The following is a 223,319-nucleotide window of genomic DNA, read 5'->3' as shown; positions in this document are numbered from 1 at the left end:
GCGGTGATCAGCCCATACGAGCAGCTCAAGCTCGCCGAGCCGCGCGGCTTCGCCGGACAGACCGTGCGTCAGGTGCTCCACATGGCGGGGGGCGGAGAACGCCTGCGCGTACGTCTGACCAACCGTTACGGCCGCGCCCCCTTGACCATCGCCGCCGCGCGGGCCGCCACCGAGCACGGGCAGGCCGGTCTCACCTTCGGCGGCGCCGACAAGACGGTCATCCCGCCGGGGGAGGAGGCCGTCAGCGACCCGGTCGAGCTGTCCGTCGCGCCCGGCGCCGACCTGACCCTCAGCCTCTACCTCCCCGAGGAGACCGGCCTGGCCACCTACTCCCACATGCCCATGGAGACCGCGCACGTGGCCGCCGGTGACCACGTCGCGTCGCCCGAGCTGCCCGGCGCCGAGCCGGTGGACGCCAGGTTCTACGTCTCGGGCGTGGACGTGCCCGCCCCCGGCGGCACCGGGATCGCGGTGGCGTTCGGCGACTCCTGGTTCGAGGGGGTCGGCTCCACGGTCGGCGCGAACAACCGCTCCGTGGACTTCCTCAACCGGCGACTCGGCCGGGGATGGGTCGTCAACCAGGGCATCGCCGGAAACCGCCTGCTGCGCGACGAGATCGGCGAGCACGCGCTGGGCCGCTTCGATCGCGATGTGCTGTCGGTCCCCGGCGTGACCCACGTCCTGGTGCACTTCGGCATCAACGACCTGGGGCTTCCCGGCATGTCGGGCGAGCCTCCCGCGACGGCCGGCGACCTCGTCGAAGGCTTCAGGACCCTGGCCGGTCGCGCCCACGGGGCCGGGCTGAAGATCCTCGTCGCCACCATCGGTCCCTTCGCGGGGGCCATCTATCCGGGGGTCGGCACTCCCGAGGGCCTCGCCGTCCGGCGCGAGGTCAACGACTGGATCCGGGCCGCCGATGACTTCGACGCCGTCTTCGACGTGGCCGGGGCCGTCGAGGACCCTGAAGCGCCCGACCGCGTCCACCCCGGCCTCGACGCCGGCGACGGCATGCACCTCAACGACCGGGGCGCGCAGGCCATGGCCGACGCGGTGGACCTGAAGACCCTGGCCCTGTAGACGGCGCGCTCGGCGAAGCGCGCGTCCACCTTGGTGGCGATCAGCGCCGCACCGAGGGTGACCACGTCGGCGGCCTGCCCATCAGACTCTCCCTGGCATCCACATATCGTCATTTGAATAGCTGTTCATATTAGCAAGTTACTGAGATGCTCACCCGGTGTGTCAAGAGGGGTGCGTGAGGGCCGCCCTGTGCGGGGCATTGACCACTTACCGGACGGGCGGAGGAGTCGGGGATTCCGATGAGCGATCTCGATGAGCGGGCTTCAGGGGTGCTGGTGGTCGGCTTCGACCGGCACCCGGCCGCGTCGGCGGCGCTGACCACGGCCGCCGGGCTGGCCGTCCGGCTGCGCGCCGGGCTGCTGGTGCTGCACGTGATCGATCTGGAGGACCATCCGATCGACCCCGACGCCGCCGACTGGGAGACCGAGGCCGATACCGCCGTGGCGGCGGAACGTGAGCAGGCCGGCGCGATCCTGGCCGGGCACCCGCTGCCGTGGGCCTTTCACGTCGAACGCGGCGATCCGGCCCGGCACCTGATCGACACCGCGGCCCGGCACCACGCCACGATGATCGTCATCGGGACGGCCCGCACCGGCGTGGGCGCCCACCTGCTGACCGGCTCGGTGGCCAAACGCGTCCTCCGCCACACCGAGCGGCCCGTCCTGCTGGTCCCCGAACACCCCAGTAGGTGAGGCCGCGCCCGGCCCTCACGTGAAGTGGCCGCGCGCCACCATGTGGGTCGTGACCAGGACGGCCACGGCCTCGGCCGCCAGCAGCGCCACCAGCACCACGAGCTGCACCGCCCCGGCCTCGATCGGACTCGCCCCGCCGAGCAGCATCCCGACGAACGCGCCGGGCAGGGTGACCAGCCCCACCGTCCTGGTCTGGTCCAGCGCGGGCACCAGCGCCTGGTTCGCCGCCGGGCGGCAGATCTCCAGCGCCGCGTCAGACGGCGAGAAGCCCAGGGACAGCGCCGCCTCGACCTCGCCCCTGCGCTGGACGAGCTCGTCCATGGCCCGCCGTCCGGCCAGGGAGGTGGCGGTCATGCAGCCGCCCAGCAGGATGCCCGCGACGGGGATCACCACGATCGCGTCCATGGAGATCGTCCGCGTGACGGCCAGCAGGGCGAGCACCGGCACGGTGCCCGCCGCGACCGGCGCCGCCGCCCGCCAGGCCGTCCGCCCCGGCGTGATGCGCCGCCCGGCGGTGAAGGCCGCGACGCCGAACATGAGCAGGATGAACGCCGTCGCGGCGGCGAAGTACGCGACCACCACGGTGATCAGGGCCGCGACCGCGCCGAGCTGCACCACCGCCCGCAGGGACGCGGTCAGCACCGCCCGCTCGTGCCCGAGCCGCCCCAGCCACGCCACCAGCGCGCCCAGGGCCACCAGGAGCACCAGCACGACGGGCAGGGCGGGCGTCAGCGAGATGAATGAGGAGGAACGCACAGCCGGCAGTGTCTCTCAGCGCCTCCTGGTGGGTCTCCCAGTAGCGCCTGCCGGCCGCCGCCCGCCGTCCGGCGCTCAGTCGTCGGCCGTGCCCGCGAAGAGCACCGGCCGGACCTCGATGCCGAGGCCCTCGACGGACGCGTCCGGGATGAGCGCGGCCAGCTCCAGGGCCCGCTCCCGGCTGTCGCACTCCACCAGGTAGTAGCCGCCGAAGTGCTCCTTGGCCTCCAGGTACGGCCCGTCGGTCACCGCCGGGACGCCGCCACGGACCCTGACCACCGCACTCTGCGACGGGTCGCCCAGCGCGACGGTGCCGATCATCTCGCCGGACTTCTTGATGCCCTCCATGAACGGGCCGTGCCCGCTCATCACCGCGTTGCGCTCGTCCTCGCTGAGCGAGTCCCAGACCTGCGGGTTGTTATGCATGATCAGCATGAACTTCATGCTCGTGGTCTCCTTCGAGGTGGGCGGCGCCCCCATCGGCGCCGTTCGCCATGGAGTCGGAGCCGGTGCCGGATTATTGCGCCTCCCGCCGAAAGAATCTTCCGACCGCGCCGACCAGGGCATATATCGCACACCGTACGGTGAGAGAGTGACCGCGCACGCCCATCCGACGGCCACCGCCCTGGCCCCCTTCGTGACGACGCTGGCCGCGTACGATCTCGGACCCGGCTCGGGCGGGGAGCATCGCGGGCTGCCCTCCTCCACGGTATCGATCACCATTCCCGACGGCGACGGCCTGGAGATCGGATGGGTCGGACGGCCCGGCACACGCCGGCGGCTCCGATCGGTCGTCGCCGGACTGGGTGGCACTCGCCGGGCGACCTCGGCGGCTCGGCCGTCCTCGTGGAGGTCGAGACCGACGATCCGGACGCGGTCGCCAAGCGCATGGTCGCGCACGGCGCCGAGGTGGCCGTGCCATCGAGAACCGGCCCTACGGCAAGCGCTCCGGCCGTGTCCGCGACCCGTTCGGCCACCTGTGGATCACTACTGGGGAGCCGCGCTGACGTCCACGACCCAGACGACGCCGAAGCGGTCGCGCAGCATGCCGTACGCGGGGGCCCAGCCCGCCGGGCCCATCGGCACCACGACGGTCGCCCCTTTGGAGAGCTTCTCCCAGTGACGGGTCACCTCTTCCACGCTCTGGCCCCGCACCGAGACGAAGAACGAGTTCTCGCCCCGGTCGTAGTCAAGCCGCGCGGGCACGTCGTAGGCCATCACGTGGAAGCCGTCCCCGGCCAGCACCTGGCCCCACATGACCTGGTCGGCCTCGGACTCCTCCTGGACGCTCCCGGCGTCCTGGTAGGTGACGACGGCGAGGTCGCCGCCGAACACGGACTGGTAGAACTCCAGCGCCGCGCGCGCGTCGCCGCGGAAGTTCAGGTGGGTCGTGGTGGTGATGGACAAGATCTGCTCCCGATGTCGGTGCACTGCCTGACGAGGGACAACGGTCGCAGGGGTAGAGGCCAGGTTCTGTCCTGTTCCGCGGGCAGAATGAGAGACATGCCGAAGACCTCAGCGCGACTGCTGGCGCTGCTGTCGCTGTTGCAGGCGCGCCGGGACTGGCCGGGGCCGCTGCTGGCCGAGCGGCTCGACGTCAGCCCCCGCACGGTGCGCCGCGACGTCGACCGCCTGCGTGAGCTGGGTTATCCCATCGCCACGACCAAGGGCCCGGACGGGGGATACCGCCTCGACGCGGGCACGCGGCTGCCGCCGCTGCTGTTCGACGACGAGCAGGCGGTCGCGCTGGCCGTCGCGCTCCAGGCCGCCGCCGTCAGCGGCGCGGGGGTCGAGGAGGCCGCGGCGCGGGCGCTGCACACCGTCCGGCAGGTCATGCCCGCCCGGCTGCGCCGCCGGATCGACACCTTCGAGGTCACCGCGATCGGACGGCCCGCCGGACGGCCGGAGCCGAAGGCCGGCGGCGACGTGCTCATGACGATCGCCGCCGCCGTCCACGCCCGCGAGGTGCTGCGCTTCGACTACGGCGGCGCCGGGGCGGACGGCGGCGGCCCGCCACGTCAGGCGCAGCCGCACCACCTCGTCGCGCGGGCCGGGCGCTGGTACCTCATCGCCTGGGACCTCGACCGCCGCGACTGGCGCACCTTCCGCGCCGACCGGATCACCCCGCGCACCCCCAACGGGCCGCGCTTCACCCCGCGCGAACTGCCCGGCGGCGACGTGGCGGCCTTCGTGACCGGCCGCTTCCGCGGCACAGACGGCACAGGCGGCGGCTGGCCCTGCCGCGGGGAGGTCCTCCTCGACCTCCCCGCCGACGCCGTGTCCCGCTTCACCTCTGACGGGATCGTCGAGGAGATCGCCCCGGATCGCACCAGGCTCGTCCTCGGCTCATGGTCGTGGACCGCCCTGGCCGCCGCCATCGGCAGGTTCGACGCGCCCATCGAGGTCGTCGCCCCGGACGAACTCAGGGCCGCGTTCGCCCACCTGGCCCGCCGCTACGCCAAGGCGGCCGAAGGACCGGGCGAACGGGCGCGGGCCCCGTCAGGCCGCGAGGTCCGTCCGGCCGCCGATCGGTAGCCAGCGCAGGCTGCGGCGCACGTCGTCGGGCGCCGCCGCGAACTCCCGCTCGATCTCCGCCCGCGGCTGCCGGAAGTGCCGCCAGCCCTCGTAGTGGACGGGGACGACCGTGCGCGGTCTGAGCAGGCCGCACAGCTCGACGGCCTGCCGGGCCGTCATGGTGTACCGGACCGGCCCGGTGACCGGGAAGCGCACGCCGCCCAGGTGCAGCAGCGCGACGCTCACCCGCAGCCGTTCGGCGACCTCGCGCACCCCGTCGTACAGGACGGTGTCGCCGGACACCCACACCGTCCCGTCGCGCTGCCCGGTCCAGCGCAGCGCGAACCCGATAACGTCGCCGACGATCGGGCCGCTCAGCGGCGGCCCGTGCCGACACGGGGTGGCCGTGATCTCGATCGTGGGCCGCCCGGGGTGTTCGAGTCGGGTCCGGCCCCAGGGGATGAGTCCCTCGGCGGCGCCGCCGAGGCGGGCCGCGCCGGAGACCGTGGTGAGGACCGCGCCCGCCGAGGGCAGCAGCGCCCGCCCGGCGTCGTCCAGGTTGTCGCCGTGGTGGTCGTGGGTGAGCAGCACCGCGTCGATCCGCCCGATCGCGGCGGCGTCGATCGCCGGGCCGGTCAGCTTGCGCGAGGACGTGCCCCACCCGAACGCGTACCGGCGTCCGGGCGGGTCGAAGGTCGGGTCCGTCAGGATGCGCCAGCCGCCGGCTTCGATGAGCGTCGTCGGGCCGCCGATGTGGGTGACGCGGAGCCCGCTCACGGCTTGCCGGTCACCGCGTGGCGCAGCGCCCAGTCCAGGACGTGGTCGGCGATCTCCTGCCAGCCTTCCTGGGCGGGCAGCAGGTGCGCGAACCCGGCGTACTCCTTGACCTCGGTGATCGTGTTGGACTTGTAGTGCTTGGCGTTGGACCGCTGCACGGCGGGCGGCATGATGTGGTCCTCGGACCCGGCGACGAACAACAGCGGCGCTCGGGCGTCGTTGTGATAGTCCACCCAGACGTCCTGGTGGCCCGGCTGGAAGTTGGCCAGCACGCCGCCCCACACGATCGAGCCGCTGACCGGGATCGCGTACCTCTCGTACAGGGCGCGGGCGTCCTCGTCGCTGAAGGTGTTGGTGAAGGCGTACTTCCACTCCTCGAAGCTCATCTCGACCGCCCGGTGCCGGTTGGCGGGGTTCTTGAACACCGCGAAGGTCGATTTGACCTGCGACAGCGGCAGTACCCGCACGCCCTCGGTCGGCGCGGAGTTCAGTGCCACGCCGGCCGCGCCGTAGCCCTGGTCGAGCAGGATCTGGGTGAACGCGCCGCCCGCCGAGTGGCCGATGATGATCGGCGGGGTGGGCAGCTCGCCGATCACCGCCTTGAAGTGATCGATGATCTTGGGGACGGTCACCTCGGCGATGGGGGCCGGGTCGGCGTTGAGCGCCTCCACCTCCACCTCGAACCCCGGGTACGCCGGGGCGATCACCCGGAAGCCCTTGCTCTCGTAGTGGGTGATCCAGTGCTCCCAGCTCCGCGGGGTGACCCAGAAGCCGTGGACCAGGACGATGGTGTCGGGTGCGGTCATGACATTCTCCCTAGGATTCGAGGAACGAGAGCAGGTCGTCGGACAGGCGCTGTCTGTGGGTGTCGGTGATGCCGTGCGGGGCCCCGGCGTAGACCGTTAGCGTCGCGTTCTTGATCCGCGCGGCCGCCGCCTTGCCGCCCACCTCGAACGGGACGACCTGGTCGTCGTCGCCGTGCACGACCAGCGTGGGCACGTCGAAGGCGTCGAGGTCGCCGCGGAAGTCGGTGGCGGAGAACGCCGCGACGCACTCGTAGGCGTTGCGGTGCCCGGCCTGCAGGCCCTGCAGCCAGAACGCGTCCCGGATGCCCTGCGACGGCTCGGCCCCGGGGCGGTTGCCGCCGAAGAACGGGCCGTCGGCGAGGTCGCGGTAGAGCTGGGACCGGTCGGCGAGCGACCCCGCGCGAAGCGCGTCGAACACCTCGACCGGCACCCCGCCGGGGTTGTCGTCCGTCTTCAGCATGAACGGCGTGACGGCGGCGACGAGCGCGATCCGGGCGACGCGGGCGGTGCCGTGCCGTCCGATGTATCTGGCGACCTCGCCGCCGCCGGTCGAGAACCCGACGAGCGCCGCCTCGCGCAGGTCGAGGGTGTCCATCAGGACGGCCAGGTCGTCGGCGTAGGTGTCCATGTCGTTGCCGTGCCAGGTCTGGGTGGAGCGGCCGTGGCCGCGCCGGTCGTGCGCCACGACCCGGAAGCCGTGCCCGGCCAGGAAGAGCATCTGCGCCTCCCAGCTGTCGGCGTTGAGCGGCCAGCCGTGGCTGAGCACGACGGGCCGGCCCTCCCCCCAGTCCTTGTAGTGGATCTGCGCGCCATCGGCGGCGGTGACGTACGGCATGCGGCTCTCCGGTCTGCGGGATCTGACGGTCGGACGGTACGATCGTCCGCCGGGACGGGCTCCCTTCGAACCACGTGGAACGCGTAGTCCCTACGCACCCGCCGAGCCGCCGATCACCGGAGTCAGTTGCCTGCGGGAGGTGACCCCGAGCTTCCTGAAGACCTTCCGCAGGTGGTAGTCGACGGTGCTCGCGCTGATGAACAACTGGGCCGCGATCTCCCCGTTGGTGGCGCCCCCGGCGGCCAGCCTGGCGACGGCGAGCTCCTGCGGCGTCAGGTCGGGAGCGGTCCCGGCCGACCGGCGGCGGGCGGTCTCCCCGGTGGCCGCCAGCTCGTGGGCGGCGCGCGCGGCGAACCCGGCGGCCCCCATCCGCTCGAACATCTCCACGGCGGTGTTCAACTGGTCGCGGGCGTCCCTGCGGCGTTTGCACCGGCGCAGCCACTCCCCGTACAGCAGGTGCGCGCGGGCGAGGTCGGCGCGGACCCCGGCGGCGGACAGCAGGGTGATCGCCTGAAGGTAGAGCGGCTCGGCGTGGTCCGCCGGGGCGAGCAGGGCCTGCGAGCGGGCCAGCACGCCCAGCGCCCACCCGGTGCCGGTGGCCTTCGCCCGCGACGCGAGGGTGGCGAGCGTCGCGGTGGCGAGCACCCGGTCCCCGCAGCGGACGGCGGCCTCGACCAGGTCGGGCAGCAGCCGCGAGTGCACGCCGGTCGCGTCGGAGCCGATCACCCGCTGGGCCACCGCGCGGGCCTGGGCGTAGTCGCCCCGCCCGAGCGCCAGGACCACCATGCCGATCCGCGCTATGGACTCGACCGATCCCGAACCGAGCCAGCTCCCCGCCTCCATCGACCCGCGCAGGATCTCCGCCAGGTCGTCGCGCCCGGCGTGCCAGGCCAGCAGCTCGGGATGCCGGTAGATCGCCCACAGCTCGTCGGTGCCGCCGATCGCCGAACGGACCTCGTGGCACTGGGCCAGCAGGTCGTCGGCCGCCGCCAGCTCGCCCAGGTAGGTCTCGACCATCGCCGCGCAGTACAGCGCGATGTCGAGCTGCCACAGCGCGCCGGTCCGGCGGGCGACGCCGGCCGCCCGCCGGATCACCGCGCGGTGCGCCGCGCCGTCCCAGAGCAGCAGGCTCAGCGACGCCGCGGTCAGGTACCTGCGCAGGACCAGGTCCTCGGGCGTGCCGGGGTCGAGCAGCGCCTCGACGGCCCGCCTGATGTGCGGGACGGCCCGCTCGTGACCGTCGCGGACGGCGTGCGCGAACGCGCGCAGCAGCAGGTCGGGCGGGTCCGACGTGCCGGTGCGGGCCAGCAGGTCCTCGGCCGCTCCGGCGATCTCCAGCGGCGTGGTGCCGCTGAGCAGGTGCTCGGCCCGGATGGTGTGCTCGATCGCCTCCAGCAGCGCCTCCCGAGCCAGGTCCGGCGCGTGCGCGCCGAAGGCCAGCGCGGCGCTCAGGCACAGCGACGCCCCCTGTCCGAACGCTCCCGGGCCGCCCAGCACCACGAGGGCGCCGGCGCGCACGATCAGCGCCCGGCCCCGGCCGATGTCGTCCGCCGGGTCACCGGCCATGCCGTCCAGCAGCGCCTGGGCCTGCAACGGGGCCCCGGCCGTCAGCGCCGCCTCGGCGGCGGCCAGCGTCCGGTCGGTACGGTCGGCGCCCTCGGGGGTCAGCTCGGCGGCCCGCGTCAGGAACGCGACCCGTGCCGCGTATCCGCCGCGCCCGCCCGCCCGTTCGGCGGCGCGCGTCAGCTCGACGGCCACCTCCTCGTCGGAGCCGACGCACGCCGCCGCCCCGTGCCAGGCCCGCAGGTCCGCGTCCGCCGGGCGGGTCGTCGCCGTGGCGAGCGCGCGGTGCGCCGCTCGACGCCGCGCCGACGTCGCACCGCCGTAGACGGCCGAGCGCACCAGCGGGTGGCGGAACTCCACCGCGCCGCGCACCGTCACCAGCCGCGCGGCCTCCGCCTCGTCGGCGGCGTCGGGGCCGACCCCCAGGACGGCCGCCGCCTTCGTGATGTACCCGACATCGCCGCCCGGCTCGGCCGAGGCCAGCAGCAGCCACGTCCGGGTCGGTTCGGGCAGGCCGCGCACCCGCCGCAGGTAGTGCTCCTCCAGCCGGCCGCCCACGGGCAGCGGATCGGGCAGCGACAGGCCGCCGGTGAGCTGGTCGGCCGACAGCTCCCTGGCCAGGTCGGTCAGCGCCAGCGGGTTGCCGCCCGTCGCCGCCACCACGCGCGCCGCGACGCGGGCGTCCAGCCCGCCCTGGTCCGGCGCGCCGGACGCCACCGCCGAGCGCAGCAGCTCCAGGGCGTACGGCTCCTCCAGTCCGCCGATGTGGGCGACCGGCAGCCCGGCCAGGCCGTCGAACCCGCCGCGGGCGGCGAACAGCAGGCCGACCGCCTCGGCGTGCAGCCGCCGGCCGATGAAGGCCAGCACCTCAAGGGAGTCCTCGTCGAGCCACTGCGCGTCGTCCACGCAGCACAGCACCGGGCCGTCCGCGGCGGCCTCGGCCAGCAGCGTCAGCGCCGCCAGCCCGACGAGGAACCGGTCGGCGGGCGGCCCGTCCGCAAGGCCGAACGCCACCAGCAGCGCCTGGTGCCGCGCGGCGGGCAGCCCGCGCGGCGCCCGCAGGAACGGGATCAGCAGCCGGTGCAGGCCCGCGAACGGAAGCCCGGTCTCCGCCTCTACCCCGGCCACCCGCACCACCCGCAGCCCGGTGGCGACGCCGCAGGTGTACCCGAGCAGCGCGGTCTTGCCGATGCCCGCGTCCCCGCGCAGCACGAGCACCTGGCTCATGCCCTCGCGTAACGCCGCGACGAGGTGGTCGAGCGTCTCGCGTTCCTTGACCCGTCCGATCACAACCATGGCCACGCCTCTTCACGAACGCGCCCCGGCCGGCGTCACCCCGGCCGTCGGAGATCACACCGACGGGCGCGGACCGGCCGGGCGGCGGCGGTGACCGCGTGACGCGGGGCTGGCTACGCGGCCACGTTAGAAGGCGGTGATCGTCTGCGGTGCGGCCGTGCGTGCACCGCCTGCGGCCCAGCGTGCACCCTCGGCTCGGACGGCCCGCGCGCGCCGTCCGGCCGGCCGGTGACCACCGGACGGCGCTGGCCTACGCTGGAGCAGATGGGATTCATCCTCGACACCGCGGACATCCCGGCAGGCGACCGGGTGGAGGCGGTCCACGCCGCGATGATGAACGCCTCGGCGCCCTGCCAGGTGATCCACGAGCACCCGGAACGCGGCATCCGCACGCGGATCGAGGTGTGGGAGCTCGGCAGGGCCAACGTCTTCACCGCCCGCTCCTCGGGGATCCGGCTGCTGCGCACCGCCCGGCAGGCCAGGCAGGACGCGGCCCCCGTCATCGCGCTGTCCGTCCAGCGGCGCGGCGACGGACGCCACCAGCAACTGGAGCGGCGGCAGACGGTGGCGCCGGGGGAGCTGATCGCGGTCGATCTGTCCTCGGCGTACGACTACTCCTGGTCGGGCGAGGGCGCCGCGGCCTGCGTCCAGATCCCCATCGAGGAACTGGGCCTGCCCGTCGACGTGATCCGCAGGGCGCTCGGCCGCCTGCCCACCAGCCCGCTCTACCCGATGGTCACCGGCCACATCGCCCACCTGGCGCGCGACGCCGAGCGGATCTCCGCCGACCCGGCCGCGCCGGGGGTCGGCGCGGCCGGGATCGAGCTGGCCAGGGCCCTGCTGGCCTCGGCCACGCACGACCCGCGCTATTCCCGCCCGGTGCTGGCCGAGACGTTGCCGACCCGGATCAGGGCCTATGTGCGCCGCCACCTCAACGACCCCGGGCTGAGCCCGGAGACCATCGCGGCGGCCCACCACATCTCGCTGCGGTACCTGTACAAGGTCTGCGCCGACGCCGGGCTCGGCCTGGAACAGTGGATCATCGGTGAACGGCTCAAGGGCGCCCGCGAGGAGCTCGCCTCTACGGACGCCCGGGGGCGGACGATCGCGATGATCGCCCGCCGCTGGGGGTTCCGCGACCCGACCCACTTCACCCGCAGGTTCCGCGCGGCCTACGGGGTCACGCCCGGCGAGTGGCGTCGCCTGACCCCCTGAGGCGTCAGAAGTCGGCGTCGAAGCTGACCGAGCCGGTCACGCCCACCTGGTAGGCGGAGACCCTGCGTTCGAAGAAGTTGGACAGCTCCTGGACGTCCTGCAGCTCCATGAAGGCGAACGGGTTCTTCGAACCGTACAGCGGCGGGAGGTCGAGCTGCGCCAGCCGCCGATCGGCGACGTGCTCCAGGTAGGCGCGCATGTCCGCGATGGACATGCCCGGCACGCCCTGGTCCAGCAGGTCCTCGGCGAACCGGACCTCGCAGTCCACGGCCTCGGCGAGCATCCGCCGTACCTGGCCGGCCATCTCGTCGTCGAACAGGCCGGGCTCCTCCTGGCGCACCACGGCGACCACGTCGAACGCGAACGCCATGTGCATGGACTCGTCGCGGAAGACCCAGTTCGTGCCCGAGGCCAGGCCGTTGAGCAGGCCCCGGGAGCGCAGGAAGTAGACGTAGGCGAAGGCGCCGTAGAAGAACAGGCCCTCGATGCAGGCGGCGAAGCAGATCAGGTTGAGCAGGAACGCCCGGCGGTCCTCGCGGGTCGCAAGCCGCCGCAGGTCGCCGATGGAGTCGATCCAGCGGAAGCAGAACTCGGCCTTGCGCCGGATGGAGGGGATGTTCTCCACGGCGGCGAAGGCCGCCGCGCGCTCCCGCTCGTCGGGCACGTAGGTGTCGAGCAGGTTCAGGTAGAACTGGACGTGCACGGCCTCCTCGAAGAGCTGCCTGGACAGGTACAGCCGGGCCTCGGGGGCGTTGACGTGCTCGTAGAGGTTGAGCACCAGGTTGTTGGCCACGATGGTGTCGCCGGTGGCGAAGAACGCGACCAGCCGTCCGACCAGGTGGCGCTCGGCGGCCGACAGTTTGGACAGGTCCTTCAGGTCGGCGTGCAGGTCCACCTCCTCCACGGTCCAGGTGTTCTTGATCGCGTCCCGGAAGCGGTCGAAGAACAGGGGGTAGCGCATCGGGCGCAGGGTCAGGCTCATGCCCGGGTCGAGCAGCATCGGGTTCTCCTTCACTGGCACGCCTCGCACGACTCGGGGTTCTCCAGCGAGCAGGCGAGCGCCTCGTCGGAGGTGTTCACGACGGGCCCACTCATGACGGGCCCACTCATGACGGGCCCACTCACGACGGGCACGGTGGCCTGCTGGATCCGGGTGGCGGGGCGGGAACGCAGGTAGTAGGTGGTCTTCAGGCCCGACTTCCAGGCGTGCAGGTACATCGAGGAGAGCTTGTCGATGGTCGGGGCGCTCATGAACAGGTTCAGCGACTGGCTCTGGTCGATGTACGGCGAGCGCGCCGCCGCCATGTCGATCAGCGCCCGCTGCGGCAGCTCCCAGGCGGTGCGGAACAGCCGCCGCACGTCGTCCGGCAGCTCGGCGACGCCCTGCACGGAGCCCTCGGCCTGCCGGATCGCGGCCCTGATCCGCTCGTTCCACAGGCCGCGTGCCTTCAGCTCGGCCACCAGGGCGTTGTTGATCTGCAGGAACTCGCCACTGAGGGTCTCACGCTTGAACAGGTTCGACACCTGCGGCTCGACGCACTCGTAGCACCCGGCGATCGAGGCGATCGTGGCGGTGGGCGCGATCGCGATCAGCAGCGAGTTGCGCAGGCCGTGCGCGGCGATCCGCTCGCGCAGCCCGGCCCAGCGTTCCGGCTGCGTGCCGTCCACGCCCCACAGGTCGTGCTGAAGCCTGCCGCGCGCCGCCCACGTCTGGTCGTAGGCCGGGTGCGCGCCGAACCGCTCGGCCAGCCCGGCCGAGGTCTCCAGCGCCGACAGGTAGACCTCCTCGGCGACGCGGGTGGACAGCTCCTTGGCCTCGGGCGAGTCGAACGGCAGGCGCAGCGCGAAGAACACGTCCTGCAGCCCCATGACGCCGAGCCCGACCGGACGCCAGCGCGGGTTGCTCGCCGCCGCCTGCGGGCTCGGGTAGTAGTTGATGTCGATCACCCGATCCAGGAACGTGACGGCCGTGCGCACGGTCGCGCGGAGCCGTTCCCAGTCGATGTCGCCGCCGGTCAGATGCGCCGCCAGGTTGACCGAACCGAGGTTGCACACCGCCGTCTCGCCGTCGTCCGACACCTCGATGATCTCGGTGCACAGGTTGGACAGATGGACCACGTTGCCCGGCTCTGCCGCCTGGTTGCACAGCCGGTTGGCGGCGTCCTTGAAGGTCATCCAGCCGTTGCCGGTCTGCGCCAGGGTGCGCATCATCTTGGCGTACAGGTCGCGGGCCCTGACCTGCCGGACGTAGCGCCCGGCCTCCTCCGCCGCGCGGTAGGCCGCGTCGAACGCCTCGCCCCACAGGTCGGGCAGCTCGGGCAGCTCGTTCGGGTCGAACAGCGACCACACGCCGTCGGCCTCGACCCGGCGCATGAACTCGTCCGGGATCCAGTTGGCCAGGTTGAGGTTGTGCGTACGGCGGGCGTCCTCGCCGGTGTTGTCGCGCAGTTCGAGGAACTCCTCGATGTCCGGATGCCACGACTCCAGGTACACGCAGGCCGCGCCCTTGCGGCGGCCCCCCTGGTTGACGGCGGCCACCGAGGCGTCCAGGGTGCGCAGCCACGGGACGATGCCGTTGGAGTGCCCGTTCGTGCCCCGGATCAGCGCGCCCCGCGAACGCACCCGCGACCAGGAGATGCCGATCCCGCCCGCGAACTTGGAGAGCTGCGCCACCTGTGCGTACCGCTCGTAGATGGAGCCGAGCTCGTCCCTCGGCGAGTCCACCAGGTAACACGAGGACATCTGCGTGTGCCGGGTGCCTGAGTTGAACAGCGTCGGCGAACTCGGCAGGTAGGCCAGCGACGACATGAGCCGGTAGAAGCCGACGGCCTCGGCGGGCGTCTCGGCCAGCCCGCACGCCACCCGCAGCAGCCAGTACTGCGGGGTCTCCACCACCAGCCGCGTGGACGGGTGCCGCAGCAGGTAGCGGTCGTAGACGGTGCGCAACCCGAAGTACTCGAACCGCAGGTCGCCGGCCGGATCCACGGCGTCGTCGAGCTTGCGTGCGTTGGTCTTGACGAACTCGGCGGTGCGGTCGCCGATGAGCCCTTCGGCGTGTCCCAGGCGGATCGCCTGGCTGAAGGAGGCCACCCCTTGGCCCCGGACCTCCTTGCCGATGTACCCGGACAGCAGCCGCGCGGCCAGGCGCGAGTACTGCGGCTCCGCACCGATCATCTCCGCGGCGGTCTGGATCGACAGCCGGTCCAGCTCGGCGGTGGTCGCCCCGTCGTACAGGCCGCTGATCGTCTTGGTGGCCACCCGGAGCGGGTCGATGTCGGTGAGGTCGTCCGCGCGGCGCTCCACCGCACGAACGATCTTGTTGACGTCGACGGGCTCGGCGGTGCCGTTGCGCTTGCGCACGCGCATCTGCGCCCGGCGCGACCCGGGCACGGCTTCCGCCGTCACCTCGGTCAGGTCGGTCGATGGGTCCCCGGTGACCGTCACAGCTCTCTCCTCGCGAACTCGGCCCTGAACCGAGGACACGCGCAGGAGGCGTCGGCGAGGACGGAGCACAGCCATCGCGCCGGTGCCGTCGGCCGTCCCGCGCGGCCTCGGAGCATCCGCGCACCAGGTCGTGCGCGGTACGGCCGGCAGGTCTTCGGACTCGTGGGCGCGCTGCTGGCACCTACTGACCGTCGCTTCCCGGACCCTCGGCCCAGTGCACATGACGGCGGTCGTTCCCACTCACCGCTGCGGGGCAGTCCCGGATTCTCACCAGGTTCCCTCTTGCCCCGGTCACCCTGGCTGGGCGACCGGACCGGCTGCAGAGACACCATATATAGACGCGATCAAAAAGTCACACCCAACATCTCGTGTTGAGGCGTGCGTCGCACCGCCGCCCAGAGCACGGTCCGCTCATCGGACAGGTCCATCGCGTGGTCCGGCGCGGCCGTCTCGGGTGGCGCGGCGGTCGGGTGTTCGCGCCGCCGGAACCGGCGCCGCCAGGACAGGTGCGTGTTGACCAGGGCCCGCGACACGTAGGCGTCCGGATACTCGCCCACCCGTCCCCATACGCGCCATACCCGCACCAGCGCGGTCTGCAGCAGATCCTCCGCCGGCAGGTGCTCGGCGCGGTCCCCGCGACGGTCGTGGCGGGGCCGGTGGCACGGGAACTGTGCACGCCGACGGGCGCGGCGCTGCTGGCCGCTGTCGACACCGGCTAGATCCGCCTGGTCAGGCGGCCGCCGCCGTTGCGGAAGCGGGCCTTGCCGTCGCGGATGTCGTGGTAGGAGACGAGCAGCAGCCGCAGGTAGCCGTCGAACGTCTCCAGGGGGTATCCGGCTGGGGCGAAGAGGCCCGGCCGGATCGGCACGTACCGCTGCGGCGGGGCGGCGGTGGTGCCGCCGGCGAACTCGGTGAAGATCCGGTCCTGCGACTCGTCCGCCGGCTCGTAGGTCGTCCGCTCCTCAAGGACCCCGTCCACGATGCCGACGTCGATGCGAAGCTGGTCGGATCGGTAGGTGCCGACGTACGGGGTGAGATCGACGTCCTGTTCCAGCTCGGTGATCAACGTGGGGATCGGCAGACGAACCCGGGGGCCTGGCCGGACTCGCAGAAGGCGGCGGCCTCTTCGCGGATCCGGGCTGCGACGGCGGGGAGTGTGTTGGTGTCCATGGAGGCATCGTCGGACCCTGACCCAGGGGCAAGGTCAACCCCTGTCGGCCGCGCGGGTCTGGATCAGGGCCGCGACGCCGTCCAGGATGCGGGCCAGGCCGAAGGCGTAGTCGAGCCGCCGCTCCTCCGGCGGGACGTCCGCCGGGTAGTCGTACGCCCCGGCGTCGATCGCCGCGCGCAGGTCGGGGAAGCGGCGCGCGTCGGCCACGTCGGCGAGCAGCGCGCTGTAGCCGGCGATCGACTCGCTCTGAGCGGCCTGGCCCAGGTCGCCGGCGAGTCGCGCGGTGGCGTGCATGTAGTTGGCGATCAGCAGCGACACGCCGACCTTCTCCGGCTCGGTGAGCCTGGTGTCGCGCAGCGCGGCCAGGGCGCGGTCGGTCCAGGCGAGCTGGTTGGGCGTGATCGGCGGCCCGGTGATGGGCAGGTGCACGATCCAGGCGTGGGCCCGCAGCATCTCCCACTGCGCCCGGCACCAGCGCTCCAGGGTGGCCCGCCAGCCGCCGCCGGGTTCGCCGAGTTCGGCGGGCACCGCGGCGACCGCGTCCAGCATCATCAGCAGCAACTCGTTCTTGTTCCTGACATGCCGGTACAGCGACATCGGCGTGAAGCCGAGCCGTTCGGCGACCTTCGCCATGGACACGGCGGCGAGGCCGTCCTCGTCGGCGATCGTAACCGCCGCGCGCACGATGCGGGCCGGGCTCAGGGCCGTGCGGGGCTGGGCTTCTGGGGCGTTGAGGCGTTCCCAGAGGGCCCGCATCCCGGGCGGCGGACTGCCGTTCATTGCTTCCTCCGATGAATGCCTTGCGATCCTCCTAAGTATATGTCATAGACTGCGTTTATGACATATACAGCGATGATCTCCGGTGCCGGAATTTCCGGCATTTCCTGTGCGATCGCCCTGCGCAAGGCGGGTATCGAGGCCGTGGTCTATGAGGGCTACGACCGCACGGCCGACGATGTGGGCGCGTTTCTCACGCTCGCGGTCAACGCTCTGGACGCCTTACGCGCGCTCGACTTCGACGTCCGGCGGCTCGGCTTCGAGACGCCGCGGATCAGGCTCACCAGCGCCTCGGGCCGGTTGATCGGCGACCTGCCGTACGGGCGGGTGCTGCGGGACGGCGCGGCCAGCCGTACCGTCAAGCGGGCCGAGCTGTACCGCGCGCTGCGCGAGCACGCCGCCCGGCAGGGCGTGCGGATCGAGTACGGCAAGCGCCTGACCCACGCCCGCGACACCGGTGACACCGGCGACGGCGTCGTGGCGACGTTCGCCGACGGCACCACCGCCTCCGGCGACCTGCTGATCGGCGCCGACGGCCTGCGCTCGCGCACCCGCGAGCTGATCGACCCCGCCGCGCCCGGCGTGCGCTACAGCGGCCTGGTCAACGTGGGCGGCTACGCTCGCGGCGTCCCGGCGGGCGGCGATCCGGGCACCATGCACGCGATCTTCGGGTCGCGCGCGTTCTTCGCCTACGCCGCGCACGCGCACGGCGAGGTGTGGTGGGCGGCGAACCTGACCAGGGCCGCCGAGCCCACCGCCGCCGAACTGGCCATGGTCGGCGAGCAGGACTGGCGGGCGGAGCTCATGGAGGTGTTCCGGCGCGACCACGGCCCGGCCGTGGCCTTCATCGAGGCGACCGACCGGATCCTCGCCCCCTGGACCGCCTACGACGTCCCCGTCGTGCCCAGGTGGCACCGCGGCCGGATGATCATCATCGGCGACGCCGCGCACGCCACCGTGCCCTCCATCGGCCAGGGCGCGGCCATGGCCATCGAGGACGCCGTGGTGCTGGCCAAATGCCTGCGCGACGCCACGGACTTCGGCGCCGCCTTCGCCGCCTACGAACGGCTGCGCCGCGAGCGGGTCGAACGCGTCGTCGCCCAGGGGAGGCGCACGGACGGCTGGAAGACGCCCGGCCCGCTCACCCGCATACCGCGCGACCTGATCATGAGCCTGGCCATGAAGCGCATGGCCCGCACCGGCCACGACCCCAACCACTGGATCTACGAGCACCACATCGACTGGGACGAACCGGCCCGCCAGTCCGGCTGAGGCAAGCCCGACATTCCTCGCATAACAGGCGTATCACGTAATCCTTCCGGCATTGCCGACCCTGGTGACAGAGCGCTACAACCCATCTCATGCAAGGGTTCGAAGGCGGGCGCGGCCACGTCGTACGACTGGCCGGTTCGGCGCTGGTGGCGGCGATCGCCGCCGGGATCGTCATCGGGGGTGTCGCCCGGCTGCTGATGAGCGCCATCGCCGTCGCCGCGGCCGAGGAGAGCCGGTTCACCCCGGCCGGGACACTGGGCGTCATGGTCGTGTTCGGCGTACTGGCCGTACCGGCCGCCGTGACGGCGACCGCCCGCCCGCTGTTCCGGACCGCCGGGCGCTGGGTGACGGCACTCGTCACCGGCCTGGGCATGGCCGTCAACGGTTTCGCCGACGGCGCCGCCGTGCTCCTCGCCCCCGACGGCAGGGCGACCTACATCGCGGTCCTCACGGCCGCCTTCGGCGTGACGGCCGTGGCCCACGGCATGTTCACCCAGGACGTCGCCCGCCGCCTGACCGGCGCACGGAACAGGGCGAACGCGCACCCCCCGGCCACCGGTCAGGTCGCCGAGGGCTGAAATACGCGGTTGTCGCGGGCGGCGGGCGGGTGCTTGGATCGGGATCGTGGCGCTGGACGAACTGCGTGATCTGCTCAATCGGCATGCCCGGCCCGATCTGCGGACCCCGATCGAGGATGTGCTGATCTTCAAGGCGGAGGAGCCGCGTCCGCCGACGCCCACCACGTACGGCAGGGTGCTGGCCGTGGTCGCCCAGGGCATGAAACGGTTCGCGCTGGGGGAGTGCGTGTACGAGTACCGGGAGGGCGAGTACCTGGTCGCCTCGGTCGATCTCCCGGTGACCGCCCACTTCGCCGAGGCCGCTCCGGAGCTGCCCGGGCTGGGGATGGGGATGACGCTGCACCCCATGGCGGTGGCCGAGGTGCTGTCCCAAGCCGCCCCCGGCGACCTGCCGGACGCGGGGGAGGGGCCGCCGCCGGGGCTGGCCGTCAGCACCGCTTCGGCCGAACTGCTCGACGCCGTCGTGCGGCTGCTGCGGCTGCTGGACCGGCCGCGCGACATCGCCGTCCTGGCCCCGCTGATCAAGCGGGAGATCCTCTGGCGGCTGATCACCGGCGACCAGGGGGCCGTCGTCCGCCAGTTCGGGCTGCCCGACAGCAGCCTCAGCCACATCGCGCGCGCCGTCACATGGATCCGCGACCACTACGCGCGGCCGTTCCGCGTCGAGGAGGTCGCCCGGCTGGCGGGGATGAGCGTCTCGGCGTTCCACCGGAGCTTCCAGACCGTCACCGCGATGAGCCCGATCCAGTTCCAGAAGCAGATCCGGCTCCAGCAGGCACGCCTCCAGCTCGCGGCGGCCCCCGCCGACATCTCCGCCGTGAGCCGCCGCGTCGGCTACGAGAGCGCCTCCCAGTTCAGCCGCGAATACCGCCGTCAGTTCGGCGCCCCGCCCAGCCAGGACGCCTTGCGCCTCCGGCAGGGGTCAGGAGTCTAGGACCCGGTCCAGGCGGAGCGGGAGGCGCCGCTGCCGGGTTCCGGTGGCGTGCCAGGTGGCGTTGGCGATGGCGGCCGCGGTGCCGACGTTGCCGATCTCGCCGACGCCCTTGATGCCCCAGGGGATGCCGGGCTCGTCGTCGGGCACGAAATCCGCCTCGATGTCGGGGACGTCGGCGTGCGCGGCGATGTGGTATCCGGCGAAGTCGGCGTTGACGTGTCGGCCGGTGACCGGGTCGCGGACGCCCTCCTCGTGCAGGGCCATGGACAGGCCGCCGATCATGCCGCCGACGACCTGGCTGCGGGCCAGCAGCGGGTTGATCACCCGTCCGGCCGCGAACATGCCGAGCAGCCGCCGCACGCGCACCTCACCGGTCGCGGGGTCGGCGGTGACCTCGGCGAACACCGCGCTGAAGGCGTGCCGTTCGAGGGCGGCCAGGCCGCCGAGCGACGACGAGGTGTCGGCGGTGACGGTCACCGGCGCGCCGGGGGCGCGCAGCTTGGCCGCCGCCTCGGTGATCGCCCAGGCCCAGGACGCCGTGCCGCGCGAGCCGCCCGCGCTCCACGCCGGGCCGTGGTCGCTGTCGGAGATGCGCAACCGGATCCGGTCCGTGCCGACCGCGAGCGCGTCGGCGGCGATCGCGGTCAGCGCGGTGCGTGCGCCGGTGCCGAGATCCGTGGCGGCGATGGTCACCGTGAACGTGCCGTCGGGCTCGGCGGTGATCGTCGCGGTGGAGGGCAGCGCCCCCGCGCCGAACGATGTGGCGGCCAGGCCGGTGCCGACGAGCAGCCGCCCCTCCCGCCGCGTGCGCGGCCGGTGGTCGCGGGACGCCCAGCCGAACCGGCGCGCCCCCTCGCGCAGGCACGCGACCAGGTTCCTGCCACTGAACGGCAGCCCCGACACCGGCCCGACGACGGCCTCGTTGCGCAGCCGCAACTCCAGCGGGTCCATCCCCAGGCGCTCGGCCAGCTCGTCCATCGCCGACTCCAGCGCGAACGAACCCGGCGCGGCCCCGGGGGCGCGCATCGAGTACGGCGGCAGGATGTCGAGCGGGACCGCGGTCAGGCTCGTGCGGATCGCCGGTGCCGCGTAGAGCGTCTTGGTCTGCTCTGTGCACCCCTCGATGTACTCGGCGAGCGGCGATATCTCGAACGCGGCGGTGTGGTGGACGGCGCGCAGCCGCCCGTCGGCGTCGGCCCCGATCCGGACGCGCTGGTCGGTGGCGGGCCGCTGCGCGGTGGCCAGGAACACCTCCGCGCGGGTGAGGGTGACCCGCACCGGCCGCCCGAAGCCGGTCGCGGCCATCGCGGCCAGGACGAGCTGCGGGCCGAGCATGCCCTTGGAGCCGAAACCGCCGCCGATGTGCTCGACGCGGACGCGCACCCGGTCCGGCGGCAGGCCGAGGAGCGTGGCGAGGGTGACGGCGACCTGGAAGGGCCCCTGGTCGCTGTCCACGGCGTGCAGCCGGTCGCCGTCCCACCAGGCGGTGGCCGAGTGCGGCTCCATCGCGGAGCAGTGCTCCTCGGGCGTGCCGTACCGCTCGTCGACGACCACCGAGGCGGCGGCGAGCTCGGCGTCCACGTCGCCGGCATCGACGGGAACGTCGTAGAGCGCGACCGCCGGACGGCCCGCCGGATGGTCCGCGGAGAAGGCGGTGTCGTGCGGTTCCTCGTCGTAGGTCACCGGCAGCGCGCGGGCGGCGGCGTGGGCCTGCTCGGGCGTCTCGGCCACCACGAGGGCGATCGGACGGCCCGCGTGGGGCACTGCGTCGCCCTGCAGCAGGCGCAGCCCGCCGTCCGGGCCGAAGAAGTGCCCGGCCGCAGGATCGAGCCGGGGCGCGTTGGTGTGGTCGAGCACGCCGAGCACGCCCGGCATGTCCTTGACGGCCCCGGCGTCGATGGCCCGCACTCGCCCACGGGCCACCGTGGACAGGACGAGCGCGCCGTGGGCCACGCCCGGCACCGGCTCGTCGGCGGCGTAGCGGGCCGCGCCGGTGACCTTGGCCCGCCCCTCGATCCGGGGGCGGGCGACCCCGACGGCCCCGCCGTCGCGAGTGGGCTCGTTCATCCGGCGATCTCCTCCAGGACGGCGGCGATGAGGTTGCGGGCCAGCGTCACCTTGTAGGCGTTGCCGGGCAGCGGCGCGGCGGCGGACAGTTCGGCCTCGGCGGCGGCCCGGAACCGGCCGGCGGTGGCGGGGCCGTCCAGCAGGAAGACCTCGGCGGTGCGGGCGCGCCACGGGTGCGACGCGACACCGCCCAGTGCGATCCGCACGCCGCGCACGGATCCCCGCTGGACTTCCAGGTGCGCCGCGATCGAGACGGTGGCGAAGGCGTAGGACGCGCGCTCGCGGACCTTCCGGTACCGCGAGCCCGGCGAGATCGCGGCTCCCGGGAGGACGACCTCGGTGATCAGGGCTCCCGGGGGCAACGCCGTCTCCCGCTCGGGCGTGTCGCCCACGGGCGGGTAAAACCGGGCCAGCGGGATCTCGCCCGCGCCCTCCGCCGTCTCGAAGCGAACCGTCGCGTCGAAGGCGGCCAGCGCCACCGCCATGTCGGAGGCGTGGGTGGCCGCGCAGTGCGGCGACCGGCCGAGCACCGCGTGGTTGTGGTGCGCCCCGGCGACGGCCGCGCACCCGCTGCCAGGCACCCGCTTGTTGCAGGGCTCGGAGAGGTCGGCGAAGTACGCGCACCTGGTCCGCTGCATCAGGTTGCCGCCCACCGTGGCCATGTTCCGCAACTGCCCGGACGCCCCCGCGAGGACGGCCTGGCTCAGCGCCGGGTAGCGCCGCCGCACCTCCGGGTGAGCGGCGAGGTCGGAGTTGGTCGTCGTCGCGCCGATCACCAGGTCGCCGCCCGGCGTCTCGCGGATCCCGCGCAGCGGCAGGAAGCGCACGTCCACCAGCCGGGCGGGCGTCTCGACGCCGTGCTTCATCAGATCGACCAGGTTGGTGCCGCCCGCCAGGTAGCGGGCGCCCCCGGCGGCGGCGGCCAACGCCTCGGCGACCTCACCGGCCCGGTGGTAGGCGAACTCCCTCATCGGGCCGCCTCCTCGCGCCCGGCCGTCTCCAGGACGGCGCGCACGATCGACGGGTACGCGCCGCACCGGCACAGGTTGCCGCTCATCCGCTCGCGCACCTCCGCCGCGTCCAGTTCGGGTGCCGGGCCGCGCACGTCGGCGGTGACGGCGCTCGGCCAGCCCGCCGCGTGCTCGGCGAGCATGCCAACGGCGGAGCAGAGCTGGCCGGAGGTGCAGAATCCGCACTGGAAGCCGTCGAGCCGGATGAACGCCTCCTGGATAGGCCGCAGCTCGCCGTCGGCGGCCAGCCCTTCCACGGTGGTGATCTCGGCGCCCTCGGCGGCGACGGCCAGGGTCAGGCAGGACACCACCCGCCTGCCGTCCAGCAGCACCGTGCAGGCGCCGCACTGCCCGTGGTCGCAGCCCTTCTTCGGGCCGGTGTGGCCGATGTCCTCGCGCAGCGCGTCCAGCAGCGTCCGGCGGTTGTCCACGCTCAGCCGGTGTGTCACGCCGTTGACGCGCAGCGAGATCGCGCTGCCGGTGGCATCTGTCATGATCTTCCTTCCTCGACGGCGGCGCGGGCGCGCGCGTACCGGACGACGTCCGAAGGCCCCGTCGGCCGCACCGGCGCCGAAGCCGACGTCGGCCTCGAACTCCGAGCCGGAAGCCCGCAGGACCCGTGCCCCGGCGGCGGTCGCCCGTTCCGCCACGGCGGCCAGGAGTGCGGACTTGCCCACGCCGGGCTCGCCCGACATCGACCACGCCGCGCCGTCCCGCCGGGCGGCGTCGAGGAAGGCGTCCAGCCGCTCGATGTCGGCACCGCGTCCGAACAGGTCCACGCCGGCCATGGGCACCTCACGACATTGGTTTGGGTTCCATCCGGCGCGGGCTCGCCACGCCTGCGACGAGACGCCGGCCGGTCGCCTGGACGATATCCCGCTGAAATCCCGCAGAACCACAGATATCGCCCGAGGAGCAGGATCGGGCAACGGATCGCGAGCATCGCGCAAGCGGCCCGGATCCGGCCGTCGGATTCCTGTCGGTCGCGGTCCCTATGCTGCGCTCTCGTTGATCTTCGGTGTGACGTGGAGGTGCGAGTTGGCCAGGTTGATTCGCGGGCTGGACGACGAGGTGTGGATCGAGTTCGGCGGGTTGGGCGTCTTCTTCGAGGGGGCCGCCGAGGCCATCGGCGTGGACTGCGACGGTGAGGACGACCTCGTCCAGGTCCGGCTGGAGGCGTGGGACGGCGAGCCGCCCGCCCCCGGCGAACCCTGGGAACCGGTCGAGGACACCACGGCCGAGGGCGGAGACGGTTTCGTCAGCGTCGGCTCAGTGGCCGAGGAGGCGACCCAGAGCCTGATCATCGGGCCGCCGCATTTCCTCTACGGCGTGACCGTCCACACCATCACCGCGACGGAGCCCGCCGACCTCACCTCCGAGGAGACCTGGGAGAACCGGCAGCTCTCCCGCTGGCTGATGCGCTTCTGGCCGATCCGGGATGTGTTCGACCCGGTACGACACGCCCGCCCCGACCGCGCGGGGGCATGGCCCGAGCCCGCCGCCGTCGCCGAGCCGCCCGTCTCCGACGCGGCCGACTGGCCGCAGGCGCGGACCGACCCGCGACAGGAGGGCCTGGAGCGGTGGCTCGCCCGCCAGGGCCTGACCCTCGCCGATCACCTGACCGGCCACGGCCTCGACCCCGACCTGCCGTTCGACCGGATCAGGGCGGCGCTGGCCGAACACGAACTGCCCGTCGTGGCCGCTCGGCGGCACTGGCCGGACTGGTGGGTGGACCTGGTCAGGAGTCATCCGGAGATGGGCGACGAGCCGTTCGTGCCCTCGGAGAAGGACGAGGAGTGGAACCCCGACAACCGTGCGGCGTCGGCTCGCGCGCTGGTGCTGCGCCGCCGTATCGAGGAGGTGCTCAACCCCGACCGCGCCAACGTCTTCACCGCCGAGGTCCCGAGTTACGAACCGCGGCCCGGCCACACCTACCGGGGCTGGCGCTGGGACTACGCCGACCGTCCCGCCGAGCAGACCTTCACCGTGGACCGGCGGGTGGTCTTCCACGACGTCATGAGCGACAAGGTCCTGGTCACGGGCATCGTCACGGTGCTGGGCATGGACAGGGGGGAGCTCCAGGTGCGCGACGCGCTACCGGTGGAGGCCGCCCGCCTCCGCTGCGCGGAGGCCACCTGGGGCGCCGATCTGCCCTGAGCCGGAGTCCGGTCAGCGGTCCCAGGGCGGGGTGTCGCCCATCTTCTCGTAGTAGCGGGCGAGGTGCTTCTTGACGGGGCCGACGTCACCCTTCGGGATGTCGATCCCGCCCCGGGCGCCCTGCATGATGTTGCCGGCGGCGAAGATGGCGTGCGGGACGGCCTTGAGCTTGTCGTCGACCACGTCGGCGATCAGCAGCTTGTAGCTGGTGAAGTTGTCGGGCTTGTCGCCGTCGTACCAGACGTGGGCGTTGCGGTAGGCGGCGTCCGGCTCTTCCTCGGCGTCGGCCCAGTCGCGCACCCGCTTGTCGGCCGCGGCGCCGTCCCACTTGCGATCGCGGTCCGTCAGCGGCAGGTCCTGGAACTTGGTCACGGTCATGCCCCGGCGGCTACCCTGCCCGATCCCGATAAACCCGCGGATCGTCAACCTGGGGTCGACGGTCGCGTCGGGGCGGCGCGCGACGCCGAGGGCGGGGGCCGACTCCCCGGCGTGTGAGGTGTCCGGCCCGCGCGGTGAGGTCGCCGTGGTCAGGAGGGGTGTTCCACGCGGATCACGCCGGGGACCGTGCGGGCCAGCAGGTCGGCGATGGTGTCGGTGTCGGTGTCGGTGTCGGTGTCGCGGGTGGTGTGGCCGTGCGGTTCGGCGTGCAGTTCGGCGACGCCGTCGTGGACGGTGACCTGCCACCTGGGGCCGCCGGGGAAGTGCTCGCGCAGCGCGGCGACGACGTCGCCGCGCAGGCCCTCGTCGGGGCGGGCGAGCATGGCCATGAGATCGCGGCGGCTGACCATGCCCACCACGTGCGAGCCGCGCAGCACCGGGACGCTCTTGATCCGCTTGGCGGCCATCAGCTCGACCAGCGCGGTGACGTCCGTGGTCTCGGTGACGGTGCACACGTCGACGCTCATCACCTCGCCGACCCGCTGCGGCGGGCCCGCGTCCGGCGCCAGGACCGGGGCGGCGTGCGCGCGCGGATCCGGCTGGAACTCGCCGGTCAGCAGGTCCAGCTCGCTGACCACGCCGATCACGCGGCCCACCTCGTCCACGACCGGCGCGGCGGTGATGTCGTGCAGGAAGAGGACGCGGGCGGCGTGCCGGATCGAGTCGGTCCGGCGCAGGGTGATCACGGGGGCGCTCATCACTTCACGGACCAGCATGGCTACCTGTCCTCCCAGGCCACGGTGTCGTTCTCGGTCCACAGCAGTTGGTCCACGACGTCGATGACGCCGTTCACGCGCCGCGTCATCCGGACGGCGATCTGAGCCTCGCTGCGGCGGTCGATCCGTCCGCTCAGGGTCACCACGCCACGGTCCACCGTGACGTGGACACCGGCGGTCTCCACCCACATGGCGCGGTCGAGGATCTCCTCGCGGATCTCCCTGGCGATGGACTCGTCTTCGCGGACGAACACCTTGAGCAGGTCGCGCCGGCTGACGATGCCGGTCAGCCGGCCGTCACGGTCCACGACGGCCAGCCGCTTCACGCCGTGCTCGTCCATCAGCCGGGCGGCCTCTGTGACGCCGGCGTGCGCGGTGATGGTGTGCGCGGGGCTGGTCATCAGCTCGAACGCGGTGTCGCCCGCGGCCTTGCGGCGGGCGGTGGGGCCGTCGGCCGACATGCGGTGCCGCAGCCTGGCGCGCAGCGGCGGCTGGTAACCCTCGCGGTAGTACTGCTCGCGGAACTCCTCCTTGGCCAGCAGGTCGGCCTCGGAGACGACGCCGATCACCTGGCGGTCGTCGTCGATCACGGGGACCGCGCTGATGGCGTGCTCGATGAGGGATTCCGCGATGTCCTTGAACCGGGCCTCGCCGCTGACCGAGACGACCGCGGCGGTCATGACGTCCTTGACCTGGGTGCGCATGGCAGACCTCCCGTGCCCGCCGGTGCGCGGCGGGCCCTCTCGTGGTTCCCCTCCATCCCATCCCGCGCGGGCATGGCGACGTAGGGGCGAAGGTCCCAGGTGAGGTGGTCGTTGGTCGGGGCCTGTGAACGGTCAGCCTCGGCTGAGCGTCACCTTCAGCGCGCCGGTGTGCTCCGGCGAGGCGAACACCTCGTACGCCTCGACGAAGTCGTCGAGCCCGAACCGGTGCGTGACCATGCCGCTCACGTCGAGCAGCCCGTTGCGCAGCATGTTCAGCAGGGACGGCGTGGAGTACGTGTCGACCAGCCCGGTGGTGATGGTGACGTTCCTGATCCACAGCCTTTCCAGGTGCAGGGTCGCCGGTGAGCCGTGCACCCCGGCGTTGGCGACCCGGCCGCCCGGGCGGATCAGCTCGGTGCACATCTCGAAGGTCGAGGGGATGCCGACGGCCTCGATCGCGACGTCCGCGCCCAGGCCGCCGGTCAGCGCCCGGACCGTCTCCACCGGATCGTCCTGCGGCCGGAGCGTGACGTCGGCCCCGCACTCCTCGGCGGCGCGCAGCCGGGCCGGCGCCGGGTCGATCACCACGACGCGGGCGGGGGAGAACAGCCGGGACGTCAGCACGGCGGCCAGGCCGATCGGCCCGCTGCCGACGATCACGACCGTGTCGCCGGGGCCGACCCGCCCGTTGAGCACGCCCACCTCGTAGGAGGTGGGCAGGATGTCGGCGAGCAGGACGGCGGCCTCGTCGCCGATCTCGGCGGGCAGCCGGTGCGTGGACAGGTCGGCGAAGGGCAAGCGGGCGTACTCGGCCTGCACGCCGTCCACGAGGTGGCCGAGCACCCAGCCGCCGCCGTTGAGGCACTGCCCGTAGCTTCCCTCGCGGCAGAACCGGCAGATGCCGCAGGCCGAGACGCACGACGCGAGCACCCGGTCGCCAGGCGACAGCCCGGTGACGGCGTCGCCGGTCTCGACGACGGTGCCGACCGCCTCGTGGCCGAGCACGCGACCGGGTTCCACCTCGGGCACGTCGCCGCCGAGAATGTGCAGGTCGGTGCCGCAGATCGTCACCGTGTCCACGCGGATCACGGCGTCGGCCGGATCGATGATGCCCGGGTCGGGCACCTCGGTCCAGGACTTCTCACCGGGACCTTCGTATACGAGCGCTTTCATCCCCCACCCCCGTGGTCGTCTTCTGGCTCGATACCCACGCCATGGTCGAAGGTCCCTTATCGGACGGGACTTCGGGGCCCGTGCGGCATGCCGTACTCTGCGCATCCGCGCGATCTGAGACGCGGTCTGACGGGGGCTTTGAAGGGCGTTTTGACGAGTGCTTCGACGGGCAGGCATGGCCGTCCGCCCGGCCGGGCCGGGACCTACGTCCCTACTCGGTCCGCCGAATCCGGGGAAGGGTAATGACCATGGACGCTCTCGCACGGACAGACGCATACTGGCGAGCCGCCAACTACCTGTCGGTCGGCCAGATCTATCTGCTGGACAACCCGCTACTGCGCGAGCCGCTCGCGCCCGAGCACATCAAGCCGCGGCTGCTCGGCCACTGGGGCACCACCCCGGGGCTGAACTTCTGCTTCGCCCACCTGAACCGGATCATCGCCGAACGCGACCAGGAGATGATCTACATCGCCGGGCCCGGCCACGGCGGCCCGGCCGCGGTGGCGCACGCCTGGCTGGAAGGCGCGTACAGCGAGCGGTACCCCGACGTCTCCCAGGACGAGAACGGCATGCGGCGGCTGTTCCGCCAGTTCTCCTTCCCCGGCGGCATACCCAGCCATGTGGCCCCCGAGACGCCCGGCTCGATCCACGAGGGCGGCGAACTGGGCTACGCCCTCGCCCACGCCTACGGCGCGGCCTTCGACAACCCCCGCCTGGTGGTGGCCTGCGTGATCGGCGACGGCGAGGCCGAGACCGGCCCGCTCGCCGCGTCCTGGCATTCGGTCAGGTTCCTGGACCGGACACGTGACGGCGTGGTGCTGCCCATCCTGCACCTGAACGGCTACAAGATCGCCAACCCGACGGTGCTGTCCCGCATCCCCGAGGACGAACTGCTCAGGCTGATGGAGGGCTACGGCTACCGCCCCCACGTGGTGGCCGGTGACGACCCCGCCGTCATGCACCGCCTGATGGCCGACACCCTGGACGAGGTGTTCGAGGAGATCGCGGACTTCAAGGCCGGCCGCGCCGACCGCCCTCCGATGATCGTGCTGCGCACGCCCAAGGGCTGGACCGGCCCCCGCGAGGTGGACGGCGTCCCCGTCGAGGGCACCTGGCGCGCCCACCAGGTGCCGCTGTCCGGGGTCCGCGACGACGCGGCGCACCGGGCCATGCTGGAGCAGTGGATGCGCTCCTACCGTCCCGCCGAGCTGTTCGACGAGGAGGGCCGCCCGCGCCCCGAGGTGCTCGCCACCGTGCCGGAGGGTCCCCGCCGGATGAGCGCCAGCCCGCACGCCAACGGCGGCGAACTGCTGCGCCCGCTCGCGCTGCCCGACTTCCGGGACTACGACGTCGAGGTCAAGGCGCCGGCCACGCACGCCACCGAGCCCACCCGCGCGCTCGGCGTCTTCCTGCGCGATGTGATCATCGCCAACCCGGAGACCTTCCGGCTGATGGGCCCCGACGAGACCGCCTCCAACCGGCTGTCGGCCGTCTTCGAGGTCACCGACCGCGCCTGGAACGCGGCCACGCTGCCCACGGACGAGCACCTGGCCTCCGGCGGGCGCGTCATGGAGGTGCTTTCCGAGCACCTGTGCCAGGGCTGGCTGGAGGGCTACCTGCTCACCGGACGGCACGGCCTGTTCAACTGCTACGAGGCGTTCATCCACATAGTGGATGCCATGTTCAACCAGCACGCCAAATGGCTGGAGACCTCCAGGAAGATCCCCTGGCGGCGCCCGGTGGCCTCACTGAACTACCTGCTGTCCTCGCACGTGTGGCGGCAGGACCACAACGGCTTCAGCCACCAGGACCCCGGCTTTCTCGACGTGGTGGTCAACAAGAAGGCCGAGGTGGTGCGGGTCTACCTGCCACCGGACGCCAACACGCTGCTGTCGGTGGCCGACCACTGCCTGCGCTCGCGCGACTATGTGAACGTGGTGGTCGCGGGCAAGCAGCCGGTGCTGGACCTGTTCACCATGCGGGAGGCGATCACGCACTGCACCCGGGGGCTGGGGATCATCGAGTGGGCGAGCAACGACGCCGGGGCCGACCCGGACGTGGTGCTGGCCTGCGCGGGCGACGTGCCCACGCTGGAGACCCTGGCCGCCGCCGCGCTGCTGCGCGAGCACCTGCCGTCGCTGAAGGTCCGGGTGGTCAACGTGGTGGACCTGATGCGGCTGCAGCCCTCGACGGAGCACCCGCACGGGCTGAGCGACGCCGAGTTCGACGCGCTGTTCACCACCGACCGGCCGGTCATCTTCGACTTCCACGGCTATCCGTCGCTGATCCACCGGCTGACCTACCGCCGTGCGGGACACGCCAACCTGCACGTGCGCGGGTACAAGGAGGAGGGCACCACGACCACGCCGTTCGACATGGCGATGCTCAACGACATCGACCGCTACCACCTGGTCATGGACGTCATCGACCGGGTTCCCGGGCTGGCCACCACCGCCGCGCACCTGCGTCAGCGGATGGCCGACACCCGGCTGCGGGCCCGCGCGTACACGCGTGAGCACGGCGAGGACCCCGCCGAGATCCGCAACTGGACCTGGCCCTACGCCGGCCGGTCGTAACCAGGACGAACGCCGGTCCGGAGATTGAACGGGCGGGCAGAGAGGACGACAAGTGACACCCTCGTCCCCCGGACTGTCGTCGGCCCAGGCCGCGGCACTGCTGGAGAGGAACGGCCCGAATCAGCTCCCGCAACGGCCCCCCGTGCCGGTGTGGCGGCGTGTCGCCTCCCAGCTCCGCGACCCGCTGATCATCGTGCTGCTCATCGCGGCCGTACTGACCGTCACCACGGGAGACTGGGCCGACGCCTTCGTGATCGCGCTGGTGATCGTGGTCAACACCACGGTCGGGGTGGTCCAGGAGATCCGGGCCGACCGGGCGATCACCGCGCTGGCCGAGCTCGCCGCCCCGGAGGCGCGAGTCGTCCGCGACGGCCGTCAGCGGCTGATCCCGGCCGCCGACGTGGTCACCGGCGACCTGCTGGTCCTGGCCGAGGGCGATGTCATTCCGGCCGACGGCGAGACGGTGGAGTCCGCCGCCATGCTGGTGGACGAGTCCGCACTGACCGGCGAGTCGGTGCCGGTGGACAAAGGCGTGGGCGCGCCGCTCGGCTCGGGCACCGTCGTTGTGCGGGGCCGGGGCCGGGCGCTGGTCAAGGCGACCGGCGCGGCCAGCGCGAGCGGCCGGATCGCGGCCCTGATGGTCAAGGGCGCCACGCTCACGCCGTTGCAGCGCCGCCTGGCGGGGGTCGGCCGGATGCTCGCCGGGGTCGCCGTCCTGCTGTCGGCGGTGGTGCTGGCCCTGGGGCTGGTGCGCGGCCAGCCGGTGGAACTGATGATCGTGACGGCGATCAGCCTGGTGGTCGCCGCCGTGCCCGAGTCGCTGCCCGCCGTCGTCACGCTCAGTCTGGCTCTGGGCGCGCGGCGGATGGCCGCGCGCAACGCCCTGGTCCGCAAGCTGCCCGCCGTCGAGACGCTGGGCTCGGTGACCGCGCTGGCCACCGACAAGACCGGCACGCTGACCGAGGGGCGGATGGTCGCCCGGTGGCTCTGGACCCCGTCGGCGGAGGCCGCGGTCAGCGGTTCCGGCTACGCCCCGGAAGGCGAGATCGGCGACGGCGGCCCTGATCGGGCGGCCTTCACCGAGTTGCTGACCGCGGCCGTGCTCTGCAACGACGCCCGGCTGTCGCCGCCGAGCGGCGCGGACGGCGAATGGGCCGCGCTGGGGGACCCGACCGAGGCCGCGCTGCTGGCCGCCGCCGCCAAGGCCGGACTCGACCGCGCCGAGGTCCAGGCGGGCAGCTCCAGGGTGGCCGAGCTGCCCTTCGACAGCGACCGCAAGCGGATGAGCACCGTGCACCGCCAGGCCGCCGACCGTTTCCGGCTCATCTGCAAGGGCGCGCCCGAGGCCCTGCTCCTCCCCGGCGTGCTGGACGGCGAGCCGAAGACGCTCGCGCGGGCCGTCCGCCGTGCCGACGAGCTGGCCCGGGACGGCTACCGCGTGCTGGCGGTCGCGAGCCGTGACCTGACCGCCGTCCCCGAACCGGTGCGGGAGAGCGGCCTGACGTTGCTCGGGCTCATCGCGATCCTCGACCCGCCGCGCGCCGAGGCGGCCACTGCCGTCGCCGACTGCAAGCGCGCCGGGATCCGCCCGCTGCTGATCACCGGCGACCATCCGGGCACGGCCCGCGCCATCGCCACCGACCTGGGCATCATCGACGCCGGCGACCGTGTCGTGGACTGCCGGGTGCCCGGCGCCCTCGACGACGGCCAGGCCGGCGTCTACGCCAGGGCCACGCCGGAGCAGAAGCTCGACATCATCCGGGGGCTCCAGGATCGCGGCGGCGTCCTGGCGATGACCGGCGACGGCGTCAACGACGGCCCGGCGCTGCACCGCGCGGACATCGGGGTGGCGATGGGCAGGCGGGGCACCGAGGTCGCGCGGCAGGCCGCCGACCTGGTGCTCGCGGACGACAACCTGGACACCGTGGTCGCGGCCGTCGAGGAGGGCCGCCGGGTCTACGCGAACATCCGCAGGTTCCTGGTCTACGGCCTTTCGGGCGGTGCGGCCGAGATCGCGGTGATGCTGCTGGGGCCGTTCGTGGGGCTCCCGCTGCCGCTGCTGCCCGCCCAGATCCTGTGGATCAACCTGCTCACGCACGGGCTGCCGGGCGTGGCGCTCGGCGGCGAGCCCGGGGTGCCGGGGGCCATGGCCGGACCGCCCCGGCCGCCCGGTGAGAGCATCCTCGGCGCGGGGCTGTGGCAGCGCGTCGTCCGGGTCGCCTTCGTGCTCGCCGCGGTCACCCTCGGCGTCGCGGTGTGGGCCGCGCACACCGGGCGTCCCTGGCAGACCATGGCCTTCTTCGCGCTCGCCGCGACCCAGCTCGGGGTGGCGCTCGGGTCGCGGACCCGGCCGGGCTCCCGGGCCAACCCGCTGCTGCCGCTCGCCGTCGCCGGGGCGTTCGTCCTGCAGCTCGCCGCGCTGTACGTGCCGCCGCTGCGGCAGTTGCTCGGCACCCAGCCGCTGGTGCTCGGTGACCTGCTGATCGTCACCGCGCTGTCCGTGCTCGGCTACGCCGCGGCCCGCCTGGACCGGATCCTGCACCCGTCCCGGCACGACCGGCCGCCCGCCCGGTCATGACTCCAGCGCGCTGGGCTCCTCGGTGGGCGGCGGCGCGGGGTCGGTGGTGGGCGGCTCTACCGGGGCGGTCGGCTGCTCGGTCGGCTCGTCGGTGGGCTCGTCGGTGGGCTCGTCGGTCGGGGACGGCTCCGGCGGCTCGGTCGTGGGTTTCGGAGTGGGGGAGGGCGACTCCTTCGGATCGCCGGACGCGCCGGAGAGGTGCAGAGTCACCGCCGGACGGCCCGCGTCGTCGGGGATGGTCACCGTGCCGCTCTGGGTGCCGGGCCGGGTCGGGCTGAAGGTCACCTTGAACTCGCACGGGCCGCCCTGATTCGTGGGCGGGCAGGCCGTCAGGGCGGCGCTGAACTCACCGCCCGAGACCTTGATCCCGCCCTCGTTGTCGCAGGCCAGCCAGGGAAACGAGGCGGTGATCGTGCCCGTCGAGCCGATGGGGACCGTGCCGAAGTCGCGGGGGGCCATGGGGTATGCCGGGCAGGGGTCGCCGTTCTTGCCGCTCCCACGGGGGCCGCCGGTGGGGATCGTCCCCGTCGGCGTGGCGGTGACCTCCGGGGTCGCCGTCGGCGTTCCCGTCGGCGTCACGGCCGGGCTGACGAGTGAGGACGGCGATGCCCCCGGCGGCGGGCCGACCGCCTGCGGCACGACGGGCGGCTGGTTCTCGCGGGCCCCGGCCAGGCTCACCCCGGTGATCGTCCCGCCCACCAGCAGGGCGGCGGCGACGGCCAGGATGAGCGGCTTGGTCAGCACCGCCAGCAGTCCCGACTGGACCTTCGCCGCGCCCACCACGCCGTGACCCACCATGCCATGACCCGCCACCGCGGAACCGCCGCCGCCGAGATGGCCCACCGCGACCGCGCCTCCGGCCGCCGCGCCCACCGCCACGCCCGCCATCAGGCCGAGCGCCTGCCTGCGCACCTGTTCCTCGTGGGCGAAGTACGCCTGGTCGGCGTCCGCGCCGAGGCGGTGCGCCGCCGTCCCGCCGAGCGAGAGCACCTCCCGCCACAGGCCCCAGCGCAGCGAGCGGGCCAGCGCGGGCGCGGCGGCCCTGGCCAGGTCCCTGGCCGCCGCGAACCGCTGGTGGCCGACGGCGGTGCCGAGCACCCGCACGATCACCGGCGCGGCGCGGGCGACCTCGCGCGGCGTGGCCACGTGCGCCCACCGGGAGAGGGACTCGGCGAAGCCCGCCGCGTCCGGCGGCCGGACGCCCAGTGCCTCGGAGTAGTCGGCGAGCGTGTATCCGGTCGTGCCGCGCTGCGCCAGCCTGGAGCGCTCCAGCAGCGCGAGGACCTCAGAGGCGTCGGGCATGCCGGTCAGGCGGCCGAGCATGGCGGCGGAGACGGGGACGCCCGGCAGCGCGGCCAGCACGTCCAGGGCGCCGCGCGCGGCGGGGCTCAGGCCCGCGACCACGGAACGGGCCAGCACCTGCGGATCTACTCCGGACGGCCGCCGGGACACGCCTCCCAGCCAGGCCGTCGCCTGGAGCAGCGCGCCCGGATGGCCCTGGGCCGCGTGGCACAGCTCGCGGGCGGTGGGCAGATCGGCGCCGAGCGGGCGCGCCAGCTCGGCCTCGACCAGCGCCAGCGCGGCGTTCTCCGGCAGGCCGCGCAGTTCCAGCGCGTCGCCCTCGCCCCCGATGGTCCGGTGCGGCGAGGCGACCAGCAGGTCACAGGAGGGGAGGGCGTCCAGCAGGCTCTTGAGGTCTTCGGGGGAGCCCGCGAAGTCGTCCACCACGACCAGCGCCCGGATCGACGACATCAGCCGCCGCAGCCGCGCGGGCTCCGGACGGTAGTCCTCGGCGTCGTAGCAGGTCTGGAACAGCTCCTGAAGGACGTCCTCGGCGGGCAGCCCGGCCGCCTGCAGGAAGATCACGTCGGTGCCCGCGTGCGCCCGGTCGATCGCGAGCTGGCGCAGCAGCGCGCTCTTGCCGATGCCCGGCACCCCGTGCACCTGCACCGGCCGCTCCCGGCCGAGCCACTCCAGCACCGCCGCCAGCTCGCCCTCGCGGCCGATGAGCGGGCCGCCGGAGCGCGGCGGCGCGGAGCCGATCGGACGGCTGCGCCGCAGCGGCGGCAAGGGTGGCGGCTCGGTCCGGGAGACGACGACCGAGCCGCCGGCATTGATCACGACATTGTGGTCGCCGATGACGAGCTGACCGCTCAGCCCGCCTTCCACCCGCACGTCCGCCGAGTCGCCGTCCATGCTTTCCTCCTGCCAAGGAAATATGGCATGGACAGTGTAAACTGATATGCGGGGCTATTTCGCAGATATTTCGGGTTCGTTGGTTTTGGAGAGGGCGCGCGGATCATGGTGCAATCCCCGCAGGATCGAGTCTCCATTCACGTGGGCGGTGACCTGTCCGGCCAGGTGGTCGCAGGTGATCGCAATGTCGTCACGTGGAATCAGGTGAAACCGGATAATGTGGACATTGCTCGGCAATTGTCGGAGTTGCGCGCCGTTCTCGATGAACTGCGTGCGAAAGTCACGGCAGAGGGCGGCGTGGAGTCCGAGACCGGACTGCAAAAGATCGACGAGCTTGAGGAGGCCATTTCCGCCGACGAACCCGACCTGGCCACCGTGGAACACGTGGACGGCTGGTTCCGGCGGAAGATGCCCGCACTGGCGACCAAGGTCAACACGATCCTGCTCGGCCCGCTCGTCGCCAGCGTCATCGCCGCCGGGGGCGCCGCCCTGGTCGCCGAGTTCACCCGACGCCTCGGCGCCCCCTGACGATCGGCGACCTACTGCTTGCGCGGCTGGTTGAAGCGCACCATGTTGCCGGCGGGGTCGCGGAAGGCGCAGTCACGGACGCCGTACGGCTGGTCGATCGGCTCCTGCAGCACGTCGCCGCCGGCGGCGCGGATGCGCTCGAAGGTGGCGTCGCAGTCGTCCGTCGAGAAGATGACGGCCCGCAGCAGGCCCTTGGCCAGCAGCTCGGCCATCGCCTCCCGGTCGGCGTCGGAGGCGCTCGGGTCGGCGAGCGGCGGTTCGAGAACGATGTCCACGTCGGGCTGTTCGGGCGAACCGACCGTCACCCAGCGCATCCCCTCGAAGCCGACGTCGTTCCGCACCTCCAGGCCCAGGGTGTCGCGGTAGAAGCCGAGCGCCTTGTCGTGGTCGTCAACGGCGATGAAGCAGGTGGCGAGCTTGATGTCCATGCGTTCACGCTACGGGCGGGCGACCCGTTTTCGCTTCTCCGTTCCTGACCGGTCGCGTGTGGATCTTCGCGATGCACGCCGGGATGGCCGCGCCGTCCTCATGGTCACGCGCCCGGTACGCGCTCGGGCTCTCCCCGACCAACTCGGTGAACCGCGAACTGAACGACCCCAGCGACGTCGCCCCGACCGCGAAGCACACCTCGGTCACCGACAGATCCCCCCGCCGCAGCAACGCCTTGGCCCGCTCGATCCGCCGCGTCATCAGGTAGCTGTAGGGCGTCTCCCCGTACGCCGCCCGGAAACTCCGCGAGAAATGCCCAGGCGACATCAGCGCGACCCGAGCCAGGGCCGGGACATCCAGCGGTTTCGCATACTCCCGGTCCATCAGATCCCGAGCCCGCCGCAACCGGACGAGGTCCTCCAACGTCACCCCACCACCATGCCACACCCTCCTACCTGCGACGCGACCCGGTAAGGGCGGCTTGGCGGAGGGTGGGGAAGGTGATGGCGATGGTGAGGGTGGAGAGGAGGCCGACGGCGGCGTTGAGCTAACCTCACGACGGCGACCAGCGAAAACCTGACGAGAACGGAGCACCGATATGACCACGCCGCCGAAGGGCGATCCCAGCAGCTACTTCCCCTCGATCGAGAAGAAGTACGGCCGGCCCGTCCAGGAGTGGATCGACCTGATCAACGCGTCGCCGCTGACCAAGCACATGGAGCTGGTCGGCTGGCTCAAGGCCGAGCACGGCCTCGGGCACGGTCACGCCAACGCGCTCGTCGCCCACACCCTGGCGGGCCGGAAGTAGGCCCGCCCCTCTCTCTAGCCCGTCCGGGCGCCGCTCAGCCGCGCTTGGCGGACGCCGCCACCGCGACGATCGAGCGGACCTGGGCGATGATGTCCAGCCGGTTCCGCACGAACTCCGGGTCGGTCACCTTGCCGGTGGCCGGATCCGTGTTGCCCGCGCCGAACTGCAGGACCGGGGTGTGCACGTGGCCGCCGGGGATGTCCAGGCGGAGCCGGTCGCGCAGCAGGGTCGCCCGGTAGGCGATCTCGTTGGAGAGGTAGTCGCCGCCGGCGCCGCTGCGCGCGGCGGAGCCCTCGGTGGGGCCGTTCGGCCGTACGACGGGGGCGGTCTCACCCGCGGGGATCTCGGTCACCTGGGTGTTGTCGTACACCGGGAAGCGGCCGGTCTGGGCCGCCACGATGGCCCCGTACGGGAGCGTGGTCGTCGTCCACTGGGGCTGTGCGCCGGTGACCGGGATCGGCCCCGTCGAGGAGCGGTTGTCGTTGTCGGGGAACCCGCCCCGCCAGGCGCCGTTGAAGCGCTCGACGTCGAAGCGTCCCGGCCTGCCCTGGCTGACCGTCGTGAACAGGTCGGCCCTGGGCAGGTAGGGACGCAGCGCGCGCTCGACCATGCCCTGCGCGAAGTCGTTCCAGCGGACCGGGAACACGGCGGTCTCGATCCGGACCGGCCCGGCGTCCGTGCGCACGGTGGTGCCGTCGAGGGCCATCGCGGTGGCTCCGGACGGGTTGCTGATGCGGATGTCCCGGTCGAGGGTGAACGGGTCGAAGCCGGTGACCAGCACCCGCTTCACGCCCTTCCCGTTGGAGAAGGCGATGTCGTCGTGGCCGCGCGAGCCGCGCTCCAGGGCGTCGAGCAGCGCCGTGCGCCCGGCGTCGGTGAGGGCGAACCGAGGCCGCCACTGCCGCAGCGCGCCGGTCATCCCGAGCCGGGCCCAGTACAGCGGACGGTCGTCGTCGCGGCTCAGGTCGCCGCCGGGGGCGCCACGTCCCTGCGCCCGGTCCACCGCGCGCCGCCACAGCGCCCGCGCCTGGTCGGCGACGGCCCGCTCGGCCGCGCGGTACGAACGCGCGCCGCACAGCGCCCGCGTGAAGCGGGCGGCCACCTGGTCGAAGCCGGAGCGCTGGAGGATCTCCTGCGGGACGGCGCCGGCGAGGCGTCGTTCCTCGACGGTGAGGGACGCCGCGGCGTCCATGCAGCCGGTACCGCCGGCGGCGTATGCGGGCGCCGCAGCCGGCACGGTGCAAACGACGATGGAAACGCCCCAGATGGCAAGCCTTGCCCGCAGCGCACGCATTCAGGTTCCCTTTTGTCCGGCGGCAGTGGCCAAGGGACAAGTGTCCAGCGCTGTTGGGATCATGACAATAGAGAATGACCCGTTTAATACGTTATATGTGAATATGGGGAGCGGTTATAGGTCTGTGGTGCGTTCACGTTCACGTTCACGTTCCCGGCCATCCCCGGCCGTCCGCTGATCCACTCCGTGCGGTCCGGCACCGGCTCCGGGATCCACTCGCCCACGTAGCGTTCCCGCCGGGCCCGCGCCGACCCCAGCACGTCCAGGCAGATCCGGCCCGCGACCGTGGTCAGCCAGGCCCCGGGCGACTCGACGGCCTCCCGCCGTTCAAGCGACATGGCGTACCGGCGGGCGAGGGATGGCCGGTGAACGTGATCCTGCTCGCCCTGGTGGCGTGGGGACGCTTCGGCCCGCATTCCTTCGGAGCCTGAAGAGGCCGCGCACTCCGCGGGGACGCCGCTGGTGAGAACCTGGCTCAGGTCATGTCCGGGCGGGTGCGGCGGGCGTAGGCGCGGGCGGCCCGGGCGCGGTCGCCGCAGCGGATGGAGCACCACTGGCGGCGGCCGTGGCGCAGCAGGTATCGGATGCACGGCGGGGAGTCGCACCTGGTGAGGCGCTCGGCGTCGGGGCCGGTGAGCAGGTCGGCCGCGTTGGCCGAGAAGACCGCCAGGGCGCGGTCGAGGATCTCGTTGGTGGGGCACGGGGCCGCGCGGTAGGGGCCGTTCTTCTCGTCCCAGTACAGCAGGGCAGCCGTCGGGGCCCTGCTCATCGCGTCGTTGACGGCCGACAGCGCCGACGGCAGCGCGGGCAGTCCCGCGACGCGCGAGGCGAACAGCGACTTCAGGTGCTCGCGCAGCGAGCGCAACTGCGCCGCGCACACCTCTAGCAGCCCGGCGTCGGGCGGGGCCAGTTCGTGCGCTGTGAGCCACCTGTTCGCCGTCGCCGGGGTGCCGAGGAGATCGAGGAAGTGCCCGCCGGGCAGGGCGACCGCGCTGTTGACGAAGGCCAGGGCGACGTACTGGTCCGCCCCTGGTGCGGGTGGTGGCGCGGCGGTCATGGGATCCCTCATGCCTCTCATGTTACGACTTGCGCTTATCCGTGAGGAACCACTAGCGTCACTTCACGGATAGACAAACCATCATCCGTGAGGAGATTCTTCGTGGCTGCTGCCGGCACGACCAGCGAGCGGTTCCCGGTCCGCGTCCCCGGCGGTCCTACCGCCTTCTTCGAATACGCCGGGGTCCGGTTCCTCGTCGACCCCACCTTCGACGCTCCCGGCGACTACTTCGCGCCCGACGACCTGGAGAGGTCCCGGCCGCTGCTGACCAAGACCGTCGCTCCGACGATCGCGCCCGCCGACCTCGGGCGGATCGACGTCGCACTGGTGTCGCACGACCAGCACCCCGACAACCTCGACAACGCCGGACGGGCCCTGCTCGCCGACGTGCCGCTCGTCCTCACCACGCCCGGCGGCGGGGAGCGGCTGGGCGGCACGGCCAGGGGGCTCGCCGACTGGGAGTCGGTGGAGATCGACCGTCCAGGGGGCGGCACGGTCACGGTGACCGGGGTGCCCGCCATCCATGGGCCGGGCCTGAAGGAAGAGGTCGAGCCGATCACCGGGCAGGTCGTGGGGTTCGTGCTGCGCGCGGACGGCCTGCCGACGGTCTACGTGAGCGGCGACAACGCCTCGCTCGACGCCGTCAGGGAGATCGCCGGACGCTTCGGGCCGGTGGACACCGCCATCCTCTTCGCCGGGGCGCCCCGCATCGCCGTCCGGTTCGAGGGTGAGCCCCTCGTCCTGGACAGCGCCCAGGCCGCCGAGGCCGCCGAGATCCTCGGAGCCCGCCGGGTGGTCCCGGTCCACTACGACGGCTGGACTCACTTCACCGAGGGCCGCGCCGACCTGATCGCCGCCTTCACCAAGGCGGGCCTGGCCGACCGCCTGGACTTCGCCGACCCGTCCTGACCCCCCACCTCACCGCCGCCGTCATGGGCCTGTGCCGCTGAGGGCGCGGTGCTCGAAGAGGTCGGCGAAGGCGTCGGCCGCCGCGTCGGCGCGGGACGGGTTCGCGGCGGTGAGGCGATCCAGGGCCAGGCCGTCCAGGGTGGCGAGGATGAGGTCGGCGAGCGCCGTCGACTCCGACTCCGCCACGCCGAAGGCGACGAGGCCGGCCCGCAGCGGCTCGCGCCACGGGCCGCGCAGCCGTTCGACGGCGTCTCTCCACTGGGCCGGTTCCTTGGTGGCGAGTACGGAGAGGTCCAGGTAGAGCCGCGTGGCCTGGACGCCGGACGGGTTCGCCAGCGCCGACCACAGGTAACGCACCAGGTCCGCCAGGGTGCGCACGTCGGCGCCCGGCGGTTCGACGGACGCGGCCAGCCGTAGCTGAGCGAGGGCGAGGGCGTCGCCGACGAGGCGTTCCTTGCTGCCGAAGTGGTAGAGCAGCATGCGGTCGCTGGTGTTCAGCGCCGCGGCCAGGGGCCGCAGCGACAACCCGATCAGGCCGTGTTCGAGCACGTAGTCAAGCACGCGTTCGGCGAGCTCGGCACGACGGTTCATCACTGCACGGTAGCAGTCTCCCCAATCGATGCAGCATCTGCTACATTCTCGTGCATGTAGCAGGCGCTACAGATGGGGGAGCGACGATGACCCGACGAATCCTGCTCGCCGTCCTCGCGCCCGTGGCGTGGGGTGCGATCGCGGCGCTGACCACACCACGCGGTCCGCTGACCCCGGCCGGCGCGCTCGTCGCCATCGGCGCCGGGCTCGCCGTCGGTGTCGTAGCCGGGTATCTCACCAGGTCGCGGTGGGCCATGGCGGCGACGCCGACCCTGTTCGCCGTGGTCTTCGAGGTGCTGCGGATCCGGGCGGTGGGGCCGAGCGTCGACGCGCCGCACGGCGGGTTGTTCGGCGTGCTGGCGTTCGTCTCCGGGCGGGGCGTGCACGCGCTGCTCGGCCCGCTCCCCATGCTCGTCGGCGCGGCGTACGGCGCGGGCCTCGCCCGTCCGGCGTCCCGGGCCTCAGGGGCGGCCCGGGCCGGCCGGATTCTCGGCCGGGTCGTGATCGGCGTGCTCGCGGCGGTCGTCGCCGGGACGGCGGCCGGCGTCGCGATGCCCGCGACCACCGCCCCCGTCGCGGGACCGCGCGCCGTGGCGGAACTGACGACCGTCGATAGCGGTTCGCACCGGCTCGGGCTGATGATCCGTGGCGCCGACACCGCCAAGCCCGTCCTGCTGTTCGTCCCGGGCGCGCCCGGCGCGGCCGAACGCGGCGCGGTACGGAACCACCTGTCGGCGCTGGAGAGTCACTTCGTGGTCGCCACCCTCGACCGGCGCGGTGGCGGCGCCTCCCTCTCCGCGATCGAGCCCACCGCCACCTGGACCCCGGAGAGCGAGGCCGGCGACGTCCTCGCCGTCGCCGGTCGGCTCAGGGACAGGTTCGGCGGCGGGCGGATCTACCTGCTCGCGCACTCCGGTGGCACGCTGCCCGCGGTGCTGGCCGCGCAGCGCCGTCCCGACCTGTTCCGCGCCTACGTCGGCGTCGGCCAGGCCGTCCACACCGGCGAGGCCGACCGGGCGCAGTACGCGGACACGCTCGCCTGGGCGCGCGGCCACCGCGACACCGCGCTCGCCGCCGCGCTGACGGCCGCGGGGCCGCCGCCGTACGGCAGTGTCCACGACTACGAGCCGATGCTGCTCGCCGAGGGCAAGGTCTACGCGGCCGGGGCGGGGGCCAGGACCCAGGGCGGCCTGGATGAGAGCATGCGGGCGCCGGAGTACTCACTTCTGGACAAGGCCCACCTGTTCGCCGGGTTCCTCGACGCCTTCGACATCTACTATCCGCGGGCGCGCGACATCGACCTGCGGGCCCGCGTCCCGAGCCTCGCCGTCCCCGTTCACCTGATCGACGGCGACGCCGAGGTCCCGGCCCGGCTGCGGCTGACGCGGGAGTGGTACGCGGCGCTGCGGGCGCCCGCCAAGGAGCACGTCGTCATCCCCGGCGCCGGGCACCGTTCGCTGTTCGAGCGGCCTGACCGGTTCGCCGACATGCTCACGCGGCAGGTCGCCGGTTCCTGGCGAAGGTCGTAGCCGATCAGGACTTTCGGCCCTGACCTGGGTATTTCACCTGGCAGGAGTATGTAGGTGAGGTGATGGGCCATGACGAAGTCCCTGGGAGTGGTCGTCGGATACGACGGCTCCGACTTCTCGATGCAGGCGCTGGACTGGGCCATGGACGAGGCCGAACTGCGGCAGACGCCGTTGACGGTCGCGCACGCGTGGCGCTGGCCGTACGGCGAGGCCGCCGACGAGGCCAAGGCTCACCTGCGCAAGGCCGCCGAACACGTGCTCTATCACGGAGCCGACTGCGCGCGTGCCTCCAGCGCGATCGGCGAGGTGCGCACCGAGCTGCGCGAAGGACCCGCCGCCGCGCAACTGATCGACCTGTCCGCCGGGGCCGACCTGGTGGTCGTCGGCTCGCGTGGGCTCGGCCGGCTCGCGTCCACGCTGCTCGGCTCGGTCGCCGACGAGGTGTCCCAGCGCGCGCACTGCCCGGTCGTGGTGGTCCGGGGCCCCGGCCCGCTGCCGGTGGCCGAGCACCCCGGCCCCGTGGTGCTGGCCCTCGGCGACCGGCCGCACGACGAGAGCATCGCCTTCGCCTTCCGCGAGGCGGAGCTGCGCAGGATCGGCCTGGTGGTGGTGCACGCCCAGATGCCGCCCGTGATGGCCTGGGGTCCGGCGATGGCCCCCGTCCCGGACTTCGAGACGCTGATCGGCTCCGGTGAGCGGGCCATGACCGAGCGCCTGGAACCCTGGCGGTCGGCGCATCCCACGGTGCGGACCGAGATTCGCTTCGCGGCCTCCACTCCGCTCGACGCCGTCCAGACCGCCGCCGGCACCGCGAGCCTGCTGGTCGTCGGCGCGGGGCACCGGGCCGCCCGCCTCGGCTCGCTGCCGCGCTCGGTGCTCCGCCACGCCCCCTGCCCGGTCGCCGTCGTCCCCCGCGTCCCTGTCACAGCCGAGCGCGAACGGGAGAACGCGGGCGCGCGAGCCTGAGGAGGCAGTCGTGTGGACCAAGGTCGAGGCCATGATGAGCCGGTTCGCCGTGGCGGTCCTGCCGGACACGCCCTTCACCGGCCTCATCGCGGTGATCCGGCAGTACGACGTGGGCACCCTCACGGTCGTGGACGCCGCGCGGCGGCCGGTGGGGGTGGTCTCCGAGCACGACCTGCTGGTCCGCGAGGCCGATCCGTACGAACATCCGGGCACGCCGATCACCGCGGTCCGGGGCGGCACGGCGGGGGAGCTGATGACCACCCCGCCGGTCACCGTCACCGCCCACACCACGGTCCGCGAGGCGGCGCGGGTGATGCTGGAGCGCCGGATCAAGCAGCTCCCCGTGGTGGACGCGGACACGGGGGTGCTGGTCGGCACGATCCACCAGCGCGACCTGCTGAAGGTCTTCTCCCGCCCGCCCGAGGAGGTGCGCGGTGACGTGGAGGAGATGCTGCGCCGCTCGGGCGTGGCGTCGGACGACGTGGAAATCGACCTGGTGGACGGCGTGGTGACCCTCACCGGACGGCTCGCCCGCCGCTCCCAGGTCAACGAGGTGCTGGAGGCGGTCCGCGGCGTCGAGGGCGTGGTGGCCGTCGACGCCGCCCTGCGCTACGCCACCGACGACCTCGCCGCCCGGCCCTGAGGGTCAGCCGGTCAGGCTTCGGCGGTAGCGCAGTTTGCTGATCTGTCCGGGCTCGTCGGGATCGAAGACCTCGCTGCCGTCGTGCCGCCAGCCGCCGCGGTCGTAGAAGGCGCGCGCGCGGGTGTTGGGCGCGATGACCCACAGGGACGCCTCGGCGAATCCGGCCGATCGCAGCGCGCCGGTGGCGGCGATGATCAGAGACCGGCCCACGCCGGTGCCCCACACCTCGGGGACCGTGTAGAGCGCGCCGATCATGCCCACTCGCTCGGGATCGTCGTCATCGTCGTCGGTGGGGTGGAAGCGCGCGTATCCGACGAGCCGGCCGGCTTGTTCGGCGGCCAGCGTGCCGGCGCGCGGGGGGACCGCGTCGGCCAGCACTTCCTCCCAGGTCTTCGTCATCGCCTCGTGGTCGAGGCCGTCCAGGTACGCCTCGGAGAGCAGCCCGCGGAAGGCGGCCCGCCAGCTCGCGGCCTGGACCGCGGCCAGTGCGGAGGCGTCCTGTAGTGCGGCGGTTCTGATGTGAGTCGGTTCTCCCTGGTGAGGGAGCGGAAGTGTCATAACGGGCGATGTTACGCCGCCGTCGCCGGGGGTTCGACGAGTCGAAGTCAGGCCTTTACGGACGGAAGTTCGTATGATTTCATTTGTCAGACAAACGCGGATCCGACCTATAGGCGGTCCGCTCCGCAGGCCCCACTAACGGGATTCGGCAGCGACCCTGCACGCCCGACGGGTAGACGCCGCGGAGCGAACATCACGACTCGACCAAGGGGTGCTCTCCCCAGCGACCCCGGCATCTCAGATCTACCCTGGAGGCCTCTCCAGATGAGGACGAAACCGATTGTCGCGGTGGCCGCGGCATTACTGGCTCTCTCGACCGCCTGCTCCAGCGCTACCGGCGAACGCGGCGAACCGAACTCCGAATCCAGCACCGCCGCGGCGGGAAAGCTGGAACAGACCGTGGCCTGTCCCCCGGCCGAGAAGGGCGCGATCGATGAGAACGCGACCTTCACCTGGATGTACAGCGTCGCCAACACCAGTTTCGATCCGGACAAGGTGACCACCAGCAATAGCTGGATGTACCTCTTTCCGGTGTACGACACCCTGACGCGACTCGATGCCAGTGGCGACCCCCAGCCGATGCTGGCCAAGGAGTGGAAGATCGGCGACGGGGGCAAGTCGCTGACCCTGGAACTCATCAAGGACTGGAAGTACCACGACGGAACCCCGTTCGACGCCAAGTCGGTCAAGGCGAACATCGACCGGCACCGTGCCAAGGGCACGTTCAACGAGCAGGCGCTGTCCGACGTGCGCGAGGTGGAAGTCGTCGGGCCGCAGACCGTCAAGATCGGCACCGGTCACGGCGCCGCACCGCTGATCAGCATCCTCGCCAGCTCGGCGGGCATGATGATGAGCCCGGCCGTGTTCGACGATCCCGGACAGGCGAACATGCCCACCGGCGGGTCGGGCGCGTTCAAGGTGACCGGGTACGAACCGGCCACCAAGGTGGAGTACACGGCGGTCGACGGCTACTGGGACCCCGAGGCGCTGAACGTCGCCAAGATGGTCTTCCTGATCTCCAGCAGTGACAACGCCCGGCTGAACGCGGTCATCACCGGCCAGGCCGACGTCACGTTCCTGCGCTCGGCGATGTACGCGCCGGCCAAGGACGCGGGTCTGGTGATCTGCCAGAAGCCCAGCCTGGCCAGCTTCACCATCGCGCTCAACGCGTCCCACGCCCCGTTCGACAAGAAGGCCGCCCGGGAGGCGATGAACTACGCGATCGACCGCGAGTCGATCAACGAGCTGCAGGGCGGCTTCTGCCAGCCGGGCATCCAGATGTTCCCCACCTCCTACTACGCGTCCGATCCGAACCTCACCGCCGACAAGTACGCGTACGACCCGGCGAAGGCGAAGGAACTGCTGAAGGCCGCGGGCGTGCCCGACGGCTTCGAGTTCACCCTGGAGACCGACAATCTCGACGCCTACACGAGCGTCGCGGAGCTGATCCAGGCGAACCTCCAGCAGGTCGGCATCAAGATGAAGATCCAGCCGGTCGAGCTGCCGAAGCTCATGGAGAACTTCTCCGTGAACAAGACCGCCGACGCCGTGATGGTGCAGCAGAAGGCAGACGCCGACCCGAGCATCCAGATCGCGTCCTATTACCTGAGCAACGGCTTCAGCAACCCGGGCGGCTACTCGAACGCCAAGGTCGTCGAGCTGGACACCCAGGCCAAGGCCGCGCAGACGCGGGAAGAGCGCTCGGCCATCTACAAGAAGCTGTTCCAGGAGACGTTCGCCGACGCCGCGCCGCCGGTCACGTTGTGCCATCTCAACACGCCTCTGGCGATGAACGACAAAGTAATGGGCCTTGAGGTCTACGTCGACGGATCGCGACAGTTCCGCGGGGTGGCAATCAAGAAGTAATGGTTTTCCAGGTGGGTTCCCGGCGGCGTCGCGGCCGTCCGGAACCCACCTGGAAACGAACGGAGAACTCACGTGCTTCGTCTGCTCGGCATCCGGCTGCTGGCCATGGCCCCGCTGCTGCTCGTGGTCAGCTTCCTGATCTACAGCCTGATCGTCCTGGTCCCCGGCGGCCCGGAGGTCGCCCTGGCCGGGAGCAATCCGACGCCCGAAAAGATCGAGATGGTGCGCGAGAGGCTGGGGCTGAACGAGCCGTTCATCGTGCAGTACTGGACCTGGCTCACCGGCGCGATCGGCGGCGATCTGGGCACCTCGTTCGTGACCGGGCAGAGCGTCTGGTCCGCGATCGTCGACGGGTTCCCGGTGACGCTGTCCCTCGTGGTGCTGACCCTGCTGATCGCGGCGGTCCTCGGCCTGGCGCTCGGCCTGGCCGCGGCGCTGCGCCCGGGAAGCTGGATCGACCGGATCGCGACCGTCATCGCCAGCCTGTTCATGTCCCTGCCCTACTTCTGGGTCGGGATGATGCTGGTCCTGATCTTCGCCATCGACCTGCGGGTCCTGCCCGCCATCGGCTACGTGTCCTTCACCGAGAGCCCGGGCGACTGGCTCGCGCATCTGATCATCCCGGCGTTCGCCCTGGCCATCGTGCCGGTGGCGGTGGTCGCCAGGCAGACGCGCGCCTCGGTGACCGGGGTCCTGACCGAGGACTACGTGCGCACCGCCGAGGCCAAGGGCCTGCGCCCGGTGCGCCTGCTGGTCAAACACGTGCTGAAGAACGCGGCGGTACCGGTCGTCACGGCCTTCGGCGTGGAGGCCAACCGGCTGATCGGCGCCACGGTGGTGATGGAGCAGCTCTTCGCGCTGCCCGGCGTCGGCAAGCTCACCTATTTCTCGGTGTTCTCCCGCGACTTCCCGATGGTGCAGGGGATTCTGCTGATCACCGCCATTCTGATCATGCTCGTCAACCTGACCGTGGACGTCTCCTACGGCTACTTCAACCCGAAGATCAAAGCCTCATGACACAGAACAACGGACTGGAGTCCGCCGAACCCGTACTCATGACGGCGAGCCCGGTGACAATGCCCGGGGAACAGGACGGGCGGGCCAGGCGCGCCTCCCGGCTGGGCCGTCTCGCCCGCAGGTTCTGGGGCAACAAGCTCGCCGTGGCCGGGGGAGCGCTGCTGTTCCTCATCGTGGTGCTCACCATGGGCGCGCCGCTGCTGGCCCCGTACTCGCCCGAGCAGATCAACATCGCCGACCGGCTGTCCGGCCCGACGGCCGAGCACTGGCTCGGCACCGACACCCTCGGGCGCGACACGTTCAGCCGCCTGCTGTACGGCGGGCAGGTGTCGCTGGCCGCGTCCTGCCTGGCCGTCGCGATCGCCACGCTGATCGGCCTGCCGCTCGGCGTGCTGGCCGGTTACGCCGGCCGCAGCGTGGACTGGACCCTGAACCGGATGGCCGACATCCTGATGACCTTCCCCGCCCTGGTGCTCACCATCGCCATCATCGCGGCGGTCGGGCCGGGGGTGACCACCGCCATGATCTCGCTAGGCGTCGTCTACTCCTCGCGGCTCTTCCGGGTCATCCGGGGCGCGACGCTGGTGATCCGGCAGGAGGTCTACATCGAGGCGTCGATCAGCATCGGCACCCCGCGCACCACGATCCTGTGGCGGCGCATCCTGCCGAACGTGCTGCCGCCGCTGCTGATCCAGATCTCGTTCCTGCTCGCGTCCGCGCTACTGGCCGAGGTCACGATCAGCCTGCTCGGGCTCGGCGCGCTGCCGCCCACCGCGAGCTGGGGGAGCATGCTGGGCCAGGCGTTCACCGAGATCCGGGGAACCCCGTCGCTGGCCGTCTATCCCGGCATCGCGATCGCGCTCGCGACGCTCTCCTTCAACCTCGTCGGCGACGGCCTGCGCGACTCCTTCGGCCGTGAGACCAGAAAGGTGAAAGGGTGACCGAATCCTCCGGATCCCCCCTGCTCGGCATCGAGGACCTGCGGATCGACTTCGCCACCGAACGCGGCTGGACGAACGTGCTCAACGGCGTCTCCTTCGACATCCAGAAGAACCAGATCGTCGTCCTCGTCGGGGAGTCCGGCTCGGGCAAGACCGTCACCAGCCTGTCCGTGCTCGGGCTGGTCCCGCGCGCGCACAGCCGCAAGGCCGGCGGCCACATCTGGTACGGCGGCAGGGACCTGACCGAGCTGCCGGTGCGCGAGCTGCGCGACATCCGGGGCAACGAGATCTCGATGATCTTCCAGGAGCCGATGACCAGCCTCAACCCGGCGTTCACCATCGGCGACCAGATCGCCGAGGCGTACCGGCGGCACCGGGGCGGGAAGAAGCGGGCGGCGCTGGCCAGGGCCGCGGAGATGCTCGACCTCGTCGGCATCCCCAACGCCGGGAGCCGGGTGCGCGACTACCCGCACGAGTTCTCCGGCGGGATGCGGCAGCGCGCGATGATCGCCATGGCGCTGATCTGCGAGCCGCGGCTGCTCATCGCGGACGAGCCGACCACCGCGCTGGACGTCACCGTGCAGGCCCAGATCGTCGAGCTGCTCATGCGGCTGCGCGACGAGACCGGCTGCGGCATCCTGTTCGTCACCCACGACCTCGGGGTGGTGGCGGAGCTGGCCGACAAGGTCGTGGTGATGTACGCGGGCGAGGTCGTCGAGACCGCGGTCGCCCGCGACCTCTACATCCGGCCCCGCCATCCCTACACCGAGGGACTGCTCGCGGCGATGCCGCAGCAGGGGGTGAAGGGTCAGGACCTCCCCACCATTCCCGGACGCACCCCCGATCCGTGGGACATGCCGGCGGGGTGCCGGTTCAGTCCCCGGTGCGGGCACGCGCGCGAGGAGTGCCGGAGCGACGCGATCACCCTGCGCCCGCTGGACGACGGCCGCGCCTGCCGCTGCCGTCGCTGCGGCGACCTGACCCTGGCGGGTGTGCGATGAGCGCGGATCTCTCTCCCGGCGGACCGCTCGTGGACGTCCGCGACGTCAACGTCGTCTTCCGCAAGAAGGCGATGTTCAAGAAGACGCGGACCGTCGAGGCGGTCAAGAACGTCAGCTTCGGCATCGCGGCGGGGGAGACGCTCGGCCTGGTCGGGGAGTCGGGTTCCGGCAAGTCCACCACGGGCCGGGCGGTGCTCCGGCTCGTCCCGGTGGCCTCGGGCGCGATCTCCGTGGCCGGTCACGACCTGCTGCGGCTCGAAGGGCGCGCGCTGCGCAAGGCTCGCAGGCGCATGCAGATGGTCTTCCAGGATCCCTACTCCTCGCTGGATCCGTCGGCGACCGTCGCGGCGAGCGTCTCCGAGCCGCTGCTGGTGCACGACCGGTTGTCCGCGCGCGAGGCGCGGGCCCGCGCGCTCGACCTGATCGAGCTGGTCGGGCTGCGGGCGAGCTACGCGGACCGGTATCCCTACGAGTTCTCCGGCGGCCAGCGGCAGCGGATCGCGATCGCCAGGGCCATCGCGCTGAACCCGGACTTCATCGTCTGCGACGAGGCCGTGTCGGCGCTGGACGTGTCCACCCAGAACCAGGTCATCAACCTCCTTGAACGGCTGCGCGAGGAGTTCGACCTCGCCTACCTGTTCATCGCGCACGACCTGGCGATCGTCCGGCACATCTCCCACCGGGTCGCGGTGATGTACCTCGGGGGGATCGTGGAGAGCGGGCCGGCCGAGCGCGTCTACAACCATCCGGCGCACCCGTACACGCAGGCGCTGCTGTCCGCGATCCCCGATCCCAGCCCGCATCGGCGCAGGGGGGAGCGGATCGTGCTGGAGGGCGAGGTGCCGGATCCGGCGCGCCCGCCGTCCGGGTGTCCCTTCAGGACGCGGTGCAGGTTCGCCATGGACGTCTGCGCGGAACGGATGCCCGAGCGCACCGCCGTGGAGGGCGGCGGGGAGGTCGCCTGTCACCTGCAGACCAGCGGTCCGCTGCTGGCCGGCGCTCCGCTGGGGGATCTCACCGCCGCCGCGACCCGCCGTTGACGACCTCTTAACAGCAGACGTATGATTACATACGTCAGACAAACTCAGAGGAGATGAGATGGACCGGAAGCTCGACCTGGCCATCGAACGCCCTACCGAATCGGTGCCGGAGATGGTCGTCCGGCGGATCAGCAGGGCGATCGCCGATGGTCTGCTGCCGCCGGGGCGGCAACTCACCGAGCGTGAGCTGGTGGAGCTCACCGGGGTGAGCCGGGCTTCGGTCCGCGAGGCCATGCGGCTTCTCCAGACCCTCGGCCTGGTCGAGGCGTCGCCCAGCCGGGGCGTACGGGTCGCCGTGCTCGGCATCGCCGAGGTGCGCGAGATCTACGAGGTGCGCGACGCGCTCGAACCCGCCGCCGCCGAGTTGTTCGTGCTCCGGGCGACCGACGAGGAGGTCGCCGCCCTGGTGGAGAAGGTCCAGCCGAGACCCACCGGCGACGAGCGACTGAAGGCCATATACGAGTTCGACGAACTGCTCATCGCCGGGGCGCGCAACTCCCTGCTGGCCTCCATGCTCTCCCCTCTGCACACCCGCATCCACGCGCTGCGCAGCCTCTCGGTGACCATTCCCGGCCGCCACGAGGAATCGGCGCGGGAATATCGCGATCTCGCCGACGCGATCGCGGCCCGCTCGCCCGAGCGCGCGGCCGAGGCGGCGCACCGCCACGTGCGCGCCGCCGCGAAGGCCGCCCTGGAAGCGGTGCAGCTTCTTGAGAAACAGCAGCGGCCGTCCATGTGACGGCCGCCGACAGTAAGGCTTGATGCTGTTGACTTCTCCCCTTCCTGAAGGGAGGGGATTCCTGCTTCACCACCGACCGCCCGCCGAGGAGGTCTCCTCTTGAGGTCTTACGCCGGCTCCACAGGCGTTTCCACTCTCCGCCGGCCCGGCGGCGAGCACGTTACGGGCCGCGTTCACATCCCGATCATGGACGGCGCCGCAGGCGCACATCCACTCCCGGACGTCCAGCGGCATCCTCTCCCGCAGGGCCCCGCACGCCGAGCACAGTTTGGAGGAGGGGAACCAGCGGTCCACCACCACCAGGGTGCGCCCGTACCAGGCCGCCTTGTACTCCAGCATGCCCCGCATCTGCCGCCAGGACGCGTCGGCGACAGCGCGGGCGAGCGAGCGGTTCTTGACCATGTCGCGGACGGCCAGGTCTTCCACGGCGATCACTTGGTTCTCGCGAACAAGCCGTGTGGTGACCTTGTGCAGATGATCCCGGCTGCGATCGGCGATCCGGGCGTACACCTTCGCGACCTTGAGCCTGGCCTTGGCCCGGTTGTTCGAGCCTTTCTCCTTGCGGGCCAGAGCCCGCTGGGCTTTGGCCAGCCTGCGGCGGTCACGGCGTTCGTGGCGGGGGTTGGGGATCTTCTCCCCGGTGGACAGCGTGGCCAGGGCGGTGATCCCCACGTCCACGCCCACCGCCGCCTCCACCGGCGGCAGCGGGGCGATCTCCTCTTCGACCAGCAGGGAGACGAACCAGCGTCCGGCCGCATCACGGGAGACGGTCACCGTGGACGGCTCGGCCCCCTCCGGCAGCGGACGCGACCAGCGGACGTCCAGCGGAGCGTCCATCTTCGCCAGCGTCAGCCGCCCGTCGCGCCGGCGGAACGCCGAGCGGGTGTACTCCGCCGATGCCCGCGACTTCTTGCGGGACTTGAACGCCGGGTACCCGGCCCGCTTGGCGAAGAAGTTCGCGAACGCCGCCTGCAGGTGCCGCAGCGCCTGCTGCAACGGCACGCAGGACACCTCGGACAGGAACCCGAACTCGCCGCCGCGTTTCCACCTGGTGAGCATGGCCGAGGACTCCGCGTAGGAGACCCGGCGGCCGTCCACCCGGTGGGCGCGGGTCCGTTCTTCCAGGGCCTTGTTGTAGACCAGGCGGACGCAGCCGAACGTCCGGGCAAGCTCGGAGGCTTGCCCGGGGGTCGGGTGGAAGCGGTACCTATAGGCCCGCCTCACGACCTGCGCCACGCCTGGCATCGTATCGCGCGACCGGCCACGAGTCGCACGGTTGTTCGATTCGGTGGATTTGTCCGTCCTGCCCCGCGAAGCGGTAGTCCGTTTTCTCCCCTGCCTGAAGGCGGGGGTCTCCTCGGAGGCATCAGATGATCGCGAAAGACGTCGCAATCGTGGGTGTCGGCTCGTCCAACTTTCACAAGCTCTACGCGGAAAGAGACGCCTCGCGAGATCCGTACGGCCTGGCCGCGGACGCTTTCCGCGAGGCGTTGGACGACTGCGGCATCGACAAACACGAGATCGACGGTCTGTTGTGCACGAACCTCAAGTACGGCCGCATGGGCGACGTCCTCGGGCTCACGAACCCCCGGTTCGTCCATGACCTGGAGGGCACCGGCCGGATGAGCGGCGTGGCCCTCCAGGAGGCCTGCGCCATCGTCCAGAGCGGCCTGGCCGACGTCGTGGCCTGCGTATACGCCACCGTCGGCAGGTCCGTCGGGTTGAAGTACGGCGGCGAGGACGGCGGGCCGACCTCCGCCTACGACACGATGTACGGAATGACCTCGACGGGCGCCTACGTCTCGTTGATGTACCAGCGCTACCGCAAGCTCTACGGCGTACCGGACGACGCCCTCGCCCCCCTCGCCATCAACAACCGCCGCAACGGCGCGCGCAACCCCAACGCGGTCTTCCAACGGGAGATCGACCGGGACGAATACCTCGCCGCGCGGTTCATCGCGGAACCGCTGCGGAAACTCGACTACTGCATCATCAACGACGGCGCGGTCGCCTTCATCGTCACCTCGATCGACCGTGCCAGATCGATGCGCAAGACGCCGGTACGCGTCGCGGGAACCGCGGGCATGGGCGAACTGCGCAATCACTACACCAGCCCCGACTTCTATTTCTCGACGTGCGAGGCGGTCGGCGAAAGGCTCTACCGGGAGACCGGCATCGGGCCCGGCCAGATCGACTGCATGCAGGTTTACGACAATTTCCTGCCCACCATTCTTTTCACCCTCGAAGGCTTCGGCCACGCGCCGCGAGGAAGCTCCTGGGAGTGGGTCGCCGACGGCGCCGTCGACATCGACGGATCACGCCCGCTGAACACCTCCGGCGGACACACCAGCGAGAGCTACATGCAGGGCTTCGCGCTGCACGTCGAAGCCGTGCGGCAGCTGCGCGGCGAGGGCGGCGCCCGCCAGGTCGAGGGCTGCCGGACCGTCCAGTACATGTGCGCGTCGCCGATCGTCACCTCGCACATCTTCACGATCGATTAGCAGGAGTGGCCGATGAACGTGGCGGCCTACGCCAGGCTGTTGCCCGACATCACTGCTGATAACCAACCATTCTGGGACGGCTGCGCCGCCGGAGAACTCCGGCTGCAGACCTGCGGCGAGTGCGGAACCCACCGGTTCCCCGAGGCCCCCGTCTGCCCCCGATGCCTTTCGCGGGCCTGCGTCTGGCAGGCCGTGAGCGGGACCGGCACCCTCTGGTCCTGGATCACGATGCACCAGAAGTACTTCCCCGCCTTCGCCGACGAGGTCCCCTACCGGGTGGCCTACATCAAGCTCACCGAGGGTCCGTTCATGGTCGGCGCGCTCGTCGGCTCCCAGGACGGGCCGGAGCCGGAACCGGACCAGCCCGTGCGCGCGGTCTTCGGGCCGGACGCCACCGGCAGGCACGTGGTGCGCTTCGCCGTCCAGCCCTCCATGGAAAGGAAGGTCACCGCCCGATGAGCGAGACGACCGCGACCGAACGGCTCGTGCTGTGCGAGGACATCGGCGGAGGCGTCGCGCGCATCACGCTCAACCGTCCCGCCAAGCGCAACGCGATGAGCCGGGCCGCGCGCTCGGCCCTGCTCGACGCGCTCGACGCCTGCCACGGCACCGCCAAGGTCATCGTGCTCACCGGCGCCGGTCCCGCCTTCTGCGCGGGAGTGGACCTCAAGGAGGCCGCCGAGGAGCACCCCGACGCCGACTACGAGGCCGAAGGCCGCCGCACGAGCTGGCTGACGGTGCAGGAGCGGATCCGCAACCACCCGGCGATCGTGATCGCGGCGGTGAACGGCTTCGCGCTCGGCGGCGGGCTCACCCTGATCAACTCCAGCGACCTCGCCATCGCCGCCGAGGACGCGCCGATCGGCATGCCCGAGGTCGGCTTCGGGCTCTACCCCGGCCTGGCCGGTCCCTCGACGCAGCTCCGGCTCGGCCCCAAGCGGGCCGCCTGGATGGTGCTGACGGCCGAGCCGGTGAACGGCAGCACGGCGGCGGAGTGGGGCCTGGTGAACCTGGCGGTGCCCGCAGGCCGACTGGACACCGCCGCGCTCGACCTGGCCGGCCGCATCGCCCGGCACAACGCCGTCACCCTGGCGTGGGCCAAGCGGGCGCTGCGCGAGATCCCGATGCACATCTCCGACTGGACCACCGCGTTGCAGTACGGCGAGAGCGTCCGCGTGCAGATCCAGGCGCGCACGGACGTGCTCGACGACCCGCACGCGACGCACAGACGCGCGGTCGGCCGTCCCGACGAGGACGGGCGGGGATGACGGACCGTGAGCCGACCCCGCACGCCGTCGCGCCGGACCCGGTCCTGCGGGTGGTCGAGATCTCCGGCGGCGTCGCCGGGCAGGTCTGCGGCCGGTTGTTCGCCGGGTTCGGCCACACCGTCACCAAGTGCGAGCCGCCCGGCGGCGATCCGACGCGGACGCAGGAGCCCGTAGGCGCGGACGGCCTGGGCTTCACGTTCGCCGCGCTCAACGCCGACAAGCGCAGCGTGACCCTCGACCTCACCGGCGCGGACGGCCGCGCCCGGACGGCCGGCCTGCTGGCCGGAGCCGACATCCTGATCACCGACCTCGGCCCCGGCGCCGCCGAAGCCGCCGGGTTGTCCGCCGAACGGCTGCGCGCGGAGTTCCCCGGCCTGATCGTGGTGAGCCTCACCCCGTACGGCCTGGGCGACCCCCGCTCCGACCGGTTCGGCGACAGCTTCCTGGCCGAGTGCGTCGGCGGGCTGGCCACGATGGTCGGCGAGCCCGCCCGCTCGCCGCTCAGCCTGGGCGGCGAGCAGACCGCGCACGCCGCCGCGTTCGTCGCCTTCTTCGGGGCGATGCTCGCGCTGCGCCGTCCCGGCGGCGACGTCGTGGACGTCGCGCTCTGCGACGTCGCCGCGTACATCGACTGGAAGAGCGACGTCACCTACGCGCACACCGGCGACCTGCCCAGGCGTAGCGGCGCGAGCGCCGGGATCTGGCGGATCCTGCGGGCGGCCGACGGCTGGATCGGCGTGGTGTTCCAGCCCGCGCAGTGGGAGACGTTCGCCGCGCTGGTCGGCGATCCGGAGCTGGCCGACCCGCGGCTGCGCGAGGATCGCGGCCGGATCGACCTCGCCGGTCAGTGGTGGCCGGTGGTCGAGCGGTGGGCGGCCGGGCTGCCCATGCGGGAGATCTACCAGCGGGCGCAGCGGGCGGGCCTGCCGTTCGGCCACTTCGCCGACGTCGCGGACCTGGTGTCGGAGCCGCAGTACCGGGCGCGCGGGTTCATCACGCCGGACGGCGGGCACGTCGCCCCGGTCGTGCCCGCAGAGGGACTCGGCTGGCGCTGCGGCCCGCCGCCGCGGCTCGGCGACGCGCCCCCGGCGTCCGAGGGGGCGTCCCGACGGCGGGCCGGGCTCGGTAAGGAGGCCCCGCTGGCCGGGGTGACCGTGCTCGACCTGGGCACGATCACCGCGGGCGCGGCCACCGGCCGGCTGCTGGCGGACTACGGCGCGACGGTCATCAAGGTCGAGGCGGCGAACCGTCCCGACCCGTTCCGGCTGTGGCCGTCCGCCGACGGCTCCGGCGACGCCCTGGAGGAGTCGCCGCTGTTCGAGTCGAACAACGCCGGCAAGCTCGGCGTCACTCTTGACCTGAAGTCGCCGGACGACCTGAAGGTGATGCGGCGGCTCGTCGCACGCGCCGACGTGCTGATCGAGAACTTCACCGTCGGGGTCACCGAACGCCTCGGCATCGACCACGCCACGCTGCGCGAGATCAACCCCGGCCTGGTCTACCTGTCGCTGTCCAGCCAGGGCCAGTCCGGGCCGGAGGCGCACAGCCGCTCCTACGGTTCCACCCTCGACCTGCTGTCCGGCCTGGCCTCGGTGACCGGCTACGACGACGGCGACCCCGTCTGGTCGTCCGCCGACCTCAACTACCCCGACCAGATCGTCTCGCTGTTCGGCGCCGCGCTGGTGGTCTACTGCCTGAACCTGGGCGTTCGCGGCGTCCACCTCGACGTCTCCCAGCGCGAGCTGGTGAGCTGGACGCTCGCCGACCGCGTCGCGCAGTACCTGGAGACGGGGACGGTCGCGGCCCCCAGCGGCAACCGCCGTCCCGGCAGCGCCCCGCACGACGTCTACCGCTGCGCGGGCGACGACCGGTGGATCGCGATCGTCTGCCGGACCGGCGCGGAACGCGCCGCGCTGGCGAGGCTCGTCGGCGCGGCCGGGTACGAGCACGAGACGGCCGAGGTGTGGCACGAGCACCGGCGGGAGATCGACGAGGCGATCACCGGCTGGACCCGCGCGCGCACTCCGGAGGACTGCCTGCGCGAACTCACCGAGGCCGGGGTGACCTGCGCGCCCGTGCTGTCGGCGGACACGCGGGCGGCCGACCCGCACTTCGAGCGCCGCCGGGTGTTCCTGCCCGGCGTGCCACGCAGAAAGGGCTTCCCGCTGCGCCTGCGCGGATACGAGCCACCGGACCCGGCCCCGGCGCCCTCGCTCGGCCGGGACAACGCCATGTTGAGAGGAATGAGATGAACACCCGGGGAAAGCCCCTGATCGTCGGAGCCTACGAGCATCCCGGACGCGAACTCCCCGACAAGTCGCTCGCGCAGATCCACGCGGAGGTGGCGCTCGGCGCCGTCGCGGACGCCGGTCTGACGCTCGACGACGTGGACGGCTTCTTCTGCGGCCACGACGCCCCAGGCTACGGCGGCGGCTGGATATCCATGGCCGACTACCTCGGCCTGCGGAACCTCACCTACATGGACTCGACGGAGAGCGGCGGGGCCTCGCCGATCTACCACGTCTCCCACGCCGCGGCGGCCATCGCCGCGGGCAAGTGCAAGGTGGCGCTGGTGGCGCTGGCGGGCAAGCCGCGCACGGGCATCCAGCCCGGCGGGGGCGGGCCGGTGCCGCCGGAGGAGAGCTTCGAGGGCCGGATGTTCGGCGTGACCGGGCTGGTCAGCTCGTACGCGCTGTCGGCCAAGCGGCACATGTACGAGTACGGCACGACGAGCGAGCAGCTCGCCGAGATCAAGGTCGCCGCGACCATCCACGCCTCGCACAACCCCAACGCGTTCCTGCGCAAGGTGCTCACCGTCGAGGACGTGATCGCGTCCCCGATGATCGCGGACCCGCTGCGCCGGGGTGACTGCTGCGTGGTCACCGACGGCGGCGGGGCCGTCATCGTGGCCGCCCCGGAGGTCGCGAGGGACCTGGGCCGCAGGTCGGTCAAGATCCTGGGCCAGGGCGAGTCCGGCAAGCTCGTCAACGGCGGCCGGATCGACCTCACCTACACCGCCGCCGTGTGGTCCGGCCCCCGCGCCTTCGAGGAGGCCGGCGTCACCCAGCGGGACATCGACTACGTCTCGGTCTACGACAGCTTCACCATCACGGTCTTGGAGATCCTGGAGGATCTCGGGTTCTGCGAGAAGGGCCAGGGCGGGAACTTCGTCAGCGACGGCGCGCTGGTCGCCCCGCACGGCAGGCTCCCGTTCAACACCGACGGCGGCGGCCTGTCCAACAACCACCCCGGCCACCGGGGCGGCATCACCAAGATCATTGAAGCGGTCCGGCAGCTTCGCGGCGAGGCGAACCCGGGCGTGCAACTCGACGACTGCGAACTCGCGCTCGTCCACGGCAACGGCGGCGACCTGGGCACCCGGATGCGCGCCGCCACGATGATCCTCGGCAGGGAGGACGCATGAGCGAGGTACGTTCCGAGGCGGTTCTCCCGGTGCCGCTGCCGGTGGTCAACCCCGACACCGCGGAGTTCTGGGCCGCGACGGCCGAGGGCCGCCTGCTCGGCCGCCGCTGCGCGGATTGCAGCTCGTTCATCTGGTATCCACGCCCGATCTGCCCGTTCTGCCACAGCCAGAACACCGCCTGGGAGCCGCTGAGCGGACGCGGCGTGATCTACTCCTGCACCGTCGTGCGCCGCGCCGGCGGTGACTGGAAGGACGTCACCCCCTATGTCCTGGCCTACGTGGAACTCGACGAGGGCCCCCGGATGATGACCAACATCGTGGACTGCGACGTCGAGCGGGTCGCCATCGGCGACACCGTCGAAGTGATCTTCGAAGACACCGGCGCGGGCAGCGCCATCCCCCGTTTCCGCCCGGTGAGCGCCTCTTAGGAGAGGTCTGATGACAATCAACAAGATCTACGACTCGCCGGCGGCGGCCGTCGCCGACGTCCCCGACGGCTCCAGCGTGTCGATCGCCGGGTTCGGCATGACGCACAGCTTCCCGACCAGCCTCACCGTCGCGCTGCGTGAGCAGGGCGCGAGACGGCTCTGCATCGTCGCCAACTCCCTCGGCACCGGCGACTACCGATCCAACACGCTCATTGAGAACCACCAGGTCAACCGCCTGATCGTGTCGTTCTCCGCCCGCGCGGGCGAGGCGAAGTCCGCGGCCGAGCAGCAGATCGAGGCCGGTGAGATCACCGTCGAGCTGGTGCCCCAGGGCACCCTCGTCGAACGGCTGCGCGCCGGCGGCGCGGGCATCGGCGCCTTCTTCACCCGCACCGGCGTCGGCACCGCCATCGCCGAGGGCAAGGAGGTGCGCACCATCGACGGTGTCGACCACATCCTGGAATACGGGCTCAAGGTCGACTACGCGCTGATCCGCGCCGCGCGCGCCGACCGCTTCGGCAACCTGCAGTTCACCGGCGTCGGCCGCAACTTCATGCCCGCCTTCGCCAAGGGCGCCAAGGTCACCGTCGCCGAAGTGGACGAGATCGTGGACGGCACGCTCGACCCCGAGGCCATCGGCGTCCCCGGCGTGTTCGTGGACCGGGTCGTGCGCCGCACGGTCGAGGTCCCGCACGACTTCCCCGCCCCGCGCGCCGGGCGCGGCGCGGACAGCGCCCGCACCTACCACGGCAAGCCCGCGCTGACCCGCCGCCAGATGGCCGAACTGGCCGCCGGGCTCGTCCCGGACGGCAGCTACATGAACCTCGGTCTGGGCATCCCGACGCTGATCTCCAACTATGTCGAGGGCCGCGACATCGTGCTCCACTCGGAGAACGGCGTCCTCGGCTACGGCATGATAGCGACCCGCGAGGACTACGACCCCGAGGTCTACAACGCGGGAGGCCAGTACGTCCACCTGCGGCCCGGCGCGTCGTTCTTCGAAAGCGTCACCTCCTTCGAGATGGTCAGGGGCGGCCGGGTCGGCTTCGTCGCGCTCGGCGGCTTCCAGGTGGACGGCCAGGCCAACCTGGCCAACTGGAGCACCCCCGACATGATCGGCGGCGGCATCGGCGGCGCGATGGACCTGGTCGCGGGCGACACCACGGTCATGGTCCTGATGACGCACTGCGACTCGGCGGGCCGGCCCAAGCTGGTCAAGGACTGCGACTTCCCGCTGACCGGCCTGGCCTGCGTGAACATCGTCGTCACCGACCTCGGCGTGCTGCGCTGGGACGGCACGCGGTTCGCGCTGGAGTACATCGCCCCCGGGTTCACCGCCGAAGAGGTGGCCGCGCTCACCGAACTCGAACTGGACACCTCCCAGGTCCAATGGCAGAGCTGACCCGGCTCGGCGCGGCCGAGCTGGCCCGCGGCTACCGCCGGGGCGACTTCTCACCGGTCGAGGTCACCAGGGCCGCGCTCGGCGTCATCGCGGCGCGCGACGCCGAGCTGAACGCGTTCGTGCTGGTCGATCCCGAAGGCGCGCTGCAGGCCGCCACCGCCTCGGAGGCGCGGTGGCGTTCCGGCGCGCAACGCGGGCCCGCCGACGGCGTGCCGGTGACGGTCAAGGACCTGCTGCTCACCCGGGGCTGGCCGACCCTGCGCGGCAGCCGCCTGGTGGACGGCGCAGGGCCGTGGCTGGAGGACTCGCCCAGCGTGGCGCGGCTGCGGGAGGGCGGCGCCGTCCTGATCGGCAAGACCACCACGCCGGAGTTCGGCTGGAAGGGCGTCACCGACTCCGCCGGGTTCGGCGTCACCAGGAACCCGTGGGACCCGTCGCTCACGCCAGGCGGATCCAGCGGCGGCTCGGCCGTCGCGGTCGCGGCCGGGATGTGCGCCTGGTCGGTCGGCACGGACGGCGGCGGCTCGGTGCGCGTCCCCGCGGCGTTCACCGGGACCGTCGGCTTCAAGCCGACCGGCGGCCTCATCCCGATGTACCCGGCGGGCAGCAACGGCCCGCTGTCCCACCGCGGCCCGATGGCCAGGAGCGTGGCGGACGTCGCCGGGCTGCTGGACGTGATCGCCCGCCCCGACCCGCGCGACCCGACGGCCCACCCCGCCCCCACGCGCTCGTTCACCGGCTCGATCGGCGACGGCGTCGCGGGCATGACCATCGCCTACTCCCGCGACCTCGGCTACGGCCGCAACGACCCCGCCGTCGAATCGGTCGTGGACACGGCGGTGGAGGTCCTGCGCGACCTCGGCGCCAGGGTCGAGGAGGCCGATCCCGGCTTCACCGACCCCGTCGCGGCGTTCCAGACCATCTGGTGCGCCGGAGTCGCCAAGATCTTCGATCGCCACCCCGGCGCCGACCATTCGCTGGCCGACCCCGGCCTGCGCGAGTTCCGCGAGCGGGGCCGCGCCACGACGGCGTCGGAATACCTGGACGCCCTGGCCGTGTGCACCGACCTCGGCATCCGCATGGCCCGCTTCCACGAGCGCTACGACGCCCTGGTGACGCCGACCACCCCCATTCCGCCCTTCGCGGCGGGCCGTGACTGCCCCGAAGGCTGGCCGTCGCCGTTGTGGGCCTCGTGGACCCCCTACACCTACCCGTTCAACATGACCAGGCAGCCCGCGCTGAGCGTCCCCTGCGGCGTCACCGGCGACGGCCTGCCGGTGGGCCTGCAGATCGTGACCGCGCGCCACGAGGACGCGCGCGCCCTCCAGGTCGGACGGGCCTACGAGCGGTGCACCCGCTGGGCGGACGGCACGCCCGTGCGGAGTACGCCCAATGAACCGGAAGGAAGGGCACAGTGACCTCTGTCCCCAACATCGGCAGCAGCATCGGAAATCTGATCAACGGTGAGTGGCACCACGACGGCGCGGAGCGCCAGGTGCTGCACAAGTTCACCGGCGAGGTCCTCGCCGTCGCGCACGACGCCACCCCGGACGTCGTCACCGCCGCCGTGACCGCCGCGCGGGCGGCGAGCGAGTCCCCGCTGCAGCCGTACGAGCGGTTCGAGATCCTGCGGAAGGTGGCCGACGCGATCGCGCGCGACCGGGAACGGCTCGCGCTTGAGGTGTGCAGGGAGTCCGGCCTGACGCTCAAGGACTGCCTGGGCGACACCGACCGCGCCGTGCAGACCATGCAGATCTCGGCGGAGGAGGCCAAGCGGATCACCGGTGAGATCGTGCCCATCGAGGCCGCCCCCGGGTTCGAACACCGGATGGCGTTCACCCTGCGGCGGCCGGTGGGCGTCGTCGGGGCGATCACGCCGTTCAACTCGCCGCTGAACACCGTCGCGCACAAGGTCGGCCCCGCGCTCGCGGCCGGGAACGCGGTCGTGGTCAAGCCGTCGCCGTTCACCCCGATCGCCGCCGCGACGCTCAGCTCGATGCTCCTTGAGGCGGGCCTGCCGCCGGGCCTGATCGGCCTCGTCCTCGGCCCCGGCGACCCGGTCGGCACCGCCCTCGTCGCGGACGAACGGGTGGACTTCTTCACCTTCACCGGCAGCACCGCCACCGGGAAGGCCATCTCGTCGCGGCTGGGGATGCGCCGCGCGACGATGGAGTGCGGCAACGTGTCGGGCACGATCGTGTGCGCCGACGCGAACGTGCGGGACGCGGCCGAGCAGTGCGGCCGGGGTGCCTTCCGCAAGGCGGGGCAGGTCTGCACCTCCGTGCAGCGGATCTACGTGCACGCCGACGTCTACGACGAGTTCCTCGGGCATCTGGTGACCTCCGCGTCCGCGCTGGTGGTGGGGGATCCGGAGGACGAGAAGACGGACATCGGGCCGATGATCAGCGAGGCGGCGGCGCGGCGGGCCGAGGAATGGGTCGGCGAGGCCGTCGGCCAGGGCGCCCGGCTCGTCCTCGGCGGAATCCGGTCCGGGGCGGCGATGTCGCCGACCATCCTGACGGACGTGCCGCCGGCCGCGCGGGTGGTGTGCGAGGAGATCTTCGCGCCGGTGGTGTCGGTGATCCCGTTCAAGGACTTCGACGAGGCGCTGCGGGTCGTGAACGACACGCCGTACGGGCTGCAAGCGGGTGTCTTCACGCGCGACCTGAACAAGGCGCTGGAGGCGGCCCGGCGGCTGCGGGTGGGCGGCGTCGTGATCAACGCCACGTCGAGCACCCGCGCCGACCTGATGCCGTACGGCGGCGTCAAGGACAGCGGCTACGGCGTCGAGGGCCCCCGATACGCGATCCGCGAGATGACCGAAGAGCGCTTGGTCCTGCTGGAGCCCGCCCGCCCCCTGGACGGCGAACGATGACCCACAACGCCCCTGGCGACCTCGGCCATCTCGCATCGACCGGAGACACGCCGCCCATCGCGGCCGATCGGCTGGTGGAGACCGCGACGCGGATCCTCGTCGCCTCCGGCCTCCCCGACGCGGACGCGCGGCTGGTCGCCGACTGCCTCGTCCAGGCCGACCTGTGGGGCCACCAGTCGCACGGCCTGCTGCGCCTCGGGTGGTACGTCAACCGGCTGCGCTCCGGCGTGATGACCCCCCGGACCGCCCCAGAGACCGTCATCGACGGCGGTGCCGTCGCGACCATCGACGGTCACGACGGCGTCGGCCAGGTCCTCGCCGCCCACGCCGCCCGTGAGGCGACCGCGCGGGCTGCCCGGCACGGGATCGGAGCCGTCGCCGTACGGAACTCCAACCACTTCGGGATGGCCGCGCACTTCACCAGGATGGCCCCACCCGCCGGATGCATCGGCATCCTGACCACCAACTCCAGCCCCGCCATGGCGCCGTGGGGCGGTCGCGTCAAGGCCGTCGGCAGCAACCCCTGGTCGATCGCGGTGCCGATCGGCGACGAGCGGCAGATGGTGCTGGACATCTCCAACACCGCCGTGGCGCGCGGCAAGATCTACCTCGCCCGCAACCAGGGTGCCGAGATCCCCGACGGCTGGGCCATCACCGCCGAGGGCCGCCCCACCCGCGACCCGGTCGAGGCCATCGCCGGGACGATCCTGCCGATGGCCGCGCACAAGGGCTACGCCATCTCGGTGATGATGGACGTCCTGTCGGGCGTCCTGACCGGCAGCGGCTTCGGCACCGCCGTCGCCGGGCCGTACCAGGCGGAGCGGCGCAGCGGGTCCGGGCACCTCTACATCGCCCTGGAGATCGCCGCGTTCATGCGGGTCAAGGAGTTCACCGCCCGGATGGCGGAACTGGTGGCGGAGCTGAAGGCCGTGCCGTCCGCCGAAGGGGCCGGGGAGGTGCTCTACCCCGGCGAGGTCGAGGAGCGCACCGCCGCGCGGAACCTGGCCGAGGGGGTCAGCCTGCCCGGCCGGACGCTCGACGACCTGCGCACGCTGGCGGCCGAGCTGGACGTGGTGGGCGTATGACGCCGACCATCAGGCCGCTACGGGTTGGCGCGTCCAGGAATGTCCCGCTGGAGGCCGCCGTCTACGGACGCCCGCACGGCGAGACCTCGGACATCATCATGTTCATGTTCGTGGTCGAGGCGGGGGACCGGCTGATCCTGGTGGACTCCGGCACGCTCTCGCCCGACTACGTGCGCCGTCACCACCCGTACGACTTCGCCAGGGACGACGAGGCCGAGCCGTCGATCGTGCTGCGCGAGCACGGCTACGACCCCGCCGACTTCGACACCGTGATCAACACCCACCTGCACTGGGACCACTGCTCCAACAACGCGATGTTCCGCAACGCGCGGGTGCTGGTGAACAAGCGGGAGTTGGAGTACGCGATCGATCCGCTGCCCGTGCACCGCAGGGCCTACGAGAAGCTGCCCGGCCTGCAGGCCCCCTGGATGGCCGCGTGGGACCGCATCGAGACGGTGACCGGTGAGCACCGGGTCTGCCCCGGCGTCACCGTCGTCCCGCTGCCCGGCCACACGCCCGGTTCGCAGGGCGTGCTGGTGGAGGCCGGGAGCGGGCGTTACCTCATCGCGGGCGACGCGCTCGGGGTCTACGAGAACTGGGACGACCGGGACTGGCGCGACAGTGTGCCGCCGACCATCCACACCAACCTCTTCGAGTGCTACGAGACCTTCGAGTACATCGCGAGCCTGGACTGCGAGGTGATCCCCAGCCACGACGGTCGCGTGGCCGACCACTATGCCTAGCCGTCCAGGCCGCTTGGCGTCACTCGGCGGTGGCCGCGAGGACCGGACGGCGTCCCGGGATCAGGCCGCCGGAGACGACGGCCGCCACCAGGGCCGTGCCCGCCGCCACGGCGAACGCCGTGGTGTAGCCGCCCGCCGCCTGGGTGGCCAGGCTCGCCGCCGCCACGCTGGAGGTGACGGCCGCGCCCACCGACGCGCCGAACTCGTGGAAGGTGCTCACGATGCCGGAGGCCACTCCGGCCTCGTGCGGCGCCACCTGCCCGAGCGCGGTGGCCGAGGCGACCACGAACAGCGCCCCGATGCCCGCCGAGCCGAGGCTGACGCCGATCACGACGGCGGGCGTGCCGGTCGTGACCGCCGGGACCGTCAGCCCCGCCGCCGCGAGCAGCAGACCCGCGATCGCGACGGCGCGGCCCCCCGCCCGGCCGATGACCCGTCCGCCCAGGTTCGCCCCCGCCATCGTCGCCAGCGCGACCGGCAGGAACAGCAGGCCGGTGGCCAGCGGCCCCAGCTCCGCGTGCCCCTGCAAGTAGAACGAGCCGAGGAAGAACACCGCGACCATCAGCGCCGTGGCGATCGCGATCACGAACGTGCCCGCCACCACCGGACGGCGGAACAGCAGGCCGAGGTCCATCAGCGGCGACGCCGCGCGGCGCTGCCGCCAGCCGAACAGCAGGTAGAGCAGCACGCCGGCGGCGAACAGCAGGAGCGTCCGCGGCGCCAGCCAGCCGGTCTCGCCCGCGCCGATCATCGCGTAGATCACCGATCCGGTGGCGGCCGTCACTAGCGGCGCGCCGAGCACGTCCGCGCGCCCGCGTCCGGCGTCGATCGCGGGCAGGGTGGGGAGCACCCGGACGAGCACCGCGAACACGATCACTCCGACCGGCACGTTGACGAAGAACACCCAGGGCCAGCCGGGACCGGCCGCCAGCAGTCCGCCCACGAGCACGCCGACCGCCGCGCCGCCGCCGCCGAGCGCCGACCAGATGCCCAGCGCCCGGTTGCGCTCGTCGCCGTCGAACATCCGCACCACCACGGACAGCGCGGACGGCGACAGCAGCGCCGCCCCCACCCCCTGGCCGACCCGCCCGGCCAGCACCAGCGCGCCGTCCTGCGCCGCGCCGGTGGCGAACGAGGCGATGGTGAACACCGCGAGCCCCGCGAACACCACCCGCCGCGGCCCGATCAGGTCGGCCACCCGGCCGCCCAGCAGCATCAGCCCACCGAAGGTGAGCGTGTAGGCGCTGACCACCCAGGTCAGCGTCTCGCGATCGAGCCCCAGGTCCGCGCCCATCAGCGGCAGCGAGATCGCCACCACCGTGACGTCCAGGATCAGCATGAACTGCGCGATCCCGAGCAGCGCCAGCACCTGCCAACGGCGCGGGTAGTCGCTCATGATCCCTCCAATGAATAAGTCGTACAGCCATGTACGAGCTGCAACCGCTAGGCTAACCCATACATTCTTGTACGACTTACCGATCCTGCGGGGAGACATGAGAGCGGACGCCCAGCGCAACCGCACCGCGATCGTGCGCGCCACGGTCGAACTGCTGCGCCGCGACCCCGACGCGTCGATGGCCGACATCGCCGCCGAGGCCGGGGTCGGCCGGATGACCCTCTACGGGCACTTCGCCACCAGGGCTGAACTCCTGGAGGCGGCACTGACCGACGCCCTCGACCGAGGTGACGTCATCCTGGCGCAGGTCGATCTGGACGGCGACCCTCGCGAGGCCCTGACCCGGTGGATCCACTCCGGCTGGGCCCTGGTGGACCAGTCCCGCTCCCTCCTCGCCGCCGCCCAGAAGGAACTCCCACCCGCCCGCATCCGCGACCTCCACGACAAGGCCGAGTCCCGAGTGCGCGGCCTGCTGGAACGAGGCCGCCAGTCAGGCGCGTTCCGCACAGACCTCCCGGTGACCTGGCTCCTGACCACGACCCACGTCGTCATGCACGGCGCGGCCGACGAGATCGCCGCCACCCGCCTCACCCCCACCGAAGCCCCCCACTTCATCACCGCCACCCTCCTCTCCGCCTTCACCCCTCCCGCCTGACCACCCCGCTGCACTGCCAGTACCGCGCGGTGCACTGCCAGTACCGCCGGGGTGCGCGCTGACGCGCGCCCAAAGACCCTCGCTTCGCTCGGACGTTCCTTCTCGGGCCGGGCTTCGCCCGGCGCTCGCGCCCCCGGCCGATCACTTGGACACCGCATTCCGCTAGACCAACCACCAGGAACGCCAGCGCCGGCATGGCCAAGGTCATGTACCGATACCAGGCGGGATAGAGCTGGACCTGATACTGGTCCAGGCCGGTCTCGTTCTCGCCCGCCTGGAAACACTCCTCGATGCTCCAGCGCATACCGGCCACCCTCACCAAACGGTGCAACGGCACCGGAGTGACGCTGTGACAGTGGTAGAACGCCAGGTCCGACGGATTGCCGATGGAACGGCGGATCAGCAGGCGGTGGGCCGGATCGCCGGTGGCGGCCAGGGCCCGGTCATAACGCCTCTCACCTTTGGCCCCGTCTTCCGGCGGTACCGGCGAGGGTGAGGTTAGCGCGCGCGTCCCGGCGGTACCGGCGGACGGCGGGGGGTGAGTCCGGTAGTGCGCACCCCGGTGGGGCCGGGGGAGCGGTCAGCCCGAGCGTGTGGCTCGGGCTGACCAGGGAGTTACGGGCGGCCTAGGGCGCGGTATTCCCAGCCGGCCTGGCGCCAGGTGGCGGAGTCGAGGGCGTGGCGGCCGTCTACGATGCGGCGGTGGCGGACGGTTTGGGCCAGGACGGTGGGGTCGATCTGGCGGAATTCCGTCCATTCGGTGAGTAGGACGACCACGTCGGCGTCCTGGGCGACGTCCATCGCGCTCGTGCCGTACCTGAGTTCGGGGTAGGCGCGGCGGGCGTTGTCGAGGGCGGCCGGGTCGTAGACGCGGACGGTGGCGCCGAGGCCGTGCATGGTCCGGGCCACGTCCAGGGCCGGGGCGTCCCTGATGTCGTCGGAGTTGGGTTTGAAGGCCGCGCCGAGGCAGGCGATGCGTGCTCCGTCGAGGCGGCCGTCGAGCAGTTCCCTGACCAGGTCGATGGTTCGTGAACGGCGGCGGCGGTTGATCGCGTCGACCTCGCGCAGGAACGAGACGGCCTGGCCGACGCCGATCTCCTCCGCCCGGTGCGCGAAGGCGCGGATGTCCTTCGGGAGGCAACCGCCTCCGAAGCCGAGCCCGGGCTGGAGGAAACGGCCGCCGATGCGGTCGTCGTAGGCGAGGGCCTGGGCCAGGTCGCGGACGTCGGCTCCGGTGGCCTCGCAGACCTCGGCCATCGCGTTGATGTACGAGATCTTGGTGGCCAGGAACGAGTTGGCGGCCATCTTGACCAGCTCGGCGGTGGCCAGGTCGGTGACCACGGTCGGCGTGCCGAGGTCGAGGATCGGCTGGAACGCCGCGGTCAGCCGGTCGCGGGCCCAGTCCGAGGTGACGCCGAAGACGAGCCGGTCCGGGCGGAGCGTGTCGTCGACCGCGAAGCCCTCGCGCAGGAACTCGGGGTTCCAGGCCAGTTCCACCTCCTCCCCGGCGGGCGCCAGCTCACGCAGCAGGCCGGTCAGGGTGGAGGCGGTGCCGACGGGGACGGTGGACTTGCCGACCACCAGGCAGCGCCGGGTCAGGTGAGGAGCTAAGCCGCGTACGGCGGCCTCGACGTGGCTGAGGTCGCAGGCGTCCAGGCCGGGCTGTTGCGGGGTGCCCACGCAGATGAAGTGGATGTCACCGTGCTCGGCGGCCTCCTCGTAGGAGGTGGTGAACCGAAGCCGGCCCGACTCCAGGGTCTTGGCCAGCAGTTCGGGCAGGCCCGGCTCGAAGAAGGGCACCTGCCCGGATCGCAGCTTCTGGATCTTGCCGGCGTCCACGTCGAGGCCGACCACGTCATAACCCAGCGAGGCCATGCAGATCGCGTGGGTCGCGCCCAGGTAGCCGGTCCCGATCACGGTCAACCGGGGAAGTTCGGCCTGGCTCATGTAGCTGTCTTCCTTTCGTGTTTCGCAGGGATTCACCGGCAGTCGCCGTCCTTCTTGCTGATCGGGCCGCCGGTGACCTTGTTGTCACAGGAGATCGAGTTTCCCCCGACGGTGTCGTTGATGCCGACGCCGCCCGAGCCGCCGAGGTCGATGATGTTGGCGCGGAACACGTTGCCGGTACCCCAGCCGTCCACGATCTCGTGGGTCTGGAAGCCGTCGGCGTTGGTGTGGCTGCCGGTGTTGCCTTCGATGAGGTAGCCGTTGCCCTTGACGTCGACCCATGAGTCGTTGTGCTTGGAGCCCGCCAGCTTGGAGCCGTCGAAGACGTTGCCGATGATCTTGCCGTCGGAGGTGCCCTCCTTGATGTCGATCGCCTCGGCGGTGGCCCGGATGACGTTGCCGCGCACGATGTTGCGATCGCTGCGGTCCATCTGACCGCCGGAGAAGGTCTTCCAGTTGCTCTCGGCGGTGCCGAGGTAGACGCCCTCGCCGAACTTCTCCCTGCGCAGGCCGGTGGCGTAGATCATGCAGTACTGGACGACGTTGTCGCTGCTGAAGTTGCGCAGGTGGATGGCCTCGTCGCCGATGTCGTGGACGGTCAGGCCCTGGATGATCGTCTTGCTGGTCCGGTCGGCCATCACGCCCTTCTGGCTGTTGCGGACGGTGAAGCCGACCAGCCGCCAGTGGCTGACCTGGTCCAGGTGGAAGGCGTAGCCCTTCTTGACGCCGCCGCCGTCGATGATCGCCTCGGGCGGCCCGCAGACGAAGATCGGGTCAGCGGCCGTGCCCGGGGTCGTGGCCACGAACCTTCCCGTGTAGACGCCCGGCTCCAGCTCGATCACCGCGCCGGGCTCGACGCTTTCCAGCGCCTCGACGAGCTGGGCGGCGTCGCTGACCGTGACGGTGGCCTCGGGGCAGTCGATCTTGTCGTCGCCCACGGGGACCTCGATGTCGGGCGGCTCCTGCGACGCGGTGAACGGGGCGTCGTCGTCGGGCTCATCTTCCACCTGGGACGCCTCCTCCGGTGAGTCCAGCGTGCCTGCGGTGCCGCCCGACTTCGGCCGGATATCCTCGATCGGAGTGTTCGCGCCGCCGCCGGCACCGTTGAACAGAGTGTGCAGCAGCACCACGACCACCACGGTGATCGCGGCCCCGAGCAGCATTCCGAGCCAGGTCCTGCCGTCCACGCGCATCGCTCAACTCCTTCTCGCTGGGGCCTGGGAGCCGGCGGTGCGCAGGATCCGGACCGGCCGCTCCTCCATCAACGTCTGCTTCTCGTACGGGTTGACGAAACGGCGACCGGCTCGCGGACCGTCGCCGCGCAGCGACCGCAGTGCCGCGATCACGATCAGGACGATGACGCCGAACCAGATCAGGTTCATCGGCTTGGCGATCCGCCTGACGGAGGTCCAGAAACCGGCCGTGTCCTGCCAGCCGTCCAGGTTGTTCCGTTCGACCACCAGTTTCCCGGTGGTCCGGGCGATGTCGAGCGCGCTGCGCCCGGCGCCGCCGAGGGTGTTGCCGGTGATCTGGCTGCCGCCGGCCGCGCCGAGGACGGTGACCGCGTGCAGCGACGCCGACTGCACCGTGTTGGCGGAGATGGTGGCCTTGGCGTCGCGGAGGTAGATGGCGGTCTGCGTGTCCCGCACGATGTTGCCGCTGACCCGCGCCGACAGCACGCCGTCGCGCAGCGCGATGCCCTGGATGCGCTGGTCCCGCAGGCGGTTGCCGGAGATCTGGACGGCGGTCGCGTCCTTGCTCACCACGATGCCCATCTCCCCGCCGATCACCTCGGTGGTCTGCACGACGGGCTTGACGCCGCCCTGGATCTCCACCCCGTAGCGCCCGTTGTCCTGCGCCACGCTACTGATCAGCGAGCTGCCGCCGAAGCCGCGCAGCGACTCGCCCGACGCGGACGGCCCGCGGGCCAGCGGCAGGCCGCTGATCGTGAAACCGTTTCCGGCGTTGCGCTCGGCCCGCGAACCGGTGATCGTGACGTTCTGCGTGCCTCGGGACAGCACGAAGCCGTCACCCCTGCTGCCGGTCACGGTGGTGTTCTCCACGGAGGCGTTGCGCGCGAAGCGGTGCAGCAGTACGCCGTGGACCAGGCTGCCGGTGACCGCCACATTGGTGATCTTGGTCTGGTCGGAGGCCGTGATGAAGATCCCGTAGGCGTTGCCGGTGATCCGGGTGTCGGTGATGACGCCGGTGACCATGTTCGCCTCGGGCAGCCGGTAGCCGACCTTCCTGGCGCCCGCCCCGTCGGTGATCTCGATCTCGGAGTCGCCGCCTCTGCTCGGCACGAGCAGGCCGTTGGGGAGCAGCATCCGCTGCTTGACGTCTTCTGGCGTCTGGGCGGCGGGGACGATCGGCTCGGCGTTCCTGGTCGGCCGGTCGCTGCCGGTCAGCGCCACTCCACCGGTCGCACCGCTCCAGAAGCCGAGGTGCTCCACCTGGGCGTGGGTCATCTTCAGCTCGCCGCCGACGGCGCGCAGGTAGGCGCGGCCGTCGGAGACCTTCGTGTCGGCCGTCCTGGCGTGGGAGTCCCAACTGGAGATCCGCACCGGGTTCTGCGCCGAGCCGTTGATCCTGATGCTCGCGCCGAAGCCCACGATGGACACGAACGCGCCGGGTTCGCTGCGCATCCGGATCACCAGCGGCCCGGTCGCGTTCTGCAGCACCAGTTTGGCGCCGGGGCCGAGGAACAGGTTGATGCTCAGCACGTAGGAGTCGTCGGACTGCTTCTGGAACTCCTCCTGGCCGAGCCGTTCGAGATCGGCGATTCGGTAGGGTTCGCGGCGCTGTGGGAGGACCATCGTCCGGCCGTTGGCCGAGCTGGAGATGTGCGGCACGCGCGCCTGCGCGGCCGCCGGTCCGCCACGGGCCAGGGCCGAGGACAGAGTGGCCCGGGTCTGCATGATCCGCAGATCCTCCTGGTCCACCAACGTCGACTGCTGCTGGGCGTCCGCCTCCGCCACCTGGTTGACGCCGGGGAGCGGGGCGGGGCCCTCGGTGTAGGAGAGGTACGCCCAGGTGCCCGCCGCGACCAGGCCCAGCACCAGGACGATCAGGAGAGGGGAGCCCTTGCGGCGCCGTGAACCGCTCATGCCGGGCCCCCGGCCGTGGGGACGGAAGTGGCGTGCCGGGGCGGGGCGGGCGGACCTATGGGACGCCCGGGACCGTTACCCGGGTGCGCCGGGTATCCCGAAGCAGAGGGCTGCGCTGGATGCGGCGGATGTGCCAGGTGCAGCGGATGTGTCGCCTGTGGCCGGTGCTCGGCCTGCTCGCGCGGCTCGTTCGCGGAGGCCGCGCGCAGTTCCATGACCGGCCGGTGTTCCATCCACCGCTGCAGTTCGTAGGGGTTGTGGATCCCGGTACGACGTCGCCGTCGTTCGACGGTGGCGCGGGACCTGAGCGCCGACACGATCACCAGCAGGATGACTCCGGCCCAGATCACGTTCATCGGCTTGACGTAGCGCTGCGCCTTCGTCCAGAACGACGAGGTGTCCTTCCACCGCTCCTCGTCGTTGTTGTGCTTGTTCACCTTGCCGTCGGCCCGCGCGACGCTGATCGCGCTGGTGCCCGCGCCGACCGTGGTGTTGCGGGTGATCTCGGTGGCTCCGGCGGCCCCGATCACGGTGATGCCGTGGGCGTTCGGCTTCGCCAACGTAGTGATCTTGTTGCCGATGATCTTGCCGGTGGAGTCGCGGATGTAGATGCCGGTGACCGTCCCCGTGATCGTGTTGCCCGCCACGTGCGCGCCGACCGCCCCGTCGCGCAGCGCGATCGCCTGACGGCGCTGGTTCGTCAGCTTGTTGCCGGAGATCTGCACGCCGTTGGCGCCCTCGCGCACCACGATGCCCATGTCGCCGCCCACGATCTCGCTGGTGTGCACGGCCAGCCGGGTGCCGCCGAGCACCTCGATGCCGTACTTGCCGTTGTTGCGGGCGACGCTGTCGTTGATCGAGCTGTCGCCGAAGACGGCCAGCGACTCGCCGCTCGCGGACGGCCCCTGGGCGAGCGCGCGCCCGTTGATGGTGAAGCCGTTGAGCCCGTTCCGTTCCGCGACGCAGTTCGTGATCCGGGCCTTCTCGGTGGCCCGCGACAGGACGAATCCGTCGCCGCCGCTGCCGATCACCTTGGTGTCCTCGATCGTGGCGTTCTTCGCGAACCTGTGCATGAACACCCCGTGCACCAGGCTGCCGACGATCTTGTTGTTGATGATCCGGGTCTGGTTGGAACCCGACACGAACAGGCCGAAGGCGTCGCCGGTGATGACGCTGTGCTGGATCGAGCCGGACACCAGCTCGTCGGCGAGCACGTGCGTCGCCGTCCCCGGCCCGATCGGGCTGGTCTCGACGTCGCCGAAGTTGCTCCCGCCCTTGTCCTTCCCGACGCCGCTGAGACGTTCCCGCTTGTCGCGGTGACGCTGCTCCTTGGTCCGGTGCCGGTAGACGCTGGCGGGCCTCTCGGTGCCGGTGAGCGCGATGCCCCCGGTGCGACCGCTCCAGAATCCCAGGTGGGAGACCTGTGCGTACTCCATCTCGAAGTTGCCGCCGACCGCGCGGATGTAGGCGCGGCCATCCGTCGTGGTGCGGTCGGGCTGCTGGGTCCGCACGTCCCAGCTGGAGATCCGTACGGGCTGCCTGGCCGTCCCCTTGATCTTGATGTCACCGCCGAAGGCGATGATCGAGCTGAACGAACCGGGCAGGCTGCCCATCCGCAGGGTCAGCGGGCCGCGCAACTGCAGGGTCGCCCCGTCGGCCACGAAGACGTGGACGCCGAGCAGGTACGAGCCGTCCTTCAGTTTGCGCAGGTACCGGCCGTTCTCGACGGCCTCCAGGTCCCTGATCGTGTACGGCGCGCTGGTGTTGCGCGCGGGCAGCACCAGTGTCCTGCCGTGCGCGGAGACGAACACCTGGGGTTGCTTACGCTGCGCGGCGGCCACCCCGCCGACCTGCATCAATGCCGTGAGGGCGGCCCTGATCTGCACGATCCGCTGGTCTTCGACGTCGACCAGCATCGCCTGCGCCTCGGCGTCGACCGACGACAGCGTGCCGGACTTGAGGATCTCGTCGTTCGCCATGATCGCGTCCTCCGGCTGGACCGGCTTCGCGTCCGGTTCCTCGCTGGGGGTCGCCTCGGAAGTGCCGGTCGGTGCCGGCTCGGACGACCGGGCCGTGTTGGGCCGCACGACGGCCTTCGGGGTCGCGCCGACGGTCGTACGGGCCTTCGGGGTGGGCGCGGCCGTCGGACGCTTCTTGGGCGACGCCTTCGGGGTCGGGTCCTCTTCGGCGGATTCCTCCTCCTCCGGGGACGGCTCGTCCGTGGGGGTCTCCTTCTCCGTCGGTCGTTGGCCGGAGTCGGGCTCCGACGATTTCGGCGGATTCGGGAACACCGGATCAGGCGAGGTGAGCGCCCTGGCCATGGCCACCGACGAGGAGACCACGGTCGCCAGCCCGACGCCCAACCCGAGCGTCAACGCCAGGACGACCGGTAAGAGCCGGGCGATCCGCGTCATCCTACGCCCTTGAGGGTGGAGGCGGTCTGGCCCGCGCCGCCCACCTGGTCGGCGGAACGGGTCAGCCAGCCCTGCTTGTTCATCGTCATGAACGCCCACAGCTTGATCGGCAGCGCGATCATGATGACCACCAGGCAGAGCACCGGGAGCAGCAGGATCTCGCCGGGGTGGCGGCGCAGGTGCGACCAGCCGCGGATGCCCCGGCCGAGGAGCACCCAGCCGAGGGCCAGCCCGATGCCCGCCGGGGTGAGCTCCAGCCTGCTGAAGAACAGGTAGGCGAGGGTGATCCCCATGGTCACGGGCGTGAGCAGGATCTGTAGGACGGTCACCTTCGTGACCAGCGGGGTCTTCCACAGCCACCCCTTCCACAGGGCGGTCAGGTAGCAGCGGTAGGAGTTGCGGCTCCACCGGACGCGCTGCTTGACGAAGGCGCGGAACGAGTCGGGGAACATCGAGATCGCCCGGGCCGTGGACTGGTGCACGGTCTTGTATCCCGAGGCGAGGACGAGCCAGGTCAGCCGGCCGTCGTCACCGGCGATGCACCGGCGGCCGAGGAAGAACTCGTTCTCCAGGTGGTGGACGACGGGGTCGATCGCCGCGCGCCGATAGGCGGAGGTCCGGCCGGACAGACAGGCCACCCCGCCCCTGCTCCCCATCGCCGGTACGTAGTCGTAGTAGCGGAGGTTGACCAGCCAGTCCGCGATCCGCCGCCAGATACTGGTGGTCCGTTGGAACACGTTCTGCTGAGTGCCGACCCCGCCGACCGCCGGGTCCTCGAAGGGCATCTGCACGGCCTCCAGCAGACCGGGCTGCCACCACGTGTCGGAGTCGGCGAAGACCACCACCTCGCCCCGCGCGGCCCGGATGCCCACGCCGAGGGCGGAGCGCTTGCCCGCGTGCTCGTACACGAGCACGCGCAGCCGCCTGTCGTCCACCTCGCGGAGTTTGGCGTGGCATTCGGTGTCGCCGACGTCCACCACGATGATCACTTCGTTAGGGTTCTGCGACAGCCAACTGTCCAGACAGCGCACCAGGATCTCGGGATCCTCGCGATAGGAGGGGACGACCACGGACACCGTCGTCCGGAAACCGTTCACCACCGGTTTGGCCAGCCGGGACAGCACCACCCGGTAGATCCACAGCCCCCAGACCAGCAATCCGGCCAGGCCCAGTGGGATGAGGTCTCGCCAAGAGCCGTTGGTGGTGGAGCGAACCGCCCACTCGTAGGCAGCGTCGAGCCAGTTGGAATCGGACACGGAACCCCTCCCGGATAGCAAAGCTGGGGCGTGGTCGCCGATGCGCGCGACATCGAATTAGGCGATCCGTAAAGGGAGATCGTGGGACCGTTCCAAGTGTTACGGGTTTGGCGGGCCTGTTTCCTGGGCATGGTGTGACATTTGTTACATCCGGCTGGCGGGCCGGACCTGTACCTGTTCTCGTTCGGGTGCTGCGGGCGGGCCCGCCGCCCCAACCGGCACCGCCGCGGTGCGCCTCGACCTCGCCCTCTTCCGCACCGCCGTCCCTGCGGGTTCGCCGTGGTGTGCGCCGGTACCCAGCCCGCGCCGCCACCTGCATCGTCATCCGCGCTGGTACCGCTGGGGTGCATGCTGACGTTCAGGGGCTCCTCCACCTGTGCTGTCGTCCCTACCGGTACTGGCGGGGTGCGCGCTGGCGCGCCCAATGGCCCTCGCTGCGCTCGGACTGTTCTTCTTGGGCCGGTTGGGCCGGGCTTCGCCCGGCGCTCACGCCCCCGGCCGGTCGCCTGAAGACCGCTTTCCGATGCCTCCATGGCCGAGAACTTTCGGTTACTCCCTAACGCGGTCCTTTTCGAGCTGTTTATCCCGTTTCCGGTGCGGCCTCGGGCGGCCACCATCAGGGGGCGAGGGGGTTAGCGCGCACCCCGGCGGTGCCGGTTGGACGGTGGTGCGGCCGAGGGAACTGGGGGCGGTTGGGTGGGGTCAGGGGGTGGTGCGTGGGGGGTGGGGGTTGGAGGGGGTGGGGTGGTGGCGGCTAGGTCGGCAAGGGTGATCTCGGTGAGGAGGGCGGTTTCGTGTTCGCGGAGTTCGGCGCGGATCTCGGCGACGAGGCCGGCCGCGCCCGGGACGCTGAGGGTGCTCTCGTCCACGCCCTCCGTGACGCGGATGATGTCGGCGACGGTGATCTGGTCAGGTGGGCGGGCGAGCCAGTAGCCGCGGCCGCGCAGGCCGTACACGAGGCCGGCCTGGCGTAAGAGTTGCAGGATGCTGCTGCAGTACCAGCGGGGGATGCCCTGGCTGGAGGCGATCTTGGCGGCGGCGACCCGGTTCGGTGCGGCGGCCGCGAGCGCGACGGCCGCGCGCAGCGCGTACTGGGTGCTCGCGGAGATCGCCAAAGTGCCACACCGACCTGAACTCTCGATGAAACCACGGTTACGGAAACTGCGGATCTTGACAGCGTCTCTGACCAGGGGCGACAAGCGACACAGAACGGTAACGGGAACCGAGGAGCACTTGCCGAAGGTGCCCTCTGGGCCCTTCTATAGCCAATATATCGACCGGTCAAGTAGGAAATAGGGAGAATACGTGCAATTACGCAGGTTTCGGAGTCTGGCGGCGGCCTCGGCCGTAGCGTCGGTGACCGCGCTGGCCACCGCCTGCGGCGGGGGAGCAGGAAGTATGACGGACGGCAAGGTCCAACTGGCCCTGGTGGCGTACTCCACGCCGCAGGCGGCCTACGAGAAGATCATCGCGGCCTTCCAGGCCACACCGGCAGGTAAGAACATCACCTTCACCAAGTCCTTCGGCGCGTCGGGCGAGCAGAGCCGCGCGGTGGAGGCCGGCCTCTCAGCCGACATCGTCGCGTTCTCCCTCGAACCGGACATGACCCGTCTGGTGAAGAAGGGCCTGGTCGCTGACAACTGGAGCGCGGGCGAGCACAAGGGCATGATCACCGACTCGGTCGTGGTCATCGCCACCCGCAAGGGGAACCCCAAGGCACTCAAGACCTGGGACGACCTGGCCAAGAAGGGCGTCGAGGTCATCACCCCCAACCCGTTCACCTCTGGTGGCGCTCGCTGGAACGTTCTCGCGGCGTACGGGGCCAAGTCGGAGAAGGGCGTCAACAAGCAGGCGGGGGTGGACTACCTGCACACACTGTTCGCCAACGTGCCGGTCCAGGACGACACCGCCCGCAAGTCGCTGCAGACGTTCTCCGGCGGCAAGGGCGACGCCCTGATCGCCTACGAGAACGAGGCGATCTTCGCCCAGCAGAACAACCAGCCGCTGGACTACACGGTCCCGGACTCCACGATCCTGATCGAGAACCCGGTGGCGGTCACCAAGAAGTCGGCCCATCCCGCCGAGGCCGCCGCCTTCCTGAAGTACCTCTACACGCCGGAGGCCCAGAAGATCTTCGCGGAGAACGGCTACCGGCCGGTGGTCCAGAACGTGCCGGGGGCCTCGTTCCCGACCCCGCCCGCGCTGTTCACCATCGCCGACCTCGGCGGCTGGCCGAAGGCCACCACCGAGTTCTTCGACCCGCAGAACAGCGTGATGGCGGACGTCGAGCGCAAGCTCGGGGTCTCGATCGAGGGCTGACCCAGCGGTGTCCACGCAGACGCTCTCTGCGCCACCCTCCGGGACGGCTCGCACGCCGTCCCGGAGGCGGGGCACCGCGCTCGGGCTCGGCGCGGCGGTGCTGTACCTGAGCCTGATCGTGCTGATCCCGCTCGCCGCCGTCGTGTGGCGCTCGCAGGAACGCGGGATCGGCCACTTCTTCCGGGCCGTCACCACCCCGGACGCCTGGGCCGCGCTGACGCTCACCCTGGGCGCCTCGGCCGTGGTCGCGCTGATCAACCTGGTGATGGGCTCGATCATCGCGTGGGTCCTGGTCCGTGACCGGTTCGCCGGCAAGACCGTCGTCGACACGCTCATCGACCTGCCGTTCGCGCTGCCCACCATCGTCGCGGGCCTGGTGCTGCTCACGCTGTACGGCCCGGCCAGCCCGCTCGGCATCGACCTCGCCTACAGCAGGGCGGGCGTGGTGCTGGCCCTGCTTTTCGTCACGCTGCCCTTCGTGGTGCGCACCGTCCAGCCGGTGCTGCTGGAACTCGACACCGAGATGGAGCAGGCCGCGGCTTCGCTGGGCGCCCGCTCGGCGCAGATCTTCGTCCGCGTCATCCTGCCCAACCTGGTCCCGGCGATGCTGTCGGGCACCGCGCTGGCCTTCGCCCGCTCGATGGCCGAGATCGGGTCCGTCGTGCTGATCTCCGGCAACCTGCCGTTCCAGACGCAGGTCGCGTCGGTCCACATCTTCAGCCAGGTCGAGACCGACAACCCGGTGGGCGCGGCCGCCGTGTCCACCGTGCTGCTGGTGGTCGCGCTGGCCACGCTGGTGATCCTGGACGTGCTGCAACGATGGGGGCGGCGCCGTGGCTAACGAACCCGTGACAGGGCTGCGGCTCCGCGCCGGATCCAGGTACGGCCTGCGCGCGGTGGCCCTGGCCTACCTGCTGTTCCTTCTGGTGCTCCCGGTCATCCTGATCGGCTGGCGCACCTTCCAGAACGGCCTCACCCCGGTGCTGGAGGCGCTGGCCTCACCGCAGGCCCAGTCGGCCTTCCGGGTGACGCTGATCGTCGCGTTCTGGACGGTGCTGGCCAACACGATCTTCGGGGTCGGCGTGGCCATCCTCCTGGTCCGGCACGAGTTCCCCGGCAAGCGCCTGCTGGGGGCCCTCATCGACCTGCCCATGGCCGTGTCGCCGGTCGTGGTCGGGCTGGCGCTCATCCTGGTCTACGGTCGGTTCGCCCCGTTCGGCGGCTGGCTGGAGAGCGTCGGCATCCAGATCGTCTTCTCCACTCCTGGCATGGTGATGGCGGCGGTGTTCATCTCGATGCCGCTGGTCATCCGGGCGGTGATCCCCGTCCTGGAGGAACTCGGCGACGAGCAGGAGCAGGCGGCCCGCACCCTGGGCGCGGGCATCTGGCAGACCTTCCGCCGGATCACCATCCCGGCCATCCGCTCGGCGCTCGCCTACGGCGTGGTGCTGTGCCTGGCCCGGGCGCTGGGCGAGTACGGCGCGGTCGCCGTGGTGTCCGGCCGCCTGGTCGAGAAGACCCAGACCCTGACCCTGTTCGTCGAGGAGCGTTTCCAGAACTTCGACGAGGGGGCCGCCTTCGCCGCCGCGACCGCGCTCGCGCTCGTGGCCGTCATCACCCTGCTGCTCACCAAGATCCTGCGCCCGAAGGGGTGACCGCTCATGGCCATCGAAGTACGCAACGTCTCCAAGGCGTTCGGGGTGACCCCCGTGCTGAACGACGTCTCCATCGATGTGTCCGCCGGTTCGCTCACGGCCCTGCTGGGGCCCAGCGGCGGCGGCAAGTCGACGCTCCTGCGGGTCATCGCGGGCCTGGAGAGCCCGGACTCCGGCACCGTGGTGATCTCGGGGGTGGACGCCACGGCGCTGCCGCCGCAACGGCGTGACGTGGGGTTCGTCTTCCAGCACTACGCCGCGTTCAAGCACATGACCGTGTTCAAGAACGTGGCCTTCGGGCTGGAGATCCGCAAGCGTCCCAAGGACGAGATCCGGCGGCGGGTGCGCGAGCTGCTCGAACTGGTGCACCTGGAGAGCTTCGCCGACCGCTTTCCGGCGCAGCTCTCCGGCGGTCAGCGGCAGCGCATGGCACTGGCCAGGGCGCTGGCCGTGGAGCCCAAGGTGCTGCTGCTGGACGAGCCGTTCGGCGCGCTGGACGCCCAGGTCCGCAAGGAGCTGCGGTCCTGGCTGCGGCGGCTGCACGACGAGGTGCACGTGACCACGGTGTTCGTCACCCACGACCAGGAGGAGGCGATCGAGGTGGCGGACACGATCGTGGTGCTCGCCGACGGCCGGGTCAAACAGGTCGGCAGCCCGGCCGAGGTCTACGACAACCCGGCCGACACGTTCGTGATGCGCTTCCTCGGCCCGGTCACCGAGCTGGGCGGCCAGCTCGTCCGGCCGCACGACATCGAGATCGCGACCGCGCCGGAGGAGGGCAGCGTGCCCGCCACCGTCTCGCGGATCCTGCGGCTGGGCTTCGAGGTCCGGGTGGAGCTTCAGGTGGACGGCCAGGAGGTGTGGGCCCAGGCCACCCGGAGCGTCGTCGAAGGACTGGAGCTCCGGTCCGGGCAGACGGTGCACGTGCGGCCCGGCCCGGCCGCCCGGCCGCTCGCGCTGAGCGTGTCGTGACCGGCCGCCGACGGGAGCCGAGCGGGTCCGTGGTCTGATGCGGATCTCCGCGCGCACGCATTACGCCCTGCGCGCCGCCGTCGCGCTGGCGGCGGCGCGGCAGGAACCGGTGACCTGCGCGAAGCTCGCCGCCGCCCAGGACATCCCGCGCCGTTTCTGCGAGAACATCCTGCAGCAGCTCCGCAGGGCCGGGCTGGTCACCGGGCAGCGCGGGCCGGACGGCGGCTACTGGCTGGCCCGGCCGCCCGAGAAGATCACTCTCGCGGACGTGGTGCAGGTGACCGAGGGCGGCGAACCGGAGATCGAGCGTTTCCCCGGCGTCGCCGCCCCGCTGGCCGACATCTGGACGGAGATGCGCGAGCACCGGAACGCGCTGCTCTCCGAGGTCACCCTGGCCGACGTGGTCACCTCTGCCGCCGGACCGCCTTCCGTCTGACCAGCCCGCGACGGCCCGGTCAGGCGGACGGCCCGGTCAGGCGGCCCGGTCAGGGGATGGACGGCACGCTGGAGATGAACGTCCCTGCCTCGCTCTTCAGGTTCTTGTCCAGGATCGCCTGCCATGTCTTGTCGGCGATCATCTGCTTCAGCACGGTGTTGATCCGCTCCGCGTCGCCGACGTTGTTCCTGGCCAGGCCGATGCCGTACTCCTCGACGGAGAACGGCTTGCGGAGCAGCCGGAGCTCGCCCGGATGCTTGGCGATGTATCCGGCCAGGATGGAGTTGTCGGTGGAGACCGCGTCCACCCGACCCGCGCGGAGTTCTTCGACGCACACGCCGTATCCGTGCTGCCGGGTCATGTGCTCGGGAGTATCCCACTCGGCCCCGAAGTGGTCGATCACCCGTTGGGTCGACGTCGATCCCTTGACGCCGCACACCTTCTTGTCCTTCAGGTCGTCGATGTCGTCGATGCTGGGGTCGGACGCGCGGACCAGGATGTCCTGGCCCGCGACGAGGTAGGGGCCGGCGAATGTGATCTTGTCGCGGCGCGGTTCGTTCATCGAGTAACTGGCGATCACCATGTCGACCTGGCCGCGCTGGAGCAGCGTCTCCCGGCTGCTGGAGGTCACGTCGTGGAACTCGACCTCGGCGTTCAGCCGCCGGGCGATCTCGCGCGCCAGGTCCGGATCGATGCCCCGCCGGTCGTCGGGGTTGTTGTTCACCATCTCCCCGATGGCGGGCTGGTCGATCTTCACTCCGATCTTGAGGACCGGCTTGCCGGTCAGTGGACCGTTCCCGATGTCGGCCCGGCTGGGCGCCGGGGTCGTGATCGGGGTGGCCGGGGTGCCGGACTGGCGGAGCACGCTGCGGGAGGGGTCGAGGGTCAGCTCGCAGCGGGGCGGGGCGGCGGGCTGCGCGGGGGTGGAAGGCTTCCAGCGCAGCGTGACCACCAGCCGGGCGGCGCCGGTGATCCCCAGCCGGAGGTCGTTGACGGCGACGTCCTTTCGCCCGGTTTCGGAGTGCGCGACCGACCCCGGTCCGTTCGCACCGACCACCTGATAGGTGAGCCAGGCATGGTAGCTGCAGTTCTGCAGCTCCTGGGCGGGCGTGAAGCCGAGGCGCAGTCGCATGTCCAGGATCCAGTCGCGCCGTTCGGACAGGGGCAGGGGGATGGACAGCGGCTGGTCGGCGGTGATGGTGTACGGCGGGCCGCTGAGCGTCAGCGCCTGCGACGGTGAGCGGGTGGCGGCCATCCATCCCGTGCCCGTCCCGGCGATGAACACCGCCGCCGCACCGGCCAGGACGGCCAGCGTGCGCCGCCGCCGCACCCGCCTGTGCCTTGCCGAGCGCGACGGCGCGTGCTGCGCGGCCGGCCTGGATCCCACGGCGCCCACTCCGGCGGGGGAATCGGGGTCCTGCTCGGCGGGCGGGACGAGGACCTCCACGACCGCCGTCCCCGGATCGGCCGATCCCGAGGCCGATGCCGCCACCGATCCCGGACCCGGACCCGATCCCGGACCCGATCCCGGACCCGGACCCGGACCCGATCCCGGACCTGAGCCCGGCGTGGCGTACCCGTCCGGCCCGGCCCGTTCGCCGCCCGCCGTCAGGCCGTCCGGCCGCTGCTCCAGTGCCGACATCGCCGCGATGCGCTGCCAGGCCGCCCGCCACCGCCTGCTCTCGGCCGGGGGCAGCCCGCACGCGGCGGCGAACGCCTCGACCAGTTCCCGCTCCAGCCGCCCCCGGCCCTTCAGCGCCGCGTTGAGCGTGGCGTGCGGCAGCCTGCGCCGCTGGTCGGCGGCGCGCTGTTCGAGCGTGTTGAAGGTCAGCCCGACCATGTGCCGCAGGTGTTCCATCCGCTGGCACAGCTCGGCGAAGGTGCGCGCGGTCGCGGGGTCGGGAAGGGGGCCGAGCGGGGTGCGCCTGCGCCGCCACACCTGCCAGCCGGACCGCTGCGCGGCCTGTTCCCAGCGCTCGCGCCAGTCGGCCGGTTCTTGCCCGCAGGCGTCCAGGTAGACGCTGGTGATCTCCCAGGACAGCAGCTCGGTGCCGCCGGTCAGTTGCCGGATCGTCTCGGGCAGCAGCCCGGTGCGCTCGGCCAGTGTCTCGTTGCCGGTCTTCTGCTCCTTCGCGCGGGCCAGCTCACGCGGGAAGGACTCTAACTCGCCCACGAGCGTGGTCTCACGCCGTGACGGAACGCGCCCCGGCCGCACCGGGGACGATAGTGGTGGTGGAACGCAGTGTCATGGGAGCCTTCCTCCCTCGCACGTCCCGTTTCGAGGGACGGCGGGATCGCTTCGTGGCCCGGACACCACACATGCTTCCGGAATACTCGCCGGATGACCACAGTTGTCGCAATCTCGGTCACTCCTGGTTACACCGAACCGCCTCGCGCAGGTCGGAGACCTGCGTCCCGGGCGGTCCTTTTCGCCTCACGCGCACCGAATTCCGGTGCGACCGTATCCAACACGTCCTGTCCGGGATCCGTGACCGGGACGCGCGCCCCATTGGGCCGACGTCCGGGCCGATCCCGGATACGTGCCGGTGGAATCGCTTGACCAGCATGGACGAACATCGTGGTGAGCGTTGTTCGTGCCCGTCTCGCGACGCCGCCGGATTTCAGGTGTACTTGTTACGGCGCGGAAGGAACTGTTGTCGTCCGTGACATGGTTTCCTCCCTCCCTTCCCTTCTCGCGCGGAGAGTCGTTCGTTGGCCCGGACGGAGGTCTCGCTGATCGGGGAAGATCGGGGGTCTTCCATCCGTGATGGAAGACCCCCGTGTATCGGGATCGATCGGCCGCCGGATCAGGGCGGGACGGCCGGCAGTGGCGGCCCGCCCGCCGTGGTGGTCCTGTGCAGGATCCGCGCGACGCCCGGGCGCAGTTCCCCGGCCCGGTGCATCACCCGGCAGTTGTCCCAGATCACGACGTCACCCGGCCGCCACGGATGCCGGTAGAGGAACTCCCCGGCGGTGGCGTGGGCGTGCAGGCCGTCCACGGAGACGCCCTCCACGGGCGTCCCGCGCTCGGACTCCACGCCCGTCAGGCACAGCTCACTGAGATAGAGGGCGGCGGCCCCCGACTCCTCGTGCAGGCGCACCACGGGGTGGCGGACCGGCGGGAACCGGACGGCGTAGTCCGGCTGGACGGGAGCGCGGTGGCTCTCGGCGCGCAGGTGGGCGAGCCGGTCGTAGGAGTGCACGCCCAGCGCGCCGCGTAGCGCCGTCCGCCACGGCGCGGGCATCCGCCGGCAGGCGGCGACCATGTCGGCGAAGACCGTCTCGGTGCCCGATGGCGGGACGGTCCGTCCGAACAGGACGGTGTAGTGGGTGGGCTCCGGCAGGAACGAGCGGTCGGAGTGCCACCACTGGTTCCCCACGATCGGAGTCCTGCCCGAGTTGTCCACCACCATGACGTCGGTGCTGTCCGGGTGGTGGTTGCGCATGTCCGAGGCCGGCTCCAGCGGCCCGAGCAGGCGGGTGAAGGCCGCCTGCGCGAGGGCCGGAAGGTCCTGCTCGCGGAGGACCACGACGGCGTGCGCCAGCAGCGCCTCCCGCACGTCTTCGACGACCTCGGTCACGGGTTCCCGGGAGGTGATCTCGGCGACGAACCCGTCCTGGATCGTGGTTGTTCCCACAGGCGTCTCCCTTCGGCTGACGATCCCGGCCGTCTGGACGAACCCGGATGGCCACGGACGGCCGGTACCACCGACGATCGTCCAAGGGAGCCAGGGCGGGGAAGCCGAACGGAGTTATCCGTACAACCCCGGACGCCTCCCGGCCGCCCGCCGTACCCGTTCGGCCAGGATCGCGACCACAACGGCGATCAGCGGCACGGCCACCACCGGGGAGGAAGACCGCTTCCACCAGCGGGGCGGCGGGCCTTGCGACGATGGCGGGGATGATCTTGGTGCGGCGCGACTCCGGCGAGGGGCGGCGCCGTTCCCGCGATCCGATACCTGCGGCGCATCCGGAGACGGTCACCGTCCGGAGCCGTGGCCGCCGAGAGGACCAGTGCCACAGTGCGGGCCGCGAGGGGAATGGGGAGAAAGAACGGCACGAAGTCCATGGTGCTGGTGATCGTAGGGCAGTATGGAGACCTGGGGTGATATCCATTCGGGTATCGGTGTGTGATTAATACCAATATTAGACAATACGCAGGTCAATGTGCTCTTATGGCCGGTATGTCCAGCTCGTCGCCCCGTACCCGCCTGTCCAGCATCGCCCGCCTCGCCACCGCCGCCACCGCCGCCGGGCTGGTGACCGCCGCGCTCGTGTTGCCCGGGGTGGGCGGCTCGGGGACCGCCGTGGTCGCGGTGGCCGACGCGCTGAACCTCCGGCCCGAGGCGCTGGCCGAGCCCCCGCTCCCCGAGAAGACCACGGTCTACGACCGCGACGGCAAGCGGATCGCGCAGTTCTACGCGCAGGACCGCCGGGCCGTCCCGCTGGAGAGCGTCTCCGAGGTGATGCGTACGGCCATCGTCGCGATCGAGGACTACCGCTTCTACGACCACGGCGCGATCGACGTCGAGGGCACCGCCCGCGCCGTGGTCAAGAACTTCGCCTCAGGGGGCATCGGCCAGGGCGGCTCGTCGATCACGCAGCAGTACGTCAAGCAGGTGCTGCTCAACTCGGCGCGGACCGATGAGGAGAAGAACGCGGCGGTGGAGGCCAGCTACGCGCGCAAGCTCAGGGAGCTGCGGCACGCGATGGCGGTCGAGCAGAAGTACACCAAAGATCAGATTCTTGAGAAATATCTGAACATCGCATACTTCGGTGCCGGAGCCAATGGCGTGGAGGCCGCCGCCAAGCGCTTCTTCGGCGTCTCGGCCGCCAAGCTCGACCTGGCCCAGGCCGCCACGCTGGCCGGTGCCGTCCAGGACCCGAACCGGACCTCGCCCGACCGCGGGGCGAAGGCGAAGCGGCTGCTGCTCGAACGCCGCAACGTGGTGCTCGACCGGATGGCGGAGCTGGGCCGGATCACCCGCGCGCAGGCGGCGGAGGCCAAGGCCCGCAAGCTCGGCTACAAGGGTGTCCGGCAGCCCAACGGCTGCCAGGAGAGCCGCTATCCGTACTTCTGCGAGTACGTGCGCCACGAGCTGCTGTCCGACCCCGCCTTCGGCCGCACGCGGGACACGCGGGAGCGGACCTTCGGGCTGGGCGGGCTCCAGGTCCGCACCACGCTCGACGCCAAGGCGCAGCGGGCGGCGGAGGCGGCGATCAAGAAGCACGTCGCGGCCTCGGACCGCGCGCTGGCCGCCGAGGCGCTGGTCCAGCCGGGTACGGGCGAGATCAGGGCGATCGCGGCCAGCCGTCCCTACGGCTCGGCGCGGAACCACATCTCCTACAACCCCGTCGCCGACTCCAAGCACGGCGGGCTGAGCGGCTTCCAGCCGGGCTCGACGTACAAGACGTTCACCCTGATCACCGCGCTCAAGCAGGGCATGCGGATCGACGACGGCATCACCGCCGGGGCCGGGTACACCGCGTCCGGGAGCGCCGCCTTCCGCAACTGCGCGGGCGAGAACGTGGGCGACCCGTCCTGGACGGTCACCAACGACGAGGGCTCGCCCGGCTTCAAGACGCTGGCCACCGGCACCTGGGGCTCGGTCAACACCTTCTTCATGGCCTTGCAGGAGCGGGTCGGCCTGTGCGAGACGGCCGAGACCGCCAGGTCACTGGGCGTCAAGCGGGCCGACGGCGCCGCCCTGCACGAGTACGAGACGTTCACGCTCGGCATCAACGAGAGCGACCCGGTGACCATGGCCACCGCCTACGCGGCCATCGCCGCGCGCGGCACCTACTGCGAGCCCATGGCGATCACCTCGATCACCGGCCGCGACGGCAAGAAGACCAACTACCGGCCGCGCTGCGAACGGGCGCTGGACCCGGGGGTGGCCGACGCGACCGCGCACATCCTGTCCGGGGTGTTCACCAACGGCACCGCGCGCGGCCTGTCCATCGGCCGCCCGGCGGCCGGGAAGACCGGCACCACCGACGGATACGCCACCGCCTGGTTCGCCGGGTTCACCCCCGACCTGGCAGGTGCCGTCGCCATCGGCGACCCGCGCGGCGCGCAGCGGCACAAGCTCACCGGCGTAACCATCGGCGGGCGGTACTACGGCGCGGTCCAGGGCGCGTCGCTGCCCGGCCCGATCTGGCAGGCGACCATGACGGCCGCGCTGAGCGGCGTCGCGGCCACGCCGTTCACGCCGGTGGACACGGCCCGCTTCGGCGGCTGCACCAAGGACTGCGCCCCCGAACCCCGGGACACCGAAGAGGACCGCGACCGGGACAACGGGAACGACCGCGGTCCCGGCAACCGCGACGACCGGGACAACAGGGGCGACCGAGACAACGGAAACAACGGGAACGGCAACGGGAACGACCGCCGCGACCGGGACGGCCGTGGTGACCGTGGTGACCGTGGTGACCAGGGCGACCGGGACGACTCCCCATGGGGCCGCCAGAACCTGGACGGATGACCCGCTGCCAGGATGTGAGCATGGCACGCACATTCGATGACCTGGTGGCGGAGGCGGCCGCCGCGCCCGTCGCGGGATGGGACTTCTCCTGGCTCGACGGCCGGGCGAGCGAACAGCACCCCTCGTAGGGCTACCAGCGCCTGATGAGCGACCGCCTCGCCGGGGCCGCCGCCGCGCTGGACGTGCAGACCGGCGGCGGCGAGGTGTCGGCGGGCGCGGCGCGGCTGCCCGCGGCGATGGCGGCCACCGAGTCCTGGCCGCCGAACGTGGCCAAGGCCACCCGGCTGCTGGAGTTCGCGGACGTCGGCGCGGACGTCTACTTCCTGCGCAAGGTGATCTAAATCGTGCCGGGATTCACCGCCGAGGGGTACGCCGACCGGCTGCGCGACCTCCACGAGCTGATCCAGCGGAACGGCCCGTTCGTCGCGCACTCCGCCAGGGTCCTGTTCGAGGCGCGGAAGCCGCATCCTCCGAACGGGTGATGCCGGGCGACGCGACGGGTGATGCCGCGCCGATCTTCGCGGCGCGAGCCTTGAGGCATGGAAGCCATCGAGGTGACAGACCTCCGCAAGACCTACGGGGACACGCACGCCGTGGACGGGGTGACGTTCACGGTCCGGGCCGGGGAGACCTTCGGCATCGTCGGTCACAACGGCGCGGGCAAGACCACCACCGTGGAGTGCCTGATCGGGCTCAAGCGCCCCGACGGCGGCACCGTGCGGGTGCTCGGGCATGACCCGCACCGCGGACGGCGGGCGCTGGCCCAGCGCGTCGGGTCCCAGTTGCAGGAGAGCGCGCTGCCCGAGCGGCTCAAGGTCGCCGAGGCGCTGCGCATGTTCGCCGCCTTCTACCGCGAGGCGGCCGACTGGCGCGAGGTGATGGACCGCTGGGGCCTGCGCCCGCTGGCCGCGAAGGCGTACGGCGACCTCTCCGGCGGCCAGAAGCAGCGGCTGATGCTCGCGCTCGCCCTGGTCGGCGACCCCGAGGTGGTCGTGCTCGACGAGCTGACCACCGGCCTGGACCCGATCGCGCGCCGCGAGACGTGGCGGCTGGTCGGCGACCTGAAGACGGCGGGCACCACCGTCGTCCTGGTCAGCCACTACTTCGACGAGACCGAGGCGCTCTGCGACCGGGTCGCCGTCCTCGCGGGGGGCCGGGTGCGGGACATCGGCGCCCCGGCCGAGATCGCCGCCCGCGCCGGCACCGCCTCGCTGGAAGAGGCGTACTTCGCCATCGTGGGAGGCGACCGATGAAGGCGTTCGCCGCTCTCACGGCCACCGAGCTGAGGCTGCTGTTCCGCGACCCCGCCTCGCTGTTCTTCATGATGGCCTTCCCCCTCATGCTGCTGGTGCTCAAACGCGGCGACGGCGACGCCGTCCCCGGCTACATCGCGATGATCGTGGCCATCGGCGGGATGGGCGCGCTGCCCGGCATCGTGGCCTCCTACCGCGAGCGCAAGGTGCTCAAGCGGCTGGCCACGACGCCGATCTCGCCGATCCTGCTGTTCGGCGCGCAACTGGTGGCGCAGGTCGTGGCCGGGTTCGCCGGGTCGGTGCTGCTGGTGGTCGCGGCGGTCACATTGTTCGGCACTCCGGCTCCCAGGGACCTGCCCATGCTGGCGGCCGCCTTCCTGCTCTGCACGGTGATGGTCTGCGCGCTCGGGTTCGTGGTGGCCGCCGTCGTGCGGAACACCAGGGGGGCGAGCCTGGTCGGCATGCTGGTGATGTTTCCGATGATCTTCCTGGCGGGCGCGGCCGTGCCCAGGCGGGCGCTGCCCGAGCCGTTGCGGCGGATCGGCGACTTCCTGCCGCTGACGCCGGGCGTGGAGGCCCTGAGCGGCGCGTGGTCCGGTGCCGCCGCGCTCTTCCCTCTGGTGCTCCTCGCCGGGATCATTGTGGTGGCCACGGCGGTCGCCGCCGCGCTGTTCCGATGGGAGTGAGCACGTGAACGTCTGGGAGGCGCGCTGGTTGCGGGCCTTCCACCTGCTCTACTACGCCTGCCTGGCGCTCGGGCTGATCCTCTCGTTCGGCGAGGGCGCCGCGCCCTCGCCGTCCACTCTCGCGCTGCTGGCCCTGATGGCGGCCTGGCACGGCCTGTTCGTGGTGCGGCGGGCGGACCTGCTCGGGCGTCTCAACCCGATGGTCTTCCACCTGGCCGTGATCTGCGTGCTCTACGTGGCGCTGGTGGCGGGTGACCGGTCCTTCGACGTGGTGATCTTCGGGCTGATGCCGCAGCCGTACCTGATGCTGCGGGCCCCCTGGTCGTACGCGGGAGCGGTGGCGACGGTGCTGTGCACGTTCGCGGCCAGGGGTCATCTGGACCGGCCCGACGTGGTGTGGCAGCTCATCGGCAGCTCCGGCCTGGTGGTGGCGATCGGGCTGTTCGTGGACTACGTCTCCCGGCAGAGCGCGCAGAACCGGACGGTCGGGGTGCTGGAGGAGCGGGCCCGGCTGGCCAGGGAGATCCACGACACCATCGCGCAGGGGCTCAGCGGGATCATCACCCAGCTTGAGGCGGCCGAGCAGGCGATGCCCAAGACTCCCGAAGACCCCGGCGAACCGGACGCGCCCGATCTGGCCGCCGTGCGCAGGCGGATCGCGCTGGCCAAGGAACTGGCGCGGGACAACCTGACCGAGGCGCGGCGCTCCGTGGACGCGCTGCGGCCCGGCCCACTCGCCGACGCGCGGCTCGACGCCGCGCTCGCCGAGGTGGCGGCGCGCTGGTCACGGACCTCCGGGGGGACGGTGACCGTGTCGGTGGAGGGCACGCCCCGGCCGCTGCCCGGCGATGCGGGCACGACGCTGCTCCGTGCGGCGCAGGAGGGCCTGTCGAACGCGGCCAAGCACGCTCGGGCGGGCAGGGTCGCGATCACGCTGACGTACATGGACGATGAGGTGACGCTCGACGTGTTCGACGACGGCGAGGGCTTCGACCCGGCCGCGCCCGGCCCCGGCTACGGCCTGGCCGCCATGCGGGAACGGGCGGGCGGCGTGGGCGGCACGCTGACCGTCGAGTCCGCGCCGGGAGAGGGGACGGCACTGTGCCTGCGCATCCCCTCAAACTGATGATCGTCGATGACCACCCGGTGGTCCGCGACGGCCTGCGCGGAATGTTCGACCACGTGCCCGGCATCGAGGTGGTCGCCGAGGCGTCCGACGGCTTCGAGGCGCTGGCCATGGCCCGCCGGGCAAGCCCGGACGTGGTGCTGATGGACCTGCGGATGCCCGGCCTGGACGGCGTCGGCGCCATCGAACGCCTCCGCGTGGACCACCCGGAGATCAAGGTGATCGTGCTGACCACCTACGACACCGACGCCGACGTCACCCGCGCGATGGCCGCCGGGGTCGCCGGGTACCTGCTCAAGGACGCGCCGAGGGAGGAACTGCACCGCGCGGTCCGCACGGCCGCCGCCGGCGGGGCGGTGCTGGCCCCGTCGGTGGCCTCCGCCCTCATCGGCCGCCCTCCCGCGCAGGACCCGAGCCCGCGCGAGCTGGAGGTGCTGCGCCTGGTCGCGCGGGGGTCGGCCAACAAGGAGATCGCCAGGACGCTGCTGATCAGCGAGACGACGGTGAAGACCCACCTGAAGCACGTCTTCGCCAAACTCGGCGTGGACACCAGGGCGGCGGCCGTCGTCGTGGCCATGGAACGCGGACTCATCTGAGATTCTCAGGGACGAGGTGTCCAGAAGCGGCCGGTACCGTTCGTTCTCTTCGTGAAGACGGGCCAAGAGCCCCCTGAGACGGAGGAACGACCATGAGCGAGCACGACGGGCCGCGTGTCACCGGAGTCCACACGGTGGGGGTGCCGGTCACCGACCAGGACCGGGCGGTCGGCTTCTACACCGGCACGCTGGGCATGGAGAAGCGGGCGGACGCGCCGCTGCCGGGGTTCGGCGGACGCTGGATCGAGGTGGCGCCGCGAGGGGCGGCGGTGACGATCGCCCTGGTTCCCGCGCGGGAGAGCGTCCCGGCCGGGGTCGAGACGGGGATCCGGCTGACCACGGCCGACGCGGGGGCGCTGCACGCCGTACTGACCGGGGGCGGCGTGGACGCCGGCGAGGTGCTGCGCTGGGACGGCGTCCCGGCCATGTTCGAGTTCCGCGACCCCGACGGCAACACGCTGGAGATCGTCGAGACCGCAGCCGAGACCGGGAGGATCTGATGCCGCTCTACATCGCGCTCACCTATACCCAGGAGGTGGACTGGTCGGGGCCGGAGTACGCCGACGGCCTGCGTGAGTACGCCGCCTTCGAGGAGGCTCACGCCGCGATCCTGCGCGGCGGGCACGCGCTGTATCCGACGGCGACCGCCACGACCGTGCGGGTCCCCGACGGCAAAGGCGGCGACCCCATCCTCAGCGACGGGCCGTACGCCGAGACGAAGGAGGCGCTGACCGGCTACTTCCTGCTGGAGTGCGCCGACCTCGACGAGGCGCTCGCGGTCGCCGCGAAGATCCCCGCCGCCTGGTACGGCACGATCGAGGTACGGCCGCTGCACCCCACGCTCGGCGGCTGAGCGTGGGCGCGGGCGAGGCGGCCGAGCGGCTGGTGCGCGAGGAGGGCACCCGCGTGCTGGCCACGCTGATCCGCGTCACCGGCGACATCGACCTGGCCCAGGACGCCGTGCAGGACGCCGTCGTGCGGGCGCTGGAGCGCTGGCCGCGCGACGGCGTGCCGCCGAACCCGCGCGCCTGGCTCACCGTCACCGCCAAGCGCCGCGCCATCGACCTGCTGCGGCGGGAGTCGGGCCGCACCGGCAAGGAGGTCCAGGCGACCATGTCCCTGGATGTGGAGCCCGAGCCCGCCGAGGTGGTCCGCGACGACCTGCTGCGGCTGATGTTCACCTGCTGCCATCCGGCCCTGTCACCGGAGACCCGGGTCGCGCTGGCGCTGCGCACCCTCGGCGGGCTGTCCACCGCCGACATCGCCCGCGCCCTGCTGGTGCCGGAGGCCACCATGGCCAAGCGGCTCACCCGCGCCAAGCAGAAGATCCTCCGCGCCCGGATCCCGTACCGGGTGCCGGGCGCGGAGGAACTGCCCGCCCGCCTGGCGGGCGTTGCCGCGACCATCTACCTGATCTACAACGAGGGGTACACGGCGGGGCCGGGGGCCGACCTGCTCAGGGTGGCGCTGAGCGAGGAGGCGATCCGGCTGGCCCGCCGGCTCGCCGAGCTGATGCCGGACGAGGCCGCCGCGCTGGGTCTGCTGGCGCTGCTCTCGCTGCACGACGCCCGCCGTCCGGCCCGCCTGGACGCTGAGGGCCGGGTGGTGCCCCTGGCAGACCAGGACCGGTCGCTGTGGGACGCCGCGCGGATCAGGGAGGGGGTCACCCTGGCCGGGGCGGCGCTGCGCCGCGCCCCACGGCGGCCCGACGCCTACGCCGTGCAGGCCGCCATCGCGGCCTGTCACGCGCTGGCCCCCTCCTACGCCGACACCGACTGGGACGCGGTCGTCTCCTGGTACGACGTGCTGCTCACCGTGCACGACACCCCGGTCACCCGGCTCAACCGCGCCGCCGCCGTGGCCGAACGGGACGGCCCGCGGGCCGCGCTCGCCCTGGTCGAGGCGATCGACGGCCTCGACGGCTACCCGTGGTGGCACGCCTCTCGCGCCGAGCTGCTGCACCGCCTCGGCCGCCCGGAGCCGGCGGCCGAGGCGCTCCACCAGGCCATCGCCACCGGCCTGAACGAGCCGCTCGCCGAGCATCTGCGCCGCCGCCTGGATGACCCTGCGGATTGACCGGCGGTTGCCGGCGGCGGCGACCTGGGCCTCTGGGACGCGACGACCGGCGCGGTGCTGCCCGCGCCGCCGGACTTCCCCCGGCGCGAGAGCGAGGCCCTGGCCCTCGCGGGCGACGAGCTCGTCGCGATCGACGCGAACGGGCTCGTCTGGACGTGGAACCGGCGGACCGGGCGGACGACCCGCGCCCAGATCGGCGGCTGCCCGGACGGCAGCGGTCCGCTCGTCGCCGAGGCCGCCTTCGACCCGCTGGGCAGGACCGTGGCGGTCTCCGACTCGTGCGGCCAGACGGCGTTGTGGGATGTCACGTCGGGACGGCACCTCATCACGTTCCCGGGGGCACAGGACGACCCGGGGCTCATGGCGAACGGCCGGCGCACCCTCGCCTTCACCCCAGACGGCGGCACGCTGCGCCGGGGCGGCACATCGTGGGACGTCCGCCCGCTGGCCGCCGTCGCCGCCCCGGACACGGCGATCGCCGCCATCTGCGCGGCCGTGCGCCGTGACCTGAACACCGCCGAACGCGCCGCGTATCTCACCGGCCAGGCCCCCTCCCCGACCTGCCCGACCTCCTGACATAGCCTGAAGGCGTGACGGAGGAGGAGGGGGCCGTACGCGAGCGGCTCGAAGCCGATCGGCGGGCGACCACGGCCCGGATCGCCACGCTGCGCGGTGACCGAGACGAGATCGTGGCCTCGGCGTCCTCGTCGGCCGACGACGAACACGACCCGGAGGGCACCTCCACCGCCTTCGAGCGAGCGCATCTGCAGGCCCTTCTCGACCAGGCGCTCGCCCACCTGGCCGAGCTCGACCGCGCCGAAGAGCGGCTGCGTGACGGCACCTACGGGGTGTGCGCCTCCTGCGGGCGGCGGATCGCCGGCGAGCGGCTGTCGATCCTGCCCGCCACCACGACCTGCGTCGCGTGCGCGTCGAAACGGCGGCGCTGAGCCGTCCGGTCCGGGGTCACCAGCGGACCGGGACCGTGCGCAGGCCGCCGACCGCCAGCGCAGCTCCGCCGCGCTCGCCTCGGCGGTCAGATCGACGGGTTGCCCGTCCCCGCCGGCCCTCGCGCCGCCGGTCGCAGGGCGGCCAGCAGCCACGGGTCCTTGCCCGGCAGCGTCAGCACGTCCGGCAGCCACCCGGCCACCCGGAGCGCCAGGCGCAGGTTGAACAGCGCCGCGCCGCAGCTCACGTGCAACGACCGGCCGCGGGGGTCGCCGACCCGCAGCCTGCGGTCGGGGTCGCCCCACAGGGTGAGGTACGTCCTTCGTGCCGAACCGCCACGGCTGGGTGTTGTGCACCGAGGGGCCTGACCGGCGGCGACGAACAGCCGCCTGACTCCCGCCCCGGTGGTCAGCGAAGATCGCACGGCACACCTCCTTGATCTCGCCACCAACGCTGCCGGAGACGGTCCGGACGCGGACAGGGCGGACGATCCACCGCGAGGGTGCCGAAGGTCCCGGACCGGGCAGGGCCTGTGGCGCGGGAGCGCCGAACCGCCGGGACCTTGGTCCCCCGGGGGCGGGGCTGCTCGGGCTGTGCGAGCGGCCGGGGTTCGACGGCGAGGCCGTGGCGCGGCTGGAGGCGGGCGCGGCGACGTGGTCGCGTGTCGATCCGCTGGCCTGGCGGGTCGAGCGGCGCGACGGGATGTGGGTCTACGACGCCACCGCGACGATCGACGACCTGCCGCGGGCCCGCGCCGGCGGCGAGCCGCCCGGCCGGTGACCGGGCGGGCGGCGGTCACTTGCGGCGGTCGCCCTTTGGGTCGGCGGCCATCCGGGCGGCCAGCGCGGCGGCCTGGGTGCGGCGCTGCATGCCGAGCTTGCTGAGCAGGCTGGAGACGTAGTTCTTGACCGTCTTCTCCGCCAGGAACAGCCGCTCGCCGATCTGCCGGTTGGTCAGCCCCTCGCCGATGAGGTCGAGGATGTGCCGCTCCTGCTCGCTGAGCGCGGCCAGCGGGTCGCGGCGGGCGGCCTGCTCGCGCAGGCGGGTGAGCATGGCGGCGGTGGTGGCCGGGTCGAGCAGCGACTGCCCGGCGGCGACCGTGCGGACCGCGCCGACCAGGTCGGAGCCGTGGATCTGCTTCAGGACGTATCCGGCCGCCCCGGCCATGACGGCGTCGAAGAGGGCGTCGTCGTCGGCGTAGGAGGTGAGCATCAGGCAGGCGAGGCCGGGCAGCCGGGAGCGGACCTCGCGGCAGACGTCGACGCCGTTGCCGTCGGGCAGCCGCACGTCGAGGACGGCGACGTCGGGCTTGAGCGCCGGTATCCGGGCGATGGCGGACTCGGCGGTGCCGGCTTCGCCGATGATCTCGATGTCGTCCTCCGACCCGAGCAGCGCGGCCACGCCACGGCGGACTACTTCGTGATCGTCTACGAGGAACACGCGAATCATGCCTCTGACGCTATCCTCTCCACGGCGTGACCCGGTAGGGACCATGGTCCCCGGTCAGGACGACGGGCCGCTCGCCGTACCGGCGGGCTCCGGATCCGGCTGGCCGCGCCGCACGGCTCCGAGGGTGACCACCGCCCCGGTGGCGTTGATCGTCCGCGCGGTGTGCATGGACCGGCGCGCGGCGGCCGAGGTCTCGCTCCGCAGCAGCCCGGTTCAGTGGCGGACCATGCCGATCTGAGAGAACGTGAAGGAGGTGAAGACGCCGAGGATGTACAGGTGGATCAGATGGGTCACAGACGCCCGGAAGGCCCACAGCAGCAGTTCGGCGGCGGCGGCCAGGGCGATCACGCCGTTGGAGAAGACCAGCCGGTCGCCGCGCGTGTAGAGCTGGCGGGGCAGGTAGTGGTGCCTGGCGAGCACGGAGGCGAGCAGCGGGAAGCCGTTGAAGGCGGTGTTCACGGCCAGGATCAGGATCAGCGCGGTCGCCGCCTGCGTCAGGTAGAAGCCGAAGCTGTGGGAACCGCCCAGGACGGCGGCGGCCAACTGGGCGATCACCGTCCGCTGCGGCGCGGTGGTGCAGTGCTCGGGGCCGGCGAACTGGCACGGGTCGGCCGCCAGGTGAACGTCCGAGATCAGCGCCAGCGCGGTGATCCCGGCGAACATCACGATCGCGCAGAGGCCCATCAGCGCGAGGGTGGTCGCGGCGTTGCGCGACTTGGGCGGGCGGAACGCGGGCACGCCGTTGGAGATGGCCTCCACTCCGGTCAGCGCGGTGCAGCCGGCTTGACGGAAGGTTTGCCCGTGCACGGCCCCCGCGCAACCAGCGGCGATCCGGGTAAAGGGCGGTCATCCCACATGCCGCCGCGGATCACCGCACCCTACCGCGCCACGGTGAGCGAGCGGTCGTGGGCGCGGACGCTGGCGGGGACGTCGGCGTTCGTGATCGGCGTGCTCGACATCGTGCGCGCCGTGCATCCGGCCTTCGCCCGCACGCGGCTGGCCGGGATCACCGATGTGCTGCCGGGCGGGGCCGTGGCGATCGCGGGCGCGGCGTCGCTGATCGTGGGGGTGCTGCTGGTCATGCTCGCGCACGGGCTCCGGCGCGGGAAGGCGCGGGCCTGGCGGCTGATCATGGTGCTGCTGCCGGTGAGCGCGGTGGCCGGGGTGCTGCACGGCGGGCACCCGCTCACCGTGGCGCTCACCCTCGGGCTGTTCGTCGTGCTGCTGGCCGCCCGGAGCGAGTTCCGGGCCCTCTCCGACCCGCGTACCCGCTGGCGCGCCCTGTGGGTCTTCCTGGCCATGGCGACGGTCGCCGTGGCCGTCGGCTACCTGATGGTGAGCGCGTACGCGGTCGCCGCGCCCCCCGCCGACCGGCTCGCGCAGGTGCTGCTCGGCCTGGCCGGTCTGCCCGGTCCGGTCACGTTCATCGGGCCGCGCGCGGACGACCTGGTCACCTACTCCCTGGCCGGGCTCGGTGCGCTCACCGCCGTGACCACCCTCTATCTGGTTTTGCGCCCGGAACGCCCGATCGCCGCGCTCACTCCCGACGAGGAGCGGGCCGTCCGGTGCCTGCTCGACCGCGAGGGGGCGCGCGACTCGCTGGGCTACTTCGCGCTGCGCCGGGACAAGAGCGTGATCTTCTCCCCGACCGGGAAGGCCGCGATCGCCTACCGGGTGGTGGGCGGGGTGATGCTGGCCAGCGGCGACCCCATCGGCGACGTCGAGGCGTGGCCGGGGGCGATCAGGGAGTTCACCGCGAAGGCCGGACGGCACGCCTGGGTGCCCGCCGTGATCGGCTGCAGCGAGGAGGGCGGCACGATCTGGAGCCGGGAGACCGGCCTGCGCGCGCTGGAGATGGGCGACGAGGCCGTGGTGGAGGTGGCCGGTTTCCACCTCGAAGGCAGAGCCATGCGCAACGTCCGGCAGATGGTCCACCGCACCGAGCGCGCCGGCTACACCTGCGAGGTGAGGTGGGCCGCCGACATCGGCGCGCCCGAGTGGGAACACCTCCGCCACGCCGCGCGGGCCTGGCGTGGCACCGCGCGGGAGCGCGGCTTCTCCATGGCCCTCGGCCGGATGGGCGACCCCGCCGATTCCGGATGCGTCCTCGCCACCGCCCGGGGCCCCGACGGCGAGGCCGAAGACGGATCCCGGCCGGCGGCGATGCTGCACTTCGTCCCGTGGGGCGCGCACGGCCTGTCGCTCGACCTGATGCGGCGCGAACGGGGCGGCGCCCCCGGGCTCAACGAACTGCTGATCGTGAAGGTGCTCCAGGCGGCCCCGGCGCTCGGAGTGTCCGCCGTCTCGCTGAACTTCGCGATATTCCGGTCGGCGCTGGCCAGAGGGGAGCGGCTGGGCGCGGGGCCGATCCGGCGCGCGTGGCGGGCTGTACTGATCTTCCTGTCCCGGTGGCTCCAGATCGAGTCGCTCTACCGGTTCAACTCGAAGTTCCAGCCGCGCTGGGAGCCCAGGTTCCTGATCTACCCGGCGACCCGCGACCTGCCCAGGATCGGGCTGGCCGCCCTGCGGGCCGAGGCGTTCATCGGCGGACCTCGCCTCAGGCCCGGCGGGCGCGGTAGGCGCTGACCTTCTGCCGGTTGCCGCAGCGCTCCATCGAGCACCAGCGCCGCCTGCCGGGGCGCGAGGTGTCGAGGAACAGCAGCAGGCAGTCGGAGGCCGCGCATTCGCGGATCCGGTCCCTGTGGGGGCCGGTGAGCATGTCGATGGCGTCGGCCGCGGCGGCCCCGAGGATCTGTGCGCCGGTCACCGGCCCCGCCCAGGCGCGGCTCCCGGTGGCCGGGTCGATACGCGGCCGGGGGAACGCGGTCGCGCCTTCGTTGACCACGTCAAGCGCCTCGGCGGCGGGCCGCTCGCCGTGCGCCATGGCCTGGGCGACGGTCAGCATCGTGTCGCGGAACCGCCGGATCGCGGCCAGCTCGGAGTGGTCGATGCGCAGGTCGTCGAGCGGGGCGACGGCGGCGAGCCGGGAGTCGGCCAGCCAGCGGGCCAGGTCGTCGGGGGTGTGCAGGATCTCGTGGCGCGCGAACTTCCCGGGGCCGCCGGTGAGCAGCAGCTCCAGGCAGAAGCTTCCCGGGTCGAAGGCGAACCGCTGCCCGTCGTGACCCGTCAGGACCCGTGTTCTCGACGGCATGTAACCACCTTATCCGGTGTCATTCGCGCGGTTCCACGGCGGCGGCCCGGAACCTGGACGGCGAGACGCCCGCCCAGGTCACGAATGCCTGCCGCAGGGACTCGGCGGAGGCGAATCCGCACCGCCGGGCGATCCCGGCGACCGGTTCGCGGGTCGAGGTGAGCAGCCGGGAGGCCGCCCGCAGCCGCGCGTCGCGGACCACGCGCGTGGGCGTACGGCCGACGTGCTCGGCGAACAGCCTGCTCAGATGGCGTTCGCTGACCCCGGCGAACGCGGCCAGCCGGGCCACGCCGAGATCCTCTGCCAGGTGCCCGGCCACGTGATCGATGACCTTCCGCACCAGCAGCCGGTCGGCGTGCGGGATCGCGGTGAACAGGCTCACCTGCGCCTCGTCTCCGGGCCGTTGCAGGTAGGCGACCGTGCCCATGGCCACCCGGCGGGCGATCTCGGCCCCGTGGTCCTCCTCGATGAAGGACAGCGTGAGGTCCAGCGCCGCCGTCACCCCGCCGGAGGTCGAGACCGGGCCGTCCCTGACGAAGACGGGCGCGGGATCGACGCGCACGCGCGGGTATCGCGTGGCGAGCTGGTCCGCCTCGAACCAGTGGGTGGTGGCCCGGCGGCCGTCGAGCAGCCCGGCCTCGGCGAGCACGGTGGCCCCGGTGCACACCGAGGCGACCCGGCGTGCCAGCGCCGCCAGCCGTCGCACCTGGCCGACGAGCCGGGGGTTGGCGGCGGCGGCCTCGTGTCCCTGCCCGCCGGAGACCACCAGGGTGTCGATCGGGCCGCGCACGGCGTCGATCCGGTCCTGCCCGGACAGTTCGAGGCCGGAGTCGCAGCGGACGGGACGTCCCATCGGCGTCGCGAACAGCGTCCGGTAGGCCGGGTCGGCGCCCATCCGGTTGGCGTAGTCGAAGCCGGTCGTCACGCAGGCCACGTCCACCAGCTCGATGCCGTCGAAGCCGACGATCACGATCAGCCGCATGCCTCCACCGTAAGGCCGGGCCGGACGGACCATCGGCAACCGCGCGACACGGCCAGGAATCCCAGCGAATCGGACGAGCCGCCCGCCGTACCGGCCGGTTGGCCGTCCGCCAGGCCGATGCTTCCGCCATGGACTCCGCCGCGCGCCCCGCGCGGCTCCGCACGACCGGAGAGGCACCGATGCACGACACGATCACCTGGCCGGACCTGCGAGGATGGCATCGGCCGCTGCTGGTGGTGGCGGCCGTGACCGCGCCGTTCGTGCTGGTCTCGCTGGCCGGTGTGCTGCTCGACGGGCGCGTCCTGGTCGGCGCGCCGATCTGGGCCAAGCCGTTCAAGTTCGCGGTCTCGATCGTGATCTACGCCCTCACCTGGTCCTGGCTCATCGCCTACCTGCCGCGCCACCGGCTGGTCCGCTGGGCCGCGGCGATCATCGCCGCCGCGCTGCTGATCGAGTACGTGGTGATCGTCGGCCAGGTGGTGCGGGGCCGCCAGAGCCACTTCAACGTCGCCACCCCGCTCGACGCCGTCCTGTGGGGCGTGATGGGCACGTCGATCGCCGTGCTCTGGCTCGCCAACCTGGTGGTCGCGGTCTTCCTGGTGCGGGTGCGCATCGGCGGGCGTCCGCTCACCTGGGCGGTGCGCGCCGGGACGGTGATCTCGCTGTTCGGCATCGGGATGGCGTTCATGATGACCAGGCCCACGACGGCCCAGAGCGGCTCGATGCGCGGCGGAGACTTCGGTGGCCTCATCGGCGCGCACAGCGTGGGCGTCGTGGACGGCGGGCCGATCATGCCGGTCACCGGCTGGAGCACCACGGGCGGCGACCTGCGGATCACCCACTTCATCGGCATCCACGCCCTCCAGGCGCTGCCCCTGGTGGCCGTGCTGCTCGCGCACCTGGCCCGGCGGCTGCCCGTCCTGGGCGACGAGGTGGTGCGGACCCGGCTGGTGCTCGTCGCCTCGGCCGGATACGCCGCCCTCACCCTCCTGACGCTGTGGCAGGCGCTGCGCGGCCTGCCGCTGCTGAGCCCCGACGGCGTCACCCTCTGGACCGCCGCCGCGATCGCCGGGCTGACGCTCGCCGGCACGGTGACGGTGATCGGCGCGGGCCGCGCCCGCCGCGCGGCCCGCTGATCCCGCCCCCGGGGGCGTCAGGGATTGTCGTAGCCGACCCAGTTGATGAACCACCCGTAGCTCTGCGCGGTCGCCGGGGTCAGCGCCGAGCCGTCCTTCCACTGGACGTAGACGCGGAACCTGGTGGCCGTGGCGCTGTAGACCGCGCTCGGGCCGACCAGGTTCCACTGGCTGCCGCCGGTGCTGCCGATGGAGGTCACGTAGACGGGGGAGCCGGTGAACCGGGCCGCCGTGGTGTCCACGTCGATGTAGATGCCGTTCGCGCCGTAGGCCACCCAGCCCTGGCCGGGGGTGCTCTGGCCTGCGGCGATGCGTGCGGTTGGCATGAAGCGGTTCCTTTCGCTGTCAACCGGTGTCACTTTCAGCATCCATCTCATCACCGTGCGAATCGAGCCATGGTCCGCTGTACCTCCGGCCACACAAGTACCGCCACGCGGCGATTGCCCCAGTGCCCACTTTCGCCACGTGCGCCGTTTGACCGTTTCGGGACTTTGGGCCCGGCCGGGAATGCCTTCCGGCACTGAACCGGCCTCGCCCGGGGGCGAAAAGGTTGAATGGTGGGATTCCTGGATGAGCAGCGCGACCCCCTGCTGGCGGGCGCCCTGCTCAAGGCGATCCACACCTTCACCGCCGCCCCGTGGACGATCACGGAGATGTGCGGCGCGCGGACGCACGGCCTGGCCGCGCGCGGGCTCGGCGACCTCCTGCCGAGCGGGTCACGGCTCGTCCACGGGCCGGGCTGCCCGATCTGCGGCACTCCGCCCGAGGTGATCGACCGGGCCTTGGCCGTCGCCGCGCACCCCGGCGTGATCCTCACGACCTCCGCCGACATGCTGGAGGTCCCCGGCACGGAGACCGGCCTCGCGGCACTGCGGGCGCGCGGCGCGGACGTGCGGGCCGTGCCCGGCCCCTTCGACGCCGTGCGGCTGGCCGTGGAGACCCCCCGGAGCGAGGTGGTCTTCTTCGCGACCGGCTGCGAGACGACCGCCACCGCCACCGCCACCGCCGTGCTGCACGCCGCCGAGCTGGGCCTGCGCAACCTCACCTTGCTGACCGGCCACCTCCTGGCGCTGCCCGCGACGGCGGCGGCGCTCGCCCTGCCGTCTGAGGGGAACACGGCGTTCCTGGCCCCCGGACGCGTGTGCGCCGTGACCGGCTGGGCGGGCTACGAGCCGCTCGCCGCCACGCACCGGACGCCGATCGTGGTGACCGGGGCCGCGCCGCTGGAGCTGCTGGACGGCGTGCTGATGGCGGTCCGGCAGCTCGCGAGCGGGCGCGCGGAGGTGGAGAACGGGTACGCGCGGGCGGTCGGCCGTACCGGCAACATCGCGGCGCGCGAACTGGCCGGACGCGTCTTCCGCGTCACGGCGGGCCGCTCCCGGCGGCTCGGGATCATCCCGGACGGCGGGCTGGCCCTCGCCGCCGAGTACGCCGCCTTCGACGCGGCGGCGCGCTTCGGCGTCGGCGACCTGGCCGGAGCCCCAGCGTGACGGCGGGTCCCGGCCCCGGTCGTGCCGGGAGGGGTTCCCGTCAGAAGTTCGCGATACGGCGGCCGGTGACGCGGTGCGGCGCGATACGGACGTAGAGGTCGCGCTCGCCGCCGGCCCACGGCTCCACGCCGAGCCCGGTGACGCCGGCCAGTTCCGCTTCGGTGATGTGGTGGATCGGCCCCTGGATGAGGACGCTCCAGCCCGCGCTGTGCGCCTCGTCGATCCGGTCGACCTCAAAGGCGATCTTGAATTCCACGCCCTCCAGGCCGGTGCGCAGGTCCTCGTCGATCACGCCGCCGTAGCGGGTGCGGAACACCACGGCCCCGCCGTCGCCGGTGCGGTAGTTGACCGGGATGACGGTGATGCCGGTCCGGCCGTCGAAGGCGATCCGGCCGACCCCGCCGGGGGCGATCAGGCGCAGGCACTCCTGCTCGGTGAGCGCAGTGAGCACCGGCTCCCTGGCCGGGCCGCCACCGCCGGGCGGGTGCTCCAGCTCGCCGCCGAGCAGTTCCTCCGGCGTGGTGCCGAGGGCGCGGGCGATCTTCAGCAGCATCCCGTCGGTCGGGCGGGCCGTCGTCTCCTCCAGGTACTCCACGTATCCGGCGTCCACCCCCGTGCGCGCGGCCACCTCGTCGCGGCTCAGCCCGCTCTCGTTGCGGTGGTGGGCGATCCGGCGGCCGAGATCGCCGGGCGCGGGCGGTGTTCTCCTCGTGGGCATCGTTGGTCCTCCAGTCCGGTGGCGAAGTCGCGAAACAGACGCTATCTGCCCGGGAAAGGCGGTCCTAAGAGGCGTCCGACCGGACTGCCAGGGACCAAGGGCCCGGACTTCACGCGGCGGAGCGGGGACCTGTGGACCTGGGACGTGGGCCCGCGCCGTCGTCGAATGGAGGGGGAGAAGGAGGTTCGCGATGTCATCTCCGATAGTGGTGGGCGTGGACGGCTCGGCTCAGGCGGGCGCGGCGGTCCGGTGGGCGGCCGAGGACGCCGTGCGGATGGCCACGCGGTTGCACATCGTCGCGGCCGTGGATCGCACGCCGTACGAGATCCGGCGGTTCCCGGCCGAATGGAGGGGACCTGACCGGGCGGTCGAAGAGGCGCGGGCGGCGCTCGCCGACGCGGAGGCCATCGCCCGGGGCCACCGGCCGCTGGTCAGGGTGACCACGGAGGTGTGCGAGGGAGCCCCGGCGCACGTGCTGCGCGAACGGGACGGCGCGGTCGAGATCGTGGTCGGCAGCCGGGGGCTCGGCGCGTTCGCCGGAGCGGTGCTGGGCTCGGTGAGCAGCCGGGTCGCGGGCCAGGCCCGCTGTCCGGTCGTGGTGGTCCGCGACGTGGAACGGGACCGGTACTACCGTGTCGTGGTCGGCCTGGACGACTCCGACGCGTGCGAGCCCGCGCTCGCCTACGCCGTCGAGCAGGCGTGGCTGCGCGGCGCGACGCTGCACGCCGTGCACGCCTGGCAGACGCCCGCGCACGTCATCAGCCCCGAGACGGTGATCGCCGCCGACGAGATCCGCGAGGAGCGGCGCCGCGCCGCCGTCCAGCGGCTCGACGTGTGGCGGGAGAAGTATCCGCAGGTCGAGGTGACCGAGGAGATCAGCGACACGCATCCGGTGCCCGCGCTCGTCGGGGCGTCGGCGACGTGCGACCTGCTGGTGGTGGGCTCGCACGGGCGGGGGCCGGTCCGCTCGGCGCTGCTCGGCTCGGTCAGCCGGGCCGTGCTGCACCACGCCCGCTGCACGGTGGCCGTGGTGCGGTCGCACGAGCTGGACGTGTGAGGCTGGACGTGTGAGGCGATCCGGCGGGGCCACCGGGAGGGGAGTCACACCGTCCGGTGGCCCCGCTGGGCGATCTCCCAGGAGCGCGCCCAGGCGGCGGAGCGGCGGCGGTCGAGCTCCAGGCGGGCGGCGGCGTACACGAGGAGCAGCACGCCCGCCGTACCGATCGGGACGCCCGCTCCGGCGGCGACCGCGCGGGCCGCGCTCCTGGTGCGGTCCGGAGGGTCGGTGACCGGATTCCCGGCGGGGTCCAGCCAGACTTGTACGGCCGCGCCCGCCTTCGCGACGCGCGGCACCACGGCGCGGACGGTCACCACCCTCCCGTCGGCCTCCCGCCAGCGCACCGGCGCGAGCACCGGGACGGACGTGCCATCGGCCGACACCCACGGGAGCTTCGGCGCGTCGGTCACCAGGTGTCCGGTGACCCAGCGGCCGGCCCGTTCGGCGGCCAGCTCCCCTTCGTGGATCGCCATTCCCATGGTGACGCCGACGGGGACGCTCGCCACGGTCAGCGTGACCGCGGCCGCCACGACGGCGGACTCCACACGGTCCACCGTCCTGCGCAGCGGGTTGCCGTCGGGCCGGTACAGCCGGACTCGCCGCGCCGCCCGTTCCACCCATGACCGCATGCGGATCACCTCGTCTCCGGCACCATCCTTCGCCTCCTGCGGCACATGATCCAGGGACTTTGGCCATGGCGGGCGGAGGACGTTCGGCCCCCTCGCTCGTGTCGCCGATCCGGTTGTGCCGAAAATTGGGGATAAAGTCCCTTCCGTCCGGTGCCCTATGACCCTGTCGCGGGCAGGCCGAAAGGAGTGACGGTAGGAGGAACCGACCGGGGAGACGACGTGATCATTGTTGGAGTGGACGGGTCGCGGGCCGGACTTGAAGCCGTCGGATGGGCGGCGAGAGAGGCGGCCCTGCGCGACACGCCGTTGCTGGTCGCCCACGCGATCCCGGCCTGGGCCTGCGAACCGGCCACCGGCCGTTACGCCGAGGTGGCCGCGTGGATGCGCGAGGGCGGGCAGAGCGTGCTGAACACCGCCGAGGAGCGGGCGCGGCGCGAACGGCCGGGCATCGCCGTCAGCGGCAGGCTGCTGCCCGGCGACCCGCGCGCCGCCCTGATCGGCGCGGCGGGTGAGGCCGAGCTGATGGTCATCGGCAGCCACGGCCTGGGCGGGGTGCGCGGGCTGCTGCTCGGGTCCGTCGCCTACGGCGTGGCCGGGCACGCCGCCTGCGACGTGGTCGTGGTGCGCGAACTGCCGTCCCGGCCCAGGGCCGAGGTCGTGGTCGGCGTGGACGGCTCGGCGCACAGCGACCGGGTGCTGTCCTCCGCGTTCGCGGAGGCCGAACTGCGGGGCGCCGAGCTGCGTGCCGTCCACGCGTGGAACTGGCCCTGGGAGGGCGACCCCCGCTTCGCCGGGGACGAGCCGGAGTACGAGCCGCTGTCCCTCACCGACATCCTGGCGAGCCACCGCGCCCGCCACCCCAGCGTGAACGTGACCGAGGAAAGCGTCCACGACCACCCGATCCGCGCCCTGCGCCAGGCCGCGACCGGCGCCGACCTCCTGGTGGTCGGCTCACGCGGGCACGGCACCTTCGCCGGCCTGCTGATCGGCTCGGTCAGCCAGGCCCTGCTGCACGAGTCCCCCTGCCCGCTGATGGTGATCCGCAGCGCCACCTGAGCCCCGCCGGAGCGCCGGGGTCAGGGCAGATCGAGGACGGCCTTGCCGTGCGGCCGCCGCCCGAGCAGGGCGTCCACGGCCTCGGCGACGTCGTCCCAGCCGCCCCGCCAGGTGATGTTCGGATCCAGGGCGCCGTCCGCGACCCGATCGGCCAGCCAGGTCAGGTCGCGGTCCAGCCCCCGGCAGTACCGCAGCATGAACGTCACCAGCGCGCGGCCGTCGCGATCGTCCCCGCTGAACAGCGCGCCGAAAGGGGAAGTTCTCCCCGCTGCCGGTGCTGTGGCCGATCGCCACCGGCGTCCCCTCGGCGGGTCCGGGGCCTGACCTGACCCTCCGGAAGCGCAAGAAGCGGCGCACCAGGCAGGCCCTGGTCGAAACCGCGCTCGCACTGTCCACCGAGCGCGGTTTCGACGGCGTGACCCTCGACGAACTGTGCGAGGCCGTGGACGTCTCCAAGGGGCGTCCAGGCGGTTCCCGGGGTGCTGGGTCGGCGTGCCACGACGCTAGGGTGCCCGCCGTCCCGTCGCATCGGCCGCAGGGCGTGTCCGGTGCGACGGAGGTCGCCCGCCCGCCAGTCGCGGGGCGACCGAAGTACCCTCCCGGCGCGACTTAGGTAGCCCTCCGGACACCGGGGTGTGATGAGTTCCACGGAATGGAATCGGCGAACCTACTTTTCGCCGACATACCGCAACATCGATGCTTGTACTGGGACCTCCGGGCCGTCGGACCCCAAGGAGGACAGCATCAGCGAGTCGACCAGAGCCGGTGAACGTCCCGAGGACGAGGATGCAACCGACATGGCGGTCACGCCGGACGGCGCGGCCGACATATCGGCCAGACCGCCCGCGACCGGCTTACGACACGCCTTACGCGCCTTCCGGCACCGCGATTTCGCCATCTTCTGGAGCGGCGCGCTGGTGTCCAACACCGGGACCTGGCTGTCGAACCTCGCCGTCCCCTACGTGCTCTTCGAGATCACCGGGAGCGTCTTCTGGCTGGGGCTGGCGTCCTTCGCCCAGCTCATCCCGGCCCTGGTGCTCGGCCCGCTCGGCGGGGCGCTGGCCGACCGGTTCGACCGCCGCAGGATCCTGATCGTGACGCAGTGCTGCGCGGCCACGTCGGCGCTGCTGATGTGGGCCGCCTGGAGCTCGGGCGTGCGCGACCCGGTGGTGATCCTGGCGCTGCTCGGCCTCACCGGCGTCATCCTCGGCATCAACATGCCGAGCTGGCAGTCGTTCGTCAACGACCTGGTCCCGCGCGAGGACCTGATGTCGGCGGTCACGCTGAACTCCGTCCAGTTCAACGCGGCCCGGTCGCTCGGCCCCGCCATCGCGGGCGCGCTGCTGGCCGCGCTCGGCCCGTCCTGGGCCTTCCTGATCAACGGGCTGTCCTTCGTGTTCGTGCTGAGCGCCCTGCTGTTCGTGCGGGCCTCGCGGACGCGCGTCGTGGTGGCCGCGCGCGCGGGAGTGCTGCGCCAGTTCGGCGCCGCGCTCCGATACGTGCGGACCCAGCCCGGGATCATGGTGGGCTTCCTGGTGTCGGGGGTGGTCGCCCTGCTGGCCAACCCGATCTTCCAGTTCACCGTGGTGTTCGCCGACTCCGTCTATCACGTGGACGCCGTTGGGCTGGGCCTGCTCAACATGGCCTTCGGGGTGGGCGCGATCGTGGCCGCTCCCATCGTGTCCGGCGGCAACCGCCACCTGACCCTGGCCAGGACGGTCAAGTGGGCGCTGGTCCTCTACGCGGTGGCCGTCGCCGGCTTCGCCCTGCTGCCCTACTACGCGGCCGGGCTGGTCTGCCTGGCCGTCATCGGGGCCTGCTTCCTGACCGTGGTCTCCATCGCCAACACCGCCACGCAGGTCATCGTCGCCGACCAGATGCGCGGGCGCGTGCTGGCCCTGCGCATCATGGTCTTCACCGGCGTCACCCCAGTCGGAGGGGTGCTGCAGGGCTGGCTCGCCGACGTCGTCGGTCCCCGTCAGACGGTCACCGGCGCGGGCCTGCTGCTGCTCGCCGCCACCCTGCTGCTGATCCGGCTGCGCGGCCGGGTACGTCTCGAACGCCTCGACGACCCCCACGACGAGGGCCCGCACGGCGACCCTGCGCAGGCCGTCCCCGCCACCGGGAGATGACCCGGGCCGGGGACGCAGGGGAAGCGCATTCCTCCGGCGGGGATCAGCGCAGGCTCTGGTTACGGCGTGCGGTCCACACGGCCACCCCGGCCGCCAGCACCAGGGCGCCGGCGAGCCACAGGATGCCCCGGAGCGGCAAGGCGTCCACGATCGTGCCGCCGGCCAGCGCGCCGATCCCGATCGAGAGGTTGAACACCGCCACCCACAGGGAGGTGGCCTCCTCGACCGCCTGTGGCGCGGCCTTGATCATCCAGGTCTGCAGACTCGTGGAGACCCCGCCGTACACCAGGCCCCAGACCACGAGCAGGACGATCCCGCCCACCGCGGTGAGCCCCGCCACGGGGAAGATCAGCATGGTCACACCCAGGGCGGCGGTGATGAACAGGACGGTTCGGTAGAGCCTCCCGGACACGGCGGCGCCCGCGACGAAGTTCCCCACGATGCCCGCCGCGCCGAATCCGAACAGCAGCGGTCCGACCAGTTCCTGGTCGATGCCCGACAGGTCGCGCAGCACCGGGCCGACGAACGTGTAGGCCGAGAAGTGGCCGGTCACGAGCAGGAAGGTGGCCAGGATGCCGACCCGGACGCCCTGGCTGCGGAACTGCCCGGCCAGCCGCCGCAGCGCGACGGGCCGGTCCGCGGCCAGCGGCGGCAGCACCGCCAGCAGGGCGACCAGCACGCCGAGCGCGAGGGCGCCCAGCGCGCCGAACGCGATCCGCCAGTCGGCCAGCCCGCCGATCACCGTGCCGATGGGGACCCCGAAGACGTTCGCGGCCCCGACGCCGCCGAAGATGATCGCGGTGGCCCGGCCCACGTGCTCCGCCGGCACGAGCCGGACGGCCAGCCCTCCGGCGATGGCCCAGAACCCACCGATGGCCACCCCGACCAGCACCCGGGAGGCGATCAGCAGCGGATAGTCGGGCGCCAGGGCGGACGCGATGTTGGCGAGCGTCATGAGTCCCATCAGGGCGACCAGCAGGATCCTGCGGTCCATCCGGCCGACGAGCAGCGGGACCACCGGTGCCGCGAGGGCGGCGACGATGCTGGGGACGGTGACCATCAGCCCCGCCGTCCCCTCGGAGACCGACAGTGCGGATCCGACCGGAGTGAGCAGCCCAATGGGCAACTGCTCGGCCGTGACCAGCAGGAATGTGCCGAAGGCCACGGTGGACACCGCGATCCAACGACCCTCCTGACTTTTCGGTGCGGTCTCCCGCCTGATCGGCGTTGGGTCAGTCGTCCTCACGATGAATCCCTCTCTTGCGCGGCAGCGCGCTCATTTGGGAGCGATCGCTCCCGTATGGCGGCAAACCATAGTACGGGAGCGATCGCTCCACAACTCTGGTAGCGTGGTCGCCATGGCGCGGCCCAGGGAATTCGACGAGCAGAACGTGGTCGCCAAGGCGACCCACCTCTTCTGGTGCCGTGGCTACAACGCCACGTCCGTCCGCGATCTGGGGGCCGAGCTCGACCTCAAGCAGAGCAGCCTGTATCGCACCTTCAACGACAAGCGCACCCTGTTCCTGCGGACGCTGGACCACTATCGGGCGACCGAGTCCGCGCAGGCGGAAGAGCGGCTGAGCGCCTCCGGCCCCAGTCTCCAGATCCTGCGGGAGTGGCTGATCTGGATGATCGGCCATGAGGCCGGGCGCGGCTGCTTCGTGGTCAACACGGCCACCGAGCTCGGCGCGGCCGACCCCGACGTCCGGGAGAGGACCGAGGCCGCGTTCGAGGGCACCCGCACGACGCTCGCGGCGCTGCTGCGCCGCGGCGTCCACGACGGCGAGCTGCCCGCCGCGCTCGACGTCGACGCCGCGGCGGAGTCACTGTTCACGACGGTGCTCGGGCTGCGCGTGCGCGAACGCGCCGGACACGATCCCGGACGGCTGGCCACGGCCATCGACTTCGCGATCGAATCGCTCGCGGGTCCTCGCGCCCTCCAGTGACAACGGCCTGATGCCCCGGCCGGGGAGGCCGGGGCAGGGCTGATCGGATTTCAGTGCCGACCGAAACTAGTTCTGCGGCTCCGGGATCGTCACGGTCGGGCAGCGCGGGTCGAGCCGTACCTTCGCCAGATCCCGGCCGACGATCGTCCAGGCGTCGAAGGAGCCGGGCTCGAACTGCAGTTGCGGATTGGTGTGCCACTCGTCGCCCAGCCCGGTCGCGAGCAGCTTGGCCTCGGAGCCGAGCTCGTAGGCGTTGCCGCCGCCGAAGTAGGTGGAGGTGAACACCCGGCCCTTGTGGACCTGCAGCTCGCCGTGCCCCGACAGCAGGCCCTGGTGCTTGATCTCCCCGGTGGCGAGGTCCATGGCGATCCACGCGCCCAGCACGCGCTTGTACACCGCGTACAGCAGCCCTTCGTGGACCTTGAGGTCCTGGAAGGTGCGGTGGTGGGGAAGCGGATCGCGCTGCCACAGCACCTTGCGCTGCTTCAGGTCGAAGGCGGCGATCGAGGCCGTCGTCCTGGTCGGCGGCGTGCCGCCTCCGCCGAGCACGTCACCGCCGAGGTAGACGACACCCCGCCCGGGGTGGACGCTCAGGCTCATCAGGCTCTGGTCGGGGATGACGTCCGGGTAGACGTCCATCTTCCCCGTGTCGGGGTCGAGCACCGTCAGGGCGCCGCGCAGCTTCGCGCCGGTCGGGGCGGAGGCCACCAGGATGGTGTCGGTCACCGGGTCGTGCTCGATGTCCCACGGCCGCGACTGGTCGTGCCTGATGTAGCCGTAGCCGCGCACCTCGTCGGTCTTGATGTCGATGGAGATGATCTGGCCGCTCGGATACAGCGCGGCGAAGACCTTGTTCCCCCGCCGCACCATGGCCTTCGGCTCGCCGACCACGCGGATCCTGCGTTCCTTCCCGGTCCGCAGGTCACGCACCTCCACGGCGAAGTGGCCGCCGATGTACAGGGCCCGGTTCGGCACCAGCAGCATGCTCTGGGTCCGCTCGGCCCCGACCGGGAAGCCCGTGTCGATGAGGTCGACGAAGTCGGAGGTCCCGCTCGGCAGGTCCAGCCACCAGATGCCGCCGCTGCCGGCGAAGCCGATGAGCCGCTGACCGTCCAGCTTCAGTGCCCGGGTCTCCTCGCCCGGCGACGGCGGATCGGCGACCTTGGTCACCGCGTCCTGCCCGGTGCGGTAGCTGTAGACGGCCCCGTCGGGGCGTGAGGTGAGGTAGACGGTGCCGTCCGGGGCCACCTCGAACGCGTCGATGATGCCCACCCCGGCGTCGAACTGCCGCCGGTCCGTGCCGTCCTTGCGCACGTCGATCAGCGTGCTGCCGCTCGCGGCGAGCACCCGGTCGCCGTAGAGGAAGACCGTGCCGACGGCCTGGGGCCCCTGGGCCAGTTCCCTGACCGCGCCGCTGACCCGGTCGACGGCCATCAGCTTGGCCTTCTCCAGCAGGCCGACGTAGGCCGTGGTCTCATCGACGGCGACCGCCCTGGCGTAGTGCTCGCCCTGGACCAGCACGCCGTACCTGCGGACCGCGCCCGTCGAGGGGACGTACTCCCAGAGCCGGCCGTCGGAGGAGGTACCGAGGTAGAGGGTGCCGTCCGGCGCGGCGGCCATGCTCCAGACGAAGCCGCCGTTCGCGCCGAAGGAGCGCAGGTGCTTCACCTGGCCCGTGGCCAGGTCGAAGCTGTACAGGTCGGGCACGGGGTAGGTGCCGATGTACACCTTGCCGCCCGCGACGGCGGTGGCCCAGCCGCCCTCCGGCTCGCCCGCGTTGGGGCCGTCCGGCAGCGTCGCGGTGCGCGTCACCTTGCGGGTGGCCAGGTCGATCTCGGCCACGACCGGAGGCTTCGGCCCGCGCGAGACCACGTAGGCGCGGCCCTCGTGGACGGCGGCGCCGACGATCGCGCCCGTGGTGGAGGCCGGGCCGTACGTGGTGACGGCCGGGGTGCGGCAGTCCGGTGCGGCCGTCGCCCGCGCGGCGGCCGGTGCCGGCAGGGCCGGTATCGCTAGGGCGGACAGGACCAAAACCAGTGCGAGACAGATTCGTGGCACGGGCCGCACCTCCGGGATGTTCAAACCTGCTTGGTTTTGGTCCAGACCGTAATCCTGTGGGCAAGATACGTCAATAGCGGTCATCGGTACGGGCCGCGGCGCCACTGGCGGTGATCTTCTTCAGCTCGGTGCCGTTCTTCAGATCCCACACGGTGATGGTCTGCTCGCCGTCGGCGGAAACCGCGATCGAGGTGTCGCCCACCCAGCCGGCCGCCACCTCGTCGGCCCCGCCCGTCGAGCTGTGGAGCGGGCGGCATCCGGTTGGTGAGCTGGTCGAGCAGGGTGGCGGTGGTGGGCCGGCTGTCATGGCCAGGGGTGTGAGCCTTCGCCGTACGGGTGCTTGACCCATCTAATGAACGGTCGTTTAATTTCACTCATGGGGCGGATCGCCGGGGTCAGCCCGGCGGAGACACGTGCGCGGCTGCTACGGGCGGCCGCGGCGGTGTTCGCCGAGCGGGGCTACGAGGGCACCCGTGTCGCGGAGATCGCCGCCGTCGCCGGGGTGAGCAGGGGCGCGCTGTACGCGCACTTCGCGTCGAAGGCCGAGTTGCTGCTGGCCGCGCTCCGGGCGCACGCGCCGAAGCTGCCGCCGCTCGCGCCCGGCCCGGGAGAACAACTCGGCGAACAACTCGGGGAACAGCCCGGCGAACAATCCGCCGGACCGCCCCCCGAACCGCTGGCCGACCTGCTCGTCGCCGCCGGGGCGCGGCTGCCGCACCGCCGTCCGGCCGACGACGAACTCATCGTCGAGGCGCTGGTCACGGCCCGCCGCGACGACGAGGTGGCCGACGCGGTGCGCGAGTGGGCCGGTGAGCGGACCACCCGGCTGGCCGGGATGGTGCGCGCCGCGCAGGACGGCGGCGAGGTTGACGACGCCGTGTCGCCGCTGGCGCTCGCCCACCTGTGCTTCCTGCTGGCGGCGGGCAGTGCGCTGGTCACACCGGACGTGAGCGCCGTCGGCGACGCGGAGTGGACGGCACTGCTGCGCCGGCTGGTCAACGCGATCGCCCCTGACGGCACCACCACCTCCAAGGGAGAACCGCTGTGAGAGTTCGGATCGACGACCGGCTGTGCCAGGGGCACGGCCGGTGCTACGACATCGCTCCCGGTCTGTTCGGTGAGGACGACGAGGGCTACGGCAAGGTCCTGGGAGACGGCGAGGTGACCCCCGAGCTGGAACAGGCCGCGCGCCTGGCGGTCGCCAACTGCCCCGAACGGGCGGTCGAGATCGTGCGGGAGGTGTGAGGTGAGCACCGACGACCGCTTCAAGGAGGAGACCCGGACGAGCCTTTCGAACCGGCTCCAGGGCAGACGCAACGAGATCGTCACCGGCCCGGTCGCCGACTGGGCCACCGACTTCTCCCACACCGAGCCAGAGTGGACGGCCGACCCCTACCCCATCCAGGACGACCTGCGGGAACGCTGCCCGATCGCGCGCACCGAGCGGTTCGGCGGCGGATGGCTGCCGACCCGCTACGAGGACGTCGCCGCGATCGCCTACGACACCGATCGCTTCTCCTCGCGGGCGATCGTCATGAGCAACTACCGGCCGCCCCTCGACCTCGCCCCCGTCGGCGGCGCGCCGCCGATCTCCTCCGACCCGCCGTTCCACCACGACGCCCGCAAGCTGCTGCTGCCCGCGTTCACCAAGTCCGCCATCGCCAAGCACGAGGCGGCCACCCGGACGTACTGCCACGAGCTGCTGGACGAGCTGCGCGGCCAGGAGGTCATCGACGCCGCCCGCGACTACGCCCAGCACATCCCGATGCGGGTGATCGCCGGAATGCTCGGCTTTCCCCTGGAGGACGGGCCGAGGTTCCGCGAGTTCGTCGAGGGTGCGCTGGAGAGCGTCAACCTGCCGCCCGAGGAGCGCCTGCCGCGGATGGAGAGGCTGTTCGACTACCTCTACGAGCAGATCCGCGACCACGTCGAACGTCCGCGTGACGACCTCACGACCTACCTGATCGACGCGGAGCTGTACGGGAGCAAGCTTCAGCCGTCGCACGTGGCGGGCACCATGTCGCTGCTGCTGATCGCCGGAATCGACACGAGCTGGAGCGCCATCGGCGCCTCGCTGTGGCACCTGGCCAGGACGCCCGCCGACCGCGAGCGCCTGGTGGCCGAGCCCGCGCTGCTCCCGACCGCGCTGGAGGAGTTCCTGCGGGCCTACGCGCCGGTCACGATGGCGCGGCTGGTCAAGGAGGACATGCACTGGCGCGGGGCGGACATGCGGGCCGACGACTGGGTGCTGCTGTCGTTCCCCGCCGCGAACCGCGATCCGGAGCAGTTCGACCGGGCGGGCGAGGTGGTCATCGACCGCCAGGCCAACCGGCACGCGGCGTTCGGCCTTGGCATCCACCGCTGCCTGGGCTCCCACCTGGCGCGGATGGAACTGCGGGTCGCCCTGGAGGTCTGGCTGGAACGCGTGCCCGCCTTCACGCTGGCCGACCCCGAGGCCGTGACCTGGTCGACGGGCCAGGTCCGCGGCCCGCGCACGCTCCCGCTCCGCGTGGGCTGACGGCTCCCCGACGCCTATCCCGCGCCGGGTCTCGTTTGCCTTGTGTCTAGGCCTGGGACTCGGCGCGCGCCCGACGGATCTCCGGCTCGTGGGCCACCGCCCAGTCCGCCATGGCCGATAGCGGCTCCAGCAGCGACCGGCCGAGCGGCGTGAGGCTGTACTCGACGCCGGGCGGCACCGTCGGGAAGACCTCGCGCCTGACCAGCCCGTCGGTCTCCAGCCCGCGCAGGGTCCGGGTGAGCATGCGCTGGCTGATGCCCTCGATCGAGCGCAGCAGCTCGTTGTACCGGTGCGGACGGCCGCCCAGCAGGATCAGCAGCAGCATGCTCCACTTGTCGCCGACCCGGCGGAACACGTCGCCGACGGGACACGCCGCCAGTTCGTCCGCCGGAACCGGCCGGGGCAGCGGATGCGCGAGCACCGAAGGAACATCCGTGTGCGTATCTGACATGAAACTGCCTTCTTTCGTCCCGGCCGGACGGCCCCCAGGATGCTGCCAAAGCCGATCCTACGTAGGCGACGAATGGGGGACACCGTGCCGGAGCGGCCGGTCAGGCATGTGGTGATCAGTGGTGGAACGGATGGCATGGGGCGGGCGACCGCGCTGGCCCGGCTGGCGCGCGGCGACCGCGTCACCGTGATCGGCAGTGGCGAGGCCAAGGGCCGGGCCCTGCTCGCCCAGGCGGGCGGGAGGCGGGACCTCCTGCGTTTCGTGCGAGCGGACCTGTCCTCGATCGCCGAGGTGGAACGGGTCGTGGAGCTGATCACGGCGGAACACGACACCGTCGACGCGCTGGCGTTGTTCGCCAACCGGGTCACCCACAAACGCAGGGAGACGGCCGACGGCCTGGAATACACCTTCGCGTTGTACTACCTGAGCCGCCACCTGCTCGGGGCGGGGCTGGGGCCGCTGCTGGACGCGGCGCCGTCCCCGGTCATCGTCAACGTGGCCGGGGTGGGCAACACGGCGGGGCGGATCCACTGGGACGACCCGCAGCTCCTGCGCGGCTACGGCGCGGTGCGGGCCCAGCTCCAGGCCGGGCGTGCGAACGACCTGCTCGGGGTCGCCTCCAGCCGCGCGGAGCGCGGTAGGGCCCGCTACGTCCTCTACCACCCGGGCTTCACCCGCAGCGGAACGGGAGCACACCCGAACCCGCTGGTCCGGGGCTCGCTAAAGGTGCTCGCGGCGCTGGCCGCCCGGCCGGTGGCCGACGCCGTACGGCCGATCGTCGAGTGGATCGACCATCCGCCGGAGGCCGCGCTCACCGCGATCGACCGGGGCAGGACGGTCGAGCCGTCCCTGCGCACGCTCGACCCCGGCGACGCCGCGCGGCTGGCCGAGTACACCGAGGAACTGCTCCGCGCGCGCCGCTGACGGCGGGCGGGCTCAGGCGTCTTCTTCGACCCGGCCCAGTGGGTCGGTGCTTTCCAGCAATGCCGCGCGTGCCGCCTGCCAGCCGGAATCTTCGGGATCGAAAGCGTTGCGAAGATAGGCCGTGGTGAGCCGCTGGATGAGGGCGACTCGTTCGGGGTTCTCGTCCGTCGTTTCTGCGACGTGGTACCCGGGGATTCCGCCGAGCGAGTGTTCTGCCGCGAACAGCGTGAGCAGGCTTTTCGCGCCGGGGCTCAGGAGGTACGGGTCGGTGAACCAGTCCGGCCCGCGAACGGAAAGCAGCGACTGGTCCCGATCTCCCGCGACCACGAGGGCCGGCGTGGTCATGTGGGCGAAGTCCGGGTTCATGAAGGGGAAGTGCTCGGCGGCGAACGGGGTCAGGTCGGCACCGCCCTGGCCGGGTATTGCGAGCAGCACGCCAGCTGTGATCCGCGAATCCGACATGTCCTCTGCGGTGGGACCGAGGACCCGCGCGCCCAGCAGCATGCTCGCCGTCTGGGCTCCCCAGGAATGCCCGGCCACGGCGATGCGGGTGCGGTCGAGCCGTCCGCTGAGGCCGGGAACGGCGGCTTCGATGAGATCGAGGTGGTCCAGGACGCGCTTCATGTCCTCGACGCGGAAGCGCCAGATCAGCGGAGTGCGGGGGTCGTCGGGCGGAAGGTTCAGCGTCCTGGAGTCGAGGTGGGTGGGCTGGATCACCACGAAGCCGTGAGCGGCCCAGTGGTCCACCAATGGGCCGTAGCCGTCCATGGACCAGCCGAAGCCGTGCGAGAAGACGATGATCGGCAAGTCGTGTCCATCGGCGGGCGCGGACACTCGCACTCGCAGGTTCTCGCCGCGGCCCGGGGCCGGCAGCACCACCGGCTTGGCGGAAATGATCGGTGTGGCCGGGGCCGAGGCCGTGGCCGCTGATTCGCGCATAGGAAGATCCTTCTTGCTGCTTCGAGGGAAGGTTTGATCGACGGGCCCGCTCTGGCATCATGGGGAAACGGAACCTTGTCCCGCTTGACGATACGGGACAGTGTTCCGTTTAGCAAACCCCTGTGGCGGAGGGAACTACGGCGATGAGCGACGGCGATCAGGCGGCCAGGCCCAAGCGGGCGGACGCGCGGCGCAACCAGGAGACGCTGCTCGACGCCGCCGCCGCGATCTTCGTCACGTCGGGCGTGGAAGCACCGGTACGCGACATCGCGGCCAAGGCCGGGGTGGGGACGGCCACCATCTACCGCCATTTCCCGACACGGGCGGACCTCATCATCGCCGTCTACCGGCACCAGGTCGAAGCCTGCGCCGAGGCCGGTCCGGCGCTGCTGACCGACGCCGCGACGCCGCACGCCGCCCTGGGGCAGTGGATCGACCGGTTCGTCGACTTCCTGGTCACCAAGCACGGCCTCGCCGCCGTACTGCAGTCCGACGACGCGGCCTTCGAGACGCTGCACGCCTATTTCCTCGACCGGCTCGTGCCCGTGTGCGCCCAACTGCTCGAAGCGTCGGCCACGGCGGGCGAGATCCGCTCCGACCTGAGCGCCTACGAGCTGATGCGCGGCGTCGGCAACCTCTGCATCGGCGCCAACCGCGACCCCCGCTACGACGCACGCCGTATGGCCGCACTCCTCATCGCGGGCCTGCGCCTCCGCTAGCGAAGCCGGTCCGAACACGGGTGTCCCGAACGACTGGAGACGATGAGATGACCGATACCCGGACCGCCTCGCCAGAGCACGATCAGTATGGGCTGCCGGCGGCGCACGGGTTCGATGAAGCCTTCTTCGGGCTATGGGTGGTCCACCGGGCCGGAAACGGGAGGGGGGTGGCTCAGCTCCGGGAATCGGGGAATGCGGGTGATCAGTTGGCTCTGGGAGATCGACGGCCTCTACGACCTTGACTACTACCGGGACGGAAACCGGGTCGCGGACGGGACGATTCCTCGACGAGGACTGGTTCCGCACTCCCGGTCGGGCCTATGGATTTCCCCAGGACGACACCACGCGGAGGCAGGTGGTGTAGCGGATTTCGTCGTCGCGGAACTGGGTGCAGGCGAGTTCGGGGGAGAGCCAGCTCGGGGGCGGGCTGGAGGGGGAGGGGCCCGGACGGTGGCGGGGGCGTTTGGCGGTGCGGCCGGAAGGGCGGGTCTTGGCGCGCGGGGTCGCCGGGGTCGCGGTGGCCGGGCGGGGCGGTTTGCGGGTGGCCACGGCCGGGGGCTCGTTGGCGGGGCGTGGGTGTGTGCGCGGCGCGGGCGGGGTCGGGCCTGACCGGCGGGTGCGTGGGGCTTTGGCAGCCTCGCCCTTGTGGCGGGTCTTCGCAGGCGGGGGCACGGGGGCGGATTGAGGGCGGCCGGACTTGGGAGCGTGCGCCTGGCGGTGGTGACCTCGTTTGCCCGGACGATCGGTGCGGGGTTTCGGTTTGGGGGCGGCCTTGTCGGGCGGGCCGGGCCGTCCATCTGAGGGACGGCCCGGCCGTCCGTTGACGGGCGGGGGGCCGGGCGGGCTCGGGGAGATGGCGGGCAGCGCCTCGGCCTGCGGGACGGCAGGTGCCTGCGCCGGCTCCGCCCCCCGGTGCGGAACCGTGAACACGGTGACCGCCACCGCCAGCGCCAGGATCCCGCCCACGATCGTGTAGGGCACCCACACCCGCCGGTCGCTCGTGTCGCCGTAGTACGGCGTCGAGGGTGGGACCGACCGATCCGGTTGCAGCAGCGACGACGCGGGCAGCGCCGGAGGCGGCGTGACGCCCGCCGGGCGGTTTCCGTCGCCGAGCGGGAGCCGGGGCAGGGGCCGGGTCTGCACGGCGTCCTCGTCCCACCCGCCGTCCCGCGCGTACGGCGGTCGCCCCGCGCGGCGGCCGGCGGGAGAGCGCGGTGCCCCGGTGTGCTGCTGGTCCATGGTCCCCCTCCCGGCCGGTGACGGTACGCGACACAGATCATGCAGTGTGTCACGCGCCGGATCCGCCGGCGGCGCGGGAGAGTACCGATCAATTCCGCGACCGGTAAAGGCCTGGCCTGCCCCATGCCGAAACCACCGCACACCCGCCCAGGCCAGAGGCCGAGGTCGGTGAGTCCCGGGTGGTCGTCGGGGCGGCGGCCGAGCGGCCAGTGGTACTTGCGGTCCGACTCCAGGATGGGCAGGTCGTTGATCGAGGCGTGGCGGCGCGTCATCAGCCCGTCGGCGTCGAACTCCCAGTTCTCGTTGCCGTAGGAGCGGTACCACTGGCCGGAGTCGTCGTGGCTCTCGTAGGCGAACCGGACGGCGATGCGGTCGTCGTCGAACGCCCACAGCTCCTTGATCAGGCGATACTCCAGCTCGCGGTTCCACTTGCGGGTGAGGAAGGCGACCATCTCGTCGCGGCCGTCGACGAACTCGGCCCGGTTGCGCCACCGGCTGTCCTCGGAGTAGGCGAGCGCCACGCCGTGCGGATCCCGGCTGTTCCAGGTCGCCTGCCGCCACGTCAGCGGCGAGGACTGTCACGTGCTGGAGCTATGGGCGCGGTCGATGGACGACCTGGACCGGGTCTGCGCGCGCCTGGCCACCGCGGGCCGTACCACGACCTCGCTGGTCTTCTCCACCAAGATGCCGCAGCGGCTGCCGCTGGACGGCCCGGCCTGACCGGCCTCCTCACGGACGGCCGCGGCCTGCGGCACCGTGGGAAGGTTGGCGAGCACCACGTACCGCAGCGGGTGGTCGCCCGGCATGGCGGCCTCGATCCGCCGCCACGCGGCCACCACCCGGTCGGCGCCTGCGCCCAGCCGGTCGGTGAGGCCGGCGGCGAGCTGGAGGGCCACCTCGGCGGCGTGATCGAGGGCGAAGCGGGCGAGCCCGCTCGGCATCGGCTCGTCGTCGTGGATCAGGCACTGCGCGAACGCCCGCGCCGCCGCCTTCAGGTCATAGGGGCTCTTCCCATCGAGCGCGAGGGCGCGCGAATAGTAGAAGGCCCCTAATCGGCCGAGCGCGTCGAGGTCGGGACGCTCGTCGTCGTGGGCCGCCGCCACCCGGCGGGCGTGTTCGAAGAGCACCGGATCGAGGGCCCGTGAGTAGTCGTGGTCCTCGGCGATGAGCTCCAGGCACTCGTGCAACGCGGCGATCGATCGATCGGTCAACGGATTCTCCCCCGAGTCGGCCGTTCACTCCCCTTCGATCAGGATGCATCCCGGCCGCGCCCGCCGCGCGCGCGGTGCCGTACTTGGACCGTTCTTCATGACCTTCGCCCGCGATCTCGGCGAGAGCCGTCCGCGGACGGGGCTACAGCCGGTCGGACAGGCGGGTGAGCAGCGGGCCGAGCAGCGCGGTCTCCTCCGCGCCGAAGAGGATCTCGATCTCGGCCTGCTCCCCGGCGACCGCCTCGGACAGGCGCCGGTGGGCCTGGACGCCGCGCTCGGAGAGGAAGACCAGCACGCGACGCCGGTCTGTCTCGTCGACCCGGCGGTAGACGAGGTTGTCCGAGACCATCCGATCAACGATCTTGGTGAGGGTGGGGGGAGCCAGCAGGACGTGTTCGGCTATCTCCGACATCGGGTGGCCTTCGCCGTCCGCGAGGAGGCTGGTCACCCGCCACTCCTCCACACTTCCGCCGGCCGAGGCAAGAGCCGAGGTGATGCGCGCCACGACCCGCCGCTCCGCCAGGGTGAGCAGGCGCGCGAGGTCGAACCCGCCACGGGTGGCCCGTGCCGGATCGGGGGATTGCGTCGTCGTCTCCATCGGTGACACGAAGATTACCGTTTCCATGGGGAAATATGCCTGTAGTCAGTATCGAGTATGGTCGCCCCATGGTCGCATCTAAGGGGGCCATCGACGTAGCCCTCCTGGTGCCGTTGAGCGGCCCGGCCGGAATCTTCGGGCCGTCCTGCGAGCTGTGCGCGCGGCTGGCCGCCGAGGAGATCAACGCCGGGCCCGGGGTGCTCGGCCGGGAGATCCGGCTGATCACCGTGGACGGCGGCGCGCCGCCGGAACGGGTGGCCGAAGAGATCGACCTGCTGGTCTCCACCGGGGCGGTGGACGCCGTCGTCGGCTGGCACATCTCGGCGGTACGGCAGGTCGTCGCGCCGCGGATCGCCGGGCGCGTGCCGTACGTCTACACCGCGTTGTACGAGGGCGGGGAGCGTTCGCCGTGGGTGTTCCTGACCGGTGAGACACCGGCACGGCAGTTGCGCCCCGCCTTGCGCTGGTTCCGCGCCGAACTGGGGGTGCGGCGCTGGGCGATCGTGGGCGACGACTACGTGTGGCCGCGCAGGTCGGCCGCCGAGGTGCGATCGTACCTGAACGAGATGGGCGGCACGCTGACCGACGAGATCTACGTCCGGCTCGGTACCGGCGACTTCTCCGACGTGCTCGCCCGGCTGCGCGCGACGCCCTGTGACGGGGTGCTGATGCTGCTGGTGGGCGATGACGCGGTGGCGTTCAACCGGCAGTACGTCGAGGCGGGCCTCGACGCGATCCGGTTCAGCCCGCTGATGGAGGAGAACATGCTGCTGGCCACCGGCAGCGGCGGCACGCGGGGTCTGTTCGCCGCGGCCGGGTACTTCGCCACCCTGCCCACGGCCGAGGGGCTCGACTTCGACGCCCGCTACCACCACCGCTTCGGGGTCCAGGCGCCCGCGCTGAACAGCCTGGGGGAGTCGTGCTACGAGGGGGTGCGGCTGCTGGCGGAGCTGCTCCGCCGGGCCGGACGGCTGAGCATCCGCCGCATGCTCCAGGTGTCGGAGGGGCTCGGTTACGAGAGCCCCAGGGGCGTCGTCCAGGTGCGCGGACGGCACCTGGAGCAGCGGATGTTCCTCGCCGTCGCCGACGATCTGCGCTTCGACGTCATCGCCGACCTCTGACCTCGGCCTCCCCAGCCCGCGCGCCCGACCACGGGAAGCTCATGCCGCCGAACCATTGACGATTGCTTCGCTGAAAAATAGTTTTCTGAAGAAGCAATACCGGGGAGGTGGTGTCCGTGGCGACGTATCCCTACCGCTGTGACGCATGCGGACCGTTCGATGTCGTACGTCCGATCGGTCAGGCCGCGGCGGCCGAGGAGTGTGTCCAGTGCGGCGAACCGGCCGTACGTGTCTATACCCCGCCGATGCTGGCGCGCACCGCGCCCGCGTTGACGCGTGCACTCGACACGGCACAGGCGAGCGCCCATGAGCCGCGGGTGGTCCAGGAGGTTCCGCGGCGGCGAAGCCAGACGCCAGCGCTCGACCCCAGGTGGGCCGGGCTGCCCCGCCCTTGATCTGACGGGAGAGATTGCCATGCCCGAAGTGGTTTTCAGTGTTGACCAGGCCAGGTCCATGCGCGACCAGGCCCACCCCGGCCACAACCGGTGGCACCCGGACATCCCGGCCGCCGCGACGGTACGGCCGGGCTCGGAGTTCCGGGTGGAATGCCGGGAATGGACGGACGGTCAGATCGGCAACAACGACTCCGCCAACGACGTCCGCGACGTGGACCTGTCGCCCTGCCACATGCTCAGCGGTCCCATCGCGGTGGAGGGCGCCGAGCCCGGCGACCTCCTGATCATCGACATCCTCGACATCGGCCCGGTGCCGCAGGCCAAGGGCGACCGTCCGGGCGAGGGCTGGGGCTACACCGGCATCTTCGCCAAGAACAACGGCGGCGGCTTCCTGACCGACCAGTACCCGGACGCCTACAAGGCGATCTGGGACTTCCACGGTCAGCAGGCCACCTCCCGGCACATCCCGGGCGTCCGGTTCACCGGCATCACCCACCCCGGCCTGTTCGGCACCGCTCCCTCGCCGGAGCTGCTGGGCCGCTGGAACACCCGCGAGCAGGCGCTGATCGACACCGCGCCGCAGCGCGTGCCGCCGCTGGCCCTGCCCCCGCTGGAGAACGGCGTGCTCGCCGGCACGCTCGGCGGCGACGACCTCGCACGCGTCGGCCGGGAGGGCGCCCGCACCGTGCCGCCCAGGGAGAACGGCGGCAACCACGACATCAAGAACTTCACCCGGGGCGCCCGCGTCTTCTATCCCGTCTTCGTGCCCGGCGCCATGTTCTCCGGCGGCGACCTGCACTTCAGCCAGGGCGACGGTGAGATCACCTTCTGCGGCGCCATCGAGATGGGCGGGTTCATCGACTTCCACGTGGACCTGATCAAGGGCGGCATGGCCAAGTACGGGGTCACCACCAACCCGATCTTCATGCCGGGCAACGTGGAACCCCGCTACAGCGAGTTCGTGTCGTTCATCGGCATCTCCGTGGATCACGACACCGACACCAACCACTACAACGACGCCACCCTCGCCTACCGCAACGCCTGCCTGAACGCCATCGAGTACCTCAAGACCTTCGGGTACAGCGGCGAGCAGGCGTACCTGCTGCTCGGCGCCGCCCCCGTGGAGGGCAGGGTCAGCGGTGTCGTGGACATCCCCAACGCCTGCTGCAGCCTCTACCTGCCGACCGCCATCTTCGACTTCGACATCCGGCCCACCGCGGATGGGCCCCGCAAGGCCGACCGCGGTTCCTGCGCGACAAGTAGCTGAGCATGATCGATTATGAGTTCTTCGAGCTGGGGGACTTCACCCTCCAGCACGGGGCTACCCTCCGGGGCGCCCGCCTGGCCTACAAGACGTACGGCGAGCTGTCCCCCGCCAAGGACAACGCGATCGTGTACCCGACCTGGTACTCCGGGCGGCACTGGGACAACGAGTGGCTGATCGGCTCCGGCATGGCCCTGGACCCGGCGCGCTACTTCATCATCGTGCCCAACATGATCGGCAACGGCCTGTCCAGCTCGCCGAGCAACGTGCCGCCGCCGTACGACCAGGCCAGGTTCCCGCACGTCACCATGTACGACAACGTGACGGCCCAGCACCGGCTGGTCACCGAGCGGTTCGGCGTCGAACGCCTGCCGCTGGTCACCGGCTGGTCGATGGGCGCGGGACAGACCTACCAGTGGGGCGTCAGCCATCCCGACATGGTCGAGCGGATCGCGCCGTTCTGCGGCTCGTCGCACACCAGCCTGCACAACAAGGTCTTCCTGGAGGGCGTGAAGGCGGCGATCACCGCCGACGCGGCGTTCCGCGGCGGCTGGTACGGCACGACGCAGCCGGTGACCGGCCTGCGGGCGGCCGCCCGGGTCTACGCCGGATGGGGCTTCTCCCAGGCGTTCTACTGGGACCGCCTGTTCGAGAAGCTGGGATACACCTCCCTTGAGGACTTCCTGATCGGCTTCTGGGAGGGCTTCTTCCTCGACGACCGCGACGCCAACAACCTGCTCACCATGCTGCTGACCTGGCACAGCGCCGACGTCGGGCTGACGCCGGGGTTCAACGGCGACACCGAGGCGGCGCTGCGCTCCATCAAGGCCAAGGCGCTGGTGATGCCGGGCGAGAAGGACCTCTACTTCCCGCCGGAGGACGAGGCGTGGGCCGTGGAGCGGATGCCGAACGCCAAGCTGCGGGTGATTCCGGGCGTGTGGGGACACTTCGCGGGTCACGGCAGTAATCCGGTGGACGTCGCGTTCATCGACGCCGGGCTCAAGGAGCTGCTGGCGAGCTGAGCCGGGGGCGTGCCGGTGCGGGTGCTTCGCCGATCGTCCCGCACCGGCCTCCGCCGTGCCGTCAGCGATACTAGAATCACGCACCGTATGCGATCGACTACCGAAAGGTGCTCGTGCGGTGCGCGTGTCCTCCCTCTTCCCGGCCGCCGCGGCGCTCGCCTCGGCCGCCGTCCTGGCCCCTGTCGGCGTCTCCCATGCCCATGCCCATGCCCATGCCCATGCCCATGCCCATGCCCATGCCCATGCCCATGCCCATGTCCATGTCCATGCTCATGCCGACGCGTTCGCCGACGGCGGCGCGCCGCGCGGCTACCGCTGGGAATCCCACCTGTGGGCGTCCCCGGAGCATCACCGGACCCAGCCCGGCGTCTGCCTGCTGACCGCCTCGGCCTACCGCGATGGCGAGGCCCATCACCTCGCCTGGACCACGATCTCGGGCGCCTACACGCTGAAGGCCCCCGACGGCACTGAGACCCAGGGCCTCTACCCGGCCGGGCGCTGGACCCGCAGCGACGGCGCGGGCGGCCGGAAGGTCTGCTCGTGGGGTTCGCGCAAGGACATCTATCAGCCCGGCGCCTGGACCCTGACCTCCAGCGTGGAACTGCTCACGCCGGATGGGAGGCGCGACCGGATCGCCCGCGTGGAGTCCTTCACCTACGAAACGGACACGCGCACCTAGCCTCATGCCTGGGAGGTGACTCGGATCACGTCCGCGTGCGGCCACATGGTCTACTCGACCGCATGACCCCTTACCGTCTCCCCGTTCCATCCGGCGTGCGTTCGTGACCGGCTCGTGGGCCTGGGACGTGCTGCTCGGGCTCGTCGTGGCGGTGCTGGCGCTCTGGGCGGTCCTGGTGCTCGCGCTGATGGTGGTCCGCCCGCGCGGCGGGCTGCCCCGCGAGGCGCTGCGGCTGCTGCCCGACGTGCTGCGCCTGACGCGCCGCCTGGCCGCCGACTCCGGCCTGCCCGGCGGCGTGCGCGTCCGGCTCGCCCTGCTGCTGGCCTATCTGGTCGTGCCCATCGATCTGGTGCCCGACTTCATCCCCGTCGTCGGTTACGCCGACGACGCCATCTTGGTCGCCGTCGTCCTCCGCTCCGTCGTGCGGCGGGCCGGGCTCGACGCCGTCCGGCGGCACTGGCCGGGCACCGACGACGGCTTCGCCGCCCTGTCGCGCCTCGCCGGGCTCGGGGAGGGGCCGGTCGACCGGTGAGCGGCCCGGGGCAAGCCTGTTGTCACTGTGGCGGGAGTGACGGGCGAGCAGGCCGATGACCACGTTGAGGGGGCGAATGGTGACCGTCAGTGCGGAATCCGAAGCCCGACCCCGCGGCGGCGTGACCCCGGCGGCCCGGAGCCGATGGCCCTCGTCACCGTACGGCTCGCCGCCCCGGCGATCCTGGACGCCGCGCTGGCGGTGCTCGGGCTCGGTCCCGGCGACATCGATGGCGTGTTCGCCGACCCGCGCATCGAGCCCTACGCCAACGGCTCCCCCGGTGAGGCCGTTTCGTGACCCCTCCAAGCCGGAGAGCCCTTCCAAGGTGAAGGCCCCGGGAGGACGAGCGTCCGGCGGGTGGCTAGCGTGTAGACCGTGACTCCTCCCCTTCCTGAAGGAAGAGGATTCCTGCTTCACCACCGACCGCCCGCCAAGGAAGTCTCCTCTTGAGGTCTTACACCGGCTCCACAGGCGTTTCCACTCTCCGCCGGCCCGGCGGCGAGCACGTTACGGGCCGCGTTCACATCCCGGTCATGGACGGTGCCGCAGGCGCACGTCGCACGGTCATTCGATTCCATGGATTTGTCCGTCCTGTCCCGCGAGGCGGGAGTCCGATTCCTCCCCCGCCTGAAGGCGGGGGTCTCCTCGGAGGCATCAGATGAGCGCGTCCGATCTTGGTTCGGGCCGTCAGGGCACGGTGCTCGTCCTGAACACCGGCTCTTCGACGATCAAGTACGAGCTGGTCGACGTCGCCACCGGGGGCCGTCCGGCGCGCGGCATCGTCGAGCGCGTCGGCGACACCGAACCCGGACGCATCACCCATCACCGCGACGGCGGCTCGCCGTACGTGCAGGAGCTGCGCGTCCCCGACCACCGCACCGGGCTGTGGGCGGTGCTCGACGCGTTCAAGGCCGCCGGTCCCGACCTCGCGGCGGCCCCGCCGGCGGCGGTCGGGCACCGCGTCGTGCACGGCGGGGCGCGCTTCCGCGAACCGGTGCTGATCGACGAGCACGTGATCGACGCGATCGCGCAACTTGCCCCGCTCGCACCGCTGCACCTCCCGGCCGGGCTCGACGGCATCCGCGTGGCCCGCGCGGCCTTCCCCGGGCTCCCGCAGGTCGCAGTCTTCGACACCGCGTTCCACCACACGCTGCCGGAAGAGGTCTTCACCTACGCCGTCCCCGCCGAGTGGCGGGAGCGTTACGGCGTGCGGCGTTACGGCTTCCACGGCACGTCGGTCGCCTACGTCTCGCGCCGCGCCGCGATCCTGCTCGGCCGTGAGCCGGACGAGGTGAACCTGATCGTGCTGCACCTGGGCAACGGCGCGAGCGCCACCGCCGTGGCGGGCGGGCGGAGCGTGGAGACCTCGATGGGCATGACGCCGATGGAGGGGCTGGTGATGGGCACCCGCTCGGGCGACGTGGATCCGGCGCTGCCCGGCTACCTGGCCCGGGTGGCGAAGCTGTCCGCGCGGAGCGTCGAGGAGGCGCTGCTGCGCGACAGCGGGCTGCTGGCGCTGGCCGGGGCGGGTGACATGCGCACCGTGCGCCGCCGCGCCGACGAGGGCGACCCGGACGCGCGCCTGGCCAGGGCGGTCTACTGCCACCGGATCAGGAAGTACGTCGGGGCCTACTACGCGGTGCTGCCGGGCCGCGTGGACGCGATCGTGTTCACCGGCGGGGTCGGCGAGCACGACGACGGCGTGCGGGCGGACTGCCTGGCCGGGCTGGAACGCCTGGGCGTTGCGGTGGACGAGGGCCGCAACCGCGCGGAGGACACCTCGGAACGGGTCGTCTCGCCGCCGGACGCCGAGGTGGCGGTGCTGGTCGTGCCGACAGACGAGGAGTGGGAGATCGCCCACGAGACCCTCGCCCTGCTCGGCCACTGAGAGGGCCGCTGAGGGCGTGCGGTTCAGGCGGGGGTTCGAACGGTGACCGGGGCGGTGTCGTCCTGGGTCCAGGTGATCTGCGAGTGGACCGCGACGACGCCGTCCAGGCGGTCGGCGGCGCGCGCGGCGGCGTCGGCCTGGCTGCGCCGCTCGACGCTTCCGGACAGGGTGAGCACGCCGTCGGCAACGGTGATCTTGAGCGCGTCCACCTGGAGGATGTCCGCGTGGCGGCCGGCGTCCCCGGCGATGTCGGCGTCCGGGCGCAGGAACACCTTGAGCAGGTCGCGCCTGGTGACGATGCCGGCCAGCCGTCCGAGGTCGTCCACCACGGGCAGCCGCTTGATCCCGTGCCGCTCCATCAGCCGGGCCGCGAGCACGACGGGGGAGTCCGCGGCGACCACGATCGCCGGGGAGCTCATCAGCTCGCCCGCCGTCACACCCTCGGCGGAGGTCTCACGCCGCGCGCCGGAACGGCGCCGCAGCCGGGTCCGCAGCGGCGGATAGTAGTACTCGCCGTAGTAACGCTCCTTGAAATCCTCCTTGCGCAGCAGGTCCGCCTCGGAGATCATCCCGACCACGACGCCGCCGGGGTCGAGCACCGGCAGCGCGCCGACACCCGTCGCGATCAGCTTCTCCGCCACCACATGGAACGGGACGTCCCGGGTGACGGAGGCCACCGTGATGGTCATCACGCTCGCGACGGTCATGGTCATGTCACACCTCATGTTCTGCTTGCGGCTCGTTCATCACGCAGGGTAAGTCGCGCGCGCCCGCGGCGGCAGGGCCGAACGTCCCAAGCCGGTGCGCCCAACGACCCTGGGAAAGGTCCCGCGACCTCGGGTCCTTCGCCGCTGACCGGAGTCCCCGCGCGCGTGATGGGCTGGGCATATCCCTTGGAGGTGGAACATGAACGTCGAGACGCCGGTGGATCGCGCCGCCGCGATCAAGCTTGCGTTGCAGGCCGCGGTGTGGGCCCCCTCGCTGCACAACACCCAGCCATGGATCTTCGCGGTGTCCGGCGACGAGATCAGCCTCCGGGCCGACACGGAGCGGCGGCTGCGCCTGGCCGACGCCGAGGGCCGGGAGATGCTGATCAGTTGCGGGGCCGCGCTGTTCAACCTGCGCACCAGCCTGCGGGCGTCGGGCGTGGAGCCGGTGGTGCGGGTGCTGCCCGATCCCGACCGGCCCGCGCTGGTCGCCAGGGTCCGCGCCGGAGACTTCGCCGTACCCGACGAGACGAGCCGCCTGCTCAACGCCGAGATCGAACGGCGGCGCACCCACCGGGCGGGCTTCACCAGTTTGCCCGTCCCCGAACGGCTGGTCCGCGACCTGGAGCGGCAGGCGGTGGCGGAGGGTGCCCGGCTGCGGGTGATCCGCGACGCGGGCGACGTGCGCCTGCTGGCCGCCGTAACCGAGGTCGCCCAGCTCGTCCAGGCCCGCGACCGCCAGGCCGGGCTGGAGGTCGTCCGCTGGTCGCGCCCGCCGGCCGCCGCACGCCGGGACGGCGTCCCCGCCGACGCGTATCCGCGCTCGGGTGCACGCACCGAGCCGAGGTTCGCGCAGCGCGACTACGCCTGGCGGCACGGCTGGGGCAGCCCCGACGATCAGCGCTTCTCCACCGCGCCGGGCGTCACGGCCGTGCTGACCACGCAAGGTGACGACCGCGAGAGCTGGATCACCGCGGGGGAGGCGCTGCAGGCCGTACTGCTGCGCGCGTCGGGGCGCGGGGTGAGCGCCGCCTTCCACACCCAGCCGCTGGAGATCGCCTCGCTGCGCGAGCTGATCGGCCAGGTCGTCTGCCTGGGCGAACACCCGCAGATGATCATGCGGCTGGGCATCACCTTCGACCACGTGGCCACCGTGCGGCGGTCCGTCGCCGAGATGACCGAGGAGTCCTGAACGGGCTGGTCCGGCGGCAACCTTTCGTTCCGATTGGGCGAGCGGACGGTCGCGATGGCAAACTCCAACATATGGCTCAGGAGGAGACACGCCCGCTGCTGCCGAACATGAGGCTCGACGAACTGCTGTCGGAGTTGCAGGTCCGGCTGGAGGCCGTGCTGGCCACCCGGGACCGCGTCCACGCGTTGCTCGACGCGGTGGTCTCGGTCGGCAGCGACTTGGACCTGGAGACCGTGCTGCGGCGGATCGTGCGGACCGCGGCCACGCTGGTGGACGCCAGCTACGGCGCGCTCGGCGTGGTCGGGCAGGAGAGCACGCTCGTCCAGTTCATCCCGGTCGGGCTGAGCGAGGAGGAGATCGCCAGGATCGAGCACTGGCCGCACGGCCTCGGCCTGCTCGGCCTGCTGATCAAGGAACCCCGGCCGCTGCGGCTGGCCCACATCTCCGACCACCCCGAGTCCTTCGGGTTCCCGCCCGGACACCCGCCGATGGGCTCCTTCCTCGGAGTACCGGTCCGGGTACGCGAAGAGGTGTTCGGCAACCTCTACCTGACCGAGAAGCGCGGGGGCGGAGAGTTCGACGAGGAGGACGAGGCCATCGTGGTGGCGCTGGCCACCGCGGCCGGTGTGGCGATCGAGAACGCCCGGCTGTTCGAGGAGACCCGGCGGCGGGAGACCTGGCTGCGCGCCTCCTCCGAGGTCACCACGAGCCTGCTGTCCGGCGACGACTCCGACGAGGTGCTGAACGTGATGGCGCGGCGGGCGCGGGAGATGTCCGACGCCGACATCGCCGTGGTCATGCTGCCGGAACACGACCACCTGCGGGTGGTGCTGGCCGACGGCGCGGTCACCGACGACATCGTGGACGCCAGGGTGCCCGTCGTGGGCTCGCTCGGCGGGCGCGCCTACTCCGGTGGCGAGCCCACCATGGTGGCCAACCTGGCCGAGGACGAGGTGCTCGTCGCCCTGCCGGACGGCCTGCGCGCCGGCCCGGCCATCGCCGTGCCGCTGGGCGGGGCCGGAAGCGTGCGGGGCGTGCTCACGCTGGCCAAGCGCTCCGGGCGGATCCCGTTCAACCAGGCCGAGGCCGGCATGCTGCACGCCTTCGCCGGGCAGGCCGCGATCGCCCTGGAACTGGCCGAACGGCGTGATGACGCCGAGCGGCTGAGCCTGCTGGAGGATCGTGACCGGATCGCCAAGGACCTGCACGACGTGGTGATCCAGCGGTTGTTCGCGGTGGCGATGACGCTGATGAGCGCGGTGCGGCTGGTGGAGCGGCCGGAGGCGTCCTCGCGGTTGCAGGGCGCGATCGACGAGCTGGACGAGACGATCCGGCAGATCCGGTCCACGATCTTCGCCTTGCAGGCCCCGCGCGACGACGAGGCGCCCAGCCTGCGGGCCCGGATCGTGGAACTGGTCGAAGGGGCCCGAGGCCACCTGGGGTTCATGCCGGGGATGACGCTGGAGGGGCAGCTCGACAACCGTGTGCCGCCGCCGATCGCGGAGCAGTTGCTGGCCGTCCTGCGCGAGGCGCTGTCCAACGTGGTGCGCCACGCCAGGGCCCAGCGGGTGGACGTCAGCGCGCGCACCGACAACGAGACGCTGACGCTCGTCGTCGAGGACGACGGCGTGGGCCTGGACGGCATCGGACGGCGCAGCGGCCTGCGCAACATGGAGGATCGCGCGGCGGAACTGGGCGGATCGTTCGAGCTGTCGGCCAGGGAGCGCGGCGGCACCCGCCTGTGCTGGCGGGTGCCGCTCGGCTGACCCTCGTCGCGTTGTTCTGGCGCGTCGTTCTGGCGCGTCGTTCTAGAAGTCGCCGGGGCGGTTGATCCGCCGCCCGCTGATCCTCTCCGGCCGGATCACGATGTAGTGATCGCGGCTGCCCGGGGCCCAGGTGTCCAGCGGCAGCCGTGAGAGGCGCTCGATCTCGCGCGGATCGGTCACGGCCCGGGCGTGCCCGACCGCCGTGACCGACCAGCCGGTGCGCTGGGCGGGGTCGAAGGCGTCCGCCTCGAAGGCGACGACGGCGTTGCGGGCCGCCACCGCGAGCTTGGAGCCCAGGCCGGTGCGGATCACGATGGACCCGCCGTCCAGGGTGTAGTTCACCGGTTGCACGGCGGGCAGGGCACGGTCGGTGAACACGACCCGCCCGATCGGCGCGGTGCCCAGCAGCGCCAGGCACTCGTCGCGATCGAGAATCTGCAACCCGGCGGAATCGAGTTTCATACGTCCCACCTTGCCGGTCCGGAGCGTCCGGGATCAGAGGCTAAGGTCCCGTTCTGGGTGCCGATCGTCCTTCCAGATGTCCGCTCCGAACGCCGCCTGTAACGCCTGCACCGCGGGCGACTTCCTGGGTACGAGCGCCACTGGGCAGGGCGCGAACTGCACCGCGTATCCGGCCACCGGACCGAGTCGCTCCGGCGACGCGCCGGTGCCCAGCACGAGCAGCGTAGCGCCGATCGAGCAGTCCCGAACGGCCTGCCGAGGCGTCAGCGTCGTGTACCTGATGGCGACCCTGACGTCCGGATGGACCGCCCGGTGCGCCAGCAGGCGCTCGGCCGTCGCCCGCTCACCGGCCCGGATGGCCGCCTCGATGGCCGGCGCCGGGCCGCCCGGGGTGCCCCACGAGATCAGCGGCTCCGCCCCCGCCCGGACGGCGAGCAGTTCGACCCCCCGCCGTTCGGCCTCGCCGAAGGCGAAACCGACGACCTCGTCGCCGGTCGAGTCGCCCAGGGCCAGCACGACCGGCCCCGGTACGCGTGCCTTCGGCTCCTGGCCGCGGATCACGATGACCGGGCAGTCGGCGTGCCCCGCCACGTGCTCGGCCACCGAGCCGAGCACGGTCTGTGCCCGGCGGCCGAGCCCGCGCGACCCCACGACCAGCAGCCCGGCGTCCGCCGACATCTCCGCGAGACGCGCCGACGCCGGGCCTTCGCGCAGCTCGGCCCGCACCCCACGGGGACCGCCGTGGGCGCCGGCCAGCCCGGCGCCGTGCCCGAGCACGTGCTCGGCGGTCTCGCGCAGGTGGGCCTTGGCCTGCGGATCCGTGTTGTCGTACGGCCAGTGCCAGGTGTGCAGGACGGTGAGGGGGACCTCGCGTAACTCCGCCTCGTCCATCGCCCATTCCAGGGCGCGGGTCGAGAAGTCGGAGCCGTCGTAGCCGACGAGCACGCCGTCCGTTCTGGTCATGGTCCCCTCACCTCGCGCTCCCATGATCGGCGAGCGTGCCCCGCGAAGGTCAGTGCGGAAAGTCCGTCTGGTTCGGGACCTTCGGCCTGATCCGCCCCTTTTGACTGCTGGTCAGAGACCGACGTCGCGGCTCATCAGGTCGTCCGGCGTCTCCCGGCGGACCACCGGCCTGGCCTTGCCGCCCGACACCGCGATCACCGGCGGACGGCCGGCGCCGGCGACGCGGCCGGTGCCTCGGTGAGAACGCTCATGCTGCCCGCTCCTTCCACTCGTTCGGCGATGCCGTCGGTCATGTCAGGCCGCCCGCAGCGGGACGGCGGCGGCCGGCCGTTGCCCGGGGGCGTTCGTGCCCGAAGGGTCGATGACGATCCGTGTGACGCCGATGTCGGCGGTGAGCGAGCGCAGCGCCGACTCGGCCAGCCGGATCCACGCCTGCCCGGCCCCGAGCACCGAGGCGAGCCGGTCGAGGGAGGTGAAGGCCACCGCCGAGCGCGGCTCCGACACCGTGCGGAACAGCCGGAGCGAGACACCGTACGCGCCTTGGCGTACTGGCACGAAGAGCAAGCGGCGAGTTTCGTCGTCGTCCATGGATTTCTCCTCGGGAGTAACTGACGAGAGGTGACGCTATTCCCGTCACACCGGTCGCGAGCTTTCCCTGACATATCTCATACGGCGACGCCGAACGCCATGACGAAATCCTGACACCACCCCCACGCCACCCGCATTCCCCGCCATCCCCCTGCCTGCCCCCGGCTTCGCCATGGTGGGCGCGCTGGCGCATGCCGTCCGTGTTCGTCGCACTCATGGCCCCGGCTTCGCCGTGGTGCGCGCTGGCGCGCGCCCAATGGGCCTCGCTGCGCTCGGACTGTTCTTGGGCCGGGCTTCGCCCGGCGCTGTCGCCACCAGCTGGTCACTTGGACATGAACCCGGTGGCTGCTACGCCATCCCGGGCCATTTCACCGCCGTCCAGCCCTCCGCCCCGGCGTGCCGTCCTGTCATCCTCAGCGGCGTCGTGCCCGTCCTCCCCGTCGCTTTCGCTGGAGCGGCCCCGACCTGCCGGTGCCGACTCCACCTCTGGGTGCGGTTGCCCCGCGTGCCGTCCGTGTTCGTCGTGCCGTTGCCGCCGGCTTTTGCCGTGGCCGGGCGCCTGGACACGATGGACAATCCGACTAATTATTCAAGTAGTGCCACATATATGTGGCGTTTGTTTTTCGCCGGTCGATGGTGGTGTCAATGCTGTAACCTCGGCGATCGCGCCTTGGCATGAGTGCGGCGCATCCATAGCCTGTACCTGTAGGACCGCACTAGGAAGGCCCTCACTGATGGGAGAGATCAGTCCGATCGGCCTGAATCTGAAGGCGGCCAGGCATGCGCAGCGCCTCAGTCAGGAGGGGCTGGCGGCGAAGGCCGGAATATCCAAGGACGTCATCCAGAAATTGGAGCAGGGCCGCCGTCAGTCGTGCAGGATCACCACCCTGATGAAGCTTGCGAACGCCCTCGACGTTGATCTCACCGAACTGACGGGGAAACGTGAACGGCTCGGCGGCGACCGTGACGGTGGCAGTGTCCTAGCCATTCGCAATGTGCTGCTATCGCCTTCCCTCATGCCTGGGATGGAGGGGCTCGACGATCGGGACACCGGTGTGCCCACCCCGCTGCCCGACCTGCGGGCTGCGGTGCGCAGAGCATGGGGTGAGTATTGGGCAGGGAACCTGGGGGCGGCGGTGGCGTCCGTGCCTGGTCTGATCAATGAGGCCCGGCTGACGCACGAGGCGCTGGGTGCCCAGGCCGCGGCGCCGCTTGCCGAGAGCTACCAGCTCGCCAGCGGGCTGATGGAGCATTTCGGGCGCATGGATTTGGCCGCCCTGGCTGCTGAACGAGGAGTGGTCGCGGCGGCCAAGGGCTCCGATCCTCTGCAGTGGGCCATGGTCCAGCGCTCATACGGCTGGGTCCTGCTGAACCAGGCCCGCGCGGATGAGGCCGAGAGGCTCGCGACATTCGTGGCGCGCCGGATCGAGCCGACCTTCTCCGCTCCGGCTCTTGAGGTCGCGGTCTGGGGCAATGTCCTCATCTCCGCGATGTGGGCCGCTCTCGCCGCCGACAAACCGGTGACGGATTACATTCGGGTGATCGCCGCAGCGGCGGAGCGGGTCGGGGAACGGCTCACGACCTATCAGACGACGTTCAGCCGGTCACGGGCCTCCATGCACATCGTGCACGCGGACGCCCGGCATGACCGCACGGCCGAAAAACGGCTCGAAGAGGCCCGTGCGTTGTCACCCGTCTGGTTTCGGCATCAGCTCACCGCCCAAAGCATCGTCGCGGACATCCGCGAACGGCAGACCCGGCCGACCTCCGCCATCCGGTCGCTGTCCCGCTCGCTGGGACTAGACGACTTGTAGCGCTGCGCCTTCGACGTCATATCGGGTCGGCCAGGGCCGCGCGGCGACCATAAGGCGCGAAGGCGGGCGTGCGGGTCGGATGATGAATGCCTCCCCGCTCAGGTAGGATTCACGTTTCGCTCGGGTGTGATCACATTCCGCCAGCCATATCCCCCCGGTGAGGTCTCTTCGACCTCTATGGGCCACAGGCGGCGTACTCGCGCATGGCGTTCAAGGTGCTCATGGATCCACCCGGGTGGAAGATGCACGGGCAACCGCACCCACGCCATCGATGATGGATGATCCAGTATCGTCACCTCCCCGCCACCGGATGTCTCATCCAAGTGAATCCTGATCTCCGGGGTTCGGCCGTCGTCCATCCATCGCACCGGTCGTCCGGCGGCGAGGGCCTCTAATGCCTCGGCCCAACTGTCGAGTCCTCAGGCGGCAGGCAGGTGGTCAACCTGCCGCTCACGAACTCACTCGTCACCGTGATCTCAGCATCAAGGTGATCGTGTGCCCAGAGCACGCCGGGTTGGGAGCGGCCCAGCACTCGCACGGTGACGCCCGCGTCAAGGGGACCGAGGCGGATCAACTCCACGGGCGCGGTCTCGCTCATGGGTATCACCTTATGATCAACGGGCGCCCATGCCCTGCCGATCCAGGAAGGGCGAAAGCCGTCCCTGCGCCTCTCGTAGCGACTGATGTGAATCGTGGCGCTAGGGCCGGAGGCCCTGCCGTAGCCGTCCTGGCGGGCTTCGTATCGGGCGCGCTGCCCTACCTGTGCGGAAACGCTCGCTGTGGGTGCGGTCAAACGGCGGTTCATCAGCCGTTACTCCGGAAAGTAGTGTTCTGATCACTCCAAAGAACCTGCCGGGTGGCGATGTGCTCGCTCTACCGGCTTCCGATTCGGTATCGGAGGTGTGTGGCCGAATTCGTCTCGCGCGACTGGTGCCGTCGGCTTGTAGCGGTGTGCCCCAGTACCGATACGGCGCGACGCTGCTCATGGCGCGCCGTGTCGGCGGTGTGACCATCTCCGTGCCTGGGTGGGCGGTGGTGATCCCATGACTAGGTGGTTGTATGGGCTGGAATAGTTGAAAGCTCAACTTGGTTGTGGGTGGCACCACCCCCTGAAGGGAGAGCACCGATGCCCGCCGTAACCGTAGAGAATGTCCTGGCCCTGCCTCGTGTCCCGGGAAGCCTGGGGATCAGCCGGAAGGTGATGGCCGTTGAGACCGCGCCCAGCGGTTTCGAGGGCGAGGGCTTCCCCGTGCGGAAGGCACTGGCCACGATCAAGCCGTTCTTCCTCGACCCGTTCGTCATGATGGACCAGATGGGTGAGGTCGACTACGCGCCGGGTGAGCCCAAGGGGACGCCGTGGCACCCGCACCGGGGGTTCGAGACCGTCACTTACATGATCGACGGTGTCTTCGACCACCAGGACTCGCATGGAGGCGGCGGCACCATCACCAATGGGGACACCCAGTGGATGACCGCCGGGTCCGGGCTGCTGCACATCGAGGCTCCGCCGGAGTGGCTCGTCACGCAGGGCGGGCTGTTCCACGGGATCCAGCTCTGGGTGAACCTGCCGGGCAAGGACAAGATGCTCGCGCCGAAGTACCAGGACATCCGCGCCAACAACGTGGTGCTGCTGAGCAGCCATGACGGCGGCGCGCTGGTGCGGCTGATCGCGGGCGATGTCGCCGGCCATCAGGGGCCCGGTGCCACGCACACGCCGATCACCCTGCTGCACGCCTCGGTGAGTCCTGGAGCCCAGCTCACCATGCCCTGGCGGAAAGACTTCAACGCCCTGGCATACGTGCTGTCCGGCAAGGGCACCGTCGGTGCGGAGAAGCGGCCCGTCGAGGGCGGGCAGCTCGCCGTCTTCGAGGGGTTCGGCGACCGTCCCGGTTACGCGACCGAGGCCGAGACCATCACGCTGACCGCGTCGCCCAAGTCGGCGCTGGAGGTCATCGTGCTGGGCGGCGAGCCGATCGGTGAGCCGGTCGCGCACTACGGGCCGTTCGTGATGAACACCCGCGAGGAGCTGGTCCAGGCGTTCGAGGACTACCAGTCGGGGCGCTTCGGCTCGATTCCGGCGGGACATCACTGACCCGCCCGGCCGGGTGTCGGGGAGATCGTCCATGACGATCTCCCCGAGGGCCGTCAGCCGACGTCGCGGCGGCGGAAGCCGTACAGGCCCGCGATCGCCAGAGCCGCCGCGATGGCGGTCATGGTCACCAGCGGGGCCGCCGACACCTCGCCACCCGGCAGCATGGGCAGGTGGCTGAAGGGCGACAGGTCCAGCAGCGCCTGCGGGAGCCGCAGCAGGGCGCCCACCTGGCCGAACAGCAGGAACAGCGTGAGCAGCGCCCAGGCCGCCGCCACCAGGCGGGGCAGCAGGCCGAAGAGGGCCAGGGCGAGGCCGGAGAAGGTCCATACGGCGGGTAGCTGCGCCATGGCCGCGCCGAGGGTGGCGGGCAGGTGCGCGGCCACGTCGCCGTCCGCCGCGCCGTACGAGAGGCCGACGGCCAGGCCGGTCACGGCGAGCACCACGGCGGGGCCGAGGACGGCGAACACCGTGTGGCTGAGCGCCCAGCCGGGACGGCCGACCGCGCCCGCAAGCAGCGGCTCGGCGCGCCCGAGGCTCTCCTCGGCGCGCAGCCGCAGCGCCGCCTGGATGGCGTAGCCGGAGACCGCGATGCCGAAGATGCCGATCAGCGTGGCGATGAACAGGTCGGCTGGGTCGGCGCCGCCGCCGAGCCGGTTCAGCATCTCCATGATCTGGGCGTTCTCCGACAGCGCCGACGATGCGGCGTCGGCGGCGCTGCCGATCACCGCGCCGAACACGGCGAATCCCGCGCACCAGGCGATCAGCAGGCCCCGGTGCAGGCGCCAGGCCAGCGCGAACGGCCCGGCCAGGCCGGGCGCCGCCTGCGCGGGCCCCAGCCGGGACGGCAGCAGACCCGCCGCCACGTCACGCCTGCCCGCCAGCGCGTAGGCGACGTAGCAGGTCACGGCGATGAAGGCGACGAGCAGCGCCGCGGGCCACCACTCCTCACCCGCGAAGGGACGCATCTTCTGTCCCCAGGCCAGCGGCGACGCCCACGACAGCCAGGACGCGTCGGTGGTGTCGCCCGCCATGCGCAGCAGGAAGGCCAGCCCGAGGGCGGAGACGCCGATCACCCGGGCCCCCGAGGCGCTCTCGGTGAGCTGGGCGGCGACCGCGCCGATCGCCGCGAAGGCGATGCCCACCAGGGCGTACCCGAGGCCGACCGCCAGCGCCCCCGCCACCGGATACGTTCCGGCGAGGGAGCCGGTGACGATCAGCCCGACGATCACATTGGCCGACCCGACGACGACGAGGGCGGCGGTCAGCGGGGCATGCCTGCCGAGCACGGTGGAGCCGAGCAGCTCACGACGGCCGCTGTCCTCCTCGACCCGGGTGTGCCTGATCACCGTGAGCACGGTGGCCAGCGCGATCACCACGGGGATGAACCCGGCGCGCCAGGTGCCCAGGGCCGGGAGCCGCCAGTCCAGCAGCGGGCCGTACAGGGCGAAGAAGGCCGGGGTGCTGCGCATCGAGGCGGCGAAGGCCTGCAGCTCGGCGTCCGTGCGGTAGAGGCCGCCGATGGCGGAGATCTGGGTGACGGGCATGATCGCCAGCAGGATCACCCAGATCGGCATGATCGCGCGATCGCGGCGCAGGATGAGCCGGCTCAGCGCGCGGGTGCCGGTCATCGCCGTTCCGTGGCCGAGTAGTGGCGCATGAACAGTTCTTCCAGCGTCGGCGGCTGGCTGGACAGCGCGCGGACCCCCACCGCGGTGAGCTGGCGCAGCGCCGCGTCCAGCGGCTCGCCCGCCGCGACCTGGAAGGTCACGTGGTTGCCGTCGACCCGCAGGTCGTGCACGCCGGAAAGGCCGTTGGGCGACCCGGCCAGCTCGGCGGTGATGGTGGTCCTGGTCAGGTGGCGCAGCTCGGCGAGGGTGCCGGACTCGACCATGCGGCCGTCCCGGATGATGCTCACCCGGTCGCACAGCTTCTCGACCTCGGCCAGGATGTGGCTGGACAGCAGCACGGTACGGCCCTGCGCGCGCAGCTCGCCGACGCACTCGGTGAAGACGGCCTCCATGAGCGGGTCGAGCCCGGAGGTCGGCTCGTCGAGCAGGAACAGCTCGACGTCGGAGGCGAGCGCCGCGACCAGGGCGACCTTCTGCCGGTTGCCCTTGGAGTAGGCGCGGCCCTTCTTGCGCGGGTCCAGCTCGAAGCGCTCGATCAGCTCGGCCCTGCGCCGGGGGTTCAGGCCGCCGCGCAGCCGTCCCAGCAGGTCGATGACCTCGCCGCCGGACAGGCCGGGCCACAGGGTGACGTCGCCCGGCACGTAGGCCAGGCGGCGGTGCAGTTCGACGGCGTCCTTCCAGGGATCTCCCCCGAGCAGGGAGGACCGGCCGGAGTCGGGGCGCAGCAGCCCCAGCAGGACCCGGATGGTGGTGGATTTCCCCGCGCCGTTGGGGCCGAGGAACCCGTGCACCTCGCCGGGCCTGACCTCGAGGTCGAGGCCGTCTAACGCGGTCGTCCGGCCGAACCGCTTGGTCAGGCCGGACATGGAGATGACGTTGTTCACGCTTTGGAATCTACATACCCTTCACAATGTTGTGAAAGACGCGAAGTCACTAAACTACGAAATCTTGACACGAGGGGAGCGGGATGAGGGACGAGGAAGCGGCACGGCGATTCGTCGAACGGCTCAGCCGGATACTGACCGACTGGGGGATGCCGCCCATGGCCGCGCGCGTCCTGGTGACGCTGACGGTCGCGGAGGAGGACGCGCTGAGCGCCCCCGACCTGTGCGAACGGCTGGAGGTCAGCCCGGCCGCCATCTCCGGCGCGGTCCGGTACCTCATCCAATTGGGAATGGTCGCCAGGGACCCGGTGCCCGGCTCCCGGCGTGACGTCTACCGGCTGCTCCACGACAGTTGGTGGGAGGTCGCGATGACCAAGGTCGGCCTCTACAAGACCCTCGCCGGCATGGTGGACGAGGGCATCGAGGCGTTCGGCGGGCCGGACACCCACGCCGGGCAGACCATGACCGAACTACGTGACTTCTACCTGTTCATGCACGAGGAGATCCCGCTCCTGTACGACAAATGGCGGGCGACGCGCTAGGACGTCACCGCGAGCAGGGCGCGCGTCAAGTCGGCATGGTGGGCCGTAGGAAATCGCTTTGCCGGAAACGCTGTCCGCTTGCCATCCGTTGTGTCGGATAGGTGAGCAGATGACCCTTTGTCCGGTGGCGGGGGGATCGATGGCGGCGGACGTGGCGTTCAGACCCCGAAGGTCGCTCGGCTGGGCCTGGCTTCTGATGTTCGCCGTGGTCTCCGGCGGCGTCTCGGCGGGGCTGGCGGCCGGTGGGTGGCGGCTCTGGGCGCTGGCGGCGCTCCTGGCGGGCTTCGGGCTGCTGTACGCGGCGGCGTTCCCCGCCATGCGGTACGTCGTCGCCGACGGTGTTCTCACCATGAGCTACGGCCCGCTGCTCCGCTGCCATCTCCCGCTCTCGGAGATCCGGTCGGTGACCCGCGCGGACCTCCGGCCCGCCGCACGGCCGTCGTTCCGGCTACCTGGGCTGGCCCTCTACCGGGCGGCGTACGCGGATACCGGGACGGTGCTGATGTGCGCGACGAGCGCCGGGCGCGGGGTGCTGCTGCTCAGGACCCGCGACGGGGACCTGTTCGGGATCACTCCGGCCGACGAGACCGGCGTGGCGGTCGCGCTCGGACAGGTGGTGCGGGGGCGGCGGTAGGACCCGCCCCTCGCACGGTCGGCGGCCGGTGGGCCCGCCCCCCACGTGCGGGCCCAATGGCAACTGCGTTCCTGCGTTCTCGGGTTCCTGGGTTCTCGGCCGGGAACGATTCCTGCCAGGGGTTCGGTGGCAGGGGCTGGGAGAGCCGGTGGGCCGGGGCGGCCACGGCGAACCGTGCCCGTCCCCGGCCCCGGTGAGGCGGCAGGTGGATCAGCTGATCAAAGGATCAGTGGATCAGAAGCCCGCGGTGATGCGGGTGAACTCCCACTCGGCCTGCGGCAGGCCGCCGCCGTTGGCGCGGTCACGGTTGACCGCCCAGTAGGCGAGGCGGGTGAGGCCCTTGGACTTGGCCCAGTCGCGGATCTGGGTCCAGATCTGCGGCGTGGTCTGCTCGCGCTGGTCGGAGTAGCCGTTCATGCCGGAGATGCCCATGTGGGCGTACGCCTCGGCGTCGCTCCAGCCGAACGCGTTCTTGAGGGCGGTCTTCAGACCCTCCGAGGCGCTGACGGTGTCGGTGTACATGTTGGTGCCGCTGAAGTTGAACGGCATGATCGTGTAGTTGTCGATCGGCACGTTCAGCGCCTTGGCCTGGTTGACCAGGCGGGTGCCGGCGGCGCTGAGGCCCGACTTGAAGGTGGGGATGGTGACCACGATCTTGACGTTCGGGTTGTTCTGCTTGACGATCTTCAGGCCGTTGAGGATGCGGTCCATGACGGTGTAGTTCTCGAACTCGTCGGTGTTCTCGATGTCGAAGTCCACGACCGCCGGGGTGACGGCGTTGATGACCTGCTGCACCGCGCCGGCGTAGGCCTGCGGGGTGGAACACGCCGGGCCGAGCTTGTTGCCGGACCAGCCACCGAAGGAGATCTCGACGCTGCCGCCCTTGCTCTCAATGGTGTTGATCGCCTGGGCGTCGGCGCCGCCGGTCAGCGGACGCTGGCCGTCCCACGCCGGGGTGCAGCCGCCCTGGGCCAGGATGAAGGCCATGGTGAAGGACTTGATGCCGGTGGCGTCCATGACGGTGCCCGGGTTGGGCGGGTTGCCCCAGCCCATGTACAGGTACGGCGCGCCGGGCAGCTTGTCGGGGCCGGTGCAGCCGCTGGTGCTGGCGGAGACGTCGCGGCCCGCGGACTCGCCGACGGAGTTGTAGGCCTTGACGGTGTAGGTGTGCGACTCACAGGTGCCGAGACCGGAGATCGTCGCGCTGGTGCCGGTGACCTCGGCCTTCTGCGTGCTGCCCTCGTACACGCGGTAACCGGTCACGGTGCCGCTGGACGCGCCCCAGCTCAGCGCGATGCTGGAGTTGGTGGAGGTGGTGGTCACGGTGCCGGGCTGGCCGGGGGCGCCGGTCCCACCGGTGGTGCTGGCCGTGAGGGGGGAACTCGCGGTGGAGAGGTTGCCCGCCGCGTCCTTGGCCCGCACGGTGTAGGTGTAGCTGGTGGAGGCGGTGAGGCCGCCGTCGGTGTAGGTGGTGCCGGTCACCGTCGTCACCAGGGTGGCGGCGCGGTAGACGTTGTAACCGGTGACGCCGACGTTGTCGGTCGAGGCGTCCCAGGCCAGCGAGATGCTGTCGGTGGTCGCGCCGGTCGAGCGGAGGTTGCCGGGGGTCGACGGCGGGGTGGGGTCGCCGCCGCCGGTGGCGCGCTTCCACAGGGCGGGCACGATGTTCGGCTCCCACCCGGGCAGCGAGGTGTGGGCCTGGATGCACTCGTAGTCCTGGCCGTTGTGCGTGACGCGGGCGCCGGCCGTGTAGGCGGTCCACGGGGCCCAGGCGGCGGCCTGGGTGGCGGACGCGGTGTCGGCGATGGCGGCGTTCAGCGATGCGGACGGCATCATGGCGCCGGCTACCAATAGCACGGCGATGAGGATACGTTTCATGTGCTTGTCCTTTGGGGGGTGGCTGAAACGATATGGAACGACGGGCGGTGTTCTCGGCCTCCTGTTCCTGACCGGCTCCCAACCAGCAGGGATGCCTAAACATAAAGGAAAGTTTCCTAACAGTAAAGGGTCCGGTCGTGACCTGGGCCTTCGGTGAGCAACATGTCTCCCACGCGCCCGGACAACGGCCGTCGAAAGGCACCTGACGCCCCGGGCGGGCACCGGGTGGAGTGGGAGATCGTGATGGGTCACAGGCTGAGCCGCAAGCCGTACGAGAAGGAACTGTTCCGGCTGCAGGCGGAACTGGTCACCATGCAGGAGTGGGTGCGGGCCGAAGGCGCGCGGCTGGCCGTGATCTTCGAGGGGCGCGACGCGGCGGGCAAGGGCAGCACGATCAAGCGGGTCGTGGAGTACCTGAACCCCAGGGTCACCAGGATCGTGGCGCTGCCCGCGCCGACCGAGCGCGAGCGCACCCAGTGGTACTTCCAGCGCTACACGGCCCACCTGCCGGCGGCGGGGGAGATCGTGCTGTTCGACCGGAGCTGGTACAACCGCGCAGGGGTCGAGCGGGTGATGGGCTTTTGCACCCGGGAGGAGCACGCCCGCTTCCTGCACCAGTGCCCGATCTTCGAGCGGCTGCTGATCGAGGACGGCATCATGCTCCGCAAGTACTGGTTCTCGGTCAGCGACGGCGAGCAGGAACGCAGGTTCCGGGCGCGGCTGGACGACCCGATGCGGCGGTGGAAGCTGTCGGAGATGGACCTTGAGTCGATCACCCGCTGGGAGGAGTACTCGCGGGCCAAGGACGAGATGATCGTCCACACCGACATCCCGGAGTCGCCCTGGTATGAGGTGGAGAGCGAGGACAAGCGACGGGCCAGGATCAACATGATCTCCCACCTGCTGTCCACGATTCCCTACCGCGAGGTGAGCCGTCCCGCGCTGGAGATCCCGGACCGCCCCGAGGCTTCCGGGTACCGGCGCCCGCCGCGCCGTCCGGAGAGCTACGTTCCCGACGCGGCGGCCCGCCTGGGCTGAGGGCCGACGCCTATAATTCCAGCAGGAAGCCGGTTCGCGTTCAGGAAGAGGCACCCATGGCAGATCCCGCTGCGATCGTCCCGGGGAACAACGAGCGGCCTCCGGCGCTGCTTCGCTCGGTGATGGGCGAGGCGCTGCGGCGGATCCGGCTTCAGCAGGGCCGCACCCTGGCCGACGTCGCCCGCGCCGCGCGGATCTCGATGCCCTACCTGTCCGAGATCGAGCGGGGGCTGAAGGAGCCCTCGTCGGAGATCCTGGCGGCGGTCTGCGAGGCGCTCGGCATCGAACTGCCCGAGCTGCTGGTGGTCGTGCTGCGCGAGCTGGCGGGCGAGCGCGTCATGGTGAGCACGCTGCGCGCCGCGAGCACCACCCGCGCGGCGATGCCCGGCCGCACGGCGGGCGGCTCGGCGGGCACGGTCATGACGCTCGCCGCCTGACCGAACCCGACCGGTTCGCGGGCGTTTGGCGGCCCTCCGGGAGATTTGGCGGGGCGTCTAAACGCCGTGCCGGAGGCCTGGCCGTGGCCGGGCTCGTGCTCGGCTACCTGTTCATCATCCCGGCGGTCGTGGTGGCCTTCTTCTTCCTGACCGATCCGGCGGCGGTCGCGGGCTGGGTGAACGGCATCTTCTCCTAGACGTCTTCCCCTTGGCGGCGGGGCCCTCCGTGAAATATGTTCATCCTGACTGAACAACACCCCCTTGAGTCGCATGGAGGTTCTCGTGACGACGTCGGACAGCCGACGTGCGGACGATCTTCGCCAGGACCTCGTGGGCGCGCGGATGCGCCGCTTCCGCAAGGAGCGGGGCATGACGCTGCGCGACCTGGCGGCGCGGTCGGGGCTGTCGATCGGGTTCCTGTCCCAGGTCGAGCGGGGCATCTCGACGATCGGGCTGGTCGCCCTGGGCAGCGTGGCCTCCTCGCTGGAGCACGGCGTGGCCGAGTTCTTCGAGGACGCGCCGGAGGCGGACGAGGCCCCCGAGCGGCTGCCGGGGCACTTCACGCTGACGCGCGCGGCGGCCCCGGTCACCGAGTACGTCTCGGGCCAGCAGACCTACCTGATGCTGTCGTCGCGCGGCCCCGGGCTGGTGCTCGAACCGCTGCTGGTGCACATCGCCCCCGGCGGACGCCGCGAGCCCGCCTACGGCCACGCCGGCGAGGAGTTCGCCTACGTGCTGTCGGGCGAGCTGCTGTACGAGGTGGAGGGCGAGGAGCACCGGCTGTTCCCGGGCGACAGCGTCCACCTGCGCTCGACCGTCCCGCACAGCATGTACAACGACACCGAGCAGGTCACCACGGTCGTCTCGGTGGTGACCCCCAGGCTGTTCTGAGCGGTCAGGCGTCCACCAGGAAGTCGCGGTAGCAGGCGTAGACGCTCGCGTCCTCGTCACGGGAACGCAGGATCAGATCCCACAGGGCGAGATGCACCTCACCGGCCGCGGCCTGGTGCACCACCCCGTTGAGAAAAGCGATGTGACGGCGGATGTTCTCGTCGAAACTCAGCGCGGCGGTGCGGAAGTCGTCGTCGCCCAGTTCCTCGGCGAATCCACTGCCCTCAAGCTCGGTACGCACATGCCCGGCGACCGCCGCCACGAAGTTCTCGAAGGTGACCCCCTCGGGAAGCCCGCCCGCGGTCTGCTGGACGTTGAAGAAGTCACGGCTGATGTAGTCGTCCCGATTCGATTCATTGAGCACATGCTCGAAGATGCGACGACTACGGTCCCCGTCGTCGCTCGAACCGGCCGGAATCACCACAAGGGCACGCTGTGCCCGATCCTGCCACGCCATTGACGTCCCCCATGCCACCGTTTCGCGCGAAGAATCTGCGGGAATGCCCGCGAAGCAACCCTCCGCCTTACAAAGGGATCACTTCCTGAATCGGCGGGCGCCGTATCGCGTGGGTGGGGAAATTTCATGGAAAACGAAGCAAAAATTCTGGTGGCCGATCTCCTCAGTCAGATCATCACCGATATCAAGCAGAGCAGGCCGACCAAGACGGACGGCGTGGCGACCCAGGGATTCGTGTACTCCCAGATGGTCCCTGGGCAGATGATCAGCCCTCGGGACTTCGCCGGCGCCTGGGTGCCGACGGGCCAGAGCACCGGTACGACGGCGCCCGCGGCGCCCGGACAGCCGATCACTCCCCCCAACGAGGTGGTCGGCCGCGCGATGATGGCCGCCGCCAACACCGCCACCCTGATGGACAGGATGATGGTGGTCACCGACAACGGGACGCTGTCCACCTTCCCCGGCGGAGGACGTCAGGTCAGCCTCACCTTCGGGCAGATCCTCCAGGCCATGGAGGCGGAGCAGCCGCCCCCGCGCCCGGCCGACGTGGAGGCGAAGATCGCCGAGGCGAAGGCCGTCCTGTGGACCGCGGACCTGGAGGAGACCCCGGCGTACGCCCGCTACCTCAAGAACCAGAAGGCGTACGCCAAGGCGATCTCCAACTTCGTGGTCAACCAGAACATCACGCTGGCCGATCCGGTCAAGGCGCCCTCCTGGCCCATCATCGCCAGGGAGTTCCAGGACGAGGTGGACCAGGCGTTCGACCGCTGGAAGACGCAGGACGCCGACAAGATCGAGGCGGCGCTGGCCACGGTGCAGTCGCTCGGCGTGCCGCTGGAGCAGGGAATGATCGCGGCGGCTCGCAAGCGGTTCGACGCCTGGTCGCTCAACTTCGAGGGAGTTCCGGTCAAGACGCCCTTCACCCGCGTGCTGCCCAGTGAGTGGGCGCTTCCGAGTGTGGACGACATCGGCTGGACGATCATCGACAAGGACCGCACCAGCTACTCGAACTACTTCACGGCGCACGGCGACAGCCTCAGCACGGGGGAGTGGCGCGGTCAGAGCTCCTCGACCAGTGGATCGGCCGGCATCGGCGTCTTCGGGTTCGGCTTCTCCGGCTCCCACGCCGAGTCCGATTCCAGCGCCGGTTCCGCCTTCTCCACCACGGCCCACGACGGCACCAGCATGACCAGTGACGCCACGGACCTGTCGATCCACCTGGAGTACGGCCTGTGCCAGATCGTCCGGCCATGGCTGACCACCGACCTGTTCCACATGCAGAACTGGTTCCTGCGCGCCTCCGCCGCCAACAGCATCAGTGACGGCTCGATCACCGGCCAGGTCGGCAAGGACAGCGCCGCGCCGTTCCTGCCGATGATCCCCACGCACTTCCTGGCGATCCGGAACGTCCGGATCCACAGCTCCCAGTGGGGCAGCGTGCAGAACACGCTGAACGACTACTGGACGAGGAACGCCTCGCAGTCCTCGGCGAGCAGCAGCTCCACCAGCGGCGGGGTGAGCATCCCGGTGCTCGGGCCGTTCAGCCTGTCGGGCGGGGTGGCCCACAGCGAGAGCGAGAGCCAGGGCTCCTTCACCGATGAGGCGGGCAACAACCACTCGTCCAGCTACGGGGCACGCTTCGACGGTGAGACGCTGGAGATCAGGGGCACCCAGGTGGTGGCCTGGCTCAGCGAGGTCCTGCCCGCCTGCCCGCCCAAGCCCGACCCGTCAATGCCGCAGGGCTGACGACGGTGGCAGTCACCCTGGACGACCTGGCCGCGGACCTGCAGTCGTTCTTCGCCGACAAGTTTCCCCAGATGGGCGAGGGCACGCCGGGCAGCCTGTTCCTGGTCTTCGACAACCTGGGCACGCCGCTCGACCCCGCGGAGTTCGCCACCGCGCCGTTCTCGCACCAGCGGGCCGCGCAACTCGCCGACCAGATCCCGTCGGCCGGTGGGCTGGCCCGTGGCTGGTACATCCCGTCCCCGGGCAAGCGGCTGTCCCGGTGGTACGAGGTGATGGTCGAGGGTGGAACGGCCGCCACCTCGGCCGAACCGGGCTTCTCCGCCTTCAACATGCTGAGGGCGGAGAGCGCCCGGTCGCTGGAGGAGAACAAGCTGATCGCGGCGGCGGCCCCAGGCGGTGTGGAGGCGCCGGGAACCCACGACGTCTACTACGCCACCAGCATGTCACCCGCCGACTGGCACGCTCCCGACAGCACCGCGTGGGCGACCTACGCGTTGAGCTCGCAGGAGACCCCGCCGGCGGGTGCCGCCACGACCCCGCTCACGGTGCCCGAATGGCGGCTGCGGGTGTCGGACGCCGAACAGGTCCGCCGGGTCGCCGCCGTGGACGACTTCGTGGGCCGTGCCCGCATGACGGCGCGTCCCCGGCGTTTCAAACCACCTCGGCCGTCGCGTCCCGGCCGATCCGGCAGGTTCGTCATGACGGCCGAGGGAGACATGATCCCCGCCGAACTGGAGGGGATGGAAACCGTGGAGGAGGTGGGTGACGAGCTCACGACGACCGCGCCGCAGGTGGTCCCGCCTCCGCCCGAGCCGGAGGTGGTGGTCCAGGAGACGTCGGTCGCGCCGGTCGCCACCGAGGGGTTCAACGTCTCCTTCGAGTACTGCATGGTCCGGTTCGAGCGCCCGTGGTGGGACGAGGTGTTCCTGCTCAACCAGGGCTGGGGGGTGCCGGGGCACACTCCCGGCGCCATCTGCGGGGGCACGGCCACGGATCCGAAGGGGGCGATCACCCTCATCACCGCGGGCATGATCGTGGTGCGCAACCTGGTGATCACGGCGAGCTGGAACGAGGACGACAAGGCACACCTGACCCAGGGCATCAGCCTCGGGCCGTTCTGCGTGGCCGGGGCGGACTTCGACGTCGCTTCCGGGGCGCTGCGCCGTCCCGGCACGCAGGCGATCGCCTGGCTCTGCCTGGTACCGCCGGTGCTCCCTCCGGTCGTGGTCTGAGACGTCAGAGGGTGGAGGGGTGGAGGAGGTCGTCGCGGTTCAGCTCGGTGGCGAGGGCCGTGGCGGCGCGCCAGCAGTCGTGGTAGGTGGAGTACATCGGGGCGGGGGCGAAGCGGATCACGTCGGGGCGGCGGACGTCGGCCAGTACGGCGTGGCGCAGGTGCAGGCGTTCGGCGAGGGCCGCGGCGTCGCCGCCGGTGACCCTGATGGAGAGCTGGGCGCCGCGGCGGGCCGGGGCGGCCGGGGTGATCAGTTCCACCGGTCCTGACAACGGGCCGAGCAGCGACTCCAGGTAGCCGGTGAGGCGCAGGCTGCGGGCACGCAGGGCGGTGATCCCGGTGCCCGCCATGGCGGCGAGCGAGACGCGCAGCGCGGCCAGGCCCAGGATCGGCGGGGTGGACACCTGCCAGGCGTCGGCGGAGGCCACGTGGTCGAGCTCCGGGCGCATCTCGAACCGGACGCGCTCGTCGGTGCCCCACCATCCGGCCAGCCGGGGGAGCGACGGGTCGTCGAGGTGAGCGCGGTGCACGAAGCAGCCGCCGGGGGCGCCGGGCCCGCCGTTGAGGTACTTGTAGGAGCACCAGACGGCGAAGTCCACGTTCCAGTCGTGCAGTCGCAGTGGAACGTTCCCGGCCGCGTGCGCGAGGTCCCAGCCCACCACGCAGCCGGCGGCGTGCCCGGCCGCGGTGATGCCTGGGATGTCCAGCAGCTCGCCGGTCAGGTAGTTGATCCCGCCGAGCAGCACCAGCGCCACCCGGTGCCCGTGCTCGGCCAGGTAGGCGGGCACGTCGCCGGCCGCGAGCCGGACCACGGTGGCGGCCGGGTCGAGCCCGTGCCAGGACGCCTGGCCGGCCACCGCGTAGGCGTCGGAGGGGAACGCGGTGTCCTCGATGACGATGCGGGTACGGTCGACGGCCGGGCGGTAGAAGGTGGCCATCATCAGGTGCAGGTTGATCGTGAGCGAGTTCATCACCACGACCTCCTCGGGCAGCGCCCCGGTCAGCGCGGCGGCGTCGGCCCGCAGCAGGCCGGGGTAGCGCGCCCAGGGGCGCTCGGCCGTGAACCAGCCCTCGACGGCCCGCCCCGCCCATTCGTCCAGCTCCGCGCGGACGGCCTCGGCGGCGTTCCTCGGCTGCAGGCCGAGGGAGTTGCCCGCGAAGTAGGCGGTCTCCGGGTAAGGCGCCTGGCCGGAGGGCGCGGGCGGGATCAGGAAGCCCGCCCGGTCGCACGGGTCGGCCGCGTCCGCCGCGAGGGCGAACCGCTCGTTCATGTTCTCGTTCACTCGCTCGATTCCCCGATGTCGTTCCGCGGGCGTCACATCGCCGTGCGCGCCGACCACAGCTCCGGGAAGATCTCCCGGGTCAGCGAGCGCGCGAGCCACTCGGCCCCGCTCGATCCCCCTGTGCCGATCTTCGCACCCATCGCCCGGCGCACCGTCACCAGGTGCCGGTACCGCCATTCGGCGAAGCGCTCGGCCACATCCGTCATGGCCTCGGCGAACTCCCACAGGTCGTCCCCCGGACCGCGTTCGGTGTAAACACGCACCCACGCGTGCTCCACCGCCGGATCCGGCCGGTACGGCTCCGCCGGGTCGCGTCCGAGCGTGCCGGCCGGGATCGGCATGCCGCGCCGGTCCAGCAGCGCGAGGGCCGCGTCGTAGACGCTCGGACCGCGCAGCGCCGCGAGCAGTTCCTCGTGCAGCGCGGGGTCGCCCCGGTGGACCTGGGCCAGGTGCCCGGTCCTGTCGCCGAGCATGAACTCGATCTGCCGGTACATCGCGGACTGGAAGCCGCTGGCCTCGCCGAGTTCGGCGCGGAACGCGTTGAACAGCGGCGGGGTGAGCCGGTCGAACGCCGCCCAGGCCGCGTTCACCGCCTCCAGGTAGCGGGTGACGCGCACCAGCGCGGCCGTCGCGGCGGGCGCGTCGTCGCCCGCGATGGAGCGCAGCACCAGGCGCAGCTCGGTGCGGATCAGGCCGAAGTACAGCTCCATGACCCGTGTCGTGACCAGGAAGACCGGTTCCTCGGGGGAGTCGGTCCGGGGGCCGGGCAGTGCGCGCAGCAGGCCGGTCCCGACGTACTCGTCGTACGGCGTGGCGTGGGCGAAGTCGACCGCGGGGGCTCTCATCTGATGTCTCCGAGGAAACCCCCGCCGTCAGGCGGGGGAGGAATCGGACTCCTGCCTCGCGGGGCAGGACGGACAAATCCACCGAATCGAACAACCGTGCGACTCGTGGTTGATCGCGCGATACGATGCCGGGCGTGGCGCAGGTCGTGAGGCGGGCCTATAGGTACCGCTTCTACCCGACTCCCGGGCAGGCATCCGAGCTTGCCCGGACGTTCGGCTGCGTCCGCCTGGTGTACAACAAGGCGCTGGAGGAACGGACCCGCGCCTACCAGGTGGACGGCCGCCGCGTGACCTACGCGGAGTCCTCCGCGATGCTGACCGGGGGGAAGCGCGGCGACGAGTTCGGGTTCCTGTCCGAGGTGTCCTGCGTGCCGTTGCAGCAGGCGCTGCGGCACCTGCAGGCCGCGTTCTGCGGCTTCTTCGCCAAACGCGCGAAGTACCCGGCCTTCAAGAGCAGGAAGAAGTCCCGGGCGTCGGCGGAATTCACCCGCTCGGCGTTCCGCTGGCGAAACGGCACGCTCACGCTCGCGAAGATGGACGCCCCGCTGGACGTCCGCTGGTCGCGTCCGCTGCCGGAGGGGGCCGAGCCGTCCACGGTGACCGTGTCCAGGGACGCGGCCGGACGCTGGTTCGTCTGCCTGCTGCTGGTGGAGGAGAAGATCACCCCGCTGCCGCCGGTGGACGCGGCGGTGGGCGTGGACGTGGGGATCACCGCCCTGGCCACGCTGTCCACCGGGGAGAAGATCCCCAACCCCCGCCACGAACGCCGTGACCGGCGCAAGCTGGCCAAGGCCCAGCGTTCGCTCGCCCGCAAGGAGAAGGGATCGAACAACCGGGCCAAGGCCAGGCTCAAGGTCGCCAGGGTGTGCGCGCGGATCGCCGATCGCCGGCGGGATCATCTGCACAAGGTCACCACACGGCTTGTTCGCGAGAACCAAGTGATCGCCGTGGAGGACCTGGCCGTTCGCAACATGGTCAAGAATCGCTCCCTGGCCCGCGCCGTCTCCGACGCGTCCTGGCGTGAGCCGCGGGGCATGCTGGAGTACAAGACGGCCTGGTACGGGCGCACGCTCGTAGTGGCGGACCGCTGGTTCCCCTCCTCCAGGATGTGCTCGGCGTGCGGGGCCCTGCGAGAGAGGATGCCGCTGAACATCCGGGAATGGACGTGCCCGTGCGGCGCGGTCCATGATCGGGACGTGAACGCGGCCAGGAACGTGCTCGCCGCCGGGCAGGCGGAGAGCTGAAACGCCTGTGGAGCCGGTGTAAGACCTCAAGAGGGATTCTCCTCGGCGGGCGGTCGGTGGTGAAGCAGGAATCCCCTTCCTTCAGGAAGGGGAGAAGTCAACCTCTCCTCCTTGTGTTCACGTCTATGTTCAGCCACGCCGAACTATGCTGAAATGCCATCCCAAAGGGGAATTCGCCAGAATGCCTTCGGCGTGGAACCCGAATCCGGGTTGCGCCTTCGGAACTACAAAGGGTGAGCGTGAAAGTGAGCATGGACGTGATGGACTGGGCGATCCTGGCCGAGCTGCAGGCCGACGGGCGGCTGTCCTACAGCGAGCTGTCCCGCCGGGTCCACCTGTCGGCGCCCTCGGTGGCCGAGCGGGTGCGGCGGCTGGAGGAGAACGGGGTGATCACCGGCTACCACGCCCACGTCGATCCGCTCAGGGCCGGGCGGACGGTCCGCGCGGTGATCCGGATGTCCTGCTACGGGGCGCGGTGCATCCTGCGCGACGAGCGGGCGCTGGCCCTCGGGGAGATCGTCCAAGTCTACCGGGTCACCGGCGACACCTGCTGCCTGATCATGGTCGCGGTGCCGTCGATGGCGGCCTTCGAGGACCTGATCGACCGCCTGGCGCACTACGGCACGCCGTCCAGCACGATGGTGCTGTCCAGCCCCGTCTCCTGGCAGCCGGTCACCCCCTTGCCGTGACCCCCAGCCGGGCGGCCATCTCGGCCGCCGTGGCCGCCCAGATGCCGGCCGCCGGGTCGATCACGGAGAAGTGGTCTCCCGGCTGCTCCAGGTATGTAACGTGGTCTCCGGCCGCCTCGGCGGCACGGGTGTACCGGCGGTTGAAGTCGATCAGGTCGAGGTCGTCCTGCGCGCCCTGGACCACGAGCTGCGGGCCGCCGAGCGGCACCCGCGCGAGCGGGCTCGACGCCGCGTACACCGCCGGCAGGCGGTCGTGGCCGCCGCCCAGCGCGCCCGCCGTCGCGCCGCCGCTCAGCTCGCGGGCGTCGCACTCGTCGAGGTCCAGCAGCCCGGCCAGGGACACCCCGAGGGCGATCCCGCCGTCACCGGCCCACCGGTCGGCGGCCAGGCGCAGCGCGAGCTGACCGCCCGCCGAGTGGCCGATCACCGCGACCCGGCCGAGGTCGAGCGGCGCGCCGAGGTCGCCCAGCGCGGCGTGCGCGGCGGCGACGTCGGCCACGGTGGCGTCCCAGCCGTGCAGGTCGGGGCGGCGGTATTCGACGTTCCAGACGGCGAAGCCGCGCCGGGCCAGGTCCACGGCCAGGGCGTCCATCAGGTCCGCGCCCCAGATCGACCGGTAGAACCCGCCGTGCAGCAGCATCGCCACGGCGGGCGGCCCGGGAAGCGCGTCCACGCCGATGGGCATGATCAGCTCGCCGTACTGGTCGGGGTCGGCGCCGTAGGGGACGCGGCGGCCCGCGCCCGCCGTCCGGTGGACGGCGTGCCGGATCGCCCACGCGAGCCCCCACACCCCCCGCCCGTGCAGGTGCGTGGCGTCCGCGGCGGGCACCCGGTCGGCCCTGGCCAGGTCGAGCCAGACCAGCCGCGAGTCGAACGGCGTGCCGCGCCCGATCAGCGCCCGGGCCCGCGAGTCCGGTCCGGGCAGCGCGACGACCGCGACCCCGGGCCGCGCGCCCGCCGCGTCCAGCTCGGCCGCGAAGGCGACGGCGTCGTCGGCGACGCGAACCTCCCCGGCCACGCCCAGCGCGGCCGACTCGCGTTCGGCCACCTCGGCGAGCAGACCGGGATCGGCCTCCGGCGCGGGGCCCAGGATCACCACGACGTGCCCGGCCATCAGACCTCCAGCTTGAGCATCGGCAGCACCTCGGTCCCGATCAGGTGCACGCCCTGGTCGGGGGTCAGTCCGTGCGGGGTGCCGAACTCCACCCGCCGCACGCCCGCGTCGATCAGCGCCTGCGCCTGCCCGGCGACGTGCTCGGGGTCGCCGGAGAACGCGAACAGGTCCACCAGGTCGTCGGGGAGGAGCCGCCCGGCCGCCTCGTGCCGCCCGGCGGCCACCTCCCCCTTGACCCTGGCCAGCAGGTCGGCGGGCACCTCGACGGTCGGGTCGAGGTCGGCGACCACGGCCAGGTACATGGCGACCTCGGTGCGGGCCCGCGCGCGGGCCGCCGCGCCGTCGCGGTCGACCACGGTGACCGCGCCCAGCACCACGCCGACGTCGCTCGCCGTACGGCCCGCCGCCTCGGCCCCGGCCCGGACGCGTTCCCTGATGACGCCGACCATCGCCGGGTTGGCGCTGCCGCCCACCTTGATCTCGTCGGCGATCCGCCCGGCCAGCGCCGCGCCGCGCGGCCCCCAGGCGCCGATCAGCAGCGGCGGCCGGGGACGGCGCACCTCGTAGCGCAGCGCGGTGCCCGGCGCCAGCCGGAACACCGACCCCTCGAACCCCGAGGTGTCGCCGCCCAGCAGCCGGTAGACCACCTCGGCGCACTCGGCCAGCGCGGCCGTCGGCCGGGGCTGGGCGAGGCCCACCTCGCCCAGCCAGGTGCCGCGCGCCAAGCCCAGGTAGGCCCGCCCGTCGGAGGCCAGGTCGAGCGCGGCGACCTGCCCGGCGATCTCGTAGGGGGCCATCGAGAACGGGTTCAGGCAGGCGGTGCCGAGACGCACCCGGCGGGTAGCGGCGGCCATCTCCAGCAACGGGAAGATCGGCGGCTGGTACATCAGGTCGCCGAACACGGTGAGCACGTCCACGCCGTGCTCCTCGGCGGCACGGGCCAGCCGCGCGTAGTCGCCCGCCCGCTTGTCGCTCTGCAGGCCGATCCCGATCTCCGCCCTGGTCATGGCGGGCGCTCCTTCCACTCGGTCAGGTGAGTTCCGCGGAGTCCATCGGACGGCGGCGCAGCCGCTCCACCCGCATGGTCAGCCGTTCCTCCGGGTCGGGGCAGCAGAACAGCGTGTCGCGGGACAGCCAGTCGCCGTCCGGCAGGTCGCGCTGCTTGGCGGCGAGGAACGGCAGCACGGAGGCCAGCGCCCACACGCAGAAGTGCCGCCCTTCCGGCAGCCGCAGGTGGGCGCTGCGCTCCAGGTCGAAGTGGTCGCCCACGGCCATGCCGCACACCGACCGGCCCTCGATGGAGTCGACGGTGACCCGCAGGTCGTACAGCTCCATGTCGTCGGCCATGGCGTCTCCTCTCAGTCGCGGAGCAGTTCGGCGTGGTGGTGGGCGATCAGCCACCGGCCACGGGTGTGCCGCAGCACGTCGGTGACCCGGGTGCGTTCCGGCCGCTCGCCGTCCGACTGGGCCACCAGGACATATCTGGCCACGCCGACCTCGCCCCACACATCGATGCGCTTGTCGTCCGCGGCCAGCGTGCCCGGCGCGGGCCGCGCCCCGGCCGCGTCGCGGGCGTCGCGGTAGGAGTCCAGCTCGGCGCGGGTGCGCAGCGGGCCGGGCAGGTGGGTCTCCCAGGTGGTGACCTCGGGATGCAGGTGGCTGTCGAACCGGTCGCGGTCTCCGGCCAGGAAGGCCGCGTACATGTCGTCGATGGCGGTGGCGATGGCCGCCGCCGCCCGGGTGTCCAGAGTCAACTCCCGCCCTCTCCGCGGATCACCGTGCCGCCCTTCATCACCCAGCGCACGTCACGGAACGCCGACGTGCTCTCCAGCGGGTCCGCGCCGGTCGCGATCAGGTCGGCGTACTTGCCCGGCTCCACCGTGCCGAGGTCGGCCTCGGCGTCCAGCCAGCGGATCGGGCCGAGCGTGCCCGCGTACAGGGCGCGCGCCGGGCCGATCACCCCGGCCATGTGCTCCAGCTCGCGCACGGTGGCGTTGGTGCCGTCGATCGGCCAGAACGGCGGCATGTCGCTGCCGAGCAGCACCTCCACCCCGGCGGCGACGGCCGTCGCGTAGCTCTCCAGGTGGCGGGGACCCGCGCCGAGCGAGCGCCGCTGCATCCACTCGGGCACGCCCAGCTCGTCGAAGAACTCCTTGCACCGGGTGACCAGCAGGGTCGGCACCAGCGCGGTGCCGCGCCCCGCCATCAGCGCGGCCACCTCGGGGGTGAGCTGGTAGCCGTGCTCGACGCAGTCCAGGCCCAGCTCGACGGCCTTGGCGATCACCTCGGCCGGGCCCGCGTGCGCGGTGACCCTGCGGCCCCAGGCGTGCGCGGTCTCGATGACCGCGGCCATCTCGTCGGCGAACAACTGCGGGGTGTCGATGGCCTCGTGCTCCCCGGCGATGCCGCCGGAGATCATCACCTTGATCAGGTCCGCGCCCGCCTTGAGCTGGGCGCGGGTGCCGCGCCGGAAGCCGTCGGCGCCGTCGCACTCCAGCGTGTCGGTGCCCTCGTGGCCGTGCCCGCCGGTGCAGACCAGCGCCCGGCCCGCGGTGAAGATCCTCGGCCCCGGCACGCGCCCGGCCTCGATCGCCCGGCGCAGCGCGAAGTCGGCGTGGTCCTTCTCGGCCACGCAGCGGACGGTGGTGACGCCCCGGTCCAGCGTGCGGCACGCGCCGTCGGCCATGTAGAGCGCCAGCTCGTGCGGGGTCATCGCCCTGACCTGGTCGCCGCCCCCGCCGGGCAGCGACAGCGACAGGTGGGTGTGCATGTTGACCAGGCCGGGGGTCACGTAGGCCCCGCCCAGGTCGATGCGGCGGGCGTCGCCCGCCTCGGCCAGGACGCTCTCGCGCGGCCCTGCCGAGACGATCCGGTCGTCGCGCACCAGCACGGCGGCGTCCTCGACCGGGCGCGCGCCCTCCGCCACCCGGCCGTCGAGGACCGTGCAGCCGACGATCACCTGCGTATTCACGTGGTCTCCTCCACGGACGTGCCGTAGATCTCGCGGGCGGCCTCCGGGGACACGTACCCCTCGGCCACGTCCCGGCGGACCGCCTCGGCGTCGCGGTCGCGCGGGTCGCCGTGGCCGCCGCCCCCGGCGGTGAGCAGCGTGACCCGGTCGCCCGGCCGGACCGCGGTGCGGCGGGTGCTGACCCGCTCCTCGCGGTCGGTGCCGGGGAACAGGACGACCTGGTTGGGGTCGGGCTCGTGCCCGCCGGCCAGCGCCCACGGGCGGGAACGGGTCTTCTTGATGACGGAGAGGAACTCGCCGGGGGTGGTGAATCGGATGTCGCGGCGCAGGCCGACGCCGCCCCGGTGGCGTCCGGGGCCGCCGGAGTCGGTGCGCATCTCGACGCGCTCGAAGAACATGCCCGTCCTGGCCTCCAGGACCTCGACCGGGGTGTTACGCCCGGCGCTGCCCGAGATGTGCGTGGCCGCGTTCATGCCGTCGTGCTCGGTCGTCCCGCCCCAGCCGACCAGGTCGTTGTTGCTGACCGCGAACATCTGCCCGGTGTCGGGGTGGACGCCGACCATCATGAACCCGGGCACGTCGCCGCCCGAGGAGGCGGGCAGCCGGTCCGGCATGCCCTGGGCCAGCGCCTTGCAGATCAGCTCCACCGCCACGATGCCGGTCCACAGCGTGAACGTGGGCTGCGGGTAGACGGCGTGGAACAGGGTGCCCGGCTCGGCCCGCACGTCCAGCGGGAGCGTGGTGCCGTGGTTGGACGGCTCGTCGGGCGAGGTCAGCGCCTTCAGCACCACCTTGCACAGCGCGATGGTCGCGCCGAACGGCATGTTGATCGGCCCCGCCGTGGCCGGGGACGAGCCGTCGAAGTCCACGCTGAACCGGCCGTCGGCGATGGTGACCGTGCAGCGCATCTTCACCGGGTCGGAGGTGATGCCGTCGTCGTCCACCCAGTCCTCGGCGGTCCAGGTGCCCTGCGGCAGCTCGGCCAGCGCGGCGCGGGTGCGGGCCTCGCCGTCCTCGATCATGCGCCGGACGGCGGCGTCCACCGTGGGACGGCCGAACTTGCGCATGATCTCCAGCAGCCGCCGCTCGCCGGTCCGCAGCGCGGCGACCTGGGCGTGCAGGTCGCCGATCACCAGGTCGGGCATCCGGGAGTTGAAGCGGATCAGCTCGTGCACGTCGTGGACGGGCTCGCCCTGGGAGAAGACCTTGGTGCCGGGGAAGATCAGTCCCTCCTGGTGCATGTCCGTGGAGTCCAGGACATACCCGGGGTCCTTGGCGCCCAGGTCCATCCAGTGGGCGCGGACGCACAGGAACCCGACCAGTTCCTCGCCTCCGTCCTCTCCGTCGTCGAAGACGGGCGCGAAGAGGGTGGCGTCGTAGGCGTGGGCGGCGTTCCAGTACGGGTAGTTGAGCAGGATCACGTCGCCCTTGCGCAGGTTCTCCCGCCCGACGTACTCCACGCCCTTGGCCAGCGAGAAGTCGTTCGCGCCGAGGAAGAACGTCAGCCCGGTCGCCTCGGCGATCAGCCGCAGGTCCGCGTCGTACATGGACAGCCCGAAGTCGTGGACCTCGTAGATGACCGGGTTGAAGGAGGTGCGGATCAGCGTCGCCCGCATCTCCTCGGCGGCGGCCAGCAGGTAGCTGCGGACCACCTCGGCGGTCGCCCCGTCCAGTTCCATGGATTCTCCGTTCAAGACCCGTTCTCCGGCAGCGCGACGAGCAGGTGGCCGTGCGGATCGACCCGCACGCGCTGGCCGGAGTGCACCACCGTGGTCGAGGTGCCCTCGTCGATCAGCGCGGGGCCGGTGAGGGTGTCGCCCGGCTCCAGCGCGGCCCGGTCGTAGACATCGAACGGCACGACGGCCCGCACGCCGAAGTCGTAGGCGTCGCGCCGTCCGGTCAGCGCCTGGGCCGGGTCGCCGTCGCCCGCCGCCGGGCGCGGCAGCTCCGGCCGCTCGGTGCGGCCCACGCCGCGGACCCGCAGGTTGAGGATCTGCAGCCGGTTGTCCATGCTGTGGCCGTAGCGGGCGTGATGCAGCTCCTCGAACCCGGCGCGCACGGCGGCGGGATCGACGGCGCCGCGCCCGACCGGCACCGTCAGCGAGTGCTCCTGGCCCAGGTAGCGCACCTCCATGGCGCGCTCCAGCACGGCCAGCCCGGCGGGCACCCCCTGGGCGGCCAGCGACGCGCCCGCCTCGGCCTCCGCATCGCCGAAGACCTCCGCGAGGGCGGTCAGGTCGGCGTCGTCGAGGGTGGTCATCACCGTCCGCGACACGTCGTCCACGATGTCGGCGGACAGCATGCCCCAGGCCGAGAACCCCGAGGGCGCGTACGGCACGACGACCTCGGGAATGCCCATCTCCCTGGCCAATAGCGGGGCCAGCAGCGGCCCCGCCCCGCCGAACGCCAGCAGCGAGAACACCCGGGGGTCGTGCCCGCGCTCCACCGTGATCTGCCGCACCGCGCCGACCGTCTTGGCCAGCAGCACGTCGAAGACGCCCGCCGCCGCGGCGGGCAGGTCCAGCCCCAGCGGCTCGGCGATCTGCTCACGCAGCGCGTCCGCCGCCGCCTGCCCGGAGAGGCCCATCGCGCCGCCGAGGAACTTGTCGGGGTCCACGTAGCCGAGCACCACGGCCGCGTCGGTGACGGTGGGCCGGGTGCCGCCGCGCCCGTAGCAGACCGGGCCGGGGTCGGCGCCCGCGCTCTGCGGGCCGACCTTGAGCAGCCCCCGGTCCAGGTGGGCGATGGAGCCGCCGCCCGCGCCGATGGTGCGGATGTCGTAGGTGGGGATGAGCAGCGGGAAGTGTTCAAGTTGGGCCTCGTAGGCGGCCACCGCCGCGCCGCGCTCGATCACGCAGGTGTCCAGCGAGGTGCCGCCGATGTCGAAGGTCAGCAGGTTGTCGCGGCCGAGCGCCTCGGCCACGTAGGCCGCGCCGACGATCCCGCCCGCAGGGCCGGACAGCACGGTGTGCGTGGGGGAGGTCTTGGCCACCGCCGAGGTCATCGAGCCGCCGCCGGACCGCATGATCAGGAACCGCCCGGCGAAGCCGCGCTCGGCCAGACCCGTCTCCAGACGGTCCACGTAGCGCTCGAAGATGGGCCGGATGTAGGCATCCAGCACGGTCGTGCTGGTTCGCTCATACTCGCGGTATTCGCGCACGATGTCGGTGGAGACCGAGACCGTGACGTCCGGGTGCGCCGCGCGGATGATCTCGGCGGCCCGCCGTTCGTGCGCGGGTTCGAGGAAGGAGTGCAGGAAGCAGACCGCGAGGCTGCGCACGCCGCGCTCCTCCACCAGCACGCGGGCGGCCTCACGGACGCTGTCCGGGTCCAGCTCGTCCACCACGCGGCCCTTGTAGTCGAGACGGCCTCGCACCCCGGCGGTGTGGCCGCGCCGCACCAGGCTCTCCGGCCGCTCGTACTGGAAGTCGTACATCCGGTCGGCGGGCACGTTGCCCCGGCCGAGCAGGAAGATGTCGCGGAAGCCGTCGTTGGTGATGATCCCGGTGGGCTCGCCCCGGCGCTCCAGCACGGCGTTCAGGCCGAGGGTGGTGCCGTGGATGAACAGCTCCACGTCGGCCAGGTCGGTGCCCAGGGCCTCCACCGCGTTGAGCACCCCCTCCCACGGCCGGGCGGGGGTCGTGGACGCCTTGCGGAAGCGGACGCGGTTGGTACGCGTGTCCAGCTCCATGGCGTCCACGAAGGTGCCGCCGATGTCCACGGCCAGCCTGATGTGCGGCATCTCGCTCCTCACGTCGCACTCTGTTCGATCAGCTCGGGGATCTCCGGGACGCGCCGGCAGGCGACGCGGGCCGCGCCGTACGGGGTGAGCCGCTGCTCCTCGGTACGGCACGCGTCCTGCGCGAACGGGCAGCGTGGCGCGAGCGGGCAGCCGGTGCCCGGCCCCGCCTCCTCCGCGTCCCTGGTCAGCTCCACCGACGGCGCGGCGGCCCGCTCGCCCGACAGCCGGGGCGCCCCCGCGAGCAGCGCCATCGTGTAGGGGTGACGGGGGTTCGCGAAGACCTCCTCCACCGGCCCCTCCTCCACGATCCTGCCCAGGTAGAGCACCACCACCCGGTCGCAGGTGCCGCGCACCGTGGCCAGGTCGTGGGAGATGAACACCGAGCCGCGCCCCGCGTCGCCCGCGACCTCGCCGACGACCTTGAGGATCTGCGCCTGCACGGTGACGTCCAGCGCCGAGGTCGGCTCGTCGAACACGATGAGATCGGGCGCGCCGACCAGGGCCCGCGCGATGCCCACCCGCTGCGCCTGCCCGCCGGACAGCTCGTGCGGGCGGCGGTTCAGAAAGGATTCGGGAAGACCCATCCGGGATAGCGCCTCGGCGACCCGGCGCCCCCGCTCGGCGGCCGGGACCCCGGCGGCCCGCAGCGGCTCGGCCACCGCGTCGGCGATCGTGCGGCGCGGGCTGAGCGCGCCGACCGGGTCCTGGAACACGAGCTGGGCGCGGCGGCGCAGGTCGCGCAGCGCCCGCCCGCGCAGCCGGGCCGGGTCGCGCCCGGCCAGGGTGACCCTGCCCGAGGTGGGGGCGATCATCCCGAGCATCAGGCGGGCCAGCGTGCTCTTGCCGCTGCCGCTCTCCCCGACGACGCCGACGGTCTCCCCGGCCCGCACGGTCAGGCTCACCCCGCGCAGCGCGTGGTGGCCGCCGGAGCCGAACCGGCTGCCGTAGACGACGTGGGCGTCCTCGATCCGCACCGCCTCCGCGCCGGGTTCGCCCTGCTCGCGGGCCGTGGTGGGCTTGGGGCGGGAGATGTCCGGGACGGCGTCGATCAGTGCGCGGGTGTAGGGGTCGGCGGGCTCGCGCAGCACGCGGACGGCCGGGCCGCTCTCCACCACCCGGCCCGCGTTGAGCACCACGACCCGGTCGCAGATCTCGGCGATCGAGGCCAGGTCGTGCGAGATCAGCAGGACGCCCCGGCCCTCGGCGTCGGCGGCGGCGCGGAACCGGCGCAGGATCTCGCGGGTGAGCGTGACGTCCAGGCCGGTGGTCGGCTCGTCGGCGATGAGCAGCCCCGGCGCGCAACCGGTGGCCAGCGAGATCATCACCCGCTGGGCCTGCCCGCCGGACAGCTCGTGCGGGTAGGCCGCCAGGCGGCGCTCCGCGCTCCGGATGCCGACGCCCTCGAACAGCTCGATCGCGGCCTTCCTGGCCGCTCCGCCGTTCAGCCCCTGGTGGGCGGACAGGCGGTCGGTGAGCTGGCGTCCCACCGTGCGGGTGGGGCTGAGCGCGCCGCGCGGGTTCTGGAAGCAGATGGCCGCGCCGCCGCCGCGATGCGCCCGCAGCGCGGTCTCGTCCATGGTGAGCACGTCGGCGCCGCCGAACAGCACCCGGCCGGTGGCCCGCGCGGCGCCCGGCAGCAGGCCGACGATCGAGCGGGCCAGCATGCTCTTGCCGCCGCCGCTCTCCCCGACCAGGCCGACGACCTCGCCAGGCTCGACGGCCATGGACACCCCGGCCAGCGCGTGCACCCGGTGGCCGGGCCGGTCGATCACCACTCGCAGGTCCTCGACGGACAACAGCGTCACGCCGTCACCTCCGCACCGAGTCGGCGCGCTCCTGCAGGCCCTCGCCGAGGAGGCTGAAGCCCAGCACGCACACCAGCAGGAACAGGCCAGGGGGCACCGAGGTCCACCAGCGCCCGGCCACGACGTCGGCGCTGCCCAGGCTGATCATGGCGCCCCACTCGGCGGTCGGCACCGTCACGCCGAGCCCGAGGAAGGACAGCCCGGCCAGGGTCAGCATCGCCCAGCCGCAGTTCAGCGGAGCGATCACCCGGACCGGGGTGAGGCTGTTGGGCAGCACGTGCCGCCACAGGGTGCCCAGCGTGGACGCGCCCGACGTACGGGACGCCTCGACGAACGGCAGCTCGCGCACGGTCCGCACCTCGGCCCGCACCAGGCGGGCGTACGCGGGCGCGTTGACCAGCGCGATCACCAGGACCAGATCGCTCGCGCCGCCGCCGAGCAGGGCGGCCACCGCGAGCGCCAGGATGAACGCGGGGAACGCCTGGAAGACGTCCAGGACGCGCATGAGCACGTCGTCGGCCCACCCGCCCCAGTAGCCCGCGACCAGGCCGAGCAGCGTGCCGAGCACGACGGCCAGCGCCACCGACGCCAGCGCGACACCGAGGTCCAGCCGTCCGGCGTGCAGCACCCGGCTCCACACGTCCATGCCGTTGGCGTCGGTGCCGAGCAGGTGCTCCCCGCCGGGCGGGGCGAGCGAGGCGGCCGGGTCGATCTCCACCGGCCCCCAGCGCACCAGCAGCGGCCCCACCAGGACGGCCAGCGCGGCCACCCCGAGGATCACCGCGCCGACCCAGATCAGCGCGCCCGCGAACCGGCGGTCGCCCGCCGTCCGGGGCCGTGCCGCCTCCGCGGACGCCAGGTTCGCCATCAGATCCTCACTCTCGGGTCCAGCGCGGCGTGCACGACGTCGGCCACCAGGAACACCAGCGTGTAGCAGAGCGCGATCACCACGACCGACGCCTGCACCACCGGATAGTCGCGGTAGAGCAGCCCGCGCAGCGCCCACTGGCCGAAGCCCTGCCAGGAGAAGACGTACTCCACCAGGACGGTCGCGCCGATCGCGAAGCCGAACACCAGCGCCGCCAGCGCGGGCAGCCGCACCAGCGCCGCCCTGGTCAGGTAGCCGCGCAGCAGCACCCGCTGGGACAGGCCGTGCGCGGCCCCCGCCTGATACGCCTCCGAGGCCAGGACCTCAAGGGCGGACGCGCGGACGCTGCGCATCAGCGGCGCGAGGATCACCACGACCATCGTCAGGACCGGCAGCACCAGGTGCGCGGCGGCCGAGGCGAGCGCCGGGCCGTTGCCGGTCAGCGCCGCGTCCAGCAGGTCGGCCCCGGTCAGCAGGGACAGGCCGGTGTCCGGATCGACCCGGCCGCTCGGCGCGGGGAACCAGCCCAGCGCGCTGTAGCCGACCAGGACCAGCACCAGGCCCAGCCAGAACTCCGGCACCGAGTTGCCGAGCAGGGCCAGCACCCGCAGCGTATGGTCACCGGTCCGCCCGGCGCGGCGGGCGGACCAGATGCCCAGGACGGTGGCCAGCGCGGTCGCGATCGTCACCGAGATGACGACCAGCTCCAGGGTCGGGCCGATCCGCACCGCCATCTCGCCGGCGACCGACGCCCCGCTCTGGATGGAGGTGCCCAGGTCACCGGTGAACAGCCCGCCCAGGTAGTCCAGGAACTGCCGCCACATCGGCTGGTCCAGGCCGAACCTGGCACGGGCGGCGGCGGCGTCCGCGTCGGTCGCGTTCTGGCCCAGGATGCTCCGGATCGGGTCACCGGGAAGCACCCTGACCAGCACGAACGTCACGATGATGACGCCGAGCAGGACCGGGACGAGCTGGACCAGCCGCCGCCCGAGGAACCGGGCGATCCTCATCGGCGCTCCACTCCGCGCGACCTCACTTGCCCGAGCTCAGGTAGCGCAGGCGGGCCAGGCCGTCCATCGGCTGCACCCACCCGGCGACGGCCTCGCGCACCGGCAGGTTGAAGTTCGGCTGGCAGAGGATCGCCCACGGCACGTCGGTGGCCAGGATCTCCTGGACCCGCTTCCACAGCGCGTCGCGCTCGGCCGCGTCCACCGTGGTGTGCGACTTCTCGAAGATCTCCTCGATCTCGTCGTTCACGTAGCCGGAGTAGTTCAGGGCCGCGCCCTTGGTGAAGCTGGTGCCCAGCATGTACTCGACGTCGTTGACCCAGAGCTGGCCGGTGGTGATCTGCAGCGGGATGTTCCTGCGCTCGCGCCGCTCGCCGAGCGTGGCCGGGTCGAGCGGGACCAGCTTCAGCTCGATGCCCGCCTTCCTGGCCTCGCTCTGCACCAGCACCGCGATCTGCTGCTGCTCGGTGCTGCCCGCCTCGAAGACCAGTTCGGAGCTGATCGATCCGGCCTTGGCCTCCGCGAGCAGGGCCTTGGCCTTCTCCACGTCGGTGGTGTACGGGTAGCCGGTCTCGCTGTAGCCCGGCATGTCGATCGGGACCAGGCTCTTGGCCGGGCGGGCGTCGCCGCCGTAGACGTTGGCGATGATCTGCTCGTACGGCACCGCGTGGGCGAGCGCCTGCCGTACCTTGACGTCGTCGAACGGCGCGGTCGTCACCGACATCTGGATGGAGATCTGGTCGTTGCCGGGCGCCGAGATCACCTTGATGCCCTGGGCGCTCTTCAGGTCGGCGATGTCGCGCCTGCTCATGCCGAGCGCGATGTCGATGTCCCCGGCCTGGAGCTGGAGGCGCTGGTTGGCCGCCGCGGGCACCACGGACAGCCGGACGCTCGCCGGCTTGACCTTGTCGGGCCCCGGGTAGGCGGCGTTGGCGGTCAGCTCGATCTCCTGGCCCTGCACGGCCTTGGCCACGTTGAAGTAGCCGCCCGTGGGCGGGTTCTTGGCGAACCACTCCTTGGCCCACGGGTCGTCGGCGGTGGCGTGCTTCTTGGCCTCGACGGAGTCGAACACGTACAGCGAGATGGCCTGGATCTGCGGGGTGAGCGCGCTGGCGAACTCCTGGTGGAACTCCACCGTGTAGTCGTCGACGACCTTGACCTGCTCGGGCTTTGTGAGGCCGATCAGCCGGTAGACGCCCGCCACGTTGGCCTTGGCGGCGAACGCGCGGTCCTTGGACCACTTCACGTCGGCGGCGGTCATCTCGTTGCCGCTGCCGAACTTCACGCCCTTGCGCAGCTTGAGGGTCCAGACCTTGTTGCCGGCGTCCGGCTCGAAGGACTCGGCGAAGGACGGCACGATCTTCGTGGTGTCCAGCGCGGGCGCGCCGCCCACGTCGGCGACCGAGTAGTCCACCAGGTACGGGAAGACGTTCTTGAACAGCATCAGCGCGGTCAGGTCGAAGCCCACGAAGTCCTGGTCCCAGCTGCTGATGTAGCTGGATACGGCGACGCGCAGCGCGCCGCCGCCCTTCTCCGCGGCCCCTTCTGAAGGGGCGGGCTGCTCGGCTCCGCCGCCCTGGGTGCCCGCGGCACAGCCCGCCGTGACCAGGAGCGCGGCGCCGCCGCCGATCCTGAGCAGCGTGCGGCGGGACAGTGGCAGGGGCGAGCGGGCGTCCGGGTGGCGGGCCATGGGTCCTCCTGGGGGAACGGCGTTGTTCGATCAGGCCTTCCGTTCAGTGAACGCCATCCCAGATCGATCAATCTGCGAAAGTCCTGCTCATTCCTCCATGTTCTACCGGCAAGGCGGCAATCGGGACAAGCGTGTTCAGTGAATTTCACCAACGTGAAACACGAGGTGGGTTGCGTTCGGTAACATATTGTGATCGGAGAATTGCGGAGCGGATGCGGGTGAGGCCGTCGCCGTGCAGAGCCACCCCGCCCCCGCGTGGTGGCCCGGCAGAAAGGGGTCGCCGATGGCCGAGCCGTCTCCGCCCGGGGGCTACCGGCCGCCCATCCACGGTCCGCGCGGCATCGCCGCGACGGTGGCGGCCGTCCTCCTCGCCGCGGCCGCTCTGATCGCGATCAACCCCACCGCCTGGGCGTCCACGGTGAACTGCCAGGTCAACGGCGCCCACCTCACCGGCACCACGGTCGACGGCACCCCCGGCGACGACCGCATCGTCTGCGAGCCGATCCCCGAGGGCGGCACGGTCAACGGCCTCACCGGCCACGACGTGATCAGCGTTCTCGCCGTCCCCGACAAGGACGGCAACCAGGGCACCATCAACGGCGGCAGCGGCGACGACGCCATCCTGATCCGCGGCGGCCACTCCCTGCTGAGCAGCGGCAAGGGCGGCGACGGCAACAGCGGCCGCGTCGACGGCGGCCCCGGCGACGACGTGATCACCGTGATCGGCGGCGAGGGCGGCATCGGCCGCTACCTCTCCGACGCGGGCACCGGCGGCGACGGCAACTCCGGCATGATCGTCGGTGGCGGGGGCCGCGACGCCGTCAACGCCATCGGCGGCACCGGCGGCCAGGGCATCGACACCCTCACCAGCCACGGCGACCCCGACGGCGGGGCGGGCGGGGCGGGCAGCACCGGCACCGTCCTCTGCGCGGGGGCCATCTCCATCACCGGGGGCAGAGGCGGCCACGGCACCGCCCTCGACATCGGCGCCAGCGACGGCGACGGCAAGGACGGCGACGGCGGACGCGGCGGCACCGGCAACGCCGGGGCCGTCCACACCGTGGTCCGGTGGGGCGTGCTCAACACCGTGAACATCACCGGGGGGCGCGGCGGCACAGGGCAGGAACTGGGGGAGGGCGGGGAGGGCGGCATCGGCAACGACCGCCCGCTCACGCTCACCGGTCGGGTGCGGATGACGGGCGGCGCGGCGGGCGGCGGCGGGCGCAACGGTGCGAAGGGCGGCGCGGGCGGCCCCGGCAACACGCGCCCGCTCCTGGTCAGCGGCGGCCCCGGCGACCCCGTCGTCCGAGGCGGCGCGGCCGGCGCGGGCACCCCCTGCGGCCCCCCGGGCGCCGCCACCTTGACCCCCCTCCCCACCGCCACCACCCACCCCGGCCCCCCATGCCCCTGACCCCGCCGGGGTGGTGGGATGCGCGCTGACGCGCCGCCGCCTACCCTCCGCTGCCCGAGAGCCCCTCCACCGCTCCGCATCGTGCGTGCTGCCACTTGCCGTCCGCGTCCCGCGTTCCGCCCGGGCGTGGGGTGCGCGCTGGCGCGCGCCCAACGGTCTTCGCTGCGCTCGGTCGCTCTTTCTGGGCCGGGCTTCGCCCGGCGCTCGCGCCCCCGGTCGGTCACTTGGGTCCCGATGCGGTGGTACGACGATTACCGTCACACCGATGCGATCCGAGCACCTCTGCGGGCCACCCCTCCGTCACTTCCCTCAAGCGCCCGCGTGGCCTTGGGACGTGGCGGAGAGGTGGTGGGACGGGATGGGGATGGCGTCGTGGGCCACCAGGTGCGATCGGCTGGGGGCTGCGGCGGGGGAGTGAATGTGCGGCCCTCTGCGGCGCTGCGATGGTGAGGCCGTCCCGTTGGCACCGCAGGCGATACTCAATGGTGCTGTTGGTAGCGTTCGTCAGGGAGCCGCCGGGGGTTGCGGCCGTGCGGCGATCACTCGCTCGGGGGTGTCCGGCCAGACCCGCTGGCCGTCCGATGTGACGGACATCCCGAAGCGGTCGCGCTGTGGCTCGCCCCAGCTCACCCACTGGAAATAGGCGTCCACGACCTCATCCCAAACCGGGCGGTCGCCGACCTGATACCCCCGGAACTCGTGCTGCCCCGGCCTCCAGGTTACGGAGGCCCATTGGCCGGCCTCGGCCGGGTCGCGGGCCCACATACGGAAGCCGTCGTCCTTCAGTTCCGTCGTGACGGACGTTAGGCCGGTGAGCGCGCTGATGGTCAGATGTGCTCCGGCCGGGGCGTGGGCGATGGTCCGGGGATCTACTCGTGTGCGTAGTTCGTGCTCCGGGCCGTTCGTCGAGATCGCCACGGGACGGTGGGCCCGCATCATCATGTACGAGGCGGAGCCAGGGAACCGCGCCGGCGGCGTCCGCTGGCCGAGCCCGCGCACCAGCGCACGCGGCAGGCCGCTCTGCCGGATCCGCCGCAGCGTCGAAGGCGCCGCCGCAGCGCTCGCCGAGGACCTCGACCTGCTCCGCCGCCGCGACGAGCCGTCTTTCGTCCCTATCGAGCCTGTCGCGCCACGTCCTCGTCGGGTGTTGCGGCGGATCGCGGGGCGGTGAGCAGCTGAAGGACGTGGGCCCCGGCGGGGGTTGCCGGGGCTGGCGGGATGGCGGTCAGACCTCGCAGTTGGGCTCGGATTCGCCGCTGCAGGTGTCGAAGTCCGGGCCGCCGTCGGTGATGTCGTTGCCGGCGTTGCCGGTCAGGAAATCGTTGCCGCTCCCGCCGACAAGGATGTCCCGTCCGGAACCGCCGGTCAGGCGGTCGGAGCCCGCGCTGCCGAAGATCTCGGCGAACAGCGCGGTGTTGTTGCGGACGACGTCGTCGCCGCGGGTGGTGTTGACCAGGATCGAGGTGACGCCGTCGCAGCGCACCGCGCTCGGGCCGAGCTGCACGCAACCGGCCCCGGCGGTCACGGAGTGCAGCGCGGACGACACGGTGGTGGCCGTGCCCGACGGGTTGAGGTCGATGCTGTCGGGACCCGTCGTGCCCTCGGCGACGAGCTGGCCGAACGAGTTGACCCGGACGGTGGCCCCGGCCGCGTGCGCGGGGGAGGCGGTGATGACCGCCGCTCCCGCGAACGCCGCCACGCCGAGCACGAGCGCGGCGACGCCACGGCGGGACAGTGAACGTGAACGTGACATTTGGAGACTCCTTGTGTCTCTCGGAAACGACCATGCCATGAAAGCCGTCCCGTATGCCGCGCTCCGCGTCCTTCTGCACACCGATAGCGGTGCCAGGTGATTTATCACAGTTCCCGGCGGGAGTTATTCACACAAGGCGGTGACGATTCGACCTGGGCCGAGCTCATCGCCGTGGTTAGCGTGCAGGCAGGACCGTCGAGGACCATTCCGGAGGCGCACCGTGAGAAGATCCAGGCGTTTCACCCTCGCCGTGAGCGCGGCGCTGCTCGCCGTCCCGCTGCTGCACGCCCCCGCCGCCCACGGCGCGGCCGACGTGCAGATCTGCTTCTCCGGGGACCGCACGCCCGCCGAGGGCGGCTACCGGGTCACCGCGCGGGGATGCTACGGCGGGGGCCTCTACATGCTGGAGCTCACCGTGCGGTTCGGCCCGGGTGCCGGGGTCTACTTCTGCCGGGATGCCTTCTCCTGGAACGGCGACCTGGTCGCCAACCGGTGCGTGCTCAAGAGCTGACCACCGGTTCGATTCGCGGACCGGGGGAATGGGCGTAAGCGCGAGCGGGTGCTCCGGGCCGGGCGGGTCCGGTCCGGGCACCTTTCGCCTCGGGTCGCCTCGGGTCGCCTCAGGTCCCCTCAGGTCTCCTCGGAGGCGATGATGCGGCGCCCGCTGACCTGCGTGACGGGGACGCGGATGTACAGCTCGCGCGGGCCGCCCGCCCAGGGGTCCACGCCGAGGTGCGCGACCTCGGGCAGCTCGTCCTCGGTGACGTGGTGAGCGGGGCCGTGCAGGAGCACGCTCCAGCCGGTGCGGTCGGTGTCGTCGATCCGGTCGACCTCGAAGGCGATCTTGAATTCGACGCCGGAGACGCCGGTGTTCAGCTCCTCGTCGAGCGTCCCGCCGTACCGGGTGCGGAACACCACGGCCCCGCCGTGCACCCGGTAGTTGACCGGGAGCACGATGAGGCCGCTCCTGCCGTCGAAGCCGACTCGGCCGACGCCGCCGGGGGAGATCAGCCGCATGCACTCCTGCCGGTCCAGCGACTTCAGCACGGGGGTGGCCCGCGCCCCGCCCGGGCCGGGCGCGCGCTCGGCGTCGCCGCCGAGCAGCCGGTCCGCGGTGACGTCCAGCGCGCGGGCGACCCGCAGCAGAGTGTCCTCGGACGGCCGCGCGGGACGCTCCTCCAGGTAGGTCAGGTATCCGGGGTCGAGACCGGCGCGCTCGGCCAGCTCCTCACGGGACAGCCCGAGCGCCTCACGCCGATGCGCGATTCGACGCCCCAGATCACCGGGCGCGGGCCTGCTGCTGGACATCGGCGTTCCCCGTTCCGTGCGCGGCTGCCCCACGAGCCGACGCGTTCGGAGTTGTTGCCGTCCCCGATCGGGCGCAATCGCGCCACGCCGAGAGTTTGCCAGGGCATTCCCATCACCCGGTGAGAGCCGCGAGGACGGTCTCGATCTCCTCGCGGGCGGGGCCCTTGGCGGAGGGGAGGAGTTCGCGCAGCGGCTCGATCGCGCGGTGGACGTTCAGGCGGGCCGCGGCGCGGACGGCGCGGCGGTCGGCGTGCAGGCGGAGCAGCACGAGGTTCTCCAGCAGGGTGCGTTCCCGGCCGGTCAGGTCCAGCAGCCCTTCGAGGGGGAACTCGGGCCGCCTGCTCTCGAACGCGTCGATGAAACGGTGCAGCGGCCTGTTCCCGCGGTCGAGGTGCCAGGTGAGGCCCAGGTCTTCGGCGGTCCTGCCGTCCGCCCAGCCGGCCAGGATGGCGCGCAGCTCGGCGAGAGCCTCGTTCCGCACGGACGGCAGTGACGACAGCAGTCGTCCGCCGACGCTCAGCAGCACCTCGCCCGAGGTCAGTTCCTCGTCGTCCAGTCCGACGGCGCTCAGCGCGGCGTGGGTCGCCTCGGACCTGGCGATGTCGTCCGGGTCGGTGGCGGCCACGTCGAGCAGGAGTTCCAGGTCGGGGTCCGGGAACTCGGCCAGCAGCCGGACGGCGGAGCCCCGGTCGAAGCCGCTGCCCGCGTGCGCGCGCAGCATCCGCTCGATGCCGGGACGGCCCGCCTGGCTGTCCATCTCCAGCAGCGCCCTGGCCGCGAAGACCCGCATGACGGGCGCCGCGGCCTCGGTCGTCGCCTCGATGAGCGCGGGGACGGCGCGCTCGCAGTACGCCTCGGCCAGGAAGGCCGCCACCCGCCCGTCGTTCCTGGCCAGCATGGCGATGAGGATGTCCTCCGCCTCGATCCGCTCCTCGTCGCCCAGCGAGTAGAACACCCCGATGCCGGGGATCTCGTCGAGAGCGTCACGGGTGAACACCAGGGGCGCGTTCACCACCGCCAGGAACTCCTCGAACGCCGCCGAACGTGCCATGCCGACCAGTGTGCCGTCCGGGAGGCGCGGTCGTCAGCGGTTCAGGTGACGGTAGGCCCTGGCGGAGAGGGGGAGGAAGACGAGGATGATCAGGAGGGGCCAGGCCACGGCCAGGGCGAGGGCGTGTTCGGCGGCCCAGGAGTCGCCGGGCAGGCCGGGGTTGCCGAAGAGGGCGCGGCAGGCGGTCACGGTGGCCGAGAGCGGGTTCCACTCGGCCAGGAAGCCCAGCCAGGCGGGCATCTGGGACGGCGAGACGAAGGTGTTCGCGATCATCGTGAGCGGCAGCAGCAGCATCCAGGACGCGCCCGCCGCCTCGGGGGTGGTCTTCAGGCCCACGTAGATGCCGACCCAGGTGAGCGAGAACCGCAGCAGCAGGAGCAGGCCGATCCCGGCCAGGGCGTCGCCCGTCCCGTTGTGCCAGCCCCAGCCGACGACCAGGCCGCAGCCGATGAGCGCGGCCAGTTCCAGCGCCGAGATCGCCAGGTCGGCCAGGGCACGGCCGAGCACCACCCCGGCCTGGGAGATCGGCATCGAGCGGAAGCGGTCGGTGACCCCGTACGACGCCTGGGTGGCGACGATCACCAGGGTGGTCGTCACCCCGACGGCCATGGTCTGGGCGAACATGCCCGGCATGAGGAAGGCCCGGTAGTCGCCGCCGCCCTGCACGTTCATCGCGCTGCCGAAGACGTAGCCGAACATCAGCACCATGACGATCGGATACAGCAGCGTCCCAACCAGGGAGCCGGGGTTGCGGGTCAGGTGGATCAGGTTGCTCCTGGCGATGATCCAGGCGTCGGAGAGCACCCAGCCGAGCCGCTGGACGGCCGGTGCGGGCGCGGAGGGCGCGGTGATCACGGTCATGCCGCCTCTCGCCCGGTGATGCTGAGGAACACCTCGTCCAACGTCGGACGGCGCAGCGCGACGTCCTCGACGTCGATCGCGGCCTCGCGCATCCGGTGCATGGTCTCGGTCAGCGCCGCCATCCGGTCCGACACCGGCGCGGTGAGCCGCAGCGCGTCGCGATCGACGGCGGGCGCCGCCCCCGCCACCGCGGCCAGCACCCGCGCGGCCTCCTCCAGGTCGGCGGGGTCGTGCAGGACCAGGTCGAGCTGGTCGCCGCCGATCCGCTTCTTCAGCGCGTCAGGGGAGTCGTCGGCGACCACCCGGCCCCGGTCGAGCACCACGATCTGGTGGGCGAGCTGGTCGGCCTCGTCCAGGTACTGGGTGGTGAGCAGCACGGTGCTGCCCGCCGCGACCAGAGTGCGGACGGCCTGCCACACCTCGCTGCGGTTGCGCGGGTCGAGCCCCGTGGTCGGCTCGTCCAGGAAGAGCACCCGGGGCGCGAGGATGAAGCTGGCCGCGAGGTCGAGACGGCGGCGCATGCCACCCGAGTAGTGCTTGATCCGCTTGTCGGCCGCCTCTGTCAGGCCGAACCGGTCGAGCAGTTCCTCGGCCCTGGCGCCGGCCGCCGCCTTCCCGAGGTGGTGCAGGCGGCCCCACATGACCAGGTTCTCCCGGCCGGTGAGGATCTCGTCCACGGCCGGTTCCTGGCCGGCGAGGCCGATCCGGCGGCGCACCTCGGCGGGCTGCCCGACCACGTCGAAACCGGCGACCTCCGCGCGCCCGCCGTCCGCGCGCAGCAGGGTGGCCAGGATGCGGACGGCGGTGGTCTTGCCCGCGCCGTTCGGGCCGAGCAGGCCGCAGACCGTCCCCTCGCGCACGGCGAGGTCGAATCCGTGCAGGGCGTGGCTGTCGCCGTACCGTTTGCGCACGCCTTCGGCGCGCACAGAGTAGGAGTTCATGCGCTCATTTTGGGACATCAAAGTCCCAAAAGCAACCTTGGGTGTAGGATTCCGCAGGTGAGCAGTCCACCGGCCGAGTCGGGCACCCGCAGTCGCACGCGACGGGCCATCCTCCAGGCGGCGGCCTCCGTGCTGGCTCGCGACCGCACCGCGACGCTGGCCGACATCGCCGAGCGCGCCCAGGTGGGCCGCAGCACCCTGCACCGCTACTTCGCCGACCGCGACGAGCTGATCAAGGCCGCCGCCGCCGACTCGCTGGCGGCCGTCGAGACCGCGCACCGAGACGCCGCGCTCGACCTGGCCGCTCCGCTGGAGAGCGTCCGGCGGCTGATCAACGGGTTCGTCGAGGTTGGCGACCGGATCGCCTTCCTGTTCGGCGACACGCGGATGCTGCAGGTCATGGAGGAGGCCGACTGGCGGCCCGACCTCACCCTGCCCAGCGTGATCGACCTGATCCGCGCCGGTCAGGAGCGGGGGGTGTTCGACGACACGGTCTCGCCGGAGTGGCTCCAGCACGTGATCTGGTCGCTGGCCTACACCGGCTGGGAGGCGGCGGAGTCGTGCGCGCTGCCCCGCCACGGGGTGGCCCAGGCCGTGCTGCGCATCCTGGAGAAGGGCGTCGTCACCACCCCCTCGGAGCCCTAGGTCGCGGGAGAGCGTGGCCGGGGTCGATCGGCTCGTCGGGCGGATCGGGCAGTGGCAGCAGGTCCTCGATCACCTGCCATCGGCCGATCACCGGGCCGGAGAGCACCAGCGCGGCCAGGTCCCCGCCGTGGCGCTGGGCGTAGCGGGCCGTCCCGCCCATCGAGTGGCCGATGACCACCACGGGGACGCCGGGGCGGGCGGCCCTCGCCAGGTCTTCCACCGCACGGACGTCGGCGACGACGTCCTCGAAGTCCTCGATGAGCACCCGCCCGCCCTCGGACCGGCCCACTCCCGTACGGTGATCGCGCCCCGCGTGCCCTTGATGACCTGTTCCCGCGACGTCACCATGACGGCGACGTTACGCTCCGTTCAGGCTGATCGTCCAACGAGTGGGGGTTTGCCGATGTCCAGTGCGCTGTCAAAAGATCCCAAGGATCATTCGGACGTCGAACGGGAACTGAGCGCGCACCCGAAGGTGACCGGATGCGCGGTCACCAGGGTCGAGCTCTCGGTGTGGAATACGGCGGTGGTCGCCTACGCCACCGGGCGGGCGACGGGGCAGGAACTGCGGCGATACCTGGCCCAGCGGCTGCCCGCCGCGCGGGTGCCGCAGACGGTGGTGATCCTCCCGTCGCTGCCCCGCACACCCGACGGCGAGATCGACTACGAGGGCCTCCCGCTGCCCGTGCAGGACCGCAAGGTGTCGCGCAGCCCGAAGGGCGGTGATTTCGAGCCGCCCCGCGCCGGGGGCGCGATCCTGTTCACCGCGCCCGTGGCGGCGGTGGCCGCCTACCTGCTCACTGACGTGTTCTGGCCCTATTCCACCGACCTGTCCGCCGTTCCCCAGCCGTGGGCCCAGTTGTTCTTCGGGCTCTACGTCGCCGAGTGGGCCTCCTTCGGGCTCGGTTTCGCGTTCCTGCTGTTCGGGCGGGCGTGGCTGGCCAGGCAGCGGCGTCCGGGGTGGCTGACCACCCTGACGCACCTGTCGATCTTCTGGCTGCTGGCCGCGTGGTGGCCGCAGGACAACTTCTACCGCCTCGCCGCCAAGACCGACTGGCCGCTGCAGGCCGCGCTGGTCTACGGCTTCAACGTGACGCTCATGATCGCCGCGGTGATCGTCTTCGCGCACCTGGCCACCGGGCCCGTACGGCGGCGGCGCTGAGCCCCTCGAACATCGTGCCGAGCGCGTCGGCGGCGCGGCGGACCGCGGCCTCGGCCGCGTCCAGCGCCGCCGCCGTGCGCGCCGCGAGCGCCACGCCCAGGTACGGCGCGGGCTCGAACGCCGCCGTGGGGCAGGTGACCAGCAGCAGGGCGCCCAGGTCTGCGCACTCCCGCCCGGTCGCGGCGACGTGGTCGCGCAGCGCGGCGGACGGCAGCCGCGCGCCCAGCGGGATCCGGTCCAGCGTGCGCACCAGGTGCCGGCCGCCGCGCAGGCGGTCCAGCCGGGCCGCGATGGTGAACGCGGCGGCGGGACCGGTCAGCCGCAGGTTGATCTCGGTGGGCGCGAGCGTCCCCGCGGGGTCCGCCACGAAGTCCACGTCGTACCAGCCCCGGTATCCGTCGGCGGCGAGCGCCCGCCCCACCGCCGTGCCGAACCGCTCGGCCGTTTCGGCGAGGGCGTCCGGCAGCGCGCCGGGGCCGACGGTCACCCCCTGATAGCTGGTGTCCGCGACGCGCATCGCACCCGTGCCCACCGGGTGGACCGCGCCATCCGCGCCGATCACGCCGTCGAAGGTCGGGTCCTTGTACGGCCCCGAGCCCGGCACGTACTCCTCGACCACGACCCCCGCGCGGCCCCACCGCCTGGCCAGGGCCCTGATCCCCCAGGTGTCCTCGCCGGTGACGAGCACGCCGGAGCCGCCGACGCCGTACTCGCGCTTCAGGACCAGCGGCACGCCCGCCCGAAGCTCCCGCAGCAGCGCCCGGCGCGACCCGGCGGGCCGCTGCGCGGGCACCGCGATCCCCGGATGGCCGGGGGCCAGCTCGCCGAACAGCGCGTGCGCCCGCCGTTTGGACTCGAACCGGCCGACCGAGCCGAGCACCCCGGCGGGGGTGGGCACGATCCGCGCCAAGGCGGTGGTGCGTCCCCAGGACAGGACGGCGGCCCCGCCCGAGGTCAGGACGGCCAGCAGCGCGGGCCGTCCGGCCAGGGCGGCCGACACCCCGCCGCCGGGCGCGACCCCGCCGTGCACCGCCACCTCGCCCCACCCCAGCGCGTCCGAAAGACCCGGTATCCACCAGTCGTGCACCGGCTCGGGCAGCACCACCGCCGCCGGATGCGGCCCGGCGAACACCGCCAGGCAGGAGTAGTGGTCGGGACCGGCGCGCAGGCCGCCGAACTCGGCGTTGAACTCACCGGCGTTGCCGACGTGCACGGCGGGGCGCCCGCCCGTCCACGCCGCCACCCACGACGGTTCGGGCGGCGGGGGACAGGCCGTCAGCATCGGCATGCCCTGCCAGATCCCGGTGCGCTCGGCGCCCATCGCCAGGTAGAAGCCCTCGGCGTGCGGGTCGGCCTGGACGGTCACCCGGGTGAACCCGATCCGCCCGGCCTCGCCGAGGACGTGACAGTAGAGGAACCGGCCCACGCCCCGCCCGATGGCGCCGGGTTCGACGAACAGCAGCCCCAGCTCACCGTCCGGGGGCTCGCCCGCGAGCGTGGCGAAGCCGAGTACGCGGCCGTCCGTCTCGGCGACGACGGCCCGGTGCGCGGTCACCTGGTCCGGCGTCAGTCGCAGCGCGTCGGCGGCGGCGGCCAGGACCGCCGCGTCGTAGCCCCAGTGCGCCTTGGAGCGCAGCGCGAGCGCGTTCAGCGCCCCGGCCTCGTCGGGCCGCGCCGGGCGTGCCCGGACCGCCTCGTCCATCAGCCGGGCGGGAGACGGCGCAGCAGGTAGGTGTCCATGATCCAGCCCTTCTCCGCGCGGGCCTTCGCGCGGGTCTCCCGGATGCGCTCGCCCACCTCGGCCACCGGGCCCGAGATCAGGATCTCGTCGGGCGTGCCGACGTAGGCGCCCCAGTGGATGTGGAAGTCGTCCAGCCCGGCGAAGGCGCACTGGGCGTCCAGCATGACCAGCATGTCGTCGGCGGTCGGGCCTTCGTCGGCGAGGCGGCGGCCGGTGGTCAGGTGCAGCGGCCGGGCGACCCGCGTCAGGCCGGTGCGGTGGGCGGCGGTCAGCGCCGACACGCTGCTGATGCCGGGGACGACGGAGTACTCGAAGGCGACCGCGCCGCGTTCCAGGACCTCCTCCACCACGGCCAGCGTGCTGTCGTAGACGCCGGGGTCGCCCCACACCAGGAACGCCCCGGTCTGGCCGTCGGCCAGCTCGTCGCGGATCAGCGCCTCGTACACCCCCGCGCGGCGCGAGCGCCAGTCCTCGACGGCCTCGGCGTAGGCGGCGGCGGTCCGGTCGCGTTCGGGGTCGGCCGCCGCGACCACCCGGTACGGCTCGCGCCCGTGCGCCTCGATCAGCTCCCGCCGCAGCCGGACCAGGTCGTCCTTGGCCGCGCCCTTGTCCAGCACGAAGAACACGTCGGCGGAGGCGATCGCCTTGGCCCCCTGGAAGGTGAGGTGGTCCGGGTCGCCCGCGCCGATGCCGATGATGAGTAGCCGCTTCACCCGGAAAAGTCTGCCAGTACCGCCGCTATACGATGCTTCCCGACAGACTCAGGGAGGCTCGTGAATCACCGCAAAACGGTCACCGTTATCGGGCTGGGCGCGGACGGCTGGGACGGCCTCCCCGCCGTGTCCCGCCGGGCGCTGGAGGCCGCCGAGGTGCTGGTCGGCAGCGGCAGGCAGCTCGGCCTGGTGCCGCCTTCGGCCGCCGAGCGGGTGCCGCTCCCCTCGCCGCTGCTGCCCGCGCTCCCCGGGCTGATCGAGGCCCACGCGGATCGCGCGCTGTGCGTGCTGGCCAGCGGCGACCCGATGTTCCACGGCATCGGCGCCACCCTGGTGCGGCTGCTCGGCCCCGGACGCGTCCGCGTGCTGCCGCATGTCTCCTCGGTGTCGCTGGCCTGCGCCCGGCTCGGCTGGCCGGTCGAGCAGGTGGACGTGCTCAGCCTGGTCGGCCGTCCGATCGCCGCGCTGAACGCCGCCGTGCTGCCCGGCCGCCGCCTGCTGGTGCTGGGCGGCTCGCCGTCCGCCGTGGCCGGGGTGCTCGCCGGGCGCGGCTACGGCCCCAGCCCGATGACCGTGCTGTCCGACCTGGGTTCGGCCGCCGAGTCCGCGCTGCTCGGCACCGCCGGAGCCTGGACGGCCGAGCCGCCCTCCGCGCTGCACGTGACCGCAGTGGAGTGCGTGCCCGGCCCGGACGCCGAACCGCTGGCCCGCGTCCCCGGCCTGCCCGACTCGGCGTTCGAGCACGACGGCCAGCTCACCAAGCGGGAGATCCGGGCCTTCACCCTGGCCGCGCTCGCGCCGCTGCCCGGCGAACTGCTCTGGGACGTGGGCGCGGGCGCGGGCAGCGTGGCCGTCGAGTGGATGCGGGCCCATCCCGCGTGCGCCGCCGTGGCCGTCGAGAGCAGGGCCGGGCGCGCCGCCGCCATCCGCCGCAACGCCGACGCGCTGGGCGTGCCCGCGCTGACGGTGGTCGAGGGGGCGGCCCCGGCGGCGCTGTCCGGCCTGCCGTCGCCGGGCGCGGTGTTCGTCGGCGGCGGGGCCACCGTCCCCGGCGTGCTGGAACGGTGCTGGGAGGTGCTGCCGTCCGGCGGCAGGCTGGTGGTCAACGCGGTCACCCTGGAGACCGAGGCCGTCGTGGCCCACTGGTACGCCCGGCTCGGCGGCGATCTGGTCCGGCTGGCCGTGCAGCGCGCCTCGCCGGTCGGCGGGTTCACCGGGTGGCGGCCCGCGATGCCGGTGACCGTCTGGTCGATCAGGAAGGAGAGGGCATGACCGTCCACTTCATCGGTGCGGGGCCCGGGGCCGCCGACCTGATCACGGTGCGCGGGCTGCGGGTGCTCTCCGCCGCGCCGGTCTGCCTCTACGCGGGCTCGCTGGTGCCGCGCGAGCTGCTGGAGTCCTGCCCGGCCGGGGCCCGGCTGGTGGACACCGCGAACATGAACCTCGACGAGATCGTGGCGGAGCTGGCCGACGCCCACCGGCAGGGGCACGACGTGGCGCGGCTGCACTCGGGCGACCCGTCCGTGTTCAGCGCGGTGGCCGAGCAGATGCGCAGGCTGGACGCGCTCGGCGTGCCGTACGAGGTGGTGCCCGGGGTTCCGGCTTTCGCCGCCGCCGCGGCGGCGCTGCGGCGCGAGCTGACCGTGCCCGGCGTCGGGCAGACGATCGTGCTCACCCGCACCTCCGCCCGCGCCACGCCGATGCCGCCCGGCGAGGACCTGACCACGCTGGGCGCGAGCGGGGCCACCCTGGTGCTGCACCTGGCCGTGCAGCGGATCGACGAGGTCGTCGCCGAACTGCTGCCCCGCTACGGTCCCGACTGCCCCGTGGCCGTGGTGGCGCGGGCCAGCCGCGCCGACGAGCTGATCCTGCGCGGCACCCTGGACGACATCGCGGACCAGGTCCGGACGGCGGGCGTCCGCCGCACCGCCGTGATCGTCGTCGGCCGGGTGCTCACCGCAGCCGGGTTCCCCGACAGCCACCTCTACAGCCCGGGCCGGGCCCGCTCGTGCGACGTGTCCTGATCCTCGGCGGCACCGCCGAGGCCCGCGCGCTGGCCGCGGCCCTGGTCGAAGACGGCGGCGTGCACGTGGTGTCATCACTGGCCGGGCGGGTGAGCCGCCCGCGCCTGCCGGTCGGTGAGGTCCGCGAAGGCGGCTTCGGCGGGCCCGCCGGCCTGGCCGCCTGGCTGCGCGAGCACGCGATCGGCGCCCTCGTGGACGCCACGCACCCGTTCGCCCGCCGGATGAGCGCGTCGGCGGCCGAGGCGTCGGCGGCCACGGGCGTGCCGCTGCTCGCGCTGCGGCGGCCCGGCTGGCGCGAGGGTCCCGGCGACGACTGGCGGCGGACGTCCTCGCTGGAGTCGGCGGCCGGCCTGCTGACCGCCCCGGCGCGGGTCTTCCTCACCACCGGACGCCGGAGCCTGCCGGTCTTCGCCGGGTTGCCGGGGGTGTGGTTGCTGGCCAGGTCCGTCGATCCGCCCGACCCGCCGGTGCCCGCGAACGTACGGGTGCTGATCGGGCGCGGGCCGTACACGGTCGAGGGGGAGCGCGCCCTGATGCGCGAGCACCGGGTGGACGTGCTGGTCACCAAGGACAGCGGCGGCGAGATGACCACCGCCAAGCTGACCGCCGCCCGCGAACTGGGGCTACCGGTGATCATGGTGGACCGCCCGCCGCCGCCCCCCGGCGTCCGGCTGACGGACAGCGTGGCGACGGCGGCGGCCTGGGCTCACGGTTGACGCGCTCCCCGGTCTGAAGACCGGGGATTCAGCCCGTACCGCGCATGCGGCACCTCTGTGGCTTCCTGTTTCACCGGGTCCTGCCCTCCGCTACGCGGCGGGTCTTATGGTCCCTCCGCAGGCGTTTGACCTCTCCGCCCGTCCGGCGGCGAGGATGTTGATCGCGGCGTTGACGTCCCGGTCGTGGACCGCCCCGCACGGGCACTCCCACGACCGGACGTTCAGCGGCATGGAGCCGGTGACCGTCCCGCACCGCGAACACGTCTTGGAGGAGGGGAACCACCGGTCGATCCGTGCGAAGGTCCGGCCGTACCGGGTGGCCTTGTACTCCAGCATGGCCAGGAATTGTGACCAGCCGGCGTCGTGCACGGATTTGGTGAGGTTCGTGCGGGCCAGGCCCTTCACCGACAGGTCCTCCACGTACACCGCTTGGTTGTCGCGGATGATCCTCGTGGAGAGCTTGTGCGCGAAGTCCCGGCGCGCGTCGGTCACCGTCGCGTGCGCGCGGGCGACCTTGACGACGGCCTTCCTCCTGTTCGCCGACCCCTTCACCTTCCGGCTGAGCGTCTGCTGTGCCTTCTTCAACCGGCGTTCGGCACGGCGCAGGAACCGGGGGTTGTCGATCTTCCGGCCGTCCGACAGGACCGCGAAGTGGGTCAGCCCGAGATCGATCCCGACCTCGGTCGCCGTCTCGGGTAGCGGCTCGCTCGCCGTTTCGACCACGAACGAGGCGAAGTACCGCCCGGCCGCGTCCTTGACGACCGTCACCGAGGATGGTTCGGCGGGCAGGTCCCGGGACCAGCGGACCGGAACGTCGCCGATCTTCGGCAGGCGCAGTTTCCCGCCCGTGGTGATGGCGAAGCGGGCGTTCCTGGTGAACCGGATGGCCTGCCGGTTGTCCTTGCGTGACCGGAAGCGGGGCGGAGCGACCTTCGGCCCCTTCCGCTTGCCTGACAGCGAGGCGAAGAAGTTGCGGTAGGCGGTGTTCAGGTCGGCCAGGGCCTGTTGCAGGACCACGGCGGAGACCTCGCTCAGCCAGGAGCGTTCCGGCGTCCCCTTCGCGCGGGTGATGACCTGCTTGGACAGCTCGCCATCCGAGATGTACGGCAGCCCCTTCTCGCGGGCGTCCCGCCGGGCGCGCAGCCCATCGTTGAACACCGTCCGCGCGCACCCGAACGCCCTGGCCAGTGCTTGGCACCGACCCGGCGTCGGGTAGAGACGGACGTTGTACCGGAGCCGCACACCCTCGATCCTGCCACCGGTCCACGGCCGGGTGCGGGGACATCGGGAAACCGGCGGGCATCGTGCTTCGCCGGGAGCGCCGGCGGTGCACCGATCGGCGTCCCGCGCCGCTACATCGAGCATCGTGCCCGCCCGGTCCGAGCCGGGCGGGCACCGGATCGCCCGGGCGGCGATCCGGTTTCCCTGCCCTGCTCTGCGGGGACGGTCCGTTTCATCCCCGGCTTGAAGGCCGGAGCACTACGGACGATTTCGGTAGCGGCGAGGCGTATAGACGGCTCCCGCGGCGGTCACGCGGGTCGTCGAGGACCCGATGATCAGCAGGCAGCGCATGTCCACCACGGACGGGTCCAGCGCGGCGAGCGTGGTGACGGTGACGCTCTCCTCCGGCCCGCCCACGTCGCGGCCGACGACCACGGGCGTGTCCGGGTCGCGGTGTTCGAGCAGCAGGTCACGGGCGGCGGCCACCTGCCAGGTACGGGTGCGCGAAGCCGGGTTGTACAGGGCCAGCACCAGGTCCGCCGCGGCGGCGGCGGAGATCCGCGCCGCCACCACCTCCCACGGCTTGAGCCGGTCGGACAGCGAGAGCACGCAGTGGTCGTGCCCCAGCGGGGCGCCCGCCCGGCTCGCGACGGCCAGCGCGGCCGTCACCCCCGGCACGACCCGCACCGGGACGTCCGGGTAGTCGTCGGCCGCCTCCAGCACCGCCGCGGCCATCGCGAACACCCCCGGATCGCCGGAGGAGACGACGGCCACGCGGGCGCCCGCGCGGGCCAGTTCCAGGGCCGCCGCGGCCCGCTCGGCCTCCACCCGGTTGCCGCTGGTGTGCCGCCGCTGGCGCGGGTTGGGGGGCACCCGGTCCACATAGGGGCCGTAGCCGACGATGTCGGTCGCCGCGCCCAGCGCCTCCTGGGCCTCCGGGGTGAGCCAGGGGCGTCCGGCGGGGCCGAGGCCGACCACGGTGACCCGGCCTTCCGGGCGGGTGTCACTCTGGCGTTCCGGTGTTGCGGTGGCGAACTCGCTCGCGGACGGGCTGGGCAGGACGGCCATGGAGAAGTACGGAACGCCGTCGGGGTCCACCTCGGAGAGGGGGGCGACGCGCTGGCCGTCCATGGTGGCGCGCTCGACGTACCAGGCGTCGTCCAGCCGTCCGGCCTCGGCGAGCGCGTCGCGGACCTTGCCGAACGTACGGCCCAGCTTGAGCACCGCCGCCGAGTCCGCGCCGCGCAGCGCCTCCGCCAGCTCCTTGGCGGGCAGCGTGCCGGGCAGCACGGTCAGCGTCTCGTCCCGCTCCACCAGCGGACGGCCGAGCGCGGCCGACGCGGCGCTGATCGACGTGACGCCGGGGACGACCTCGGTCGGGTAGCGGTGGGCGAGCCGTTTGTGCAGGTGCATGTAGGAACCGTAGAAGAGCGGGTCGCCCTCGCCGAGCACTGCTACGGTCCGGCCCACGTCCAGGTGCGCGGCCAGGCGGGCGGCGCACGAGGCGTAGAAGTCGTCGATCGCGCCCTGGTATCCGCCCGGGTGGTCGGCGGTCTCGGTGGTCAGCGGGTAGACCAGCAGTTCCTCGACCTGGCCCTCCCGGAGGTAGGGCGCGGCTATGGACCGCGCGATGCTGCGGCCGTGCCTGGCGGCGTGGTAGACGACCACGTCGGCCGCGCCGATCAGCCGGGCCGCCTTCACCGTGACCAGCTCCGGATCGCCGGGCCCCAGCCCCACGCCGTACAGCCGGCCCGTTTTCGTCGTCGTCATCGTGCTCACTCCGCCTCACTCGCGACCGCGTTGACCGCCGCCGCCGCCATCGCACTGCCGCCCCGGCGGCCGTGCACCACCAGGTGGTCGAGGCCGCTCGCGGCCAGTGCCCGCTTGGACTCGGCCGCGCCGATGAACCCCACCGGCAGCCCGAGCACGGCGGCGGGCCGGGGTGTACCCTCCTCCGCGACCATCTCCAGGAGCCGGAACAATGCGGTTGGGGCGTTGCCGATCGCCACCACCGCGCCGTCCAGGCGGTCGCGCCACCGTTCGAGCGCGGCGGCGCTGCGGGTGGTGCCCAGGCGCGCGGCCAGCTCGGGGACGCCTGGGGCGCCGAGCGTGCACAGCACCTCGTTTCCGGCGGGCAGCCTGTTCCGGGTCACGCCGGAGGCGACCATCATGGCGTCGCAGAGCACGGGGGCGCCGTCGTGCAGCGCGGCTCGGGCGCGGGCGACCACGCCGGGGGACCAGCCGAGGTCGGCGACCAGGTCGGTCATGCCGCAGGCGTGGATCATGCGCACCGCGACGCGGGCCACGTCCGGCGGGAGGCCGGCCAGGTCGGTCTCGGCGCGGATGGTGGCGAAGGAGCGCCGGTAGATCTCGGCTCCGTCGCGGATGTAGTCGATCACTTTCGCCTCTCGTCGTATCCGATGCCGTTCGCCACCATCTCGATGACCCGGCCGCGCGGCAGCCCGCAGCGCCGCTCGCATCCGGCCCAGTGGACCGGGTCCTCGGCCCTCGCCGTACGGCCCGCGACCCACCGCGCCGCGTCCGCCCGCACATCGGCCAGCGCCCGCGCACACCCGGGCCGTCCCGTGCACGCGCTCACCCCCACCCAAGGCGACTCCGGATCCGTCACCAGCCCGGCCGCCGCCAGCACCCCGGTGACCGGCCCCGCCTCCGCCAGATCCGCCAGCACCACCGTCCGCCACGGCGTGACCCGAACCACCGGACTCAACCCCGCCAGCACCCGCCCCTGATCCGCCGACAACCTCCCCAACGGCACCCCCACCACCACCGCCAGCCGCTCATCCCGCAACCTCACCACCCCCGGCACCGCACCCGCCCAAGGCTTCCCCCCGCCCTCCACCCCGCGTCCAGTGGGGGCGGAGGCGTCGGCCTCCCTTTCGCCTGTGCCGTGGACGGCGTGGCGGGTGAGGCGGTGGTGGAGGTCGGAGGGGCCGTTCGGGAGGTCGGTGATGTGCCAGGCGGGGGTGTCGCCGCGTTCGTCGAGGAAGGCTTCGGCGGCGGCGAGGAGGTGGGCCGCCGCCGTGGTTGGGGTGGCGGGCAGGGCGAGGTCGAGGCCGCCGATCAGGAGGCGGTCGCCTCCGGCGAAGGTGAGGTCGGCGTCCAGGGCCGCCACGTCGCCGGTGCCGTCGTCCACCGCGAACAGGAAGCGGCCCGGCAGGGACGCCAGCCGGGGACGGGCGCACAGGCCCGCGTCGAGGGCCGCGACCACCGGATCCGGGTCGATGATCCCTGCGGGCCCGCGTCCGGCGAGCGGTGAGGCAACAATGTTGCGCACCCGCTCGTGCGAGGCCGACGGCAGCAGCCCCGCCGCCGCCATCCGCGCCGCGAACCCCACCGGCGACCGCAGCCCCCGCACCTGGACGTTCGCCCGCGAGGTCAGCTCGATCACCCCCGACCCCAGCTCCGAGGCGCACGCCGCCAGCTCGCGGAGCCGGTCGGCGGAGATCACCCCGCCCGGCAGCCGGACCCTGGCCAGCGGCCCGTCGGCGGCCTCGTGCACCTGGAGTGCGCCCGGACAGGCGTCCGGCCGCGAGCGCGACCCAATTAGTGATCCGGTCAGTGATCCAGGTATGGACATGGCCGTCCCTTTCTGATGAGGGTGTCGCTGTCGTAGGCTCCTGCGTAGGCGATGGCGCAGGGAGGAAGCCGGTGTGAATCCGGCGCGGTCCCGCCACTGTGACCGGGGAGCGAACCCCACCGCAGGCCACTGCCCCCACCCGGGGGCGGGAAGGCCGGGGGGAGCGTCGATCCGGGAGCCAGGAGACTCCTGCCGTCGCGACACCCGCGACCGGGGCGAGGACCCCGAGGGAGGACACCCGCGTGCCTGGCGATGGCCGTACCATCCTGCTGCTCTCCACCTCCGACACCGACCTGCTGAGCGCCCGCGCGAGCGGAGCCGCCTACCGGCTGGGCAACCCCGCCCGGCTGCTGCCCGCCGACCTGCCCGACCTGCTCACCGGGGCCGACCTGATCGTCGTCCGCCTGCTCGGCGGGGCCCGCGCCTGGGAGGACGGCCTGCGCGACCTGCTCGCCGGCCCCCGCCCCGTCGTGGTGCTCGGCGGCGAGCAGGCCCCCGACGCAGAGCTGATGGAGCTGGCCACCGTCAGCGGCGGCGTGTGCGCGCAGGCGCACGCCTACCTCGCCCACGGCGGCCCGGCCAACCTCGCCGAGCTGCACGCCTTCCTGTCCGACACCGTACTGATGACCGGCAGGGGCTTCGCGCCGCCCGTGGCCACGCCCGCCTGGGGCCCGCTGGAGCGAACCCCGGTGACCACCACCGGTCCCGTCGTCGGCGTGCTCTACTACCGCGCGCACCACATGGCGGGCAACAACGCCTTCGTCGAGACGCTGTGCCGGGCCGTCGAGGACGCGGGCGGCCAGGCCATGCCCCTGTACTGCTCCTCGCTGCGCACCGCCGAGCCCGCGCTGCTCGACACGCTGCGGCGGGCCGACGCGCTGGTGGTCACCGTGCTCGCGGCGGGCGGCACCCGCCCGGCCTCGGCGGGCGCGGGCGGCGACGACGAGGCGTGGGACGTGGGCGCCCTCGCCGCGCTCGACGTGCCGATCCTGCAAGGGCTCTGCCTGACCACCGGCAGGAAGGCCTGGCTGGCGAACGACGACGGCCTCTCGCCGTTGGACGCCGCCTCCCAGGTGGCCATCCCCGAGTTCGACGGCCGGATCATCACCGTGCCGTTCTCCTTCAAGGAGATCGACCCCGACGGGCTGACCGTCTACGTCGCCGATCCCGAGCGGGCCGCCAGGGTGGCGGGCATCGCCGTACGGCACGCGCTGCTCCGCCACACCCCGCCCGCCGAGCGCCGCCTGGTGGTGATGCTGTCGGCCTACCCCACCAAGCACGCCCGGGTCGGCAACGCCGTCGGCCTGGACACCCCGGCGAGCACCGTCCGACTGCTGGCCAGGCTCGCCGAGGCGGGCCACGACCTCGGCGCGGGCTTCCCCGGCGTGGCCGAGCAGGACGGCGACGCCCTGGTCCACGCCCTGATCGCGGCGGGCGGCCAGGACCCCGACTGGCTGACCGAGGAGCACCTCGCGGGCAACCCCGTGCGGATCTCCGGCGACGACTACCGGAGCTGGTACGCCACCCTGCCCGGCGACCTGCGCGAGTCGATGGAACGCCACTGGGGCCCGCCGCCCGGCGAGTTGTTCGTGCACGAGGGCGACATCGTGCTCGCCGCCCTGCGGGCCGGGAACGTGGTCGTGATGGTGCAGCCGCCGCGCGGCTTCGGCGAGAACCCGATCGCCATCTACCACGACCCCGACCTGCCGCCCAGCCACCACTACCTGGCCGCCTACCGCTGGCTGTCGGCGGAGTTCGGCGCGCACGCGATCGTGCACGTCGGCAAGCACGGCAACCTGGAGTGGCTGCCCGGCAAGTCGGCGGGGATGTCGGCGTCCTGCGGCACCGACGCGGCCGTGGGCGACCTGCCGCTGATCTATCCCTTCCTGGTCAACGACCCGGGGGAGGGCACCCAGGCCAAGCGGCGGGCGCACGCCGTACTGGTGGACCACATGGTCCCGCCGATGGCCCGCGCCGAGACCTACGGCGACATCGCCAGGCTGGAACAGCTCCTCGACGAGCACGCCTCGATCGCCGCCATGGACCCCGCCAAGCTCCCCGCGATCAGGGCGCAGATCTGGACGCTCATCCAGGCCGCCCGCCTCGACCACGACCTCGGGCTCGCCGACCGGCCGCACGACGCCGAGTTCGACGACTTCCTGCTGCACGTGGACGGCTGGCTGTGCGAGGTCAAGGACGCGCAGATCCGCGACGGCCTGCACGTGCTCGGCCAGGCCCCCGAGGGTGAGACCAGGGTGAACCTGGTCCTGGCGATGCTGCGGGCCAGGCAGATGTGGGCGGGCCGGGAGACCCTCCCCGGCCTGCGCGAGGCCCTGGGCCTGACCGAGGACGGCGCCGCCGCCCTGGGCGAGGTGGACCGGGCGGAGGCGACCGCCCGCGCCCTGGTCACGGCCATGGAGGAACACGCCTGGGAGCCGGACGCCGTCCCCGCCGTGGTCCGGGAGGTTCCCGACGAACGGCGCGAGGCGGTCACCCGGGTGCTGGCCTTCGCCGCCACCGAGATCGTCCCCCGGCTGGCCCGCACCACCGACGAACTGGACAACGTGCTGCACGCCCTGGGCGGCGGCTTCGTGCCCGCCGGGCCGAGCGGGTCGCCGCTGCGCGGCCTGGTCAACGTGCTCCCCACGGGCCGCAACTTCTACTCCGTCGATCCCCGCGCCGTGCCCAGCAGGCTCGCCTGGGAGACCGGCCAGGCCATGGCCGAGTCGCTGGCCGCGCGGTACCGCGCCGAGACCGGCGAGTGGCCGCGCTCGGTCGGGCTGTCGGTGTGGGGCACCAGCGCGATGCGGACGGCGGGCGACGACGTCGCCGAGGTGCTGGCGCTGCTCGGCGTGCGCCCCGAGTGGGACGAGGCGTCCCGCAGGATCACCGGCCTGGCCCCGATACCGGTCGCCGAGCTGGGCCGTCCCAGGATCGACGTGACCGTGCGGATCAGCGGCTTCTTCCGCGACGCCTTCCCGCACGTGGTCGCCATGCTCGACGACGCCGTACGGCTGGCCGCCGCCCAGCCCGAGCCGCCCGAGGACAACTACGTCCGCGCCCACGTCCAGGCGCTGACGGCGGAGTCCGGCGCGGGCGAGCGCGAGGCCACCATGCGGATCTTCGGCTCCGCGCCCGGCGCGTACGGGGCCGGGCTGCTGCCGCTGATCGACAGCCGCAACTGGCGCGACGACGCCGACCTCGCCGAGGTCTACGCAGTGTGGGGCGGCTTCGCCTACGGCCGCGACCTGGACGGCGTCGCCGCCCGCCCGCAGATGGAGGACGCCTACCGCAGGATCGCCGTGGCCGCCAAGAACGTGGACACCCGCGAGCACGACATCGCCGACTCCGACGACTACTTCCAGTACCACGGCGGCATGATCGCCACGGTCCGCGCGCTCACCGGCCGGGCCCCCGCCGCGTACGTCGGCGACAGCACTCGCCCCGACGCCGTCCGCACCCGCTCGCTGTCGGAGGAGACCGCGCGGATCTTCCGCGCCCGGGTGGTCAACCCGAACTGGCTGGCCGCGATGCGGCGGCACGGCTACAAGGGCGCGTTCGAGCTGGCGGCCACGGTGGACTACCTGTTCGGCTACGACGCCACCACCGGCGTGGTGGCCGACTGGATGTACGACCGGCTGGCCGCCGTCTACGTCATGGATCCGGAGAACCGGGAGTTCCTGGCCACGTCCAACCCGTGGGCGCTGCACGGCATCGCCGAGCGGCTGCTGGAGGCCGCCGACCGTGGCATGTGGGAGCATCCCGACTCCGATCTCCTCGATGGCCTGCGCGAGGTCTACCTGCGGACCGAGGGCGACCTGGAGGACGACAGCAGCCGCTGAGCCGTCCCGGGCGCGCCCGCCCAGTGCAGGTGCAGGTACGACGCGGTGAGCAGCGGACCGCCGAACCCGTCGCCGCCGCCGTCCCAGCGGAACAGGGCGGCGGCGGGGTCCCGGGCGGGCTCGACGGCCGTGCGGTGGAACTCGTGGCCGTGGAAGCGCTCGCCGGTCCTGGTCAGCGCGGAGTCGGCGGTGGCCACGGCGGCGCGGTAGCCGAGCGTGAGCCTGCCGGTCATCCGGGCGCGGACGGGCAGCCGGCCGCACATCGGCCTGCCGTCCAGTTCCTCGCCCAGGTAGAGCAGGCCGCCGCACTCGGCCGCGATCGGCCCGGGGAAGGCCGCGACCTGCCGCCGCAGCGGCTCGTTGGCGGAGAGCTCGTCCGCGTACGCCTCGGGGAACCCGCCGCCGAGGACCAGCGCCGTCGTCCCTTCGGGCAGCGCCTCGTCGCGCAGCGGATCGACCACGGCGACCCGCGCGCCCGCCGCGCGCAGCAGCTCGGCGTGCTCGGCGTAGCCGAACGTGAACGCGGCCCCGCCCGCCACGGCGACCACCGCGTGGGGATCAGGGGGCGCGGCGGGCGGTTCCCAGGGGACGCCGGGCAGCACGGGGGCGGAGCGGGCCAGCGCCACGAGGGCGTCGAGGTCGCACGAGCGCGCCACCAGCGCACCCAGCCGCCGCACCCCGGCGACGGCCTCGGCCTCCCGCTCGGCGGCGGGCACCAGCCCCAGGTGCCGGGACGGCGTGAACACCGCTTCGTCGCGGCGCAGCGCACCCAGCACCGGGACGCCCGCCGCCGCCAGCGCGGACCGGCACAGCTCCTCGTGCCGATCCGAGCCGACCCGGTTGAGCACCACGCCGCCGAGCCGCACGCGCGGGTCGAACGTCGCGAAACCGTGGACCAGCGCGGCCACCGACCCGCTCTGCCGGGAGGCGTCCACGACCAGCACCACCGGGGCCGACAGCAGTCGCGCGACGTGCGCCGTGGACGCCAGGTCCGACGCGCCCACGCCGTCGAACAGGCCCATCACGCCCTCGACGACGGCGATGTCGCCGCCGGCCGCCCCGTGCAGGAAGAGCGGGACGACCTGGTCCTCGCCGGTCAGCCACGGATCCAGGTTCCGGCCGGGGCGACCGGCGGCCAGCGCGTGGTAGCCGGGGTCGATGTAGTCCGGGCCGACCTTGTGCGGCGAGACCGCCATCCCGCGCGAGCGCAGCGCCGCCATCAGACCGGTGGCGACGGTCGTCTTCCCGGCACCGGACGAGGGCGCGGCGACGACGATCCGGGGGATCACCATTCGATCCCTTTCTGGCCCTTCTGGCCGGAGTCCATGGGATGGCGGACCTTGCCCATCTCCGTCACCAGATCCGCGACCTCGACCAGCGGGCCGGGCGCGTCCCTTCCGGTGATCACGACATGCTGGTTGCCGGGGCGGGCGGTGAGCGTCGCGACCACCTCGTCCAGGTCCAGCCAGCCCCACTTCAGGGGGTAGGTGAACTCGTCCAGGACGTAGAAGCGGTAGGTCTCGGCGGCCAGGTCGCGGCGGATCTGGGCCCAGCCCTCACGGGCGTCGGCGGCGTGGTCGGCCTCGGTCCCCGGCCGCCGGATCCACGACCAGCCCTCACCCATCTTGTGCCAGGTCACCGGCCCGCCCTCGCCACTGGCCCCGAGCACGGTGAGCGCGCGTTCCTCCCCGATCCGCCACTTGGCGGACTTCACAAACTGGAACACCCCGATGGGCCACCCCTGGTTCCAGGCCCGCAACGCCATCCCGAACGCGGCGGTCGACTTCCCCTTCCCGGGCCCGGTGTGCACCATCAGCAACGCCCGCGTCCGCCGCTGCCGCGTGGTAAGCCCATCCTCGGGCACGGCGGTGGGTCTGCCTTGGGGCATGTCAGGCCGCCTTTCGGTGGGCGCGGACGACTGCGCCGAGGTCGGGGAGCGCGTCGAGGGGGACGGCGGGCGCGCGGAGGAGGGCGGCGAGCCGTACGGCGAGGCCGAGGCGGACGGGGCCGCTCTCGCAGTCCACGACGACGCCCGCCGTACCGCGCAGCGGGGCGGCGGCCCGGTCCACGCCGCCGCCGGAGGTCGCCCGGCCGTCGGTCACCAGGACCAGCAGCGCCCGCCTGGCCGGGTCGCGCAGCCGTTCCACCCGCAGCACCTCGGCGGCCCTGGCCAGGCCCGCCGCCAGCGGGGTGCGCCCCCCGGTGGGCAGCGACCGCAGCCGGGCCGCGCCCGCCTCGACCGACGAGGTCGGCGGCAGCGCCAGCTCGGCCCCGGAGCCCCGGAAGGTGACCAGGCCGACCTTGTCGCGCCGCTGGTAGGCGTCGAGCAGCAGGCTCAGCACGGCGGTCTTCACGGCGGTCATCCGCCGCCTGGCCGCCATGGAGCCGCTGGCGTCCACGACGAACAGCACCAGGTTCCCCTCGCGGCCCTCGCGCAGCGCGTCGCGCAGGTCGTCGCGGCGCAGCACCAGGCCGGGGCCGGTACGCCCGCGCGCCCGCTGGTACGGCGCGGCGGCCAGCAGCGTCGCGGGCAGGTGCAGGTCGCGCGCCCGGTCTCGCGGCCGACGCGAGCCGGTGACGCGCCCCTGCGGGGTGAGCGCCCGCGACCTGCGCCCGACCGCGCCCTCCCCGACCCCCGGCACCTCCACCAACGGCACCCGGTACGGCCGCCCCACCCCGGCCACCAACCCTCCAGCGACGCCACCCGCATCCGCGGGCCCGCCGCCCGGATTCCCGGACGCATCGGCTGGATCGCCGGGCCGGCTCCCCGGCTCCCCGGCCCGCCCGCCCCCATCTCCGGGACCGCCGCCCAGCGCTTCGGAGGAGTCGGCCGGACCGCCGGGACCGCCGTCCGGTTCCCCGGCCCGGCCACCTTCATCTTCGGGCCCGCTGCCCGGATTTCCGGTCGTGTCGCGCGGCCCGTGCTCGCCGTGCTTCCCGTGCGGGCTTGATCCGTCCGCGTTCCGCGCCGGGGGCCGATCGGGTCCGGTCGGGCCGTCACCACCGCCGGGGTCATCGTCGTCCGGGTCGTTCCCGGTCGCCGCGAGGAGGTCGTCGAGGCGGGACTCGTCGAGGCCCGGGGCGTCGAAGGGGTCGCGGCGGCGGCGGTGGGGGAGGGAGAGGCGGGCGGCGGCGCGGACGTCCGCCGTCGTGACCGTCTCGCCGCCGCGCCAGGCGGTGTGGGCGATCGCCGCGTTGGCCGTGACCAGGTCGGCGCGCAGGCCGTCCACCTCGAAGGCCGCGCACACCGTGGCGATCTGCCGCAGCCGCGCGTCCGGCAGCCGCACCAGCGGTACGCGCGCCCGCGCCTGTGCGATCTTCCCGGCGAGCGCGGACTCCTCCTCCGCCCACCGGGCGGCGAACGCCTCGGGGTCGGCGTCGAAGGCGAGCCGTCGCCGGACGACCTCGGCGCGCTCCTCAGGGTCCCGCGCCGCGCGGACCTCCACGGTCAGGCCGAACCGGTCGAGGAGCTGCGGGCGCAGTTCGCCCTCCTCCGGGTTCATCGTCCCGACCAGCAGGAAGCGCGCGGCATGCCGTACCGACACGGACTCGCGCTCCACGTAGCAGGTGCCGAGGGCCGCCGCGTCGAGCAGCAGGTCCACCAGGTGGTCGTGCAGCAGGTTTACCTCGTCCACGTACAGGACGCCGCGATGCGCGGCGGCCAGCAGTCCGGGCTCGAACGCCTTGACGCCCTCGGTCAGCGCCCGCTCCACGTCCAGGGATCCGGCGAGGCGGTCCTCCGACGCGCCGACGGGCAGTTCCACCAGCGCGGCCGGACGCGTCACGCCAGGCCCGCCGGGTTCGTGCGGGCCGTCGGGGCATTCGGGGTCGGGCGTGTCGGGCGCGCAGGCGAACCGGCACCCGGGGACCACGTCCACCTCGGGGAGCTGGGCGGCCAGCGCGCGGACCACCGTGGACTTGGCCGTGCCCTTCTCGCCGCGCACGAGGACGCCGCCGACCCTCGGCGAGACGGCGTTGAGCACGAGCGCCAGCTTCAGGTCCGCGAGACCCACCACGGCGCTGAACGGATAGGCGGAGGTCATTCCTTCGTCATTCCTTCGTCCTTCTTCTGGTCTGTGTCGATGGCCGCCGGTTGACGTGGCCCACCCGCCAGCCCCCTCGGGCGGGGGTCAGCTCGGTGGTGGAGAGCGGCGCGAGGTCGAAGCGGGCGGTGACGGCCGGGCCGAGGCCGAGCGCGTGGCCGAGCGCCGCCCGGATCACGCCCGCGTCGCAGACGGCCACGCCCGCGCCGCCGGGCAGCGTCGTGTCCAGCCAGGCTCCGACCCGTCCGGCGAGGACGGCCAGGCTCTCCCCGCCGTGCGGGGTGGCGTGCGGGTCGGCGAGCCAGGCGGCGAGGCCGTCCGGGTCCTCCCGGGCGACCCGTTCGTACGGCATGCCGCGCCAGCGACCGTGGTCCGCCTCGGCCAGCGCGGGCACCTCGATCGCGGCCAGCCCCATCGCCGTGGCGGTCTGCCCGGCCGCCTTGGCGGGGGACACCCATGCCGACCCGTCGCGGGGCATGCCGACGGCCCCGGCCAGGCTCGCCGCGTCGGCGTCCTGGTCCGGGGCGGGAAAGCAGGCGGCACGGGTGCCGGGCGTGCTCGCCTGCCGGACGAACAGCACTCCCCGTCAGCTCGGCGAGGGCGCCGGTGCGGGGACGGCCGCGCGGGCCGCCCGCTCACCGGCCCAGCCGAACAGCACGCCGAAGGCGGTCCAGAACACGAGCTGGGTGCCCAGCGACGCGAGCCGGAACTCCCACAGCAGCGTGGCGGGGAAGCCGTCGGGGACCTCGTTCACGGCCGGCAGCAGCACCCAGGCGGCCACCACCGGGATCAGGAACGCGACGGCGGCGACGGACCGGCGTCCCCAGGGGCCGGAGGTGACGCGCCGTGCCGTCGCGACGGCGATGGCGACGGCGGCGAGGCCGACCAGGATCATCAGCAGATAGAGGACGGTGCGTTCGTTGATGGTGGCGGGGTCGCCGACGGCGGGTGGGTTGGCGGGATATTTCAGGAAGGGCACGAGGATGACGGCGACGAACGCCGTCCCGGCGGCGGCGAGTGCGAGCCCGCCGTCCGAGCGGGGGCCGACGCGGCCCCGCAGGCCCGCGAAGACCAGCGCGAACACGCCGCCCACCGCGAGCCCGTAGAGCCCCGTGGCGAGGAAGAGCCCGGCCTTCTGGCCGGGCCTGCTCACCAGGGCCTCCTCATCGTCGTGCGAGTGCGCGGGCTGTCCGGCGTCGTCGTGCGCGGGCCGTGCCGCCTGGGCGGACGCCTCCTCAACGGCGATGGCACGGTCCACGTGCGGCTCGCCGAAGAAGAACGCGAATCCGCCCGCGACGAATCCGGCCAGCAGCCCGAGCAACAGGCCCCTGACCAGCAGGGTGCGAACCACGCCGCCCCCTAGTGGCACGGCACGCCGAGCAGATGCCGCCCGTCGTGCATGAGTTCGTGCAGGTAGGCGCCGGTCTGTGAAATGGCGCCGTTGTCCATCAGGACCAGGTAGGCGATCAGCAGCAGCGGTGGCACGGCGAGCAGCCACCAGCCAAGACGGGGGAAGGGAACGGTAGACGGAGTGGTCAGACCACTCATTCGAGCCTCCTCAGGGATGACGCGTCCCAGTGCATGAGGTCACGGTCGCCAAGCGACCTGGCTCCCGGGACTCGCATCCCGGATACAGTGGCGCGTCCGCACCGGCTTCTCACCGGATTTCCCTTGGACAACCGTGAAATCTACCGGAACGTATCCCTTCCTCCGGTTCGCGTCAATATGCGGGGCGGTACTCGGCGGGGACCTCGGCCACGGCGAGGTCCGCGAACGCCAGGACGGGCGGGGCCGGATCCGCCGGGAGGGCGAGGTGCACCGTGCGGTACGCCTCGGGGTCCAGGGGGAGGGCGACGACGCCCGCGAGCCTCGGGGGGAGGGCGAGTTCGGGGACGATGCTCACCCCGAGCCGCTCGGGCAATCCGATCGGCGCGCTGCTGCGCTACCTGGTGTTCGGCGGCGGCGACATTCCGCCGCTGACCCGCGAGGTGCTGCGGCTGGCGGAGCCGGACGCCGACCGCCGTCCGCCGGTGCACGTCGGCTGAGCCCAGCGCGCGGCCACGCGCCGTCCCAGCCGCTGGGCGGGGGCCTCGACGAACCGGTACGTCAGGTGGCTGAGCAGCAGCAGGACCAGGAAGTACACCGCGAGGTGGGGGGTGTTGCCCAGCAGCAGCGGGTGCAGCAGGTAGATGGAGAAGCTGATCACCCCGAGGTGGGTCAGCCAGCGCGGGAACGCGCGGCGGCGCAGCGCGTACATCGCCCCGAAGAACGCGGCCGCCGCCACGATCGCCGGGCCCCAGCCGGGGTCGTCCTTGGCGAGGAATCCGCAGGCCAGGACCACCAGCACGGCGGCCACAGCGGTGCGCGGGCGGATCCGTCCCTGTTCGGCCCGGTAGACGGCGGTGCCGGCGAACATCATGGCCAGCATGGTCAGGCCCTGCCACGCGCCGATCCGGCTGCCCAGGACGACCAGGGCCAGGCCGAGCACCGCGCCGGCGATCGCCGCCGCGTTACGCGCCCGCCCCCCGGCCGCGGTCACCAGGATCACCGCCACCACGGCCAGGCCGAGGATCGCGGCGGCGAGCCCGGCCCCGCCGTTGACGACCGCGCGCGGCAGCAGCAGCCCGAGCGGGACGGCGAGCACCGCCAGCCCCATCGCGATCCCGGCCGACCGGTGCACCTGGCGCACCGTGAACAGCCCGACAACGATCAGGTAGAACGCCATCTCGTAGGAGAGCGTCCACATCACGCCGTGGATCGCCGGTAAGCCGAGCAGCTCCTGCGACATCGTCAGGTTGCCCAGCATGACCAGCGGCAGCGCGCGGCGGTCCAGATTCGGGTCGAGGGCGTGGTGCAGCCCGTACGCGGCGAGCACCAGCGCCGGGACGGCCGCGGCGAGGATCAGCGGCAGCAGGCGGAAGACCCGGCCGATCCAGAAGGACCGCACGTCGCCGCGCCGCTCCAGGGAGGCGGGGATGATGTACCCGCTCACCATGAAGAACACGAAGACGCCCCAGGTGCCCATGTCGATCCTGCGGTCGACCTCGCCCCACACGCCGGGGATGAAGCCCCAGGCGGCGTGGTGCAGGGCGACGGCGAGGGCGGCCGGGCCGCGCAGGGCGTCCAGCCAGCCCAGCCGTGAGGCGGGCCGGGTCACCCGCCCGACTTTAGGTGATTCCTTGTGGGGCCCGCGGAGGAACGATCAAGGTTCTACCGGGATCACCACGCCGGTCCGCACGTCGTAGATGGCCCCGCCGATCGGCAGATCGGCGGGGAGGAACGGGCTCGCGCGCATCCGTAGCAGGTCGCGGCGCAGGGCGGCGACCTGGTCGGGGACGGTGTGGAACTCCAGGCTCCGGGTGTCGACCCCGCGCTTGGCGGTGAGGTCGTGCACGTCGCTGTCGGTGACCTTGGTCATCCCGCAGTCGGTGTGCGGCATGACCAGCACCCGGTTCACCCCGAGCACGTAGACCGCCAGCACCAGGGTGCGCTGGACGTCGTCGGTCACCCGCGCCCCCGCGTTGCGGAGGATCTTCGCGTCGCCCGCCTTGAGTCCGAGCAGGCCCAGTGGGTCGATCCGTGAGTCCATGCAGGTGACGACCGCCAGCCCGCGTGCGGCCCGGCCGGTGAGGTCGGCGTGGGCGAATTCGTGTGGTCGTTCGCGGTTCGCGGTGAGTACGTCGTCGAACGCGCTGACGCCTTGCTGATTGAACATGGCCCGTCCTTAAGGTAGCTGGGTCATGTGTTCCACATCCCGTGACGACAATGTAACCGATCGTGATGGAATAGGGGAGGGGGCGCGCGTCAGGCGGGCACGAGCAGGGTGGTCAGCAGGTCGTCCAGGCTGACCAGGCCGGTGACCGGGCCGTCGGCGGGCCCGACCAGCGCGAGCTGGGCGCGGGCGGCGCGCATCGCGGCCACGGCCTGGGCCACCGAGGTCTCGCCGGTCAACCGGGGCACGCGGTGGGAGAGGTCGCGGGCCGGGGTGGCGGCGCCGCGCAGCCGGGCCAGGTAGGCGTCGCGCACGTGCACCACGCCGGCGGGACGGCCGTCGCGCAGCACCACGATCCGGGTGCGGCCGGTGCGGGCGCAGACGTCGACCACATCCTGCGGCGACGCGTCGCCGGGCACCGAGACGATGCGGTCGGAGGGCACGATCAGCGGGGTGATTGGCGCGCGCGGCGCGTGCAGCGTCTGCGACAGCACGGCGTGCTCCTCGGGCTCGATCAGCCCGAGCCGCCGCGACTCCTTGATCAGGTACGCCAGTTGCTCGGGCGTGCGGGGCTTGCCCTCCTGCGCGCCCGGACGCACCTTCACCAGCCGCAGCAGCAGATCGCTGATCCCGTTGAGCAGCCGCAGCAGCGGCCTGACCACGACGGTGAACGCCCGGAACGGCAGCGCCAGCGTGGTGGCCGAACGCTCCGGGTGGGCGATCGCCCACGACTTGGGCGCCATCTCGCCGATCACCATGTGCAGGAAGGTCACCAGGCCGAGCGCGATGACGAAGGCGGCGGCGTGCGCGGCGGCGCTGGGCAGCCCGGCCGCGTGGAAGGCGGGGGTCAGCGTGGCCGCGATCAGCGGCTCGGAGACCACGCCCAGGCCGAGTGAGCACAGCGTGATGCCGAGCTGCGCCCCGGCCAGCATCAGCGACAGCTCCTTGATGCCCGCGACCGCCGCCGCGGCGGCTCGGCTGCCGCGCGCCGCCGCCTTCTCCAGCCGGTGCCGCTTGGCGGCCACCAGGGCGAACTCGGCGGCGACGAAGAACCCGTTCCCGGCGAGCAGGGCGAGGGTGATGAGGACCCCGGTGGTGATGCTCACGGCCGTTCCTCATCTCCCTGGCCGGCGTCTTCTGGATCGTCGTCGTCGCGGACCGGGGTCAGCAGGACCCGCTCCGGCACGTGCCGCTCGATGGTCAGGACCTGGATCCGCGCGTGGGTGGGCGCGTCGCTCTCCAGCGAGGGCACGAGCGGGACGGTGACCGTGTCGCCGGGCACGGCGAAGCGGCCCAGCCGGTGCAGGATCAGCCCGCCCACCGTGTCGTACTCGTCCTCGTCGGGGAGTTCGAGCCCGGTGGCCAGCGCGATCTCGTCGATCCGCAGCCCGGCGTCCAGCTCGTAGCCCTCCCCGGCGCGGACCACGCCTGGCACCTCAAGGTCGTTCTCGTCGACGATCTCGCCGACCAGTTCCTCGGCGACGTCCTCCCAGGTGACCAGCCCGGCCAGGCCGCCGTGCTCGTCCACCACGCACGCGACCTCCTCGCCCCTGGTGTGCATCTGCCGCACCAGGTCGGGCAGGGACGCCGAGAAGGGGACGACGAGGACCTCTCTCGCGATCTCGCCGACGCGGGTCTCCGCCGTCCGATCGGCCGGTACGGCGGACAGCTCGCGCAGGCTGACCACGCCCACCAGGTCGTCCGGCCGGTCGCCGAGGACCGGGTAGTGCGTGTGCCCGTACTCGGCGACCAGGGCGTCGAGCGTGGGAAGGCCGGCCGCGGCGGCGACGCTGACCACGTCGACCCGGGGCACCATGACCTCCTCGGCCGTGTGCCCGGAGAAGGCGAGCGCGCGTTCCAGCACGTCGGCGTGCCCGCCGGGGATGTGGCCGTGCGCCTCGGACTCGCCGATGATGTGCCCGAGTTCCTCCAGCGTGGCGCCGTGGCGCAGCTCCTCGACCGGCTCGATGCCGACGGCGCGCAGCAGCCGGTTGGCGGCGGCGTCGAACAGCCTGACGATCGGGCCCGCCACCGTCAGGTAGACCAGCGTGGACCCGGCCAGCGCGCGGGCCAGCGGCTCCGGCCTGGCCAGCGCCAGGTTCTTGGGGGCCAGCTCGCCCAGCACCATCTGCACGACCGTGGCGACGGCGAAGCCGACGGCCAGCGCGATCCCGCCGGTCGCGGCCGGGCTCACGCCGAGCCCGGCGAGCGCGGGCGCGATCAGCTCGGCCAGCGCGGGCCGGGCGATGAAGCCGACGATCAGCGCGGTCACCGTGATGCCGAGCTGCGCGCCGGAGAGCATGAACGACAGGCGCTCCATCACCTTGACGGCCTTGGCCGCCTTGCGGTCGCCCTCGGCGGCCTGCTGGGACAGCGCCAGGCGGTCGGCGCTGACGAAGGCGAACTCCTGGGCGACGAAGTAGCCGGTGGCCAGGGTGAGCAGCAGGACCGCGGAGAGCCCGAGCAATGCGTTCACCGAGTCGTCGCCACCGATCCTCTCCCCCTGACACCTGCCCTCGAAAGGGTAGCTGAAAGGTCAGTGCGGCATTCGGAACCACCCGGCCCGGGTGATCGTTTGAGTCACGAGCCGCCACAGGTCGTGGCAGGTACAAGAGGGGATGAAACGTGGTCTTCAAACGGATGCTGGGCGCCTTCGGCGTGGGCGCGCCCACGGTGGACACGGTCCTGGCTACCCCGCGCGTGCGGCCGGGCGGGCGCCTCGACGGCGAGGTGCGCCTGTCCGGCGGAGAGTTCGACGCGGCCATCGAGCACATCGAGCTGGGTCTGGTGGCGAGGGCCGAGGCCGAGCACGACGAGGGTGAGACGAGTGGGCTCGCCGAGTTCCTCCGCGTTCAGGTGTCGGGGCCGTTCACCCTGCGCCAGGGCGAGCGGAAGACGATCCCGTTCGAGATCCAGGTTCCGTGGGAGACGCCGATCAGCGAGGTGGCGGGCAGGCCGCTGAGCGGCATGGCGCTGGGCGTGCGCACCGAGCTGGCCATCGCCAGGGCCGTGGACAAGGGCGACCTCGACCCGCTGTCGGTCGAGCCGCTGCCGTCCCAGGCCGCGGTGCTGGAGGCGTTCGCCCGGCTGGGCTTCGGCTTCAAGTCGGCCGACCTGGAGATGGGCCACATCTACGGCGCGCACCAGGACCTTCCCTTCTACCAGGAGATCGAGCTGTACCCACCGACCGGGCTTGCCGCCCGGATCAACGAGGTGGAGCTGACCTTCATCACCCGCCCGGAGGGCATCCAGGTCGTGGTGGAGGCCGACCGGCGCGGCGGGCACTACGGCGGCGACGCCATCGGCCGCTTCCAGGCGTCGCACGACGAGGCGCTGAGCCGCGACTGGGCGGCCGAGATCGAGAGCTGGCTCACCGCCCTCACCCAATTCGGCGGCGGCGGCCACTACGGCGAGCACGAGCACGGCTACCACGGTGACCACCACGGCGGGCATCACGGCGGTCACCACGGCGGGCATCACGGCGACGGCCCCGGCTGGGGCACCGTGGCGGCTGCGGGCGCCGCGGGTGTCGTCGGCGGCTTCGTGGCCGCCGAGGTGGTCGAGGAGATCTTCGAGGAGGACGAGGAAGAGGACTGACTCACGGCCCCGGCCCCCGCGCTCAGAAGCGGGGGCCGAGCCAGATGCCGCCGCTGGCGTCGATCAGGTTCGCGGTGAGCCAGCGGGCGTCGTCTGAGGCGAGGAACGCCACCACGTCGGCGATGTCGCCCGGGCGGCCCAGCCTGCCCAGGGCGGTCGCCCCGACGATGTCGGCCGAGGCCGTCGGGTCGTCGAGCCAGTGCGCGTTCCGGCCCGTGTAGGTCGGGCCGGGGGACACCGCGTTGATGGTGATCCCCCGGTCGCCGAGTTCGTTGGCCAGCGCCAGACCCATGCCCTGCACGGCGGCCTTGGACATCGCGTAGGGCACCTCCTGGGCCAGCGCGACCCGGGTGCCCGCCGAGGAGATGTTCACGATCCGGCCGCCGTCGCCCATCATCGCCAGCGCCCGCTGGATCAGGAAGAACGGCGCGGCCACGTTCACCGTGAAGACCCGGGCGAACTCCTCGGGGGTGACGTGCGCGAAGGAGCCCACCCAGGTCCCGGCGTTGTTGACCAGCACGTCGAGCGGGTGTCCGCGCAGCCCTTCGGCCACGGCGGCGAGCAGGCCGTCGATCTCCTCGATGAGCGGTGCCGCGCCGCCGAACCGCGCGCCCACCGCGAAGGCGGTGCCGCCCGCCTCCTCGATGGCCGTCACCGTCTCGGCCGCCGCCCGCTCGTCGGTGGCGTAGTGGACCGCGACCACGGCCCCGTCGGCGGCGAGCCGCCGGGCGACGGCCCGGCCGATGCCTCGTGAGGCTCCCGTCACCAGGGCCGTCCTGCCGGTCAGATCACTCATCGGTACTCCCTGTGGCGCGGCACTGCGACGTCCAGCATCCGCGCCCCCGGTCGAGCCGCGCTGGAGCGGGCGGGCCGGATTCCCGCGGGCTCGGCGGAACGGCGGAAGCGCCGGTCTCCACGCGCGTACGATGACGCCGCTCGCACTCCTTCACAACCCGGGTTGGGCCTTGTGGAGGGGGCTTGTGAAAACTACTATCGCGATGACTTTTAGGAAACTTTCCTAAAAGAAATGGAGTGGTCGGCGTCTCCACGGCCGACGAAGGAGTGGTCAGGGTGTCGATGAGAAGGCTACGGATCACCGCGTCGATCGCCGCCGTGGCGGCGGTGGCCACCGGGACGCTGGCGGTGCTCGCCCCGATGTCCTCCGCCGCCGCGGCGGTCTGCGCCACGGCGTGGCGCTCGTCTTCGGTCTACCTCGGCGGCGCGCTGGTGTCGTACGGCGGGCACAACTGGGCCGCCAAGTGGTGGACCCAGAACGAGATCCCCGGCCGCGCACTGGTCTGGGCCGACCGCGGCGTGTGCGACGGAGGCGAACCGTCGCCCAGCCCGACCCCGACCGTGACACCCACTGTGACCCCGACGGTCACGCCCACGTCCACCCCCGACCCGGTCGGGTTCGTCGTCACCCAGCCGCAGTTCGAGCAGATGTTCCCGAACCGCAAGCCCTTCTACACCTATACCGGCCTGGTCGCGGCGCTCAGCGCCTACCCGGGCTTCGCCAAGACCGGCACCGACACCGTGCGCAGGCAGGAGGCCGCGGCCTTCCTGGCCAACGTCAGCCACGAGACCGGCGGCCTGTACTACATCGTCGAGCAGAACACCGCGAACTACCCGCACTACTGCGACCGCAGCCAGTCGTACGGCTGCCCGGCGGGCCAGGCCGCCTACTACGGGCGCGGCCCGATCCAGCTCAGCTGGAACTACAACTACAAGGCCGCGGGCGACGCGCTCGGGATCGACCTGCTGCGCAACCCCTACCTGGTCGAGAACGACTCGGCGGTGGCCTGGAAGACCGCCCTGTGGTACTGGAACACCCAGCGGGGGCCGGGCACCATGACCCCCCACGACGCCATGGTGAACAGCCGGGGCTTCGGCGAGACCATCCGCAGCATCAACGGCGCGCTGGAGTGCAACGGCGGCAACCCGCAGCAGGTCCAGAGCCGGATCCAGTCGTACCAGCGGTTCGTCCAGATCCTCGGCACCACCCCCGGCGGCAACCTGAGCTGCTGATCGGACCGGTTCACTCCACGCCCCGGGCGCGCGGGGCCGCGTAGGCCGGATGGCCGCGCGGCACGGTGGCGGCGTCGTACCGCTCCCGCGTCCGCCGCCCGGCACGGCGTGCCGTTCACCGCCGCGAACACCGTGCTGGTCGGAGACACGTCCAACGACGTGCGCGCCGGTCTGGTGGGCGGGTGCGGGTCGTGGCGGTGGCCACCGGGAGCGAGGACGCCGCCGCGCTCAGGTCCGCCGGAGCCCATCTGGTGCTGCCCGACCTGTGCGACACCGGGGCCGTGCTGCGGGCGGTGCTCGCCCCGGAATAGGGCGGCGGAAAAACCGATCGCGCCAGGCCGGGGGGCGTTGTTAGCGTGGCAGGTGTCCACCGGTGGAGTTCGGGTGCCGTGCGCCCCGAGAAGGGAATGGTTTATGCCTCGGACCGCGCCAAGCGCGTCTCGTCGTGCCGTGCGCTTCCGCCGTCCCTGACCGTTCTCGACTACCGTCCCCGGTCGGGGGCCGGTCCACGCACGTCCGTATGAGGTCCGCTCGGCGCTTCCTTGCTGCTCACGTCATTTCCGGCAAGGAGTATCCAAGGTGTCCGCACGATCACCTCGTCCCATCGTCACCACCGAGACCTTCACCTGTGTCCGTTGCGGGCTGACCGTCACCGCGGTCGCCCCCGACGGGCACCGGCGCAACCACTGTCCGAGCTGCCTGCACTCCCAGCACGTCATCGACCGGTCCGAGGGCGGTCCTTCGGAGTGCGGGTCGCGGATGTCCCCGATCGCCATCGCGGTGCTGCGCGACGGCGGCTGGATGGTCATCCACCGCTGCACCAGGTGCGGCGAACTCACCTCGAATCCGATCAGGGGAGACGACAACCAGCTCATCCTGATGCGGATGGCGGTCCGGCCGCTCGCGCAGCCGCCGTTCCCGCTCGAAGCCTTCGGCGATCTGTGAGGCCGCCGTGCCACGCAGGAAGGCGTTCACACGCAGGCCGCAACGCGGCAAGGACCGGCTCCGGGCGACCGGCGACCGACCGGCGGGGCGGGGCGGCGCGTTCCGCTGCGCCGGTTGCCGCCTCGACGTGCCACTCAGCGCGCCGGGCACCGCCCACCGCAACCACTGCCCGCACTGCCTGACCAGCGTCCACCTGGACGACCGGACCCCCGGCGACCGGCGGGCGGCCTGCGGCGGCCGGATGACCGCACTGAGCATCACGGCCCGGCCGGACGGCGAATGGCTGATCATCCATCACTGTGAGGCGTGCGGCGGGCTGAGCGCCAACCGCATCGCGGGCGACGACAACGCGCTGGCGCTGCTGCGGATCGCGGTTCGCCCGCTGGCCGACACCCGAATGCCGGTCAGCGCGCTGCTCGCGCTCTGAGCCGCGTCGCCGCCGGCCGTCTCGCCGCCTCGTCGTCCCGCTGTGCTCAGCAGGGACGGCGGGGCGGCACGCAGGCGTGCGCGTCGGCGTGGGTGTCGTGCAGCCAGCCGAGCAGCTTGGCCAGCACCGGATCGGGGTCGCTGAGCCGGACGGCGGAGCAGGAAGGGGCGTCGCGGAGGCGGTCGTCGAGGTAGCGGCGCAGCGCGGTGTACCGGGAGGTCTCGGCGGCGTAGCCGAGCCTGCTCAGCGCCGACTCCTCCAATTGCCTGACCCTGCCCGCGCTCACGCCGAGCCGCCTGCCGAGCGACTGGTAGGTCTCGGGGCGCGGGGCGAAGGTGCGGCGGATCAGGATCGTCTCGCGCCTGCCGTCCACCTCGGACAGCAGGGAGCGCAGCAGCGCCCCGAGGTCGGGCGGAGTGGGGGCGGCGGCGCCGACGAAGGCGCGCAGGTTCATCTCGTTGGCCTGCCGCCACTGACTGGTGATGCCCGCGGGCAACGGCCCCAGGCGGGGGGAGAGGCTGAGCAGTTCGTCGAGCGTGGTGACGCCGCGTTCGACGACCGCCCAGGCGACGAGCGCGCGCAGCGGGAGCGCGATCCACTCGGGCGGGGCGACGGGCTCGGGCGGTGGGTCGGGGAACCGGCCGGAGCCGTCGAGGGCGATCACCGCCATCCGCCACACCGCGGCCTCGACCACCGCGGCCAGGCAGGTGGAGCCGAACATGCGGATGTCGAGCAGCCGGATCTCGTCGCAGGAGGCCAGGTCGCCCCAGGTGCGGATGCCGTCGCGGGCCAGCGCGTAGCGGTAGCGGGTGGCCATCTCCTGGGCGGTGATCTCGTGATCGGCGATCAGGTGCAGGCCGGGCAGGGCGTCGCCGTAGCAGTCGGGGTAGACCCGGCGGATCATCTGCGCGGTGAGCCGCACCGCTTCGCGCACGGTGGCCTCGTCGCGTGAGACCTCCGCTGGGATTCCTTCGGGAATCTCGGTGAAAGCCTCGGCCAGAACCCGGCCGGCTCGTTTGTCCCTGAGCAGGGAGGCCAGGATTTCCTCCGCTGATGGCATACGACCTCGCAGAGTCGGGCAGGTGAATCTGCTCCGATCGGCCGATTCACTGCAATGTGGACATATCTTCATTGCATTTCCCGGCAGCCGCCGCGCCTCTTCAAGGATGTCACTTCGCGCCGCTCCAGTGCGACCGTTCGGCGCAAAATCCGGGCCCTCGGGCGGGGCGCGGACGGGGGGAGGGGCGGATCAGGCAGACTGGGTATTTATCCCACTGTGAGTGGTTTGCCGCTGTATGCGCCGATGATGGCGGTGCTCGGTGCCCTGCCGCCGGCCGGGGACCGCTGGGCGTTCGAGATGAAGTGGGACGGCGTGCGCGCCCTGGCCTACGTGGAGGGCGGCGCCGTACGGCTGGTCTCCCGTAGCGCCAAGGACATCACGGTCGCCTACCCGGAGCTGCACATGCTGGGCGGCGCCGTGGGCGGCCGCGACCTGGTGCTCGACGGGGAGATCGTCGCGTTCGACGAGGACGACAGGCCGTCCTTCGAGGCGTTGCAGCCGCGCATGCACCAGCGGCGGCCCGCCAGGATCGCCGAGCTGGTCAACGCGGTGCCGGTGACGTACCTGCTGTTCGACGTGCTGCACGTGGGGACGGAGGCGGTGGTGGGCCGCCCGTACACCGAGCGGCGGGAGCTGCTGGAGGAGATCGTCACGCCGGGGGCGCGCTGGCAGGTGCCCGTCTGGTTCTCCGGCCGTGGCTCGGGGGAACAGGCGGTGGACCTGAGCAGGCAGTGGCGGCTGGAGGGGGTCGTGGCCAAGCGGTTGGACTCGCCGTACCGGGTGGGCAGGCGCAGCGCGGAGTGGACGAAGGTGAAGAACCTCCGCACCCAGGAGGTCGTCATCGGCGGCTGGAAGCCCGGGGCCGGACGGCGGGCCGGGACGATCGGGTCGCTGCTGCTCGGCGTCCGCGACGCCACCGGGCACCTGCTGTTCGCCGGGCACGTGGGCACCGGCTTCACCGAGGCCGCGCTGCGCGACCTGGCCGCGCGGCTCGCGCCGCTCACCCGGGAGGACTCGCCGTTCGACGGCCCGGTGCCCCGCGAGCACGCCCGCGAGGCCCGGTGGGTGGAGCCGATGCTCGTCGGCGAGGTGCGGTTCGGCGAGTGGACCGGCGATGGCATGATGCGCCACCCGTCCTGGCGCGGCCTGCGCTCGGACAAGGACCCCGCCGACGTCCGCCGTGAGAACGGCGACCCGGGCCGCAGAGCCGGGTGACCGGTCAGTTCTTGCGGGCCACGCCGCCGACGAACAGGTGGTAGACCGGGTGCTCCTCGATCCGCTCGCCCGGGTCGGGACGCCACTCGGGGAGGGGCACGAGCCCCGGGTCCAGCAGCTTCCAGTCGCCGAAGTAGGCGGTGATCTCCTGCTGGGTGCGCCAGCGGCCGGCTCCGAGCCGGTCGTTGAACAGCCGCTCGCACCGGTCGGCCAGGTCGGCGTCATCCGGCCGGGCCGCGCCCGGATTGCGGAAGTGGGAGATGACCAGGTGGCTGCCGTCCGGCATGGCGTCGGTGAGCCGCCGGGTGATGCCGCCCGGGTTCTCGTGGTCGTTGATGTGGTGCAGGATGGCCAGCATCAGCAGCCCGACGGGCTGCTTGAAGTCGATGAAGTCGCGGATCGCGGGGTTGCCCACGATCTCGTCGGGGTCGCGCACGTCGGCGGTGATGACGGCGGTGCCGGGGTCGCGTCCGAGCAGGGCCCTGGCATGTACCAGCACGATGGGGTCGTTGTCCACGTAGACCACCCTGGCCGAGGGCGCCGCCTCCTGGGCGACCTCGTGGACGTTGCCCTGGGTGGGCAGGCCGGAACCGATGTCGATGAACTGCCGGATGCCCGCCTCCCGCGTCAGGTGGCGCACGGTCCGCCGCAGGAACGCCCGGTTGTCCTGCGCGCCGGTGCCCGGGTTCCACCCGGCCGGCATGAGCTTGGCCACCTGCTCGACCACTTCGCGGTCCACGGCGAAGTTGTCCTTGCCCCCGAGGAAGTAGTCGTAGACCCGCGCGACGCTGGGCACGTTGGTGTTGATTCCCGCAGGAGCCCTGTTCGGCTCGGCCATCCTGGTCGCTCCATCCCCCGTGGTGACGCACGTTCCGATCACGCAGAGGCTTGATCCTATCCGCGAATATTTTCCGCGTGCGGGCATTTCGCCGTTGTCCCAGGTGGGAGGCATGCCAACGGCGTGCCATCGCGCTCCGTGTCTACATGGGCGCGGAGTGTGTCATTTTGGGCGGCGCCGAATGCGCTTTACGGAAACGGGCGACTCCATCGAGAACAACTGACGCGCCGATATCGGGCAATGCCGAAATCAGGTTTTCCTGCGGTGACCGAATGTCCTCGGTGACCATTTTCCGGTGGACTATCCGAGTGGCAGGACAATGCCCTCAGCTCTTAATCTGGGCGTTCGAACTCTCCTTGAATGGGCAGGGGCCCCTGTTGGAAATCGGCGCGGGAAGGGCGTGGATGGACGAGCTGACTCCACACGAGCGGGCCCATCTCGGGGTGCTGGAGAGCACCTTCCCCGGCTGGCGGTTCACGGTCCTCGGCGGGGTGTGGTGGGCGACCCGTCATGATCCGCCCACCCACCAGCAGCGGAGCAACGGCGTCCGCCACCAGATCGCGAGCCGGGGGCCCGTCGATCTGGTGGAGGTCCTGTTCGAGCAGCTCGGCATCCTGTCGCGGATGCGCTCCACCTGACGGCCCGCGCCCGGCGCCCTGCCGATGCCGGGGTCAGGCCAGCCGCTCGGCGGTCCGGCCGGTGAGGGCGTGTTCGAGCGGGAGCCCGGCGGCGAAGCGCTCCAGCTCACCGGTGACCAGCGCGCCGAGCCGCGCCCGCTCCCGGCCCAGGCTGCCCGCGATGTGCGGGGTGACGACCACGTTGGGCAGCGTGAACAACGGGGAGCCGGGCGGCGGGGGCTCCGGGTCGGTCACGTCGAGCACCGCGAACAGGTCGGGGCGCTCCGCGAGCACCTCGATCAGCGCGGTCTCGTCGATCAGCCCGCCACGCGCCGTGTTGATCAGGGTGGCGCCCTCGCGCATGCCGCGCAGCAGCTCGCGGCCGACCATGCCCGCGGTCTCCGGCAGCAGGGGCGTGTGCAGGCTGACCACGTCGCAGGTGCCGAACAGCTCGCCGAGCCCGACCAGCGGCACGCCCGCCGTCGCCGGGTCGGCGTAAGGGTCGTGCGCCACCACCTCGACGTCCAGCGGGCGCAGGCGGCTCGCCACCAGACGGCCGATCGCGCCGAGGGACACCAGGCCGACGCGCGTGCCGTACGTGCCGGGGGCGGGCAGGTGCCCGACGGGGCCGCGCCGCTCCCTGGACAGCAGGACGTGCCGCCAGCCCTGCTTGAGCGCGTAGACGATCTGCGCGGCGGTGAAGTCGGCCACCGGCACGGCGTTGGCCCGGTACGCCGACACCAGCGGGATGCCGCGCTCCCAGAACTCCGGGGTCACCAGCCCGCGCACCGACCCGGCCGCGTGCAGCACCAGCGCCAGCCCGGGAGCCGCGTCCAGGAACGCCCGGTCCAGCACGGGCGCGCCCCAGCCGGTGCAGAGCACCTCGATCCCGCCCAGCCGGCCGGGATCGGCGCGCGCCACCGGCCCATAGATCGGGCGCGCGGTGCGCCGCAGGCGGTCCAGCGACGGGCCGTACACGTCGGCGAACACGGCGGGGTCGAGCACGAAGGCCGCGGTGAGCACCCGGTGAACCTACCCCCGGGAGATGATCAGACGCCGAGCTGTCGGGTGATCGTCGGATCGGTGATCTCGGTGTCCGCGGCCAGCAGGAACGCCTTGGACAGCACGACAGAGAGCATGCCGCCGTCCTCCTCGAACGGCAGGAAGACCCGGCCCATCCCGGTGCCGCCGGGGACGACGCACAGGTAGGCGTCGTTCGGCTCCATCAGGATGTTGCCCGACCCCAGATGGATCTTGTAGGTGCGCAGGTCGCCCCGGACCCGCAGGAACCGGCCGGTCACCTCGGCGCGGTCCCTGATCGCCAGGCGCGGCAACAGCCGGACGAGCGCGTCACGGCGCGTCACCGCCGTCTCCGACAGGTCGCCGAAGGAGTAGTCGCGCCAGTAGTCGCCCTCGCCGCGCGGGTCGAGCCCGGTGGAGGTGACGCCCACGGCCAGGTCGGCGTCGCGCAGCACCTCCGACAGCACCAGCGGATCGACCTCGGCCAGCGGCACGCCGCCGCCGTCGCCCTCGTCGGTGAACCGGATGTTCTCGCTGACGCAGGTGGACGCGGTGCCGTAGCCGTCGCGCTCGGCGTTCTCGTAGTCGAGGTGGAAACCCCACCAGGCGGTCAGGCCGGGCAGCTCCCTGCGGGCCTCGCAGTAGTGGGAGCCGCCCACGGCGTCCCAGTGGCCCAGCGTCAGGCCGGTCCAGCCGCGCTCGGTCAGCAGCGCCTTGGCCTGGCCGTAGCGCAGGATGTGGCCCGCGAAGCGGCCCGAATGGTCGCGGGCGGTCTCCTCGGCGGGCGTGAGCAGGTAGATCTCGCGGAACGCCTGCTTGAACGGCTGGCGCAGGCCGATCTCGATCAGGTGGTCGCGCCAGCCCTTGACCTCCTCCACCGAGGCCCCGATCGGATGCCACAGCAGCACGGGGGTCTCCGGCTCCGGCTGGATCCGCCGCCCCGCCGGGTCGGCCAGTTCCCAGCCGTCACCCGCGCGGACCGGCAGCCCGGCGGGCCCCTGCAGCACGCGCCAGATCAGCGACCTGCCGAAGTGACCGGTCACCGGGTGGTCGAGGAAGAACTCCCGGACGTCGCGCCAGCGCCAGATCCGCTCCCCGGCCAGCGCGCGCTCCACGCGGAACCGCTCGGCGGGCAGCGCGGAGCGCAACTCCTTGGCGGTGGTCTTCAGCTCCGCGAGCAGCTCCGGGTGCTCGGCGCGGACCGCCTTCGGGATCGACTTGCGGACCTTGCCGCCGTCCACGTACTCGATCGCGCCGGTCAGCGACAGGCGCAGGCCGTGCTCGGTGCGGGTGCCGTCGGGGCCGAGGCCGAACGTGGGCACGGTGCGGTCGAGCAACTGCTCGGGCGACAGCCCGGTGTGCCCCGCCACCGCGGCCAGGGCCTTGTCGGCGCAGGCCAGCACGGTCTTCCTGCGCACCTTGGCGAGCACCCGGGCGAGCTGGGCGACCCCGGCGAGGTCGCCCCGCCTGCCCAGCACGCCGATGGCCGCGTTGGCCAGCAGCTCGCTGCGGGAGACCGACTTGGAGCCGCCGTCGCCCACGCCGGTGGCCACCGCGATGTCGCCGAGCAGCGTGGTCACCCACGGTTCGTCGATCAGCTCGCAGGTCCAGAGCATGCCGCGCAGCGGGACGGCCGTCAGCTCGCTCAGATAGAGGACCTCGGTGTGGCGGCGGCCGTACCGGAACCGGGCGAACTCCCCGGCCCGGTGGGCGGGGATCAGACCGAGGACGTCGCGGAGCAGCGCGCCCGTCCCCGGCCGGACCAGCTCGCGGGCCTTGGCCAGCCACCGCTCGCTGGGCCGGGCCTGCGTGGCGCGCTGCCAGTGGCGCAGCAGCGGCAGCGCCTCCGGGGACGCCAGGCGCGGCGCGAAATCCGTGATCAGCGCGGCGGCGAAGTGGTCGTCCTCCCACATCACGTTGCGGACGGCCGCCGCGGGGTCGCTCTCCTCCGGTTCGGTCAGCAGCTCCTCGACCGGGTCGCGCAGCACCTCCCAGGCGTCTTTCCAGTAGCGGGGGTACCAGCTCCTGGCGTGGTAGAGGACGGCGCGCCGGTCAGGGTAGCCGAGCCGGGCCACGGCGGCCAGCGGCAGGCGGTACAGCTCGCGATGGTGGGTGTGCGCGCGCATCATCAGGCGGTCGGCGACGTCCCACAGGATCGACGCCTCCTCGGCCGTCCATTCCAGCTCGCGGTCCGCGGCCCCGTGGGTCGCCTCCAGCGCCCGGGGGTCGTGGTCGTGGCCGCCGTCCCAGCCCAGGTCCAGGCGCGCCTGCGCCCACATGCCGAGGAACCGCCAGTCGGCCTCGCCGTAGCCGGCGGTCAGCGTCGCGACGGGCACGCCTGCCGCGTGGGCCTCGTCGAGCCGGGTGTACCTCTCTCGGTTGGCGACGGCCCACTGCGCGGCCCAGTAGGCGTGCTCCAGCGGCGTGCCGCCGAACGGCCATTCGTCGGTCGTCATCCGGTCAGCCTCCCACCAGCGGCACCAGCTTGATGAAGGACACGACGGGGTCGGCGGTCAGGTCGACGCGCTCGTCGAGGTCTTCGATCTGGCGCTCCCCGGCCAGCAGGATGAACCCGTTGCGGAGGAAGGCCGCCTCGGCGGCGTCGGCCTGCCGTTCCCAGTCGAGGCCGCGCGGGGCGGGCATGCGGTAGCCGTTCAGCTCGGCCTCCGCGCCGTCGGGCATCACCAGCCCGTTGAAGCGGCGCGTCGGATTCGCGTTGTACTTCGCCACCTCCTCCCGCACGCGCAGTCGCACCAGCTCGCGGGCCGTGACGCTCTCGGGTAAACCGGGAAGCGTGAACTCGTCCAACGCCTTGCCGGTCGCGGTCTCGTCGCGAAAGGTCACCAACGCCATGATGAGGTCCTTGTAGTCGTCGATCTTGCCTGGCAGCCTCATCAAAGCAGCGGTGGCCGACAGAAACCGGGGAGGGCCGGGTGGACGAACGGCGGATGGTGCGGATCTCGAAATACCTCGCCAAGCACCTGCGCCACGAGCCGGAGCGGATCGGGATCGGCCTGGACGAGCAGGGCTGGGTGGGCGTGGAGACCCTGCTCGCGGCCTCGGCGGCGAACGGGTTCCCGATCGGCCGGGAGGAGCTGGAGCACGTGGTGGCCGCGAACGACAAGCGGCGCTACGAGCTGCGCGACGGCAGGATCCGGGCCGCGCAGGGGCATTCGGTGGCGGTCGATCTGGGGCTGCCCGCGGTGGCGCCGCCCGCCGTCCTCTACCACGGCACGGTCGAGGTGAGCGTGGCCGCGATCCGCGCCGAGGGTCTGTCCCGGATGAGCCGGGGGCACGTCCACCTGTCGGCCGACCGAGAGACCGCCGTCCGGGTCGGCTCGCGGCGCGGCAGGGCGGTGGTACTGGTCGTGGACGCCGCCGCCATGCACGCCGCCGGTCACCCCTTCCGGGTCAGCGCGAACGGGGTCTGGCTGGCGGACCACGTGCCGCCGGAGTTCATCCGCTTCCCGGGGTGAGACTATTCCGGGCGACGGGCCGGAGTCGCCCGTCGACGCCGAGTCGCCGAGTCGCCGGTTGTCAGGTCGCCGAGTTGTCGGGGGTCCTCGGTAGGCTCCGGCATCGGCCGATCGGGGCACAGCCACCGGGCGCGCAGGGCACGGAAAACCGTGCTACCGGCCCGCGCCCGGCGACGCGCCCCTTAAGGTGCTGAAGAGGCTGGAGCGACCGCTCCGGCCAGGCTCGTTCGATCGCGTGATCGCACGTCAAGGCAGTAGTGGGGGATGGTTTGGGGATCGACGAGGGCGTGGCCGCCCGGCCGCCGGCGCTCGCCGGTGACGCCATGCCGGCCGAGGCCGTCGGACGCGTGCTCGGCACCCAGGCGGCGTCCCCGCTGTCGTTCTGGGTCGGCTTCGAGCCCGGCAGGATCGCCCAGCTCGACGACGTCGTGGTCACCAGGAGAGACGTCCCCGGATACGGCCCGGTCCTGGTGGCGGGGGTCGTCTCGGCGGTCGAGGCGCGCCACGAGGGCGCGACCTACGACTCCGACGTGTTCCTGATCGCCGACGGCGCGCTGCCCGCCGCCGTGGTCGAGGTGGCCGAGGTCCGCGTGACCAGGGTGGAGCCCGAGGTGTTCGTGCCGCCGCTGCCGGGCGCGCTGGTGCACAAGGCCAGTGCCGGCGACCGCGACCAGGCGCTCTACTTCGACGTGATGGAGCGCAAGATCCCCATCGGGCTCGGCCGCGACGGTCAGCCGATGTACGTCAACTTCGACTTCCTCGACGGCACGCGCGGCGCGCACGTGTCGATCTCCGGCGTGTCCGGCGTCGCCACGAAGACCTCCTTCGCCACCTTCCTGCTCTACTCGATCTTCAACTCGCCCGCGCTCGGCGCGGAGGCGGCCAACACCAAGGCGCTGATCTTCTCGGTCAAGGGCGAGGACCTGCTGTTCCTCGACCACCCCAACACCCGCATCGCCGCCGACGCCACCGCCGCCTACGACCGGCTCGGCCTGGCGGCCCGGCCTTTCCACAGCGTCCACGTCTTCGCGCCGCCCCGGCCCGGCGACCCCAACGGCGTGCCGCACGTCTCCTCGCGCACCCACGGCGTCAGCTCCTACTACTGGACCCTCCGCGAGTTCTGCGACGAGGAGCTGATGCGGTTCGTGTTCGCCGACGCCGACGACGAGCGCTCCCAGTACTCCATGCTGGTCGGCCAGGTCGCGGCGCGGCTGCGGTCGTGGGCCGAGCCGGTCGGCGACTCCGGGGCGGTGCTGATCCGCACGCCCGACGGCAACGCCACCCCGGCGTGCCGTACCTTCACCGACCTGGTCGAGGTCATCGACCAGGGCCTCACCGACGAGGGCACCCGCGCGGTGTGGGCGGGCGCGCAGGTGCCGCTGGGCACCGTCAACGCGTTCCTGCGCAGGCTGCGCAGCGCGGTCCGGCCGCTGTCGCCGATCATCAGGGGTGACCTGCCGCGCGGCTCGTCGCACTCGATCCGCACCTCCGACGCGCAGGTGTCGATCGTCGACCTGCACAACCTGCCCGAGCGGGCCCAGCGGTTCGTGGTGGGCGTGGTGCTGCGCGGCGAGTTCGCCCGCAAGGAGAGCACCGGCTCGGCCAGGCCGCTGCTGTTCGTGGTGCTCGACGAGCTGAACAAGTACGCCCCGCGAGAGGGCGATTCGCCGATCAAGGAGATCCTGCTCGACGTGGCCGAGCGCGGGCGCTCGCTCGGGGTGATCCTGATCGGCGCCCAGCAGACCGCCTCCGAGGTGGAGCGGCGCATCGTGGCCAACTGCGCGGTGCGCGTCGCCGGACGCCTCGACGCGGCCGAGGCCGCCCGGTCCGAGTACGGCTGGCTCACCACGGCGGCCCGCGAGCGGGCGACCATCGCCAAGCCCGGCACGATGTTCGTGGCCCAGCCGGAGATCCCGGTGCCGCTCGCGGTGACCTTCCCGTTCCCGGCCTGGGCCACCCGTCCGGCGGAGGCGGGGGCGCCGCCCACGGGCACGCGCCCGGCCGACCCGTTCGCCGGGCTGCCGGGCACCGCCCCCGAAGACGACATTCCCCCGTTCTAGAGCGCCCGTCCGCGAGCGAAGGGACACGATGAAGATCCTGCACACGGCCGACTGGCACGTCGGCAAGGTCCTCAAGGGCCGTTCCCGGCTGGACGAGCACCGCGCGGTGCTGCGCGAGCTGGTCGGGGTTGCCCGCAGGGAAGACGTGGACGCGGTCATCGTGGCGGGCGACCTGTTCGACACCTCGGCCCCCACCCCCGACGCCCAGGGGCTGGTCCTGCCGGCGCTGATGGCGCTGCGCGAGGGCGGGCGCGACGTCGTGGTGCTCGCGGGCAACCACGACAACCCGCAGCTCTTCGAGGTGTACCGGCCGGTGCTCGGCGCGCTGGGCATCCACGTGGTCGGCGGGTTCCGCCGTCCAGACAACGGGGGCACGCTCTCCTTCACCGCCCGCACCGGCGAGCCGGTACGGCTGGCGGTGCTCCCCTTCCTCTCGCACCGCTACGTGATCCGCGCCGCCGAGGTGCTGGCGGGCACCGCCGCCGACCACAACCGCGACTACGCCGGCCGGATCGGCGAGCTGATCGGCGCGCTCACCGCCTCGTTCGCCGGTGACACGGTCAACCTGGTCACCACGCACGGCACGCTGCCGGGCGGCAAGTTCGGCGGCGGCGAGCGGGAGGCCCAGTCGATCTTCTCCTACTACTTCGAATCGGCGGCGTTCCCGCCCACCACCCAGTACGCGGCGCTCGGCCACCTGCACCGCCGTCAGCAGCTCCCGGGGCCGTGCCCGATCTGGTACAGCGGCTCGCCGCTCGCGGTCGACTTCGGCGAGGAGGGCAACACGCCGGGCGCGCTGCTGGTGAATGTGGAGCCGGGCCGTCCGGCCGTGGTCCGCGAGGTCACCTTCGACGCGCCGCGCACGCTGGCCACGGTGCGCGGCACGCTGGAGCGCCTGGAGGAGGTCGCGGCGGGGCTGGTCGACACCGAGACCTGGCTGCGGGTGATCGTGGAGGAGCGCCCGCGCCCCGGCCTCGCCGACACGGTCAGGGAGATCCTGCCCGGCGCGGTCGACGTCACCCTCGACGAACGGTTCCGCCCGACCACCACCGCCCGCCGGGCCGACCCGGACGCTCCGGCGCGCAGCCCACGTGAGCTGTTCCGCGACTACCTGACCACGTCCGGCCGTCACGACGACGACGTGGCCGCGCTGTTCGACCGGCTCTACGACGAGGTGACGAGCTGATGCGTCCGCTGCGCCTGCACCTTTCCGACTTCGGCAGCTTCCGCGAGCCGGTCACCGTCGACTTCGCCGACGTCGACTACTTCGCGCTGGTCGGCCCGACCGGCGCGGGCAAGAGCACCGTCATCGACGCGATCTGCTTCGCGCTGTACGGCACGGTGCCGCGCTGGGGCCGGGAAAACGTGATCAGTCACGCGCTCGCCCCGTCGGCGGTCTCCGGCAAGGTGGCGCTGGTCTTCGAGAGCTCCGGCCGCCGCCACGCCGTCGTGCGCGCGCTGCAACGCGACGCCAAGGGCCGGGTGCACACCAAGGAGGCCAGGCTCGACGAGCTCGACCCCGCCGTGCCGGTGACGGCCGGGCTCGACGACCTGCTCGGCGCGGTGCTGCGCCCGGTCGCCGAGGGCGACGCCGTCACCCCGGAGGTGCAGCGGGTCACCGGCCTCGAATACCGCTTCTTCACCCAGTGCGTGGTGCTCCCGCAGGGCAGGTTCGCCGAGTTCCTGCACGCGCAGCCGCGCGAGCGGCAGGACCTCCTGGTGCAGCTCCTCGACGCCGACGTGTACGAGCTGATCAGGCAGCGCGCCGTCCGCGAGGAGGAGGCCGCCAAGCAGGCCGCGTCCTTCGCCAGGAACCGCCTGGCCAGGCTCGCCGACGCCGACGAGGCGGCCGAGCACGACGCGCAGACCCGGCTGGCCGCGCTGCGCGAGCTGGCCGAGGTCGCCAGGAACGAGCTGCGGGCGCTGCGCGGGCGCGACGACGCGCTGGCCGCGCTGCGCCAGGAACGCACGGCCGCGCGGCAGCGCCTGGCCGCGCTCGACGCCCTGGCCATGCCGCCCGACGTGCCGACCCTGGCCGACGCCGTCCGCCAGGCCGGTGAGGCGATCACCCGGATGACCGCCGAGGTCGCCCGGCTGGCCCAGGCCGAGCAGCAGGCCGAGGACGACCTGACCCGGGCCGGTGACAAGTCCGCGCTGGCCGCGCTGCTCGCCGCACTCGACGACCACGAACGGCTCGGCCGTTCCCTGGCCGCGGCCAGAGCCGCGGCCGAGTCCGCCGCGACCGCCGCCGCCGGCCTGGCCGACTCCGAGCGCGCGGCCGGTGAGGCGCTCGCCGGGGCCGAGCGGGCGCGCGAGCGGCTGCGCGACGCGCACATGGCCGCCGACCTGGCGAGCCGCCTGAAGGTGGGCGAGCCCTGCCCCACCTGCCTGCGCGCGGTCACCGAACTGCCCGAGCACCGGGCGCCCGCCGAGCTGGGCGCCGCCGAGCGGGCGCTCAAGGCCCGCCGCGACGAGGCCGAGCGGGCGCGGAACGAACGGCGGCGCGCGGAGATCGACGCCGCGCGCATCCAGCAGAAGGCGGACGAACTGGGCGGGCAGCTCGCCCAGCTCACGCAGCGGGTGTCGGGCGCCGATCGCGACCGGGCCCGGCACGACCTCGCCGCCGTCGAGGCCGCCGAGGAACGCCTGGGCAAGGCCCGCCGGAGCACCCGTACGGCGAGCGGCGAGCTGTCCCGCGCCGAACGCCGCGCGGGCGAACTGCGCGAGAAGTCCGAGCGGTCCTGGCGCGAACTAGACGCCGCCCGCGACCGGGTCGTCGCGCTCGGCGCCCCGCCGCTCGACCGGACCGACCTGCACGCCGCCTGGGCCTCCCTGCTGAACTGGCGAGAGAAGGCCGCGCGGGCCGAACGCGAGACCGCCACCGGCCTGGCCGCCGACCTGGCCACCGCCGAGCGGGAACGCGACGAGGCGCGCTCCGCTCTGGTGACCCGCCTGGCGCGGCACGAGGTCGAGGTGACCGCCGACGCCACCCCCGAACGGATCCACGAGACGCTCGCCGGTTCCGTGGTCCGCGCCGAGCACCGGCTCGCCCGGGTCAAGGAGAACCGCCTGCAGGCCGAGGAGCTGACCACGCACGCGGCGGGCAAGGAGCGGGAGTCGCGGGTCGCGCACGAGCTGACCCTGCTGCTGCGGGCCAACGCCTTCGAGCGCTGGCTGTGCGCGGAGGCGCTGGAGCTGCTGGTCGCCGAGGCGTCGGTGACGCTGCACGACCTGTCCGGCGGAGAGTACGAGCTGGTGCTGGGCGACAAGGGCGAGATCGAGGTGATCGACCACGGCGAGGCGGGGCTGCGCCGCAGCGTCCGCACGCTGTCCGGCGGCGAGACCTTCCAGGCGTCGCTGGCGCTGGCCCTGGCGCTGTCCAGCCAGGTGGCGGGCCTCGCCGCGACGGCCGCCAGAAGCCTCGACTCGATCTTCCTGGACGAGGGGTTCGGCACGCTCGACCCGGCCACCCTCGACACCGTCGCGACCACGCTCGAACGCCTGGCCGGGGGAGGTGACCGGATGGTCGGGCTGGTCACCCACGTGCCCGCGCTCGCCGACCGGGTGCCGGTGCGCTTCGAGGTCACCCGCGACGCCCGGGGCTCGCACCTGAACCGGGTGGCGCCGTGACCGTCATGACGAGCGGCGGGGCGTTCACCGTCGATCCGTGGGACCCGGGCTACGCGCAGGCGCTGGCCGCCGAGGCGATGAGCGAGCTGGGCTCCACCAGCGCCGAGCTGGAACTCGACGTGGAGCTGCCCGCCGCCGACTGGCGGCCGGTCACCCCGGCACGGGGGTCCGCCCCGCCGAAGGTGATGCTGATCGCCGACGGCGTGCGGCGGATCGACGCCCGCGTGTGGATGCACGACCCGGCGGGCGCGATGCCCTCGCCCGGAATCGCCGCCTCCTACGCGGCCGGGATCGTCAGGTGCGGCCCCGAGGGGGCGTCGCTGGCGGCGATCGACGTGAGCCGGTCGGTGTTCAGCGCCGCGCCCCACGCCACCGACGTGAAGACGTCGGCGGCGGTCTACCGGGCGCTGCCCGCCGCCGACGCGAGCATGGACGAGCTGAGCCTGGCGTTGCAGCGCCGGGTCACCCAGTTGGAGATCGACCTCGCGGTGAGCCACCGGAGCCAGGCGGGTGACGACGACCTGCTGCTGGTGGACGGGCCGCTGCGCGGCCGTACGCACCTGCCGCGCACGGTCGGCTACATCAAGACCCACCACACCGCCTACCTGCCCGCCCCGCAGGCGGGCGTGGTGTCGGAGCTGGCGGCCGGGCAGCGCACCCCGGTCTTCCTGATGGGCACGAGCTGGCGGCGGCACGCCTGGTACGTGCGCCTGTCGGAGGGGTCGGCGACCCCGTGGGCGGGGGTCGCCCGCTGCGAGGCGGGCGCCGACCTGCTGCCCGAGGAGGTCGTCGCGCTCGCCGACTCGATCACCCTGGCCCTGCCCGGCCTGGCGGGCGTGTCGTACAAGGACCCCCGCGCCCCGCAGAACCTCACGCCCATCGGCGGGCTGGAGAAGCTGCTCCGGCACCGCCTGGGCGACCCCCGGTTCCTCTACCGCGCGCTGCGCGCCGCCGCCGCCCAGCCCGCCTGAGCCCTTCGCGGGCGCGCTGCCGGGACCGGTCGCCTGGGCCCTGCGTGCCGTGCCGGCCGGGCTCTGAGGTCTCGGGTTCAGTAATCGATGGCGATGTGCGCCACCACCTCGCTCGACGCGTTCAGCGACACGCCGGTGACGCGCTCGGCCAGCTCCAGGGCGGCGGGCATGCCGCCCTTGGAGTCGCCTTCCACCAGGTGCAGCTCGGCGCGGTCGGCGAGGAAGTGCGGCGGGGCGTCGTCGCCGTCGAGCGGGAACAGCGGGTCGAAGCTCAGGACCTCGCGGCCGTCGGCGTAGTGGTCGAAGGACGCGACCCGGTTCACGTTGACGAACACGCTCGCCGTGACGGTGCCCGCCGACAGCGGTCGCATGATCTCGTCCACGGAGCCCGCGTAGCCGTTCGACTCGTAGAGGACGGTGCCGCCCTCGGCCGGGAGGGCCATGATGAGGGCCAGGTCGTCCTCGACGTCTTCGTCGTCGGGCTCACCGTCGAACACCTCGGCGCCGAGACGGCCCAGGGCCTCGTGCGGGGTGAGGCCCCGGACCAAGATCGCGCAGTACGCCTCGGAGTCGAACAAGTCATCGTCGCTCATCGGATTCCGCTCTGCTGGAGGGTGGTCGGATCACGGGAATCCTGGCAGGCGGCTCCGACAGAATCCGGCGCACCGCGGTGGGCGGCGGTCAGGCGGGAAGGCCGACCGCGTTGGCGGCATCGGCCTCGAAGTACTCGGTCGCGGCGAACGGGGCGGCGTGCTCCTCGAAGAAGTCGAGCACGCCGTCGACGGAGTCGTGCGCGATGATGTTGATGGCCCTGGTGCCGTCGGTACTGGCCACGGCCATGGTCCAGCGGGCGCCCTTGGGCAGCCTGGCGTACGCCGTCTTGATCGAATTCCAGAACCCGTCGGTGTCGGAGATGGCGGAAACTGCGATGACCTGCATTGACGTGTGCTCCTCGCTGGCTCGTGGGGTGACTCGGCAGTTGGTGTGGAGATAGCGCGCGGGCCCGTGCTCGAAGTCGTAGATCGCGACGGTCTGGGTGTCGTCGAGCGGACCGGCGGGCGGCATCAGGAAGTGGGTCTCGCTGATCGGGAGCAGTTCGTGCTCGACGCGCTCGGGCCTGCCGAGCAGCCGGGCCTCCACGGGGTTCAGCGCGTAGGTGAGTTGGAGGCCGCCGTCCCCGGCGCGCACCTCGTAGCGGGTGCCGGGCCGCTCGTAGACGCCTTCGTAGCGCGACAGGTCGAGGGTCCGGCCGAGGGCCGGGTCGGGCTCCGGCAGAGCCGGGACGGCGGGCGCGCCGAACTCGGCCAGGACCTCGTTGAACACCCGCTTGTAGAAGTCGTCGCGCGGCCCGGCGTTGGTCAGCATCGCGACGGCGAGGCCGGAGCCGGGAAGGATCCGCAGGCGGGAGTTCTGGCCGATGGTGCTGCCGTCGCTGGCGTAGACGGTCCGGCCGTCCCAGTCGCAGACGATGAGGCCGAGCGCCCATTCCGGCCCGAACAGATAGGGGTCGGGCACGGGGACGCGTGACTCCATCATCTCGCGCAGGCTCTTGGACGAGATGATCCGCGTGCCGTCCGGCGCCCTGCCGTCGTCGAGGAAGACGTGCGCCATCGTGAGCACCTCGCGGACCGTCGAGGTGATGTTGCCGCCGGGCCCGTAGGAGCGGGGCAGGTGGCTCAGCGGGGAGACGATCGGCCCCTCGGCGAGGGACCGGATCAGGTGGCCGGTCGCGGCCCGGGTGGCGTCCACCTGGTCGTTCCGGGTGTTCGTGTCGGCCGCTCCCAGCGGGCCGAGCAGGCGTTCGCGCATGAGGGCGTCCCAGCGCCTGCCGTCGATCGCCTCCATGACGCGGGCGAGAATCGCGTAGCCGAGCGCCGCGCTGTAGCCGTGGGTGTGCCCCAGGGGATGCACCTGCGGCGCGCCGGCGATGTTCTCGATCATGCGCTCGTAGACGTCGTCGCCTTCGCCGGGGTCGCCGAAGACCTCTTCGATGCCGTTCGTGTGGTTGAGCAGGTGGCGGGGCGTGACCTTGGCGGTGGTCTCCGGATCGGCGACCCGGAACTCGGGCAGGTAGGTCCGCACCGGTTCGTCCAGGTCGGCCCTGCCTTCGTCGACGAACCGCATGAAGGCGAGGGCGGTCCAGGTCTTGGTCATGGAACCGCACTGGTAGATGGTGCCGGTCGTAGCGGGCTCGCGCGTCTCCACGTTCTTGACGCCGACGGCGAAGTCGGTGATCTCCCCGTCGCGGAGCACGCCGATCGCGGCACTCGGGATCCGGTACTCGGCCAGGAGCTCCGCGACCCTGGCTCGAATCCGTGTGGTCGTCATCCTCTCGTCCCCTCGTTCGGTTTCCAGGTGGCGAAAGGCTACGTTGCGTTTTATTAGTCGTCAACGAAAAAGCCGCTATTTACGCCGATCGTTGCAATGGTATTGTCGCGAAAGCAATTTCTCTGGATGGGTCGTTGCAATGTACTGTTGGTGAACGCACCCGGACGGCACGACAGGAGGTGGGCCGGTGCCCGGTGGCAGGCTGACCCACGAGGACCGGCGGCTGATCGCGGGCTGGCTGGCCGAAGGCCTCGGATACGCCGAGATGGCCAGACGCCTTTCCCGGCCTACGTCCACGATCACCCGTGAGGTGGGGCGCAACGGCGGGCCGGGCGGCTACCTGGCGGACCAGGCCCAGGAGACCACCGCGCGGCGCGCCCGCCGGGGCGAACGGGCACGGGCCGGGCGGCAGGGGGAGCCGGGCGGGTTCGCGCGGGAGTTCGTGGAGGAGTTCGCGGTGCTGCTGAGCGGCACGGGGCTGCCGCGCATGCCGTCCCGGGTGTTCGTCTGCCTGCTCACGGCCGACGGCGAGAGCCTCACCTCGGCCGAACTCGTCCACCGGCTGCGGGTCAGCCCCGCGTCGGTGTCCAAGGCCATCGGCTACCTCGAAACGATGGACCTGGTCCGCCGCGCCCCCGACCCCGGAGGCCGCCGCGAGCGCTACCTCATCGACGACGACGTCTGGCTCCGCGCCTGGCGGGCCGACACCGGCGCGCACGCCGACGTCGCGGCGGCCACCCGGCGCGGCGCGGAGATCTTCGGCCCCGGCTCGCCCGCCGCCATCCGGCTGCACCGGATGGGCCGCTTCTTCGACCGCCTCAGCGCGCACATGGACGGCGGCGGCCTCACCGAAGCCCTGGTGTCCGACGCCCTGACGCTCCTCGCCGCGCTCCTGCACGCGGGCCCTCTTACGACGGATGCGCTCACCGCCGCCCTGAACTGGCCCGCCGAACGAACCGCCGCCGCCCTCGAAGCCCTCGCCCACCACCCGGCCATCGCCGGCCCGCTGACCCTTGAACACCCCGCCCCCGGCACGTACGCGGTCACGCCGAAGCCCGATCTCCTGACCGGCGCGCAGCGCGAGGCCCTCGACGAGGTCAGGCGCTCACATGCACCCGCATCCCCTGCTGGCCGAAGAGAATGAGCAGCTCGACCGCGCCGCCGTCGGCGCTGCCCAGCCAGTGCGGCAGGGAGGTGTCGAACTCGGCCGCCTCGCCCGGCGGCAGCAGCAGGTCGCGCTCACCGAGCACGAGCCGCAGCCGACCGCTGAGCACGTAGAGCCACTCGAAGCCTTCGTGGGTCTGCGGGGTCGGTTCGAGCGGTGCCGGGCGGGCCGGGATGATCATCTTGAACGCGTGCACCCCGCCCGGCCGCCGGGACAGGGGCACGAAGGTCATCCCGAACCGGTTGATCGGCTTGAGGTGGATCCGGGGATCGCCGGTGCGCGGCGCGCCGACGAGATCGTCCAGCGGAACGTCATAGACGCGGGCCAGCGGCAGCAGCAGCTCCAGCGTCGCCCGCCGCTGTCCGCTCTCCAGGCGGGACAGGGTGCTCTGCGACACACCGGTCGCCGCGGCGAGCGCGGCCAGGGAGATGCCACGGTCACGCCGCAGCGCCCGCAGCCGCGGCCCCACGGCGTCGAGCACGTCGTCGTCCGTCACCTGATCCACGCGGTCATCTTGCCAGAACGGCAAGATTTCGTGCCAAGGCGGGGGACGTCCGGCAAGACTGGGCGCACCCGACCGGCGGTCGACCGGCCCGGACGGTCGTACCGCCGAGGCCCGCAGGAAAGGAGCCACCATGCCCGGTAGCACCCGCCGTCCCCGTCGTCGCGACACCCCGCCGCCCCGGACCGGCGGCGGCGAGGCCGAGGTGCTGCGCGGATTCCTCGACTATCTCCGGACCTCGGCCGCCGCGAAGGTCGAGGGCGCGCCCGAACCGCAGGTGCGGACGGCCGGCGTGCCGTCCGGCACGAACCTGCTCGGCCTGCTCAACCACCTGGCCTTCGTCGAACGCTCGCTGTTCCTCGGAGAGGAGGTCGCCGACTGGCAGGCGACGTTCCAGGCCGCACCGGCGGACGGCGTGGCCGATGTCGTCGCCCGCTACCGCGAGGCGGTCGAGCACGCCAACGAGGTCCTCAACGGATGCACCGACCTCAGCGCCCCGCTCCCGCGTCCCCGCCCCGGTCGCCCCGCCCCCAGCGTCCGCTGGGCCCTCACGCACATGATCGAGGAAACCGCCCGCCACGCGGGCCACGCCGACATCCTCCGCGAACAGATCGACGGGACCACCGGCCGCTGATCCCCTTACGTCGGTGACGCGCCGACCGGCCTTTGCCACCGCTGATCGGACAGGGCCCCGGCCGGTGGGCGACCGGCGACGGCACCGACCGGCGGGTGGCCGCCGTGCTGACCTGCCTCGAAGGCGTGTACCGGCGTCCGGACCGCTGACCGGCCGGTTCGCTTGACGGCTCCAGATGGCGGGCGTGCCGGCGTCCCGGCCCCGCGACGGCGGTACCCCTGGCTGTACCTCTGTTTGGGGCGTAGAGGGGAATGATCGAAACGC

The 223,319-nt window shown here is 72.2% G+C and carries 215 protein-coding genes, 4 pseudogenes and 3 riboswitches (1 of these 222 running past the window's edge); of the genes and pseudogenes, 108 read left to right on the top strand and 111 right to left on the bottom strand.

All coding sequences use genetic code 11. From position 1 onward, the window contains the following. Positions 1–1,077, top strand: the 3' portion of a protein-coding gene (locus P3X83_RS17360) for a GDSL-type esterase/lipase family protein (RefSeq protein WP_277306132.1). 27 nt of this gene lie to the left of the window's left edge; the window shows 1,077 of its 1,104 coding nt (coding positions 28–1,104); its start codon lies off the left edge, out of view; its stop codon occupies positions 1,075–1,077. A gap of 239 nt (positions 1,078–1,316) precedes the next feature. Then, positions 1,317–1,769 (top strand): universal stress protein, encoded by a 453-nt coding sequence (locus tag P3X83_RS17355; protein WP_277306131.1) that lies wholly within the window; start codon positions 1,317–1,319, stop codon positions 1,767–1,769. A gap of 15 nt (positions 1,770–1,784) precedes the next feature. On the opposite strand, the gene P3X83_RS17350 is transcribed toward P3X83_RS17355, so the two are convergent. From P3X83_RS17350 to P3X83_RS17340, 3 genes are all read right to left on the bottom strand, one after another. Further along, positions 1,785–2,525 carry an ABC transporter permease gene (locus P3X83_RS17350; protein WP_277306130.1) on the bottom strand — a complete coding sequence of 247 codons (741 nt, stop codon included), beginning with the start codon at positions 2,523–2,525 and terminating at the stop codon, positions 1,785–1,787. A 75-nt stretch (positions 2,526–2,600) separates the two neighbouring features. Next, a complete protein-coding gene (locus tag P3X83_RS17345) occupies positions 2,601–2,969 on the bottom strand; it encodes a YciI family protein (protein WP_277306129.1) in 369 nt (122 codons plus the stop codon). Between the two features lie 543 nt (positions 2,970–3,512). After that, on the bottom strand, positions 3,513–3,932 hold the full coding sequence (locus P3X83_RS17340) for a VOC family protein (RefSeq protein ID WP_277306128.1): 420 nt from the start codon (positions 3,930–3,932) through the stop codon (positions 3,513–3,515). 96 nt (positions 3,933–4,028) lie between these two features. Between P3X83_RS17340 and P3X83_RS17335 the strand changes: the two genes are divergently transcribed. After that, positions 4,029–5,060: a WYL domain-containing protein gene (locus P3X83_RS17335; protein ID WP_277306127.1), complete on the top strand. Its 1,032-nt coding sequence runs from the start codon at positions 4,029–4,031 to the stop codon at positions 5,058–5,060. Here the strand turns inward: P3X83_RS17335 and P3X83_RS17330 are convergent. From P3X83_RS17330 to P3X83_RS17315, 4 genes are all read right to left on the bottom strand, one after another. Then, a complete protein-coding gene (locus tag P3X83_RS17330) occupies positions 5,025–5,816 on the bottom strand; it encodes an MBL fold metallo-hydrolase (protein WP_277306126.1) in 792 nt (263 codons plus the stop codon). The genes P3X83_RS17335 and P3X83_RS17330 overlap by 36 nt on opposite strands. Then, positions 5,813–6,622 (bottom strand): alpha/beta hydrolase, encoded by an 810-nt coding sequence (locus P3X83_RS17325; RefSeq protein ID WP_277306125.1) that lies wholly within the window; start codon positions 6,620–6,622, stop codon positions 5,813–5,815. Before P3X83_RS17325 ends, P3X83_RS17330 begins: the two co-directional genes overlap by 4 nt. Before the next feature lie 10 nt (positions 6,623–6,632). After that, on the bottom strand, positions 6,633–7,457 hold the full coding sequence (locus P3X83_RS17320) for an alpha/beta hydrolase (RefSeq protein WP_277306124.1): 825 nt from the start codon (positions 7,455–7,457) through the stop codon (positions 6,633–6,635). Positions 7,458–7,547: 90 nt separating this feature from the next. Then, positions 7,548–10,316 carry a LuxR family transcriptional regulator gene (locus P3X83_RS17315; protein WP_277306123.1) on the bottom strand — a complete coding sequence of 923 codons (2,769 nt, stop codon included), beginning with the start codon at positions 10,314–10,316 and terminating at the stop codon, positions 7,548–7,550. A 264-nt stretch (positions 10,317–10,580) separates the two neighbouring features. Here P3X83_RS17315 and P3X83_RS17310 point away from each other — a divergent pair, with 264 nt between their 5' ends. Beyond that, positions 10,581–11,531, top strand: a complete 951-nt coding sequence (locus P3X83_RS17310; RefSeq protein ID WP_277306122.1) for a helix-turn-helix domain-containing protein — start codon at positions 10,581–10,583, stop codon at positions 11,529–11,531. A gap of 4 nt (positions 11,532–11,535) precedes the next feature. Here P3X83_RS17310 and P3X83_RS17305 read toward each other — a convergent pair whose 3' ends face one another. From P3X83_RS17305 to P3X83_RS17285, 5 genes are all read right to left on the bottom strand, one after another. Then, complete coding sequence (locus P3X83_RS17305; protein ID WP_277306121.1) at positions 11,536–12,531, bottom strand: ribonucleotide-diphosphate reductase subunit beta; 996 nt, start codon at positions 12,529–12,531, stop codon at positions 11,536–11,538. 11 nt (positions 12,532–12,542) lie between these two features. Continuing rightward, the gene (locus P3X83_RS17300) at positions 12,543–14,975 is read right to left on the bottom strand and encodes a ribonucleoside-diphosphate reductase subunit alpha (RefSeq protein ID WP_277306120.1); all 2,433 of its coding nucleotides are present in this window, start codon (positions 14,973–14,975) and stop codon (positions 12,543–12,545) included. A 127-nt stretch (positions 14,976–15,102) separates the two neighbouring features. After that, positions 15,103–15,308, bottom strand: a riboswitch (cobalamin riboswitch). Between the two features lie 11 nt (positions 15,309–15,319). After that, positions 15,320–15,532 carry a hypothetical protein gene (locus tag P3X83_RS17295; protein ID WP_277306119.1) on the bottom strand — a complete coding sequence of 71 codons (213 nt, stop codon included), beginning with the start codon at positions 15,530–15,532 and terminating at the stop codon, positions 15,320–15,322. 158 nt (positions 15,533–15,690) lie between these two features. Beyond that, positions 15,691–16,041: a hypothetical protein gene (locus P3X83_RS17290; protein WP_277306118.1), complete on the bottom strand. Its 351-nt coding sequence runs from the start codon at positions 16,039–16,041 to the stop codon at positions 15,691–15,693. 138 nt (positions 16,042–16,179) lie between these two features. Beyond that, positions 16,180–16,926 carry a TetR/AcrR family transcriptional regulator gene (locus P3X83_RS17285; protein WP_277306117.1) on the bottom strand — a complete coding sequence of 249 codons (747 nt, stop codon included), beginning with the start codon at positions 16,924–16,926 and terminating at the stop codon, positions 16,180–16,182. Between the two features lie 57 nt (positions 16,927–16,983). On the opposite strand from P3X83_RS17285, the gene P3X83_RS17280 reads away from it, so the two are divergent. The 3 genes from P3X83_RS17280 (at position 16,984) to P3X83_RS17270 (ending at position 19,707) form a co-directional block, all read left to right on the top strand. Continuing rightward, positions 16,984–18,195: an FAD-dependent monooxygenase gene (locus P3X83_RS17280; protein ID WP_277306116.1), complete on the top strand. Its 1,212-nt coding sequence runs from the start codon at positions 16,984–16,986 to the stop codon at positions 18,193–18,195. An 89-nt stretch (positions 18,196–18,284) separates the two neighbouring features. Continuing rightward, a complete protein-coding gene (locus P3X83_RS17275; RefSeq protein ID WP_277306115.1) occupies positions 18,285–18,773 on the top strand; it encodes a hypothetical protein in 489 nt (162 codons plus the stop codon). A gap of 46 nt (positions 18,774–18,819) precedes the next feature. Beyond that, complete coding sequence (locus P3X83_RS17270; protein ID WP_277306114.1) at positions 18,820–19,707, top strand: AraC family transcriptional regulator; 888 nt, start codon at positions 18,820–18,822, stop codon at positions 19,705–19,707. Here the strand turns inward: P3X83_RS17270 and P3X83_RS17265 are convergent. The 4 genes and pseudogenes from P3X83_RS17265 to P3X83_RS43330 all read right to left on the bottom strand — a co-directional run. Next, positions 19,696–21,774 (bottom strand): xanthine dehydrogenase family protein molybdopterin-binding subunit, encoded by a 2,079-nt coding sequence (locus tag P3X83_RS17265; RefSeq protein WP_277306113.1) that lies wholly within the window; start codon positions 21,772–21,774, stop codon positions 19,696–19,698. The two genes, P3X83_RS17270 and P3X83_RS17265, sit on opposite strands and share 12 nt — an antisense overlap. Continuing rightward, the gene (locus tag P3X83_RS17260) at positions 21,771–22,745 is read right to left on the bottom strand and encodes a xanthine dehydrogenase family protein subunit M (protein WP_277306112.1); all 975 of its coding nucleotides are present in this window, start codon (positions 22,743–22,745) and stop codon (positions 21,771–21,773) included. The genes P3X83_RS17265 and P3X83_RS17260 overlap by 4 nt, the downstream gene beginning before the upstream one ends. Then, positions 22,742–23,278, bottom strand: coding sequence for a 2Fe-2S iron-sulfur cluster-binding protein (locus P3X83_RS43335; protein ID WP_346742718.1), 537 nt, complete (start codon positions 23,276–23,278; stop codon positions 22,742–22,744). The genes P3X83_RS17260 and P3X83_RS43335 overlap by 4 nt, the downstream gene beginning before the upstream one ends. A gap of 108 nt (positions 23,279–23,386) precedes the next feature. After that, a pseudogene (locus P3X83_RS43330) lies at positions 23,387–23,572 on the bottom strand (AAA family ATPase); the annotation flags it as partial. Between the two features lie 250 nt (positions 23,573–23,822). Here P3X83_RS43330 and P3X83_RS17250 point away from each other — a divergent pair. Beyond that, positions 23,823–24,941: a hypothetical protein gene (locus tag P3X83_RS17250; protein ID WP_277306110.1), complete on the top strand. Its 1,119-nt coding sequence runs from the start codon at positions 23,823–23,825 to the stop codon at positions 24,939–24,941. Between the two features lie 12 nt (positions 24,942–24,953). Here P3X83_RS17250 and P3X83_RS17245 read toward each other — a convergent pair whose 3' ends face one another. From P3X83_RS17245 to P3X83_RS17230, 4 genes are all read right to left on the bottom strand, one after another. After that, positions 24,954–25,319, bottom strand: coding sequence for a hypothetical protein (locus P3X83_RS17245; RefSeq protein ID WP_277306109.1), 366 nt, complete (start codon positions 25,317–25,319; stop codon positions 24,954–24,956). Between the two features lie 149 nt (positions 25,320–25,468). Then, positions 25,469–26,095, bottom strand: a complete 627-nt coding sequence (locus tag P3X83_RS17240) for a CBS domain-containing protein (RefSeq protein ID WP_277306108.1) — start codon at positions 26,093–26,095, stop codon at positions 25,469–25,471. A 2-nt stretch (positions 26,096–26,097) separates the two neighbouring features. Beyond that, positions 26,098–26,799 (bottom strand): CBS domain-containing protein, encoded by a 702-nt coding sequence (locus P3X83_RS17235; RefSeq protein ID WP_277306107.1) that lies wholly within the window; start codon positions 26,797–26,799, stop codon positions 26,098–26,100. A 132-nt stretch (positions 26,800–26,931) separates the two neighbouring features. Beyond that, a complete protein-coding gene (locus P3X83_RS17230; RefSeq protein ID WP_277306106.1) occupies positions 26,932–27,972 on the bottom strand; it encodes an alcohol dehydrogenase catalytic domain-containing protein in 1,041 nt (346 codons plus the stop codon). 41 nt (positions 27,973–28,013) lie between these two features. On the opposite strand from P3X83_RS17230, the gene P3X83_RS17225 reads away from it, so the two are divergent. Together P3X83_RS17225 and P3X83_RS17220 are read left to right on the top strand one after the other, a co-directional pair. Next, positions 28,014–30,548 carry a phosphoketolase family protein gene (locus tag P3X83_RS17225; protein ID WP_277306105.1) on the top strand — a complete coding sequence of 845 codons (2,535 nt, stop codon included), beginning with the start codon at positions 28,014–28,016 and terminating at the stop codon, positions 30,546–30,548. Between the two features lie 52 nt (positions 30,549–30,600). Continuing rightward, positions 30,601–33,126, top strand: coding sequence for a cation-transporting P-type ATPase (locus P3X83_RS17220; protein WP_277306104.1), 2,526 nt, complete (start codon positions 30,601–30,603; stop codon positions 33,124–33,126). Here P3X83_RS17220 and P3X83_RS17215 read toward each other — a convergent pair. After that, positions 33,121–35,322: a hypothetical protein gene (locus P3X83_RS17215; RefSeq protein WP_277306103.1), complete on the bottom strand. Its 2,202-nt coding sequence runs from the start codon at positions 35,320–35,322 to the stop codon at positions 33,121–33,123. The two genes, P3X83_RS17220 and P3X83_RS17215, sit on opposite strands and share 6 nt — an antisense overlap. A gap of 141 nt (positions 35,323–35,463) precedes the next feature. Here P3X83_RS17215 and P3X83_RS17210 point away from each other — a divergent pair, with 141 nt between their 5' ends. Next, on the top strand, positions 35,464–35,850 hold the full coding sequence (locus tag P3X83_RS17210; protein ID WP_277306102.1) for a hypothetical protein: 387 nt from the start codon (positions 35,464–35,466) through the stop codon (positions 35,848–35,850). Positions 35,851–35,861: 11 nt separating this feature from the next. On the opposite strand, the gene P3X83_RS17205 is transcribed toward P3X83_RS17210, so the two are convergent. Together P3X83_RS17205 and P3X83_RS17200 are read right to left on the bottom strand one after the other, a co-directional pair. Beyond that, the gene (locus P3X83_RS17205) at positions 35,862–36,278 is read right to left on the bottom strand and encodes a VOC family protein (protein ID WP_277306101.1); all 417 of its coding nucleotides are present in this window, start codon (positions 36,276–36,278) and stop codon (positions 35,862–35,864) included. A 4-nt stretch (positions 36,279–36,282) separates the two neighbouring features. Next, entirely contained in the window at positions 36,283–36,663 is a 381-nt protein-coding gene (locus tag P3X83_RS17200) for a helix-turn-helix transcriptional regulator (RefSeq protein WP_277306176.1), read from the bottom strand. Positions 36,664–36,877: 214 nt separating this feature from the next. On the opposite strand from P3X83_RS17200, the gene P3X83_RS17195 reads away from it, so the two are divergent. Next, positions 36,878–37,087, top strand: coding sequence for a DUF4287 domain-containing protein (locus P3X83_RS17195; protein WP_277306100.1), 210 nt, complete (start codon positions 36,878–36,880; stop codon positions 37,085–37,087). A 34-nt stretch (positions 37,088–37,121) separates the two neighbouring features. On the opposite strand, the gene P3X83_RS17190 is transcribed toward P3X83_RS17195, so the two are convergent. The 3 genes from P3X83_RS17190 to P3X83_RS17180 all read right to left on the bottom strand — a co-directional run bounded on the left by P3X83_RS17190 (position 37,122) and on the right by P3X83_RS17180 (position 39,450). Further along, the gene (locus P3X83_RS17190; protein WP_277306099.1) at positions 37,122–38,324 is read right to left on the bottom strand and encodes a pyroglutamyl peptidase; all 1,203 of its coding nucleotides are present in this window, start codon (positions 38,322–38,324) and stop codon (positions 37,122–37,124) included. Between the two features lie 140 nt (positions 38,325–38,464). Next, a complete protein-coding gene (locus tag P3X83_RS43325; protein WP_346742717.1) occupies positions 38,465–38,797 on the bottom strand; it encodes a hypothetical protein in 333 nt (110 codons plus the stop codon). A gap of 59 nt (positions 38,798–38,856) precedes the next feature. Next, positions 38,857–39,450: an ABATE domain-containing protein gene (locus P3X83_RS17180; RefSeq protein WP_277306098.1), complete on the bottom strand. Its 594-nt coding sequence runs from the start codon at positions 39,448–39,450 to the stop codon at positions 38,857–38,859. 90 nt (positions 39,451–39,540) lie between these two features. On the opposite strand from P3X83_RS17180, the gene P3X83_RS17175 reads away from it, so the two are divergent. Then, the gene (locus tag P3X83_RS17175) at positions 39,541–40,347 is read left to right on the top strand and encodes an MBL fold metallo-hydrolase (protein WP_277306097.1); all 807 of its coding nucleotides are present in this window, start codon (positions 39,541–39,543) and stop codon (positions 40,345–40,347) included. Positions 40,348–40,368: 21 nt separating this feature from the next. Here the strand turns inward: P3X83_RS17175 and P3X83_RS17170 are convergent, their stop codons facing one another. Next, positions 40,369–40,938: a TetR/AcrR family transcriptional regulator gene (locus P3X83_RS17170; RefSeq protein WP_277306096.1), complete on the bottom strand. Its 570-nt coding sequence runs from the start codon at positions 40,936–40,938 to the stop codon at positions 40,369–40,371. Between the two features lie 86 nt (positions 40,939–41,024). Here P3X83_RS17170 and P3X83_RS17165 point away from each other — a divergent pair, with 86 nt between their 5' ends. The 3 genes from P3X83_RS17165 (at position 41,025) to P3X83_RS17155 (ending at position 44,076) form a co-directional block, all read left to right on the top strand. Further along, on the top strand, positions 41,025–42,467 hold the full coding sequence (locus P3X83_RS17165) for an alpha/beta hydrolase (RefSeq protein ID WP_277306095.1): 1,443 nt from the start codon (positions 41,025–41,027) through the stop codon (positions 42,465–42,467). Between the two features lie 69 nt (positions 42,468–42,536). Further along, the gene (locus P3X83_RS17160) at positions 42,537–43,433 is read left to right on the top strand and encodes a universal stress protein (RefSeq protein WP_277306094.1); all 897 of its coding nucleotides are present in this window, start codon (positions 42,537–42,539) and stop codon (positions 43,431–43,433) included. Positions 43,434–43,443: 10 nt separating this feature from the next. Continuing rightward, a complete protein-coding gene (locus P3X83_RS17155) occupies positions 43,444–44,076 on the top strand; it encodes a CBS domain-containing protein (protein ID WP_277306093.1) in 633 nt (210 codons plus the stop codon). A 3-nt stretch (positions 44,077–44,079) separates the two neighbouring features. On the opposite strand, the gene P3X83_RS17150 is transcribed toward P3X83_RS17155, so the two are convergent. After that, complete coding sequence (locus P3X83_RS17150; protein ID WP_277306092.1) at positions 44,080–44,634, bottom strand: GNAT family N-acetyltransferase; 555 nt, start codon at positions 44,632–44,634, stop codon at positions 44,080–44,082. 264 nt (positions 44,635–44,898) lie between these two features. On the opposite strand from P3X83_RS17150, the gene P3X83_RS17145 reads away from it, so the two are divergent. From P3X83_RS17145 to P3X83_RS17120, 6 genes are all read left to right on the top strand, one after another. Further along, positions 44,899–46,500 (top strand): ABC transporter substrate-binding protein, encoded by a 1,602-nt coding sequence (locus tag P3X83_RS17145; protein WP_277306091.1) that lies wholly within the window; start codon positions 44,899–44,901, stop codon positions 46,498–46,500. 72 nt (positions 46,501–46,572) lie between these two features. Then, positions 46,573–47,517: an ABC transporter permease gene (locus P3X83_RS17140; protein WP_277306090.1), complete on the top strand. Its 945-nt coding sequence runs from the start codon at positions 46,573–46,575 to the stop codon at positions 47,515–47,517. Beyond that, positions 47,514–48,458, top strand: a complete 945-nt coding sequence (locus P3X83_RS17135) for an ABC transporter permease (protein WP_277306089.1) — start codon at positions 47,514–47,516, stop codon at positions 48,456–48,458. Before P3X83_RS17140 ends, P3X83_RS17135 begins: the two co-directional genes overlap by 4 nt. Then, on the top strand, positions 48,455–49,459 hold the full coding sequence (locus P3X83_RS17130; protein ID WP_277306088.1) for an ABC transporter ATP-binding protein: 1,005 nt from the start codon (positions 48,455–48,457) through the stop codon (positions 49,457–49,459). Before P3X83_RS17135 ends, P3X83_RS17130 begins: the two co-directional genes overlap by 4 nt. Continuing rightward, positions 49,456–50,499 carry an ABC transporter ATP-binding protein gene (locus tag P3X83_RS17125; RefSeq protein ID WP_277306087.1) on the top strand — a complete coding sequence of 348 codons (1,044 nt, stop codon included), beginning with the start codon at positions 49,456–49,458 and terminating at the stop codon, positions 50,497–50,499. Before P3X83_RS17130 ends, P3X83_RS17125 begins: the two co-directional genes overlap by 4 nt. A 58-nt stretch (positions 50,500–50,557) precedes the next feature. Then, positions 50,558–51,238, top strand: a complete 681-nt coding sequence (locus P3X83_RS17120; RefSeq protein WP_277306086.1) for a GntR family transcriptional regulator — start codon at positions 50,558–50,560, stop codon at positions 51,236–51,238. Positions 51,239–51,304: 66 nt separating this feature from the next. Here P3X83_RS17120 and P3X83_RS17115 read toward each other — a convergent pair whose 3' ends face one another. After that, on the bottom strand, positions 51,305–52,474 hold the full coding sequence (locus tag P3X83_RS17115) for an RNA-guided endonuclease TnpB family protein (RefSeq protein WP_277306085.1): 1,170 nt from the start codon (positions 52,472–52,474) through the stop codon (positions 51,305–51,307). Between the two features lie 134 nt (positions 52,475–52,608). Between P3X83_RS17115 and P3X83_RS17110 the strand changes: the two genes are divergently transcribed. From P3X83_RS17110 to P3X83_RS17060, 11 genes are read left to right on the top strand one after another with little or no spacing between them, the layout of a single operon-like run. Then, entirely contained in the window at positions 52,609–53,739 is a 1,131-nt protein-coding gene (locus tag P3X83_RS17110) for a thiolase family protein (protein WP_277306084.1), read from the top strand. Between the two features lie 12 nt (positions 53,740–53,751). Next, a complete protein-coding gene (locus P3X83_RS17105; protein ID WP_277306083.1) occupies positions 53,752–54,198 on the top strand; it encodes an OB-fold domain-containing protein in 447 nt (148 codons plus the stop codon). Further along, complete coding sequence (locus P3X83_RS17100) at positions 54,195–55,007, top strand: enoyl-CoA hydratase/isomerase family protein (RefSeq protein ID WP_277306082.1); 813 nt, start codon at positions 54,195–54,197, stop codon at positions 55,005–55,007. Before P3X83_RS17105 ends, P3X83_RS17100 begins: the two co-directional genes overlap by 4 nt. Continuing rightward, complete coding sequence (locus P3X83_RS17095; protein WP_277306081.1) at positions 55,004–57,259, top strand: CoA transferase; 2,256 nt, start codon at positions 55,004–55,006, stop codon at positions 57,257–57,259. Before P3X83_RS17100 ends, P3X83_RS17095 begins: the two co-directional genes overlap by 4 nt. After that, the gene (locus P3X83_RS17090; RefSeq protein ID WP_277306080.1) at positions 57,256–58,431 is read left to right on the top strand and encodes a thiolase domain-containing protein; all 1,176 of its coding nucleotides are present in this window, start codon (positions 57,256–57,258) and stop codon (positions 58,429–58,431) included. Before P3X83_RS17095 ends, P3X83_RS17090 begins: the two co-directional genes overlap by 4 nt. Then, entirely contained in the window at positions 58,428–58,859 is a 432-nt protein-coding gene (locus tag P3X83_RS17085; RefSeq protein ID WP_277306079.1) for a Zn-ribbon domain-containing OB-fold protein, read from the top strand. Before P3X83_RS17090 ends, P3X83_RS17085 begins: the two co-directional genes overlap by 4 nt. 10 nt (positions 58,860–58,869) lie before the next feature. Beyond that, positions 58,870–60,261 (top strand): 3-oxoacid CoA-transferase subunit A, encoded by a 1,392-nt coding sequence (locus P3X83_RS17080; RefSeq protein ID WP_277306078.1) that lies wholly within the window; start codon positions 58,870–58,872, stop codon positions 60,259–60,261. After that, complete coding sequence (locus P3X83_RS17075; protein WP_277306077.1) at positions 60,249–61,679, top strand: amidase; 1,431 nt, start codon at positions 60,249–60,251, stop codon at positions 61,677–61,679. Before P3X83_RS17080 ends, P3X83_RS17075 begins: the two co-directional genes overlap by 13 nt. Then, positions 61,676–63,136 (top strand): aldehyde dehydrogenase family protein, encoded by a 1,461-nt coding sequence (locus P3X83_RS17070; RefSeq protein WP_277306076.1) that lies wholly within the window; start codon positions 61,676–61,678, stop codon positions 63,134–63,136. The genes P3X83_RS17075 and P3X83_RS17070 overlap by 4 nt, the downstream gene beginning before the upstream one ends. Then, on the top strand, positions 63,133–64,221 hold the full coding sequence (locus P3X83_RS17065; protein ID WP_277306075.1) for an Ldh family oxidoreductase: 1,089 nt from the start codon (positions 63,133–63,135) through the stop codon (positions 64,219–64,221). The genes P3X83_RS17070 and P3X83_RS17065 overlap by 4 nt, the downstream gene beginning before the upstream one ends. Continuing rightward, positions 64,218–64,964, top strand: coding sequence for an N-acyl homoserine lactonase family protein (locus P3X83_RS17060; protein ID WP_277306074.1), 747 nt, complete (start codon positions 64,218–64,220; stop codon positions 64,962–64,964). The genes P3X83_RS17065 and P3X83_RS17060 overlap by 4 nt, the downstream gene beginning before the upstream one ends. Positions 64,965–64,983: 19 nt before the next feature. Here P3X83_RS17060 and P3X83_RS17055 read toward each other — a convergent pair whose 3' ends face one another. Then, positions 64,984–66,360 carry an MFS transporter gene (locus tag P3X83_RS17055; protein ID WP_277306073.1) on the bottom strand — a complete coding sequence of 459 codons (1,377 nt, stop codon included), beginning with the start codon at positions 66,358–66,360 and terminating at the stop codon, positions 64,984–64,986. Between the two features lie 97 nt (positions 66,361–66,457). On the opposite strand from P3X83_RS17055, the gene P3X83_RS17050 reads away from it, so the two are divergent. Next, a complete protein-coding gene (locus P3X83_RS17050; RefSeq protein ID WP_277306072.1) occupies positions 66,458–67,015 on the top strand; it encodes a TetR/AcrR family transcriptional regulator in 558 nt (185 codons plus the stop codon). Between the two features lie 169 nt (positions 67,016–67,184). Here P3X83_RS17050 and P3X83_RS17045 read toward each other — a convergent pair. The 7 genes and pseudogenes from P3X83_RS17045 to P3X83_RS17015 form a co-directional block, all read right to left on the bottom strand. Then, positions 67,185–67,487: pseudogene (locus tag P3X83_RS17045) on the bottom strand (IS701 family transposase); the annotation flags it as partial. 143 nt (positions 67,488–67,630) lie between these two features. Further along, entirely contained in the window at positions 67,631–68,962 is a 1,332-nt protein-coding gene (locus P3X83_RS17040) for a UDP-glucose/GDP-mannose dehydrogenase family protein (RefSeq protein ID WP_277306071.1), read from the bottom strand. 32 nt (positions 68,963–68,994) lie between these two features. After that, positions 68,995–70,155, bottom strand: coding sequence for a right-handed parallel beta-helix repeat-containing protein (locus P3X83_RS17035; RefSeq protein ID WP_277306070.1), 1,161 nt, complete (start codon positions 70,153–70,155; stop codon positions 68,995–68,997). A 3-nt stretch (positions 70,156–70,158) separates the two neighbouring features. Further along, complete coding sequence (locus P3X83_RS17030; protein WP_277306069.1) at positions 70,159–72,069, bottom strand: right-handed parallel beta-helix repeat-containing protein; 1,911 nt, start codon at positions 72,067–72,069, stop codon at positions 70,159–70,161. Further along, positions 72,066–74,483, bottom strand: a complete 2,418-nt coding sequence (locus tag P3X83_RS17025) for a right-handed parallel beta-helix repeat-containing protein (protein WP_277306068.1) — start codon at positions 74,481–74,483, stop codon at positions 72,066–72,068. The genes P3X83_RS17030 and P3X83_RS17025 overlap by 4 nt, the downstream gene beginning before the upstream one ends. Next, complete coding sequence (locus P3X83_RS17020) at positions 74,480–75,739, bottom strand: glycosyltransferase family 2 protein (protein WP_277306067.1); 1,260 nt, start codon at positions 75,737–75,739, stop codon at positions 74,480–74,482. Before P3X83_RS17020 ends, P3X83_RS17025 begins: the two co-directional genes overlap by 4 nt. Positions 75,740–76,371: 632 nt before the next feature. Then, positions 76,372–76,854 (bottom strand): Rrf2 family transcriptional regulator, encoded by a 483-nt coding sequence (locus P3X83_RS17015; protein ID WP_277306066.1) that lies wholly within the window; start codon positions 76,852–76,854, stop codon positions 76,372–76,374. Between the two features lie 283 nt (positions 76,855–77,137). Here P3X83_RS17015 and P3X83_RS17010 point away from each other — a divergent pair, with 283 nt between their 5' ends. The 5 genes from P3X83_RS17010 to P3X83_RS16990 are packed head-to-tail and all read left to right on the top strand — an operon-like array spanning position 77,138 to position 81,121. Continuing rightward, complete coding sequence (locus P3X83_RS17010) at positions 77,138–78,058, top strand: sulfate ABC transporter substrate-binding protein (RefSeq protein ID WP_277306065.1); 921 nt, start codon at positions 77,138–77,140, stop codon at positions 78,056–78,058. 7 nt (positions 78,059–78,065) lie between these two features. Continuing rightward, on the top strand, positions 78,066–78,899 hold the full coding sequence (gene cysT / locus P3X83_RS17005) for a sulfate ABC transporter permease subunit CysT (RefSeq protein ID WP_277306064.1): 834 nt from the start codon (positions 78,066–78,068) through the stop codon (positions 78,897–78,899). After that, positions 78,892–79,713, top strand: a complete 822-nt coding sequence (locus P3X83_RS17000; RefSeq protein ID WP_277306063.1) for a sulfate ABC transporter permease subunit — start codon at positions 78,892–78,894, stop codon at positions 79,711–79,713. The genes cysT and P3X83_RS17000 overlap by 8 nt, the downstream gene beginning before the upstream one ends. A gap of 6 nt (positions 79,714–79,719) precedes the next feature. Next, positions 79,720–80,685, top strand: a complete 966-nt coding sequence (locus tag P3X83_RS16995; RefSeq protein ID WP_277306062.1) for a sulfate ABC transporter ATP-binding protein — start codon at positions 79,720–79,722, stop codon at positions 80,683–80,685. Between the two features lie 37 nt (positions 80,686–80,722). Next, positions 80,723–81,121 (top strand): Rrf2 family transcriptional regulator, encoded by a 399-nt coding sequence (locus P3X83_RS16990; protein WP_277306061.1) that lies wholly within the window; start codon positions 80,723–80,725, stop codon positions 81,119–81,121. Between the two features lie 49 nt (positions 81,122–81,170). On the opposite strand, the gene P3X83_RS16985 is transcribed toward P3X83_RS16990, so the two are convergent. Then, the gene (locus P3X83_RS16985) at positions 81,171–83,294 is read right to left on the bottom strand and encodes a transporter substrate-binding domain-containing protein (RefSeq protein WP_277306060.1); all 2,124 of its coding nucleotides are present in this window, start codon (positions 83,292–83,294) and stop codon (positions 81,171–81,173) included. Between the two features lie 634 nt (positions 83,295–83,928). Continuing rightward, entirely contained in the window at positions 83,929–84,759 is an 831-nt protein-coding gene (locus P3X83_RS16980) for a TauD/TfdA family dioxygenase (RefSeq protein ID WP_277306059.1), read from the bottom strand. Between the two features lie 546 nt (positions 84,760–85,305). Here P3X83_RS16980 and P3X83_RS16975 point away from each other — a divergent pair. The 11 genes and pseudogenes from P3X83_RS16975 (at position 85,306) to P3X83_RS16925 (ending at position 94,290) form a co-directional block, all read left to right on the top strand. After that, positions 85,306–87,606: a transglycosylase domain-containing protein gene (locus P3X83_RS16975; protein ID WP_277306058.1), complete on the top strand. Its 2,301-nt coding sequence runs from the start codon at positions 85,306–85,308 to the stop codon at positions 87,604–87,606. 20 nt (positions 87,607–87,626) lie between these two features. After that, positions 87,627–88,088, top strand: a pseudogene (locus tag P3X83_RS16970) (hypothetical protein). Positions 88,089–88,145: 57 nt separating this feature from the next. Next, the gene (locus P3X83_RS16965; protein WP_277306057.1) at positions 88,146–88,859 is read left to right on the top strand and encodes an ABC transporter ATP-binding protein; all 714 of its coding nucleotides are present in this window, start codon (positions 88,146–88,148) and stop codon (positions 88,857–88,859) included. Next, a complete protein-coding gene (locus P3X83_RS16960; protein WP_277306056.1) occupies positions 88,856–89,545 on the top strand; it encodes an ABC transporter permease in 690 nt (229 codons plus the stop codon). Before P3X83_RS16965 ends, P3X83_RS16960 begins: the two co-directional genes overlap by 4 nt. A gap of 4 nt (positions 89,546–89,549) precedes the next feature. Next, entirely contained in the window at positions 89,550–90,671 is a 1,122-nt protein-coding gene (locus tag P3X83_RS16955; protein WP_277306055.1) for a sensor histidine kinase, read from the top strand. Further along, a complete protein-coding gene (locus P3X83_RS16950) occupies positions 90,671–91,267 on the top strand; it encodes a response regulator transcription factor (RefSeq protein WP_277306054.1) in 597 nt (198 codons plus the stop codon). Before P3X83_RS16955 ends, P3X83_RS16950 begins: the two co-directional genes overlap by 1 nt. 92 nt (positions 91,268–91,359) lie before the next feature. Beyond that, on the top strand, positions 91,360–91,767 hold the full coding sequence (locus P3X83_RS16945; RefSeq protein WP_277306053.1) for a VOC family protein: 408 nt from the start codon (positions 91,360–91,362) through the stop codon (positions 91,765–91,767). After that, entirely contained in the window at positions 91,767–92,120 is a 354-nt protein-coding gene (locus tag P3X83_RS16940; RefSeq protein WP_277306052.1) for a YciI family protein, read from the top strand. The genes P3X83_RS16945 and P3X83_RS16940 overlap by 1 nt, the downstream gene beginning before the upstream one ends. Before the next feature lie 2 nt (positions 92,121–92,122). After that, entirely contained in the window at positions 92,123–93,343 is a 1,221-nt protein-coding gene (locus P3X83_RS16935) for a sigma-70 family RNA polymerase sigma factor (RefSeq protein ID WP_277306051.1), read from the top strand. Positions 93,344–93,397: 54 nt separating this feature from the next. Beyond that, the gene (locus P3X83_RS16930) at positions 93,398–93,919 is read left to right on the top strand and encodes a hypothetical protein (RefSeq protein WP_277306050.1); all 522 of its coding nucleotides are present in this window, start codon (positions 93,398–93,400) and stop codon (positions 93,917–93,919) included. Between the two features lie 14 nt (positions 93,920–93,933). Further along, positions 93,934–94,290, top strand: coding sequence for a TraR/DksA C4-type zinc finger protein (locus P3X83_RS16925; RefSeq protein ID WP_277306049.1), 357 nt, complete (start codon positions 93,934–93,936; stop codon positions 94,288–94,290). Positions 94,291–94,376: 86 nt separating this feature from the next. Here the strand turns inward: P3X83_RS16925 and P3X83_RS16920 are convergent, their stop codons facing one another. Then, positions 94,377–94,712 carry a hypothetical protein gene (locus tag P3X83_RS16920; RefSeq protein WP_277306048.1) on the bottom strand — a complete coding sequence of 112 codons (336 nt, stop codon included), beginning with the start codon at positions 94,710–94,712 and terminating at the stop codon, positions 94,377–94,379. 11 nt (positions 94,713–94,723) lie between these two features. Here P3X83_RS16920 and P3X83_RS16915 point away from each other — a divergent pair, with 11 nt between their 5' ends. Continuing rightward, on the top strand, positions 94,724–95,068 hold the full coding sequence (locus P3X83_RS16915; protein WP_277306047.1) for a hypothetical protein: 345 nt from the start codon (positions 94,724–94,726) through the stop codon (positions 95,066–95,068). Between the two features lie 15 nt (positions 95,069–95,083). Here P3X83_RS16915 and P3X83_RS16910 read toward each other — a convergent pair whose 3' ends face one another. Further along, complete coding sequence (locus P3X83_RS16910; protein WP_277306046.1) at positions 95,084–95,737, bottom strand: response regulator transcription factor; 654 nt, start codon at positions 95,735–95,737, stop codon at positions 95,084–95,086. Here P3X83_RS16910 and P3X83_RS16905 point away from each other — a divergent pair. Continuing rightward, entirely contained in the window at positions 95,736–95,975 is a 240-nt protein-coding gene (locus tag P3X83_RS16905; protein WP_277306045.1) for a hypothetical protein, read from the top strand. The two genes, P3X83_RS16910 and P3X83_RS16905, sit on opposite strands and share 2 nt — an antisense overlap. Here the strand turns inward: P3X83_RS16905 and P3X83_RS16900 are convergent. Further along, positions 95,951–96,544, bottom strand: coding sequence for an amino acid permease (locus tag P3X83_RS16900; RefSeq protein ID WP_277306044.1), 594 nt, complete (start codon positions 96,542–96,544; stop codon positions 95,951–95,953). The genes P3X83_RS16905 and P3X83_RS16900 overlap by 25 nt on opposite strands. 48 nt (positions 96,545–96,592) lie before the next feature. Between P3X83_RS16900 and P3X83_RS16895 the strand changes: the two genes are divergently transcribed. Then, positions 96,593–98,323 carry a phosphatidylglycerol lysyltransferase domain-containing protein gene (locus P3X83_RS16895; protein ID WP_277306043.1) on the top strand — a complete coding sequence of 577 codons (1,731 nt, stop codon included), beginning with the start codon at positions 96,593–96,595 and terminating at the stop codon, positions 98,321–98,323. On the opposite strand, the gene P3X83_RS16890 is transcribed toward P3X83_RS16895, so the two are convergent. Both P3X83_RS16890 and P3X83_RS16885 read right to left on the bottom strand, forming a co-directional pair. After that, complete coding sequence (locus tag P3X83_RS16890) at positions 98,295–98,888, bottom strand: ABATE domain-containing protein (protein WP_277306042.1); 594 nt, start codon at positions 98,886–98,888, stop codon at positions 98,295–98,297. The two genes, P3X83_RS16895 and P3X83_RS16890, sit on opposite strands and share 29 nt — an antisense overlap. Positions 98,889–98,907: 19 nt before the next feature. Continuing rightward, positions 98,908–99,870, bottom strand: a complete 963-nt coding sequence (locus P3X83_RS16885) for a helix-turn-helix domain-containing protein (RefSeq protein ID WP_277306041.1) — start codon at positions 99,868–99,870, stop codon at positions 98,908–98,910. A gap of 128 nt (positions 99,871–99,998) precedes the next feature. On the opposite strand from P3X83_RS16885, the gene P3X83_RS16880 reads away from it, so the two are divergent. Then, the gene (locus P3X83_RS16880) at positions 99,999–101,006 is read left to right on the top strand and encodes a hypothetical protein (RefSeq protein WP_277306040.1); all 1,008 of its coding nucleotides are present in this window, start codon (positions 99,999–100,001) and stop codon (positions 101,004–101,006) included. A gap of 17 nt (positions 101,007–101,023) precedes the next feature. On the opposite strand, the gene P3X83_RS16875 is transcribed toward P3X83_RS16880, so the two are convergent. Next, a complete protein-coding gene (locus P3X83_RS16875) occupies positions 101,024–101,332 on the bottom strand; it encodes a hypothetical protein (RefSeq protein ID WP_277306039.1) in 309 nt (102 codons plus the stop codon). A gap of 231 nt (positions 101,333–101,563) precedes the next feature. Here P3X83_RS16875 and hypD point away from each other — a divergent pair, with 231 nt between their 5' ends. Continuing rightward, positions 101,564–102,496, top strand: a complete 933-nt coding sequence (gene hypD / locus P3X83_RS16870; protein ID WP_277306038.1) for a hydrogenase formation protein HypD — start codon at positions 101,564–101,566, stop codon at positions 102,494–102,496. A gap of 40 nt (positions 102,497–102,536) precedes the next feature. Here the strand turns inward: hypD and P3X83_RS16865 are convergent, their stop codons facing one another. Next, positions 102,537–103,214: a pyridoxamine 5'-phosphate oxidase family protein gene (locus tag P3X83_RS16865; protein WP_277306037.1), complete on the bottom strand. Its 678-nt coding sequence runs from the start codon at positions 103,212–103,214 to the stop codon at positions 102,537–102,539. 190 nt (positions 103,215–103,404) lie between these two features. Between P3X83_RS16865 and P3X83_RS16860 the strand changes: the two genes are divergently transcribed. Beyond that, a complete protein-coding gene (locus tag P3X83_RS16860; RefSeq protein ID WP_277306036.1) occupies positions 103,405–104,271 on the top strand; it encodes a universal stress protein in 867 nt (288 codons plus the stop codon). 44 nt (positions 104,272–104,315) lie between these two features. On the opposite strand, the gene P3X83_RS16855 is transcribed toward P3X83_RS16860, so the two are convergent. After that, entirely contained in the window at positions 104,316–104,900 is a 585-nt protein-coding gene (locus tag P3X83_RS16855; protein ID WP_277306034.1) for a hypothetical protein, read from the bottom strand. Positions 104,901–105,119: 219 nt separating this feature from the next. On the opposite strand from P3X83_RS16855, the gene P3X83_RS16850 reads away from it, so the two are divergent. Beyond that, a complete protein-coding gene (locus tag P3X83_RS16850) occupies positions 105,120–105,956 on the top strand; it encodes a universal stress protein (protein ID WP_277306033.1) in 837 nt (278 codons plus the stop codon). Positions 105,957–105,976: 20 nt separating this feature from the next. Here the strand turns inward: P3X83_RS16850 and P3X83_RS16845 are convergent, their stop codons facing one another. Then, positions 105,977–106,153 carry a hypothetical protein gene (locus P3X83_RS16845; RefSeq protein ID WP_277306032.1) on the bottom strand — a complete coding sequence of 59 codons (177 nt, stop codon included), beginning with the start codon at positions 106,151–106,153 and terminating at the stop codon, positions 105,977–105,979. A 77-nt stretch (positions 106,154–106,230) separates the two neighbouring features. Here P3X83_RS16845 and P3X83_RS43320 point away from each other — a divergent pair, with 77 nt between their 5' ends. Beyond that, the gene (locus tag P3X83_RS43320) at positions 106,231–106,569 is read left to right on the top strand and encodes a TetR/AcrR family transcriptional regulator (protein WP_346742716.1); all 339 of its coding nucleotides are present in this window, start codon (positions 106,231–106,233) and stop codon (positions 106,567–106,569) included. A 184-nt stretch (positions 106,570–106,753) separates the two neighbouring features. Further along, complete coding sequence (locus P3X83_RS16835) at positions 106,754–108,088, top strand: MFS transporter (RefSeq protein ID WP_277306031.1); 1,335 nt, start codon at positions 106,754–106,756, stop codon at positions 108,086–108,088. 43 nt (positions 108,089–108,131) lie between these two features. Here P3X83_RS16835 and P3X83_RS16830 read toward each other — a convergent pair whose 3' ends face one another. Next, positions 108,132–109,253: an MFS transporter gene (locus P3X83_RS16830; protein WP_277306030.1), complete on the bottom strand. Its 1,122-nt coding sequence runs from the start codon at positions 109,251–109,253 to the stop codon at positions 108,132–108,134. A gap of 193 nt (positions 109,254–109,446) precedes the next feature. On the opposite strand from P3X83_RS16830, the gene P3X83_RS16825 reads away from it, so the two are divergent. After that, positions 109,447–110,034, top strand: coding sequence for a TetR/AcrR family transcriptional regulator (locus tag P3X83_RS16825; RefSeq protein ID WP_277306029.1), 588 nt, complete (start codon positions 109,447–109,449; stop codon positions 110,032–110,034). A 66-nt stretch (positions 110,035–110,100) separates the two neighbouring features. Here the strand turns inward: P3X83_RS16825 and P3X83_RS16820 are convergent, their stop codons facing one another. Continuing rightward, positions 110,101–112,092 carry a PQQ-binding-like beta-propeller repeat protein gene (locus tag P3X83_RS16820; RefSeq protein WP_277306028.1) on the bottom strand — a complete coding sequence of 664 codons (1,992 nt, stop codon included), beginning with the start codon at positions 112,090–112,092 and terminating at the stop codon, positions 110,101–110,103. Between the two features lie 70 nt (positions 112,093–112,162). Next, the gene (locus P3X83_RS16815) at positions 112,163–112,294 is read right to left on the bottom strand and encodes a hypothetical protein (RefSeq protein WP_277306027.1); all 132 of its coding nucleotides are present in this window, start codon (positions 112,292–112,294) and stop codon (positions 112,163–112,165) included. A 174-nt stretch (positions 112,295–112,468) separates the two neighbouring features. Here P3X83_RS16815 and P3X83_RS16810 point away from each other — a divergent pair, with 174 nt between their 5' ends. From P3X83_RS16810 to P3X83_RS16800, 3 genes are read left to right on the top strand one after another with little or no spacing between them, the layout of a single operon-like run. Next, positions 112,469–113,140: a TetR/AcrR family transcriptional regulator gene (locus tag P3X83_RS16810; protein ID WP_277306026.1), complete on the top strand. Its 672-nt coding sequence runs from the start codon at positions 112,469–112,471 to the stop codon at positions 113,138–113,140. Further along, a complete protein-coding gene (locus P3X83_RS16805; protein ID WP_277306025.1) occupies positions 113,137–113,337 on the top strand; it encodes a ferredoxin in 201 nt (66 codons plus the stop codon). Before P3X83_RS16810 ends, P3X83_RS16805 begins: the two co-directional genes overlap by 4 nt. 1 nt (position 113,338) lies before the next feature. Next, positions 113,339–114,610, top strand: coding sequence for a cytochrome P450 (locus tag P3X83_RS16800; RefSeq protein ID WP_277306024.1), 1,272 nt, complete (start codon positions 113,339–113,341; stop codon positions 114,608–114,610). 46 nt (positions 114,611–114,656) lie between these two features. Here P3X83_RS16800 and P3X83_RS16795 read toward each other — a convergent pair whose 3' ends face one another. Continuing rightward, a complete protein-coding gene (locus P3X83_RS16795) occupies positions 114,657–115,061 on the bottom strand; it encodes a helix-turn-helix domain-containing protein (RefSeq protein ID WP_277306023.1) in 405 nt (134 codons plus the stop codon). Positions 115,062–115,100: 39 nt separating this feature from the next. Between P3X83_RS16795 and P3X83_RS16790 the strand changes: the two genes are divergently transcribed. Further along, positions 115,101–115,985, top strand: coding sequence for an SDR family NAD(P)-dependent oxidoreductase (locus tag P3X83_RS16790; protein WP_346742715.1), 885 nt, complete (start codon positions 115,101–115,103; stop codon positions 115,983–115,985). 12 nt (positions 115,986–115,997) lie between these two features. Here the strand turns inward: P3X83_RS16790 and P3X83_RS16785 are convergent, their stop codons facing one another. Next, the gene (locus P3X83_RS16785; RefSeq protein WP_277306020.1) at positions 115,998–116,924 is read right to left on the bottom strand and encodes an alpha/beta fold hydrolase; all 927 of its coding nucleotides are present in this window, start codon (positions 116,922–116,924) and stop codon (positions 115,998–116,000) included. Positions 116,925–117,067: 143 nt separating this feature from the next. Between P3X83_RS16785 and P3X83_RS16780 the strand changes: the two genes are divergently transcribed. Next, positions 117,068–117,643: a TetR/AcrR family transcriptional regulator gene (locus P3X83_RS16780; protein ID WP_277306019.1), complete on the top strand. Its 576-nt coding sequence runs from the start codon at positions 117,068–117,070 to the stop codon at positions 117,641–117,643. Between the two features lie 318 nt (positions 117,644–117,961). Here P3X83_RS16780 and P3X83_RS16775 read toward each other — a convergent pair whose 3' ends face one another. The 4 genes and pseudogenes from P3X83_RS16775 to P3X83_RS16760 all read right to left on the bottom strand — a co-directional run bounded on the left by P3X83_RS16775 (position 117,962) and on the right by P3X83_RS16760 (position 120,691). Continuing rightward, positions 117,962–118,882, bottom strand: coding sequence for a hypothetical protein (locus P3X83_RS16775; protein WP_277306018.1), 921 nt, complete (start codon positions 118,880–118,882; stop codon positions 117,962–117,964). A 203-nt stretch (positions 118,883–119,085) separates the two neighbouring features. Then, positions 119,086–119,448, bottom strand: a pseudogene (locus tag P3X83_RS16770) (nuclear transport factor 2 family protein); the annotation flags it as partial. Positions 119,449–119,460: 12 nt separating this feature from the next. Next, a complete protein-coding gene (locus P3X83_RS16765; protein WP_277306016.1) occupies positions 119,461–120,093 on the bottom strand; it encodes a hypothetical protein in 633 nt (210 codons plus the stop codon). 142 nt (positions 120,094–120,235) lie between these two features. Beyond that, positions 120,236–120,691 (bottom strand): MarR family transcriptional regulator, encoded by a 456-nt coding sequence (locus P3X83_RS16760; protein WP_277306015.1) that lies wholly within the window; start codon positions 120,689–120,691, stop codon positions 120,236–120,238. A 68-nt stretch (positions 120,692–120,759) separates the two neighbouring features. Here P3X83_RS16760 and P3X83_RS16755 point away from each other — a divergent pair, with 68 nt between their 5' ends. The 7 genes from P3X83_RS16755 to P3X83_RS16725 all read left to right on the top strand — a co-directional run bounded on the left by P3X83_RS16755 (position 120,760) and on the right by P3X83_RS16725 (position 127,592). Next, entirely contained in the window at positions 120,760–121,812 is a 1,053-nt protein-coding gene (locus P3X83_RS16755; RefSeq protein WP_277306014.1) for a substrate-binding domain-containing protein, read from the top strand. A gap of 414 nt (positions 121,813–122,226) precedes the next feature. After that, entirely contained in the window at positions 122,227–123,474 is a 1,248-nt protein-coding gene (fmdA, locus tag P3X83_RS16750) for a formamidase (protein WP_277306013.1), read from the top strand. Between the two features lie 2 nt (positions 123,475–123,476). Continuing rightward, on the top strand, positions 123,477–124,493 hold the full coding sequence (locus P3X83_RS16745) for an alpha/beta fold hydrolase (protein WP_277306012.1): 1,017 nt from the start codon (positions 123,477–123,479) through the stop codon (positions 124,491–124,493). Positions 124,494–124,611: 118 nt separating this feature from the next. Continuing rightward, positions 124,612–125,172 (top strand): hypothetical protein, encoded by a 561-nt coding sequence (locus P3X83_RS16740; protein WP_277306011.1) that lies wholly within the window; start codon positions 124,612–124,614, stop codon positions 125,170–125,172. A gap of 103 nt (positions 125,173–125,275) precedes the next feature. Next, complete coding sequence (locus P3X83_RS16735; protein ID WP_277306010.1) at positions 125,276–125,704, top strand: YkvA family protein; 429 nt, start codon at positions 125,276–125,278, stop codon at positions 125,702–125,704. A gap of 144 nt (positions 125,705–125,848) precedes the next feature. Then, positions 125,849–126,001 (top strand): hypothetical protein, encoded by a 153-nt coding sequence (locus tag P3X83_RS16730; protein ID WP_277306008.1) that lies wholly within the window; start codon positions 125,849–125,851, stop codon positions 125,999–126,001. Between the two features lie 361 nt (positions 126,002–126,362). Further along, complete coding sequence (locus tag P3X83_RS16725) at positions 126,363–127,592, top strand: acetate kinase (RefSeq protein WP_277306007.1); 1,230 nt, start codon at positions 126,363–126,365, stop codon at positions 127,590–127,592. 23 nt (positions 127,593–127,615) lie between these two features. On the opposite strand, the gene P3X83_RS16720 is transcribed toward P3X83_RS16725, so the two are convergent. Beyond that, positions 127,616–128,305 (bottom strand): CBS domain-containing protein, encoded by a 690-nt coding sequence (locus P3X83_RS16720; protein WP_277306006.1) that lies wholly within the window; start codon positions 128,303–128,305, stop codon positions 127,616–127,618. 193 nt (positions 128,306–128,498) lie between these two features. Here P3X83_RS16720 and P3X83_RS16715 point away from each other — a divergent pair, with 193 nt between their 5' ends. Then, positions 128,499–129,491, top strand: coding sequence for a hypothetical protein (locus P3X83_RS16715; RefSeq protein ID WP_277306005.1), 993 nt, complete (start codon positions 128,499–128,501; stop codon positions 129,489–129,491). Positions 129,492–129,562: 71 nt separating this feature from the next. Then, positions 129,563–131,257, top strand: coding sequence for a GAF domain-containing protein (locus P3X83_RS16710; RefSeq protein ID WP_277306004.1), 1,695 nt, complete (start codon positions 129,563–129,565; stop codon positions 131,255–131,257). A 42-nt stretch (positions 131,258–131,299) separates the two neighbouring features. On the opposite strand, the gene P3X83_RS16705 is transcribed toward P3X83_RS16710, so the two are convergent. From P3X83_RS16705 to P3X83_RS16695, 3 genes are all read right to left on the bottom strand, one after another. Beyond that, positions 131,300–131,719 carry a pyridoxamine 5'-phosphate oxidase family protein gene (locus P3X83_RS16705; RefSeq protein ID WP_277306003.1) on the bottom strand — a complete coding sequence of 140 codons (420 nt, stop codon included), beginning with the start codon at positions 131,717–131,719 and terminating at the stop codon, positions 131,300–131,302. A gap of 33 nt (positions 131,720–131,752) precedes the next feature. Beyond that, positions 131,753–132,682 (bottom strand): universal stress protein, encoded by a 930-nt coding sequence (locus P3X83_RS16700; RefSeq protein WP_277306002.1) that lies wholly within the window; start codon positions 132,680–132,682, stop codon positions 131,753–131,755. A gap of 294 nt (positions 132,683–132,976) precedes the next feature. Further along, the gene (locus P3X83_RS16695) at positions 132,977–133,270 is read right to left on the bottom strand and encodes an SAV_915 family protein (RefSeq protein ID WP_277306001.1); all 294 of its coding nucleotides are present in this window, start codon (positions 133,268–133,270) and stop codon (positions 132,977–132,979) included. Positions 133,271–134,004: 734 nt separating this feature from the next. Here P3X83_RS16695 and P3X83_RS16690 point away from each other — a divergent pair. Then, positions 134,005–135,084: a helix-turn-helix domain-containing protein gene (locus P3X83_RS16690; RefSeq protein ID WP_277306000.1), complete on the top strand. Its 1,080-nt coding sequence runs from the start codon at positions 134,005–134,007 to the stop codon at positions 135,082–135,084. Positions 135,085–136,285: 1,201 nt separating this feature from the next. Further along, a complete protein-coding gene (locus P3X83_RS16685) occupies positions 136,286–137,176 on the top strand; it encodes a pirin family protein (RefSeq protein WP_277305999.1) in 891 nt (296 codons plus the stop codon). Between the two features lie 53 nt (positions 137,177–137,229). Here the strand turns inward: P3X83_RS16685 and P3X83_RS16680 are convergent, their stop codons facing one another. Both P3X83_RS16680 and P3X83_RS16675 read right to left on the bottom strand, forming a co-directional pair. After that, on the bottom strand, positions 137,230–138,804 hold the full coding sequence (locus P3X83_RS16680) for an ABC transporter permease (RefSeq protein ID WP_277305998.1): 1,575 nt from the start codon (positions 138,802–138,804) through the stop codon (positions 137,230–137,232). Continuing rightward, positions 138,801–139,688, bottom strand: a complete 888-nt coding sequence (locus P3X83_RS16675; protein WP_277305997.1) for an ABC transporter ATP-binding protein — start codon at positions 139,686–139,688, stop codon at positions 138,801–138,803. Before P3X83_RS16675 ends, P3X83_RS16680 begins: the two co-directional genes overlap by 4 nt. A gap of 83 nt (positions 139,689–139,771) precedes the next feature. On the opposite strand from P3X83_RS16675, the gene P3X83_RS16670 reads away from it, so the two are divergent. Further along, complete coding sequence (locus tag P3X83_RS16670; RefSeq protein ID WP_277305996.1) at positions 139,772–140,230, top strand: helix-turn-helix domain-containing protein; 459 nt, start codon at positions 139,772–139,774, stop codon at positions 140,228–140,230. Positions 140,231–140,381: 151 nt separating this feature from the next. Then, on the top strand, positions 140,382–140,864 hold the full coding sequence (locus P3X83_RS16665; RefSeq protein ID WP_277305995.1) for a PH domain-containing protein: 483 nt from the start codon (positions 140,382–140,384) through the stop codon (positions 140,862–140,864). Between the two features lie 234 nt (positions 140,865–141,098). Here the strand turns inward: P3X83_RS16665 and P3X83_RS16660 are convergent, their stop codons facing one another. Then, entirely contained in the window at positions 141,099–142,742 is a 1,644-nt protein-coding gene (locus tag P3X83_RS16660; RefSeq protein WP_277305994.1) for a carbohydrate-binding protein, read from the bottom strand. Positions 142,743–142,985: 243 nt separating this feature from the next. Between P3X83_RS16660 and ppk2 the strand changes: the two genes are divergently transcribed. The 3 genes from ppk2 (at position 142,986) to P3X83_RS16645 (ending at position 145,108) form a co-directional block, all read left to right on the top strand. After that, positions 142,986–143,780 carry a polyphosphate kinase 2 gene (gene ppk2, locus P3X83_RS16655; RefSeq protein ID WP_277305993.1) on the top strand — a complete coding sequence of 265 codons (795 nt, stop codon included), beginning with the start codon at positions 142,986–142,988 and terminating at the stop codon, positions 143,778–143,780. A 56-nt stretch (positions 143,781–143,836) separates the two neighbouring features. Beyond that, positions 143,837–144,217 (top strand): helix-turn-helix transcriptional regulator, encoded by a 381-nt coding sequence (locus P3X83_RS16650; protein WP_277305992.1) that lies wholly within the window; start codon positions 143,837–143,839, stop codon positions 144,215–144,217. Between the two features lie 282 nt (positions 144,218–144,499). Then, entirely contained in the window at positions 144,500–145,108 is a 609-nt protein-coding gene (locus tag P3X83_RS16645; RefSeq protein WP_277305991.1) for a cupin domain-containing protein, read from the top strand. A gap of 4 nt (positions 145,109–145,112) precedes the next feature. Here the strand turns inward: P3X83_RS16645 and P3X83_RS16640 are convergent, their stop codons facing one another. After that, positions 145,113–145,472, bottom strand: coding sequence for a hypothetical protein (locus P3X83_RS16640; protein WP_277305990.1), 360 nt, complete (start codon positions 145,470–145,472; stop codon positions 145,113–145,115). A 219-nt stretch (positions 145,473–145,691) separates the two neighbouring features. Between P3X83_RS16640 and P3X83_RS16635 the strand changes: the two genes are divergently transcribed. Both P3X83_RS16635 and P3X83_RS16630 read left to right on the top strand, forming a co-directional pair. After that, on the top strand, positions 145,692–147,311 hold the full coding sequence (locus tag P3X83_RS16635; RefSeq protein WP_277305989.1) for a hypothetical protein: 1,620 nt from the start codon (positions 145,692–145,694) through the stop codon (positions 147,309–147,311). A gap of 5 nt (positions 147,312–147,316) precedes the next feature. Next, positions 147,317–148,543, top strand: coding sequence for a hypothetical protein (locus P3X83_RS16630; protein WP_277305988.1), 1,227 nt, complete (start codon positions 147,317–147,319; stop codon positions 148,541–148,543). 4 nt (positions 148,544–148,547) lie between these two features. Here the strand turns inward: P3X83_RS16630 and kynU are convergent, their stop codons facing one another. Next, on the bottom strand, positions 148,548–149,825 hold the full coding sequence (gene kynU, locus P3X83_RS16625) for a kynureninase (RefSeq protein WP_277305987.1): 1,278 nt from the start codon (positions 149,823–149,825) through the stop codon (positions 148,548–148,550). Between the two features lie 32 nt (positions 149,826–149,857). After that, positions 149,858–150,670 carry a tryptophan 2,3-dioxygenase family protein gene (locus P3X83_RS16620; protein ID WP_277305986.1) on the bottom strand — a complete coding sequence of 271 codons (813 nt, stop codon included), beginning with the start codon at positions 150,668–150,670 and terminating at the stop codon, positions 149,858–149,860. A 134-nt stretch (positions 150,671–150,804) separates the two neighbouring features. Between P3X83_RS16620 and P3X83_RS16615 the strand changes: the two genes are divergently transcribed. Together P3X83_RS16615 and P3X83_RS16610 are read left to right on the top strand one after the other, a co-directional pair. Then, positions 150,805–151,914, top strand: coding sequence for an RNA-guided endonuclease TnpB family protein (locus P3X83_RS16615; RefSeq protein ID WP_277305985.1), 1,110 nt, complete (start codon positions 150,805–150,807; stop codon positions 151,912–151,914). A gap of 251 nt (positions 151,915–152,165) precedes the next feature. Next, a complete protein-coding gene (locus tag P3X83_RS16610) occupies positions 152,166–152,603 on the top strand; it encodes an Lrp/AsnC family transcriptional regulator (RefSeq protein WP_277306174.1) in 438 nt (145 codons plus the stop codon). On the opposite strand, the gene P3X83_RS16605 is transcribed toward P3X83_RS16610, so the two are convergent. The 11 genes from P3X83_RS16605 to P3X83_RS16555 are packed head-to-tail and all read right to left on the bottom strand — an operon-like array spanning position 152,587 to position 165,800. Then, the gene (locus P3X83_RS16605; RefSeq protein WP_277305984.1) at positions 152,587–153,717 is read right to left on the bottom strand and encodes an alpha/beta hydrolase; all 1,131 of its coding nucleotides are present in this window, start codon (positions 153,715–153,717) and stop codon (positions 152,587–152,589) included. The genes P3X83_RS16610 and P3X83_RS16605 overlap by 17 nt on opposite strands. Further along, positions 153,717–154,724 (bottom strand): LLM class flavin-dependent oxidoreductase, encoded by a 1,008-nt coding sequence (locus P3X83_RS16600; RefSeq protein WP_277305983.1) that lies wholly within the window; start codon positions 154,722–154,724, stop codon positions 153,717–153,719. The genes P3X83_RS16605 and P3X83_RS16600 overlap by 1 nt, the downstream gene beginning before the upstream one ends. A gap of 22 nt (positions 154,725–154,746) precedes the next feature. Next, positions 154,747–155,064, bottom strand: coding sequence for a TIGR04076 family protein (locus P3X83_RS16595; RefSeq protein WP_277305982.1), 318 nt, complete (start codon positions 155,062–155,064; stop codon positions 154,747–154,749). An 11-nt stretch (positions 155,065–155,075) separates the two neighbouring features. Beyond that, on the bottom strand, positions 155,076–155,471 hold the full coding sequence (locus tag P3X83_RS16590; RefSeq protein ID WP_277305981.1) for a nuclear transport factor 2 family protein: 396 nt from the start codon (positions 155,469–155,471) through the stop codon (positions 155,076–155,078). Further along, positions 155,468–156,688 carry an amidohydrolase family protein gene (locus tag P3X83_RS16585; RefSeq protein WP_277305980.1) on the bottom strand — a complete coding sequence of 407 codons (1,221 nt, stop codon included), beginning with the start codon at positions 156,686–156,688 and terminating at the stop codon, positions 155,468–155,470. The genes P3X83_RS16590 and P3X83_RS16585 overlap by 4 nt, the downstream gene beginning before the upstream one ends. Then, complete coding sequence (locus P3X83_RS16580) at positions 156,685–158,367, bottom strand: hydantoinase B/oxoprolinase family protein (protein WP_277305979.1); 1,683 nt, start codon at positions 158,365–158,367, stop codon at positions 156,685–156,687. Before P3X83_RS16580 ends, P3X83_RS16585 begins: the two co-directional genes overlap by 4 nt. An 11-nt stretch (positions 158,368–158,378) precedes the next feature. Further along, on the bottom strand, positions 158,379–160,430 hold the full coding sequence (locus P3X83_RS16575; protein WP_277305978.1) for a hydantoinase/oxoprolinase family protein: 2,052 nt from the start codon (positions 160,428–160,430) through the stop codon (positions 158,379–158,381). Between the two features lie 8 nt (positions 160,431–160,438). Further along, entirely contained in the window at positions 160,439–162,235 is a 1,797-nt protein-coding gene (locus P3X83_RS16570; protein WP_277305977.1) for an ABC transporter ATP-binding protein, read from the bottom strand. Positions 162,236–162,239: 4 nt separating this feature from the next. Continuing rightward, positions 162,240–163,103: an ABC transporter permease gene (locus P3X83_RS16565; RefSeq protein WP_277305976.1), complete on the bottom strand. Its 864-nt coding sequence runs from the start codon at positions 163,101–163,103 to the stop codon at positions 162,240–162,242. Further along, positions 163,103–164,113: an ABC transporter permease gene (locus P3X83_RS16560; protein WP_277305975.1), complete on the bottom strand. Its 1,011-nt coding sequence runs from the start codon at positions 164,111–164,113 to the stop codon at positions 163,103–163,105. Before P3X83_RS16560 ends, P3X83_RS16565 begins: the two co-directional genes overlap by 1 nt. Positions 164,114–164,135: 22 nt before the next feature. Next, a complete protein-coding gene (locus P3X83_RS16555) occupies positions 164,136–165,800 on the bottom strand; it encodes an ABC transporter substrate-binding protein (protein WP_277305974.1) in 1,665 nt (554 codons plus the stop codon). Between the two features lie 283 nt (positions 165,801–166,083). Between P3X83_RS16555 and P3X83_RS16550 the strand changes: the two genes are divergently transcribed. Then, the gene (locus P3X83_RS16550) at positions 166,084–167,211 is read left to right on the top strand and encodes a hypothetical protein (RefSeq protein WP_277305973.1); all 1,128 of its coding nucleotides are present in this window, start codon (positions 166,084–166,086) and stop codon (positions 167,209–167,211) included. 504 nt (positions 167,212–167,715) lie between these two features. On the opposite strand, the gene P3X83_RS16545 is transcribed toward P3X83_RS16550, so the two are convergent. Further along, positions 167,716–167,862 carry a hypothetical protein gene (locus P3X83_RS16545; protein WP_277305972.1) on the bottom strand — a complete coding sequence of 49 codons (147 nt, stop codon included), beginning with the start codon at positions 167,860–167,862 and terminating at the stop codon, positions 167,716–167,718. A gap of 226 nt (positions 167,863–168,088) precedes the next feature. On the opposite strand from P3X83_RS16545, the gene P3X83_RS16540 reads away from it, so the two are divergent. Then, positions 168,089–168,382, top strand: coding sequence for a hypothetical protein (locus P3X83_RS16540; RefSeq protein ID WP_277305971.1), 294 nt, complete (start codon positions 168,089–168,091; stop codon positions 168,380–168,382). A gap of 54 nt (positions 168,383–168,436) precedes the next feature. Here P3X83_RS16540 and P3X83_RS16535 read toward each other — a convergent pair whose 3' ends face one another. Then, positions 168,437–168,964: a hypothetical protein gene (locus P3X83_RS16535; protein WP_277305970.1), complete on the bottom strand. Its 528-nt coding sequence runs from the start codon at positions 168,962–168,964 to the stop codon at positions 168,437–168,439. A 220-nt stretch (positions 168,965–169,184) separates the two neighbouring features. Here P3X83_RS16535 and P3X83_RS16530 point away from each other — a divergent pair, with 220 nt between their 5' ends. Next, the gene (locus P3X83_RS16530; RefSeq protein WP_277305969.1) at positions 169,185–169,475 is read left to right on the top strand and encodes a hypothetical protein; all 291 of its coding nucleotides are present in this window, start codon (positions 169,185–169,187) and stop codon (positions 169,473–169,475) included. Positions 169,476–169,594: 119 nt separating this feature from the next. Here P3X83_RS16530 and P3X83_RS16525 read toward each other — a convergent pair whose 3' ends face one another. The 4 genes from P3X83_RS16525 to P3X83_RS16510 form a co-directional block, all read right to left on the bottom strand. Then, complete coding sequence (locus P3X83_RS16525; RefSeq protein ID WP_277305968.1) at positions 169,595–170,272, bottom strand: pyridoxamine 5'-phosphate oxidase family protein; 678 nt, start codon at positions 170,270–170,272, stop codon at positions 169,595–169,597. Positions 170,273–170,384: 112 nt separating this feature from the next. Next, the gene (locus P3X83_RS16520) at positions 170,385–171,323 is read right to left on the bottom strand and encodes a HEAT repeat domain-containing protein (RefSeq protein ID WP_277305967.1); all 939 of its coding nucleotides are present in this window, start codon (positions 171,321–171,323) and stop codon (positions 170,385–170,387) included. 33 nt (positions 171,324–171,356) lie between these two features. Further along, entirely contained in the window at positions 171,357–172,184 is an 828-nt protein-coding gene (locus P3X83_RS16515) for an ABC transporter permease (RefSeq protein WP_277305966.1), read from the bottom strand. After that, complete coding sequence (locus P3X83_RS16510; protein ID WP_277305965.1) at positions 172,181–173,125, bottom strand: ATP-binding cassette domain-containing protein; 945 nt, start codon at positions 173,123–173,125, stop codon at positions 172,181–172,183. The genes P3X83_RS16515 and P3X83_RS16510 overlap by 4 nt, the downstream gene beginning before the upstream one ends. A 57-nt stretch (positions 173,126–173,182) precedes the next feature. Here P3X83_RS16510 and P3X83_RS16505 point away from each other — a divergent pair, with 57 nt between their 5' ends. Beyond that, positions 173,183–173,770 carry a TetR/AcrR family transcriptional regulator gene (locus tag P3X83_RS16505; protein WP_277305964.1) on the top strand — a complete coding sequence of 196 codons (588 nt, stop codon included), beginning with the start codon at positions 173,183–173,185 and terminating at the stop codon, positions 173,768–173,770. On the opposite strand, the gene P3X83_RS16500 is transcribed toward P3X83_RS16505, so the two are convergent. Beyond that, on the bottom strand, positions 173,748–174,059 hold the full coding sequence (locus tag P3X83_RS16500; protein ID WP_277305963.1) for an alpha/beta fold hydrolase: 312 nt from the start codon (positions 174,057–174,059) through the stop codon (positions 173,748–173,750). The genes P3X83_RS16505 and P3X83_RS16500 overlap by 23 nt on opposite strands. A gap of 114 nt (positions 174,060–174,173) precedes the next feature. On the opposite strand from P3X83_RS16500, the gene P3X83_RS16495 reads away from it, so the two are divergent. Further along, entirely contained in the window at positions 174,174–174,932 is a 759-nt protein-coding gene (locus P3X83_RS16495) for a hypothetical protein (protein WP_277305962.1), read from the top strand. On the opposite strand, the gene P3X83_RS16490 is transcribed toward P3X83_RS16495, so the two are convergent. Together P3X83_RS16490 and cobF are read right to left on the bottom strand one after the other, a co-directional pair. After that, positions 174,868–176,634: a GNAT family N-acetyltransferase gene (locus P3X83_RS16490; RefSeq protein WP_277305961.1), complete on the bottom strand. Its 1,767-nt coding sequence runs from the start codon at positions 176,632–176,634 to the stop codon at positions 174,868–174,870. The two genes, P3X83_RS16495 and P3X83_RS16490, sit on opposite strands and share 65 nt — an antisense overlap. Further along, positions 176,634–177,386, bottom strand: coding sequence for a precorrin-6A synthase (deacetylating) (cobF, locus tag P3X83_RS16485; protein ID WP_277305959.1), 753 nt, complete (start codon positions 177,384–177,386; stop codon positions 176,634–176,636). Before cobF ends, P3X83_RS16490 begins: the two co-directional genes overlap by 1 nt. A gap of 60 nt (positions 177,387–177,446) precedes the next feature. Between cobF and cbiE the strand changes: the two genes are divergently transcribed. Genes cbiE through P3X83_RS16470 form a run of 3 tightly spaced genes read left to right on the top strand, consistent with a single transcriptional unit; the run spans position 177,447 to position 180,126 of the window. After that, on the top strand, positions 177,447–178,658 hold the full coding sequence (gene cbiE, locus P3X83_RS16480; RefSeq protein ID WP_277305958.1) for a precorrin-6y C5,15-methyltransferase (decarboxylating) subunit CbiE: 1,212 nt from the start codon (positions 177,447–177,449) through the stop codon (positions 178,656–178,658). Next, positions 178,655–179,410, top strand: coding sequence for a precorrin-4 C(11)-methyltransferase (gene cobM, locus P3X83_RS16475; protein WP_277305956.1), 756 nt, complete (start codon positions 178,655–178,657; stop codon positions 179,408–179,410). Before cbiE ends, cobM begins: the two co-directional genes overlap by 4 nt. Next, complete coding sequence (locus P3X83_RS16470) at positions 179,395–180,126, top strand: cobalt-precorrin-6A reductase (RefSeq protein ID WP_277305955.1); 732 nt, start codon at positions 179,395–179,397, stop codon at positions 180,124–180,126. Before cobM ends, P3X83_RS16470 begins: the two co-directional genes overlap by 16 nt. A 90-nt stretch (positions 180,127–180,216) precedes the next feature. Here P3X83_RS16470 and P3X83_RS16465 read toward each other — a convergent pair whose 3' ends face one another. The 4 genes from P3X83_RS16465 to P3X83_RS16450 form a co-directional block, all read right to left on the bottom strand. Then, entirely contained in the window at positions 180,217–181,368 is a 1,152-nt protein-coding gene (locus P3X83_RS16465; protein ID WP_277305954.1) for a transposase, read from the bottom strand. A 237-nt stretch (positions 181,369–181,605) separates the two neighbouring features. Continuing rightward, entirely contained in the window at positions 181,606–183,117 is a 1,512-nt protein-coding gene (locus tag P3X83_RS16460; protein ID WP_277305953.1) for a precorrin-2 C(20)-methyltransferase, read from the bottom strand. Between the two features lie 5 nt (positions 183,118–183,122). After that, on the bottom strand, positions 183,123–183,746 hold the full coding sequence (locus tag P3X83_RS16455) for a precorrin-8X methylmutase (protein WP_277305952.1): 624 nt from the start codon (positions 183,744–183,746) through the stop codon (positions 183,123–183,125). Further along, a complete protein-coding gene (locus P3X83_RS16450; protein ID WP_277305951.1) occupies positions 183,743–184,867 on the bottom strand; it encodes a precorrin-3B synthase in 1,125 nt (374 codons plus the stop codon). The genes P3X83_RS16455 and P3X83_RS16450 overlap by 4 nt, the downstream gene beginning before the upstream one ends. 139 nt (positions 184,868–185,006) lie before the next feature. Further along, positions 185,007–185,134, top strand: a riboswitch (cobalamin riboswitch). A 53-nt stretch (positions 185,135–185,187) separates the two neighbouring features. On the opposite strand from P3X83_RS16450, the gene cobN reads away from it, so the two are divergent. Next, on the top strand, positions 185,188–188,787 hold the full coding sequence (gene cobN, locus P3X83_RS16445) for a cobaltochelatase subunit CobN (RefSeq protein WP_277305949.1): 3,600 nt from the start codon (positions 185,188–185,190) through the stop codon (positions 188,785–188,787). Here the strand turns inward: cobN and P3X83_RS16440 are convergent. The 11 genes from P3X83_RS16440 to P3X83_RS16390 all read right to left on the bottom strand — a co-directional run bounded on the left by P3X83_RS16440 (position 188,742) and on the right by P3X83_RS16390 (position 199,018). Further along, positions 188,742–190,079, bottom strand: a complete 1,338-nt coding sequence (locus P3X83_RS16440; protein WP_277305948.1) for a cobyrinate a,c-diamide synthase — start codon at positions 190,077–190,079, stop codon at positions 188,742–188,744. The two genes, cobN and P3X83_RS16440, sit on opposite strands and share 46 nt — an antisense overlap. Beyond that, positions 190,073–190,675, bottom strand: a complete 603-nt coding sequence (cobO, locus tag P3X83_RS16435; RefSeq protein ID WP_277305947.1) for a cob(I)yrinic acid a,c-diamide adenosyltransferase — start codon at positions 190,673–190,675, stop codon at positions 190,073–190,075. The genes P3X83_RS16440 and cobO overlap by 7 nt, the downstream gene beginning before the upstream one ends. A gap of 1 nt (position 190,676) precedes the next feature. Next, positions 190,677–192,830: a magnesium chelatase subunit D family protein gene (locus P3X83_RS16430; RefSeq protein ID WP_277305946.1), complete on the bottom strand. Its 2,154-nt coding sequence runs from the start codon at positions 192,828–192,830 to the stop codon at positions 190,677–190,679. Positions 192,831–192,837: 7 nt separating this feature from the next. Beyond that, the gene (locus P3X83_RS16425) at positions 192,838–193,410 is read right to left on the bottom strand and encodes a histidine phosphatase family protein (protein WP_277305945.1); all 573 of its coding nucleotides are present in this window, start codon (positions 193,408–193,410) and stop codon (positions 192,838–192,840) included. A gap of 6 nt (positions 193,411–193,416) precedes the next feature. Continuing rightward, on the bottom strand, positions 193,417–194,181 hold the full coding sequence (locus P3X83_RS16420) for a CbtA family protein (RefSeq protein ID WP_277305944.1): 765 nt from the start codon (positions 194,179–194,181) through the stop codon (positions 193,417–193,419). 8 nt (positions 194,182–194,189) lie between these two features. Further along, the gene (locus P3X83_RS16415; RefSeq protein ID WP_277305943.1) at positions 194,190–194,378 is read right to left on the bottom strand and encodes a CbtB-domain containing protein; all 189 of its coding nucleotides are present in this window, start codon (positions 194,376–194,378) and stop codon (positions 194,190–194,192) included. 1 nt (position 194,379) lies between these two features. Next, a riboswitch (adenosylcobalamin (AdoCbl) riboswitch) is annotated at positions 194,380–194,528 on the bottom strand. 22 nt (positions 194,529–194,550) lie between these two features. Next, positions 194,551–194,733, bottom strand: coding sequence for a hypothetical protein (locus P3X83_RS16410; protein WP_277305942.1), 183 nt, complete (start codon positions 194,731–194,733; stop codon positions 194,551–194,553). 39 nt (positions 194,734–194,772) lie between these two features. After that, a complete protein-coding gene (locus P3X83_RS16405) occupies positions 194,773–195,987 on the bottom strand; it encodes an acyltransferase (RefSeq protein ID WP_277305941.1) in 1,215 nt (404 codons plus the stop codon). Positions 195,988–196,032: 45 nt separating this feature from the next. Continuing rightward, positions 196,033–196,545: a carbonic anhydrase gene (locus tag P3X83_RS16400; protein ID WP_277305940.1), complete on the bottom strand. Its 513-nt coding sequence runs from the start codon at positions 196,543–196,545 to the stop codon at positions 196,033–196,035. Positions 196,546–196,634: 89 nt separating this feature from the next. Continuing rightward, positions 196,635–197,648, bottom strand: a complete 1,014-nt coding sequence (locus tag P3X83_RS16395) for a CNNM domain-containing protein (RefSeq protein ID WP_277305939.1) — start codon at positions 197,646–197,648, stop codon at positions 196,635–196,637. Further along, entirely contained in the window at positions 197,645–199,018 is a 1,374-nt protein-coding gene (locus tag P3X83_RS16390; RefSeq protein WP_277305938.1) for a hemolysin family protein, read from the bottom strand. Before P3X83_RS16390 ends, P3X83_RS16395 begins: the two co-directional genes overlap by 4 nt. A 149-nt stretch (positions 199,019–199,167) precedes the next feature. Here P3X83_RS16390 and P3X83_RS16385 point away from each other — a divergent pair, with 149 nt between their 5' ends. Then, complete coding sequence (locus P3X83_RS16385) at positions 199,168–200,139, top strand: sporulation protein (protein ID WP_277305937.1); 972 nt, start codon at positions 199,168–199,170, stop codon at positions 200,137–200,139. 22 nt (positions 200,140–200,161) lie between these two features. Here the strand turns inward: P3X83_RS16385 and P3X83_RS16380 are convergent, their stop codons facing one another. Beyond that, the gene (locus P3X83_RS16380) at positions 200,162–200,935 is read right to left on the bottom strand and encodes an SDR family oxidoreductase (RefSeq protein ID WP_277305936.1); all 774 of its coding nucleotides are present in this window, start codon (positions 200,933–200,935) and stop codon (positions 200,162–200,164) included. Between the two features lie 281 nt (positions 200,936–201,216). Here P3X83_RS16380 and P3X83_RS16375 point away from each other — a divergent pair, with 281 nt between their 5' ends. The 4 genes from P3X83_RS16375 (at position 201,217) to P3X83_RS16360 (ending at position 203,539) form a co-directional block, all read left to right on the top strand. Further along, positions 201,217–202,167, top strand: a complete 951-nt coding sequence (locus P3X83_RS16375; RefSeq protein WP_277305935.1) for a glycoside hydrolase family 19 protein — start codon at positions 201,217–201,219, stop codon at positions 202,165–202,167. A 182-nt stretch (positions 202,168–202,349) separates the two neighbouring features. Next, positions 202,350–202,478, top strand: coding sequence for a hypothetical protein (locus P3X83_RS16370; RefSeq protein WP_277305934.1), 129 nt, complete (start codon positions 202,350–202,352; stop codon positions 202,476–202,478). Positions 202,479–202,746: 268 nt separating this feature from the next. Then, a complete protein-coding gene (locus P3X83_RS16365) occupies positions 202,747–203,112 on the top strand; it encodes an RNHCP domain-containing protein (protein ID WP_277305933.1) in 366 nt (121 codons plus the stop codon). A 7-nt stretch (positions 203,113–203,119) separates the two neighbouring features. Further along, entirely contained in the window at positions 203,120–203,539 is a 420-nt protein-coding gene (locus P3X83_RS16360) for an RNHCP domain-containing protein (protein WP_277305932.1), read from the top strand. Between the two features lie 46 nt (positions 203,540–203,585). Here P3X83_RS16360 and P3X83_RS16355 read toward each other — a convergent pair whose 3' ends face one another. Next, positions 203,586–204,599: a sigma factor-like helix-turn-helix DNA-binding protein gene (locus P3X83_RS16355; RefSeq protein WP_277305931.1), complete on the bottom strand. Its 1,014-nt coding sequence runs from the start codon at positions 204,597–204,599 to the stop codon at positions 203,586–203,588. A gap of 216 nt (positions 204,600–204,815) precedes the next feature. On the opposite strand from P3X83_RS16355, the gene ligD reads away from it, so the two are divergent. Further along, positions 204,816–205,814 carry a non-homologous end-joining DNA ligase gene (gene ligD, locus P3X83_RS16350; protein WP_277305930.1) on the top strand — a complete coding sequence of 333 codons (999 nt, stop codon included), beginning with the start codon at positions 204,816–204,818 and terminating at the stop codon, positions 205,812–205,814. Positions 205,815–205,818: 4 nt separating this feature from the next. On the opposite strand, the gene P3X83_RS16345 is transcribed toward ligD, so the two are convergent. Continuing rightward, positions 205,819–206,652 (bottom strand): SAM-dependent methyltransferase, encoded by an 834-nt coding sequence (locus P3X83_RS16345; RefSeq protein ID WP_277305929.1) that lies wholly within the window; start codon positions 206,650–206,652, stop codon positions 205,819–205,821. A 404-nt stretch (positions 206,653–207,056) separates the two neighbouring features. Between P3X83_RS16345 and P3X83_RS16340 the strand changes: the two genes are divergently transcribed. Further along, positions 207,057–207,290, top strand: a complete 234-nt coding sequence (locus P3X83_RS16340; RefSeq protein WP_277305927.1) for a hypothetical protein — start codon at positions 207,057–207,059, stop codon at positions 207,288–207,290. 33 nt (positions 207,291–207,323) lie between these two features. On the opposite strand, the gene P3X83_RS16335 is transcribed toward P3X83_RS16340, so the two are convergent. The 3 genes from P3X83_RS16335 to P3X83_RS16325 are packed head-to-tail and all read right to left on the bottom strand — an operon-like array spanning position 207,324 to position 211,184. Continuing rightward, positions 207,324–208,292: a hydroxyacid dehydrogenase gene (locus P3X83_RS16335; RefSeq protein WP_277305926.1), complete on the bottom strand. Its 969-nt coding sequence runs from the start codon at positions 208,290–208,292 to the stop codon at positions 207,324–207,326. Between the two features lie 26 nt (positions 208,293–208,318). Then, on the bottom strand, positions 208,319–210,745 hold the full coding sequence (locus P3X83_RS16330; protein WP_277305925.1) for a DUF4132 domain-containing protein: 2,427 nt from the start codon (positions 210,743–210,745) through the stop codon (positions 208,319–208,321). A gap of 4 nt (positions 210,746–210,749) precedes the next feature. Continuing rightward, positions 210,750–211,184, bottom strand: a complete 435-nt coding sequence (locus tag P3X83_RS16325; protein WP_277305924.1) for a hypothetical protein — start codon at positions 211,182–211,184, stop codon at positions 210,750–210,752. A gap of 38 nt (positions 211,185–211,222) precedes the next feature. Here P3X83_RS16325 and P3X83_RS16320 point away from each other — a divergent pair, with 38 nt between their 5' ends. The 5 genes from P3X83_RS16320 (at position 211,223) to P3X83_RS16300 (ending at position 218,426) form a co-directional block, all read left to right on the top strand. Then, positions 211,223–211,765, top strand: coding sequence for an RNA 2'-phosphotransferase (locus P3X83_RS16320; protein ID WP_277305923.1), 543 nt, complete (start codon positions 211,223–211,225; stop codon positions 211,763–211,765). A gap of 269 nt (positions 211,766–212,034) precedes the next feature. Next, positions 212,035–213,825, top strand: coding sequence for an ATP-binding protein (locus P3X83_RS16315; protein WP_277305922.1), 1,791 nt, complete (start codon positions 212,035–212,037; stop codon positions 213,823–213,825). Positions 213,826–213,853: 28 nt separating this feature from the next. After that, positions 213,854–215,011 (top strand): exonuclease SbcCD subunit D, encoded by a 1,158-nt coding sequence (locus P3X83_RS16310; protein ID WP_277305921.1) that lies wholly within the window; start codon positions 213,854–213,856, stop codon positions 215,009–215,011. Beyond that, entirely contained in the window at positions 215,011–217,455 is a 2,445-nt protein-coding gene (locus P3X83_RS16305) for an SMC family ATPase (protein WP_277305920.1), read from the top strand. The genes P3X83_RS16310 and P3X83_RS16305 overlap by 1 nt, the downstream gene beginning before the upstream one ends. A gap of 5 nt (positions 217,456–217,460) precedes the next feature. Continuing rightward, complete coding sequence (locus tag P3X83_RS16300; protein ID WP_277306173.1) at positions 217,461–218,426, top strand: hypothetical protein; 966 nt, start codon at positions 217,461–217,463, stop codon at positions 218,424–218,426. A gap of 77 nt (positions 218,427–218,503) precedes the next feature. Here the strand turns inward: P3X83_RS16300 and P3X83_RS16295 are convergent, their stop codons facing one another. After that, entirely contained in the window at positions 218,504–219,019 is a 516-nt protein-coding gene (locus tag P3X83_RS16295) for a DUF6461 domain-containing protein (RefSeq protein WP_277305919.1), read from the bottom strand. Between the two features lie 88 nt (positions 219,020–219,107). Beyond that, positions 219,108–220,754, bottom strand: coding sequence for a serine hydrolase domain-containing protein (locus P3X83_RS16290; protein ID WP_277305918.1), 1,647 nt, complete (start codon positions 220,752–220,754; stop codon positions 219,108–219,110). A 187-nt stretch (positions 220,755–220,941) separates the two neighbouring features. Here P3X83_RS16290 and P3X83_RS16285 point away from each other — a divergent pair, with 187 nt between their 5' ends. After that, positions 220,942–221,898, top strand: a complete 957-nt coding sequence (locus P3X83_RS16285; RefSeq protein WP_277305917.1) for a helix-turn-helix domain-containing protein — start codon at positions 220,942–220,944, stop codon at positions 221,896–221,898. Here P3X83_RS16285 and P3X83_RS16280 read toward each other — a convergent pair. Then, positions 221,852–222,424 carry an XRE family transcriptional regulator gene (locus P3X83_RS16280; RefSeq protein WP_277305916.1) on the bottom strand — a complete coding sequence of 191 codons (573 nt, stop codon included), beginning with the start codon at positions 222,422–222,424 and terminating at the stop codon, positions 221,852–221,854. The genes P3X83_RS16285 and P3X83_RS16280 overlap by 47 nt on opposite strands. Positions 222,425–222,554: 130 nt before the next feature. Here P3X83_RS16280 and P3X83_RS16275 point away from each other — a divergent pair, with 130 nt between their 5' ends. Next, a complete protein-coding gene (locus tag P3X83_RS16275) occupies positions 222,555–223,055 on the top strand; it encodes a DinB family protein (RefSeq protein ID WP_277305915.1) in 501 nt (166 codons plus the stop codon). The last annotated feature ends 264 nt before the right edge of the window (positions 223,056–223,319 follow it).

It is taken from the genome of Spongiactinospora sp. TRM90649, assembly GCF_029382225.1.
Taxonomy (GTDB): domain Bacteria; phylum Actinomycetota; class Actinomycetes; order Streptosporangiales; family Streptosporangiaceae; genus Spongiactinospora.
The sequence above is the reverse complement of the archived record's forward strand: the minus strand, read 5'-3'. Positions and strand labels throughout refer to the sequence as shown.

What these genes read in the sequence shown, in the direction of transcription:
- P3X83_RS16440 (WP_277305948.1), bottom strand. Translation starts at nt 190,079, where the DNA reads ATGGTGATCCCCCGGATCGTCGTCGCCGCGCCCTCGTCCGGTGCCGGG.
- P3X83_RS16400 (WP_277305940.1), bottom strand. Translation starts at nt 196,545, where the DNA reads ATGTTCAATCAGCAAGGCGTCAGCGCGTTCGACGACGTACTCACCGCG.
- P3X83_RS17110 (WP_277306084.1), top strand. Translation starts at nt 52,609, where the DNA reads ATGATCGCGAAAGACGTCGCAATCGTGGGTGTCGGCTCGTCCAACTTT.
- P3X83_RS16745 (WP_277306012.1), top strand. Translation starts at nt 123,477, where the DNA reads ATGATCGATTATGAGTTCTTCGAGCTGGGGGACTTCACCCTCCAGCAC.
- P3X83_RS17090 (WP_277306080.1), top strand. Translation starts at nt 57,256, where the DNA reads ATGAACACCCGGGGAAAGCCCCTGATCGTCGGAGCCTACGAGCATCCC.
- P3X83_RS17200 (WP_277306176.1), bottom strand. Translation starts at nt 36,663, where the DNA reads ATGGACCGGGAGTATGCGAAACCGCTGGATGTCCCGGCCCTGGCTCGG.
- P3X83_RS16295 (WP_277305919.1), bottom strand. Translation starts at nt 219,019, where the DNA reads ATGAGCGACGATGACTTGTTCGACTCCGAGGCGTACTGCGCGATCTTG.
- P3X83_RS16855 (WP_277306034.1), bottom strand. Translation starts at nt 104,900, where the DNA reads ATGCGGTCATGGGTGGAACGGGCGGCGCGGCGAGTCCGGCTGTACCGG.
- P3X83_RS16415 (WP_277305943.1), bottom strand. Translation starts at nt 194,378, where the DNA reads ATGAGTGGTCTGACCACTCCGTCTACCGTTCCCTTCCCCCGTCTTGGC.
- P3X83_RS16950 (WP_277306054.1), top strand. Translation starts at nt 90,671, where the DNA reads ATGATCGTCGATGACCACCCGGTGGTCCGCGACGGCCTGCGCGGAATG.
- P3X83_RS16380 (WP_277305936.1), bottom strand. Translation starts at nt 200,935, where the DNA reads ATGAGTGATCTGACCGGCAGGACGGCCCTGGTGACGGGAGCCTCACGA.
- P3X83_RS17180 (WP_277306098.1), bottom strand. Translation starts at nt 39,450, where the DNA reads ATGAGGGATCCCATGACCGCCGCGCCACCACCCGCACCAGGGGCGGAC.
- P3X83_RS16905 (WP_277306045.1), top strand. Translation starts at nt 95,736, where the DNA reads ATGCCTCTGACGCTATCCTCTCCACGGCGTGACCCGGTAGGGACCATG.
- P3X83_RS16600 (WP_277305983.1), bottom strand. Translation starts at nt 154,724, where the DNA reads ATGACCAGGGCGGAGATCGGGATCGGCCTGCAGAGCGACAAGCGGGCG.
- P3X83_RS16560 (WP_277305975.1), bottom strand. Translation starts at nt 164,113, where the DNA reads ATGAGGATCGCCCGGTTCCTCGGGCGGCGGCTGGTCCAGCTCGTCCCG.
- P3X83_RS16810 (WP_277306026.1), top strand. Translation starts at nt 112,469, where the DNA reads ATGGGGCGGATCGCCGGGGTCAGCCCGGCGGAGACACGTGCGCGGCTG.
- P3X83_RS16340 (WP_277305927.1), top strand. Translation starts at nt 207,057, where the DNA reads ATGGACGAGCTGACTCCACACGAGCGGGCCCATCTCGGGGTGCTGGAG.
- P3X83_RS17215 (WP_277306103.1), bottom strand. Translation starts at nt 35,322, where the DNA reads ATGGACGGCGACTCGGCGGACGTGCGGGTGGAAGGCGGGCTGAGCGGT.
- P3X83_RS16880 (WP_277306040.1), top strand. Translation starts at nt 99,999, where the DNA reads ATGGACTCCGCCGCGCGCCCCGCGCGGCTCCGCACGACCGGAGAGGCA.
- P3X83_RS17240 (WP_277306108.1), bottom strand. Translation starts at nt 26,095, where the DNA reads ATGCTGGTCCGTGAAGTGATGAGCGCCCCCGTGATCACCCTGCGCCGG.
- P3X83_RS16790 (WP_346742715.1), top strand. Translation starts at nt 115,101, where the DNA reads ATGCTGCCAAAGCCGATCCTACGTAGGCGACGAATGGGGGACACCGTG.
- cobM (WP_277305956.1), top strand. Translation starts at nt 178,655, where the DNA reads ATGACCGTCCACTTCATCGGTGCGGGGCCCGGGGCCGCCGACCTGATC.
- P3X83_RS16875 (WP_277306039.1), bottom strand. Translation starts at nt 101,332, where the DNA reads ATGCCAACCGCACGCATCGCCGCAGGCCAGAGCACCCCCGGCCAGGGC.
- P3X83_RS16695 (WP_277306001.1), bottom strand. Translation starts at nt 133,270, where the DNA reads ATGGACGACGACGAAACTCGCCGCTTGCTCTTCGTGCCAGTACGCCAA.
- P3X83_RS17160 (WP_277306094.1), top strand. Translation starts at nt 42,537, where the DNA reads ATGACGAAGTCCCTGGGAGTGGTCGTCGGATACGACGGCTCCGACTTC.
- P3X83_RS17275 (WP_277306115.1), top strand. Translation starts at nt 18,285, where the DNA reads ATGCAAGGGTTCGAAGGCGGGCGCGGCCACGTCGTACGACTGGCCGGT.
- P3X83_RS16375 (WP_277305935.1), top strand. Translation starts at nt 201,217, where the DNA reads ATGAGAAGGCTACGGATCACCGCGTCGATCGCCGCCGTGGCGGCGGTG.
- P3X83_RS16945 (WP_277306053.1), top strand. Translation starts at nt 91,360, where the DNA reads ATGAGCGAGCACGACGGGCCGCGTGTCACCGGAGTCCACACGGTGGGG.
- P3X83_RS17355 (WP_277306131.1), top strand. Translation starts at nt 1,317, where the DNA reads ATGAGCGATCTCGATGAGCGGGCTTCAGGGGTGCTGGTGGTCGGCTTC.
- P3X83_RS16865 (WP_277306037.1), bottom strand. Translation starts at nt 103,214, where the DNA reads ATGCCCACGAGGAGAACACCGCCCGCGCCCGGCGATCTCGGCCGCCGG.
- P3X83_RS16495 (WP_277305962.1), top strand. Translation starts at nt 174,174, where the DNA reads ATGTCCAGTGCGCTGTCAAAAGATCCCAAGGATCATTCGGACGTCGAA.
- P3X83_RS17320 (WP_277306124.1), bottom strand. Translation starts at nt 7,457, where the DNA reads ATGCCGTACGTCACCGCCGCCGATGGCGCGCAGATCCACTACAAGGAC.
- P3X83_RS16525 (WP_277305968.1), bottom strand. Translation starts at nt 170,272, where the DNA reads ATGTCCAGCAGCAGGCCCGCGCCCGGTGATCTGGGGCGTCGAATCGCG.
- P3X83_RS16345 (WP_277305929.1), bottom strand. Translation starts at nt 206,652, where the DNA reads ATGGCCGAGCCGAACAGGGCTCCTGCGGGAATCAACACCAACGTGCCC.
- P3X83_RS16460 (WP_277305953.1), bottom strand. Translation starts at nt 183,117, where the DNA reads ATGACGACGACGAAAACGGGCCGGCTGTACGGCGTGGGGCTGGGGCCC.
- P3X83_RS17260 (WP_277306112.1), bottom strand. Translation starts at nt 22,745, where the DNA reads ATGAGGGAGTTCGCCTACCACCGGGCCGGTGAGGTCGCCGAGGCGTTG.
- P3X83_RS16785 (WP_277306020.1), bottom strand. Translation starts at nt 116,924, where the DNA reads ATGCGCGAATCAGCGGCCACGGCCTCGGCCCCGGCCACACCGATCATT.
- P3X83_RS17310 (WP_277306122.1), top strand. Translation starts at nt 10,581, where the DNA reads ATGGGATTCATCCTCGACACCGCGGACATCCCGGCAGGCGACCGGGTG.
- P3X83_RS16515 (WP_277305966.1), bottom strand. Translation starts at nt 172,184, where the DNA reads ATGACCGTGATCACCGCGCCCTCCGCGCCCGCACCGGCCGTCCAGCGG.
- P3X83_RS17135 (WP_277306089.1), top strand. Translation starts at nt 47,514, where the DNA reads ATGACACAGAACAACGGACTGGAGTCCGCCGAACCCGTACTCATGACG.
- P3X83_RS16595 (WP_277305982.1), bottom strand. Translation starts at nt 155,064, where the DNA reads ATGGCCGACGACATGGAGCTGTACGACCTGCGGGTCACCGTCGACTCC.
- P3X83_RS16555 (WP_277305974.1), bottom strand. Translation starts at nt 165,800, where the DNA reads ATGGCCCGCCACCCGGACGCCCGCTCGCCCCTGCCACTGTCCCGCCGC.
- P3X83_RS16610 (WP_277306174.1), top strand. Translation starts at nt 152,166, where the DNA reads ATGGACGTGATGGACTGGGCGATCCTGGCCGAGCTGCAGGCCGACGGG.
- P3X83_RS17060 (WP_277306074.1), top strand. Translation starts at nt 64,218, where the DNA reads ATGACGCCGACCATCAGGCCGCTACGGGTTGGCGCGTCCAGGAATGTC.
- P3X83_RS17150 (WP_277306092.1), bottom strand. Translation starts at nt 44,634, where the DNA reads ATGACACTTCCGCTCCCTCACCAGGGAGAACCGACTCACATCAGAACC.
- P3X83_RS17195 (WP_277306100.1), top strand. Translation starts at nt 36,878, where the DNA reads ATGACCACGCCGCCGAAGGGCGATCCCAGCAGCTACTTCCCCTCGATC.
- ppk2 (WP_277305993.1), top strand. Translation starts at nt 142,986, where the DNA reads ATGGGTCACAGGCTGAGCCGCAAGCCGTACGAGAAGGAACTGTTCCGG.
- P3X83_RS16330 (WP_277305925.1), bottom strand. Translation starts at nt 210,745, where the DNA reads ATGACGACCGACGAATGGCCGTTCGGCGGCACGCCGCTGGAGCACGCC.
- P3X83_RS17055 (WP_277306073.1), bottom strand. Translation starts at nt 66,360, where the DNA reads ATGAGCGACTACCCGCGCCGTTGGCAGGTGCTGGCGCTGCTCGGGATC.
- P3X83_RS17030 (WP_277306069.1), bottom strand. Translation starts at nt 72,069, where the DNA reads ATGAGCGGTTCACGGCGCCGCAAGGGCTCCCCTCTCCTGATCGTCCTG.
- P3X83_RS16975 (WP_277306058.1), top strand. Translation starts at nt 85,306, where the DNA reads ATGTCCAGCTCGTCGCCCCGTACCCGCCTGTCCAGCATCGCCCGCCTC.
- P3X83_RS17080 (WP_277306078.1), top strand. Translation starts at nt 58,870, where the DNA reads ATGACAATCAACAAGATCTACGACTCGCCGGCGGCGGCCGTCGCCGAC.
- P3X83_RS17265 (WP_277306113.1), bottom strand. Translation starts at nt 21,774, where the DNA reads ATGAACGAGCCCACTCGCGACGGCGGGGCCGTCGGGGTCGCCCGCCCC.
- P3X83_RS16725 (WP_277306007.1), top strand. Translation starts at nt 126,363, where the DNA reads ATGAGCGCGTCCGATCTTGGTTCGGGCCGTCAGGGCACGGTGCTCGTC.
- P3X83_RS17100 (WP_277306082.1), top strand. Translation starts at nt 54,195, where the DNA reads ATGAGCGAGACGACCGCGACCGAACGGCTCGTGCTGTGCGAGGACATC.
- P3X83_RS16635 (WP_277305989.1), top strand. Translation starts at nt 145,692, where the DNA reads ATGGAAAACGAAGCAAAAATTCTGGTGGCCGATCTCCTCAGTCAGATC.
- P3X83_RS16705 (WP_277306003.1), bottom strand. Translation starts at nt 131,719, where the DNA reads ATGAAACTCGATTCCGCCGGGTTGCAGATTCTCGATCGCGACGAGTGC.
- P3X83_RS17170 (WP_277306096.1), bottom strand. Translation starts at nt 40,938, where the DNA reads ATGAACCGTCGTGCCGAGCTCGCCGAACGCGTGCTTGACTACGTGCTC.
- P3X83_RS17230 (WP_277306106.1), bottom strand. Translation starts at nt 27,972, where the DNA reads ATGAAAGCGCTCGTATACGAAGGTCCCGGTGAGAAGTCCTGGACCGAG.
- P3X83_RS17165 (WP_277306095.1), top strand. Translation starts at nt 41,025, where the DNA reads ATGACCCGACGAATCCTGCTCGCCGTCCTCGCGCCCGTGGCGTGGGGT.
- P3X83_RS43335 (WP_346742718.1), bottom strand. Translation starts at nt 23,278, where the DNA reads ATGACAGATGCCACCGGCAGCGCGATCTCGCTGCGCGTCAACGGCGTG.
- P3X83_RS17305 (WP_277306121.1), bottom strand. Translation starts at nt 12,531, where the DNA reads ATGCTGCTCGACCCGGGCATGAGCCTGACCCTGCGCCCGATGCGCTAC.
- P3X83_RS17065 (WP_277306075.1), top strand. Translation starts at nt 63,133, where the DNA reads ATGACCCACAACGCCCCTGGCGACCTCGGCCATCTCGCATCGACCGGA.
- P3X83_RS17105 (WP_277306083.1), top strand. Translation starts at nt 53,752, where the DNA reads ATGAACGTGGCGGCCTACGCCAGGCTGTTGCCCGACATCACTGCTGAT.
- P3X83_RS17050 (WP_277306072.1), top strand. Translation starts at nt 66,458, where the DNA reads ATGAGAGCGGACGCCCAGCGCAACCGCACCGCGATCGTGCGCGCCACG.
- P3X83_RS16700 (WP_277306002.1), bottom strand. Translation starts at nt 132,682, where the DNA reads ATGACCAGAACGGACGGCGTGCTCGTCGGCTACGACGGCTCCGACTTC.
- P3X83_RS16580 (WP_277305979.1), bottom strand. Translation starts at nt 158,367, where the DNA reads ATGGAACTGGACGGGGCGACCGCCGAGGTGGTCCGCAGCTACCTGCTG.
- P3X83_RS16780 (WP_277306019.1), top strand. Translation starts at nt 117,068, where the DNA reads ATGAGCGACGGCGATCAGGCGGCCAGGCCCAAGCGGGCGGACGCGCGG.
- P3X83_RS16550 (WP_277305973.1), top strand. Translation starts at nt 166,084, where the DNA reads ATGGCCGAGCCGTCTCCGCCCGGGGGCTACCGGCCGCCCATCCACGGT.
- P3X83_RS16305 (WP_277305920.1), top strand. Translation starts at nt 215,011, where the DNA reads ATGCGTCCGCTGCGCCTGCACCTTTCCGACTTCGGCAGCTTCCGCGAG.
- P3X83_RS16795 (WP_277306023.1), bottom strand. Translation starts at nt 115,061, where the DNA reads ATGTCAGATACGCACACGGATGTTCCTTCGGTGCTCGCGCATCCGCTG.
- P3X83_RS16995 (WP_277306062.1), top strand. Translation starts at nt 79,720, where the DNA reads ATGGCCATCGAAGTACGCAACGTCTCCAAGGCGTTCGGGGTGACCCCC.
- P3X83_RS16490 (WP_277305961.1), bottom strand. Translation starts at nt 176,634, where the DNA reads ATGGACGAGGCGGTCCGGGCACGCCCGGCGCGGCCCGACGAGGCCGGG.
- P3X83_RS16690 (WP_277306000.1), top strand. Translation starts at nt 134,005, where the DNA reads ATGGGAGAGATCAGTCCGATCGGCCTGAATCTGAAGGCGGCCAGGCAT.
- P3X83_RS17125 (WP_277306087.1), top strand. Translation starts at nt 49,456, where the DNA reads ATGAGCGCGGATCTCTCTCCCGGCGGACCGCTCGTGGACGTCCGCGAC.
- P3X83_RS16605 (WP_277305984.1), bottom strand. Translation starts at nt 153,717, where the DNA reads ATGGCCGGGCACGTCGTGGTGATCCTGGGCCCCGCGCCGGAGGCCGAT.
- P3X83_RS16520 (WP_277305967.1), bottom strand. Translation starts at nt 171,323, where the DNA reads ATGGCACGTTCGGCGGCGTTCGAGGAGTTCCTGGCGGTGGTGAACGCG.
- P3X83_RS17095 (WP_277306081.1), top strand. Translation starts at nt 55,004, where the DNA reads ATGACGGACCGTGAGCCGACCCCGCACGCCGTCGCGCCGGACCCGGTC.
- P3X83_RS17035 (WP_277306070.1), bottom strand. Translation starts at nt 70,155, where the DNA reads ATGCGCGTGGACGGCAGGACCTGGCTCGGAATGCTGCTCGGGGCCGCG.
- P3X83_RS16965 (WP_277306057.1), top strand. Translation starts at nt 88,146, where the DNA reads ATGGAAGCCATCGAGGTGACAGACCTCCGCAAGACCTACGGGGACACG.
- P3X83_RS16720 (WP_277306006.1), bottom strand. Translation starts at nt 128,305, where the DNA reads ATGACCATGACCGTCGCGAGCGTGATGACCATCACGGTGGCCTCCGTC.
- P3X83_RS17235 (WP_277306107.1), bottom strand. Translation starts at nt 26,799, where the DNA reads ATGCGCACCCAGGTCAAGGACGTCATGACCGCCGCGGTCGTCTCGGTC.
- P3X83_RS17285 (WP_277306117.1), bottom strand. Translation starts at nt 16,926, where the DNA reads ATGAACGGCAGTCCGCCGCCCGGGATGCGGGCCCTCTGGGAACGCCTC.
- P3X83_RS16885 (WP_277306041.1), bottom strand. Translation starts at nt 99,870, where the DNA reads ATGCGGCTGATCGTGATCGTCGGCTTCGACGGCATCGAGCTGGTGGAC.
- P3X83_RS16300 (WP_277306173.1), top strand. Translation starts at nt 217,461, where the DNA reads ATGACGAGCGGCGGGGCGTTCACCGTCGATCCGTGGGACCCGGGCTAC.
- P3X83_RS16825 (WP_277306029.1), top strand. Translation starts at nt 109,447, where the DNA reads ATGGCGCGGCCCAGGGAATTCGACGAGCAGAACGTGGTCGCCAAGGCG.
- P3X83_RS16510 (WP_277305965.1), bottom strand. Translation starts at nt 173,125, where the DNA reads ATGAACTCCTACTCTGTGCGCGCCGAAGGCGTGCGCAAACGGTACGGC.
- P3X83_RS16760 (WP_277306015.1), bottom strand. Translation starts at nt 120,691, where the DNA reads ATGGAGACGACGACGCAATCCCCCGATCCGGCACGGGCCACCCGTGGC.
- P3X83_RS16860 (WP_277306036.1), top strand. Translation starts at nt 103,405, where the DNA reads ATGTCATCTCCGATAGTGGTGGGCGTGGACGGCTCGGCTCAGGCGGGC.
- P3X83_RS16325 (WP_277305924.1), bottom strand. Translation starts at nt 211,184, where the DNA reads ATGAGGCTGCCAGGCAAGATCGACGACTACAAGGACCTCATCATGGCG.
- P3X83_RS16290 (WP_277305918.1), bottom strand. Translation starts at nt 220,754, where the DNA reads ATGACGACCACACGGATTCGAGCCAGGGTCGCGGAGCTCCTGGCCGAG.
- P3X83_RS16890 (WP_277306042.1), bottom strand. Translation starts at nt 98,888, where the DNA reads ATGCCGTCGAGAACACGGGTCCTGACGGGTCACGACGGGCAGCGGTTC.
- P3X83_RS16430 (WP_277305946.1), bottom strand. Translation starts at nt 192,830, where the DNA reads ATGACCTCCGCCTATCCGTTCAGCGCCGTGGTGGGTCTCGCGGACCTG.
- P3X83_RS16310 (WP_277305921.1), top strand. Translation starts at nt 213,854, where the DNA reads ATGAAGATCCTGCACACGGCCGACTGGCACGTCGGCAAGGTCCTCAAG.
- P3X83_RS16835 (WP_277306031.1), top strand. Translation starts at nt 106,754, where the DNA reads ATGGCGGTCACGCCGGACGGCGCGGCCGACATATCGGCCAGACCGCCC.
- P3X83_RS16895 (WP_277306043.1), top strand. Translation starts at nt 96,593, where the DNA reads ATGCCGCCGCGGATCACCGCACCCTACCGCGCCACGGTGAGCGAGCGG.
- P3X83_RS16620 (WP_277305986.1), bottom strand. Translation starts at nt 150,670, where the DNA reads ATGAGAGCCCCCGCGGTCGACTTCGCCCACGCCACGCCGTACGACGAG.
- P3X83_RS17040 (WP_277306071.1), bottom strand. Translation starts at nt 68,962, where the DNA reads ATGAGCCAGGCCGAACTTCCCCGGTTGACCGTGATCGGGACCGGCTAC.
- P3X83_RS17120 (WP_277306086.1), top strand. Translation starts at nt 50,558, where the DNA reads ATGGACCGGAAGCTCGACCTGGCCATCGAACGCCCTACCGAATCGGTG.
- P3X83_RS17280 (WP_277306116.1), top strand. Translation starts at nt 16,984, where the DNA reads ATGACATATACAGCGATGATCTCCGGTGCCGGAATTTCCGGCATTTCC.
- P3X83_RS16715 (WP_277306005.1), top strand. Translation starts at nt 128,499, where the DNA reads ATGAACGTCGAGACGCCGGTGGATCGCGCCGCCGCGATCAAGCTTGCG.
- P3X83_RS17325 (WP_277306125.1), bottom strand. Translation starts at nt 6,622, where the DNA reads ATGACCGCACCCGACACCATCGTCCTGGTCCACGGCTTCTGGGTCACC.
- P3X83_RS16650 (WP_277305992.1), top strand. Translation starts at nt 143,837, where the DNA reads ATGGCAGATCCCGCTGCGATCGTCCCGGGGAACAACGAGCGGCCTCCG.
- P3X83_RS16275 (WP_277305915.1), top strand. Translation starts at nt 222,555, where the DNA reads ATGCCCGGTAGCACCCGCCGTCCCCGTCGTCGCGACACCCCGCCGCCC.
- P3X83_RS17315 (WP_277306123.1), bottom strand. Translation starts at nt 10,316, where the DNA reads ATGGTTGTGATCGGACGGGTCAAGGAACGCGAGACGCTCGACCACCTC.
- P3X83_RS16730 (WP_277306008.1), top strand. Translation starts at nt 125,849, where the DNA reads ATGGCCCTCGTCACCGTACGGCTCGCCGCCCCGGCGATCCTGGACGCC.
- P3X83_RS43325 (WP_346742717.1), bottom strand. Translation starts at nt 38,797, where the DNA reads ATGCGGGCCGAAGCGTCCCCACGCCACCAGGGCGAGCAGGATCACGTT.
- P3X83_RS16660 (WP_277305994.1), bottom strand. Translation starts at nt 142,742, where the DNA reads ATGAAACGTATCCTCATCGCCGTGCTATTGGTAGCCGGCGCCATGATG.
- P3X83_RS17345 (WP_277306129.1), bottom strand. Translation starts at nt 2,969, where the DNA reads ATGAAGTTCATGCTGATCATGCATAACAACCCGCAGGTCTGGGACTCG.
- P3X83_RS16535 (WP_277305970.1), bottom strand. Translation starts at nt 168,964, where the DNA reads ATGTCACGTTCACGTTCACTGTCCCGCCGTGGCGTCGCCGCGCTCGTG.
- cobO (WP_277305947.1), bottom strand. Translation starts at nt 190,675, where the DNA reads ATGCCCCAAGGCAGACCCACCGCCGTGCCCGAGGATGGGCTTACCACG.
- P3X83_RS16940 (WP_277306052.1), top strand. Translation starts at nt 91,767, where the DNA reads ATGCCGCTCTACATCGCGCTCACCTATACCCAGGAGGTGGACTGGTCG.
- P3X83_RS16910 (WP_277306046.1), bottom strand. Translation starts at nt 95,737, where the DNA reads ATGATTCGCGTGTTCCTCGTAGACGATCACGAAGTAGTCCGCCGTGGC.
- P3X83_RS17025 (WP_277306068.1), bottom strand. Translation starts at nt 74,483, where the DNA reads ATGACGCGGATCGCCCGGCTCTTACCGGTCGTCCTGGCGTTGACGCTC.
- P3X83_RS17205 (WP_277306101.1), bottom strand. Translation starts at nt 36,278, where the DNA reads ATGGACATCAAGCTCGCCACCTGCTTCATCGCCGTTGACGACCACGAC.
- P3X83_RS16990 (WP_277306061.1), top strand. Translation starts at nt 80,723, where the DNA reads ATGCGGATCTCCGCGCGCACGCATTACGCCCTGCGCGCCGCCGTCGCG.
- P3X83_RS17085 (WP_277306079.1), top strand. Translation starts at nt 58,428, where the DNA reads ATGAGCGAGGTACGTTCCGAGGCGGTTCTCCCGGTGCCGCTGCCGGTG.
- P3X83_RS17225 (WP_277306105.1), top strand. Translation starts at nt 28,014, where the DNA reads ATGGTCGAAGGTCCCTTATCGGACGGGACTTCGGGGCCCGTGCGGCAT.
- P3X83_RS16710 (WP_277306004.1), top strand. Translation starts at nt 129,563, where the DNA reads ATGGCTCAGGAGGAGACACGCCCGCTGCTGCCGAACATGAGGCTCGAC.
- P3X83_RS17245 (WP_277306109.1), bottom strand. Translation starts at nt 25,319, where the DNA reads ATGACCGTGACCAAGTTCCAGGACCTGCCGCTGACGGACCGCGATCGC.
- P3X83_RS17075 (WP_277306077.1), top strand. Translation starts at nt 60,249, where the DNA reads ATGGCAGAGCTGACCCGGCTCGGCGCGGCCGAGCTGGCCCGCGGCTAC.
- P3X83_RS17145 (WP_277306091.1), top strand. Translation starts at nt 44,899, where the DNA reads ATGAGGACGAAACCGATTGTCGCGGTGGCCGCGGCATTACTGGCTCTC.
- P3X83_RS17010 (WP_277306065.1), top strand. Translation starts at nt 77,138, where the DNA reads ATGACGGACGGCAAGGTCCAACTGGCCCTGGTGGCGTACTCCACGCCG.
- P3X83_RS16845 (WP_277306032.1), bottom strand. Translation starts at nt 106,153, where the DNA reads ATGCTGCGGTACTGCCGGGGGCTGGACCGCGACCTGACCTGGCTGGCC.
- P3X83_RS16685 (WP_277305999.1), top strand. Translation starts at nt 136,286, where the DNA reads ATGGCCGTTGAGACCGCGCCCAGCGGTTTCGAGGGCGAGGGCTTCCCC.
- fmdA (WP_277306013.1), top strand. Translation starts at nt 122,227, where the DNA reads ATGCCCGAAGTGGTTTTCAGTGTTGACCAGGCCAGGTCCATGCGCGAC.
- P3X83_RS16670 (WP_277305996.1), top strand. Translation starts at nt 139,772, where the DNA reads ATGAGGGACGAGGAAGCGGCACGGCGATTCGTCGAACGGCTCAGCCGG.
- P3X83_RS16355 (WP_277305931.1), bottom strand. Translation starts at nt 204,599, where the DNA reads ATGCCATCAGCGGAGGAAATCCTGGCCTCCCTGCTCAGGGACAAACGA.
- P3X83_RS16960 (WP_277306056.1), top strand. Translation starts at nt 88,856, where the DNA reads ATGAAGGCGTTCGCCGCTCTCACGGCCACCGAGCTGAGGCTGCTGTTC.
- P3X83_RS16755 (WP_277306014.1), top strand. Translation starts at nt 120,760, where the DNA reads ATGGTCGCATCTAAGGGGGCCATCGACGTAGCCCTCCTGGTGCCGTTG.
- P3X83_RS16565 (WP_277305976.1), bottom strand. Translation starts at nt 163,103, where the DNA reads ATGGCGAACCTGGCGTCCGCGGAGGCGGCACGGCCCCGGACGGCGGGC.
- P3X83_RS17335 (WP_277306127.1), top strand. Translation starts at nt 4,029, where the DNA reads ATGCCGAAGACCTCAGCGCGACTGCTGGCGCTGCTGTCGCTGTTGCAG.
- P3X83_RS16575 (WP_277305978.1), bottom strand. Translation starts at nt 160,430, where the DNA reads ATGCCGCACATCAGGCTGGCCGTGGACATCGGCGGCACCTTCGTGGAC.
- P3X83_RS16775 (WP_277306018.1), bottom strand. Translation starts at nt 118,882, where the DNA reads ATGGACCAGCAGCACACCGGGGCACCGCGCTCTCCCGCCGGCCGCCGC.
- P3X83_RS16680 (WP_277305998.1), bottom strand. Translation starts at nt 138,804, where the DNA reads ATGACCGGCACCCGCGCGCTGAGCCGGCTCATCCTGCGCCGCGATCGC.